The 230686-nt window shown below is 66.1% G+C and carries 208 protein-coding genes and 1 tRNA gene (2 of these 209 running past the window's edge); 121 read left to right on the forward strand and 88 right to left on the reverse strand.

Annotated features, from left to right (window positions below):
• The 9 genes from lptC to KY496_RS20865 all read left to right on the forward strand — a co-directional run.
• Positions 1–554: the 3' portion of an LPS export ABC transporter periplasmic protein LptC gene (gene lptC, locus KY496_RS20830; RefSeq protein WP_005663322.1), read on the forward strand. 52 nt of this gene lie to the left of the window's left edge; 554 of the gene's 606 nt are visible here — the last part of the coding sequence; the start codon falls outside the window, past its left edge; its stop codon occupies positions 552–554.
• Positions 555–601: 47 nt separating this feature from the next.
• Positions 602–1150 (forward strand): lipopolysaccharide transport periplasmic protein LptA, encoded by a 549-nt coding sequence (gene lptA / locus KY496_RS20835; RefSeq protein ID WP_005663321.1) that lies wholly within the window; start codon positions 602–604, stop codon positions 1148–1150.
• Between the two features lie 11 nt (positions 1151–1161).
• Positions 1162–1914 (forward strand): LPS export ABC transporter ATP-binding protein, encoded by a 753-nt coding sequence (lptB, locus tag KY496_RS20840; protein WP_040775454.1) that lies wholly within the window; start codon positions 1162–1164, stop codon positions 1912–1914.
• Between the two features lie 11 nt (positions 1915–1925).
• Entirely contained in the window at positions 1926–2006 is an 81-nt protein-coding gene (locus tag KY496_RS27475) for a hypothetical protein (protein ID WP_373889483.1), read from the forward strand.
• A gap of 54 nt (positions 2007–2060) precedes the next feature.
• Positions 2061–3401, forward strand: a complete 1341-nt coding sequence (locus KY496_RS20845) for an RNA polymerase factor sigma-54 (RefSeq protein ID WP_373889460.1) — start codon at positions 2061–2063, stop codon at positions 3399–3401.
• Between the two features lie 75 nt (positions 3402–3476).
• Complete coding sequence (gene hpf, locus KY496_RS20850) at positions 3477–3836, forward strand: ribosome hibernation-promoting factor, HPF/YfiA family (protein ID WP_005663316.1); 360 nt, start codon at positions 3477–3479, stop codon at positions 3834–3836.
• Positions 3837–3959: 123 nt separating this feature from the next.
• The gene (locus KY496_RS20855; RefSeq protein WP_219862235.1) at positions 3960–5045 is read left to right on the forward strand and encodes an enoyl-CoA hydratase/isomerase family protein; all 1086 of its coding nucleotides are present in this window, start codon (positions 3960–3962) and stop codon (positions 5043–5045) included.
• An 84-nt stretch (positions 5046–5129) separates the two neighbouring features.
• Complete coding sequence (locus KY496_RS20860) at positions 5130–6200, forward strand: DUF5694 domain-containing protein (RefSeq protein WP_219862237.1); 1071 nt, start codon at positions 5130–5132, stop codon at positions 6198–6200.
• 130 nt (positions 6201–6330) lie between these two features.
• Complete coding sequence (locus KY496_RS20865; protein ID WP_005663310.1) at positions 6331–6486, forward strand: hypothetical protein; 156 nt, start codon at positions 6331–6333, stop codon at positions 6484–6486.
• A gap of 15 nt (positions 6487–6501) precedes the next feature.
• Here the strand turns inward: KY496_RS20865 and rapZ are convergent, their stop codons facing one another.
• From rapZ to ilvA, 5 genes are all read right to left on the reverse strand, one after another.
• Positions 6502–7380 carry an RNase adapter RapZ gene (rapZ, locus tag KY496_RS20870; protein ID WP_071360680.1) on the reverse strand — a complete coding sequence of 293 codons (879 nt, stop codon included), beginning with the start codon at positions 7378–7380 and terminating at the stop codon, positions 6502–6504.
• Positions 7381–7449: 69 nt separating this feature from the next.
• Complete coding sequence (gene hprK, locus KY496_RS20875; RefSeq protein ID WP_005663306.1) at positions 7450–8385, reverse strand: HPr(Ser) kinase/phosphatase; 936 nt, start codon at positions 8383–8385, stop codon at positions 7450–7452.
• A 67-nt stretch (positions 8386–8452) separates the two neighbouring features.
• On the reverse strand, positions 8453–8935 hold the full coding sequence (locus tag KY496_RS20880; RefSeq protein WP_005663304.1) for a PTS sugar transporter subunit IIA: 483 nt from the start codon (positions 8933–8935) through the stop codon (positions 8453–8455).
• A 366-nt stretch (positions 8936–9301) separates the two neighbouring features.
• Entirely contained in the window at positions 9302–10129 is an 828-nt protein-coding gene (gene queF / locus KY496_RS20885) for an NADPH-dependent 7-cyano-7-deazaguanine reductase QueF (protein WP_219862239.1), read from the reverse strand.
• 87 nt (positions 10130–10216) lie between these two features.
• Entirely contained in the window at positions 10217–11755 is a 1539-nt protein-coding gene (gene ilvA / locus KY496_RS20890; protein WP_219862241.1) for a threonine ammonia-lyase, biosynthetic, read from the reverse strand.
• Positions 11756–11959: 204 nt separating this feature from the next.
• On the opposite strand from ilvA, the gene KY496_RS20895 reads away from it, so the two are divergent.
• From KY496_RS20895 to KY496_RS20920, 6 genes are all read left to right on the forward strand, one after another.
• Entirely contained in the window at positions 11960–12463 is a 504-nt protein-coding gene (locus tag KY496_RS20895; RefSeq protein WP_123068949.1) for a YqaA family protein, read from the forward strand.
• 42 nt (positions 12464–12505) lie between these two features.
• Entirely contained in the window at positions 12506–12814 is a 309-nt protein-coding gene (locus KY496_RS20900; protein WP_005663299.1) for a DUF1272 domain-containing protein, read from the forward strand.
• Positions 12815–12878: 64 nt separating this feature from the next.
• Positions 12879–13472, forward strand: a complete 594-nt coding sequence (locus tag KY496_RS20905; RefSeq protein ID WP_219862243.1) for a flavin reductase family protein — start codon at positions 12879–12881, stop codon at positions 13470–13472.
• Between the two features lie 198 nt (positions 13473–13670).
• Positions 13671–17693: a DUF3683 domain-containing protein gene (locus tag KY496_RS20910; RefSeq protein WP_219862245.1), complete on the forward strand. Its 4023-nt coding sequence runs from the start codon at positions 13671–13673 to the stop codon at positions 17691–17693.
• On the forward strand, positions 17690–18115 hold the full coding sequence (locus KY496_RS20915; RefSeq protein ID WP_219862246.1) for an HIT family protein: 426 nt from the start codon (positions 17690–17692) through the stop codon (positions 18113–18115). Before KY496_RS20910 ends, KY496_RS20915 begins: the two co-directional genes overlap by 4 nt.
• 14 nt (positions 18116–18129) lie before the next feature.
• A complete protein-coding gene (locus tag KY496_RS20920) occupies positions 18130–18570 on the forward strand; it encodes a gamma-butyrobetaine hydroxylase-like domain-containing protein (protein WP_005663292.1) in 441 nt (146 codons plus the stop codon).
• Positions 18571–18658: 88 nt separating this feature from the next.
• On the opposite strand, the gene KY496_RS20925 is transcribed toward KY496_RS20920, so the two are convergent.
• From KY496_RS20925 to KY496_RS20955, 7 genes are all read right to left on the reverse strand, one after another.
• A complete protein-coding gene (locus KY496_RS20925) occupies positions 18659–18865 on the reverse strand; it encodes a cold-shock protein (protein WP_071360674.1) in 207 nt (68 codons plus the stop codon).
• Positions 18866–19059: 194 nt separating this feature from the next.
• On the reverse strand, positions 19060–20574 hold the full coding sequence (locus tag KY496_RS20930) for a hypothetical protein (RefSeq protein WP_005663282.1): 1515 nt from the start codon (positions 20572–20574) through the stop codon (positions 19060–19062).
• A gap of 32 nt (positions 20575–20606) precedes the next feature.
• Positions 20607–21122, reverse strand: a complete 516-nt coding sequence (locus KY496_RS20935; RefSeq protein ID WP_219862248.1) for a hypothetical protein — start codon at positions 21120–21122, stop codon at positions 20607–20609.
• Between the two features lie 12 nt (positions 21123–21134).
• On the reverse strand, positions 21135–21809 hold the full coding sequence (locus KY496_RS20940; RefSeq protein ID WP_005663279.1) for a C39 family peptidase: 675 nt from the start codon (positions 21807–21809) through the stop codon (positions 21135–21137).
• A 13-nt stretch (positions 21810–21822) separates the two neighbouring features.
• A complete protein-coding gene (locus KY496_RS20945; RefSeq protein WP_184238006.1) occupies positions 21823–22224 on the reverse strand; it encodes a hypothetical protein in 402 nt (133 codons plus the stop codon).
• A gap of 100 nt (positions 22225–22324) precedes the next feature.
• Entirely contained in the window at positions 22325–24598 is a 2274-nt protein-coding gene (locus tag KY496_RS27315) for a hypothetical protein (protein WP_219862249.1), read from the reverse strand.
• A 379-nt stretch (positions 24599–24977) separates the two neighbouring features.
• Positions 24978–26318: a sigma-54 dependent transcriptional regulator gene (locus KY496_RS20955; protein ID WP_219862251.1), complete on the reverse strand. Its 1341-nt coding sequence runs from the start codon at positions 26316–26318 to the stop codon at positions 24978–24980.
• A 473-nt stretch (positions 26319–26791) separates the two neighbouring features.
• On the opposite strand from KY496_RS20955, the gene ubiE reads away from it, so the two are divergent.
• From ubiE to KY496_RS21045, 18 genes are all read left to right on the forward strand, one after another.
• Complete coding sequence (ubiE, locus tag KY496_RS20960; protein WP_123070098.1) at positions 26792–27526, forward strand: bifunctional demethylmenaquinone methyltransferase/2-methoxy-6-polyprenyl-1,4-benzoquinol methylase UbiE; 735 nt, start codon at positions 26792–26794, stop codon at positions 27524–27526.
• A gap of 17 nt (positions 27527–27543) precedes the next feature.
• Positions 27544–28527, forward strand: coding sequence for a Tim44 domain-containing protein (locus KY496_RS20965; protein ID WP_184238011.1), 984 nt, complete (start codon positions 27544–27546; stop codon positions 28525–28527).
• A 144-nt stretch (positions 28528–28671) separates the two neighbouring features.
• Positions 28672–29358, forward strand: coding sequence for an SCP2 domain-containing protein (locus KY496_RS20970; RefSeq protein ID WP_219862254.1), 687 nt, complete (start codon positions 28672–28674; stop codon positions 29356–29358).
• Entirely contained in the window at positions 29355–30917 is a 1563-nt protein-coding gene (gene ubiB / locus KY496_RS20975) for a ubiquinone biosynthesis regulatory protein kinase UbiB (protein WP_219862256.1), read from the forward strand. The genes KY496_RS20970 and ubiB overlap by 4 nt, the downstream gene beginning before the upstream one ends.
• 337 nt (positions 30918–31254) lie before the next feature.
• A complete protein-coding gene (locus KY496_RS20980; protein WP_005663268.1) occupies positions 31255–31584 on the forward strand; it encodes an FmdB family zinc ribbon protein in 330 nt (109 codons plus the stop codon).
• 46 nt (positions 31585–31630) lie between these two features.
• Positions 31631–32266, forward strand: a complete 636-nt coding sequence (locus KY496_RS20985) for a DUF502 domain-containing protein (protein ID WP_071360668.1) — start codon at positions 31631–31633, stop codon at positions 32264–32266.
• A gap of 69 nt (positions 32267–32335) precedes the next feature.
• Positions 32336–34138 (forward strand): aspartate--tRNA ligase, encoded by a 1803-nt coding sequence (gene aspS / locus KY496_RS20990; RefSeq protein ID WP_219862258.1) that lies wholly within the window; start codon positions 32336–32338, stop codon positions 34136–34138.
• Between the two features lie 75 nt (positions 34139–34213).
• Entirely contained in the window at positions 34214–34666 is a 453-nt protein-coding gene (nudB, locus tag KY496_RS20995) for a dihydroneopterin triphosphate diphosphatase (protein WP_005663253.1), read from the forward strand.
• A 360-nt stretch (positions 34667–35026) separates the two neighbouring features.
• The gene (locus KY496_RS21000; RefSeq protein WP_005663251.1) at positions 35027–35236 is read left to right on the forward strand and encodes a hypothetical protein; all 210 of its coding nucleotides are present in this window, start codon (positions 35027–35029) and stop codon (positions 35234–35236) included.
• 143 nt (positions 35237–35379) lie between these two features.
• Positions 35380–36210 (forward strand): endonuclease/exonuclease/phosphatase family protein, encoded by an 831-nt coding sequence (locus KY496_RS21005; protein WP_005663249.1) that lies wholly within the window; start codon positions 35380–35382, stop codon positions 36208–36210.
• Positions 36198–37358, forward strand: a complete 1161-nt coding sequence (clsB, locus tag KY496_RS21010) for a cardiolipin synthase ClsB (RefSeq protein WP_005663247.1) — start codon at positions 36198–36200, stop codon at positions 37356–37358. Before KY496_RS21005 ends, clsB begins: the two co-directional genes overlap by 13 nt.
• 18 nt (positions 37359–37376) lie before the next feature.
• Positions 37377–37760: an RNA-binding S4 domain-containing protein gene (locus KY496_RS21015; RefSeq protein WP_071360663.1), complete on the forward strand. Its 384-nt coding sequence runs from the start codon at positions 37377–37379 to the stop codon at positions 37758–37760.
• A 267-nt stretch (positions 37761–38027) separates the two neighbouring features.
• Positions 38028–38645 (forward strand): TetR/AcrR family transcriptional regulator, encoded by a 618-nt coding sequence (locus tag KY496_RS21020; protein WP_005663243.1) that lies wholly within the window; start codon positions 38028–38030, stop codon positions 38643–38645.
• Positions 38646–38691: 46 nt separating this feature from the next.
• A complete protein-coding gene (locus tag KY496_RS21025; protein WP_005663235.1) occupies positions 38692–40482 on the forward strand; it encodes an acyl-CoA dehydrogenase C-terminal domain-containing protein in 1791 nt (596 codons plus the stop codon).
• A gap of 34 nt (positions 40483–40516) precedes the next feature.
• On the forward strand, positions 40517–42913 hold the full coding sequence (locus KY496_RS21030; protein WP_219862260.1) for a 3-hydroxyacyl-CoA dehydrogenase/enoyl-CoA hydratase family protein: 2397 nt from the start codon (positions 40517–40519) through the stop codon (positions 42911–42913).
• Between the two features lie 27 nt (positions 42914–42940).
• Positions 42941–44137, forward strand: a complete 1197-nt coding sequence (locus KY496_RS21035; RefSeq protein ID WP_005663231.1) for an acetyl-CoA C-acyltransferase — start codon at positions 42941–42943, stop codon at positions 44135–44137.
• A gap of 199 nt (positions 44138–44336) precedes the next feature.
• A complete protein-coding gene (locus KY496_RS21040; protein ID WP_005663229.1) occupies positions 44337–45110 on the forward strand; it encodes an enoyl-CoA hydratase in 774 nt (257 codons plus the stop codon).
• 77 nt (positions 45111–45187) lie between these two features.
• Entirely contained in the window at positions 45188–45955 is a 768-nt protein-coding gene (locus tag KY496_RS21045) for a hypothetical protein (RefSeq protein ID WP_005663227.1), read from the forward strand.
• Positions 45956–45968: 13 nt separating this feature from the next.
• Here the strand turns inward: KY496_RS21045 and KY496_RS21050 are convergent, their stop codons facing one another.
• A complete protein-coding gene (locus KY496_RS21050) occupies positions 45969–46514 on the reverse strand; it encodes a YdeI/OmpD-associated family protein (protein ID WP_219862263.1) in 546 nt (181 codons plus the stop codon).
• 169 nt (positions 46515–46683) lie between these two features.
• Between KY496_RS21050 and KY496_RS21055 the strand changes: the two genes are divergently transcribed.
• Both KY496_RS21055 and KY496_RS21060 read left to right on the forward strand, forming a co-directional pair.
• Positions 46684–47283, forward strand: coding sequence for a hypothetical protein (locus KY496_RS21055; RefSeq protein WP_219862264.1), 600 nt, complete (start codon positions 46684–46686; stop codon positions 47281–47283).
• Positions 47277–47744 (forward strand): DUF6036 family nucleotidyltransferase, encoded by a 468-nt coding sequence (locus KY496_RS21060; protein ID WP_219862266.1) that lies wholly within the window; start codon positions 47277–47279, stop codon positions 47742–47744. Before KY496_RS21055 ends, KY496_RS21060 begins: the two co-directional genes overlap by 7 nt.
• Here KY496_RS21060 and KY496_RS21065 read toward each other — a convergent pair.
• Positions 47687–49242, reverse strand: a protein-coding gene (locus KY496_RS21065) for an IS3 family transposase (protein ID WP_229520324.1) whose coding sequence is annotated in 2 segments (ribosomal slippage) — positions 47687–48780 and positions 48780–49242 — 1557 coding nt in all. Because the reading frame shifts where the segments join, the coding sequence is not laid out codon by codon here. The two genes, KY496_RS21060 and KY496_RS21065, sit on opposite strands and share 58 nt — an antisense overlap.
• A gap of 82 nt (positions 49243–49324) precedes the next feature.
• Between KY496_RS21065 and KY496_RS21070 the strand changes: the two genes are divergently transcribed.
• On the forward strand, positions 49325–49522 hold the full coding sequence (locus KY496_RS21070) for a hypothetical protein (RefSeq protein WP_219862267.1): 198 nt from the start codon (positions 49325–49327) through the stop codon (positions 49520–49522).
• A gap of 30 nt (positions 49523–49552) precedes the next feature.
• On the opposite strand, the gene KY496_RS21075 is transcribed toward KY496_RS21070, so the two are convergent.
• Both KY496_RS21075 and KY496_RS21080 read right to left on the reverse strand, forming a co-directional pair.
• On the reverse strand, positions 49553–50047 hold the full coding sequence (locus tag KY496_RS21075) for a DUF1203 domain-containing protein (RefSeq protein ID WP_005663222.1): 495 nt from the start codon (positions 50045–50047) through the stop codon (positions 49553–49555).
• An 85-nt stretch (positions 50048–50132) separates the two neighbouring features.
• A complete protein-coding gene (locus KY496_RS21080) occupies positions 50133–50705 on the reverse strand; it encodes a hypothetical protein (protein WP_219862269.1) in 573 nt (190 codons plus the stop codon).
• Positions 50706–51169: 464 nt separating this feature from the next.
• Between KY496_RS21080 and KY496_RS21085 the strand changes: the two genes are divergently transcribed.
• Together KY496_RS21085 and KY496_RS21090 are read left to right on the forward strand one after the other, a co-directional pair.
• Positions 51170–51880 (forward strand): ABC transporter ATP-binding protein, encoded by a 711-nt coding sequence (locus KY496_RS21085; RefSeq protein WP_219862271.1) that lies wholly within the window; start codon positions 51170–51172, stop codon positions 51878–51880.
• Between the two features lie 190 nt (positions 51881–52070).
• Positions 52071–52814, forward strand: a complete 744-nt coding sequence (locus KY496_RS21090) for an ABC transporter permease (RefSeq protein ID WP_005663218.1) — start codon at positions 52071–52073, stop codon at positions 52812–52814.
• Positions 52815–52890: 76 nt separating this feature from the next.
• Here the strand turns inward: KY496_RS21090 and KY496_RS21095 are convergent, their stop codons facing one another.
• The gene (locus KY496_RS21095) at positions 52891–53454 is read right to left on the reverse strand and encodes a GbsR/MarR family transcriptional regulator (RefSeq protein WP_040774875.1); all 564 of its coding nucleotides are present in this window, start codon (positions 53452–53454) and stop codon (positions 52891–52893) included.
• Between the two features lie 261 nt (positions 53455–53715).
• Here KY496_RS21095 and KY496_RS21100 point away from each other — a divergent pair, with 261 nt between their 5' ends.
• The 8 genes from KY496_RS21100 to KY496_RS21135 all read left to right on the forward strand — a co-directional run bounded on the left by KY496_RS21100 (position 53716) and on the right by KY496_RS21135 (position 61345).
• The gene (locus tag KY496_RS21100; RefSeq protein WP_219862273.1) at positions 53716–54102 is read left to right on the forward strand and encodes a DUF2946 family protein; all 387 of its coding nucleotides are present in this window, start codon (positions 53716–53718) and stop codon (positions 54100–54102) included.
• Between the two features lie 55 nt (positions 54103–54157).
• Positions 54158–55855, forward strand: coding sequence for a thiol reductant ABC exporter subunit CydD (gene cydD / locus KY496_RS21105; RefSeq protein WP_219862275.1), 1698 nt, complete (start codon positions 54158–54160; stop codon positions 55853–55855).
• Positions 55852–57528 carry an amino acid ABC transporter ATP-binding/permease protein gene (locus tag KY496_RS21110; RefSeq protein WP_219862277.1) on the forward strand — a complete coding sequence of 559 codons (1677 nt, stop codon included), beginning with the start codon at positions 55852–55854 and terminating at the stop codon, positions 57526–57528. The genes cydD and KY496_RS21110 overlap by 4 nt, the downstream gene beginning before the upstream one ends.
• A 34-nt stretch (positions 57529–57562) precedes the next feature.
• Positions 57563–59173, forward strand: a complete 1611-nt coding sequence (locus KY496_RS21115) for a cytochrome ubiquinol oxidase subunit I (protein ID WP_005663208.1) — start codon at positions 57563–57565, stop codon at positions 59171–59173.
• Positions 59174–59177: 4 nt separating this feature from the next.
• The gene (cydB, locus tag KY496_RS21120) at positions 59178–60335 is read left to right on the forward strand and encodes a cytochrome d ubiquinol oxidase subunit II (RefSeq protein ID WP_219862279.1); all 1158 of its coding nucleotides are present in this window, start codon (positions 59178–59180) and stop codon (positions 60333–60335) included.
• A gap of 24 nt (positions 60336–60359) precedes the next feature.
• Complete coding sequence (gene cydX / locus KY496_RS21125; protein WP_005663204.1) at positions 60360–60521, forward strand: cytochrome bd-I oxidase subunit CydX; 162 nt, start codon at positions 60360–60362, stop codon at positions 60519–60521.
• A gap of 147 nt (positions 60522–60668) precedes the next feature.
• Entirely contained in the window at positions 60669–60989 is a 321-nt protein-coding gene (locus KY496_RS21130; protein WP_071360650.1) for a helix-turn-helix transcriptional regulator, read from the forward strand.
• Positions 60990–61018: 29 nt separating this feature from the next.
• Entirely contained in the window at positions 61019–61345 is a 327-nt protein-coding gene (locus tag KY496_RS21135) for a DUF4326 domain-containing protein (protein WP_219862280.1), read from the forward strand.
• A 48-nt stretch (positions 61346–61393) separates the two neighbouring features.
• Here KY496_RS21135 and KY496_RS21140 read toward each other — a convergent pair whose 3' ends face one another.
• Both KY496_RS21140 and KY496_RS21145 read right to left on the reverse strand, forming a co-directional pair.
• Positions 61394–62023, reverse strand: a complete 630-nt coding sequence (locus KY496_RS21140; protein WP_184238044.1) for a head GIN domain-containing protein — start codon at positions 62021–62023, stop codon at positions 61394–61396.
• 119 nt (positions 62024–62142) lie between these two features.
• Entirely contained in the window at positions 62143–62730 is a 588-nt protein-coding gene (locus KY496_RS21145; protein WP_005663197.1) for an O-methyltransferase, read from the reverse strand.
• Positions 62731–62834: 104 nt separating this feature from the next.
• Between KY496_RS21145 and KY496_RS21150 the strand changes: the two genes are divergently transcribed.
• The 3 genes from KY496_RS21150 to KY496_RS21160 all read left to right on the forward strand — a co-directional run bounded on the left by KY496_RS21150 (position 62835) and on the right by KY496_RS21160 (position 66092).
• The gene (locus KY496_RS21150; protein ID WP_005663193.1) at positions 62835–63305 is read left to right on the forward strand and encodes a GyrI-like domain-containing protein; all 471 of its coding nucleotides are present in this window, start codon (positions 62835–62837) and stop codon (positions 63303–63305) included.
• 263 nt (positions 63306–63568) lie between these two features.
• On the forward strand, positions 63569–65227 hold the full coding sequence (locus KY496_RS21155; protein WP_219862282.1) for an acid phosphatase: 1659 nt from the start codon (positions 63569–63571) through the stop codon (positions 65225–65227).
• Positions 65228–65468: 241 nt separating this feature from the next.
• Entirely contained in the window at positions 65469–66092 is a 624-nt protein-coding gene (locus tag KY496_RS21160; protein ID WP_005663188.1) for a DUF4142 domain-containing protein, read from the forward strand.
• A 7-nt stretch (positions 66093–66099) separates the two neighbouring features.
• Here KY496_RS21160 and KY496_RS21165 read toward each other — a convergent pair whose 3' ends face one another.
• Positions 66100–66675, reverse strand: coding sequence for an FMN-binding negative transcriptional regulator (locus KY496_RS21165; RefSeq protein ID WP_229520325.1), 576 nt, complete (start codon positions 66673–66675; stop codon positions 66100–66102).
• Between the two features lie 83 nt (positions 66676–66758).
• On the opposite strand from KY496_RS21165, the gene KY496_RS21170 reads away from it, so the two are divergent.
• On the forward strand, positions 66759–68273 hold the full coding sequence (locus KY496_RS21170; RefSeq protein ID WP_219862284.1) for a PLP-dependent aminotransferase family protein: 1515 nt from the start codon (positions 66759–66761) through the stop codon (positions 68271–68273).
• 4 nt (positions 68274–68277) lie between these two features.
• Here the strand turns inward: KY496_RS21170 and KY496_RS21175 are convergent, their stop codons facing one another.
• Both KY496_RS21175 and KY496_RS21180 read right to left on the reverse strand, forming a co-directional pair.
• Positions 68278–68889, reverse strand: a complete 612-nt coding sequence (locus KY496_RS21175) for a response regulator transcription factor (RefSeq protein ID WP_219862286.1) — start codon at positions 68887–68889, stop codon at positions 68278–68280.
• Entirely contained in the window at positions 68886–71015 is a 2130-nt protein-coding gene (locus tag KY496_RS21180) for an ATP-binding protein (protein WP_219862287.1), read from the reverse strand. The genes KY496_RS21175 and KY496_RS21180 overlap by 4 nt, the downstream gene beginning before the upstream one ends.
• Here KY496_RS21180 and KY496_RS21185 point away from each other — a divergent pair.
• Entirely contained in the window at positions 70999–71172 is a 174-nt protein-coding gene (locus KY496_RS21185; protein ID WP_169331305.1) for a hypothetical protein, read from the forward strand. The two genes, KY496_RS21180 and KY496_RS21185, sit on opposite strands and share 17 nt — an antisense overlap.
• On the forward strand, positions 71169–72509 hold the full coding sequence (locus KY496_RS21190) for an MFS transporter (RefSeq protein WP_184238055.1): 1341 nt from the start codon (positions 71169–71171) through the stop codon (positions 72507–72509). Before KY496_RS21185 ends, KY496_RS21190 begins: the two co-directional genes overlap by 4 nt.
• A 95-nt stretch (positions 72510–72604) precedes the next feature.
• Here KY496_RS21190 and KY496_RS21195 read toward each other — a convergent pair whose 3' ends face one another.
• Both KY496_RS21195 and KY496_RS27480 read right to left on the reverse strand, forming a co-directional pair.
• Positions 72605–72862, reverse strand: a complete 258-nt coding sequence (locus KY496_RS21195) for a hypothetical protein (RefSeq protein WP_184238057.1) — start codon at positions 72860–72862, stop codon at positions 72605–72607.
• A gap of 350 nt (positions 72863–73212) precedes the next feature.
• Entirely contained in the window at positions 73213–73611 is a 399-nt protein-coding gene (locus KY496_RS27480; RefSeq protein ID WP_370659791.1) for an antibiotic biosynthesis monooxygenase, read from the reverse strand.
• Positions 73612–73680: 69 nt separating this feature from the next.
• Here KY496_RS27480 and soxR point away from each other — a divergent pair, with 69 nt between their 5' ends.
• The 6 genes from soxR to KY496_RS21230 all read left to right on the forward strand — a co-directional run bounded on the left by soxR (position 73681) and on the right by KY496_RS21230 (position 79276).
• A complete protein-coding gene (soxR, locus tag KY496_RS21205) occupies positions 73681–74181 on the forward strand; it encodes a redox-sensitive transcriptional activator SoxR (protein ID WP_071360639.1) in 501 nt (166 codons plus the stop codon).
• Positions 74182–74191: 10 nt separating this feature from the next.
• Positions 74192–74455 carry an antitoxin Xre/MbcA/ParS toxin-binding domain-containing protein gene (locus tag KY496_RS21210; RefSeq protein ID WP_219862289.1) on the forward strand — a complete coding sequence of 88 codons (264 nt, stop codon included), beginning with the start codon at positions 74192–74194 and terminating at the stop codon, positions 74453–74455.
• Positions 74452–75018: a DNA-3-methyladenine glycosylase I gene (locus KY496_RS21215; protein ID WP_219862291.1), complete on the forward strand. Its 567-nt coding sequence runs from the start codon at positions 74452–74454 to the stop codon at positions 75016–75018. Before KY496_RS21210 ends, KY496_RS21215 begins: the two co-directional genes overlap by 4 nt.
• On the forward strand, positions 74991–76682 hold the full coding sequence (mnmC, locus tag KY496_RS21220) for an FAD-dependent 5-carboxymethylaminomethyl-2-thiouridine(34) oxidoreductase MnmC (protein ID WP_229520327.1): 1692 nt from the start codon (positions 74991–74993) through the stop codon (positions 76680–76682). The genes KY496_RS21215 and mnmC overlap by 28 nt, the downstream gene beginning before the upstream one ends.
• Before the next feature lie 111 nt (positions 76683–76793).
• A complete protein-coding gene (locus tag KY496_RS21225; protein WP_005663167.1) occupies positions 76794–77495 on the forward strand; it encodes a sensor histidine kinase KdpD in 702 nt (233 codons plus the stop codon).
• Entirely contained in the window at positions 77492–79276 is a 1785-nt protein-coding gene (locus KY496_RS21230; RefSeq protein WP_219862293.1) for a response regulator, read from the forward strand. The genes KY496_RS21225 and KY496_RS21230 overlap by 4 nt, the downstream gene beginning before the upstream one ends.
• On the opposite strand, the gene KY496_RS21235 is transcribed toward KY496_RS21230, so the two are convergent.
• From KY496_RS21235 to KY496_RS21255, 5 genes are read right to left on the reverse strand one after another with little or no spacing between them, the layout of a single operon-like run.
• Positions 79270–80523, reverse strand: coding sequence for a DUF2264 domain-containing protein (locus KY496_RS21235; protein ID WP_219862295.1), 1254 nt, complete (start codon positions 80521–80523; stop codon positions 79270–79272). The genes KY496_RS21230 and KY496_RS21235 overlap by 7 nt on opposite strands.
• 23 nt (positions 80524–80546) lie before the next feature.
• Positions 80547–82907 (reverse strand): beta-galactosidase, encoded by a 2361-nt coding sequence (locus KY496_RS21240; RefSeq protein ID WP_219862297.1) that lies wholly within the window; start codon positions 82905–82907, stop codon positions 80547–80549.
• Entirely contained in the window at positions 82904–84097 is a 1194-nt protein-coding gene (locus KY496_RS21245; RefSeq protein WP_229520328.1) for a glycoside hydrolase family 88 protein, read from the reverse strand. The genes KY496_RS21240 and KY496_RS21245 overlap by 4 nt, the downstream gene beginning before the upstream one ends.
• Positions 84098–84105: 8 nt before the next feature.
• Complete coding sequence (locus tag KY496_RS21250; protein ID WP_229520329.1) at positions 84106–85434, reverse strand: BNR repeat-containing protein; 1329 nt, start codon at positions 85432–85434, stop codon at positions 84106–84108.
• Between the two features lie 5 nt (positions 85435–85439).
• Positions 85440–88331 carry a TonB-dependent receptor gene (locus tag KY496_RS21255; RefSeq protein ID WP_219862303.1) on the reverse strand — a complete coding sequence of 964 codons (2892 nt, stop codon included), beginning with the start codon at positions 88329–88331 and terminating at the stop codon, positions 85440–85442.
• 302 nt (positions 88332–88633) lie between these two features.
• Here KY496_RS21255 and KY496_RS21260 point away from each other — a divergent pair, with 302 nt between their 5' ends.
• Positions 88634–89647, forward strand: coding sequence for a LacI family DNA-binding transcriptional regulator (locus KY496_RS21260; protein WP_005663152.1), 1014 nt, complete (start codon positions 88634–88636; stop codon positions 89645–89647).
• Positions 89648–89654: 7 nt separating this feature from the next.
• Complete coding sequence (locus tag KY496_RS21265; RefSeq protein WP_219862305.1) at positions 89655–91016, forward strand: MFS transporter; 1362 nt, start codon at positions 89655–89657, stop codon at positions 91014–91016.
• Here KY496_RS21265 and KY496_RS21270 read toward each other — a convergent pair.
• The 3 genes from KY496_RS21270 to KY496_RS21280 form a co-directional block, all read right to left on the reverse strand.
• Positions 91007–91294, reverse strand: a complete 288-nt coding sequence (locus KY496_RS21270; protein WP_005663140.1) for a barstar family protein — start codon at positions 91292–91294, stop codon at positions 91007–91009. The genes KY496_RS21265 and KY496_RS21270 overlap by 10 nt on opposite strands.
• A 51-nt stretch (positions 91295–91345) precedes the next feature.
• Positions 91346–94543 carry a patatin-like phospholipase family protein gene (locus KY496_RS21275; RefSeq protein ID WP_219862306.1) on the reverse strand — a complete coding sequence of 1066 codons (3198 nt, stop codon included), beginning with the start codon at positions 94541–94543 and terminating at the stop codon, positions 91346–91348.
• Positions 94544–94643: 100 nt separating this feature from the next.
• Positions 94644–95378, reverse strand: a complete 735-nt coding sequence (locus KY496_RS21280; protein ID WP_071360627.1) for a PhaM family polyhydroxyalkanoate granule multifunctional regulatory protein — start codon at positions 95376–95378, stop codon at positions 94644–94646.
• 214 nt (positions 95379–95592) lie between these two features.
• Between KY496_RS21280 and KY496_RS21285 the strand changes: the two genes are divergently transcribed.
• Positions 95593–97122: a GMC oxidoreductase gene (locus KY496_RS21285; RefSeq protein ID WP_219862308.1), complete on the forward strand. Its 1530-nt coding sequence runs from the start codon at positions 95593–95595 to the stop codon at positions 97120–97122.
• Between the two features lie 13 nt (positions 97123–97135).
• Here KY496_RS21285 and KY496_RS21290 read toward each other — a convergent pair whose 3' ends face one another.
• Positions 97136–97807 carry a TetR/AcrR family transcriptional regulator gene (locus KY496_RS21290; RefSeq protein WP_229520330.1) on the reverse strand — a complete coding sequence of 224 codons (672 nt, stop codon included), beginning with the start codon at positions 97805–97807 and terminating at the stop codon, positions 97136–97138.
• Positions 97808–97953: 146 nt separating this feature from the next.
• On the opposite strand from KY496_RS21290, the gene KY496_RS21295 reads away from it, so the two are divergent.
• From KY496_RS21295 to KY496_RS21320, 6 genes are all read left to right on the forward strand, one after another.
• Positions 97954–98694: an SDR family NAD(P)-dependent oxidoreductase gene (locus KY496_RS21295; RefSeq protein WP_219862310.1), complete on the forward strand. Its 741-nt coding sequence runs from the start codon at positions 97954–97956 to the stop codon at positions 98692–98694.
• Positions 98695–98757: 63 nt separating this feature from the next.
• Complete coding sequence (locus KY496_RS21300) at positions 98758–99906, forward strand: DUF3108 domain-containing protein (RefSeq protein WP_219862311.1); 1149 nt, start codon at positions 98758–98760, stop codon at positions 99904–99906.
• Position 99907: 1 nt separating this feature from the next.
• Positions 99908–100669, forward strand: coding sequence for a DUF3108 domain-containing protein (locus tag KY496_RS21305; protein ID WP_219862313.1), 762 nt, complete (start codon positions 99908–99910; stop codon positions 100667–100669).
• A gap of 187 nt (positions 100670–100856) precedes the next feature.
• A complete protein-coding gene (locus KY496_RS21310; RefSeq protein ID WP_219862315.1) occupies positions 100857–102233 on the forward strand; it encodes a hypothetical protein in 1377 nt (458 codons plus the stop codon).
• A complete protein-coding gene (locus tag KY496_RS21315) occupies positions 102230–102961 on the forward strand; it encodes a hypothetical protein (protein ID WP_219862317.1) in 732 nt (243 codons plus the stop codon). The genes KY496_RS21310 and KY496_RS21315 overlap by 4 nt, the downstream gene beginning before the upstream one ends.
• Positions 102962–102969: 8 nt before the next feature.
• The gene (locus KY496_RS21320; protein ID WP_005663122.1) at positions 102970–105792 is read left to right on the forward strand and encodes an ATP-binding protein; all 2823 of its coding nucleotides are present in this window, start codon (positions 102970–102972) and stop codon (positions 105790–105792) included.
• Between the two features lie 195 nt (positions 105793–105987).
• On the opposite strand, the gene KY496_RS21325 is transcribed toward KY496_RS21320, so the two are convergent.
• Positions 105988–106506: a hypothetical protein gene (locus KY496_RS21325; protein WP_219862318.1), complete on the reverse strand. Its 519-nt coding sequence runs from the start codon at positions 106504–106506 to the stop codon at positions 105988–105990.
• A 119-nt stretch (positions 106507–106625) separates the two neighbouring features.
• On the opposite strand from KY496_RS21325, the gene KY496_RS21330 reads away from it, so the two are divergent.
• Both KY496_RS21330 and KY496_RS21335 read left to right on the forward strand, forming a co-directional pair.
• Positions 106626–106820: a hypothetical protein gene (locus tag KY496_RS21330; protein WP_219862320.1), complete on the forward strand. Its 195-nt coding sequence runs from the start codon at positions 106626–106628 to the stop codon at positions 106818–106820.
• Between the two features lie 64 nt (positions 106821–106884).
• Positions 106885–107583, forward strand: coding sequence for a YjjG family noncanonical pyrimidine nucleotidase (locus KY496_RS21335; protein WP_219862322.1), 699 nt, complete (start codon positions 106885–106887; stop codon positions 107581–107583).
• A 5-nt stretch (positions 107584–107588) separates the two neighbouring features.
• Here KY496_RS21335 and KY496_RS21340 read toward each other — a convergent pair whose 3' ends face one another.
• Complete coding sequence (locus KY496_RS21340) at positions 107589–107786, reverse strand: hypothetical protein (RefSeq protein ID WP_219862324.1); 198 nt, start codon at positions 107784–107786, stop codon at positions 107589–107591.
• Positions 107787–107816: 30 nt separating this feature from the next.
• Positions 107817–109379, reverse strand: coding sequence for a diguanylate cyclase (locus tag KY496_RS21345; protein WP_219862325.1), 1563 nt, complete (start codon positions 109377–109379; stop codon positions 107817–107819).
• Between the two features lie 216 nt (positions 109380–109595).
• On the opposite strand from KY496_RS21345, the gene KY496_RS21350 reads away from it, so the two are divergent.
• Genes KY496_RS21350 through KY496_RS21360 form a run of 3 tightly spaced genes read left to right on the forward strand, consistent with a single transcriptional unit; the run spans position 109596 to position 113445 of the window.
• On the forward strand, positions 109596–110234 hold the full coding sequence (locus KY496_RS21350) for a (2Fe-2S)-binding protein (protein ID WP_071360615.1): 639 nt from the start codon (positions 109596–109598) through the stop codon (positions 110232–110234).
• A gap of 3 nt (positions 110235–110237) precedes the next feature.
• Positions 110238–111230 carry a xanthine dehydrogenase family protein subunit M gene (locus KY496_RS21355; RefSeq protein WP_219862327.1) on the forward strand — a complete coding sequence of 331 codons (993 nt, stop codon included), beginning with the start codon at positions 110238–110240 and terminating at the stop codon, positions 111228–111230.
• 13 nt (positions 111231–111243) lie between these two features.
• Positions 111244–113445, forward strand: a complete 2202-nt coding sequence (locus tag KY496_RS21360; RefSeq protein WP_229520331.1) for a xanthine dehydrogenase family protein molybdopterin-binding subunit — start codon at positions 111244–111246, stop codon at positions 113443–113445.
• Here KY496_RS21360 and KY496_RS21365 read toward each other — a convergent pair.
• Positions 113442–114350 carry an AraC family transcriptional regulator gene (locus KY496_RS21365; protein ID WP_219862331.1) on the reverse strand — a complete coding sequence of 303 codons (909 nt, stop codon included), beginning with the start codon at positions 114348–114350 and terminating at the stop codon, positions 113442–113444. The genes KY496_RS21360 and KY496_RS21365 overlap by 4 nt on opposite strands.
• 228 nt (positions 114351–114578) lie before the next feature.
• On the opposite strand from KY496_RS21365, the gene KY496_RS21370 reads away from it, so the two are divergent.
• The 5 genes from KY496_RS21370 to paoC all read left to right on the forward strand — a co-directional run bounded on the left by KY496_RS21370 (position 114579) and on the right by paoC (position 120830).
• Entirely contained in the window at positions 114579–115628 is a 1050-nt protein-coding gene (locus KY496_RS21370) for an NAD(P)-dependent alcohol dehydrogenase (protein WP_219862332.1), read from the forward strand.
• Between the two features lie 77 nt (positions 115629–115705).
• The gene (locus KY496_RS21375; RefSeq protein WP_219862334.1) at positions 115706–116905 is read left to right on the forward strand and encodes an MFS transporter; all 1200 of its coding nucleotides are present in this window, start codon (positions 115706–115708) and stop codon (positions 116903–116905) included.
• 102 nt (positions 116906–117007) lie between these two features.
• Positions 117008–117664 (forward strand): aldehyde dehydrogenase iron-sulfur subunit PaoA, encoded by a 657-nt coding sequence (gene paoA, locus KY496_RS21380; RefSeq protein WP_219862335.1) that lies wholly within the window; start codon positions 117008–117010, stop codon positions 117662–117664.
• On the forward strand, positions 117661–118614 hold the full coding sequence (locus KY496_RS21385) for a xanthine dehydrogenase family protein subunit M (protein WP_219862337.1): 954 nt from the start codon (positions 117661–117663) through the stop codon (positions 118612–118614). Before paoA ends, KY496_RS21385 begins: the two co-directional genes overlap by 4 nt.
• Before the next feature lie 17 nt (positions 118615–118631).
• Positions 118632–120830 (forward strand): aldehyde oxidoreductase molybdenum-binding subunit PaoC, encoded by a 2199-nt coding sequence (gene paoC / locus KY496_RS21390; RefSeq protein ID WP_219862339.1) that lies wholly within the window; start codon positions 118632–118634, stop codon positions 120828–120830.
• 18 nt (positions 120831–120848) lie between these two features.
• Here the strand turns inward: paoC and KY496_RS21395 are convergent, their stop codons facing one another.
• Together KY496_RS21395 and KY496_RS21400 are read right to left on the reverse strand one after the other, a co-directional pair.
• Complete coding sequence (locus KY496_RS21395; protein WP_219862341.1) at positions 120849–121742, reverse strand: LysR family transcriptional regulator; 894 nt, start codon at positions 121740–121742, stop codon at positions 120849–120851.
• 50 nt (positions 121743–121792) lie between these two features.
• The gene (locus tag KY496_RS21400) at positions 121793–122092 is read right to left on the reverse strand and encodes a hypothetical protein (protein ID WP_005663093.1); all 300 of its coding nucleotides are present in this window, start codon (positions 122090–122092) and stop codon (positions 121793–121795) included.
• Positions 122093–122238: 146 nt separating this feature from the next.
• On the opposite strand from KY496_RS21400, the gene KY496_RS21405 reads away from it, so the two are divergent.
• Complete coding sequence (locus KY496_RS21405; RefSeq protein WP_005663091.1) at positions 122239–122754, forward strand: DUF6622 family protein; 516 nt, start codon at positions 122239–122241, stop codon at positions 122752–122754.
• On the opposite strand, the gene KY496_RS21410 is transcribed toward KY496_RS21405, so the two are convergent.
• From KY496_RS21410 to KY496_RS21420, 3 genes are read right to left on the reverse strand one after another with little or no spacing between them, the layout of a single operon-like run.
• Positions 122729–123745 (reverse strand): RsiV family protein, encoded by a 1017-nt coding sequence (locus KY496_RS21410; RefSeq protein WP_219862342.1) that lies wholly within the window; start codon positions 123743–123745, stop codon positions 122729–122731. The genes KY496_RS21405 and KY496_RS21410 overlap by 26 nt on opposite strands.
• Before the next feature lie 13 nt (positions 123746–123758).
• Entirely contained in the window at positions 123759–128216 is a 4458-nt protein-coding gene (locus tag KY496_RS21415; RefSeq protein WP_219862344.1) for a translocation/assembly module TamB domain-containing protein, read from the reverse strand.
• Positions 128216–130093 carry an autotransporter assembly complex family protein gene (locus tag KY496_RS21420; protein WP_219862346.1) on the reverse strand — a complete coding sequence of 626 codons (1878 nt, stop codon included), beginning with the start codon at positions 130091–130093 and terminating at the stop codon, positions 128216–128218. Before KY496_RS21420 ends, KY496_RS21415 begins: the two co-directional genes overlap by 1 nt.
• Positions 130094–130251: 158 nt before the next feature.
• Here KY496_RS21420 and queC point away from each other — a divergent pair, with 158 nt between their 5' ends.
• A complete protein-coding gene (queC, locus tag KY496_RS21425; protein ID WP_005663083.1) occupies positions 130252–130968 on the forward strand; it encodes a 7-cyano-7-deazaguanine synthase QueC in 717 nt (238 codons plus the stop codon).
• Between the two features lie 48 nt (positions 130969–131016).
• On the opposite strand, the gene KY496_RS21430 is transcribed toward queC, so the two are convergent.
• On the reverse strand, positions 131017–131388 hold the full coding sequence (locus KY496_RS21430; RefSeq protein WP_005663081.1) for a hypothetical protein: 372 nt from the start codon (positions 131386–131388) through the stop codon (positions 131017–131019).
• 220 nt (positions 131389–131608) lie between these two features.
• Between KY496_RS21430 and KY496_RS21435 the strand changes: the two genes are divergently transcribed.
• The 3 genes from KY496_RS21435 (at position 131609) to KY496_RS21445 (ending at position 134491) form a co-directional block, all read left to right on the forward strand.
• On the forward strand, positions 131609–131839 hold the full coding sequence (locus KY496_RS21435) for a hypothetical protein (protein WP_219862348.1): 231 nt from the start codon (positions 131609–131611) through the stop codon (positions 131837–131839).
• Between the two features lie 112 nt (positions 131840–131951).
• Entirely contained in the window at positions 131952–132455 is a 504-nt protein-coding gene (locus KY496_RS21440; protein ID WP_219862350.1) for a hypothetical protein, read from the forward strand.
• Between the two features lie 89 nt (positions 132456–132544).
• A complete protein-coding gene (locus tag KY496_RS21445; RefSeq protein WP_219862351.1) occupies positions 132545–134491 on the forward strand; it encodes an ATP-binding protein in 1947 nt (648 codons plus the stop codon).
• 117 nt (positions 134492–134608) lie between these two features.
• Here KY496_RS21445 and KY496_RS21450 read toward each other — a convergent pair whose 3' ends face one another.
• From KY496_RS21450 to KY496_RS21465, 4 genes are all read right to left on the reverse strand, one after another.
• Entirely contained in the window at positions 134609–134938 is a 330-nt protein-coding gene (locus tag KY496_RS21450; protein WP_184238077.1) for a hypothetical protein, read from the reverse strand.
• On the reverse strand, positions 134935–135372 hold the full coding sequence (locus KY496_RS27485) for a BPSL0067 family protein (protein ID WP_219862353.1): 438 nt from the start codon (positions 135370–135372) through the stop codon (positions 134935–134937). The genes KY496_RS21450 and KY496_RS27485 overlap by 4 nt, the downstream gene beginning before the upstream one ends.
• Positions 135373–135834: 462 nt before the next feature.
• A complete protein-coding gene (locus KY496_RS21460) occupies positions 135835–137340 on the reverse strand; it encodes an HD domain-containing phosphohydrolase (protein ID WP_184238079.1) in 1506 nt (501 codons plus the stop codon).
• 189 nt (positions 137341–137529) lie between these two features.
• Complete coding sequence (locus tag KY496_RS21465; RefSeq protein WP_005663064.1) at positions 137530–138267, reverse strand: DNA-formamidopyrimidine glycosylase family protein; 738 nt, start codon at positions 138265–138267, stop codon at positions 137530–137532.
• A 166-nt stretch (positions 138268–138433) separates the two neighbouring features.
• On the opposite strand from KY496_RS21465, the gene KY496_RS21470 reads away from it, so the two are divergent.
• Positions 138434–138928, forward strand: a complete 495-nt coding sequence (locus KY496_RS21470; RefSeq protein WP_219862354.1) for a DUF3016 domain-containing protein — start codon at positions 138434–138436, stop codon at positions 138926–138928.
• Positions 138929–139015: 87 nt separating this feature from the next.
• Here KY496_RS21470 and KY496_RS21475 read toward each other — a convergent pair whose 3' ends face one another.
• The 6 genes from KY496_RS21475 to KY496_RS21500 all read right to left on the reverse strand — a co-directional run bounded on the left by KY496_RS21475 (position 139016) and on the right by KY496_RS21500 (position 143776).
• Positions 139016–140065, reverse strand: a complete 1050-nt coding sequence (locus KY496_RS21475; protein WP_071360595.1) for a hypothetical protein — start codon at positions 140063–140065, stop codon at positions 139016–139018.
• A 22-nt stretch (positions 140066–140087) separates the two neighbouring features.
• On the reverse strand, positions 140088–140579 hold the full coding sequence (locus KY496_RS21480; RefSeq protein WP_229520332.1) for a hypothetical protein: 492 nt from the start codon (positions 140577–140579) through the stop codon (positions 140088–140090).
• Positions 140580–140613: 34 nt separating this feature from the next.
• Positions 140614–141219 (reverse strand): RNA polymerase sigma factor, encoded by a 606-nt coding sequence (locus KY496_RS21485; protein ID WP_219862356.1) that lies wholly within the window; start codon positions 141217–141219, stop codon positions 140614–140616.
• A 115-nt stretch (positions 141220–141334) separates the two neighbouring features.
• Entirely contained in the window at positions 141335–141778 is a 444-nt protein-coding gene (locus KY496_RS21490; RefSeq protein WP_005663055.1) for a thioesterase family protein, read from the reverse strand.
• A gap of 15 nt (positions 141779–141793) precedes the next feature.
• Positions 141794–143260, reverse strand: coding sequence for a sorbosone dehydrogenase family protein (locus tag KY496_RS21495; RefSeq protein ID WP_005663052.1), 1467 nt, complete (start codon positions 143258–143260; stop codon positions 141794–141796).
• A 69-nt stretch (positions 143261–143329) separates the two neighbouring features.
• A complete protein-coding gene (locus tag KY496_RS21500) occupies positions 143330–143776 on the reverse strand; it encodes an SRPBCC family protein (protein WP_219862358.1) in 447 nt (148 codons plus the stop codon).
• A 108-nt stretch (positions 143777–143884) separates the two neighbouring features.
• Here KY496_RS21500 and KY496_RS21505 point away from each other — a divergent pair, with 108 nt between their 5' ends.
• On the forward strand, positions 143885–145210 hold the full coding sequence (locus KY496_RS21505) for an ISNCY family transposase (RefSeq protein WP_005671140.1): 1326 nt from the start codon (positions 143885–143887) through the stop codon (positions 145208–145210).
• A 69-nt stretch (positions 145211–145279) separates the two neighbouring features.
• Here KY496_RS21505 and KY496_RS21510 read toward each other — a convergent pair whose 3' ends face one another.
• The 6 genes from KY496_RS21510 to KY496_RS21535 form a co-directional block, all read right to left on the reverse strand.
• Complete coding sequence (locus KY496_RS21510) at positions 145280–146629, reverse strand: RNA-guided endonuclease TnpB family protein (protein WP_184238088.1); 1350 nt, start codon at positions 146627–146629, stop codon at positions 145280–145282.
• Positions 146601–147242 carry an IS607 family transposase gene (locus tag KY496_RS21515; protein ID WP_184238089.1) on the reverse strand — a complete coding sequence of 214 codons (642 nt, stop codon included), beginning with the start codon at positions 147240–147242 and terminating at the stop codon, positions 146601–146603. Before KY496_RS21515 ends, KY496_RS21510 begins: the two co-directional genes overlap by 29 nt.
• A 241-nt stretch (positions 147243–147483) precedes the next feature.
• The gene (locus KY496_RS21520) at positions 147484–147996 is read right to left on the reverse strand and encodes a ferritin-like domain-containing protein (protein WP_184238090.1); all 513 of its coding nucleotides are present in this window, start codon (positions 147994–147996) and stop codon (positions 147484–147486) included.
• Between the two features lie 118 nt (positions 147997–148114).
• On the reverse strand, positions 148115–148414 hold the full coding sequence (locus tag KY496_RS21525; protein ID WP_219862360.1) for a hypothetical protein: 300 nt from the start codon (positions 148412–148414) through the stop codon (positions 148115–148117).
• Positions 148411–149178: a hypothetical protein gene (locus KY496_RS21530; protein ID WP_229520333.1), complete on the reverse strand. Its 768-nt coding sequence runs from the start codon at positions 149176–149178 to the stop codon at positions 148411–148413. The genes KY496_RS21525 and KY496_RS21530 overlap by 4 nt, the downstream gene beginning before the upstream one ends.
• A 58-nt stretch (positions 149179–149236) precedes the next feature.
• Positions 149237–149689 carry a DUF882 domain-containing protein gene (locus KY496_RS21535; protein ID WP_307189439.1) on the reverse strand — a complete coding sequence of 151 codons (453 nt, stop codon included), beginning with the start codon at positions 149687–149689 and terminating at the stop codon, positions 149237–149239.
• Positions 149690–149950: 261 nt separating this feature from the next.
• On the opposite strand from KY496_RS21535, the gene KY496_RS21540 reads away from it, so the two are divergent.
• The 3 genes from KY496_RS21540 (at position 149951) to KY496_RS21550 (ending at position 154719) form a co-directional block, all read left to right on the forward strand.
• Positions 149951–151102 (forward strand): PQQ-dependent sugar dehydrogenase, encoded by a 1152-nt coding sequence (locus tag KY496_RS21540; protein WP_229520334.1) that lies wholly within the window; start codon positions 149951–149953, stop codon positions 151100–151102.
• Between the two features lie 169 nt (positions 151103–151271).
• Positions 151272–154049, forward strand: a complete 2778-nt coding sequence (locus KY496_RS21545) for a pitrilysin family protein (protein WP_219862366.1) — start codon at positions 151272–151274, stop codon at positions 154047–154049.
• A 76-nt stretch (positions 154050–154125) separates the two neighbouring features.
• Positions 154126–154719, forward strand: a complete 594-nt coding sequence (locus KY496_RS21550; RefSeq protein WP_219862368.1) for an isochorismatase family protein — start codon at positions 154126–154128, stop codon at positions 154717–154719.
• Positions 154720–154735: 16 nt separating this feature from the next.
• Here KY496_RS21550 and KY496_RS21555 read toward each other — a convergent pair whose 3' ends face one another.
• Positions 154736–155722: an LLM class flavin-dependent oxidoreductase gene (locus tag KY496_RS21555; RefSeq protein WP_005663033.1), complete on the reverse strand. Its 987-nt coding sequence runs from the start codon at positions 155720–155722 to the stop codon at positions 154736–154738.
• 170 nt (positions 155723–155892) lie between these two features.
• Between KY496_RS21555 and KY496_RS21560 the strand changes: the two genes are divergently transcribed.
• Together KY496_RS21560 and KY496_RS21565 are read left to right on the forward strand one after the other, a co-directional pair.
• Entirely contained in the window at positions 155893–157032 is a 1140-nt protein-coding gene (locus KY496_RS21560; protein ID WP_157225403.1) for a serine hydrolase, read from the forward strand.
• A gap of 183 nt (positions 157033–157215) precedes the next feature.
• Positions 157216–157776 (forward strand): hypothetical protein, encoded by a 561-nt coding sequence (locus KY496_RS21565; RefSeq protein WP_184238098.1) that lies wholly within the window; start codon positions 157216–157218, stop codon positions 157774–157776.
• A 102-nt stretch (positions 157777–157878) separates the two neighbouring features.
• Here KY496_RS21565 and KY496_RS21570 read toward each other — a convergent pair whose 3' ends face one another.
• Positions 157879–159462 (reverse strand): FAD-dependent oxidoreductase, encoded by a 1584-nt coding sequence (locus tag KY496_RS21570; protein WP_219862370.1) that lies wholly within the window; start codon positions 159460–159462, stop codon positions 157879–157881.
• Positions 159463–159736: 274 nt separating this feature from the next.
• Here KY496_RS21570 and KY496_RS21575 point away from each other — a divergent pair, with 274 nt between their 5' ends.
• Genes KY496_RS21575 through KY496_RS21585 form a run of 3 tightly spaced genes read left to right on the forward strand, consistent with a single transcriptional unit; the run spans position 159737 to position 166137 of the window.
• Positions 159737–162376, forward strand: coding sequence for a TonB-dependent receptor (locus KY496_RS21575; RefSeq protein ID WP_219862371.1), 2640 nt, complete (start codon positions 159737–159739; stop codon positions 162374–162376).
• Between the two features lie 48 nt (positions 162377–162424).
• Complete coding sequence (locus tag KY496_RS21580; protein WP_219862373.1) at positions 162425–164827, forward strand: family 20 glycosylhydrolase; 2403 nt, start codon at positions 162425–162427, stop codon at positions 164825–164827.
• Entirely contained in the window at positions 164824–166137 is a 1314-nt protein-coding gene (locus tag KY496_RS21585) for an MFS transporter (RefSeq protein ID WP_219862375.1), read from the forward strand. The genes KY496_RS21580 and KY496_RS21585 overlap by 4 nt, the downstream gene beginning before the upstream one ends.
• On the opposite strand, the gene KY496_RS21590 is transcribed toward KY496_RS21585, so the two are convergent.
• Complete coding sequence (locus KY496_RS21590; protein WP_219862377.1) at positions 166124–167086, reverse strand: AraC family transcriptional regulator; 963 nt, start codon at positions 167084–167086, stop codon at positions 166124–166126. The two genes, KY496_RS21585 and KY496_RS21590, sit on opposite strands and share 14 nt — an antisense overlap.
• 276 nt (positions 167087–167362) lie before the next feature.
• Here KY496_RS21590 and KY496_RS21595 point away from each other — a divergent pair, with 276 nt between their 5' ends.
• The gene (locus tag KY496_RS21595) at positions 167363–168880 is read left to right on the forward strand and encodes a BCCT family transporter (RefSeq protein ID WP_219862379.1); all 1518 of its coding nucleotides are present in this window, start codon (positions 167363–167365) and stop codon (positions 168878–168880) included.
• Between the two features lie 39 nt (positions 168881–168919).
• Here the strand turns inward: KY496_RS21595 and KY496_RS21600 are convergent, their stop codons facing one another.
• Positions 168920–170161 carry a DUF819 domain-containing protein gene (locus KY496_RS21600; protein WP_219862381.1) on the reverse strand — a complete coding sequence of 414 codons (1242 nt, stop codon included), beginning with the start codon at positions 170159–170161 and terminating at the stop codon, positions 168920–168922.
• A 218-nt stretch (positions 170162–170379) separates the two neighbouring features.
• Here KY496_RS21600 and KY496_RS21605 point away from each other — a divergent pair, with 218 nt between their 5' ends.
• The 7 genes from KY496_RS21605 to KY496_RS21635 all read left to right on the forward strand — a co-directional run bounded on the left by KY496_RS21605 (position 170380) and on the right by KY496_RS21635 (position 178054).
• Positions 170380–170589 (forward strand): DUF2945 domain-containing protein, encoded by a 210-nt coding sequence (locus KY496_RS21605; RefSeq protein WP_219862383.1) that lies wholly within the window; start codon positions 170380–170382, stop codon positions 170587–170589.
• A 109-nt stretch (positions 170590–170698) separates the two neighbouring features.
• Positions 170699–171364, forward strand: a complete 666-nt coding sequence (locus KY496_RS21610; RefSeq protein WP_219862385.1) for a response regulator — start codon at positions 170699–170701, stop codon at positions 171362–171364.
• Positions 171354–172736 carry an ATP-binding protein gene (locus tag KY496_RS21615; RefSeq protein ID WP_219862386.1) on the forward strand — a complete coding sequence of 461 codons (1383 nt, stop codon included), beginning with the start codon at positions 171354–171356 and terminating at the stop codon, positions 172734–172736. The genes KY496_RS21610 and KY496_RS21615 overlap by 11 nt, the downstream gene beginning before the upstream one ends.
• 44 nt (positions 172737–172780) lie before the next feature.
• Positions 172781–172990: a hypothetical protein gene (locus KY496_RS21620; RefSeq protein WP_005663012.1), complete on the forward strand. Its 210-nt coding sequence runs from the start codon at positions 172781–172783 to the stop codon at positions 172988–172990.
• 25 nt (positions 172991–173015) lie between these two features.
• Entirely contained in the window at positions 173016–174182 is a 1167-nt protein-coding gene (locus tag KY496_RS21625; RefSeq protein WP_219862388.1) for an acyltransferase family protein, read from the forward strand.
• An 85-nt stretch (positions 174183–174267) separates the two neighbouring features.
• The gene (locus KY496_RS21630) at positions 174268–174696 is read left to right on the forward strand and encodes a YgiW/YdeI family stress tolerance OB fold protein (protein ID WP_219862391.1); all 429 of its coding nucleotides are present in this window, start codon (positions 174268–174270) and stop codon (positions 174694–174696) included.
• A gap of 58 nt (positions 174697–174754) precedes the next feature.
• A complete protein-coding gene (locus KY496_RS21635) occupies positions 174755–178054 on the forward strand; it encodes a DEAD/DEAH box helicase (RefSeq protein WP_219862392.1) in 3300 nt (1099 codons plus the stop codon).
• Here the strand turns inward: KY496_RS21635 and KY496_RS21640 are convergent.
• Positions 178035–178577, reverse strand: coding sequence for a hypothetical protein (locus tag KY496_RS21640; RefSeq protein ID WP_005663008.1), 543 nt, complete (start codon positions 178575–178577; stop codon positions 178035–178037). The genes KY496_RS21635 and KY496_RS21640 overlap by 20 nt on opposite strands.
• A gap of 45 nt (positions 178578–178622) precedes the next feature.
• Complete coding sequence (locus KY496_RS21645; protein ID WP_219862394.1) at positions 178623–179528, reverse strand: LysR family transcriptional regulator; 906 nt, start codon at positions 179526–179528, stop codon at positions 178623–178625.
• A 157-nt stretch (positions 179529–179685) separates the two neighbouring features.
• On the opposite strand from KY496_RS21645, the gene KY496_RS21650 reads away from it, so the two are divergent.
• Positions 179686–180435 (forward strand): SDR family NAD(P)-dependent oxidoreductase, encoded by a 750-nt coding sequence (locus KY496_RS21650; RefSeq protein WP_005663005.1) that lies wholly within the window; start codon positions 179686–179688, stop codon positions 180433–180435.
• A 57-nt stretch (positions 180436–180492) separates the two neighbouring features.
• Here KY496_RS21650 and KY496_RS21655 read toward each other — a convergent pair whose 3' ends face one another.
• Together KY496_RS21655 and KY496_RS21660 are read right to left on the reverse strand one after the other, a co-directional pair.
• Positions 180493–180999, reverse strand: a complete 507-nt coding sequence (locus KY496_RS21655) for a host attachment protein (RefSeq protein ID WP_005663003.1) — start codon at positions 180997–180999, stop codon at positions 180493–180495.
• 429 nt (positions 181000–181428) lie between these two features.
• Positions 181429–182331, reverse strand: coding sequence for a PEP-CTERM sorting domain-containing protein (locus KY496_RS21660; RefSeq protein ID WP_219862396.1), 903 nt, complete (start codon positions 182329–182331; stop codon positions 181429–181431).
• A 123-nt stretch (positions 182332–182454) separates the two neighbouring features.
• Here KY496_RS21660 and KY496_RS21665 point away from each other — a divergent pair, with 123 nt between their 5' ends.
• The 10 genes from KY496_RS21665 to KY496_RS21710 all read left to right on the forward strand — a co-directional run bounded on the left by KY496_RS21665 (position 182455) and on the right by KY496_RS21710 (position 194837).
• Positions 182455–182994, forward strand: coding sequence for a hypothetical protein (locus tag KY496_RS21665; RefSeq protein ID WP_184238129.1), 540 nt, complete (start codon positions 182455–182457; stop codon positions 182992–182994).
• Between the two features lie 132 nt (positions 182995–183126).
• Positions 183127–185388 carry a trehalose-6-phosphate synthase gene (locus tag KY496_RS21670; protein WP_005662995.1) on the forward strand — a complete coding sequence of 754 codons (2262 nt, stop codon included), beginning with the start codon at positions 183127–183129 and terminating at the stop codon, positions 185386–185388.
• A complete protein-coding gene (gene otsB / locus KY496_RS21675) occupies positions 185385–186173 on the forward strand; it encodes a trehalose-phosphatase (RefSeq protein ID WP_219862398.1) in 789 nt (262 codons plus the stop codon). Before KY496_RS21670 ends, otsB begins: the two co-directional genes overlap by 4 nt.
• A complete protein-coding gene (locus KY496_RS21680; protein WP_219862400.1) occupies positions 186170–187996 on the forward strand; it encodes a glycoside hydrolase family 15 protein in 1827 nt (608 codons plus the stop codon). Before otsB ends, KY496_RS21680 begins: the two co-directional genes overlap by 4 nt.
• A 315-nt stretch (positions 187997–188311) precedes the next feature.
• Positions 188312–189448, forward strand: a complete 1137-nt coding sequence (wecB, locus tag KY496_RS21685) for a non-hydrolyzing UDP-N-acetylglucosamine 2-epimerase (RefSeq protein ID WP_177185498.1) — start codon at positions 188312–188314, stop codon at positions 189446–189448.
• On the forward strand, positions 189432–190712 hold the full coding sequence (gene wecC, locus KY496_RS21690; protein ID WP_219862401.1) for a UDP-N-acetyl-D-mannosamine dehydrogenase: 1281 nt from the start codon (positions 189432–189434) through the stop codon (positions 190710–190712). The genes wecB and wecC overlap by 17 nt, the downstream gene beginning before the upstream one ends.
• A gap of 21 nt (positions 190713–190733) precedes the next feature.
• Complete coding sequence (locus KY496_RS21695) at positions 190734–191945, forward strand: TIGR04063 family PEP-CTERM/XrtA system glycosyltransferase (protein WP_219862403.1); 1212 nt, start codon at positions 190734–190736, stop codon at positions 191943–191945.
• A complete protein-coding gene (locus KY496_RS21700; RefSeq protein ID WP_219862405.1) occupies positions 191945–193117 on the forward strand; it encodes a glycosyltransferase family 4 protein in 1173 nt (390 codons plus the stop codon). Before KY496_RS21695 ends, KY496_RS21700 begins: the two co-directional genes overlap by 1 nt.
• Before the next feature lie 78 nt (positions 193118–193195).
• Complete coding sequence (locus KY496_RS21705; protein WP_219862407.1) at positions 193196–194377, forward strand: glycosyltransferase; 1182 nt, start codon at positions 193196–193198, stop codon at positions 194375–194377.
• Positions 194370–194837, forward strand: a complete 468-nt coding sequence (locus KY496_RS21710) for a hypothetical protein (RefSeq protein ID WP_219862409.1) — start codon at positions 194370–194372, stop codon at positions 194835–194837. Before KY496_RS21705 ends, KY496_RS21710 begins: the two co-directional genes overlap by 8 nt.
• Here the strand turns inward: KY496_RS21710 and KY496_RS21715 are convergent.
• The 4 genes from KY496_RS21715 to KY496_RS21730 all read right to left on the reverse strand — a co-directional run bounded on the left by KY496_RS21715 (position 194786) and on the right by KY496_RS21730 (position 199101).
• Positions 194786–195526, reverse strand: a complete 741-nt coding sequence (locus KY496_RS21715) for an HAD family hydrolase (protein ID WP_219862411.1) — start codon at positions 195524–195526, stop codon at positions 194786–194788. The genes KY496_RS21710 and KY496_RS21715 overlap by 52 nt on opposite strands.
• A 196-nt stretch (positions 195527–195722) precedes the next feature.
• A complete protein-coding gene (locus KY496_RS21720; protein WP_219862413.1) occupies positions 195723–198164 on the reverse strand; it encodes a hypothetical protein in 2442 nt (813 codons plus the stop codon).
• A 19-nt stretch (positions 198165–198183) separates the two neighbouring features.
• Entirely contained in the window at positions 198184–198435 is a 252-nt protein-coding gene (locus tag KY496_RS21725) for a hypothetical protein (protein WP_219862415.1), read from the reverse strand.
• Positions 198436–198468: 33 nt separating this feature from the next.
• Positions 198469–199101, reverse strand: a complete 633-nt coding sequence (locus KY496_RS21730) for a cohesin domain-containing protein (RefSeq protein ID WP_219862416.1) — start codon at positions 199099–199101, stop codon at positions 198469–198471.
• Positions 199102–199278: 177 nt separating this feature from the next.
• Here KY496_RS21730 and KY496_RS21735 point away from each other — a divergent pair, with 177 nt between their 5' ends.
• Positions 199279–199941, forward strand: coding sequence for a hypothetical protein (locus KY496_RS21735; protein WP_219865151.1), 663 nt, complete (start codon positions 199279–199281; stop codon positions 199939–199941).
• On the opposite strand, the gene KY496_RS21740 is transcribed toward KY496_RS21735, so the two are convergent.
• Genes KY496_RS21740 through KY496_RS21750 form a run of 3 tightly spaced genes read right to left on the reverse strand, consistent with a single transcriptional unit; the run spans position 199938 to position 206753 of the window.
• Positions 199938–200879, reverse strand: a complete 942-nt coding sequence (locus tag KY496_RS21740) for a transglutaminase family protein (protein ID WP_229520335.1) — start codon at positions 200877–200879, stop codon at positions 199938–199940. The two genes, KY496_RS21735 and KY496_RS21740, sit on opposite strands and share 4 nt — an antisense overlap.
• The gene (locus tag KY496_RS21745) at positions 200876–203416 is read right to left on the reverse strand and encodes a circularly permuted type 2 ATP-grasp protein (protein ID WP_184238152.1); all 2541 of its coding nucleotides are present in this window, start codon (positions 203414–203416) and stop codon (positions 200876–200878) included. Before KY496_RS21745 ends, KY496_RS21740 begins: the two co-directional genes overlap by 4 nt.
• A 37-nt stretch (positions 203417–203453) precedes the next feature.
• A complete protein-coding gene (locus KY496_RS21750; protein WP_219862418.1) occupies positions 203454–206753 on the reverse strand; it encodes a DUF2126 domain-containing protein in 3300 nt (1099 codons plus the stop codon).
• A gap of 163 nt (positions 206754–206916) precedes the next feature.
• Between KY496_RS21750 and KY496_RS21755 the strand changes: the two genes are divergently transcribed.
• Positions 206917–208329 carry a circularly permuted type 2 ATP-grasp protein gene (locus KY496_RS21755; protein ID WP_219862420.1) on the forward strand — a complete coding sequence of 471 codons (1413 nt, stop codon included), beginning with the start codon at positions 206917–206919 and terminating at the stop codon, positions 208327–208329.
• Position 208330: 1 nt separating this feature from the next.
• The gene (locus KY496_RS21760) at positions 208331–209356 is read left to right on the forward strand and encodes an alpha-E domain-containing protein (protein WP_071360540.1); all 1026 of its coding nucleotides are present in this window, start codon (positions 208331–208333) and stop codon (positions 209354–209356) included.
• A 78-nt stretch (positions 209357–209434) separates the two neighbouring features.
• On the opposite strand, the gene KY496_RS21765 is transcribed toward KY496_RS21760, so the two are convergent.
• From KY496_RS21765 to KY496_RS21785, 5 genes are all read right to left on the reverse strand, one after another.
• On the reverse strand, positions 209435–210526 hold the full coding sequence (locus KY496_RS21765; RefSeq protein ID WP_219862422.1) for a putative zinc-binding metallopeptidase: 1092 nt from the start codon (positions 210524–210526) through the stop codon (positions 209435–209437).
• Positions 210527–210836: 310 nt separating this feature from the next.
• Positions 210837–212087, reverse strand: a complete 1251-nt coding sequence (locus tag KY496_RS21770) for an IS256 family transposase (protein ID WP_157225494.1) — start codon at positions 212085–212087, stop codon at positions 210837–210839.
• Between the two features lie 137 nt (positions 212088–212224).
• On the reverse strand, positions 212225–212698 hold the full coding sequence (locus KY496_RS21775; protein WP_071360538.1) for a type VI secretion system amidase immunity protein Tai4: 474 nt from the start codon (positions 212696–212698) through the stop codon (positions 212225–212227).
• A complete protein-coding gene (locus KY496_RS21780) occupies positions 212695–213195 on the reverse strand; it encodes a type VI secretion system amidase effector protein Tae4 (RefSeq protein WP_081589827.1) in 501 nt (166 codons plus the stop codon). The genes KY496_RS21775 and KY496_RS21780 overlap by 4 nt, the downstream gene beginning before the upstream one ends.
• Positions 213196–213587: 392 nt before the next feature.
• Entirely contained in the window at positions 213588–214925 is a 1338-nt protein-coding gene (locus KY496_RS21785; RefSeq protein WP_219862423.1) for an FAD-binding oxidoreductase, read from the reverse strand.
• A gap of 337 nt (positions 214926–215262) precedes the next feature.
• On the opposite strand from KY496_RS21785, the gene KY496_RS21790 reads away from it, so the two are divergent.
• The gene (locus KY496_RS21790) at positions 215263–216693 is read left to right on the forward strand and encodes a PKD domain-containing protein (protein ID WP_219862425.1); all 1431 of its coding nucleotides are present in this window, start codon (positions 215263–215265) and stop codon (positions 216691–216693) included.
• A gap of 7 nt (positions 216694–216700) precedes the next feature.
• Here the strand turns inward: KY496_RS21790 and KY496_RS21795 are convergent, their stop codons facing one another.
• The gene (locus KY496_RS21795) at positions 216701–218506 is read right to left on the reverse strand and encodes a DUF885 family protein (protein WP_219862426.1); all 1806 of its coding nucleotides are present in this window, start codon (positions 218504–218506) and stop codon (positions 216701–216703) included.
• Positions 218507–218653: 147 nt separating this feature from the next.
• Between KY496_RS21795 and KY496_RS21800 the strand changes: the two genes are divergently transcribed.
• The 5 genes from KY496_RS21800 (at position 218654) to KY496_RS21820 (ending at position 223682) form a co-directional block, all read left to right on the forward strand.
• On the forward strand, positions 218654–219778 hold the full coding sequence (locus KY496_RS21800) for a toxic anion resistance protein (protein ID WP_219862428.1): 1125 nt from the start codon (positions 218654–218656) through the stop codon (positions 219776–219778).
• 27 nt (positions 219779–219805) lie between these two features.
• Positions 219806–220393 carry a TerD family protein gene (locus KY496_RS21805; protein WP_005662951.1) on the forward strand — a complete coding sequence of 196 codons (588 nt, stop codon included), beginning with the start codon at positions 219806–219808 and terminating at the stop codon, positions 220391–220393.
• 56 nt (positions 220394–220449) lie between these two features.
• Positions 220450–221349 (forward strand): hypothetical protein, encoded by a 900-nt coding sequence (locus KY496_RS21810; RefSeq protein WP_005662949.1) that lies wholly within the window; start codon positions 220450–220452, stop codon positions 221347–221349.
• A gap of 149 nt (positions 221350–221498) precedes the next feature.
• Complete coding sequence (locus KY496_RS21815) at positions 221499–221894, forward strand: hypothetical protein (protein WP_169331307.1); 396 nt, start codon at positions 221499–221501, stop codon at positions 221892–221894.
• Between the two features lie 213 nt (positions 221895–222107).
• Positions 222108–223682 carry an AbgT family transporter gene (locus tag KY496_RS21820; protein ID WP_219862430.1) on the forward strand — a complete coding sequence of 525 codons (1575 nt, stop codon included), beginning with the start codon at positions 222108–222110 and terminating at the stop codon, positions 223680–223682.
• 112 nt (positions 223683–223794) lie between these two features.
• Here KY496_RS21820 and KY496_RS21825 read toward each other — a convergent pair.
• Positions 223795–223870, reverse strand: a tRNA-Phe gene (locus KY496_RS21825).
• Positions 223871–223928: 58 nt separating this feature from the next.
• Positions 223929–224414, reverse strand: coding sequence for an acyl-CoA thioesterase (locus tag KY496_RS21830; RefSeq protein WP_005671532.1), 486 nt, complete (start codon positions 224412–224414; stop codon positions 223929–223931).
• A 165-nt stretch (positions 224415–224579) separates the two neighbouring features.
• Here KY496_RS21830 and epsC point away from each other — a divergent pair, with 165 nt between their 5' ends.
• On the forward strand, positions 224580–225512 hold the full coding sequence (gene epsC, locus KY496_RS21835; protein WP_219862432.1) for a serine O-acetyltransferase EpsC: 933 nt from the start codon (positions 224580–224582) through the stop codon (positions 225510–225512).
• Between the two features lie 9 nt (positions 225513–225521).
• Here the strand turns inward: epsC and KY496_RS21840 are convergent, their stop codons facing one another.
• The 6 genes in view from KY496_RS21840 to KY496_RS21865 are tightly spaced (at most 33 nt apart) and all read right to left on the reverse strand, a layout consistent with a single transcriptional unit that may run on beyond the window.
• Positions 225522–226250 carry an ABC transporter ATP-binding protein gene (locus KY496_RS21840; RefSeq protein ID WP_219862434.1) on the reverse strand — a complete coding sequence of 243 codons (729 nt, stop codon included), beginning with the start codon at positions 226248–226250 and terminating at the stop codon, positions 225522–225524.
• Complete coding sequence (locus KY496_RS21845; protein WP_219862436.1) at positions 226247–227068, reverse strand: ABC transporter permease; 822 nt, start codon at positions 227066–227068, stop codon at positions 226247–226249. Before KY496_RS21845 ends, KY496_RS21840 begins: the two co-directional genes overlap by 4 nt.
• A 1-nt stretch (position 227069) precedes the next feature.
• Complete coding sequence (locus KY496_RS21850; RefSeq protein WP_219862438.1) at positions 227070–228041, reverse strand: aliphatic sulfonate ABC transporter substrate-binding protein; 972 nt, start codon at positions 228039–228041, stop codon at positions 227070–227072.
• A gap of 20 nt (positions 228042–228061) precedes the next feature.
• Positions 228062–229453: an LLM class flavin-dependent oxidoreductase gene (locus tag KY496_RS21855; protein WP_219862440.1), complete on the reverse strand. Its 1392-nt coding sequence runs from the start codon at positions 229451–229453 to the stop codon at positions 228062–228064.
• Positions 229453–230298 carry a MetQ/NlpA family ABC transporter substrate-binding protein gene (locus KY496_RS21860; protein WP_219862441.1) on the reverse strand — a complete coding sequence of 282 codons (846 nt, stop codon included), beginning with the start codon at positions 230296–230298 and terminating at the stop codon, positions 229453–229455. Before KY496_RS21860 ends, KY496_RS21855 begins: the two co-directional genes overlap by 1 nt.
• A gap of 33 nt (positions 230299–230331) precedes the next feature.
• On the reverse strand, positions 230332–230686 hold the 3' portion of the coding sequence (locus KY496_RS21865; RefSeq protein WP_005671517.1) for a methionine ABC transporter permease. 308 nt of this gene lie beyond the right edge of the window; the window shows 355 of its 663 coding nt (coding positions 309–663); its start codon lies beyond the right edge, outside the window; the stop codon is at positions 230332–230334.

A 230686-nucleotide genomic window follows, 5' to 3' on the forward strand; every position in this document is an offset into this window, starting at 1 on the left:
CGATGATCGTCATCGGCACCTTCTTCGCCTTCGGCAGCTTCTGGCTGCTGCAACTGATGCAGGGGTCCGACATCGACGCCCAGCTGGGCGGACCGCCGGACGAACCGGACTACATCGTCGAGAACTTCTCCTTCGTGCGCATGACCGAGAACGGCCAGCCGAGCTACCTGGTGTCGGGCAAGCGCCTGGAGCATATTCCGCGCGGCGACGTGTCGCACGTCGAGGCGCCGGTGCTGCGCGGCGTCGAGCCGGGCCGCCCGCCGATGACGGTGGTCGCGAAGAACGCGCAGATCCATCACCAGGAGCACCGGGTCGAGCTGATCGGCGACGTCGACCTGCAGCGCCCCAAGACCGCGCAGAGTGAATCGCTGCACGTGCGCACCCAGGCGCTCACCGTGCTGCCGGACGAAGAAATACTGAAGACCGATCTGCCGATCGACATGCAGCTCGGCGCGTCCAGCGTCAAGGGCACCGGCATGGTCGCCAACAATGCGACCATGCAGCTGCACCTGTCCAGCCGCGGCCAGATCGTCTATCCGCCACGCCAGCGCTGATCCTCCAGAAACGCCGCGTGCCAACCAGAGACCCGTATCCACCAACCATGAAAAAACTACTTGTCGCCGCCTTCCTTTCCCTGCTGTCGCTGACCGCGGCCGCCGAACGCGCCGATTCGCTCAAGGAAGCGGTCATCAACTTCGATTCGCTCGACATCGACGAGGTGACCGGCACCCGCATCCTGACCGGCAACGTGGTGCTGACCCGCGGCACCCTGGTGCTCAAGTCCGACCGCGCCCTGGTCAAGGAAAGCCCGGAAGGCTATATGAGCGTGACCCTCACCGCTGCCGGCGGCAAGGTCGCCACTTTCCGCCAGAAGCGTGACGGCGGTCCCGACCTGTGGGTCGACGGCCAGGCCGAGCGCATCGAGTACGACGAGCGGTCGGAACTGGTGCGCCTGTATTCCAACGCCGTCGTGCGCGAACTCGAAGGCGCGCGCATGACCAACCAGATCACCGGCCCCTTCATTTCCTACGACAACCGCAAGGAAGTGGCCACGGTGCGCAACGACGAAAGCGGCAAGAGCGTCGCCGGCGGCGGCCGCGGCACCCTGATCCTGGCGCCCAAGCGCGCACCCGCCGGAGGCGCCCAATGACGGCGATTCCGATGGAGCTGGGCGATCGCAGCACCCTGGTCGTCAAGGGCCTGCAGAAAAGCTATGGCAAGCGCCTGGTGGTGCGCGACGTGTCGCTGCAGGTGGAATGCGGCGAAGTGGTCGGCTTGCTGGGCCCGAACGGAGCCGGCAAGACCACGTCGTTCTACATGATCGTCGGCCTGGTGCCGTCGGACGCCGGCTCGATCGACATCAACGGCACCGACATCACCAGCCTGCCGATCCACCGCCGCGCCGTATTGGGCCTGTCCTACCTGCCGCAAGAGGCTTCGGTGTTCCGCAAGCTGACGGTGGAAGAGAACATCCGCGCCGTGCTCGAGCTGCAGAAGGACAACGGCAAGCCGCTGTCGAAAGACCAGATCAACGAGCGCCTCGACACCCTGCTGGCCGACCTGCAGATCGAGAAGCTGCGCGAGAATCCGGCGCTGTCGCTGTCGGGCGGCGAGCGTCGCCGCGTGGAAATCGCGCGCGCGCTGGCGACCAATCCGCGCTTCGTGCTGCTCGACGAACCGTTCGCCGGCGTCGACCCGATCGCCGTGATCGAGATCCAGCGCATCGTGCGCTTCCTGAAGGAGCGCCGGATCGGTGTTTTGATCACCGACCACAACGTGCGCGAGACGCTCGGCATCTGCGACCGCGCCTACATCATCAACCAGGGCGCGGTGCTTGCCTCCGGCCGTCCTGACGACATCATCGCCGACGAGTCGGTGCGCCGCGTGTACCTGGGTGAACACTTCCGCATGTGAGCGACGCCTAGATGAAACAGTCCCTGCAACTTCGCACTTCGCAGCACCTCGCGCTTACGCCGCAACTGCAGCAGTCGATCCGGTTGCTGTAACTGTCGACGCTCGAGCTGCACCAGGAGATCGAGCAGATACTGGGCGATAACCCCTTGCTCGAGCGGCTCGACGATCCGCTCGACCGATCGGTGCGCCTGCTGGCCGATGGCGCCATCAACAATGCGCCCGCCAACGGCGAAGCGCCGCCGGCGCCCGGCCAGCAGGCCGAGGGTGAGGGTGCGCCTGCGCAGGAGGGCGAGGGTTTCGAGGGCGGCGCCGACAACGATCGCGTCGATGCCGACTGGAGCGACAGCGGCGCGCCATCGTCCGGCGGCGGCGAGGACGAGGACGGCCGCCCGCAACTGGAAGCCTGCGCCATCACGCTGCGCGAACACCTGATGGAACAGGTGCGCGAAGCCATCCTGTCGGCGCGCGACCGTGCGCTGGCCGAGCTGGTGATCGATGCGCTGGACGACAACGGCTACCTGGAAGAGCCGCTCGACGAGATTCACGCCAGGCTGCCCCAAGAACTCGAGATCGAGATCGACGAATTACGCTGCGCGCTGGCGCTGGTGCAGAGCATGGATCCGGTGGGCGTCGGCGCGCGCAGCGCGGCCGAGTGCCTGGCGCTGCAGATCCGGCGCATGCCGGGCGTGCCGCTGGTGACGCGGCGCATGGCGCTGACCATCGTCGAGGGTTACCTGAGCTGGTTCGCCCAGCGCGAGTACAGCAAGCTGAAAAAAGCGCTCGACTGCGACGACGAAGACTTGCGCGAGGTGCAGGCCGTGGTGCGCCAATGCAATCCGCATCCGGGCGCGGCGTTCGCTTCGAACGTGTCGGACTACGTGGTGCCGGACGTGATCGTGCGCCGTTCCAAGAGCGGCTGGGCGGTCACCCTGAACCCGGACGTGATGCCGCGCCTGCGCGTGAACAGCCTGTACGCGAGCCTCCTCAAGCAGGGCAAGAGCGAAGCGCAGATGGGCGCGCAGTTGCAGGAAGCGAAGTGGCTCATCAAGAATATGCGCCAGCGATTCGACACCATCCTGCGCGTGGCGGAGGCGATCGTCGAGCGCCAGCGCAACTTTTTCTCCCATGGCGCGGTTGCCATGCGGCCCCTTGTTTTACGTGAGATAGCTGATACACTAGGCCTACACGAGAGCACAATTTCTCGTGTCACAACGCAGAAATACATGCTGACCCCGCACGGCATGTTTGAGTTGAAGTATTTCTTCGGCAGCCACGTTGCCACCGAGGCGGGAGGCGAAGCATCCTCGACGGCAATCCGTGCGCTCATCGCACAATTGACAGGAGCAGAAGACCCTAGGAACCCATTGTCCGACAGCAAGATCGCGGAGATGCTCGGGGAACAAGGCATGGTCATCGCGCGCCGGACGGTTGCAAAATACCGTGAAGCCCTCAAGATACCCCCTGTAAGCCTCCGCAAGTCCTTGTAACTGCGCCGTCCACACCCGTCGTGCCTTGTCGCGTTGGTGTGGTCCACACGGTGCAACCTTTTCAAAGGAGTGTGTATGAACCTCACAATCAGTGGCCATCATCTCGAAGTAACCCCCGCCATCCGTGAATACGTTCAGAATAAGCTCGAGCGCATCATTCGCCATTTCGACCAGGTGATCGACACCCACGTCTTCCTGGCCGTCGACAACCTCACTGAAAAAGAAAAAAGGCAGAAAGCAGAGATCAACGTCCAGGTGTCGGGCAAGACCCTGCACGTGGCAAGCGTCGCGCAAGACCTGTACGCCGCGATCGACACGCTGATGGATAAGCTGGACAGACAGATCCTGAAACACAAGCAAATGCTGAAGGACCATAGCCGTACCTCGATCAAACGCCTGCCGGAAAACGGCGGCGAAGACGCTGCTGTCGCCTGATCAGGCGCAGGGCTCACACTAGCTAAGGGCGTCTGAGGGGACGCCCTTTTTGCATCCAGCTCCCCGATATGACGCGTATCGTGTGTTCGGTAAAATGCATGTCTCTCCATTACGGATTACGCCATGACCGACCACGTCCTGACCCGCGTCGCCAACCGCACCGGCATCATCACCCTGGACCGCCCGAAGGCGCTCAATTCGCTGTCGCTCGAGATGGTGCGCGCGCTCACCACTGTGCTGCGCGCCTGGCGCCATGACGGGCAGGTCGACGCGGTCGTACTGACCAGCAGCAGCGAGAAGGCCTTGTGCGCGGGCGGCGACATCCGCTTCTTCCATGAGGTCGGCCATGCGACGCCGATGGGCGGCAGCGCGCTGCTCGAGGATTTCTTCACCGAAGAATACGCGCTGAACCACCTGATCCATTTCTACCCGAAGCCCTACATCGCCATCATGGATGGCGTCGTGATGGGCGGCGGCATGGGCATCGCCCAGGGCGGCCCGGACTGCGGCCTGCGCATCGTGACCGAGCGCACGAAGATGGCCATGCCCGAGGTGAACATCGGCCTGTTTCCGGACGTCGGCGGCAGCCACTTCCTGTCGCATGCGCCGGGACAGCTCGGCAACTACCTGGGCCTGACCGGGCTGACGATCGGCGCCGCCGACGCGCTCCATATCGGCCTGGCCGATGTCTTCGTGCCGGGCGCCGAGCTGCCGGCCCTGCATGCCTTGATTGCGTCCACACCCGGCGCTGACCTGCCGGCGGCGATCCGCGCTTTCGCGGCGCCGTTCGCGCCGCAGGCGGGCAACGGCGAACTGCAGGCCCAGCGCCAGCTGATCGATGCGCATTTCGGCGCCGCCTCGGTCGCCGCGATCATGGCTTCGCTCGAAGGCGACGAGACGCTGTTCGCGCAGCGCGCCCTGGCGGCGATGCGCCAGCGCTCGCCCCTGATGATGTGCGTGACCCACGAACTGCTGGCGCGCGGCGCGCAGCTGTCCGTGGCCGATTGCCTGCGCATGGAACGTTCGCTAGTGCGCCACAATTTCGCGCATGGCGAAGTGCTGGAAGGCGTGCGTGCGCTGGTGATCGACAAGGACAATGCGCCGCGATGGAATCCGCCTTCGCTCGATCAGGTGACGCCCGACATGGTGGCGCGCTTCTTCGACCCGGTGTGGCCGGAGCATGCGCATCCGCTCAGGCATCTCGCATAATCCGCTGCGTGCATATCCATTTTTGCGTGACACCATATCGGTGAGGTGTGAACATCGGGTCTTCATGACCTGAAAGGAAACCCGATGCGCCTGCGTGCCTTGCTGATTGCGATGACCTTGTCCTGCGCCGCCGCCGCGCAGGACTACCAGCCCGCCTTCGATCCGAGCCGGCTCAAGGGCCCAACGACAGGGCCGGTCAACGAGATCATGGTGCTCGGCTCGCCCCACCTGGCGCACCTGCCCAAGACCTTCCAGACGTCGAGCCTGGCCCCGCTGAACGACCGGCTCGCCGCCTGGAAGCCGCAGGCGATCGCGGTCGAGGACCGCTCCGGGCCGCAGTGCGATTTCATGCGCCGCTATGCGGTGCGCTACCAGGAGGCGGTCGACGGCTATTGCTGGGATACCGCGCCGGCCAGGGCGGCGACCGGGCTCGACGTGCCGCAGGCCACCGCCGAGGCCGAACGGCTGCTGGCCGCCTGGCCGGCGGCGCCGTCGGCGGCCCAGCGACGGCGCCTGGCGGCCGTGTTCCTGGCCGGCGGCGAGGAGGCGTCGGCCGTGGTCCAGTGGCTCCGCCTGCCGGCCGCTGACCGCCGCGCCGGCGACGGGCTGGATGAGGTCCTGGTCGCACGGCTGCAAAAGCTCGCGGTTCATCCCAACGAAAGCGTGTCGATCGCGGCGCAGCTGGCGGCCCGGCTGGGGCATGAGCGCGTGTATGCGATGGACGACCAGACGGCAGGCCGCCCCTACGCCGACCGCAAGGCGGCCGGCGAGGCGATCATGAAGGCCTGGGATAATCCGGCCAATGCCAGGCGCAAGAAAGAGGACGAGATCCTTGATCGGGGCGTCGATACCCCGGAAGGGCTGCTGGCGATGTACCGCGCCTACAATTCGCCTGCCCATGTCGCGGCGAGCTTCGAGATCGACTTCGGGGCGGCGCTGAACGAGCCGTCGCCGCAGCGCTTCGGCCGCGCCTACGTCGGCTACTGGGAAACGCGCAACCTGCGCATGGCGGCGAACATCCGCGACGTGGTGGGCGTCATGCCGGGCACGCGGCTGCTGGTCATCGTCGGTGCTTCGCACAAGGGTTACCTGGAAGCCTACCTGCACCAGATGCACGACGTGCGGGTCGTCGATACAGCGGCGTTGCTGCGGTAAATGCTGCACATGAAAGATAAGGTCATCCTGCGTGAGTCGGGCGTCCCTGCAAGCCGCGGTGAGAATGCGTGAGCTTGCGCGGCATCTTCTTGTGATACTTTCAGACTTCCATCAACGATGACAGCTCCACATGATTTTCTGGCAAACCGTGATTTCCGAATACCGCGCGCTTGCGCCGTTCGTGAAAGCCTCCCTGGCCATCGGCGCCGTATCCCTGGCATTCCTGGTCCCATATCACGTGGGTGAGAGCGTGGGCGCCGCTGCCTACTACTTCTTCAATAGCTGACCAGCGACGACGAGATCACGCAGCCGGATTCTTCGGCTGCTCCCGATGCCGCACGATCACGCGCTCGGTGTCGCCGAAGTAGGCGCCGAGGTGCTCGGCCATGTACACCGAACGGTGCTGGCCGCCGGTGCAGCCCACCGCCACCGTCAGGTAGCTGCGGTTGTCGGTCTTGAACGACGGCAGCCACTTGGCCACGAAGTTGCGGATGTCGGCCAGCATCTCGATCGCGCTCGGCTGGGCGTCGAGGAAGTCGATCACCGGCTGGTCCTTGCCGGTGAGAGGGCGCAGGGCCAGGTCGTAGTACGGGTTCGGGATCGCGCGCACGTCGAACACGAAGTCGGCGTCGAGCGGCACGCCGACCTTGAAGGCGAACGATTCGAAGAACAGGGTCAGCGGCGCATGGGCGACCTCGGCCAGCTCCTTGATCCAGGCGCGCAGTTTATTGGCCGAGAGCTCCGAGGTGTCGATCACGTGGCCCAGGTTCTCGATCGACGACAGGCGCTCGCGCTCTTCGGCGATGCATTCGATCAGGGTGCGGCGCGAGGCCGGGTTCTCGCCCGGGCGCAGCTCGTGCGACAGCGGATGGCTGCGCCGCGTTTCGGAAAACCGCGCGACCAGCGAATGGGTGCTCGAGGTCAGGAACATGACCTTGACCGCATGGCCGTCCTCGCGCATGCGGCGCACGCTCACCGGCAGTTCGACCAGCGACTCGGCGCTGCGCGCGTCGACCGCGACCGCCATCTTGGCGGTGCCGGTTTCGTTGACCGTATTGACGAGGGCCGGCAGCAGCGCCGGCGGCAGGTTGTCGACGCAGTAGTAACCCGCGTCTTCCAGGACGTTCAGGGCCACGGACTTGCCCGAGCCCGAGATGCCGGTGATGAGGACGATGTGCATGCGGCGATGATACCGCAACCTTCACCCGATGGCACGCCGCCGCGCCGTCGATACCGGTTCCTCAGTTGTTCAATCCGCGCTCATGGCCTGGCGCTGGCGCTCCATGAATTCCTGCAGCGTGTCGATGCCGCGCAGTTGCAGGATCGTGTTGCGCACCGCGGCTTCCAGCAGCACCGCGATGTTGCGGCCGGCTGCCACCGGAATGACGACCTTGCGGATCGGCAGGCCCAGCACGTCTTCGGTCGGGAAGTGGAAGGGCAGGCGCTCGACCTCTTCGTCCAGCGCGCCGCGCTTGACCAGGTGCACGATCAGCTTCAGGCGCATCTTGCGCCGCACTGCTGTCTCGCCGAAGATCGCCTTGATATCCAGCAGGCCCAGGCCGCGCACTTCGAGCAGGTTCTGCAGCAGCGGCGGGCAGCGGCCCTCGATCATGTTCGGCGCAATGCGCGAGAATTCCACGGCGTCGTCGGCCACCAGGCCGTGCGAGCGCGAGATCAGTTCAAGGCCCAGTTCGCTCTTGCCCAGGCCCGAGTCGCCCGTGATCAGCACGCCCACGCCCAGCACGTCCATGAACACGCCGTGCATGATCACGCGCTGGGCCAGCTTTTTCGATAAATACACGCGCAGGAAGTCGATCACCTGCGCCGCCGGCAGCGGGGTCGAGAACAGCGGGATGTTCTGCTCGTCGCAGATCGCCAGGATGTCGGGCGGGGTTTCCAGGCCCTGGGCGATGATCAGCGCGGGCGGGCCACCGCCGATCAGTTCGCCAACCACATGGCTGCGCGAATTGGCCTTGAGGCGGTGGTAGTAGTCGAGTTCCTGGTGGCCGAACACCTGGATCCGGCCCGGGTGGATCAGGTTCAGGTGGCCGACCTGGTCGGCGGCCGAGGCGGCGTCGCCGGCGATCTGGCGTTCACCGCCGGGAAAGCCCGCGAACCAGCCGAGTTGCAGGCTGTCGCGGTTGTCGTCGTACAGCCGTTGGATGGTCAGCGGAGACTGCAGCATGGGCATTGTCGTCGTCGCAAAATAAGGCGCGCGGCGTGATTGCCGCGCGTTTCACTAGACGTGCAGTTTAACCCAGAGCCTGGAGGCTGGGTTGCCAGTTGATAATGCGGTCATGCACCGACTTCGGATCCGGGTCGGTCGCCAGGGCGGTGCGCACCGACTCGTCGGAGAACAGCTCGGCGATCTCGGACAGGATCTCGAGGTGCTGCTGGGTGACGTGGTCGGGGATCAGGAGGAAGAACAGCAGGTTCACCGGCTGGCCGTCGGGCGACTCGAAGGGAATCGGCTCCTTCAGGCGCACGAAGGCGGCCAGCGGAGACTTGAGGCTCTTGCTGCCCTTGATGCGGCCGTGCGGGACGGCAACGCCATGTCCCAGGCCGGTCGAGCCCAGGCGTTCGCGCGCGAACAGGTTGTCCGAGACGATCGAGCGGGCGATGCCGCAATTGTTCTCGAAGATCAGGCCGGCCTGCTCGAAAGCCCGTTTTTTGCTCGACACTTCGATGTCGAGTTGCACGTTCTCGAGCGAGAGGATTTTGCTTAGGTTCGTCATAACGTGGGTGCGATGCACGCGTGGAGTGCTTGCGAGCACGGGATTATAGGCCTGTTTAGGGCCCGAGACACTCGAATTCGCGACAGTTTGGCCTTCTCGCCGAACGGCCGCACGATACCCGTCGAAACGGGATAAGCAGCTAGTTGATCTGCATCAACATCGTTACGCAATTTCCTCAACGAATCAGCTGTTGAAGCCAGCAATCGTATGCCGGTCCTCCTGAATACCGTCGATTACTCGAAGCTCTGCTTAAAAACAAGGCAGGTCGTTCAGTATCGTATAGCAAAAGGAGATGCCATGCACCTTGCATGGCTGTCGCCTAAAACGCACAGGCGTGCGAGTAATATCCTGACAGAAATTCGATGTTTACTGGCGCGCGCCACGCAGATTACCCGGCTTGCCGGTGCTAAAGTTGGCCCGCCATGGATTGATGTCCAGGCCGCCGCGCCGCGTGTAGCGTGCATACACGGCCAGCTTGCTCGGCTGGCACTGGCGCAGCACGTCCATGAAAATGCGCTCGACACATTGCTCGTGGAATTCATTGTGCTCGCGGAAGCCGATCAGGTATTTCAGCAAGCCTTCCTGGTCGATCTGCGGGCCGACGTAGCGGATCTGCACCGTGCCCCAGTCCGGCTGGCCGGTGACCAGGCAATTGGACTTGAGCAGGTGCGACACCAGGGTTTCCTCGACCGGCGCTTCCTCGTGATTGGCCTTGAGCAGCTGCGGGGCCGGCGAGTAATCGTCGACCTCGATGTCGAGGCGGTCGAGCAGCGTGCCCTCGAGCTCGCCCATTCCGATCTTGCCGAATTGTTCCGGATGGGTCAGGGTGACGTGGACCGGCGCGCCGAAGCCGTTCGACAGGTCGTCGCGCAGCAGGGCCAGCAGGGCCTCGGGGCCGGCGAGGCGGGTCTGGTTGAACGAGTTCAGGTAGAGCTTGAACGACTTCGATTCGACGATGTTCGGCGAATCGGCAGGCGCCGTCACGGTCGCGATCGCGACCTGCGGCTTGCCGCGCATGTTCAGCCACGACAGTTCATAGGCGTTCCAGATGTCGACGCCGAAGAAGGGGAGCGTGCCGGAGAGGCCCAGTTCCTCGCGCTTTTGCTGGCGCGGGATCGGGAACAGCAGTTCCGGGGCGTATTGACTCTGGTAGGCGGAGGATTTGCCGAGTGGCGATTGGTCAGGTGTATTCATAATGATGGCGGTAGGTGGAAGGCCTTGCCTTCCACGCGTTCAATGAAACGATGCCGGTCACACCGCAAGATCACCGGCATCTGGGGTCTATGCCCCCAAAAACAATTTATAGACGGGATTGCCGCTCTCGTCCCAGTAACGATAACCGAGCGAGGCCAGGAATTGCCGGAACTCATCCATCTCGGCCTGCGGCACCTGCAGCCCGACCAGGATGCGCCCCACGTCGCCGCCCTGGTTGCGGTAGTGGAACAGCGAGATATTCCAGTTCGGCGCCATGCTGGCCAGGAAGCGCATCAGCGCACCCGGCCGTTCGGGGAACTCGAAACGATACAGCAATTCGTCATGCGCAAGTGAACTTTTCCCGCCGACCAGATGGCGGATGTGCAGCTTGGCCAGCTCGTCGTAGGTCAGATCCAGCGTCTTGTAGCCGTGTTCCTCGAAGGTGCGCGCCAGCAGGCCCGACTCGCTGCGACTGCCCACCTGCACGCCGACGAACACATGGGCCTCGTTTTCATGGCTGATGCGGTAATTGAATTCGGTGACGTTGCGCGGGCCGACCAGCGCGCAGAAACGGCGGAAGCTGCCGCGCTGCTCGGGCACGGTCACGGCGAAGACCGCCTCGCGCGATTCGCCCAGCTCGGCGCGCTCGGCCACGAAGCGCAGGCGGTCGAAGTTCATATTGGCGCCGCAGGCCACCGCCACCAGCGTCTCGTTTTTTATCGGCTCGCGGTTCATCTGCGAGCGCTCGACATAGGCCTTGGCGCCGGCCACCGCCAGCGCGCCGGCCGGCTCGAGGATGCTGCGCGTATCCTGGAACACGTCCTGGATCGCGGCGCAGATGGCGTCGGTGTCGACCAGGATGATCTCGTCGACCACTTGCTGGGCGACGCGGAAAGTTTCCTCGCCCACCAGGCGCACCGCGGTGCCGTCCGAGAACAGGCCGACGTCGGTCAAGGTGACGCGCTGGCCGGCCTTCAGGCTGCGCGCCATCGCGTCCGAATCCAGGGTCTGCACGCCGATGATCTTGATGTCGGGACGGATCTGTTTGACGTAGGCGCCGATGCCGGCGATCAGGCCGCCGCCGCCGATGGCCACGAAGATCGCGTGGATCGGGCTCGACAGTTGACGCAGGATTTCCATGCCGATCGTGCCCTGGCCGGCGATCACGTCCGGATCGTCGAAGGGGTGAACAAAAGTAAGGCGCTGTTCTTTTTCCAGCAGCAGCGCGTGGTTATAGGCGTCGGTGTACGAGTCGCCATGCAGCACGACTTCGACGCTGGCGCCGCCGCGCGCCTTGACCGCGTCGATCTTCACCTGCGGGGTCGTGGTCGGCATGACGATCAGCGCGCGGCAGCCCAGACGGCAGGCCGACAGCGCCACGCCCTGGGCGTGGTTGCCGGCCGAAGCGCAGATCACGCCGCGCTTGAGTTGCTCGGGCGTCAGGTTCGCCATCTTGTTGTAGGCGCCGCGCAGCTTGAAGCTGAACACGCTCTGCATGTCTTCGCGCTTGAAATAAATGCGGTTGCCCATGCGCTGGGACAGGGTCGGGGCGAGGTCGAGCGGCGTCTGTTCGGCGACGTCGTAGACGCGGGCGGTCAGGATTTTTCGAAGGTAGTCGGTAGTCATGGTCGGATTGCAATAGTCAGGCCGGCAGGGCCGGCGGACGGACGACGTGAACTGTTCCGCTAAGGTGGGTGACCGTGGCGCAAAGGTCGATGCGACTGGCTGGGTGACAGGCTCGTCGTATCGTGTCGTGACGAAAGTACCGGATCATTATAATGGAGGCTTATTGCCACCACTAGGCTACCGCAAGGCGCCCCATAAGCCCGCATGATCGAATCCGCTGTCCAATGGCTGCTTGACTTCCTGGCTGCACCGACCGTCGGGCTGACCTCGATCTTCATCGTCAGTTTCGTTTCCGCTACCTTGCTGCCGCTCGGCTCCGAGCCGGCCGTGTTCGCGGTGATCAAGGCCAATCCCGACATGTTCTGGCCGGCGATCCTGGTGGGGACGCTCGGCAATACCCTGGGCGGCGCCTTCGACTATTTTCTTGGCTACCGCGCCAAGGTCGCGTTCGCGAAAGAACGCCAGAGCCGCTGGTTCGGCTGGCTCAAGCGCTATGGCGCCAAGACCATGCTGCTGTCGTGGCTGCCGGGCATCGGCGACCCGCTGTGCACCCTGGCCGGCTGGCTGCACCTGCCGTTCTGGCCCAGCGTGCTGTATATGGCGATCGGCAAGTTCGCGCGCTATCTGACCATGACCCTGGCGCTGCTGTACATCCCGGACAGTTTCTGGACCAATCTCGGTGATATGCTGACCCGTATCACCGGCTGAGTATTCCTTTCCGACAGCGGCCGGGTCATCAGGAAGACGCCGATGCTCGAACTGCGACCGAACTGCGAACACTGCAATATAGCCCTGCCGCCGGCCTCGACCGAGGCGCGCATCTGCTCCTACGAGTGCACGTTCTGCGCCGCCTGCGTCGACGGCGTATTGCTGAACGTCTGCCCGAACTGCGGCGGCGGCTTCGCGCCGCGGCCGGTCCGGCCCGCGCGCGACTGGAAGAACGGAAACTATCTCGGCCACGACCCGGCGCGCACCGAGCCGACGCTGCGGCCGGTGGATCCGGCCGCGCATGCGCGCTTCGCGGCCGCCATCCAGGACATCGCGCCGTCGGAGCGCTAGCGTCCTGCACGTTCGCAAGGGGCGGTTCATAATGGGTGTTTCGACGCAGCTCCAGGATTCGTGCATGACCGACCGCCTTCCCGTTCCCCTCGACAAAGCGTATCGCCTGATGAACCACGGCCCGACCGTGCTCGTATCGAGCAGGCATGGCGAAGCGATCAACGTGATGGCCGCCGCCTGGTCGATGCCGCTCGACTTCGATCCGCCGAAGGTGGCGGTGGTGCTCGACAAGAGCACGCTCACGCGCCGGATGATCGAGGCGTCCGGCGAGTTCGCCCTGATGGTGCCGTCGCGCGAACTGGCGCAGCTGACCTTACAGGTCGGCTCGACCACGGGCCGCGAGGTCGACAAGTTCGCCGCCTTCGGCGCCGGCCATTGGACCGGCGAGCAGGTCGGCGCGCCGCTGCTGGACGGTTGCCTGGCCTGGCTCGAATGCCGCCTGCTGCCCGAGCCGCATATCCAGGAAACCTATGACCTGTTCCTCGGCCAGGTGGTCGCCGCCTGGGCCGATCCGGCCGTGTTCCGCGACGGCCATTGGGTCACGACCGAAGGGGGACCGAAGAGCATCCACTACGTCGCGGGCGGGCATTTCTTTGAACTGGGTGAGGCCTTCGAGGCGAGCGCGGCGCTGCCGCCAACGCCAGACAACGCCGGATGACATATGCCATTCGGGTCGCTGAGGCTCACAAACGTTGCATCAGCAGCCTTGCAGGCAAATAAAGTTTGCACTTTCAAAATAGTATAGACATTTTGTTTCGCGGCGCAGAATGGCGGCCCGGGCATTAGCCGAGCGTGGTGCATCGCAATAAGCTAGAATGAACGTCCTTCGGGCCTGTCCGATCGTCGACCAGAATTCATGAACGCCCCCGCACACATCCATACCCTGCTTGCCGACAACGCACCCGCGCGCCTGCGCGAGATCCCTTATAACTACACTTCGTTCTCGGACCGCGAAATCGTGATCCGCCTGCTCGGTGAGTCATCGTGGGAGCTGCTCGACAGCCTGCGCGGCGCGCGCCAGACCGGCCGTTCGGCGCGCATGCTGTACGAGGTGCTGGGCGATATCTGGGTGGTGCGCCGCAATCCCTACCTGCAGGACGACATGCTCGACAACCCGAAGCGCCGGGCCAAGCTGATCGAAGCGCTGCACCACCGCCTGGCCGAGATCGACAAGCGCCGCACCACCGTCGATGCGCTCGACGCATCTGCCACGGATGGGGATTCGGACATGGTCGCCACCCGCAGCGCCGCCGTCGAACAGCTGCTGGCCGCCGCGCGCCGCGCCGTGGACGACTTCGGCCGCGAATTCGCCGAGACCTACGACCTGCGCAAGCGCGCCACCAAGGTGCTGGGCGCCTACACCGACAAGCGCAACATCCGCTTCGACGGCATGCACCGCACCTCGCACGTGACCGACGCCACCGACTGGCGCGTCGAGTATCCCTTCCTGGTCCTGCTGCCCGACAGCGAGGACGAGATGGCCGGCCTGGTCAAGGGCTGCATCGAGCTCGGATTGACCATCATCCCGCGCGGCGGCGGCACCGGCTACACCGGCGGCGCGATCCCGCTCACGCCGATGTCGGCCGTGATCAACACCGAAAAGCTGATCGGCATCGGCGAGGTCGAGATGACGACCATGCCGGGCCTGAACCGCGAGTACGCGACCATCCACACCTATGCCGGCGTCGTCACGCAGCGCGTGTCGCAGGCGGCCGAGAAGGCCGGCTTCGTGTTCGCGGTCGACCCGACCTCGGCCCACGCGTCCTGCGTGGGCGGCAATATCGCGATGAACGCGGGCGGCAAGAAGGCCGTGTTGTGGGGCACGGCGCTCGACAACCTGGCCTCGTGGCGCATGGTCGACCCGAATGGCGACTGGCTCGATGTCACCCGCATCAACCACAACCTGGGCAAGATCCACGACGCGCCGACGGCCGAGTTCCTGCTCGAATGGACGCACCCGTCGCTCAAGGGCGCCCCGAAAGGCCAGCCGTTCCGCACCGAGACCCTGACCATCGAGGGCAGGCGCTTCCGCAAGGAAGGCCTGGGCAAGGACGTCACCGATAAATTCCTGGCCGGCCTGCCGGGCATCCAGAAAGAGGGCACCGACGGCCTGATCACCTCGAGCCGCTGGATCCTGCACAAGATGCCCAAGTTCACCCGCACGGTGGCGCTGGAATTCTTCGGCCAGGCGCGCGACGCGATCCCGTCGATCGTCGAGATCAAGGATTACCTGGACAGCCTGCCGAAGAACGGCGACCCGGCGTTTGCCACGCTGCGCCTGGCGGGCCTCGAGCACCTGGACGAGCGCTACCTGCGCGCGGTCGGCTACGCCACCAAGTCCAAGCGCGGCGTGCTGCCCAAGATGGCGCTGTTCGGCGACATCGTCGGCGACGACGAGAACGCGGTGGCGCTGGCGGCATCCGAAGTGGTGCGCCTGGCGAACACCCGCGTGGGCGAGGGCTTCGTCGCCGTCAGCCCCGAGGCGCGCAAGAAGTTCTGGCTCGACCGCGCCCGCACCGCGGCCATCGCGCGCCACACCAACGCCTTCAAGATCAATGAAGACGTGGTCATTCCCCTGAACCGGATGGGCGAGTACACCGACGGCATCGAGCGCATCAACGTCGAGCTGTCGATCAAGAACAAGCTGCAGCTGGTGGACCAGCTGCGCGCCTACCTGGCGAGCGACCACCTGCCGCTGGCCAAGAGCGACGACGCCAGCGGCGACGGGGTCGACCGCGACGAGATCATGGGCGACCGCCCGCTGCAGGCGCGCGCCCTGGTCGACCTGGTCGACAAGCGCTGGACCTTCATCCTGGCCAATCTCGATGCGTCGCTGGCTGAAGTGCGCGAGCAGCTGCAGTCGCTGGGCCTCGACCACCTGGACCAGGCGATCACGCAGCGCCTGGCGATCCAGCCCGATGCGCGCCTGTTCGACGCGGTGCAGGACCATACCGTGCGCGTGTCGTGGAAGGCCGAAGTACGCGCGCCGCTGCGCCAGATCTTCAACGGCGCCGCCTACCAGTGCATCCTCGACGAGGCAAGCGCGATCCACAAGCGCGTGCTGCGCTCGCGCGTGTTCGTCGCCCTGCACATGCACGCGGGCGACGGCAACGTCCACACCAACCTGCCGGTGAACTCGGACGACTACGCCATGCTGCAGGACGCGCACAAAGCGGTCGAGCGCATCATGAAGCTGGCGCGTTCGCTGGACGGCGTGATCTCGGGCGAGCACGGCATCGGCATCACCAAGCTCGAATTCCTGCTTGATTCCGAGATCCAGGACTTCCGCGACTACAAGGTGCGCGTCGATCCGGAAGGCCGCTTCAACAAGGGCAAGCTGCTCAACCTCGAAGGCGCCCACGCCGACTTGCGCAACGCCTACACGCCGTCGTTCGGCCTGATGGGCCACGAATCGCTGATCATGCAGCAGAGCGATATCGGCGAGATCGCCAACAGCATCAAGGACTGCCTGCGCTGCGGCAAGTGCAAACCCGTGTGCACGACCCACGTGCCACAGGCGAACCTGCTGTATTCGCCGCGCGACAAGATCCTCGCCACGTCGGCGCTGATCGAAGCCTTCCTGTACGAGGAACAGACCCGCCGCGGCGTCTCGCTGCGCCACTGGGAAGAGTTCGAGGACGTGTCCGACCACTGCACCGTGTGCCACAAGTGCGTCACGCCCTGTCCGGTCAACATCGACTTCGGCGACGTGTCGATGAATATGCGTAATCTGCTGCGCAAGATGGACAAGCGCAGCTTCAAGCCGGCCAACCGCGCGGCCATGTTCTTCCTGAACGCGACCGATCCGACCACCATCAACGCCACGCGCAAGGCGATGGTCGACCTGGGCTTCAAGGCCCAGCGCATGGGCAACCGCCTGCTGAAAGGCCTGGCCAAGCCGCAGACGGCGTCGCCGCCGCCGACCACGGGCAAGCCGCCGGTGCGCGAGCAGGTGATCCACTTCGTCAACAAGAAGATGCCGGGCAACCTGCCGAAGAAGACGGCGCGCGCGCTGCTCGACATCGAGGACGACAAGATCGTCCCGATCATCCGCAACCCCAAGAAGACCACGGCCGACACCGAAGCCGTGTTCTACTTCCCGGGCTGCGGCTCCGAGCGCCTGTTCTCGCAGGTCGGCCTGGCCACGCAAGCGATGCTGTGGGAAGTCGGCGTGCAGACCGTGCTGCCGCCGGGCTATCTGTGCTGCGGCTATCCGCAGCGCGGCGCCGGCCAGTACGACAAGGCCGACAAGATGATGACGGATAACCGCGTGCTGTTCCATCGCATGGCCAACACGCTGAACTACCTCGACATCAAGACGGTGCTGGTCTCGTGCGGCACCTGCTACGACCAGCTCGCGACCTATGAATTCGAGAAGATCTTCCCCGGTTGCCGCATCATGGACATCCATGAATACCTGCTGGAGAAGGGCGTCAAGCTCGAGGGCGTGAACGGCACCCGCTACATGTACCACGACCCCTGCCACACGCCGATGAAACTGCAGGATTCGATGAAGACGGTGAACGCGCTGGTGTCCACGGTCGACAACGTCAGGATCGAGAAGAACGACCGCTGCTGCGGCGAGTCGGGCACGTTTGCCGTGACCCGTCCCGACATCTCGACCCAGGTGCGCTCGCGCAAGGAAGTCGAGATGGTAAAGGGCGCGGATAAACTGCGCGCGGATGGTTTCAAAGGCGACGTCAAGATCCTGACCAGCTGCCCGTCCTGCCTGCAGGGCTTGAGCCGTTACAACGACGACTCGGGCACCACCGCCGACTACATCGTGGTCGAGATCGCGAAGCACCTGCTGGGCGAGAACTGGCTGCCCGAGTACGTGGCGCGCGCCAACAACGGCGGCATCGAAAGGGTGCTGGTATGACGAAGGAAGCCGGCTGCGAGCTGTGCGAGCTGTCCGTGCCGACCGTATGGCGCGGCGACAAATTCAGCGTCATCGTCGTCGACGACGCCAACTACCCCGGCTTTTGCCGCGTGATCTGGCACGATCACGTGCGCGAGATGAGCGATCTGTCGCGTGAAGACCGGCTGCTGGTGAACGAGGCCGTGTTCCTGGTCGAGGAGGCGGTGCGCGAAGTCATGCAGCCGCTGAAGGTCAATGTGGCCAGCCTGGGCAATGTGGTGCCGCACCTGCACTGGCATATCATTCCGCGCTATGCGGACGACGCGCATTTCCCGGCGCCCGTATGGGCCCAGGCCGTGCGCGAGACCGAAGCCGACACCCTGGCCGCGCGCCGCGCGCTGGCCGGACAACTGGGCGCCGCCATCGCGCGCCGTTTCAACTGACAGAGAAAAGATCCATGCCTAATCCAACCGAACTCACCGTCCACCAGAAATCGCGCGTGCTCGACGTCGCCTACGACGACGGCAGCGCCTATTCGATTCCATTCGAGCTGATGCGCGTGTACTCGCCGTCGGCCGAAGTGAAGGGCCATGGCCCGGGCCAGGAAGTGCTGCAGGTCGGCAAGCGCGAAGTCGGCATCGCCGACGTCGAGCAGGTCGGCAACTACGCGATCAAGCCGACCTTCTCGGACGGCCACGACACCGGCATTTTCAGCTGGGACTACCTGTACGAGCTGGGTCGCAGCCAGGAGTCGCTGTGGAAGCAGTACGTGGCGCGCCTGCAGGCCGCGGGCTTCGACGAAGAAACCGGCCGCGCGCCGGGCACCATCCTGCCGGGTTCGGCGCCGGCCAAGTCGGGCGGCGGCGGTTGCGGCTCGGGCAGCTGCGGTTGCAAATAAGCCGTACCCGCAAGGCCCAAAATAAAAGAGCACATCCTCGGATGTGCTCTTGTTCTTTGCAGGCCCGCCTTGGCGGGCTAGCGCGGTATCAAGCCTGCGGCTGGATGTTCGCAGCCTGCTTGCCCTTTGGGCCGGCGGTGATGTCGAAGCTCACGCGCTGGTTTTCCTGCAGCGATTTGAAACCGTTGGCATTGATGGCCGAGAAATGCGCAAAGACGTCTTCGCCGCCGCCGTCCGGGGTGATGAAGCCGAAACCTTTAGCATCGTTGAACCATTTTACAGTGCCAGTTGCCATGTTAATTCCCTCAAAAAGTTATTGTGCGTTTATGCGCCCTGTTGGCGTTACCTCGACCGAAACCAGGGCCACGCTCTACATTGCAAATCTGATTATAAGGACAAATTCTTAAAACGGAAGCAAGATTTTTCAATCGTGTTCGTATTTACCACAAGTTATCTCGACCGCATGTTCGTACGCGGTCTTGATATCGATCAGAACGTCATCGGCACCCGCAAAGTCAGGGTGACGTCCGGGGTGTCGCGGGTCACGCCGGCGCCCACGGCGATGTTCAGCGTGCGCTTCGGGCTCAGGCGGTAGGAGTAGCCCAGCAGCAGGGTGCCGAGCTGGGTGCGCACCGAGCCGGCCACCGGCTGGCCGTTCTGTTTCATGCGCGCGATGGTGCTGTGGTCGTAGCCGAGGCTGAGCGAAGCCTTGTCGTTGAGCGCCAGGCCCATGCCGAAGTTAAAGCCGAGCACGTAACCCGGTTCCAGCTCGCCCAGCGGCTCGCGCACGCCGTTGCGCACCAGGCGCGTCACGTTCTCGCGCTTGAAGTTGTGCACATAGCTCAGGTTGCCGAAGAAGACGGCCGGGTCCGATGGATACAGCCAGGTCAGCGTGCCTTGCAGCGAATGGAAGCCGGAACCGGTCGGCAGGTCCAGCGGCAGGCCGGTGCCGGTCACGTTCTCGCCGATGCAGCGCTGGTCGCAGTCGGTCACGACTTCGAACGGGTCGCGCCCGGTGCGGCTCTTGTAGCGCAGGCCGGCGATGTAATAGCCCTGGTCCGGGCCGCCGTTGTTGAGCTGGTAGCGACCGGCGACCTCGACGTCGCCCAGGCCCTTGCCGCTGGTGTCGAACACGCGCTCGACCGCGGTGCCGGTGAACAGCTCGCGGCTGACGGTGGCGTCCGAGCGGTACACATAGGGCACCTTGACCTCGACTTCCATCCGGTTGTTGATGCCGGTGCGGCCGGTGATCGCGGTGGTGAAGGTGTTGCGCTTGATCTCGCGCACGTCGACCAGGCCGATCAGGATCGCGGGAATCACGGTGTAGCCGACCAGGGCCACGCGGTTGCTCGACGAGTAGCCGTACTGCACCGACGGCTCGAGCACATAGGTGCCGCGCTGGGTCAGCACGCCCGGCTGGTCGCCGAGCGGTGCGACTTCGGGCGGGCGGTTCGGTTCCTGGCGATTGTTGTTCTGCGCCGTTTGCGGTTGCTGTTGCTGGGCCGGACGCTGGGTCTGCGCCTGGGCTGGAGCGGGCGCCGGGAGGGTCGGCTGGTTGGGGCGCGGCTGCGGCGGCAGCGGGGCCGCCACGCCGCTTTCGGCCGGCGGCAGCACCGGCGGCTGGGCCACCGGCGCCTGCATCGACATGCCCGTGCCGCGCTGCTGCGACAGCAGGACGCCGTCGGCCAGCGCCGTCGGCACCGCGAACGGCGCGCCCGACAGCGGGGTGGTTTCTTCCACGATGCGCTCGCGCGCCGCCAGCGCCGGGGCCGCGGGAACGTCCCGGACCTGCATGCGTTGCAGCTGCTCGCGCTGCGCCTGGAGTTCGAGCATCAGACGGTTCACCATTGCCCGCTGTTCGGCCAGTTCGTCCTTGAGTTGGGACAGTTCGGTCTGTCGGTCCTGTGTGCCAGGCTCGGCCGCAGGTTGTTGAGCGAGCACGGGCGGCGCCAGGAGGGCGGCCGCCAGGCCGGCGGCGCCAAGCCGCGCGACATGTGAATACATCCAGATCTCCAGTTATTGACAATATTGCAATGCTACAGTGTTCCCGGGGAACGTACTACTGCGTCACGAATCGTGCTCTGGAAATTCATGTCTTTTAGCAGGGACATGCTATTCACGGTCGACGTAATGGTCGTGGCAGTACGGATGTCTTGCCCATTGAGTGTGTTTTGCAGCAAGGTCGCGCCATTGGGCAGGTTGAGGTCGGCCGCAGCATAGTTGTTGCCGCCGATCTGGATCAGCTGGGCCGCGCCCAGGGCATTCTGGGCCAGGCGCGCCTGGTCGCCGGTCATCGCGGCGAGGTCGGGAATGGCGATATTGGTGCGCGCCAGGATTTCGCCGTTGACCGACACCACGCGTTCGATGCCGAGCGACAGCGACAGGCCGCCCGCGATCTCGAAGCCGCCACGCATATTGTCGAGTTCCGCGGCATCTACGGGCGCGCCGAAGCCGCTCGGGCCGGCGGCCTGCACGATCGGCATCGCAGCGCCTGCGGCGCACAGGGCGACCAGCAAGGCGATGCGGTGAAAGGTAAAGGTGGGCCAGCGCATATCAAATCCTTGTCAAAAATCGCCCGGGCCGAACTTTGGCAGCGAAGCGCTCAGTTGGTCCTGGTGCATGCCGGTGCCCAACGGCGCGCGCGGGGCGCCGCGCCAGTCGGCCGGATTGTTGAAGGCGATGCCGTCCTTGTGGCTGTGGATCACGAACAGGATCTTGTTGCGCCAGATTTCCTGGAACCGTTCCATGCTCACGACGCGGTTGCCGGTGGACGGGTCGCCGATCAGGATGCGGCCATCCTCGAAGCCCTTGACGACCACGAAGTGGTTGAAGCCGCGGTCGGTGATCAGGACGATGGCCGGCAGTTTTTCGGCGATCAGTTTTTCGATCGGCAGCTTGAAGCCGTCGGCGCGAAAGCCGCGCGCGGCCAGGAAGCGCTGCATGTCGAGCAGCGAAAAGCCTTCCTTGTGAATCTTGGTCTTGTCACCCTTTTCGTACATTTCCTGGAACACGTCCTGTTCCGGCGTCGGGGTGGCGTAGTGGTGCGACAGCAGGGTCGACACGGCGGCGGCGCCGCAACTGTAGTCGTACTGCTGGCGCGTGGTGCGCTGGAACTTGATGTCCTTGAGGCTGGTGACCGGCACGTTGACGCGTCCGACCACCGCCAGTTCGAGTGCTGGCGCCGGAGCCGGCGCCAGCAGGACGCCGCACAGGGCGGCGAGGAAGATCCCGTGCTTCATTCTCTTCCCATGCCTATTGCAGTTGCAGGTTGATGACGGTCGCGTTCTGGATCAGGACGTTCGCGCCGGAGTTCTGGATCACGACAGGCAGGCCCGAGGAATTCGCGAACGAGCCGTTGTCGATGACGTTGAAGCCGGTGGTCACGTTGGTGGCCGTGTTGTTGCCGACGGTGCCGCCGAGCGTCGCCTCGGTGGTCACGATGTCGGCGCCGCCACGCAGGCCGCCCAGTTCCTCGGCGTCGGTCGCCTTGCCCCAGCCTTTGGCGATGTCGTCTTCCCGGCTCGGCGCGACTTCCACCTTCGACAGGAAGCCCACCACCACCGGCAGCTGCGCCGGTTCCGCGGCCTGGGCCGCCACCGGCAGCGCCATCGAGGCCGCCAGCAGGAGAGCGCTAATCTGGGTAATCCGTTTCATGATGCCTCGCTCGAAAAGCCGCCACGCGGGGAGCGCCACGTGGCGGGTCGCAAGCGTCCGGTCTTCGGACGCTTGCACGGTTGCTGCTCAGACCTCTTGATTACTGGCCGCTTGGGGTCGTGCCGCCGACGTTCATGTTCGACTGAACGTTGACGCTTTGCTGGATCAGCGACGAGAAGCCGTTGTTCTGGCTGATGATCGAGATGCCGGCCGCCGACTGGGCGATGTTGCTCATCGAGTTCGACATGTCGAAGGAACCCGCGGTCACGTTGTTGGTGCCGCCGTCGCCGCCGGTGCCGGCGCCGCCGAAGCCGCCGGTGCCTGCGCCGGCAACCATTTCGCCGGTCGAGCCGCCAGCGCCGCCGGTGCTCGAGCCGCCCGCGCCGCCTGCGCCGCCGGCGCCCGACGTCGCGTCGCCCGAGGTGGCCGAGCCGCCGGTGGCCGAGCCGCCGGTCGACGCGCCGCCGGCGCCGCCGGTGCCGGTCGATGCGGTCGCTTCAGCGCCCGAACCGCCCATGCCGCCCGCGCCTGCCGTGCCGCCCTGGCCAGCGCCGCCTGCGCCGCCGGTGCCTTCGGCGCCGTTGCCGCCCATGCCGGCCGTGCCGGCCGCGCCCGAACCGCCCGCGCCAGCGGTGCCGGTGGCGCCTGCGCCGCCGGTGCCTGCCAGTGCCGCGCCCGAACCGGCGGTGCCGCCGGTGGCCGCGCCGCCTGCCGCGCCGGAGCCCGAGGTGTTGGTGCCGGCCGCGCCCGAACCGCCGGCGCCGCCTGCCGCGCCGGCGCCGCCGGTGCCGGCCATCGAGTCACCCGCGGTGCCCGAGCTGGCGCCGCTGGTCGGGCTGCCTGCGGTCGAGGTGCCGCCGGTGTTGGTGGCCGCGCCGCTGGCGCCGCCGGTGCCCGCGGTTTCGGTGCCCGAGCCTGGCGTGCCGCCCGAACCCGAGGTCGAGGTGGCGTCGCCGATCGCTGCGCCGCCGCCGCTGGCGCCGTTCGATGCGGTCAGGGTCGAGCCGGACGAATTGCCGCCCATGCCGCCTGCGCCGCCCAGGCCGCCGGCCGCGCCTGCGCCGCCGTTGGATTCGCCCGCGCCGCCCGCGCCGCCGGCGCCGGTGCCGATGGCGCCGTTCGCGCCGCCGTTGCCGCCGGCCAGCGAGCCGGTCGAGCCGCCGGCGCCGCCGGTTGCCATGCCGCCTGCCGCGCCGTTGCCGCCGTTGGCCGCGCCGCCCGAGGCGCCGGCGCCACCGGTGCCTGCACCGCCTGCCGCGCCGTTGCCGCCGGCAGCGTAGCCGCCAGCCGCGCCTGCGGCGCCTGCGCCGCCCATCGAGTCGGCCGCGCCGCTCGCGCCGCCTGCGCCGCCGGCTGCGTTACCGACGGTCGACGCGCCGGTCGATGCGGTGCCGGCAGCAGCGTAGCCGCCTGCGCCGCCAGCCGCGCCAGCCGCGCCCGAAGCCGAACCGCCGGCCGCGCCGCTGGCCGAGGTCGAGCCGCCGTTGCCCACGCCGCCGGCCGAGCCGGTGCCGGCTGCGCCGTTGGCGCCGCCGGTGTTCTGCGCGGTGTTGCCGATGTTGCTGATGTTATTGCCCGACACGGTGCCGGTCAGCGAGCTGGTCGCGTTGGCCGACGAGGTGTTGAACGAGTTGGCGACCGACGAGTTGGCGCTGCCGCCGTTGTTGGCGGCTGCGGCGCCGGCGGCGGCGGCGCGGGAGTCACCCGAGCTGTTGTTCTGGCCCGAGCTGTCCTGGCTGCTGTCGTTGTTGGTCGTGGTGTTGGTCGTGATCGTGTCGTTGCTGTCGATCGTTTCGGTGTTGGTGTTGGTGTTGGTGCGCGTGTCCGATTGGGTGTTCGTGTTCGTGTTGTTGGCGACGCGGTTGTCCGAGTTGTCGACCTGGTTGTTGTTGTTGGTCGTGTTGGTGCTGTTGTTGTTCTGCTGGCTGTTGTTGTTGGCCTGGCTGTTGTTGGTGTTGGTCGTGGTGTTGGTGTTGGTGTTGGTCGACTGGTTGTTGCTGTCGGCGGTGTTGGTGCTGCTGTTGTTCGCCTGGCTGTTGTCGGTGCTGGTGCTGGTGTTCGTATTCGTGTTCGTGTTCGTGTTGGTAGCCTGGTTGTTGCTGTTGGCCTGGCTGTTGTTGGTATTGGTCGTGGTGTTCGTGTTGGTATTGGTCGCCTGGTTGTTGCTGTTCGACTGGGTGTTGTCGGTGTTGGTCGACGAGTTGGTCGAGGTGTTGCCGCTGTTGCGGGTGTCAGTGACAGTGCTGCTGTCGGTGTTCGTGGTAACCGACGAGGTCTGGGTGTTGCCGCCGCGGACATCGTTGACGGAATTTTCTTGTGCGTGAGCCATGCTGAATGCCAGGGCGATCGCGGTTGCCAGGATAGTGCGCTTCATTGTTGCTCCCCTAATTGTCACTGAGTTGAATTCCCGGGGTCCCATGACACCCGGTCCACTCGTTCAATAGCAGTTCTCATGCCAGGTGAATTCAGGTTTTTTAAGTCCTTGATTATGTAGGACTATTTTGATGAGTTTCAGTGGTGCTACAAGGGGAAATGAAGTTGAACAATAGCTAAAGAACAAAGTGTCTCAGACCCGTGACAATGTGAACAAAAAGTCCATGGAACTGTATCAAAATGTCACCGCCAGGCAGTCGCCACAGAGCGAACACCGCCCCGCAACGCGCTGCCGTGTGGCAAGCGCGCTGGCGGTAAAATCCTGTCAAATCAAGGGACAGCGCCGTAGGAACAAGCCGACGGCAGAGAAGGGTGGAGACTTACGAGGAAATCGCGTGCTTGGCCATCAGGCGATACAGTGTCATGCGCGAGACGCCGAGGTCGCGCGCGGCCTGGCTGATGTTGTTGCCGCTGCGCGCCAGGCTCTCGCCGATGGCGATGCGTTCGGCCGAGAGGCGCGAATTGCCGAGGCCTTCCCTGACCGGGCAGATCGGCCCGGCGCTGGGCAGGTCGAGGTCTTCCGGCATGATCAGTCGTTGTTCGGCCAGCACCATGGCGCGCCGTACCCGGTTGATGAGTTCGCGCACATTGCCCGGCCAGTCGTAGCGCGCCATCGCCTGCAGCGCTTCGCGGCTCACGCCCTTCAGCTGCGGACTGCGTTCGGCCGCGTACTTGTTGAAGATGAGGTCGGTCAGCAGCGGCAAGTCTTCCTTGCGCTCGCGCAGCGGCGGCACCCGGATCGGGAACACGCTGAGGCGGTAGTACAAGTCTTCGCGGAAGCGACCCTCGGCCACGGCCTGCGGCAGGTTGACGTGGGTGGCGGCGATCACGCGCGCATCGACCGCGATGGTGCGGGTGCCGCCGACGCGGTAGATCACGCGCTCCTGCAAGAAGCGCAGCAGGCTGGCCTGCAGGTCGAGCGGCAGGTCGCCGATCTCGTCCAGGAAGATGCTGCCGCCGGACGCCGCCTCGAGCAGGCCCTGCTTGTCGCGGGTGGCGCCGGTGAAGGCGCCGCGCTCGTGGCCGAACAGTTCGGAATGGATCAGGGCCGGCGCCACCGCCGCGCAATTGATGGCGATGAAGGGACCGTTCGCGCGCTGCGAGCGCAGGTGGATTTCTTGGGCCGCGAGTTCCTTGCCGCTGCCGCTCTCGCCCGAGATCAGCACCGGCGCGTCGACTGCGGCGATCTTGTCGATGTGGGCGCGCAGGCGCACGATGGCGCGCGAGGCGCCGTCGATGTGGCTGGCCCGCTCCGACGCCTGGCGCCGGTGCGGCGGCGTGGCCTTGGCCAGGGTCGCCATGCCGTGCGCGTGGCCGAGCGAGTGCTGCAGGCGCAGCATGTCGACCGGGCGCGTATGGAAGTCGAACAGGTGGGCCGCGATCAGCTCGCGCAATGCGGGCTGGTCGATGCGCAGCGCGTCGAACACGCCGATCCAGCGTGTGTGATGGTGCTGGCGCAGGAAGCGCTCGAGTTCGGCGTCGCCCGAACCGTCGCTGCGGTCGAGCAGCAGGCCGACTCCGTAATGCTGCTGCGACAGGACCTTGCGCGCCGCGGCGATGTTCTCCACCACGCACACATCCCAGCCGGGCAGCTCGCCGTGGCAGGCGCGCGCGTGCGCATTGCCTTCACCCGAAATGCATAAGAGACGTTTTACAGACACCGTTGCCCTCGTTATCGCTGGCGCTTTGCCAGTTTTCGTTGTTGTGAGTTCCGGCGCGTCATACCTAACGCATCCGTGCGGCAACTAATCCCTTCGAATGGATTGCTGACGCGAAAAGTATTGTTCCATTAAACCTGAAATGCCTTGGGCATGTCGCACAAACATTAATAGAAGTTTAAGGACATGTGCAATTGCGAATGAAAGCTTTGCTGTTTATCATGGAAACATCTGCAACTTTGTTGGTGACCTGCTATCGATCTTACCGGGGCCAACCGTGACCGGGAAGGGCGTCCGCGTCGATACGCCGCTGCTGAGCGGATTGTTAGCGCTTCATGCGTTGTGCCCGTCCAACAAGGGGACAGGGAGGATGCCATGGGGCAGCACATGCCGGCCGTTCCGGCCCTGGTCGCCAATGGCGCAGTCCACCGTCGCCCTGCTTGTATAATGCGGCAACACCCAACCGTCCCGCACATATGACCAATACCACTCACTTCGGCTACAAGACCGTCGCCGAGGACCAGAAGGTCCAGGAAGTCGCCAAGGTTTTCCATTCGGTCGCCTCGAAGTACGACGTCATGAACGACCTGATGTCGGCCGGCCTGCACCGCGCCTGGAAGATGTTCACGATCGCCCAGGCCGGCGTGCGTCCCGGCTTCAAGGTGCTCGACATCGCCGGCGGCACCGGCGACCTGGCCAAGGCCTTCGCCAAACAGGCGGGCAAGACCGGCGAGGTCTGGCTCACCGACATCAATGAGTCGATGCTGCGCGTCGGGCGCGATCGCCTCTTGAATAAAGGGCTTGTCACCCCAACCATGTTGTGTGACGCCGAAAAATTGCCGTTCCCGGACAATTACTTTGACCGGGTCAGCGTCGCCTTCGGGCTGCGCAACATGACCCACAAGGACCAGGCCCTGGCCGAGATGCGCCGGGTGCTCAAGCCGGGCGGCAAGTTGCTGGTGCTGGAATTCTCGAAAGTGATCGCGCCGCTGCAGAAACCGTACGATGTGTATTCGTTCTCGGTGCTGCCGTGGCTGGGCCAGAAGATCGCCGGCGATGCCGAAAGCTATCGCTACCTGGCCGAATCGATCCGCATGCATCCCGACCAGGACACGCTGAAGGGGATGATGCAAGACGCAGGACTGGAGCGGGTCCAGTATTTCAACCTGACGGCGGGTGTGGCCGCTTTGCACACTGGTATCAAACTCTAATTCTAAGGATAGAGACAATGAAAAAGTTTTTGGTCACGACGATGTTGGCAGTCACCGCGTTCGCGATGGTGGCGGACGCCTTCGCCCGACCAATGGGCGGCAAGCGTTCGATCGGACGGCAGTCGCAGTCCGTGCAGCAGCAGGGCCCGGCGCCGGCGCCGGCCCAGAGCATGCAGCGCCAGACGCCTAACTCAGCGGCACCTGCCGCAGCTGGTGCAGGCGCCGCGGGCGCAGCGGCCGCCGCCAAGAAACCGAGCATGATGCGCAACATCCTGGGCGGCGCACTGCTGGGCCTGGGCCTGGGCGCGCTGCTGTCGCACCTGGGCATCGGCGGCGCCCTGGCCAGCATCATCTCGACCATTCTGATGGTCGCGCTGATCGGCCTGGTGATCATGTTCATCGTGCGCATGGTGCGTCGTAAAGATACGCCGGCCAATCCGGCGGCGGCGACCGCGGGCGGCTTCGGTGGCTTCCAGCCGCCGGCCCCCGGTTCGACCGCCACGCCTGAAATCGGCTCCGGCCTGCGCAATCAGCCAGCCGCTTTCCAGGGTAATGTAGGCCTGGATAAAGGCGCGGCAGCCGGTTTCGGCGGCGCGGCTGCCGCACCGGCCTACCAGCAATGGGGCGTGCCGGGCGACTTCGACAGCGAAAGCTTCCTGCGTCACGCGAAATCGTCCTTCATCCGCATGCAGGCGGCCTGGGACCGCGGCGACACCGACGACCTGCGTGAATTCACCTCGCCCGAAGTGTTCGCCGAGCTGAAGATGCAGATCCAGGAACGCGGCGCCGTGACCGACTACACCGACGTCGTCAATATCGACGCCCAGCTGCTGGGCATCGAGAAGACCGCGACCGACTACCTGGCGAGCGTGCAGTTCAACGCCATGATCCGCAGCGCCAAGGACGCGCTTCCAGAACCGTTCGTCGAAGTCTGGAACATGTCGAAGCCGCTGTCGGGCTCGGGCGGCTGGGTGCTGGCCGGTATCCAGCAGACGAACTAAGCGCATTTGCTAAAGCGATTAGTTTTGACGGAATTATTTTTCGATAAACATTCCGTGTCACCGGGTTTGCGCCCGGCAAACTGGTAAGATCAAAACCGCCCGCATCAACCCGGGCGGTTTTGTTTTTTGAGGGTCGTCCTTTTCATGTTTGCTAGTCTTTCCTCACTGTCGCCACAGCACGCTCTGACGCTGCCCGCGGTCGCCGCGATCAATCACTTGCTGGCCCAGGAAGCCTGGGCCAGGGCCTTGCTCATGCGCCATGCCGGCAAGGACGCCTGCATCGATGCCGGCCTGGCCCGGCTGCGCATGCACGTCGGGCGCGACGGCCTGCTCGAAGCCGCGCATCAGGGCACTGCGGGCGATGCGCCTGCCAGCGTCACGATCCGCGTGAAACCGGCCGACCTGCCGCTGATCGCCCAGGACCGCACGCGCGCGCTGTCGTACGTGAAGATCGAAGGCGACGCCGAGTTCGCCAACGTGATCTCGCAGCTGGCCAACGGCCTGCGCTGGGATGCCGAGCACGACCTCGAGCGGGTGGTGGGGCCGCTGGGCGCCCATCGCCTGGTCAGGACCGCGCGCCGCACCGCCGGCGGCGCGACCGAGGCGACGCGGCGCCTGGCCGAGAACCTGGCCGAGTTCCTGGCCGAGGAAAGGCCGGTGCTGGTGCGGCCGGCGCAGCGCGACGCGTTCGCCGCCGACGTGGTGCGCCTGCGCGACGACGTCGAGCGCACGGCCAAGCGCATCGCGCGGCTCGAGCAAAAGCTGGCCCAGCTGGACGCCACACCCTCCATCATTCTTACCCGCGCAGACCACCACCCGGATCGTCGATGATATTGAAATTCCTGCGCCTGCTGCGCATCCTCACCGTCTTCACCAGGTACGGCCTGGACGAGATCGCCGTCACCAGCATCAACGCCCCGCGCACCGCGCGCCTGATGAACACCTTCTTCTTCTGGCGCCGCATCACCTCGCCGCGCGCGATCCGCCTGCGCCAGGCGCTGGAAGAACTGGGCCCGATCTTCGTGAAGTTCGGCCAGGTGCTGTCCACCCGGCGCGACCTGGTGCCGCCCGACATCGCCGACGAGCTGGCGCTGCTGCAGGACCGCGTGCCGCCGTTCGGGTCCGACCTCGCGGTGGCCCAGATCACGCGCTCGCTGGGCGCCCATCCCGACGAGCTGTTCGCCCGCTTCGACCGGGAGCCGGTGGCTTCGGCCTCGATCGCCCAGGTCCACTTTGCCCAGCTCAGGGATGGCAAGGAGGTCGCGGTCAAGGTGCTGCGTCCCGGCATGAAGAAGCTGATCGACGAAGACATGGCCCTGATGCGCCTGGCGGCCAGCCTGATCGAGCGCGTGTGGGGAGAGGCGCGGCGCCTGAAGCCGCGCGAAGTCGTCGCCGAATTCGACAAATACCTGCACGACGAGCTGGACCTGATGCGCGAGGCGGCGAACGCCAGCCAGCTGCGCCGCAACTTCGCCGGATCAAGCCTGCTGATGGTGCCCGAGATGTACTGGGACTATTGCTCGAGCAGCGTGATCGTGATGGAGCGCATGTATGGCATCCCGATCTCGCAGATCGACCGCCTGGCCGCCGCCGGCGTCGACCTCAAGAAGCTGTCGAGCGATGGCGTGGAAATCTTCTTCACCCAGGTGTTCCGTGACGGCTTCTTCCACGCCGACATGCACCCGGGGAACATCCTGGTCTCGACCGCGCCGGAAACCCTGGGCCGCTACATCGCGCTGGACTTCGGCATCGTCGGCACCCTGAACGATTTCGACAAGGATTACCTGTCGCAGAACTTCCTGGCCTTCTTCCGTCGCGACTACAAGCGCGTGGCCGAGGCCCACATCGAATCGGGATGGGCGCCGCAAACCACGCGCGTGGACGAGCTGGAGGCCGCGGTGCGGGCCTGCTGCGAACCGATCTTCGACCGCCCGCTGAAGGACATCTCGTTCGGCCAGGTGCTGCTGCGCCTGTTCCAGACCTCGCGCCGTTTCAACGTCGAGGTGCAGCCGCAGCTCGTGCTGCTGCAAAAGACCCTGCTCAATATCGAGGGACTGGGACGCCAGCTCGACCCCGACCTGGACTTGTGGAAGACCGCCAAGCCGTATCTCGAGCGCTGGATGACGGAGCAGGTCGGCTGGAAGGGCCTGACCGAACGCCTGCGCGCCGAAGCGCCGCGCTACGCCCAGATCTTCCCGCAGCTGCCGCGCCTGGTGTACCAGGTGCTGGAGCGCGAATCGAAAGGGCAGCTGGCGCATCCGAATGTGCCGAACGCCGACATGCTGGCGATGGTGCTGATCGAGCAGCGCCGCACCAATCGCATGCTGGCCTTCCTGACCTGCCTGGCGGCGGGGTTCGGGATGGGACTCGTCGCCCTGTATTTGTTGTAGGGCACGCAAAGAAAAAGCCCGCAGACGCGGGCTTGGCAAGCTAGTGTTCTTCTACGGACCGCGCTGATGGAGGCATCGCGCAGTCTTCTGTTTCTTCTTTGCGGTGAGCAGCAGGGATTTCCCTACTGCCAACATTGGGTGAAGAAGCCGTATTAGAGCATCCAACCCGATGCTTGAGCAAACGAAACACCTGTTGACGATGGTGAAAAACAACATCGAACGGCCCGCACTTGCCCATGCGCCGGGTCTGTGCCAGCCGCGGTAGGCCGCAAACGGCAAATGCCCGTGTAAAAGCTTTATAATTCAGGGTTTTGAAGATTTTTGCGGAGCACCTAGCATGCCGATTTACGCCTACCGCTGCGAAGAATGCGGTTTTACCAAAGATGTACTGCAAAAAATTTCGGATCCGGTCCTGACCGTGTGTCCGTCCTGCGCCAAGCCGTCCTTCAAGAAGCAAGTGACCGCTGCCGGCTTCCAGCTCAAGGGCACCGGCTGGTACGTGACCGATTTCCGTGGCGGCACGCCGCCGGCTACCGGTACGGCCAGCAACGGCAACGGCAACGGCGCGCCGGCGCCGGCCGCGTCGACCGAGTCCAGCGCACCGGCAGCGGCGACGCCGGCGCCGGCCGCGCCGGGCACGTCCGGCGGCGACAAGAGCAGCACCTGATCCGGCGCGGCTAGCGCCGCGCGCCAACAAGAACAACGGGAATCCGATGCGCAAATATTTCATCACCGGCCTGCTGGTCCTGGTCCCCCTGGTCATCACGGCCTGGGTGCTGAACCTGATCATCAGCACGCTCGACCAGTCGCTGCTGTTCGTGCCCGACGCCTGGCAGCCACGCAGCATGTTCGGCATGGACGTGCCGGGCTTCGGCGCGGTGCTGACCCTGGCCATCGTGTTCCTCACCGGCCTGCTCACCAACAACCTGGTCGGCAACTACATCGTGCGCCTGGGCGAACGCCTGCTCAAGCGCGTGCCGGTGGTCAGCTCGCTGTACGGCAGCGTCAAGCAGGTGTCGGACACGCTGTTCTCGCCGTCGGGCAATGCTTTCCGCCAGGCGGTGCTGGTCCCGTATCCGCATGCCGATTCGTACACCATCGCCTTCCTCACCGGCGTGCCGGGCGGCGAAGTGGCGGCGCACCTGGGCGGCGACTACGTCAGCGTCTATGTGCCGACCACCCCGAACCCGACCTCCGGCTTCTTCCTGATGATGGAGCGCAGCCGCGTGAAAGAGCTGGACATGTCGGTCGATGCGGCATTGAAGTACATCGTTTCGATGGGCGTGGTCGCGCCGGTGGCCGCAGTTGCCAGCGCACCTGCCAGCGCGCCGGCCGCAACGATCAAGTAACACCGAATCAAAGAATAGTGGCCGCCTTCGATGGCGGCGCGAGCAATCAACCAACCTGGAACGAAAACTATGTCCACCATGCGTACCAACTACTGCGGCCTCGTGACCGAGGAACTGCTGGGCCAAACCGTCAGCCTGTGCGGCTGGGTGCACCGCCGCCGCGACCACGGCGGTGTGATCTTCATCGACCTGCGCGACCGCGAAGGCCTGGTGCAGGTGGTCTGCCATCCGGACAACGCCGCCGTCTTCAAGGCCGCAGAGCATGTGCGCAACGAGTACTGCCTGCGCATCGTTGGCACCGTGACCAACCGCCTGGAAGGCACGGCCAACGCCAACCTGAAGTCGGGCAAGATCGAGATCAACGCGACCGAAGTCGAAGTGCTGAACGCCTCGGTGCCGGTGCCGTTCCAGCTGGACGACGACAACCTGTCGGAAACCACCCGCCTGACCCACCGCGTGCTCGACCTGCGCCGCCAGCAGATGCAGCACAACCTGCGCCTGCGCTACAAGGTGTCGATGGAAGTGCGCAAGTACCTGGATAACCTGGGCTTCATCGACATCGAGACCCCGATGCTGACCAAGTCGACCCCGGAAGGCGCGCGCGACTACCTGGTGCCGTCGCGTGTCAACGCCGGCAACTTCTTCGCGCTGCCGCAGTCGCCGCAGCTGTTCAAGCAGCTGCTGATGGTCGCCAACTTCGACCGCTACTACCAGATCACCAAGTGCTTCCGCGACGAAGACCTGCGCGCCGACCGCCAGCCTGAATTCACCCAGATCGACTGCGAGACCTCGTTCCTGACCGAACAGGAAATCCGCGACCTGTTCGAAGAGATGATGCGCGTCGTGTTCAAGAACACCACCGGCGTCGACCTGCCGAACCCGTTCCCGGTGATGGACTTCGCCACCGCCATGGGCAAATATGGTTCGGACAAGCCGGACATGCGCGTCAAGCTCGAGTTCACCGAACTGACCGAGCTGATGAAGTCGGTCGAGTTCAAGGTGTTCAACAGCGCGGCCAACATGCCGAACGGCCGTGTGGTCGGCATGCGCGTGCCGCAGGGCGGTTCGATGCCGCGTTCGGAAATCGACGCCTACACCCAGTTCGTGGCGATCTACGGCGCCAAGGGCCTGGCCTACATCAAGGTCAACGAGAAGGCGAAAGGCCGTGACGGCCTGCAGTCGCCGATCGTCAAGAACATCTCGGACGAGGTGCTGGCGCAGATCCTGGAGCTCACCAAGGCGCAGGACGGCGACCTGATCTTCTTCGGCGCCGACAAGGCGAAAGTCGTCAACGACGCCCTGGGCGCGCTGCGCGTGAAGATCGGCCACTCGGAATTCGGCAAGAAGGCCGGCCTGTTCGACGACGTCTGGGCCCCGCTGTGGGTGATCGACTTCCCGATGTTCGAATACGACGAAGACAGCGACCGCTGGACCGCGACCCACCACCCGTTCACCGCGCCGAAGGACGGCCACGAGGACATGCTCGAGTCGAACCCGGGCGCCTGCATCGCCAAGGCCTACGACATGGTCCTGAACGGCTGGGAACTGGGCGGCGGCTCGATCCGTATCCACCGCGAGGAAGTGCAGAGCAAGGTGTTCCGCGCGCTGAAGATCGACGCCGAGGAAGCGCAGCTCAAGTTCGGCTTCCTGCTGGACGCGCTGCAGTACGGCGCGCCGCCGCACGGTGGCCTGGCCTTCGGCCTGGATCGCCTGATCACCCTGATGACCGGCTCCGAGTCGATCCGCGACGTGATCGCCTTCCCGAAAACCCAGCGCGCGCAAGACCTGTTGACCAACGCGCCGTCGGAAGTCGACGAGAAGCAGCTCAAGGAGCTGCATATCCGTCTGCGTAACGAGCCGAAGGTGGCGTAACGGCGCATGAGGTAGGATGGACGGGCCATCCACGCGTTCAAGCACGCGTGGATGGCCCGTCTACCGTATCTGCCCATGAAACCTCACAAGATCCCGGAATCGGTGCTGGTCGTGATCCACACTTCCGACATGGAAGTGCTGGTGCTCGAACGCGCCGACCGTCCGGGCTTCTGGCAATCGGTCACCGGCTCGCTCGACGCGCCGGACGAGCCGTTGATGACGACCGCCGCGCGCGAACTGTTCGAAGAGACCGGCATCGTGGCCGACGGCGAACGCATTCGCCTGCGCGACTGGCAGCTCTCGAACGTCTACGAAATCTATCCCGTCTGGCGTCACCGCTACGCCCCCGGCGTGACCCACAATACCGAGCACGTGTTCTCGGTCTGCGTGCCGCGCGACATTCCCATCCTCCTCAGCCCGCGCGAACACCTGCGCCATGCCTGGTTGCCGCATCTGGAGGCGGCGGACCGCTGCTTCTCTTCTTCCAACGCCGAAGCCATCCTGCAACTGCCCCGAAAAATCGCTTAAAAATTGCGAGCAGCAAATAAAATTGCCTTAAAGCAGCTTATTTGCCGAAAATCAGCATTGAAACATGGCATGTGTGCGCAATAAAATGACGTTTTTTAACAAAAGTACGTAGGTACTTTTTTCAGAAAATGGTCTGTGCGTGGCCGCGCATATGCGTTCGCTCAAACGTACTCTCTCCTATGAAAATACATTTGAATACACTTCACCTGTCTTTTTTATAACCATAGGAAATTTTGCGAAAGTACATATGCACGAGATATTCCATGTTTGACAGGCGTAAATTCGTAGACTAAGGTCAACGGCTCACCCATGGTGAATTTTTGATGTGCAACTTTTAAGTGGATGATTCTGGGAGATAAAATGGATAACCTCGAACTGAATAGCGACAAGAAAGTTAAGGCAATCACCCTAGGGGACGACTGCATCTATATCGACCTCTTCGACGGCCTGCGCCTGAGCGGGCCGCTGGCGCCGCGCGAGGAAAAGCAGGGCGCGCAAGAGCGCCGTCCGCGCCGCATGATCGTGTCGGGGCATGAAGCCGTCTACGATACGGCGCTGGCGCTTGCCTGAATGTCAGATTCAGCTCAGTTCAGAATGTAAGAGCGCGACGGCACCAACCAACCGCCGCGCTCCGCGCTCCAGCACCAGGCTGTGAAGCGCACGATTGGGCCCGTTTCACGAGAACGCCAGTCCGATCCGGGTAGAATGTTCCCATGAAAATCCGTGTAGCCACCTACAACATTCATAAGGGCGTCTCGTCCCTGCGCAGCACGCCACGCGTGATCGCGCTCAAGAAGGCCATCGCAGAATTCGACGCCAACGTGGTGTTCCTGCAAGAGGTGCAGGGCCGGCACGACCGCTACCAGGCACGCTACGGCAAGGAAGACCGCGGCCACCGCCACTGGCCAGAAACGGCCCAGTACGATTACTTCGCCGCCGACGTCCACCATACGGCCTACGGGATGAACGCGGTCTATGACCACGGCCACCACGGCAATGCGCTGCTGAGCTGCTGGCCGATCGAGAACTCGCACAACCACGACGTTTCCGACCACGCCTACGAGCAGCGCGGCATCCTGCACTGCATCCTGGGCGCGCCCGAGTGCCGCGTGCACTGCTACGTGGTCCACCTCGGCCTGTTCGAAGGCAGCCGTGGCCGCCAGACCGCCTCGCTGATCGAGGCCGTCAACGCATCGGCGCCGAACGGCGAGCCGGTGATCATCGCCGGCGACTTCAACGACTGGCGCAACACGCTCAGCGACAAGCTGCGCAACGCCCTGGGCGTCAAGGAAGTGTTCGACGAACTGGGGCCGCGCTCGCCGATGGGCGACATGGTGCGCAGCTGGGCCGGCCGCCAGCCGCGCCTGGCGCCGGCCCGCACCTTCCCGGCCATGCTGCCGTGGTTCAGGCTCGACCGCATCTACGTGCGCGGCTTCAAGGTCAACAACGCCAGGGTGATGCACGGTCCGTTGTGGGCCAAGCTGTCCGATCATGCGCCGATCGTGGCCGAGCTCGAACTCACACAAGGGCCATGCGCAGTCTGACCTTTGTCGACAACAATGACATCACGCTGCTGCAGAGCGGCATTGCCTTCTTCCCGGCGCTGATCGAGGCGCTCGACGCCGCCCAGCACGAGGTCTTGTTCGAAACCTATATCTTTGCCGAGGACGAGACCGGCGCCGCCGTGCGCGACGCCCTGGCGCGCGCCGCCCGCCGCGGCGTGAAGGTGAGGGTGCTGGTCGACTGGTTCGGCACCGGCCACCGCTGCTGCGGCCGGCTCGGGCCCATCCTGGTCGAGGCCGGCGCCCAGTACCGCGTCTTCAATCCCTGGTGCCGGCGCGGCATCGCCCGTTCGCACCGCAAGATCGCCGTGATCGACCGCGAAGTCGCCTTCGTGGGCGGCATCAACGTCAACGACGACTGGCTGTGCGACCACGCCGACGGCCACCGCCTGCCGGCGCCACGCTGGGACTTCTCGGTGCGCGTGCGCGGGCCGCTGGTGGCCCAGATCCATCACGAGGCGCAAGCCCAGTGGACCCGCAGCGGCCGCCTGCGGCTGCGCAAGCGCTTCCAATTGTTCCGCGAGATGCGCAAGCAGGCCATTCCCTCTTGCGAAAGTCCGGCACGGGCCGCATTTGTGGTGCGTGACAACCTGCGTAACCGCAGCACGATCCAGAAAGCCTATCTGCAAGCCTTGGGGCGTGCGCGCCACAGCGTGCTGCTGGCGACGCCGTACTTCGCGCCGGGCCGCAAGTTCCGCAAGGCGCTGGCGCATGCCGCGCGGCGCGGCGTGCAGGTGACGCTCCTGATCGGGGTGGGGGAGTTCAAGATCCAGGATGCGGTCGCGCATTCCTTCTATCCCAAGCTGCTGGCCGACGGAGTGCGGGTGGTCGAATACCGCAAGACCCAGCTGCATGCGAAGGTGGCGGTGGTCGATGACGACTGGGCCACGGTGGGCTCCAGCAATTGCGACGGCCTGTCGCTGTTCCTGAACCAGGAGGCCAATGTGGTGGTAAGCGATCCGGTGTTCGCCGCCACCATGCGCGAGCATATCGAGCGCGGCATCCTGGACGGCAAGGAGGTCTGCCCGCAGGAATTCGCCCACACCGGCTGGCTGCGCCGCGCCACCTATGGCATGGCGTATATGGCGTACAAGCTGGTGATGCGGGTGGTCACGTTCGGATACACCTAGGGATATTGGAAATAGATAATGGAAAAAGAGAACGTACGAATCGACAAATGGCTGTGGGCGGCGCGCTTCTTCAAGACCCGCTCGCTGGCCCAGGACGCGGTGGAACGCGGCCGGGTGCGCATCGGGGGAGAACCGGTCAAGCCGGCGCGCGCCGTCAAGATGAACGACCGCATCATGATCGACAACGGTTCCGATCGCTGGGAAGTGATCGTGGCCGCGATCTCGGGCTCGCGCGGCCCGGCGCCGGTGGCGCGCACCCTGTATTTCGAGACCGACGAGAGCATCGCGCGGCGCGAGAACGACAAGACGGCGCGCCGCCTGTACCCCGAGCCGAGCATGGACATCAAGGGCCGGCCTACCAAGCGCGACCGCCGTGCGATGGAGCGCGTCGGCGAGGAATGACGATGGGCGCAATGCCCGTCGTCAACGGGATATCCCGTTCCGTCAAAATGCTGTACCTTTATGACTGAAACAACAAACTTCCGTTCCCCGCCCACGGCGACGGACGGAAGCGCTCCACGGCGCCATCTCCCGGCACCGATCGTTGTCTTGCATCAATAGAACGCCACCTCTAAGTTCCCGTTTGACATTCCTCGGCTGATAGATAATAGTACGAGCGTTCGGATTTTTTTCGATTCAGGGGCAGCTATCAGTACTTCAGCAAAATTCATGCGCAAGGGCGAACAGACGCGGGCCGCAATCCTCGACGTCGCGCTCGAGCTCGCCAGCCGCAATGGCCTCGAAGGCCTGACCATCGGCTTGCTGGCCGACCGGATGAGCATGAGCAAGTCGGGCGTGTTCGCCCACTTCGGTTCGCGCGAAGACCTGCAGCTCGAGGTCGTCAAGCTGTATCACCACCGCTTCGAGCAGGAAGTGTTTTATCCGAGCATCAAGGAAGCGCGCGGCCTGCCGCGCCTGGTGGCGATGTATACGCGCTGGGTCAAGCGCGTCTCGGTCGAGATCGCGTCCGGCTGCATTTATATCAGCGGCGCGGTGGAATACGATGACCGCGAAGGCCCGATCCGCGAGGAACTCGTGTCGATGGTGCGCGCCTGGCAGGGCGCCCTGCTGCGCAGCGTGCAGCAGGCGGTCGAGATAGGCCACCTGCGCCGCGACCTGGAGCCCGAGCAGCTCGTGTTCGAGATGCACGGCCTGATCCTGGCCCTGCACCACGACGCCCGTTTCCTGCGCAATCCAGGCGCGGTCGAGCGCGCACGGGCCGCCTTCGAGCGCCTGGTCGAGAATTACCGCAATCCCCAACTACCGCAAGACCATCAGGCGGCATGAGCCGCCTGCCACGTCCAACATCTTTACCCTCGTTCAGGAGATAACCATGGGTCAGTACGTCGCGCCAATCCGGGATATGCAGTTCGTTCTGCACGAATTCCTCAACGTCACCGAAGAATTCAAGAATCTGCCGAAGTACTCGGAGATCGATGCCGACATCATCAACCAGGTGCTCGAAGAAGGCGCGAAGTTCACGCAAGAGGTGCTGTTCCCGCTGAACCACTCGGGCGACCGCGAAGGCTGCCACTTCAATGCCGCCGACAAGACCGTGACCACCCCGAAGGGCTTCAAGGAAGCCTACCAGCAGTACGTGGAAGGCGGCTGGGCGGCGCTGGCCTGCGATCCTGAATACGGCGGCCAGGGCCTGCCGATCACCCTGAACAACTCGTTCTACGAGATGCTGAACTCGTCGAACCAGGCCTGGTCGATGTACCCCGGCCTGTCGCACGGCGCCTACGAGTGCCTGCTGGAGCACGGCACCGACGACCAGAAACGCCTGTACCTGCCAAAACTGGTCTCGGGCGAGTGGACCGGCACCATGTGCCTGACCGAAGCGCACTGCGGCACCGACCTGGGCCTGCTGCGCTCGAAGGCCGAACCGCAGGCCGATGGCACCTACCTGATCACCGGCTCCAAGATCTTCATCTCGGCCGGCGAGCATGACATGTCCGAGAACATCGTCCACCTGGTGCTGGCGCGCCTGCCGGACGCGCCGGAAGGCTCGAAGGGCATCTCGCTGTTCCTGGTGCCGAAGTTCCTGCCGAACGACGACGGCTCGCTGGGCGAGCGTAACGGCATCGCCTGCGGCGCCATCGAAGAAAAGATGGGCATCCACGGCAACTCGACCTGCCAGATGAACCTGGACAATGCGCGCGGCACCCTGATCGGCCAGCCGCACAAGGGCCTGCAGGCGATGTTCGTGTTCATGAACGCGGCCCGCCTGGGCGTGGGCATGCAGTCGCTGGGCCTGACCGAAGTCGCCTACCAGAACGCGCTGGCCTATGCCAAGGACCGCATCCAGATGCGCAGCCTGTCGGGCCCGAAGGCGCCGGATAAACCCGCCGACCCGATCATCGTGCACCCGGACGTGCGCCGCATGCTGCTGACGGCCAAGGCCTATGCCGAAGGCGCGCGCGCGTTCTCGTCGTATGTCGCGCTGCAGATCGACCGCGAACTGAACCACCCTGACGAAGACGTGCGCAAGGAAGCGGCGGACGAAGTGGCCCTCCTGACCCCGATCATCAAGGCCTTCATCACCGACAACGGCTGGATCGCCACCTCGGAAGCGATGCAGGTGTACGGCGGCCACGGCTACATCGCCGAGTGGGGCATGGAGCAGTACGTGCGCGACGCCCGCATCAACATGATCTACGAAGGCACCAACACCATCCAGTCGCTGGATCTGTTGGGCCGCAAGATCCTGATGGACAACGGTGCCAAACTGCGCAAGTTCGGCGAGAAGATCAAGGCCTTCGTCGAAGACAACGGCCTGGACGAGCAGCTGTCCGAATTCGTGACCCCGCTGGGCGAACTGGGCGAGAAGGTCACCAAGCTGACCATGGAAATCGGCATGAAGGCCTTCCAGAACCCGGACGAAGTCGGCGCCGCCGCCGTGCCTTACCTGCGCGTGGCCGGCCACCTGGTGTACAGCTACCTGTTCGCGCAACAGGCCAAGATCGCCCTGGCCAAGCTCGATTCGGGCGACAAGTTCTACGAGTCCAAGCTGGCGACGATCCGCTTCTATTTCGCCCGCCTGTACCCGGAAACCGCGATGTTGATCCGCCAGGCACGTTCGGGCGCCGCGAACCTGACGGCGCTGGACGCCGACCTGTTTTAATCACCCGTCACGACGCTAACCAAGGAATACTTACATGTCCAATTTCATCGTCAAGAAAGTCGCCGTGCTGGGCGCCGGCGTGATGGGTGCACAGATCGCCGCGCACTGCGTGAACGCCAAGGTGCCGGTCGTGTTGTTTGATCTCCCTGCCAAGGAAGGTCCAAAGAACGGCATCGTGCTGCGCGCCATCGAGAACCTCAAGAAACTGTCGCCGGCCCCGCTGGGCAACAAGGATGACGCGGCCCTGATCGAAGTGGCCAACTACGAGGACAACCTCGACGTGCTGGCGGGCTGCGACCTGATCATCGAAGCCATCGCCGAGCGCATGGACTGGAAACACGACCTGTACGCCAAGGTCGCCCCGCACATCGCGCCGCATGCGATCTTCGCCTCGAACACCTCGGGCCTGTCGATCAACAAGCTGGCCGAAGGCTTCGATGCCGGCTTGAAGGAGCGCTTCTGCGGCGTGCACTTCTTCAACCCGCCGCGCTACATGCACCTGGTCGAACTGATCCCGACCGAAGCGACCCGCCCGGAAATCCTGGACCAGCTCGAGACCTTCCTGACCTCGACCCTGGGCAAGGGCGTGGTGCGCGCGAAAGACACGCCGAACTTCATCGCCAACCGTGTCGGCATCTTCGGCATGCTGGCGACCATCGTCGAAGCCGAGAAGTTCGGCCTGTCGGTGGACGTGGTCGACGACCTCACCGGCGCCAAGCTGGGCCGCGCCAAGTCGGGCACCTTCCGCACCGCGGACGTGGTCGGCCTGGACACCATGGGCCACGTGATCAAGACCATGCAAGACAATCTGAAGGATGACCCGTTCTTCAGCGTTTACAAGACGCCCGATATCCTGGCCAAGCTGATCGAGAAGGGCGCGCTGGGCCAGAAGACCGGCGCCGGCTTCTACAAGAAGGTCGGCAAGGAGATCCAGCGCCTGGACTTCGCGACCGGCGAGTACGTGCCGAGCGGCGCGAAAGCCGCCGACATCGTCGGCCGCATCCTGAAAGAAAAAGACCCGGTCAAGAAGTTCAAGGCCATGCGCGATTCGACCAACCCGCAGGCGCAGTTCCTGTGGGCGATCTTCCGCGACGCCTTCCACTACATCGCGTTCCACTTGGATACGATTGCCGACAATGCGCGCGATGTCGACTTCGCGATGCGCTGGGGCTTCGGCTGGAGCGTCGGTCCGTTCGAGACCTGGCAAGCCGCGGGCTGGACCCAGATCGCCCAGTGGGTCAAGGAAGACATCGAAGCGGGCAAGGCGCTGAGCGACGCGCCGCTACCAAGCTGGGTGTTCGAAGGTTCGGTCGCCGAGAAGGGCGTGCACACTCCTGAAGGTTCGTACTCGGTCACGAAGAACGCCTATGTGCCGCTGTCCGACCTGCCTGTCTACAAGCGCCAGCAGTTCCGCGCGCCGGTGGTCGGCCTGGGCGGTCCGGATGCGAAGACCTTCGGCACCACCGTGTTCGAAGACGACTCCGTGCGCCTGTGGCATTCGGACGACGAGGTCCTGGTCATCTCGCTCAAGACCAAGATGCACGTCATCGGCGATGGCGTCATCAAGGGCATCCAGCGCGCCTTGAAAGAAGCCGAGCAAGGCTACAAGGGCATCGTGATCTGGAATACCGACGCGGCCGAAGGCGGCGCGTTCTCGGCCGGCGCCGACCTGCAATCGGCCCTGCCGGCCTTCATGGCCGGCGGCGCGAAGGCGATGGAGCCGATCGTGCGCGAGCTGCAGGACACCTTCATGGCGATGAAGTATTCGAACATCCCGGTCGTCGCCGCAGTGGCCGGCCTGGCGCTGGGCGGCGGCTGCGAGCTGGCGCTGCATGCAAGCAAACGCGTGGCCTCGATCGAGTCGTACATCGGCCTGGTCGAAGTGGGCGTCGGCCTGGTGCCGGCCGGCGGCGGCCTCAAGGAAGCGGCGCTGCGCGCGGCGAATGAAGCCAAGGGCAACGACATCCTGCAATTCCTGAAGAACGGCTTCATGAACGCGGCCACCGCGCAAGTGTCGAAGTCGGCGCTGGAAGCGAAGGCCATGGGTTACCTGAAGGAAGACGACGTCATCGTGTTCAACGCGTATGAACTGCTGCACGTGGCGAAGACCACCGCGCGCGCCATGTTCGACGCCGGTTATCGCGCTCCGGCACGCCGCACCTTCCCGGTCACCGGCCGTTACGGCTGGGCCACCATCCGCGGCCAGATGGTCAATATGCGCGACGGCGGCTTCATCTCGGCCTATGACTACCACCTGGGCGACACCATCGCCGAGATCGTGACCGGCGGCGACATCGACCAGGGCAGCGTGGTGAGCGAGCAGTGGATCCTCGACCTGGAACGCAAGGCCTTCGTGGCCCTGCTGAACAATCCGAAGACCCAGGAACGGATCATGGGCATGATGCAGACCGGTAAGCCGGTGCGCAACTAACGCTGACGACTGAACAGGACTACTGACATGAGCAAACAACTTCAAGACGCATACATCGTCGCAGCGACCCGTACCCCGATCGGCAAGGCGCCGCGCGGCATGTTCAACAAGACCCGCCCGGACGACCTGCTGGTGCACGCGATCCGCGGCGCCATGGCCGCCGTGCCGAACCTCGACCCGGCGCTGATCGTCGACGCCATCGTCGGCTGCTCGTTCCCGGAAGCCGAGCAGGGCTTCAACGTGGCGCGTAACGCCGTCGTGCTGGCCGGCCTGCCGAACACCGTGGGCGGCGTCACCGTCAACCGCTACTGCGCCTCGGGCATCACCGCGCTGGCGATGGCGGCCGACCGCATCCGCGTGGGCGAAGCCGACGTGATGATCGCCGGCGGCGTCGAATCGATGTCGATGGTGCCGATGATGGGCCACCACCCGTCGATCAATATGGACGTGTTCAAGGACGAGAACGTGGGCCTGGCCTACGGCATGGGCCTGACCGCCGAGAAGGTCGCCAACCAGTGGAAGATCTCGCGCGAAGACCAGGACGCCTTCGGCCTGGAATCGCACCGCCGCGCCATCGCCGCCCAGCAGGCCGGCTACTTCAAGGACGAGATCACCCCGGTCGAGATCATCACCCGCACGCCGAACCTGGCCACCGGCGAGATCAGCGTCAAGAAACGCACCGTCGACAGCGACGAAGGCCCGCGCGCCGACGCCAGCGCCGAATCGATGGCCAAGCTGAAGCCCGTATTCGCGGCCAAGGGTTCGGTCACCGCCGCGACCTCGTCGCAGATGTCGGACGGCGCCGGCGCGCTGATCGTCGTCAGCGAAAAAATCCTGAAGGAGCACAACCTGACCCCGCTGGCCAAGTTCTCCTCGTTCGCCGTGCGCGGCGTGCCGCCGGAGATCATGGGCATCGGCCCGAAGGTGGCGATCCCCGCCGCGCTGGCCGCCGCCGGCATCACGCAAGACCAGCTGGACTGGATCGAGCTGAACGAAGCCTTCGCCGCCCAGGCGCTGGCCGTGATCCGCGACCTGGGCCTGGACACCAGCAAGGTCAACCCGATGGGCGGCGCGATCGCCCTGGGCCACCCGCTGGGCGCCACCGGCGCGATCCGCGCCGCGACCGTCGTACACGCGCTGCGCCGTAACAACCTCAAGTACGGCATGGTGACGATGTGCGTCGGCGCCGGCATGGGCGCCGCGGGCATCATCGAGCGCGTCTAAAAAACATGGCGGCGCATCGCAGCCGCCGCATTTCAAGCGTGGGCGGGAAATCCAAGCACCGTACGTCAATGCCGCGAGCGTGACGTGGGGTGGGCGGGTCTCCCGCCCACGCGTCCAAGCAACGCATGAAACCCGTAGGGTTGGCGGCTTTGCCGCCGACGCGTTCAACCGCCCCAAGAATAACTCCGGAGACCGCAACATGACCATCCGCCTCACCAAAGCTGACGGCATCCTCACCATCGAATTCAACCGCGTCGAACGCAAGAACGCGATCACCGGCGCGATGTACCAGGCCATGGCCGACGCGCTGCGCGACGCCGAGCAGGATGCATCGGTGCGCGCCATCCTGATCACCGGCCAGCCCGAGATCTTCACCGCCGGGAATGACCTGGACGATTTCCTGAACAACGTCGGCGAGGGCGCGATGACGCCGGAGCGCCCGGTATTCCAGTTCATGACCGCGCTGGAAGGCGCAACGAAGCCGGTGGTGGCGGCCGTCGCCGGCGCCGCGGTCGGCATCGGCACCACCTTGCTGATGCACTGCGACCTGGTCTACGCCGCCGACAACGCCAAGTTCTCGATGCCGTTCACCCAGCTCGGCCTGTGCCCGGAATTCGCCTCGTCGCTGCTGGTGGCGCAATCGGCCGGCTACACGCGCGCCGCCGAGAAACTGCTGCTGGGCGAACCGTTCGTGGCCGAAGAGGCGCTGGAGATGGGCATCGTGGCGCGCGTGCTGCCGGCCGCCGAGCTGCTGTTCTTCGCCCAGGGCCAGGCCGCCAAGCTGGCCAAGCTGCCGCCCGCGTCGATCCGCACCACGAAGGCGCTGATGAAGCGCGCGCGGGGCGCATTGGTGAAGGAAACCATCGCCGCCGAGAACGAGCGCTTCAGCGCCATGCTGACCGGCGCCGAGGCGAAGGAAGCGTTCACCGCCTTCTTCGAGAAGCGCAAGCCGGATTTCAGCAAGTTCGACTGATTTTTCGCCGCTCCTATGGCAGATCCGATTCGCGGTCGGAAGGTCGGCAAGATTTGCCTTATACGGGGATGTCACTGATGTGCGCGGCCGAATCTCGTCCGCTTCAAAATTTGATTCAGATGCAAATAGAGTCCTTTCCTTCGGAAGTCATAGAGAAGCTCCAATGGTACGTGTACCGCCTGATCGATCCTCGAAATGGTGAGACATTTTACGTTGGCAAGGGAAAAGGCAATCGCGTCTTCGCTCATGCACGTGCACAGCTGCCCGACGCTGATATCGGCGACAAGTTGAAGCGCATCAGGGAAATTCAGATTGCAGGCTTCGAGGTGAGCCATGTCATTCACCGACATGGAATGATCGAAGAGAAAACTGCTTTCGAAGTGGAAGCAGCGCTGATGGACGCATACCCCGGGCTGACAAATGTCGTAGGGGGAGCCGGCAGCCTGGACTTCGGTGTAATGCATGCCGAAGACATCATGCGACGCTACGCTGCTCAGGAGGCGGCATTTGAACATCGGGCGCTGCTCATCAAGGTCAATCGATCGGCAACGGAAGCATCGCTGTACGAAGCGACCCGGTTTGCTTGGAGGGTTTCTCTGGAGAAGGCGAAGGAGGCGGAAGTGGTGCTGGCAGTCTTGCAGGGATTGATCGTTGGCGCTTTTGTCGCTGACGATTGGCTGAGCGCGACCACAGCAAACTTCCCAGGGCGTGAATCGGAACCCACTCGGTTCGGCTTCGTGGGCCGGGAAGCCTCTGACCAAGTGAAAGCCCTGTATGTCAACAAGCGCATTCCGGATAGATATCGAAAACGCGGCGCGGCCAGTCCAGTGCGATATACCTGGTAGCTGCCTCACGGGTCTATTTCGCTTCTTGCGGCGGATTGAGGCTCTTGCTGTAGTACCCAGAGGGGTCGAAACAGCAGACCCGCTTCTTGCCCGAAGCGAGCATGTCTCCCGCATCGGCCACGCGCTTCAAGCGAGTCTTGTCCTGCTTGGCCGATTCGATCCAGTGGATCCAATCGATGCGGGCGACGGTGGTGGTGGCGTCCCAGGTCTCCCTGGCCAGTAGCGATGTGTCGAGCACCTTGCCCAACTCCGGCGGGACTGGGGGTTCTTGCTCGTTCGGTGCAGGGGCAACGTCGAACGTGACGGTATCCCCGATTGCCACGCCCGCGTCGGTCATCAGCGTGGCCGGCACCCTGAACCAGTGGCCCAATTGGCCGTCGGGCTCGAGCGTGGCCTGAAACGGGCAGCCGTTGAGCGTGCCGCGCATGCTCGTCCGGCCGCGCCGCGGGAAGATGTCACTGATCGGTTTCGGCAGAACGACGAAAGCCCATCCATCCGTTTCCTGTACGGCGGGGCGGCGTAGCGCAGTTTCGAAACGTGATCCGGTAGCGCGCGTCATTTCTCCTCCGTTAGCTCAGCGATCGATGGAGTGTAGGTAGCAAATTCAATGACTGTCAACGCACTGGCCGTTGACGCAGACTTGAACAATCATGCTCAGGGAACTCTCTCGTCTTGACTGTATCAATTAACGGACTATACTGGCTTGAGGTTTGTTAGTGGAGGTGATTGTGCGCTACAAGGACTTTCCGAAGCACGATTTTAGAAGATGTTTGCTGGTACTCGTTACACTGGAGAAACTCGGTGCACGAGCCACATTACATTACACCGCACAAGCACTCGAATGCACACGCTCCGAGGTGCTACGCGCTATCGAGCTCGCACAGCAACAGTTCTTTGTTGGTATGGACAAGAACGGTCCAGTTTATCGAGTCACATCGTGGGGCGTGCTCGACAGAGGCGGTGTCGCCGCAGCGCTTCAGCACGTACCCGAGGACGATCTCCTTTCGCAGATTTTTGGAAGAGAAAGCATCGTGTGGAACAGAGAAACGGAGGCCGATCTGGTCAATTCGCTTGCCGATGCGGTGGCAATGCGCAGACTACCGAAGTCGGGGCGGGAGGCCGACGTCTATCGATTGTCGGCACAGTTACTCAAGACAAAGCATCGGGTAGCGGCTGATTTTCTTGACTCCGCTGCACGCCAGTTTCACTACCAGGCGCATACCGCGCCGCGGCCGTTCCCTGAAGTGGTCAAGGATGGCTTGGTCAGAGATGTGCCTCGTTTGCGTAATCTTCTTGAAAAGCGCATGGACGGAGTTCGGTCATGGTGAAACCTATTGAATTTGCGACCCATACCGATCTGGCGAACGGGCTGCGATCGTTGATCATCGAACTCGAACAGCGTACGAATTTGCGTGAGCCACTGACGATGCTCATTGCTGGTGGAATGGCAATTCACTTGTACACGGCCGCGCGGACCACCACCGACGTTGACGCCGAGTTTTCGAAGCGAATCTTGTTGCCTGCCGACCTGGTTGTCGAGACGAAAGAAGGAAATATGCTGTATCTCGATGCCAGTTACAACAGCACCTTCGCATTAATGCATGAGGACTACCAGCAGGACGCGGTGCCGGTACCAATCGGCACCGACATGATGAAAGTCTACGTGCTGAGTCCTCTCGACCTTATTGTCAGCAAGATCGCGGTGTTTGTCAACGTAGTTGTCGCGTCACCTCACGCGACCTGCCGTAGTTCCTCTGGTCGAATCCGTTCCGGATTCAGCCAGACCTGACTATCCAGATTCCAGTTCCTGACATCCCGCGACCAGCGCTGCGGATTACGGTTCTTCGCTTCTCGATATACCTGTTCGCGATACTCCAGAATCGCTTCAGCCTGGCCGCCATGACGTTGTGCCGGCGTCACGAATTTCAGGCCGCTGTGCTTATGCTCCTGGTTGTACCATCGCACAAATTTCTGCGTCCATGCCCGCGCGTCTTCCAGCGTCGCAAACGGCTGGCGCGGGTAGTTCGGTCGATATTTGCAGGTCCTGAATAACGACTCTGCGTAGGCGTTGTCGTTGCTCACACGCGGCCTGCTGAACGACGGTGCAACGCCGAGTTGCTCCAATGTGGCCAGCATGGTCGAGCCCTTCATGGCGCTGCCATTATCCGAGTGCAGTACCAGCGGTCGGCCGGCCAATCCCTCAGCCAGGCTGGCCCTGCGCATCAGCCGCGCCGCCGATTCTGCCGACTCCGCCTCGTGGACTTCGTGACCGACAATCTTGCGGCTGTAGATGTCGAGCACCATGTACCAGTAGTGGTACTTGCCTTTGATCGCAGCCGGCAGCCACGTAATGTCCCAACTCCACACCTGGTTCGGCGCTATGGCGCAATGGCTCGTGACCACGCGCTCACTCGGCTTTTTGGCCTTGCCACGATGGTGCTGCTGCGAGGCCGACTTCAAGACACGGTAGAAGCTCGACTCCGAAGCCACATAGATGCCTCGATCGGCCAGCGTCGGCACGATCTGACTCGGCGGCAGACTGGCAAATTCCTCGCTGTTGGCGACAGCCAGAATCTCGGTACGCTCGTCTTCGGTGAGCTTGTTGGCCGGCTCAGGCCTGACGCTAGTTGGGCGGCTGTCGACGGCTACAGCATCATCTCCGCCCCGCACCCAGCGCTGAAACGTGCGCAGGGTGATGCCGAGTTCACGACAAGCCGGTGACAGCCGGCTGCCTGCAGCTTCGGCTTCACGGATCAACGCAACACATGACAGGCGATCTGGGGCGCTGATCAGTCTTCCTCTTTGTCCCCCCAGATCGCCTGGGCTTTTTTTCGCAGGATCAGCAACGCTGCTGCTTCAGCCAGCGCCTTCTCCTTGCGTTGCAAGTCCTTCTCCAACTGCCGGATCCGCTTCTTGTCTTCCTTCGACTGGACCTGCTGCGCCCGGGTTTGCTGCACCACGCTCACGTTGGCGGCCATACATGCGGCTCGCCAGGTGGCGATCTGCTCCGCAAACAGCCCCTTCCGACGGCAATATTCCGACAGTTCGCTCTCGTTCAACGCAGCCGTTTCCAGCACGACAGCGAACTTGTCCTCTGAGGTCCATTCCTCAGCATTTTTCCCACTACCTGGCACCGGCATTCCTTGATTACGAAGTTGACGGCGCCAAGTATAAAGCGTCTGTTCGGTGATCCCACTCTCACGGGCCAGTTCCGACACCACGCGGTTCTGGGGCGGCATCATCTGCCGTAACAACGCCTCTTTTCGTTCTGCTGGATACTGCTTCACACGTTCTCTCTTGCCCGTCCCCGGTATGGCTTTACTCAATCACGTGACGCGACAACTATTCTGACACCGGGGGATCGCCCGATTGTCCGATCCGGATAAAGAGGATATCCAGAATATGATTCATCGATTTCATATCTCTGCTGAAGAGATCGAGAAACGTGCCGAGGAAGCGCTTGGGGGATATGTCGGTAACACGGATTACTTGCGAATGAATCTCCGCGAGGTTCTGACCATGGCCCGGCAGAACGATTCGACAGGTCGTAGTCTGACAGATGCTTGAGTACCTTGGACCCGCGAATCCGGAGCTGCATTACTTCCACCTGCGTGCGACACGCAACGCAAAACAGCCATATGCAGCAAAGCGGACCAGCACGAAAGCAACTTGATCGCGTGCCAGGAAAGCCTGTAAATCGGTTTCTGCGGCCTTTGGTGAGCTCAACTTCGCATCCACGATCCGCTCATCCACCGAATAAGCCCGCAACACGAAGCCGGCGCCCAGATAGGGCTGCTCGCCATCGAGCGGCAGCGTGTCGAGGCGCGCTGCAGGCTGTGAGGACGCCGAGACGAAGACCGGCCCGTATTCCCTGTACGGCCCCGCGACGGTGAACGGGCAATAACTGGCCAGCAGGATCGCTTCGCCGGGCAGGGCGCGGCGCAGGCAGTCGCGCAGCGGTTCGCCGCCCCGGGCGACGTGGCGCTCCACGGGCTGGCCCTGGTCGTCGGCGCCGGCGCGCACGCGCGCGAGAAAGGCGTCCGCCAGCGGGACGATCCGGATCGGGAAAAGGGAAGACGAGGGCGTGGTCATGGCGGCGTCGCGGTGAAAGTGGAGACGCCGGGATCTTCGCGCAAACCCGCCGGGTTCGCGCTTCGTTTCTTGCTGTCGAATCGTTTCAGCGCGCCTGGGTGACGTGCGCCTCGCGCAGCGGCCGCCATCCCAGCCGCGTCTCGATGGCGCGCCGATAAAGGGTATCGATGTGGGCCGGCGTGCGGCGGATGTAGTCCTCGGCCGCCGCGCGCCGTTCGCCGGTGCAGCTGTCCAGCCATGTCACGACCTCGTCGGCCGTCGGCACCCGCCCATTCTGGCCATCGAATTTCGGCGGCACGGCGGTCCACACCGCCGCGTCGATGCGCCTGGCGCGCAGCCAGGCCGCAATACGGGGATCCTCCTGCGCGCCATCGACCGCCGGGATGCTGCCGATCCATTCGGGCCGTTCAAGCGTGATCTTCTCGCGCTCGCGCACCATGGCGCGGGCTTCGTCGAGATCGTCGGTGGCGAGATAGGCCCAGTAGGTCGGCGCCAGGCGCGCGCTCTCGCACAGCACCAGCGCCAGCTCGGGGCTGTCGTCGCTCTGGCGCACGAATTCGAGGGGAAGCGGTGGGCCGCCGGGATGCCAGCTTGATGCCAGCTTGAGACCCTGGGGCTTCCACAGCAGCGAGCCCCAGGCGATACAGACAATGTTCATGGACACTGGTCTAGTAATCAAAACCCCAGTCTAGCCGCGCATGCGAAAACGGCGAGCACGGCTATCAGCGCGCGCTGTCACGACGTACTGACGCGCCCTCTCGCGAGAAGACAATGCGCCTCAGGAGTTTGCCTAAGCTCGCTGATCAAACATCCTGTCATATTTGATAGTGTCTTCCGGCATGCGAGGGCGATAAGGTCCCAGGGGGAAGCATTCACGAAACAGCCGGTGCGGTCGTGGCCTGGCACCGGACAGATGCACCCTCTGCGGGCGGGTCCACGGTGGCGCCGGGCGCCGGGGGGGGCGGCGAATGCCGTACCAATTGCAGGCAAGTCCGCGACGCCAGCCTGCGACACCAGCCTGCGATACCGGACAACCTCGCGGATATCACGATTGAACAACAATTACCGTCATCCTCCATTGACTACCGAGCACCCTACTACCGCCGCGCAAGCCTGCACCGCATGAACGTCATCGAACTGGTCGGGGTCGACAAACGGCTGGGACAGCGCAACGTATTACGTCAACTCTCTCTGCAGGTCCCTGCCGGGAGCGTGTTCGCTTTCCTGGGTAATAATGGGGCAGGCAAATCGACCACGATTCGTATTCTGACCGGGCTCCTGGCAGCTGACAGCGGCTCGGTGCGCATTCTCGGTCGCGCCATCGATGTGGAGCGCTCGGCTGTGTTGCGCGATGTCGGCTGCATGGTCGACTCGCCTGCGCTCTATCCCAACCTGACGGCGAAAGAATTTCTCGAGATTGGGCGCCGCATCAAGGGCTTGCCCCGTACCGAAAGCGCGCGCGTACTCGAGGTCGTCAGCCTTGCTGCCAGCGCTGGCGAGCGCATCGCCGGCTATTCGCTTGGCATGCGCCAACGACTGGCGCTGGCCCATGCGATGCTCGGCCAACCGCGCCTGCTGATATTGGACGAGCCAGGCAACGGCCTGGATCCGCAAGGCATGCGGGATATCCGAAAATTGCTGGCCAGTCTACCTGCGCAAACCGGCTGCACGGTGTTCCTGTCCAGCCACCAGCTCGACGAGGTGGAAAAAATCGCCACGCATGTGGCCGTGCTGCACGGGGGCCAGGTGGTTCACCAGGGATCGGTGCGACAACTCGCGGCAAGCCAGACCGGAAGCCTGACGCTGGAAGTGGGCGACAGCCCCGGTGCCTAGGCTGTGTTGGTCCGTCACGGATATCCGGCGCGCGTCATTGACGCGCGTCGCGTCGATGTGACGCCGATCGACGCCCATGACAGCGCGAAGCTGAACGCAGTCCTGGTCAGGGAAGGGATCACGCTGTACCAGTCCGTATTCCATAGACCGACGCTGGAGCACTGGTTTCATGAATTGACCTTCGAGAAAGATGCTAGCGATGCTCTTGACGTTGTTCCGGCTTGAAATACTCAAGGCGCGCCGATCGCTGGCGCTGATGGTCATGCTGGCCTGCCCGCTGATGGTCGTGCTGCTCAATACCGGCATGCTGTTGCGTCAAGCCGGGTGGGACGGTATCAGTCCCGCCGCCTGGAGCAGCTTCTGGATGGGCAACCGGGCATTGTGGTGCTACTTCATGTTGCCGCTTTATCTGGCGCTGTGCACGGCCCTCGTCAACGGCGCCGAACACCGCCAGCATGGTTGGCGTCTGATGCTCACGCTGCCGGTCAGCGCGCGCCAGCTGTACGTGGCCAAGCTGCTCCTGGCGCTGGCGATGCTGGCGATCGCCCATTGTTCCTTGCTGCTGCTGGCAACCGGTGCAGCCGCGCTGCTATCGGATGGCAATGTACTGGTCCAGCCCGCATGGTCGATGGCCGGCGCCCTCCTGGCGGCGTTGCTGGCCAGCCTGCCGATACTCGTCCTCCAGCATTCCCTGAGCTGGGCAAGCCAGAACATCGTCTTGCCGCTGGCGGTGGGCGTGTGCGCCACGATGGGCATCATCCAGCTCGGCAGTTCCGAATACTGGCGCCTCTTCCCGTGGAGTTATCCCATCATGGCGTCTAACGGCGGCGACCTGGAATTACGCGACACGGCGCTGACATTCGGCCTCTCCGGCGGCGTCGCCTTGTTTGCGCTGAGTGTCTGGTGGGCCGGGCGACGGCGCCAGCCCGCCTGATACCGGCAGAGACCATCAGGCCCCGTGCCGAGCGCACGCTGCAGTTCGATACGACATCGACCGTACCTCTCCCGCGCTATTCGTCCCTTGCTTCCTTGGCCGCCGCCGCGCCGAACAGGCGGTCCTTGGCCGACAGCAGCTTCTGCACCTTGGAGCCCATTTTCATGAGCTGCGACATCGACTCGGGCGACAGGCGCTGCAGGTCGTCGAACCAGTTGTTGGCCAGGTCGACCAGCTCGTGCATCTCGCGCATGCGCTCCTGGGCGAACTGGTCTTCGGGTGTATTGGCGTTGGCCATCAGTGATTCGCGCAGCACCGACAGGGTCGGGGCCACTTCGCGCCGGCGCCGTTCGGCCGCGACCACGCGGAAGATTTCCCAGACGTCGCCGAGCGAGGTGAAATACTCGCGCCGGTCGCCGGGGATGCGCGACAGGCGCACCAGGCCCCAGGACTGCAGTTCTTTCAGGCCGATGCTGACGTTGGAGCGCGAGATGCCGAGCTTCTCGCCGATGTCGTCGGCGTGCAATTGTTCTTCGGTGACGAAGAGCAGGGCATAGATCTGCCCCACCGTGCGGTTGATGCCCCAGCGGCTGCCCATCTCACCGAAGTGACTCACGAATGTTTGGACGAGTGGCGTCATGGTTGAGAACTTTTCGATGCTTTTGAAAGGTGGATTATCCCACGGTCCCACGACACGCACACGGACTGCCTTCACCATCGTGGTGCAGGAGGTTGTTAATCCATGAGTAATTCCCGACAAAGTCACTCTCCTTTCCAGACAAACTTGAAGTTTCAGTGCATAATTTCACTAACTTCTGAAAATTCAGAATGTTTAGAAAGTTTGGCGTAAGTCAGAAATAACGTAGATCAAGGCATCTGCTTCACCGCAGGACTGAACACCATGAACGCGCAACGCAACCGCTCCATCATCCTCTGGCTCGCCGCCCTGGCGATCCTGTGGGGCATGCTTGCACCGTCTCTTGCATCGAACCTGACGACCCATCAGGGCAAGACCTGGATCGATGTCTGCCTGTCGGTCGGCGCCAGGCTGGTGGCGCTGGACCTCGATACCGCCGGTGCCGCCGGCGACGAGGCCGTCCACCCCGGCATGCATTGCCCGGCCTGGCTGTCGCAGGACGACCTGGCCATCATTGCCCATCCTCCGGGCAGCCCGGTGCTGCTGGACGCCCCGCTTGCACGCATCCTGCGCCCCCACGGGCCGGCGCTGCGGCCTGCTTCGACCTTCCTCAGCGACCACCGCAGCAGGGCGCCGCCACTGGCCGCCTGACCCGGTTTCACCGCGCGGCCAGCCGCCGCCCCCCTCAATCGTCTGGAGAACCACCATGCTTCGCCGTCAAGGCCGTGGCCCGGCCACGCTCGTCCCATCCACCCGCAGCGCCACCTTCGTGATGAGCGCGGCGGCGCTGCTGTGGATTCCACAGGCGGCCCTGCTGGCCCATGCCGTGCAGCAGCTGGCCCATGGCGCCGGCCTGGCGGACATGCTGGCGCCGGCCTGCGGCTTCCTGGCGCTGGGCGTGCTGCGCGCCAGCAGCGAAGCCTGGGGCGCGCGCCGCCTGTTCGCGGCTTCGCGCCTGCACCTGGCGCTGCTACGCAGCAAGGCGGCGCAGGCCCTGGCGTTGCGCTCGCCCCTCGACCGCGAACGCCTGGCCAGCGGCCGCGCCGCCAGCGCACTGGCCGAGCAGGCCGAAGCCGTGCTGCCCTGGCTGGTGCGCTACCAGCCGGCGCGCATGCGCACGATGCTGGCGCCGCCCGCGATCGCGCTCGTCGTCCTTTATCTCTCGTGGAGCGCCGCCCTGATCCTGGTGCTGGCCGCGCCCCTGATCCCGGTCTTCATGGCCGTCATCGGCTGGCGCGCCAAGGCCGCCAGCGAAGCGCAGCTGCAAGTCATCGGCGGCATGAGTGGCTTCCTGCTCGACCGCCTGCGCGGCCTGTCGACGCTGCGCACGCTTCGAGCAGTGGACGCCACCGCGCAGCGCGTGCGTGATACCGCCGAAAGCGTGCGCGCCAGCACCATGCGCGTGCTGCGCATCGCCTTCCTGTCTTCCACCGCGCTGGAACTGTTCTCGGCGCTGGGCGTGGCGCTGGTCGCCGTCTATGTCGGCTTCCACTTGCTGGGCGAGATCGGTCCCGGAAGCTGGGGCGTGCGCCTCTCCCTGGCCGAAGGCCTGTTCATCCTGCTGCTGGCGCCCGCCTTCTTCGAGCCGCTGCGCGAACTGGCCGCCGTGTGGCACGACAAGGCCTCGGGCGAGGCAGCGTTGAAGGAACTCGAGCAGCTGCAGCACGCCGGCCTGGCGCTGCCAGGTGCGCTGGCGCCGCAGTGCAAGCTGCGCGCCGGCCGCGCATCGGTCGCGCCGTCGGTCGCGCCGTCGGTCGATATTGAAGGTCTGGTATTCCAGCATCCCGGCGAAGCGCCGCTGTTCGATGGCGAGGACCTGTACGTCCGCGCCGGCGAGCACGTGGCCCTGGTCGGCCCCAGCGGCAGCGGCAAGACCACGCTGCTGTCGGTCATCGCCGGCCTTGCGCCCGCCAATGGCGGCGCGGTGCGCATCGGCGGCGTGCAACTCGATGCGCAGTCGGCGGCCGACCTGCGCGCCCGCATGGCCTGGATCGGCCAGAAGCCGCACGTGTTTTCGGGCTCGGTGCGCGCCAATGTCTCTCTCGAGCGCGACGGCATCGACAGCGAGGCGGTCGGCGCCGCCGTGCGCCGCGCCGGCCTGGGCCACGTGGGCCATGCCACACCGGGCGCCAGCCTGGGCGAGGGCGGTCTCGGCCTGTCGGGCGGCGAGCTGGTGCGCCTGGCGCTGGCGCGCGCGGTGTGCGCGCCGCATGCCGGCCTGCTGCTGGCCGACGAACCCACCGCCCACCTCGACCGCGACACCGCCGCCGGCGTGATCGACGCGCTGGTAACGCTGGCCCAGGGCCGCACCCTGATCGTCGCCACCCACGACCTGGCCCTGGCCGCGCGCATGAAGCGCGTGGTGCGCATCGGCGAACCATTCACCAAACGGAGCGCGGCATGAAACCTCGTCACGACCTGCAACCGGTCCTTGTCCTGTTCCTGAAAACGGGCGGGCGCCGCCTGGCGCTGGGCGCCTTCCTGTCCACCCTGGTGGTGCTGGCCGGGATGGCGCTGCTGGGCACCTCGGGCTGGTTCATCACCGCCACTGCGCTGGCCGGCCTGGCGGGCGGCATGGTCATGTTCAATGTCTTCGTGCCGAGCGCCGCGATCCGCCTGCTGGCGCTGGGCCGCACCTTCGGCCGCTACGCCGAGCGCATGGTGACCCACGACGCCACCCTGGGCGTGTTGGCCGCGCTGCGCGAACGGCTGTTTCGCGGCTGGGCCGGTCCGCAAGCGGCGCGCGCCTTGCTGCGCCGTCCCGCGCGCCTGCTGTTCCGGCTGACCGGCGACATCGACGCGCTCGAATCGATCTATTTGCGCCTGGTCGTGCCGGCCAGCGCCGCCCTCGGCGCGGCGCTGCTGGCCGGCGTGGTGCTGGCCAACCTCGACTGGCGCCTCGGGCTGGCGATGTTCGCCTGGTTGCTGGCCTTCGGCTGGGGTGTGGCTGCCCTTGTCGCGCGTCTTGCCCGTCCGCTGGCGCTGCGCCGGGCGCGCGCGCTGGAACGGCTGCGGGCCCAGGCGATCGACCTGGTCGCCGGCCAGACCGATCTGGCCATGGCCGGCCGCCTGCCGGCCCAGTGCGCGCGCCTGGCGCAGGTCGACGACAAGCTGGCGCGCGCCGACGCTGCGCTGCACCGGCTCGAGACCGGCGCCGGCTGGACCTATGCGGTCGGCGGCCACCTGACCGTGGCGGCGACCTTGCTGGCGGTAGCTGCGTTGGGAGCGAGCGCGCCGGCGGCGGCGCTGGCCTTGCTGATCGCGCTGGCCGCGCTGGAACCGTTCGCCGCGATGCGTCGCGGCGCCATCGAGGCCGGCCGCAGCTGGCTGGCGGCGCGCCGCGTCGGCCCCCGGCTGCAACAGGAAGCCGATGACGCCATCGCCGTCGGCACACCGGGCGACGACGAAGCGCTGCTGCTGTGCGACGCCAGCGTCGTGCATCCGGGCCGCGAGGGCGCAGCGCTGCACGAGGTCAGCCTGCGCATCGCACGCGGCGAGCGGGTTGCCGTGGTCGGCGGCAGCGGCGCCGGCAAGTCGACCTTGCTGGGACTCGTCGCCGGCGAACTGGCGCCGCGCGCCGGGCAGGTGAGGGCGCTCCCCGCCACCTGGCTGACCCAGCGCACCGAACTGTTCCAGGACAGCCTGCGCGACAACCTGCGCCTGGCCGATCCGCAGGCGGGCGACGAGCAATTGTGGGACGCGCTGCGCGCCGCCGGGCTCGAGGTCGACGTGCGCATGCTGGCGCGCGGCCTGGACACGCCGCTGGGCGAGGGCGGCCTGGGCCTGTCGGGCGGGCAGTCGCGGCGCCTGGCGCTGGCGCGGCTGCTGCTGCGCCGGGCCGATTTCTGGCTGCTGGACGAGCCGACCGAGGCGCTCGACGCCGCCACCGCCGCCGACGTGCTGGCGCGCCTGGCGCGTCATGCGCACGGCCGCACCGTGCTGCTGGCCACCCATCTGCGGCGCGAGGCCGCGCTTGCCGATCGGCTGCTGGTGATGCGGGAAGGGCGCCTGGTCGCCGACCACCGGCGCGGGACACGAGGATTCGACGCAGCGCTGCTGGCGCTGCGCCACGACTAAACACCATTGATTCACTAATAAGAAAGGATTCACCATGGATCTCGACGTCGTCGGGCTCTCCCGACTACAGTTCGCCCTCACGGCGCTGTACCACTTTTTGTTCGTACCCCTGACACTGGGGCTGTCGATGGTCATCGCCATCATGGAAACCGTGTACGTGATGACCGGCCGCCCGATCTGGCGCCAGATGACCAAGTTCTGGGGCGTGCTGTTCGGGATTAACTTCGCCATCGGCGTGTCCACCGGCCTGGTGATGGAGTTCCAGTTCGGGATGAACTGGAGCTATTACAGCCACTACGTCGGCGACGTGTTCGGCGCGCCGCTGGCCATCGAAGGCCTGATGGCGTTCTTCCTCGAAGCGACCTTCGTCGGCCTGTTCTTCTTCGGGTGGGACCGCCTGTCGAAGGTGCAGCACCTGGTCGTGACCTGGCTGACCGCCATCGGCACCAACTTTTCGGCGCTGTGGATCCTGATCGCCAACGGCTGGATGCAGAACCCGGTCGGCGCGTCGCTCAATCCGCAGACCATGCGCATGGAGGTGACGGATTTCGGCGCGGTGCTGGCCAATCCGGTGGCGCAGGCCAAGTTCGTGCACACGGTGTCGGCCGGCTACGTGGTCGCCGCGCTGTTCGTGCTCGGCGTATCGAGCTGGTATCTGCTCAAGGGCCGTCATGCCGAGCTGGCCAAGCGCTCGATGACGGTGGCCGCCTCGTTCGGCCTGGCCGCCTCGCTGTCGGTGGTGGTGCTGGGCGACGAAAGCGGCTACCTGGCCACCGAGCACCAGCACATGAAGCTGGCCGCGATCGAAGCCATGTGGGACACCCAGCCGGCGCCGGCCGCCTTCACCGCGGTGGGCTTCCCGGATCAGGCGGCGCGCGAGACCCATTACGCGATCCACATCCCCTGGGTCATGGGCCTGATCGGCACCCGTTCGATCTCCAGCGAGATCCCGGGCATCAACGACCTGGTCAAGCTGGCCGAGGTGCGCGTGCGCCAGGGCATCCTGGCCTATGACGCGCTGGAGCAGATCCGCGCGCTCGGCGGCAAGGGCCCGGTGCCGGCCGAGCTGCAGGCGAAGTTCGAAGAGAACAGCAAGGTGCTGGGCTATGCGCTGCTGCTCAAGCGTTACGTCGACGATCCGCGCCAGGCCACCGAGGCGCAGATCAGGCAGGCCGCCAACGACACCGTGCCGCAAGTGGCGCCGCTGTTCTGGTCGTTCCGCGTGATGGTCGGCCTCGGCATCTATTTCATCGTGCTCACTGCCGTGTTCTTCTGGCTGTCGGCGCGGCGCCGCCTGGACGCGTATCCATGGCTGCTGAAGGTGGCCGTGTGGTCGATCCCGCTGCCGTGGATCGCCGCCGAAGCCGGCTGGATCGTGGCCGAACTGGGCCGCCAGCCGTGGGCCGTCGAAGGCGTGCTGCCGACCGCGGTCGCGGTGTCGAACATCGGCATCCAGACCGTGCTGGCCACCTTGCTCGGCTTCGTGGTGCTGTATTCGATCCTGATCGTGGTCGAGATGAAGCTGATGCTCAAGGCGATCAGGAAAGGCCCCGAGCTCGAGACCGAACACGCCCCGGGCAGCCACAGCCCCCTGGTCGGCGCCACGCCGGCGATGCGCACTGCGCCAATGATCACTGCGGAGTAAAAACATGATTCTTCACATGCTTCTGGACTACGACACCCTGCGTGTCATCTGGTGGGTGCTGCTGGGCGTCCTGCTGCTCGCCTTCGCCGTGACCGACGGCTTCGACCTCGGCACCGGCGCCCTGCTGCCTTTCGTGGCCAAGACCGACCTCGAACGGCGCGTCGTCATCAACACCGTCGGCCCCGTGTGGGAAGGCAACCAGGTCTGGCTGGTGCTGGGCGGCGGCGCCATCTTCGCCGCCTGGCCGCAGCTGTACGCGGTCTCGTTCTCGGGCTTCTATCTCGCCATGGCGGCCGTGCTGCTGGCGCTGATCCTGCGTCCGGTCGGCTTCAAGTACCGCAGCAAGCGAGACAGCACCCAATGGCGCGCGGCCTGGGACTGGGCCCTGTTCGTCGGCGGCTTCGTGCCGGCGCTGATCTTCGGCGTCGCCATGGGCAATGTGCTGCAGGGCGTGCCGTTCCGTATCGAACCCGACATGCAGATTTTCTATGAAGGCGGCTTCTTCGGCCTGCTCAACCCGTTCGCGCTGCTGTGCGGCCTGGTGTCGGTGGCGATGCTGGTGATGCATGGCGCGGCCTGGCTGGTGCTCAAGACCGATGGCCTGGTGGCCAGCCGTTCGCGCGCCTGGGGCATCCGCGCGGCGCTCGCCACCGTGGTGCTGTACGCCGTGGCCGGCGTGCTGCTGTGGAACGTGGTCGACGGCTACCGCGTCACGGGCGAGCTGGTGACGACCGGTCCATCGAACCCGCTGTTCAAGACCGTGCAGGCGAATGTCGCCGGCGCCTGGTTCGCCAACTATGCGGCCCATCCGTGGACCCAGCTGGCCCCAGGCGCCGGCATCGTCGGCGCGCTGCTGACGTACCTGGCGCTGCTCAAGCGCAAGGAAGGCGTGGCGATGCTGACCTCGAGCCTGTCGATCGCCGGCATCGTGCTGAGCGTGGGCGCCTCGATGTTCCCCTTCATCCTGCCGTCGTCGATCCAGCCGCAGGCCAGCCTGACGGTGTGGGATTCGTCGTCGAGCCACCTGACCCTGTTCATCATGCTGGTCTCTACCTGCATCTTCCTGCCGCTGATCATCGGCTACACCAGCTGGGTCTACAAGGTCCTGTGGGGCAAGGTGAATCCGACCGAGATCCGCGATGGCAAGGGCCACGCCTACTAATCGAAGAAAGAAAGGAAACCGATCATGTGGTATTTCGCCTGGTTGTTGGGACTGCCGCTGGCAGCGGCGTTCGGCGTGCTGAACGCGATGTGGTATGAACTGATGGACGATGCCGCCAGGCAGAAGAATCCGTCGGTGCTGCCGGTTGCCGAGCCGGTGCAGGAGGCATTGCGCAAGCGCGCCTGACGGACGGCGCGCGCCGGGGCCTGCGAAGGCCCAGGCGTGCGCTTTTCGCCACCGATTGTCATCACCTTGTCAAAGTCTTTCGACAGTATTCGAACCGTGGCTCCAGCATCGATGCGCTGGCCCTTGAATCGAAAGAGTACTGTTCGCATGCAAACCAATCTCGCCATCGCGGCGCTTGCCGCGCTCGCCCAGGAATCGCGCTTCGCCGCCTTCCGCCTGCTGGTGCAGGCCGGTCCCCAGGGCCAGTCCGCCAGCAATATCGCCGCCGCCCTCGAAATGCCGGCCTCGTCATTGTCTTTCCATTTGAAGGAGCTGACCCATGCCGGCCTGGTGTCGCCGCGCCAGCAGGGCCGCTACATCATCTATGCGGCGCGCCTGGAGACCCTGCAGCGCTTGATGGAGTTCCTCGCGTCCACTTGCGGCAGCGCTGGCGCGCAGTCGATGCAGGAGCGCCTGGCCCCGGTATGATGGCTTCGAGCCAATCATGAGGAAAGCCAATGACGCCACACCGCGTGCAACTCAGTCGCAAGAAAGGCTGGCGCATGCCGCCGAACACGATTTCGGTGGCGCGTCCGGGCCGCTGGGGCAATCCATTTTCGGTGCTGCCCGATGTGGCGCCGGGCACGCCGGTCGGGCGCTACGTGGCGATGCCCACGGTGGAAGAGGCGGTGGCGGCCTACCGCCGCTGGCTGAGCGACGATCCTGACGGCCGCCAGCTGGCGCAAGAGGCGCAGAGCATCCTGCGCGGACACAACCTGGCTTGCTGGTGCCGGCTCGACGGGCCATGCCATGCGCAGGTGTTACTTGAACTGGTCAACGGCTAGCCGCGTCGGCAGCGTAGCTGCCAACCCTGCTGGACTGATTGTGCCGCCTTATTTCGCGGCGGTCACGTTGCCGATGCCCGACACCGAACGGCTGACCGACTGCGGCTTGCCGTAGTAAGTGAGGTTGCCCAGGCCCTGCACGCTGGCGTTGAGCCGGTTCTTGGCGTGCACCGACACTTCGCCGATGCCGCGGAACGTCACGTCGGCATCCTGGGCCACCAGGTCCTTGGCCACCACTTCGCCCACGCCCTCGGCGTTCAGGCGCAGGTGGCCCACGCGGCCGTTCATCTGCAGGCTGCCGGCGCCGCGGTAGTTGACGTCGAAGTGTTCGCCACGAACGTTATTCAGGACCATCAAGCCGGCGCCTTCGCCGCGGAAGCTGGCGAGCTCGGGCATGGTGACGACGACCCGCTCGCCGTCCTTGATATTGATGTTGTTCGTGTTCTTGTCCTCGAAGCCCAGGCGCAGCTCGCCGTTCACGACCTCGGTCGTGACGCGCTCGATGAATTTCTGGTTGCCTTCGACCCGTACCGAATGGGTCTTGCCCACCTCGACCACCAGGCTGACCGGGCCGCGCGCATCGATGGTCTTGAACGGCGTGACGTTGCGCACCTGCTCGGCGGCCTGGGCCGACAGGGAAGCAAGGGCGAGAAGGGCGGCGATGGCTGCGCGTTTCATGGTGGTCTCCGGTAAGTTGATGAGGCCATTCTAGGGAGCGCGTCTTTACCTGGCGCGCCCCGTGCGATGGACTGCACAAAACCGTGCCTGAACTGCACGAGGGTCGGAACCAAGCGAAATCAATGCTTCGTCGCCAGGAACTCGCCCTTGCCGACCGGGACCAGGCTGGTGCTCCAGCCGGACGCGCAGCGCAGCGCCTGCATGAAGGGCGCCAGTTCCTGGGCGTGCGACGTGGCGTTGTCGACCACTATCAGCCCGCCCGGACGCAGGATGCGTTCGATCTGCGGCAGCCAGCCGAGGTAGGCGCTGCGTTCGGAATCCAGGAAAATCAAGTCGAACGATTCGTCGGCGCTGCTGGCCAGGAAGTCGGCCGCCTGGCCTTCGACCTGCACGATGCGATCCTGTAAACACGCGCGCGCAAAATTCTCGCGCGCCATCGCGACCTTGTCGGCCGACAGCTCGACCGTCGTGACGCTGCCGTTGATGCCTTGCGCGGCGTCGGCCAGCCACAAGGTGGAATAGCCGTTCGAGGTGCCGATCTCGAGGACGCGGCGGGCGCCCATGGCGCGCACCAGCACGGCCAGGAATTCGCCGGTGTCGTGGGTGATGTTGAGCAGGCGGCGCGCACGGTTGGCGGGGGCCGCGTCATGATTGACGCCGAGGGTTTCGAGCTCTTTCAGCAGGGCTTTGAGTGAGGTAGGCAACATTGTTCTCCTTTTGACACGAGAAATCGATCCGCACGATTGCGTGGATGCTAATCTTGTCGAAGAGATAAGGCTATAATCTTTTCGTCCATCAGCAAGCCACTATCATGCACATCTCAACCGTTACACTACCTGAAATGAAGCTCGCCGGGCTGCCTGTCGCAGGGCCCGCCTCGGTTCTGGAAACGGAGTTGCCAGCAATCTGGAAATCCTTCCTCGCCCGCGAGGGGGAACTGGGCAAGACCGATGGCCTGCACTATGGCGTCCGCATGCCGCAATATGGCGGCGTGAAACTCGAGTGCATCGCCGTCGAAGTCGCAGACCTGAACAACCTCCCTCCCGGCATGATCGGCATCCGCATCCCGGAACGCCGCTACGCCCTGATGACCCATCGCGGGCCCATGGTGCACGCCCAGGCCAGCACCGTCACCGGCATCGCGACCATGGAACAGCTGGGCATGGAAGAAGACGAGGACGGCATCCGCCTGGAGCGCTACGACCGCCGCTATACGCCGACGGTCGACGACGATGCGCGTCCAGACAATGCCTACGACATCCTGGTTCCGTTATACGGCTGAAGCAGGAAGCAAGAAAAAATGCAGGCCCACACATGTGGGCCTGCATTCAAGAAATTGGTGCCGGTATGTTTCCCGACCGCCGGCGCCGGTAGGGCGGTTTGCACCGCCGAGTGCCCTTCCCTAGGAGCACTTGCATTGTGCCTATAAAATGTGACGGCTCTTTGACGAATCACACTTTATTTGTTTCTGATTGTTTCTAATTGTAAATTGCGCGGATAATACTTCCTTTGCGGCTGCCACGCCGACAGCAATAGGAGCAATTCGTGCACGATCGAGACCAGGGACCCGAAGCGTCCATCCAGCCAGACAATCCCGCGCGCAGGCGCATCTTCCAGGCCGCCGCCGCGGTCGGCGCCGCCACCTTGCCCGGTGTGACGAATGCGGTCGCAGCCCCTGCGAAGCCTGTTGCCAAGGGTTCGCTCGACGCCAAGCTGCGCGCCCACGTCAAGAACGTGGTCGTGATCTACCTGGAAAACCGAAGCTTCAACAACCTGTTCGCCGACTTCCCCGGCCTGGCCGTGCCGCTGGCGAGCGTGCCGGCAGCCAGCGTCCAGCAGCGCGACCGCGATGGTTCGATCCTGCCGACCTTGCCGAAGGCCTGGGGCGGCGTGGTGCCGGGCCGCCAGAACATCGGCGGCAAGGACTACATCACCACCGAAGCCCAGTCCGCCAACCTGCCGAACGCGCCGTACAAGCTCACCGATGCCGAGGGCAAGCCGCTGCCGGAAGGCGTCATCACACGCGACCTGGTGCACCAGTTCTATCACAACCAGATGCAGATCAATGGCGGCCGCAACGACGGCTTTGCCGCCTGGTCCGACGCCGGCGGCATGGTGATGGGTTATTACGGCGAGACCTCCAGGAACCTGGGCCTGTACCAGATCGCGCGCGAATTCACCCTGTGCGACAACTTCTTCATGGCGGCTTTCGGCGGCTCCTACCTGAACCACCAGTTCCTGATCAGCGGCCGCGTGCCGGAATACTTCAATGCGGCCGAGACGGCGGCGAAGAACAAGATCGCGGTGCTGGAAGACGGCCCGCAGGGCGTGCGCCTGGCGCTGGCCCCCGATTCGCCGGCCTCGGCGCTGGACGGCAAGCCGAAGTTCGTGCGCAACGGCGCGATGACGCCCGACGGCTACGCCGTCAACACGATGGCGCCGCCGTACCAGCCGAGCTGGGTGCGGCCGGCCTTCGACGGCGACCCGCTGCACGCCGACCCGCTTGACGCGTCGACCCTGCCGCCGCAGACCTATGACACGATCGGCCACCTGCTGTCGAGGAAGGGCGTGAGCTGGGCCTGGTACGGCGGCGGCATGCAGGCGGCGCTCGACGGCCGCGGCGCCGGCGAGCGCCCGAACTTCCAGTACCACCACCAGCCGTTCAATTACTTCAAGCAGTTCGCGCCGGGCACGAAAGAACGCGCGGAACACCTGCGCGACGGCGGCCTGGGCGACAGCCCGATCTCCAACAAGTTCATCGCCGACATCGTCGCCGGCAAGCTGCCGGCGGTGGCCTTCTACAAGCCGCAGGGCAACCTGAACCTGCATGCAGGTTACTCCGACATCGAGTCGGGTGACGCCCACGTGGCCAACATCATCGAGCACCTGAAGAAGTCGCCGCAGTGGAAGGACATGGTGGTGGTGATCACTTTCGACGAGAACGGCGGCTGGTGGGACCACGTGGCGCCGCCGCAGGGCGACCGCTGGGGTCCGGGCTCGCGCATCCCGGCGATCGTGGTGTCGCCGCACGCCAAGCGCGGCGCGGTCGACCACAATTTCTACGACACGACCTCGATCCTGCGCTTCATCACGCGCCTGCACGGCCTGCCGCTGCTCGAGGGCCTGGCCTCCCGCAATGCCGCCTTCGAAGCGCGCGGCGCGCGCCCGCCGGGCGACCTGACGGCGACGCTCAGCTTCCGCTGATCGCAGCTGCTTTCCTCGAAAGCCAGCCTGTCCGGGCTGGCTTTTTTGTTCTGAAATTGCTTGTCGGCTAACGCGCGCTGGTCTTGAACACGCGGCGATACACTCGGCAGACTCGAGATTGTTTCGTTGACAATCAATGGATTTTGCATTGATGAGGCGGGCGATCCGACTACAACAATCAGGCCAGGGCGCCGGCATCGTGCCGGTGCATAGCCCCTTCTATTTCAGACAGGAGAGCAACATGCAAAAGAATCAGATCCTCAAGCGCCTGATGGCCGTCTCGGTCGCGGCGGCCATGTTCGGTGCGGTCGGCGCGCAGGCACAGACCAGCCAGCAATCGGGCGCCAGCAGCACTGCCGCCACCGCCAGCAGCGACGCCAAGCTGACCAGCGCCGACCGCAAGGCGATCATGGACATGGGCATGTCGAACATGGCCGAAGTCGAAATGGGCAAGCTGGCGCAAAGCAAGAGCCAGAACGCCGAGGTGAAGGCCTTCGCGCAGAAAATGGTCGACGACCACGGCAAGGCGCTGACCGAGGTGCAGACCCTGGCCCAGTCGAAGGGCGTGACCCTGCCGACCGAGCTCGACGCCAAGCACAAGGCCATGTCGGCCAAGCTCGAGAAAATGAGCGGCGACGCCTTCGACAAGGCCTACGTCAAGCAGGGCGGCGTCGGCGCCCACAAGGAAACGCTGACCAAGCTGCAGGCGGCTTCGAAGGGCGCCAAGGATCCGGAAGTCAAGGGCCAGGTCGACAAGATGATCCCGGTCGTCCAGGAACACCTGAAGCATGCAGAGCAGCTGGCGCAAGGCAAGTCGAGCAGCACCGGCAGCTCGGGCGCGGGCCATACCGGTTCCAGCCACTAAGCAGTTCTCAAGCGAGCTGGGCCGTTGCCACCCGCGGCGGCGGCTCGCTTTTCCACTTGCCCTCGATGCGGTCGATGACGATCTCGATGCCCACGATGGCGGCCAGCAGCCTGGCCGTGTAGTCGGTTGGCGCATCGTCGACCGACCACGGATCCGGCAGCGCCGCCTCCTGATGGTCGGTCTGGCGCTCGACCAGCGCGCGCAGCCAGTCCCGATCGTCGATCGCGCGCAGCGTACCGTGCACGTGCACGACGTTGTAGGTCCAGGTCGGCACCACCCGGCCCCCATTCCCGGCTTTTTCGATGCGGTCCGGCGTCGCATAACCGGACGGCCCGCGAAACACCACCAGCACCCGCTGCCCGGCGCGCCGCCACACCGGATTGCCGCGCGCCACGTGGGCGCGCAGCACGCCTTCCTCGACCACCAGTTCGAACGGCAGGTGATCGGCATCCGGCATGCCGCCCTGCTGCGTGACCAGCATGCCCAGCGGATGGTCGGCGACCAGGGCGTGCATCGGGGCGGATTCGGATTGCGTGAAACGGGCAGGGCAGTACATCCAGACGCTCTCCAGGATAACGATCAAGGCCCTCATCGTAGATCGGTCTTTGGCTTGCTGAAATAGCCAATTCCATGGAAGATGGGCAGTCCAATTCTTCGCCGTCCGCCATGCACGTCCATGACCTGATCGCCAGCGCGTCGCTCGATCGCAGCAGCGACGTGCCGCTGTTTCGCCAGTTGTATGCCCGCCTGAAGGAGGCGATCCTGCACGGCGCGCTGGCGCCCGGCGCGCGCCTGCCGGCCACGCGCGACCTGTGCCGCCAGCTCGGCGTGTCGCGCCAGACCGTGCTGGCGGCCTACGACCAGCTCACCAGCGAAGGTTATCTGCGCGGCGGCGTGGGGCAGGGCACCTTCGTCGACGAAGCCCTGCCGCTGGCGCGCCAGGCGCCGGCAGCGCCGGGGCTGCTGCGCGCGCTGCCGAAGCGCGGCGCGGCGCTGGCGGAAGCCATGGGAACGCGCCGTCTCTACGAGGGCCCGGTGCGCGCCTTCCGCCCCAGCATGCCGGGCCTGGACCTGTTCCCCTTCGACCTGTGGCGCAAGCTCGAAGCGCGCCACCTGCGCCATGCGCAGCGCGGCCCCGATCATGGTCCCTACCTTGGCTATGGCCCCGCCAACGGCTACGCCCCGCTGCGCGAACTGCTGTGCGCCTACCTGCGCGCCTCGCGCGGCGTGGTCTGCACGCCGGAGCAGATCGTCATCACCTCGGGCTCGCAACAGGCGCTGTACCTGCTGACGCAATTGCTGCTGGCGCCGGGCGACGAAGTCTGGGTCGAGTCGCCCGGCTACCAGGGCGCCTGCGCGCCGATGCTGGTGGCCGGCGCGCGCATCCGCACGGTGCCGGTGACGAGCGAGGGCATGGACGTGGCCTACGGCGCGCGCCACTATCCCGATGCGCGCATGGTGTTCGCGACGCCGTCGCACCAGCTGCCGCTGGGCGCGACCATGAGTCTGGCGCGCAGGCTGGAGCTGCTGCGCTGGGCCGAGGCCAGGCGCGCCTGGGTGATCGAGGACGACTACGACAGCGAATACCGCTACACCGGAGCGCCGCTGGCCTCGATGCAGAGCCTGGACCGCGCCGGCTGCGTGGTCTACGTCGGCACCCTGTCGAAGGTGCTGTTCCCGGCGCTGCGCCTGGGCTATGTGGTGGCGCCGCCGGCGCTGGCCGAGCCGCTGGCGCGCGCCAAGGCGGTGGTCGACATGCACCACGCCATGCTGCCGCAGGCGGTGCTGGCCGACTTCATCGCCGAAGGACACTTCATGCGCCATATCCGGCGCACGCGCGAGGCGTATGCCGAACGGCGCGCGGTCCTGATGGCGGCGCTGGAACACCGGCTCGGCGAGCGCCTGGCCTGCGGGCCGGCCGACGTGGGGCTCGACCTGTGCACGCATTTCAGGCCGGACCGCAAGGGGCGCATCCCGGATGAAGCGCGCGTGGCGCAGGCAGCCCTGGAAGCCGGCATCGAGCTGCGCCCGCTCGGGTATTACGCGAACGCCGCCGCCACGCCCGCCTGCGCGGTGGCGCCCGGCCTGCTGCTCGGCTTTTCGGCGGTGAAGCCGGAGGCGATCCGGCAGGGCGTCGAGGCGCTGGTGCGGGTGATCGAGGATCAGTGGCCGCGCAAATGAGCACCTATCGAAGCCAGGGGTAGGCCGCCAGCCACCTTCCGAGCTCGTTGTCGTTGGCGCATCCCAGCTTGTGGAAGATGTTGGCGCGGTGGGTCTCGACCGAGCGCGGGCCGCAGGGCGGCACCAGCACCCGCGCGATCTCCTTGTTGGGCTGCCCCAGGCCTACCAGGCGCGCGACCTCGCGCTCGCGTGGCGTCAACTCTTCCCACAGCCGCGCCGCGTGGCCGCGCGCGCGGGCCTCCATGATGGCGTCGGGCAGCTTGTCCAGCAATTGCTGGGTGTCCGGCTTGGCCACCCAGTCCCAGGCGCCGCTGCGTACCGCCTCGAGGGCCATGGGGATGTCGCCGTGCCCGGACAGGAACACCGTCACGAGCGGACTGTGCTCGGCGCGCAGGCGCTCGAACACGGCCAGGCCGCTCATGCCGCCCATGCGCAGGTCGAGGATCACGCAGCCCGGCTGGCTCGGGTCGACGGCTTCGAGGAAGGCTTCGCCGGACTCGAAGGCCTGCACCGCCAGCCCCTGCGAGAACAGCAGGAGAAGCATCGAGCGGCGCAGGGCTTCGTCGTCGTCGACGACATAGAGGGTCAGTGGCGGGGTCAGTGGTGAATCTTTCATGGGACTATGGGAAGGATGAATGAGAACGCGGCGCCGCCATCCGCGTCATTCGCGACCATCATCGAACCGCCATGGGCTTCGATGATGGTGCGGCAGATGTTCAGGCCCAGGCCAAGGCCGTCGGGCTTGGTGGTGAAGAAGGGGGCGAAGATTTGTTCCAGTTGCTCCGGCGGGATGCCCGGCCCCTGGTCGCTGACGGAGATGCGTACACCTTGCGCGACACGGCACGTGGCCAGCACGATGCGGCGGCGATGGCGCGGCTGGTCGAGCATGGCCTGGGCCGCATTGTGGATCAGGTTGACCAGCACCTGCTCGAGCAGGACCTGGTCGCCGCGCACTTTCACTGCGGGGTCTTCCAGCATCACACGCAGCAGCACGCCCTGGCCGCTCAGCTCGGGCCTGAGCAGCGCTTCGACGTGGTCGATCACGGCGCCGATGACGAGGGTGGCGTAGTCGGCGCGCTGCGGGTTGATCATGGCGCGCACGCGCTTGACGATCTCGCTCGCGCGCCGCGATTGCTCGACGATGTCGTCGAGCGCGCCGGTCAGCATGGCGGCGTCACCCCTGGCGGCGAGGGCGCGCGAAGCGATTGCGAAGTTGGACAGCGCCATCAGGGGCTGATTGAGCTCGTGGGCCAGGGTCGAGGCCATCTCGCCGGCGCTGGCCAGGCGCGCGCTGCGCTGCAGGCGCAGTTCCTGGTCGCGCTGGCGCGCCTCGGCCTGCTTTTGCGCGGTGATGTCCACGATCGAACTCATCCACCCGCGGTGCACGCCGTCGGCGTCGATCAGGGGCGCCGTGTACACCATGGTGAGCACGTCGTGCCCGTCCTTGTGGCGGATGCGCGATTCGAAGCCGTGCGGCGCGGCGCGTCCGAGCAGGGCGTCGTCGCTGTCCCGCTCGTGTTTTTCGAGGTCGTCCGGATGCCAGTACGGATACGGCGGCCGGCAACCGAGCAATTCGCCCGGACTGTAGCCGACCATGGCGCAAAAGGCGGGGTTGACGTAGATGATCTTGCCCTCCGGGTCGCGCGCGCGCATGCCGACCAGCAGGGAATCCTCCATCGCCTTGCGGAAAGCGTATTCCTGCTGGAGGTCGCGGGTGCGCTCCTCGACCCGGTGCTCGAGCTCGACCCGGGCCGACTGCTGCTCGGCATAGCGCCGCTCGCGCAGGCGCCAGTACAGTACGGCGAGCAGCAGCAGGGCCATCGCCAGCGTGCCCAGCGCGAGCGCCAGGCGCCGCGCCTCGCGCACCTCGCGCATGTCTTCAAGGACCGTCAGGGTCCAGCCCAGGCCGGGCAAGGGCGTATCCAGCGCGAGATAGTCGCGCGCCCGCCCGCCGGTGCTGGTCCTGAGGACGAAGCCCGGCACGTCGTCGCGTACCCGGACCGTCCAGGGCAGGACGTCGAAGCGGCGCCGCGCGCCGTACTGGCCGTGGTCCGCGATCCAGGCCGCGTCCAGCGCGGATACCGGCCCGACGCTCTTGAACAGCCATTCGGGCACGCCGCTCAGGAACACCACGCCGCGGCTGTCCCTGAGGACCACCGGATTGGCGCCATGGCGCCACGTCTGCTCCAGCTGGTCGAGGCTGATCTTGACGACCATGACGCCGATCACGTCGCTGCCGCTGCGGACCGGCTCCGCGATGAACAGGCCGGCCTGGCCGGTGGTCAGGCCCAGGCCGAAGAACAGCCCGCGGCGGCCCTCCACCGCATCTTCGAAATAAGGACGCTGGCGGTAGGATTCGCCGACGAAGCTCGATGGCAGGTTCCAGTTGCTGGAGGCGATGGTCAGGCCTGTGCGATCGATCAGGAACAGCGCGGTGGCGCCGGTCGTCGTCTGCAGGTCGGCGAAATAGGCATTCACGCGCGCCTGCAGGGCGGCGTCGTGCGGCGCCTGCAGCAGGTGGTGCACGTCGGGATGGCGCGCCGCCGCATGCGGCAAAAAGTCATGCTTTTCCACCAGGCCGCGCAGGCCCAGCACGTGCGCGGCCGTCGCCTGGTGCAGCGCCTCCATCTTGGCCTGCAGCTCGCGCTGCTCGGCGAACCAGCCGGCGGCGAAGATCAGGGCCAGCGCGCCCGCGACGGCGAGCAGCTTGCGCCAGAGATGTCGCTTGAACAAGGATGACATCGAAGAGTCCCTGGCCAAAAGCGCCAACGATAGCAGCTGTATGAACGTCGCGCCGGCTTCTCCGTATTTTTACGGAGGAGCGCGCGCCAATATTGCGGATGTGCCGGCTTCTACCGGTGCCGACAATGAGATCTCTGATCGAGGAGACACCCAATGACAACAACCATCAGCAATCCGGTCGCCGGCGCCAAGCCGGTGGCCGCCGAACCTATTTCCGGCGCGCGCCTGCGCGCCATCTTCGTCGGCTCGGCCGGCAACCTGGTCGAGTGGTTCGACTTTTACTGCTACGCGGCGTTCGCCCTGTACTTCGCCAATTCCTTCTTCCCGGCCCAGGACCCCACTGCCCAGATGATGTCGACCGCCGGTATCTTCGCCCTGGGCTTCTTCGTGCGCCCGATCGGCGGCATCCTGTTCGGCCACCTGGGCGACCGTCACGGCCGCAAGGTGGCCCTGATGGCGTCGGTGCTGCTGATGTGCGCCGGCTCGCTCTTGATCGCCTGCGCGCCGACCTATGCCACCGCCGGCATCCTGTCGCCCTGCATCCTGCTGCTGGCGCGCCTGCTGCAAGGCCTGAGCCTGGGCGGCGAGTACGGCGCCAGCGCGACTTACCTGTCGGAGATGGCGGACTCGAAGCGGCGCGGCTTTTACGCCAGCTTCCAGTACGTGACCCTGATCGGCGGCCAGCTGCTGGCCCTGGTGCTGCTGCTGGTGCTGCAGCATTTCCTGCTCACCGACGCCCAGCTGCGTGACTGGGGCTGGCGCATCCCCTTCGTGTGCGGCGCCTTGCTGGCCCTGATCGCCCTGATGATGCGTCACGATATGCCGGAGACCGATTCGTTCGAGAAGGCGCGCAAGAAGGCCAAGCCGATGGGCGGCCTGAAGCAGCTGGCGCAGCATCCGAAGGAAGTGCTGCTGGTGGTCGGCCTGACCATGGGCGGCACCCTGGCGTTCTACGTCTACACCGTCTACATGCAGAAGTTCCTGCGCCTGTCGGTGGGCCTGACCGACGCGCAAACGACCGCCGTCTCGGCGGCCTCGCTGCTGTTCGCCATGTGCCTGCAGCCGCTGTACGGCGCGCTGTCGGACCGCATCGGTCGTCGTCCGCTGCTGGTGGGCTTCGCGCTGCTCGGCACGATCTTCACCGTGCCCCTGCTGACGGCGATCCGCCACGCCAGCGGGCCGTGGGAAGCGTTTGGACTGATCGCCTGCGCGTGGATCATCGTTTCGGGCTACACCTCGATCAACGCGCTGGTGAAGGCCGAGATGTTCCCGGCCTCGATCCGCGCCACCGGCGTCGGCGTGCCGTATGCGTTCGCAGTGTCGATCTTTGGTGGCACGGCCGAGTACGTCGGGTTGTGGTTCAAGTCGGTGAACCTGGAATCGGGGTTCTACTGGTATGTCACCGGCGTGATTGCCTGCACCTTGATCGTGTGCTGGTTCATGCGCGATACGGCGGCGCATTCGAAGATCGACGCGGAATTGCGCGGGCATTGAGCCGTAAAAAGGCGCCAGTCCTGGTATCGGGATTGGCGCGCCCGAGATGCGGGCTGCAAGACTGGTGGCGGCGTCCATTCCCTGATGCGCAATCGTTACGCATCTATGCTTGATTCACCCTTATCAAGCTCCTTTTGCAAAAAATAGAGGTCAGGATCCAACTTCAGCCCATCTGGATCCTCGGCAATCTGCGCATATTCAGATAGTTCTTGTGGTGGTTTCGGTGGTGGTGGTACCGGCGCGAAGCCTGCAAACGCAGCCATTATCACTACGCCGAGCCAGCGATATCGGTCTTTCCAACCCTGTGGCTCAAGACTCGCACGCGAGGAAGGCTCATTGTTTTCGTTATCCACTTAAAGATCACTTTCGTTTGCGTGCTGTAGCGTATAGACCGGCTCGCCGCTCACGCGGGGCAAACAGACGAACATCATGGGCCGGATGTTTAGCCAGGTCTGCGCCTTGATTGCGTACATTTTCGATCGCATGGTCACCTCTTGCCATGCGAATGCCTGTGGCCGTACAGCACCAAACTGGTGATTTTCTAAACTATTTCAATGGTGTCGCGGAATCGAGTTATACGGCCGCATGCTTCGGCTACAAGCAAAACGGAGCCTGCAGGGCTTTCGGGCAATGGCAGTCGACCGTCCGCAGCCGACCCAAACTGTTCACTGGCGCCTGTGAAAGCGATCGTCCGCGTGTTTCCTTAGTCGGGAGCTACCGATATCAGGAGGTCGGCAACGACGTCACCCCGAAGTGGGCCATCTACAAGTTCAGCGAATTCACGCATCTGGTTTCGCAACTCGACCATCCGTGCATCAGGCTCGGCTTGTGTAGCCCATACGAGTTCGGACGGCCATTGGGCATACGCAAAATAATGGCCGTCAGCGCACCGATGCAAACGCGACCCCAGTCCGCCGCGCTCATCGCGTATGCGTTCGGTGAGTTCCAGCCAGGCGTGCTCGAAGTCTCGCTCACGACCAGAAGCCACTTTCCATTTAAAGTAAATCGCGTGCATGACATCCTGTCGGGCTGTGGCCGAAGCCGTCCGATCGCGAGTGGATGACGTCCTGCTCGTGGATATGTCGTCTATCTGCCTGCTCATACTTTCTCCTTGCTTGTAATGGGAGCGAGAAGAAGTATAGAATCTCAACTTAACTTGAGGTCAAGCGCAATGACGACGATCGATCCCGACAAGAAAGCCCTGACGGTGGGCGAAGTGGCGCGCCGCAGCGGCGTGGCGGTCTCCACCATCCATTTCTACGAATCGAAAGGCCTGATCAAGGGCTGGCGCACCGACGGCAACCAGCGCCGTTATGCGCGCGAAGTGCTGCGCCACATCGCCATCATCAAGGTGGCGCAGCGCACCGGGATCCCGCTCGAGACGATCCGGGAAAACCTGGCCGCGCTGCCGGAAGGGCGCACGATCAGCGCAAAGGAATGGCGGGTCCTCGGCGCCGGCTGGCGCGCGGAACTCGACGAGCGCATCGCGCGCCTGCAGCGCCTGCGCGACGAACTCGACACCTGCATCGGCTGCGGCTGCCTTTCCCTCGCCGATTGCCCGCTGCGCAACCCCGCCGATGCGCTCGGCGCGGACAGCGCCGGCGCCGTGTTCCTCGATCGTCCGGCCGAGGCGGGGTATGATGCCGTTTCCACCAGCAAACCAACGCCATGACCGCGACGCCATGACCGATCCCGACCGCCTTTCTCCCGATTCCATCGCCGCGCTGCAGGCGCGCTTCGACGGCCATTCGCGCAAGGCGCAGGCTTATTACGCCGTCATGCACGAGGCGCGCAAGGTGCTCGGAAACGACGATGCCGCCGACGCCTGGATGAAGGCGCCCCAGCCGGCGCTGGACGGACGCACGCCGGCCGAACTGGTGGCGGATAACCGCACCGACGACGTCCTGGCCTGCCTGCGCAGCGCGAAACCGGGAGCGGCGCGATGACGGTCAAGCGCTGCTCCTGGGCGAATATGGCCAATCCGCGCTACATCGCCTACCACGACGACGAGTGGGGCGTGCCCTGCCACGACGAGAACACCTTGTTCGAGATGCTCAACCTCGAAGGCGCGCAGGCCGGCCTGTCGTGGGAAACCATCCTGAACAAGCGCGACACCTACCGCGCGGCCTTCGACGGCTGGGATGCGGAAAAGATCGCCGCCTACGACGACGACAAGAAGGCCGCGCTGTTGCTGAACCCCGGCATCGTGCGCAACCGCCTGAAGGTCGCCGCCGCGATCACCAACGCCAGGGCCTATCTCGCGCTGCGCGAGCAGGGACTGACGCTCGACGACTACCTGTGGGCCTTCGTCGACGGCAAGCCGATCGTCAACGACTGGCTAGACCACGCCCGCCCGGCGCGCACCGAGCTGTCCGACCGCATCTCGAAGGATCTCGCCAAGCGCGGCTTCAAGTTCGTCGGCTCGACCATCGTCTATGCCTATATGCAGGGCATCGGGATGGTGGACGACCATGACCGCGAATGCCACTGCCGCACCAGGCGCCGCTGACCATGCGGATGCAGGACCACTGGCGCGGCCGCGCGCGCTACACCGTCTTCGACAGCGACCATGGCGACGGCAGCCGCTTCGCCGCGCTGGTCGCGGCCTGGCGCGCCGACCCCCAGCGGCCCGCGCACCTGCACGTGGTGGCGCTCACCGACAGCTTGCAGCCGGGCTTTCACCGCATCCCCCAGGACGATCATGGCGTCACGCTCGACCTGCTGGCGGCGCCGCTCGAGATGGCGCTGGCCGAGCTGAACGCGCATCCCGATTTCATCCGCCTGCACGGCGCGCAGGGCGTGGCCTTCGTCCGTCCGCTGGCGCGCCTGACGGCCCTCGGCGCGCGGCTGGAAACGCAGGGCCTCGATAGCGAACAGCGCGCGGCCTTGAGCGCCCAGGGATTCGTCTTCGATGGCGACGCCGCGACCTTCTCGACCCGCAAGCCGCGCCTGCCGTCGACTCCCGAGCCTGACCGGCGCGCGCTGGTGCTGGGCGCCGGCGTGGCCGGCTGCGCCGCGGCCGCGCGCCTGTGTGCGCGCGGCTGGCAGGTCACGCTGATCGAGCGTCATCCGCAGGTGGCGATGGAGGCGTCGGGCAACCTGGCCGGCATCTTCATGCCGCTGCTTTCGCGCGACGACAATATCCCGACCCGCCTGACCCGCGCGGCATACCTGTATGCGCTGCGCCTGTGGGAGCAGCTGGGCGGCGTCGGCCGCGCCTTCGACGGCGACGGGTGCGGCGTGCTGCAGCTGGCGCGCGATGCCGGCCATGCGGCCGTCTCGCGCGCGATCGCCGGCGACGGCAAGCTGCCGCCGGCCTTCGCGCGCTGGCTCGAACCACGGGAGGCCGAAACGCTGCTCGGCCTGCCCGCGCCGGATGGCGGCTGGCTGTTCCCGCAAGGCGGCTGGGCGCGCCCTGGCAGCGTATGCGAGGCGCTGCTGGCGTCCTGCGGCGATCGCTTGACGCGGCGCTTCGGCGCCGGTGACGTGCGGCTGGAGCGGGGCGACGACGAATGGCTGGCGCGCGGCGCCGATGGCAGTGTCATCGGCCAGGCGCCGACCGTGGTGCTGGCCAGCGGCGCCGGCGCGCGCAAGATGGTGCAGACCCGTGAGCTGCCGCTGCAGGCGCTGCGCGGGCAGGTGACGCACCTGGCGCCGGAGCACGCCCCGCAACTGCCGCTGGTGCTGTGCCGCGAAGCCTACCTGACGCCGTCCGCCAATGGCGTCACCTGCGCCGGCGCGACCTATGACCTGGACGCCGATCCGCAATTGCGCGCCGCCAGCCAGGAAGAGAACGTGGCGCGCCTGCGCGGCCTGGTGTCCGATCCCCACGCCGCCGAGGGCGCGCCGCTGGCGGGCAGGGTGGGTTTCCGCTGCGTGGCGCCGGACCGCCTGCCCCTGGTCGGGCGCCTGCCGGACTTCGCCGCCGCCGGCGCCACCGAGCGCCTGCGCGACGTGCCGCGCCATCCGGGCCTTTACGGCTTGCTGGGCTATGCCTCGCGCGGCCTGATCTGGGCGCCGCTGGCGGCCGAGCTGCTGGCGGCCCAGCTCGAAGGCGAACCGCTGCCGCTCGAGATGGCCCTGGTCGATGCGCTCGATCCGGCCCGTTTCGTGCTGCGCGCGCGGCGCAACAGTCGCCATCCTGCGCCGAATGCCGCGGATATCGGCCCTTGAGCGTTGCGCCGCCGCAAACGTGCGCGCGGAATAGGCGTGCAAGGCCAAACTGTCGAATGCCTGCGGGTATAATTTACTGGTAGCAACTTTTGGCCGAAAGGGCCTGTCCGGATGGAAGATTCACACCACTCGCCCGAGCTGTTCCTGTTCCTGGCGTCCACCGCGCACGACATGAAGAACTCGATCAGCGTCCTGTCCGGCACGCTCGAACGCCTGCTCGACGGCGCCTCGCCCGAGACCGAGAAGGCGTATGCGCAGATGGCGCAAATGCTGTACCAGACGCGCCGCCTGAACGACAACCTGATGCAGCTGCTGGCGCTGTACAAGCAGGTCGGCAAGCCGGGCTACCCGTTCGACGTCCAGCCGCTCGAAGTGGGGCAATTGGTCGAGCAGGTGGTGGCGCTCGAGCGCGTGCTGCTCGAGTCGCGCGGCGTGACCCTGGAGCTGGATGTCGATCCCGAGCTGATCGCCCACGTCGACGAGGACCTGATCGTGGGCGTGGTGTCGCACGCCGTCAACAACGCGCTGCACTACACGCGCGACCGCATCCGCCTGTCGGCGCGCGAAGTCGATGGCGACCTCGAGATCCGGGTCGAGGACAATGGCGCCGGCTTTCCGCCCGCGCTGCTGGCGGCCGGCACGCCGGGCAGCGGCGACAGCGGCGTCAACTTCCTGACCAATAGCGCCGGCCTGGGCCTGTACTTTTCGGGCGAGGTGGCGCGCATGCACCGCCACCGCGAGCGCTCCGGCGCGGTGCGGCTCGAAAACGGCGGCTCGCTCGGCGGCGGCTGTTTCATCCTGACCCTGCCATGAACACGCCTGCCGACCTTCCCAAGCCGGACCCCAAGCCGGATGACGCCAGGCCTGACGCCAAGCCGGCCGCCGCACCGGGGATCACGAAGCCCAAGGTGCTGGAAGAGATCGACTGGGCCAGCAAGCACTACCTGATCGTCGACGACTTCGTCGGCATCCGCCAGCTGCTGCGCGAGAGCCTGCGCAGCCTGGGGGCCAGGAATATCGACCAGGCGTCCAGCGGCGGCGAGGCCATGGGCCTACTCAACAAGCTGCGCTACGACGTGGTGCTGTGCGACTACAACCTGGGCGAGGGCAAGAACGGCCAGCAGGTGCTGGAAGAAGCGCGCATGCGCCATCTCCTGATGCCGTCCTCGGTGTTCGTGATGGTCTCGGCCGAGAAGAGCGTGGAGTCGGTGATGGGCGCGGCCGAGCACCAGCCGGACGCCTATCTGGTCAAGCCGATCACCGAAGGCGTGCTGCTCACGCGCCTGAACCGCGTGTGGCGCCGCAAGCAGATCTTCCGCCTGATCGACCAGGCCTTCATCGAAAAGGATTACCTGCGCGCGGCGCGCCTGTGCGACGACCAGATCGCCGCCAGCCGGGTGCACGAGATCGAGCTGCTGCGCATGAAGGCGCGCATGCTCGAGCGCAGCGGCCAGCCGGCGCGCGCGCGCGAGGTGTACGAAAAAGTGCTGGCCCAGCGCGAATACCACTGGGCGCGCGCGGGCCTGGGCAAGATCCGCATGGCCGACGGCGACTTCGAGCAGGCGCGCCAGATGTTCCAGACCGTGATCGCCGAGAACCGCCACTACATCGACGCCTACGACCAGCTGGCGCGCGCCTACCAGGGCATGGGCCAGCACGAAGAGGCGGCCGCGGTGCTCGAACGCGCGGCCAAGCTGTCGCCCAACTCGGTGCCGCGCCAGCGCCACCTGGGCCAGGCCGCGCTGCGCCTGGGGAACGTGCCGATGGCCGAGAAGGCCTTCCGCAAATGCCTGGTGATCGGCGAATACTCGATCCGCAAGGCCCCGGACGACTACCTCGGCCTGGCGCGCGTGTGCGGCCTGAAGGGCAATACCAAGGATGCGCTGCAGCTGCTCCTGCTGGCCCAGCGCGAATTCGGCAGCGAGCACGAACACATCGTGCTGCGCGCGAAGATCACCGAAGGCCACGTCTACCACGAGAGCGGCGACTACCTGAACGCGCGCCGCGCCGGCGACGAGCTCGATGCGATGCTGCAGGCCGATCCCAAGCGGCCCGGCACCGCGATCTGCATCGAGATGGCGACCCTGCTGTTCGCGGTCGGCGTCAAGGGCACGCCCAACGAGGTGCTGGCCTACGTGATCCGCAACAACCACGACAACACGCTGCTGCAGGACGAGGTGCAGAAGATCTTCGACCGCGCGCGCCTTCACGACGAGGGCGCGCTCATCATCCGCACCGCGCGCAAGGAGGCGGTGGACCTGATGAACCAGGGCGTGGTGCTGTGGAAGACCGGCAAGCTGCCCGACGCCGTCAAGTGGATGCGCAAGGCGCGCGAGCGGCTGCCGGACAACGTCCGGGTGCTGTTCAACGCGGTGCAGATCCTGATCTCGCACATGCAGCAGTGCGGCTACGAGGCCGAGCTGGACGAGGAGGCACGCGACGTCCTGGAGCACGTCGACCGGCTGCAGCCGGGCCAGCAGCGCTTCGCGCAGCTGATGGAGCAGCTCGGTGCGCTGCAGCCGAAGCCGGAGCCCGCCGCGCCGCAAGCCCAGGAAGAAGAGGCCGCGACGCCCAAGGCCGGCGCCGCTCAGTAATCGACCGGGTAGTCCTTGCGGAACGCGGCGCCGCTGAAGGCCTTCTTCTGGGTCCAGTCCTGGGCCGGACTGGTCCAGTAGGAATCGTCGGCCGGCAGGCCCAGCGCCAGGAAGCTGGCCGAGGCGATGTACATGCTGCCGTTGTTGGAATACCAGTCGGCCAGCGCCGGCTGGTGGCCGACGAAGCCGATGGTGAGGTAGCCCTCGCTGGTGAAGTTGCCCGGATCGGTGTACAAGGCCTGGTGCATCGCCTGCATCGCCGCCCGCACCTGGCCCTCGGGCAGGGTCGGCGGCAACTGCTTGCGCCAGGCCAGCAGGGCCAGCGGCTGGAAGGCGGCGCTGCGGTAGGTGAGCGAGCGGCCGATCGGCGGGAAGGTTCCTTGCGGCGAGATGAAGCGCTCCAGGTGCTCGCAATAGCGCTGGGTGCGCCTCAAGGCCTGGGCGCGCAGCTCGGCCGGCTTGCCGTTCCAGAATGGCGCCTTGTGCCGCTCGAGCACCTCGAGGATTTCGAGCAGCATCGGGTACATCACGAAGGAACTGTAGTAGTCGAAGTGGAACGCTTCGCCGTCCTTGATCCAGCCGTCGCCGACATACCATTCGTTAATTTTGCGGATCGCGACATTGGTGCGCAGCGGATCGGCCTCCTCGCCGATCGACAGCAGCCAGGCCTCGTTCATCGCCGCGAACAGCAGCCAGTTGATGAAGGGCGGTTCGATCCGGCGCAGGCCCTTGATCTCGGCGACGATGCGCCGCTTGGTGGTGGTGTCGAGCGGCTCCCACAACGCTTTCGGCGCGCGCATCAGCGCATTGGTGAAGTAGGCCGAGTCGACCAGCGCCTGGCCATGGCCGCGCCAGGTCAGGTAGTCGGGACTTTTCGGATCGACCGAATGCACATAGCTCTGCAAGGCCATCTGGCGCAGGCGCGCACGGGTCTTGCCTTCCGCGCTGGCGTCGTCCGGCAGGGCCAGCCACGGCGCGGCGCCGGCGATCAGCCGGCCGAAGGCTTCCAGGTAGGCGACGGTGCTGTCGCGTCCATCCGAGCTCGGGCTCACCTCGAGCTTGAAGTTCTTTTTCAGTTCGCCGCGCGCCATGTTCGACAGCACCGGCTCGGCCATCTTCTGCAGCAGGCCGGCCATGTACGCGCGGTCGCTTCCCGCGGTAGCCGCAGCCGCCGCCGGCGCCGGCATGGACAGGCCCCCGAGCGCGGCGCCCGCCGCCAGGCTGCCGATGAAATCTCTTCTCTGCATTGCGTCTCCTCGTCGTGGTTGGTTCAGGGCTCGCCGGCCAGCCGTTCGCCCGCATAGGCGCGATACCTGCGGATGCGCCCGGTGACGTCGTCCTTGCCCTGGCGCGGCACGTAGCGCAGGCCGGCCACCTCGACGTCCTTGCCGAGGTCGATCACCAGGCGGTGCGGGTGCGCCGTGCCGGCGCCCGGGCCACTGTAGGCCGTGTGCCAGTAGTCGCTGTTCTGGCCATTGATCGCATTGAGCGCGCCGCCGTCTTCCTTGTGCGCCTCTTCGCTGTCGACCCAGGCGATGGTCCAGGCGGATTGCTCGATCGTCTTGCCATTCTTGTCCAGCAGCGCCAGCTCGGCCACCGCGGCGTAGGGCTTGCCGTCGAAGGCGTCGAGCGACTCCAGGCAGAACTGGCGCGCGCGCAGCGGCGCCGCGAAGCGCACGTCCTGGGTCGCCGAGCCGGGCGCGAACGCGCCTTCGTGCGCGGGCCGCACGCCGTCGAGCTGCAGCCTGACGGTGCTGGGCGGGCGTTCCAGGTCGCGCTCGCGGTGCAACTGGTCGAGGATCGGCTTGGCCAGGCCGGCGATGCGCGCCTCGCGCGGGCCGGTCAGGTCGAGCACGATCACCTCGTTGCGGCCGCGCCTGATCCACGGCCCGGGCAGGTACATGGTCTGGGTCGGCCCAATGCTCCAGTAGCGGCCCAGGCAGCGGCCATTGATCCAGACGATGCCCTGGCCCCAGCCCGACATGTCGAGGAAGGTGTCGTGGGCGGCGCTCGTGTCGAAGCTGCCGCGCCAGAACGCCGCGTCCTTGCTGCGGCCGCGCTTGAACGCCAGCGGCGGCAGCACGCCTTCGGCATCGAAATCGATGGCGCGGATCTCCCAGTTCTCCAGCGCCTGCGCCTCGCCGCCGTTCGGCGTGAACGTGACCGGACCGTGCATGCCCTTGCGGTCATGGATCTCGACCCCGAAGTTCACGCGCGCGATCGTGTACAGCAGGACCTCGACGGTCGCCGGCTTGCTGCGCGCGGGGATCGTCACCTTGAAGCGGCGGTAGCGCGTGTCCATCGTGTCCACCAGCTTGCCGTCGACCCGCACCCAGGCCAGGTCGCGCACCCTGGCCGCCGCCAGCACCCCGGCGGGGCCGGCCGGCAAGGTGACGCGGTAGGCGACGATGCCGCGGCTGATGTCGTAATCCTCGATCGGGCGCGGCGACGCGTCGCGGATCGTGCGCGCCGGCAGACTGGCGCTCAATGACGCGGTCTCGTTCAGGGCGAAGGCGGGGATCGTCATCACCGGCAGCGGCGCCGGCGGCTGCGGCAAGGTCTCGCCTGGCGCCAGGAAGGGCGTCATCGCGGCGCGGTAGGCCTCGAACTTGGCGCCGATCCAGCCGGCTTCGCTGATCGGCGCGTCGTAGTCGTAGCTGGTGGTGTCGGGGCGGAACGGCCGGTCGCAGCCGGCCCACAGGCCGAAGGTGGTGCCGCCGTGCGCCATGTAGAGGCTGAACGAGCCGTTCGCCGCCAGCATCGTCCTGATGTCGGCCACGGCGTTCTCGACGCCGCCGCGGCGGTGCGGCGCGCCCCAGGTGTCGAACCAGCCTGAATAATATTCGCCGCACATCAGCGGTCCCTGCTGCACCTCGGCCAGCGCCTTGAAACCGGCTTCGGGGTTGCTGCCGAAGTTCGCCACCGAATACAGCTCGGGGATGTGGGTCTTGGCCACCGCATTGGTCGGGTTGCACTGGAATAGCGGCACGTCGAAGCCGGCGTCCAGCACGGCCTGGCGCAGCGCGCGCATATAGTCGAGGTCTTCGCCGTAGAAGCCGTATTCGTTCTCGACCTGCACCATCAGGATCGGGCCGCCCCGCGTCACCTGCTGCGGGCCGAGCACGCGGCCGACCTCGCGCAGCCAGCGCCGCGACGGCGCCAGGAAAGCCTCGCTAGTGGAGCGCAGGAAGGCGTCGCCCGGCTGCTTGAGCAGCCACCATGGCAGGCCGCCCATCTCCCATTCGGCGCAGGCATACGGGCCGGGGCGCAGGATCACCCACAGGCCTTCCTGCTGCGCCAGCCGGCAGAACTCGGCGGCGTCGCGCTGGCCGGCCCAGTCGAACCGGCCTTCGCGCCATTCGTGGTAGTTCCAGAACAGGTAGGCGCAGACGCTGTTCAGGCCCATCGCCTTGATGGTCTTCAGGCGGTGCGTCCAGTACTCGCGCGGCACGCGCGAGAAATGCATCTCGCCGCAGCGGATCTGCAGCGGCTTGCCGTCCAGCAGGAAGTCTTCGCGGCCGATGGCGAAGCGGGGAGGGGCCGCGGCGTGGACCTGGGCCGGCAGCAGCGCCAGCGCCGAGCTGGCCGCGGCGCCCTGCAGCAGGCGCCGGCGAGGCAGCGTTGGCGTCATCGCTTATCTCCCGCCTTATCTCCCGCCTTATCTCCCGCCTTATCTCCCGCGTGATCGACCAGGCTTGCGATCTCGCTCGCTGCCAGCAGGAAGGCGCCGACGCCGAAGGGCGCGGTCGAGTCCTGATTCACGACCTGGCCGGGGATCGCGCGCTCGCCGATCGGCTGCACGTAGCCGACCCGGCCATCGGCCTGCAGCGCGACCCGGCTCAGGAAGCGCCAGCCGCGCAGGGCCGTCGGCGCATACGCGGCGCGGTCCAGGTAACCATGGTTGATGCCCCAGGCGTAGGCATAGGTGAAGAAGGCGGTGCCGCTGCTTTCCGGGCCCGGCGCATGGCCCGGATCGAGCAGGCTGCGGGTCCAGTAGCCATCGTCCTGCTGCAGCGGCTTGAGGGCCGCCGCCATGCGGCGGAAGCGCTCGGTCAGCAGGGGCCGGCTTGGGCTGTCCGGCGGCAGGTCGGCCAGCGTCTTGGCCAGGGCGGCGAACACCCAGCCGTCGCCGCGCGCCCAGAAATCCTTGCCGCCATTGGTCGACTTGTGCCTGGGGTAGATGTATTTGGCGTCGCGGTAGTACAGGCCGGCGTCCGGGTCGTACATCAGCTGGTCGGCATAGCTGAAGTAGTCGTGCAGCTTGTCGAGGTAGCGCCGCTCGCCCGTGGCCTTGTACAGCTTCGTCATCGCGGGCATCACCATATAGATGCCGTCGGCCCACCACCAGTAATCGCGGTTGGAAGTGCTCATCTGGTATTCCATGACCTCGCGCGCACGGGCGATGCGGCGCGGGTCCTTGCGGCCATCGAGTTCGTACAGGTCAACATAGGTCTGGAAGCAGGTCTGCCAGTCGCCGAACAGCACGTATTCCTGGGTCTCGCCATAGCTGTACTTCCACTCGGCGCGGTTGTCCGAGTCCGCGCCGCGCCAGCGGTTATGTTCGGCCCAGGCGGTCGAGTAGTCGCGGTAAGCCTCGTTGCGGGTGAGGGCATAGGCCGCCATATTGCCGGTGTGGTAGGCGGCGACGTCCCAGAACGCCCACTGCTGCGGGGCGTGGTTGCGTTGCCAGTAATCGTTGGCGCGGGTCAGGTCGGCCAGGACGTCGGCCCGTGCAGGCGTTTGGCCGCCCGTGCTGGCGCAGCCGCCGGCGATGGTCACCAGCGTAGCCAGGGCAAGCTTGAGGTAGAGTCGTCGCGTCATGTCGTCTTTCATTCAATGTGAGTGTCGCTTGCCGGTCGCCACTGCAAGACCTGCACCGTGGATGGCGGCACGTCGGCCAGTCCTTCGCCATCGACTTGCCGCACCGCCTGCAGGTACAGGTGCAGCTCGCCCTGGCGCCGCCACAATTCGGTGTCGTAGCTCGGTTCCCAGGCGCCGACGGTATTGCTCGTCAGGTCGTGCACCGACCAGCGCGGCGCGTCGAAGCTGGCGATGCGCACCACCGACACGCGCTCGCCGCGCTCGCTGTCGCGAAACACGAGGAGGCCCGACGGATCGCCCGCATGCGCGTCGATCAGCAGCTGCGGGCGCGCGATCGGGATCGCCTTGGTGCCCATGCCGGCGAGCGAGAAGGCGGTCTTGCGAAAGTCCAGGTCGAGCCGGCGCCAGCCTTCGTCGCGCCGGTACAGCACGCGGTACTGGGGCACGGCGCTGTCCGCATTGCGCCAGTAGCTGGCGATATAGGGCCGGCCCAGGGCGTCGAAGGCCATCGAGGTCTGGTTGATCAAGTCGCTGTTCTGCGGGATGCGCGCCGCGTACTCGGCGCTGGCGGCAGTGATCGGCAGCACATAGGGCGTGCCATTGCTGTCTTCCCAGCTCGCGCCGCCGTCGCGCGAGCGCGCATAGGCCATGTCCTGGTTGCTGGCGACGTCGGGCGATTCGCGCCAGACCCAGGACAGGTGGATGACCCCGAGTCCGTCCACGCCGGCCTGCCAGTAGGCGCTGCGCCGCCCCTCGCCGCTGATCAGGTTGTCGGCCACGCGGCGCCAGCCGGTGGCCGGATCGTAGCGGTTGGCGACCAGGTTGCCGCGTCCCGAACCGCCGTCGCGGTACAGGAACAGCAGGCCGCCACCCGGCATGCGAAAGAACTCCGGATACGACACCGACGCTTCGTCGCGCCCGACCATCGGCGCCGTGCGCAGTTCGAGGCTGCCGGGGGCGCTGCCGCGCGCATAGTTCAGCGCGTTGTTGTGCTGGTCCCAGGCCATGTGCAGCACGCCTTCGCCATCGACCATGATGCTGATCGCGTTGTGGGCGTCGCGCACGTTGCCGCGCCAGGCGGTCTGCCGCAGTTCCCAGGCGTCGCCGCCGAGGCGTCGCTTGCCCAGCACGACCCGGCCGGCGCCGTCGTAATAGGCGATGTACTGGTGCGCGCCGTCGCTCGCCAGGGCGTTCTTGCGAAACACCACGGCGTTGACCGAGTTCCCGGCCCAGCCGGGGCCGACGTCGATGATGCTGGCTCCGGGATTGCTGGCGCAGCCGTGCAGCAGCGCGGCGCCAGCCACGAACCCAGTACAGCGGACGAGAAAGGCGGTCATCCGCATCACAGCTTGCCGCGGATGCCGATCTTGAACGTGCGCCCATCGTACTTGGCGTAGTCCATCCGCGTGTGCTTGCCGCTGCCGTGCTGGCCGGTGGCGTCCTCGAAGTAGTCGTAGTTCAGGGTGTCGGTCAGGTTCAGCGCATCCAGGCGCAGTTCCAGGTTCTCGGACAGCTTGTAGCTGATGGTGCCGTCCAGGTAGCCGCGCGCGGCGCGCCAGCGAATCAGGTCGTCGCCGTTGTTCCGCGGATTGTCGCCGTGCAGCGAGCGGTCCTTGTAGTTGTAGGACAGGCGCATCGCCAGCGGGCCGCGCTCGTAATAGGCGGTGACGCTGTAGGCATACTTCGGCACCGAGTTGACCTCGATCTCCTTGCCCGCGTTGGTGATCCAGCGCATGCTGTTGAAGGGATCGATGTGGGTGTAGCTGGCCAGCGCGCCGAAGCCCTTGAACGGGTCGGGCAGGAAGGTGAAGTCCTGCTGGTAGGCCAGCTCGTAGCCCTTGAGCGTCTGTTCGCCGGCGTTGCTGTAGGTGCGCAGCACCATCGGCAGGTTCGGGTCGACCCGGCCGCTGGCGTCCTGGAAGATCGCCCCGAGCGCGGTGTCGGGCAGGCCGAGCGCGCCGAAGGTGGTGTTGGTGGTGGTCGACACCGTGGCGTCGGTCAGCTTCTTCTTGAAATACGCCGCCGACAGCAGGCTGCCCGGCTTGAAATACCATTCCAGGCTGGTGTCGAAGTTCTTCGACTGCTGCGGCCGCAAATTCGGGTTGCCGGCGGTCGCGGTATTGTCGAAGGCGTTCGGGATCACGGTCTGGGCCGCGATGATCGACAGCGAGGCGCGGCTGATGGTCTTGCCCCACGAAGTGCGGAAGATCAGCTCGTCGTTCAGGTCCCAGGCCGCGCTGACGGCCGGCAGCACATTGGTGTACTTGCCCTGTTCGCTGTTCGGCTGGTAGGTGTTGCCGCTGCCGCTCCTCTTGAAGTTGTCGATGTCGAGCTTCGTCTGCGACCAGCGCACGCCGGCGTTCAGGCGCAGCTCGCGCCCCAGCACGTCGCCCTTGAAATCGGACTGGACGAAGCCGGTGCTGACCTTCTCGGCCGCGCCGAAGCTCTGCGCCGGCGTGAACGCTTCATTCGTATTGAAGGCGACCGGATCGTAGGTCGAGAAGGCATAGTCGCGGGTGAAGGTGCCGAAGCGGTTCGGCCAGCCGGGGCCCATGTCGAGGTCGGGGATCGGCAGGACCGAGACCATATTGGCGCGCACGCTGGCGTCGCCCAGGGCGACCATCTTCGCCTTCATGGCGGCGCCGGCATTGCGTTTTTCGACGTCCTTGCTGGTGTCGACGTAGACCAGGCCGGTCTTGAGGCGCCCGGTCCAGCCGCCAAACAGGTCGTAGTCGTAGTCCACCACCAGGCGCGCCTGGCGGCCCTTGTCGCGCTCGCGGGTCCAGCCGGTGGTGACGTCGAAGCCGCTGAAACTGGCCGGGTCGGTGTAGTCGACCGGCGAGGACATCGACGGGTAGACGTGATCGGTTCCGTAGTCGATGGTCGTGTCGACGCCGAAGATCTGGCCCGACAGGGTGTCCGAATAGCTGGTGGCCTTGCTGTTGTTGGCGCTCACCTGGCCGGTCACCACCAGCCCCGGGCGCGCCTGCCAGCGGCCGTTGAGGGCCAGGTAGCCGAACTCGGTCTTGTCTTCGCCATAGGTCACGCCGCTGCTGTACGAGGTATTGCCGAAGGTGCCGGTCAGGAGGTTCGAGGCGGGATCGACGCGCACGTCGATCGGCACCAGGCCGTTGTGGCCGTTCGTTCCCGGCGGCGCGTTGCGGTTGGTGGTGCGGGTGTTGCGGATCAGGAGGCCGTAGTACAACTCGTCGCGGCTGTTCTCCAGGCGCGAGTACAGGCCGTCCAGGCTCAGGTTCAGGTCGCCCTGCTTGAACTGCAGGGAGCTCACCAGGCCGTCGCGGCTGCGCCGGTTCTGCGAGCCGTAGTAGCGGTAGATGCGCGGCAGCAGGGCGTTGTCGATCTGTTCGCGCGAGTAGCCGGACAGGTTGGCGCGTGGGTCGTCGTAGTCGAGCGCCAGGGCGAAGTTGCCCATCACGGGCGTGCGGCTGCCGTTGGCGGAGCTGTTGTAGCCGCCGGTGGCTTCGAAGCCGGAGCGGTTGTTGACCGCCTTCGAATGGGCCACGCCGGCCAGGAAGCCCCACGGACCCCAGGTGTTCGAGTACAGCGCGAAGCCGGTCGGATCGGCCTCCCTGGCGCTGGTGTTGTAGGCGCCCGAGACCGCGTAGCGGATGGTGCGCTTGGGACTGTCGAACGGGCGCGGGGTCTGCAGGTCGACGATGCCGCCCATGCCGCCCTCGGTCAGCTCGGCCAGCGGCGACTTGTAGAAGTCGACCCGGCCGAACAGTTCGGACGCGAACACGTCGTAGTTGAAGCCGCGCGCGGCGCTGCCGATGGTGCTGGTCGACGTGGTGTTGACCGGCGCGCCGTTCAGGGTCGTCACCGAATATTCGGTCGGCAGGCCGCGGATCGAGATGCGCTGGCCTTCGCCCGAACTGTCGTCGCGGTTCAGGATCACGCCGGGCACGCGCTGCAGCGACTCGGCCACGTTCGCCTCGGGGAATTTGCCGATGTCCTCGGCGACGATCGAATCGCGCACGCCGATCGCCTGCTGCTTGAGGTTCAGCGCCTTCTGCAGGCTGGACCGAAAGCCGGTGACCACCACGGTGGTGGGCGCGGCCGTGCTGCCGGCGGCCGGTGTGGCGGCAGTAGCGTCCGCAGTTGCAGCGTCGGGCGGTGAGGGTGGCGTAGTGGGCTGTTGCTGGGCCAGCGCGGGTGGCATGGTTGCGGCGGCCAAGGCCAGCGGCAGGGCCGCGGCCAAAATCTTCTTCTGCATAGTGTCTCCTGACCGCGAACTTCGAGGTTCGCTTGTAATGTCGGGCCGCCGTGCTTGGCACGTGCGGCTGAAGATGAAGCACCGGTCGCCGACCATTGCGCTTGTATGACAACCGTATGGTCACGTTACCATGTGACTCGTAAATACTCAACAAGCTTGGGATAGACGCTGTAGCAGTGGGATAAGCACCTGATTTTGCTGAAAAATATCTGGAATCGGCCGAGCTCGACGTGGTATCGTAACCACAGGTCGGGGTTGGATAACTAGAAATACTCAACAACATGATCGATTGAAGGAGACCGATGGCCAAAGCCAGCAAACTGAGCGAGGTCGCGCGCCTGGCCGGCGTCGCGCCGATCACCGCCTCGCGCGCGATCCGCGGCACCGGCTATGTGTCGGACGCGGCGCGCGAGCGCATCATGGCGGCAGCAGCCCAGCTGAACTACACGCCGGACATGCTGGCGCGCCGCATGCGCGGCGACAAGAGCAAGCTGATCGGCGTGTTCATGAACAACTACGGCCCGGTGGTGCTGCACGAGCTGGTGCGCGCCATCGGCGAGCAGGCGCGCAAGCGCGACTACGACCTGCTGCTGTTCAACGCCGACCGCTTCGACAGCCCGGACCGGATGACCACCTGCGCCACGCTCAGCAAGCTGTGCGACGGCCTGCTGCTCCTGATGCCGACCGCCGACGACCGCTTCCTCGACGTGGTCGAGCGCCAGCAGCTCAATTGCGCGCTGGTGTTCTTCGATGCGCGCCAGCTGGCGCTGCCGACCATCGTGCTGGAAAACCGCATCGGCGCGCGCCGTGCGGTCGAGCACCTGATCGGCCTCGGGCACCGCCGCATCGCCTTCATCGCCGGCACCAAGCGCACCGGCCAGAGCGCTGAGCGCGAACGCGGCTATGCCGAAGCGCTGGCGGCGGCCGGCATCGCCGTCGACCCGGCCCTGGTGGTCGATGGCGCCTTCAACCAGCCCGGCGGCTTCGCCGCCACGCTGCGCCTGCTCGACCTCGCGGCGCCGCCCAGCGCCATCTTCGCCGCCAACGACGAGATGGCGTTCGGCGCCATCGACGCCGTCGCCAGCCGCGGCCTGAAGGTGCCGGCCGACGTCTCGGTGGTCGGCTTCGACGACATCTCGACCGCCAGCCACGTGTTCCCGCGCCTGACCACGATGCACCAGCCCTATGAGGCGCTGGCCGAGCGCGCGGTGCGGGAAGTGGTCGAGATGATCGAAGGCCGGCCGCCGGCCGCCGAGCGCATCGCCTTCGCCACCGAGCTGGTGGTGCGCGACTCGACCGGCCCCGCGCCGGCGTAGACCCAGGATGCGGCGCGCCGCCCTGGATAACGCACGCTGGCAGGCCGGCACGCTGCGCTATGGCGCCTGGGGCTTGTGCGTGCTGGTCGGCTGGCTGCTGGTCGGCGCGCTCGGGATCGCGGTGCGCGAGCGCTGGGCCGGACCGATCGGGCTGGTCGTGTTGCGCAACCACGGCGCGTCGGACACCGCCGTCGCCATGCTGCTGTCGACCGTGCCGGCGCTTATCAGCCTGCTGGTGGTGCCGGCGATCGGGCTGCGTTCCGACCGCAGCCGCGGCCGCTGGGGACGGCGCCGTCCGTACCTGGTGATCAGCGCGCCGCTGGCCGCCGCCGCCATGTTGTGCGTGGCCCTGGCGCCGTCCTTCGCGGCCGGCGCGCACGCGCTGCTGGGCGCTTGGGCGCCTAGCCTGCGCGCGCTCGAACTGGGCGTGTTCTGCCTGTTCTGGACCGTGTTCGACGCCGCCGCCATGACCACCATGGCGCTGTTCGCCGGGCTGGTGGCCGACGTCATTCCGTTCGGGCTGGCCGGCCGCTTCTATGCCGCGGTGCGGGTCGTCGGCCTGGGCGTGGCGATCGGCTTCAACATGACGCTGTTCGCCCTGAGCGAAGCCTGGCTGGCCGAGATCCTGGTGGCCATCGCCCTGGTCTTCGGCCTGACGATACCGCTGATGTGCCTGATGGTGCGCGAGGGCGACTACCCGCCGCCGCCAAACGCGCATGACGACGCGGCTTCAGCGGGCGGGCGGCTGGCGCTGGCGCGCACGCAGTTGCGGCACTGCTGCGCCCAGCGCCGCTACCTGTGGATCTTCGGCGCCTTCATGCTGGCCGCCGTCACCTTCGTCCCCTTCAATACCTTTTCGCTGCACTATGCGCTCGACCTGGGCTTGTCGAAGGCGGAGCTGGGCGAGCTGACCGCGCTGGCCTATGCGGTGTCGATCGCCAGCGCCTTCGTCATCGGCTGGCTGGTCGACCGGCGCGGCGCGGTGCGCGTGGCCGCCGCCATGATGGCGCTGTATTGCGCGATCGCGCTGGGGGGCTGGCTGCTGGTCGATGGCGCCGCCAGTTTCCGGCCGTTCTACGTCGCCCACGTGATCTGCTCGGGCGCCTATTTCACCGCGGCGGCGGCGATGCCGCTGGCGCTGTTCCCGCGCGAGGAATTCGTGCGCTACAACGCGAGCAAGGACATCCTGGTCGCCTTCGCCAACATCCTGGTGGCCAGCTGCATCGGGCCGCTGCTCGACCACTCGGGCCACGATTACCGCCTGACCCTGGGCAGCGCGGCGCTGTTCTCGCTGCTGGCGCTGGCATGCCTGGGGCGGCTGCTGGCGACGCCCGCCGTGCCGGCGCGGGCGCCAATCCTTCAGAGATAGTCGACGTCGGACGCGTTCGCGGGGTATTCCTCGGCCAGCTCGGTCAGGCATTTCTTCATGATGAAGGCGTCGCGCGGGAAGCGCTGCGCGAAGTCGTCCCAGCCGATCAGGCGCAGCTTTTCCGGCATCGGGACAAGCCCGATGATCACATCCCAGAATGCGTCCCAGTTAGGGCCATACCATTCGGGGAAGTGCAGGGTCTTGGCCATCAGTTCGTGCAGCTCGCGGATGCTGGCGATCGTGGACAGGTCGAAGGTGACGACGGTTGCGCGGGTCATCGGGAAGCTCGATTCATCATGGTCCTTGGCATCGCTGGTGGACGCAGCCTATCACGCCCCCTGCGGCCGCGGCGCCGCCCCCGGCCCATGCCGCTGCAGCAGCTGCGCGCACAGCGCCTCGATATCCTGTTCGCCGTGCGCGCCCACGGTGGCGCGCGCCGCCTCGCGCAGCGCGCAGTCGACGATGTGGTCGCCCAGCGCGCGGTAGCTCTCGAACTGGGCTTCGTCGAACCACTGGTCGGCGATGCTCTCGTGCGGATAGTCGGGATGCAGCTTGCGGTAGTTGAGCAGGTCGGCGTTCTCGTTGCCGACGATGGCTGGCTTCACGTACAGGAGCACGCCGTCGGCCGCGCCGCGGTCGGCCAGGCTGTAGCGGATGGTGCCGGCCGCACAGCTGGCGCCGCACATGCCCTTGTCGCCGAGCGCGCCCAGGCGCGAGACGTCGAGGTCGATGCGCACGTGCAGGTCGGTGGCGCAGCGCCGGATCGCGTTGCCCAGGTCTTCGAACGCCAGGTGGCGGTCGCTGCCCACGTCGACCGCGATCACCAGCCGGCAGCGGCGCCGCACCAGTTCGTAGATGCCGAGGTTGTCGAAGTGGCCGCCGTCGGTCAGGTGGACGTAGGCGGCGTCGGAGTCGAGCTGGCCGAACAGCTCGGACAAGAGGCTGAACAGGCCGATCGGCGGCGAAGCGCTGGTCCAGGCGCGGCGCGCCGGATTCGGGCACCAGCGCCCCAGGCGCACGTTGAACATCGTCATCAGGAAGTTCAACGGCGGCGACGAATGGGCGCCCATGTTCGGGCTGGCCGCGGCGCCGGACAGGGCCACCGCCATCCCGAGCCGCACGCCGGCGTCGTCGTCCAGCCCGACGCCGGAGCGCGAGGCATACTGGTCGGTCGGCCGGTAGCAGCCCGCTGGCGCGCCCGCGCCGCCAGGCGCCACGCTGGATTGCTCGTAACCGCACCAGCGCGGCGTGAAGGCGAACGAGGCGGTGCGCCGCGTCTGCCAGGCCAGCTCGGCGCCGCTGACCAGGTTCAGCGCGGTGTTCACGATCGGGTAGGGCCGCCCGTAGCGCAGCTCGGCCAGCAGCATGTCGTCGTTGGGATCGAAGCCGGTGAAGGGATGCGGCTGGCGCGCGCGGTTGCCGGCGCCGAACCAGGCCCGCACCACGCGGTTGCGGTACAGCATATAGAGGGAAAACTTGTTGATGTCGACCCGCCAGCCGAGCAGCAGGGCGGCGCCCAGGAAGGCGCCGAAGGCCAGCAGCAGGGTCGCGCCGCCCGTTGCCAGGGTGGCGTCGGCATGGGCGCGCAGCACGCAGGTCAGCTCGGCCTTCGGGCAGGCGATATGCGGCAGCGCCACCGTGGCCTGCACCAGGCTGCTCAAGAGGGCGAAGATCCCGACCGTGAACACATAGGGCGCCAGCCGCGCGACCAGTTCGAGCTTCGGGTCCGGGGCGCCGCGCGCGCCGGTCGACATGCTGCTGCCGGCCTTGAGCCCGAAGGCGGTCATCGCCAGCCAGCCGAGCAGGGTGCCCAGGTTCGACCAGGGCTCGTAGGTCAGCCAGGCCCAGTGCAGCAAGGGAGGAATGTAAAAGCAGGTGGCGTACACGGTCAACCAGAGGAGGGCGAAGATCGCGGTCCAGGCGCCCTGGCGGCTCCACCATTCGCGGCTGGCGTCGCTGTACAGGCGGCCGACCAGGCCGATCATCAGGGTCATGGTGGCGGCGAACAGCGCCATCATCAGCGGCATGCCGAAGGTGGCCAGGGCGATCGCGTCGTTCAGCACGCGCTGGCCGGCGGGATCGGGCAGCACCGCCATCCCGCCCAGCAGCAGCAGGGTGCCGAGGGTGAGCGCGCCCATCGCGCACAGGAAGTGCGACAGGCCTTCGCCCAGTTCGGCGCGGGTCAGGTCGCGCAGCGGCGGGTCGGCGTGCAGCCGCGTGTAGATGGCCAGCCAGCCGGCCAGCGCCAGCAGCAGGCCGACCGTCCAGCACAGCAGCAGCGACAGTTGGGCGGCATCGACCCGCAGCAGCGCCAGGACCCCGGGCGCGAAGGCGCGGCCGGCTTCCAGCAGCACCAGCAGCACGGCGGCCGCACCTGCGGCGCACACGGTATAGCCGGTGCGTCGATAGGGGCTGGAGCGGTCGTGGGCCAGGTACCAGCCGCAGGCCCAGACGATGAAATACACCAGGCCCGGGGCCAGCAGCCAGTGCCAGCGGCCCTCGAGCTGGGCGGGCAGGAAGGTCGACGGCGCCGCGCCGCCGTGGCGCCACAGGCCCAGGCTGCCGAGGAAGCCCGCCAGCAGCAAGGGCAGGTTGATGCACCACAGGACCGCGCCTTGCGACAGCGGAAAGCGGCGCATCCCGCGCGAGCTTTCGGGCTTGCTCGAAATCGACAGCGCGATGCAGAACACGGCGAACAGGAACAGCAGCACGCCGAGGATCCAGGCGATGTCGGCCAGGTGCGTCCAGGCTCCGCCAGGCGCGACCACGCGGTGCACGGCCCAGACGGCGAAGCGCGGCAGCAGCAGCAGGGCGCACATCCAGGCCACCAGCATGGCCAGGTTCAGGCCCGTGTTGCGCACATAGGTGCCGACCAGGGTCCAGGTGTCGGCGCTGAACATGCCGCCCTGCGGCGACAGGTAGTTGCTGTACTGGCGCAGGAAACGCAGCTCGGGCGCCTCGACGCTGCCGGCCTGCGGCGCCAGCATGGCTTCCACCTTGCCGATGTCGCCGCCGTTGGCGTGCAGGCATTTGGACAGCCAGCCGCCGACGAAGCCGCCGCCGGACACGGTGGACAGGTAGTCGATGTGGCGCAGCAGGCCGCAGCGCGCCAGCGCCTGCAGGGCGCCCAGGCTGAAGGTGGCGCTGCGCACGCCGCCGCCGGACAGGGCCAGGCCGGTCAGCATGCCGCCATGGGCGCGCTGCAAGAGGCGCTCGCGGTCGGGCGGCAGGGCGGCGTCCAGCGCTTCCGCGCGCATGTCGCCCGCCTCGGGGCGCAGCATGGCGAGTTCGTCGCGCAGCACCTCGCCGAACAGGTGGCCGGCGGCGGCGTCGAGGCAGCGCAGCAGGTCGCCGTCGATCTTGTCCGACGGCGCCAGGCCATGGCGCTTGCGCAGCTGGGCGAAGGCATCCTGCAGTTCGGCGACGGTGCGCGCCCCAGGCGGCGGATCGCAGCCGGCGGCGGCGAGCTTGCGCCGCAGGTCGTCGACCTGCGAGGGCGTCAGGTGGGTCAGGTCGCTCGGCAACATGGCTCGCTCCGGCTGGACGGGAAAGCGGCCGGGCCGGGCCGCCGGGTCAGTTCAGCACGGTTTGCAGGCGAGCGCCACCGTTTGGATCAATGCAGCGGGGTCAGGCCTTGTCGCTCTTGCCGCGCGCGCCGCGCCGGGCGGGGGCCGGATTGCCGTTGCCATTCTGGGCGTTGGCGGATTGGCCTGCGGACGCCTTGCCGGCGCCAGCGCCACCGGTCGCGGCGCCAGCCGCCGGGCTGTCGGCGCCGCCATCGGACGGTGCGCCGCCGGCCTTGTCCGGACTGGCGCTGTCCGGCGGCATCGCGCTGGCCACGGCTTGCCGGAACTGGTCTTGCAGCAGGTTCCACCAGGCGACGGCCGCCGGCATGGCGGCATGCGCGGCCTCGGCGCCCTGGGGCGGCTGCGCAGTCTCGGACGCCGGCGCGGACGGCGGCGCTGGAGGAGGCGGGGTGGCGCTGTCCGCGGGCCTGGCGGCGGCCTGCGCGGCCTGGGTGAAGAATTGCGCGAACGGCGCCATGGCGGCGTCGCTGGCGGCGCCGGTCTGGCTCATGGCCTGGGCCATGCTGTCGCCCATCGCCTTGAGCGTGGCCAGGGTGCCGCGCTGGATTTCGAGCGCCTGGATCGAGCCGCGCAGCATGCCCAGGTTGAGGTTGAGCCAGGACTCGACCGCCTTCAGGTCGGCGATCTTCTTGTCCAGGTCGTCGACCGACAGGCCGGCGCCCGGCATCGGCATGCCGCCCATGCCGGGCATGGCGCCGGGGATGTTCATGCCGCCCCACAGGTTCTTGACGAATTCGAGCGTGTCGGTCATTCCAGGCATGGGCTGATTCAGCATGAGCGGTCTCCGTTGTTTGTGCGGCAAGCGTAGCAGATTACGCCCTCACAGGCCATGCAGCGCATCGGGCCGAAGACGCTGCGTTTGCGCTGGAACCAAAGCTGGATTAACTAATAGGAATATTGTCTATTGAGCAAAGTCCGTCCTTACGTTACGATGGAAAAGTTGCGCTGCACAAATTGCATTATGGCAATCAACCTTGGTGGTGAATCGGATGCTCATCGATGGCAGGCACTTAGCACCAGACACGACACTGCAGACCGACGTCTGCATCGTCGGCACCGGCATGGGGGCGATTTCCGCGGCCCAGCCCCTGGTGCGCGCCGGACGCGACGTGCTGTTCGTCGAAACCGGGCCAATGACCGCGTCGCGCCGCGATCCGCCCGCAGTGCGCATCGAAAGCGTCGGCCGTCCGTTCGGCATTTCGACCAGCCGCGGGCTCGAAGTGGGCGGCGGCACCGCGTTCTGGCATGGCGTGTGCGCGCCGCTCGACGACGAGGATTTTCTCGAACGCCCCTGGATTCCCCACAGCGGCTGGGCCATCACGCGCGGCGATCTCGATCCCTGGTATGCGCTGGCGCTGGACTTCCTGTGCGGCGGCCAGGACATGCCGCACGACACTGCAGGTCACCACGGCGGCATGGCGCTCGGGATGGGCAATATGCTGGCTTCCAAGGCTTACCGCTACCGCTCGCCGCCGTTCAGGGGCAAGCCGATCCTGCGCGAATGGTGCCGCAACGGCATGGCGCGCTGCGTGTACAACGGCACCGCGCTGCAGCTGCGGCAAAGGCATGGACGCACGCATGTCCTGGTCGTGGGCAGCGGCGCGCACCGGATCGAGGTCCGGGCCAACCGCTTCGTGATCGCGGCCGGCGCGCTCGAGACGCCGCGCCTCTTGCTCAATTCGCTCGGCCAGCATGGCATGGCGCAGCCGCCGTCCTGGTGGCTCGGGCGCAACCTGATCGACCATCCGGCCGGCTACCTGTCGCAAGTCACGTTCCGCCAGCCGCTCGGCGGCAAGCCGAAGGCGCGCGCCAGGGCTGGCAAGGAAGACATCCAGGTCTTCCCGGGGCTCATGCTCAAGCGCGAATTCCAGCAGACCCACCGCCTGCCCAACCATGCGGTGTTCATCCGCAAGGGCATCAACCGGCGTCCGGTGCCGAACAAGGCGGTGATGTCCTTCCTCGGCGTGCGCGGCCCGCGCGACATCGGCCTGTCGCACATGGCGTCGCTGGTGCGCCACCCCTACATCCTGTGGCGCATCGCGCACCAGAAGCTGCCGCTGGGCCTGCGCTCGCACCATGGCGACCTGTTCTTCATGACCGAGCAGCTGCCCAACCCGCACAGCCAGGTCAGCCTGTCCGATCACGAGCGCGACCGCTACGGCATGCCGATCGCGCGCGTGCACTGGCAGCTCAGCAAGCAGGACATCGAGATGTTCACGCAGTATCACGAGCTGCTGATGGCCGGCTTTCGCGGGCACGGCGACGTGAGCGGCTGCCGGGCCGACCCGATGACGGGCTGGCGCGATACCTGCGCCTCCGCCGCCCACCACCTCGGCACGGCGCGCATGGCGACGACGCCGCAACACGGCGTCGTCGACGCCAACCTCAAGGTGTTCGGTTTCGAGAACGTGTGGGTGAGCGACGGCTCGGTGTTTCCGACCGCCGGCAGCGTCAATCCGTCGCTGACGATTTGCGCGCTCGGTCAGCGGCTCGGCAACCATTTGGCCGCATTGCGCTGATGGCGCGCCGCCGCTAGCCTGCGACCAGGGCGTCCCAGCCGCGCATGGCCATCCGCGCCACCGCCTCCAGTTCGGCGCGGCTGGCGCCGTCGCGCGCGTGGAGCGACATCCCGTTCTGGACGACCTGCACGAAGCGGGCGAGCGCGTCCAGGTCGACCGAGGCCGGAATCTCGCCGTTCGCGGCGCCCTGTTCGAGGCGGGTCCTGACGACCGTCCGCGGCGCGGCGCGCGCGGCGCGCGTCTGCTCGCACAACCCCTGGTGGCCCGCGGCGCCGATCACCGACAGGGTCGCCATGCAGCCGAGCGGGACGTCTTCGATGTCGCCGGTCAGGAAGGCGGCGGAATCCATCAGCCATGCCTGGACCGCGTCGCGCGCGGTCGCGGCCTCGAGGAAGTTCTTCCAGCCCCAGGCATAGGTGGCGCCGTAATGGTTCAGGGCCTCGACGAACAACGCCTCCTTGGAGCCGAAGGCCGCGTACAGGCTGGGCGAAGCGATGCCCATCGCGGTGGTGAGGTCGGCGAGCGACGTGGCCTCGTAGCCCTTTTGCCAGAACAGGCGCATGGCCTTTGACAAGGCCGCCTCGCGGTCGAAGGCGCGCGGCCGGCCGCGGGCGCGCGTCGGCGGGCGCGCATTCCCGGCCGGTGCGGCCGCTTCGTCGTGGAGGGGATGGTCGGGCGTTTGCATCGCGCACAGTATATGTCCGGCCGCGGGTCGGGACAACGCCGCGCGCCGGTTCATCATATATGTGTCGATCACTAAAAAAATCAATTGACAGCGCGCCGGCCGGACATCTACTATTTCTGTGTCGATCAACACAGAAAAGGAATGTCATGAATAACTTGCAAGGGAAGCGCGCCATCGTGACCGGCGCATCGCGCGGCATCGGCGCCGCGATCGCCATCGAACTGGCGCAGCAGGGCGCCGACGTGGCGATCACCTACGAGCGTTCGGCCGAGCGGGCCCAGGAGGTCGTGCGCACCATCGAAGGCCACGGCCGCACGGCGATCGCGATCCAGGCCGACAGCGCCGACCCGGCGGCGATCCGGCGCGCGGTCGACGAGGCGGCGCGGGTGCTGGGCGGCCTGGACATCCTGGTCAACAACGCCGCCATCGCCCGCTATGCGCCGATCGCCGACATCGCCGTGGAGGATATCGACGCCTTGCTGGACGTAAACGTGCGCGGTCCGATCCTGGCGGCGCAGGCCGCCATCCCGCACCTGGGCCAGGGGGGCCGCATCGTCACCATCGGCTCGGCCGGCGCCGACCGCATCGTGGGCGAGGGCGCCACCGTGTATTTCCTGACCAAGGCCGCGCTCAAGACCTTCACCAGCGGCCTGGCGCGCGAACTGGGTCCACGCGACATCACGGTCAACCTGGTGCAGCCGGGCTCGACCGACACGGACATGAATCCGGCCAACGGCGACTTCGCCGAATTCCAGAAGTCGCTGATCCCGCTGGGACGCTTCGGCGCGCCGCGCGACGTGGCGACGGCGGTCGCCTTCCTGGCCAGCCCGGCGGCGCGCCAGATCACCGGCGCCGTCCTCACTGTCGACGGCGGCGCGATTACCTGACGCTCCCCTGGCGGGTACGGTGGCGCCGTGCAGCGCCGGCCGTGCCCGCGCTACACTAGCGGTATGCCATCCGCACCACTCCTTCTTCCGCGTCGCCGCCGGCTGCTGCCGGTCGCGCTGGTGGTATTGCTGCACTGGATCGTGTTGAGCGTGCTGCTCGACGTGAACCTGTCGCTCCCGCGCCAGGCCGGGGGGGAGGGCGGACCGGCAACCCTGCTGGCGCAAGTCCTGCCGGCCGCCATGCCGGCGCCTCCGCCGCCGCCCGCGCCGCTGCCGGTGCCCGATTCTGGACCGCCGCCCCTGCCCGTGATTCCCCCGCTGCCGGTCGAACTCGGGCTGCCCGCGCAGGCTGGGGACATCAGCCCGGAGAGTCACGCCGCCGCGGCCGATGGCGTGCCCGGAGGCGCCGGCGTCGAGCCGGTGGCGGCGCCTGCAGCGCCGGCGCCGCTGAAAACGGCCGCGCCCGCGCCTCCCGCTCCGGAAACGCCGGCGCCAGCGGCCGAGCCGGCCGCCCCGGCGGCGCCGGAGGTGCGCCGCTACACGATCGACATGCCGCCTCCGGCCACGATCACGCTGGACGTCGCGCGTACCGACAAGGACGGCGCCGAATGGTCGGGCGAGGCCGTCCTGGCCTGGCAACTGAACGACGACACCTACAAGATCCAGGTCGAGGCCGGCATCCGGGTGGTATTTACGCGGGTCAACCTGGTGGTATTGCATAGCGAGGGCGCGGTGGCCGCGACCGGCTTCGCGCCGATCAGGATGACGGAAAAGCGGCGCGGCCGTTCGCTCACGGCCACCCATTTCGACTGGGGCGAAAACAAACTGACCTTCTCGGCGTCGCAGGCGGTCTATCCGCTGGCGCCCGGCGCCCAGGACAAGGCCAGCATCCCGCTGCAGCTGTCGGCGATCGCGCGAGGCGACGCCCAACAATTAAACGGCGATATCGACATCCTTGTCGGCGAAGACCGCGACGCCAGCGTTTACCGGTTCAAGGTGGTGGGGCAGGAAGAGATCGATACCAGGCTCGGCAAGCTGCAAACCTGGCGCCTGACGCGCCCGCCGCAGCCCGGCTCTTACAAGTCGACACTCGACATCTGGCTGGCTCCGCAACACGGCTGGTATCCGGTGCGGATTCGCAATACGGAGGCCAATGGAGCAGTAACCACGCAAACAGTGAATAATATCGTCTTGAACCATTCAGGATTTTGATATGCTTCTAGACAACATTCGAAAAGCCGGCGTGGCGTGCACGCTGGCGCTCGCCCTGGGCAGTGCAGGCGCCCAGGCCGCCAACCCAGCGCATCCTGCCGTCAAGCGCGCCTTCGAATTGCCGCCCTCGGCCGACCTGCACTATGACCTGAGCGCGCGCCAGCGCGGCCTGTCGCTCAAGGGCGACGCCACCGTCGCCTGGCGCGCCGGCGACGGCAAATATGACCTGCGGGTCGAATCGCGCGTGGCCATCCTCGGCACCCTGCTCGACAACCGCAGCCAGGGCGCCATCGACGAGTTCGGCCTGGCGCCGGTGGAATTTTCCGAAAAGCGCCTGCGCAAGGACCCGACCTCGATCACCTTCGACCGTGGCGAAAAAGTCATGAGTTTCTCCGAAGGCGACAAGACCTATCCGCTCAAGGGCGGCGAGCAGGACCGCGTATCGATCACCTGGCAGCTGGCGGCCGTCGCGCGCGCCGCCGGCGACAAGTTCAAGCCGGGTTCGGAATGGCCGTTCTTCGTGGCCGGCCGCAGCAGCGCCGAAGCCTGGACCTTCAAGGTGGTCAAGCGCGAGAAGGTGAAGACCGGGCTGGGCCAGGTCGACGCCGTGCTGGTCAGCCGCGAGGCGCTGCCGGGCAGCCGCGACCAGAGCATCGAGGTGTGGCTGGCGCCCGCGCACGAATGGTATCCGGTCAAGATCCGTTTCACGGAAGGCGACAAGGAAACCATCGAGCAGACGCTCAAAAGCATTGCCAAGCCATAAGACACACTGTGTCTTTCCCGCAATTGTCGGCCCCCAGTCGGGGTCGGCAATCGTCAATCGCCCAGTCCAGCCTGTTATACTGACGCCCCCGCGAAGCCGGTCGGGCCTGTAAGTACGTGCATGACAATATTGTCAATATTGGCAGCGCAGGCCCGTCTCGACCGCGCACGAGAGACTGGTAACAACGATGATCGATCCCCTTGCCGGCGCGGCCCTCGCTGCCGACTCCCCGGCTTTAGCGCCGGAACTTGATCCGCTGCAAGCACACTTCCAGGAAGGCGTCGCTCCCGACGAAATCGAGCAAGTCTTCCACCTCAAGCGTGCCCAGCCGATGCTGTCGGCCTTCACGGCCCTGTTCCACGGCACCCAGGACGGCGTGCTGGTGCGCCTGCTCGTCTTGCGCGAACTGGCCGGCGACACCGCCACTTCGGCGTTCTCGCGCGCCGACATCAACCAGAAGCTGGCCTACCTGATCCCCGAGAGCCTGGAGACGGTGCTCAACCGCCTGCGCGGCCACGGCCTGCTGGCCTGGGATGCCCCGGCGGCCGTCTACCGCATCACGCCGCTGGCGCGCAACGTCCTGTCCGCGCTCGAGACTCTGCTGGCGCTGGGCAAGCCGGAAGACGACGATGCCGAGATGGGCTTCCTGCTGTCGCAGGTGGCCGGCGCCCAGGCGGTCGGCGGCGTGACCGTCGACCAGCTGAAGCACCTGCTGGGCCGCCTGATCGAGCTGACCGAGGAATTCCGCGACGCGATCGCCTCGGGTTCCGAGTTTCGCCTGCGCACCTCGCAGGCCAAGTGGCATATGGCCTGCGACTGGGTAGAGAAGGGCTCGGTCATCCTGCGCGCCATCACTTCGGACGAACGCGCCGACAGCGCCACCCATCGCGCGGCCCAGGCCATCGGCCGGGCCCAGAGCGCGCTGCTCAATATGCAGGGCATGTTCTCGCGTGCGCTGAACCAGATCGAGCGCCAGCGCGTGCACCTGGGCCAGTCCGGCCTGTCGACCACCGACGTCAAGCGCTGGCTGCTGGCCCACGAGGACCTGGCGAGCCTGGCCGCGGGCGCGATCGACCGCCCGGTGACGCCGCTGTTCGCCACCCCGGCCGAGATGATCGACGTGGCCGAGACCGAGCTGCTGGCCGAACGCGTGATCTCGACCGGCCCGAAAGGACTGCCGAGCGGCCAGGATGCGCCGCTGACGATCAACGACAACCCGGCCATGATGGTCGAGCTGAACGACTGGATCAACAAGCTGGCCGACTTCGCCAACCTGGGCAATTTCCCCGAGTTTTCGGAAGTCGGCCCTCGTCGGGTGCAGCTGCATGAATCGCTGCTGCCGGCCAGCTTCGCCCTGGCGTCCTACCGCGCCTCGCTGCTGCCGCTGCTGGGCGACGCGGCCGAGGCCAGCCTGCAGGGCGCGACCGCCGACCTGGCGCGCCTGCCGCTGGCATTCGAGGCCCAGGACCAGATGATCGAACTCGACGACCCCGAAGTGGCGGCCATGTCGCTCGCGACCCTCTCCCTCAATCTAGATCTACCTTCGGACGGCACGCCCACATGAATGACGATGCACAAATCCTGATCGCGCGCCTGCTGACGCACCAGACCCTGCGCCGCGACGACAAGATGGTCAAGCGCGCGCTGTCGGACGACCAGTTCCGCGCCGAAGTCGACAAGCGCCTGCTCGAATCGGGCCTCAAATTGCTCGATAACGTGTATGCCGACCACGTGACCGTGGCCCTGCACCGCAACGTCGAGCCGAAGATCTTCGGCGCCAAGGACATCTGGCAGAACAACAATTTCGGCCTGACCCGCGACGGCGTGGCCCTGCTGGTGGTGCTGTGGGCCCAGATCATCCTGCCCAAGCGCGAGCGCCAGGAAACCCACACCACGGTGGACGACGACCAGAACGACATGTTCGAGAAGGAGACGCCGATCCCGCGCGCCGAAGACGCGTCGATCGGCATCTCGTACACCGCGCTGCTGTCGGACTTCGGCGACAAGCTCGGCAAGAAGACCCGCATGGACATGAACCTGGGCGTGCTGTCCAAGCTGGGCTTCATCGAACGGCGCGGCGACGTGATCCTGGAAGGCCCGCTGCTGGACCTGATGATGGACACCGACGTGCTCAAGGAGCGCATCATCAACGGCGCGCTGTCCGAAGTCTTCAAGCGCGCGCCGCTGGCCGCCGCTCCGCGCAAGGTGGCCGTCGACGCCGAAGCCGCCAACGATGCGGTGGCGGTCGAGCAGCTGGATGCCACTGACGACGCAACCGATACCCCGAACTGAGATAGCCGATGTTCCACATTAAATCACTTGAACTGGTCCACTGGGATTACTGGCAGCGGATCAAGAACATCCCGCTGGACGCCAAGATCATCACGATCGCCGGCCAGAACGGCTCGGGCAAGACCACGCTGCTCGACGCGATGCGCACCCTGTTCGGCCTCGATTGCTCGATGGGGCGCACCTATAAACACTATGCGCGCCACTCGGGCCAGCAAAGCGCCTGGCTGCGCGCCGTGGTCGACAACAAGCCGATCGGGCGCCAGCTGTCGAACCGGCCGTTCCGCCATTCGGGCTTCTTCTCGGACGACGAGGTGACCTTGTTCTGCCAGGTGCAGAAGAACGGCGGCGACTGGAAGCGCCAATACCTGATGCGCCCGGGGAACGTCGAGATCGAGGAAGTGACCGAGGCCACCGACTGGCTGGGCGTCGAGAACTACCGCAAACGCCTGGCCTCGGCCGGCCTGTCGCCGGCGATGTCGAAGGTGCTGGCGCTGGAGCAGGGCGAGACCGACAAGCTGTGCGAGTACGCGCCGCGCCAGTTGCTGGACCTGGTGTTCCAGGTCTTCGGCGACAAGGAAGTGCTGGACGCCTACGACGAAGCCAAGCGCCACCAGCGCGACACCGAGGTCGAGCTGAAGCGCTTCGAGACCGAACTCGAAACCTCGCGCACCAATCTCGAGGGCTTGCGCCTGCGCGTGGCCAACCACCACCAGTGGTCCGACCTGAACAAGGAAAAGCGCGAGCTGCAGGAAGAAGTGCTGCCGGCGCTGCAATACCACGAGGCGCGCGAAAAAGCCGCCAACAACAGCCGCATGCTGCGCGAGGCGAAGAAGCCGCTGGTGCAGGCCGACGGCCAACTGGCCGAGAAGCGCAGCCAGCTGGCGGCGCAGCAGCGCGCGCTCACCGAGGCGCAGAAGCAGGAAACCGAACTGGAGCTTGAAGCCGGCCAGCTGGCCAAGCGCCTGTCCGAGGTGAACACGCGCCTCAAACCCCTGGAAAGCCTGCTCGAGCAGCGCGACCGCCTGCAGAAGCTGGCGGCGGACGCCGGCGCCGACATCGCTGAAGTAGCCAAGCAGCTCGAAGAAAAAGAAGCCGAGCTGGCGCGCCAGAAGAGCGCGCGCGAAGCGGTGTCCAGCAAGATCGCGGGCGAGATGGCGACCATCTCGGCGCTGCAGGGCAAGACCTCGATGCCGGAGCCGGAAGCGCAGCGCCTGATGCGCCGCGCGCTGCGCGACGAGGGCATCGCCCACGCCATGCTGTCGGACATCGTCGAAGTGACCGATCCGAAATGGCAGGGCGCGGTCGAGGGCGTGCTGGGCGGCTATGCCTCGGTGGTGCTGCTGGAGAACGCGAAAGATGCGCCGGCGGCCTACCGCCTGGCCGAGAAGGAACGCTATCGCCACTTCATCGTGCCGGACTGCGTCAACGCGCCGGTGGTGAAGGACGACAGCCTGCTGTCGGTGGTGCGCTTCTCCAGCAAGGCGCCGGGCTGGCTGATCGACCAGCTGGAACGCATCGAGCGCGTCGACTCGGTCGACGAAGGTTTCAAGAGCCGTTCGGACGAATGGATCACGCCGGACGCCTACCACCGCGAACGCCGCGGCGGCCGCTCGCTGTTCGTCGAGGCCTCGCGTTACCGCTTCGGCGCGGCCGGCAAGACCCAGCGCCTGGAAGCGATCCAGAAACTGATGCCGGCGCTGGAAAAGCGCGAAGACGAGCTGACCCTCGCCATCTCGAAGCTGGCCGCCGAAGTGGGCGGCCTGAAGGCGCGCATCGCCGGCGTCGACGCCGCCAAGGAGCTGTCGGCGCGCCAGGAAGAATTCGAGGAAGCCGCGCGCGCGATTGCGCCGCTCAAGACCGAGCGCCTGGAAGTCGGCGCGCGCCTGGGCGAACTGCAGACCCTGAGCAAGAACGCCACGGTGGCCCGCACGCGCGCCGACACGGTGTGGCAGAACGCGCGCATGGCGCTGTCGGAAGCCGAAGCCGGCATGCGCCTGAACCATCGCCGCCAGATCGAGCAGCGCAGCGAACACGCCAAGGCGCTGCTGGAGCTGCGCCGCGGCTGGCGTGCGGTGCCGGTCACCTGGAAGAACCCCAACTGGCGCGGCGACCTGGTAGCCAAGCACCAGAACGCGCACCAGGTCAACCTGCGCCTCGGTTCGCTCGAGCATTCGCTGGCGCGCGAGGACTGGGAGCTGGACCCGACCGTGATCGACCAGTATGCGCGCCTGCACGAACAGCTGGAAGCCCGCCAGAGCGAGACCGAGGAGCGGCGCTACCAGAACAACCGCGCGATCGAGGCCACCGGCAATGCGCGCGGCGCCTACATCGAGCGCCTGCGCTACACGATCAAGACCTATACCAAGAACATCCGCGAACTGGGTTCGCTGGCCGGCATCGACGTGCAAGCCGACCCGGTGCGGCTGGAGAACGACGACGTGCAGCTGGCCCAGGCCGGCTTGCACGTGCGTTTCAAGTTCGACGGCAAGGACCAGATCGGGATGAACGACGGCGAAGCGTCGGGCGGCCAGCAGGTGATGAAGTCGCTGGTCTTGCTGATCGGCCTGTTGAAGTCCGAGGAAGGCTCGGGCGGCTTCGTGTTCATCGACGAACCGTTCGCGCACCTGGACATCCGCAACATCCAGCTGGTCGGCGAGTTCCTGAAGAACACCGACGCCCAGTACCTGATGACGACGCCGCTGACGCACAACACCGACGTCTACGATCCTTCGGAACTCACGCTCATCACGAGCAAGAAGAAGAAGGACATGCAGTGGGCGCAGCCGATCTTCGTGCTGCAGCGAAGGAAGGACGAGGCGAAGGCCGCGTAATGAAGAAGGGATCCGGATGGATCCCTTTTTCGTCATTGGTCGCGTTCGCGGTGGGCTACGGACTTGGGTTCCCGCCTTCGCGGGAACGACGTGTTTATGTACGTGTCCGAAATAGGCGCCGTATCTGGCCCGCTAAGCAAAACAACGTCGTTCCCGCGAAGGCGGGAACCCAAGTTGCTCGCATGCCCCGCACGATCAAACCTGGTCGATCGCCTTGCGCACCCGGCGCCGCCAGCGCAGCAGTGCCGCCGAGTAGTAGCCGAAATAACCGGCCGTGATGCCCACGCACAGCATGGTGAGCGGACTGTCGGTCAGGCGTGGGGTAGGGATGCCCTTGCCCTGGTTGGCATACACCTCGATGCCGATGTACAGCAGGCGCGCCACCAGGATCATGGACATCACGAGTCCCAGGCGCGCGGGCGGCGTGAAGAAGTAACCCTGCGGGGTTTCCTCGAACCGGGTCAGTTTCAGGCCCCAGACGGCATAGCCGATGCCGCCGCCGGCGCCGACCACCAGCGCCGCCAGGTTGTAAGGCGTGTCGAACAACTGCGCCAGCGGCACCAGGATCATCGCGCCGAATACCAGCACGCCGGTGTAGTGGCGCGAGACGATCGAGCGCTGGCGCTGCATCTGCGTCTTGATGCGGCTGTAGATGCGCCACACCAGCAGCGGGGTCAGGACGAGCAGGGCCAGGGTGGTGATCGAAAATTCCATGTGCGGCGAGAAGGCTGTGTTCAGGAAAAACCGCATTGTAGCCCACTGCCGGCGCGCGCCGCGCCGCCGGGCCGCATGATAAGGTAGCCCGAACCGCATTCTCGCAAGGAGACCGCATCATGCACGCCGCCCCTCATGCCGCACATCGCATTCCCCGGATGCCGCCGCGCGCGCCCATCCAGGCTCACCGCGCGCCCGATCCGGCGCCGATCGAGGAACCGATGCCCGAGCCCTTCGACACCCCGCACCCGCACCACCAGCCGGTGCACCTGCCGCACGACGAAGAACCGGTGCCCGATCCCAAGCCGAGCTGAGTCGGAGCGCGCCCGGGATGAGCGTGCTACCATGAAGCAATAGTTGCACTCTCTTCCCGACGTAATGAAACACCGACTCTTCCTGTTCGACCTCGACGATACCCTGCTCGATTTCCGCGCCTCCGAACAGCGCTCGTTCATGCGCACCATGGATCAACTGGGCGTGCGCGAGCAGGTCGGCGCCTTGTTCCAGCAATACCAGGCGACCAATCTCGCGCTGTGGCGCCTGTTTGAACAAGGCGCCGTCACCAAGGATTTCCTCAAGGTCGAGCGCTTCCGCAAGACCTTCGCGGACAACGGCATCGAGATCGATCCGCAGCGCGCCAGCGACCTGTACGTGGAATCGCTGGCCGACACCGTGGTGCTGGTCGACGGCGCCGCCCAGCTGTGCGACACCCTGGCCGGCATCGGCGAAGTGGGCATCATCACCAACGGCGCGCACCAGATCCAGCACCGCCGCATCGCCAGCTCGGGGCTGCAGCCCCACCTGTCCTTCGTCGCCACTTCCGAAGCCTGCGGCTTCGCCAAGCCCGACAGCCGCTTCTTCGAGTTCACCAGCAAGATGGCGCGCAGCTTCGCCAAGCACGAGACCGTGATCGTCGGCGACCGCCTGGACGCCGACATCCTCGGCGCCAACCGTTTCGGCATCGAGAGCTGCTGGTTCAATCCCGGCCGCCTGGCCAACGACTCGCAGGCGATCCCGAGCTGCGAAGTCGCCAGCCTGCACGATATCGTCGCTTCATTGCGCGGCCTGGCCGCCTGAGCGGCTCAATGCCCGGCGACGGCCGGGCCCGAGCGCGCGCCCGGCCGGAAGCCATGCGTGCCGCTCGACCAGGCGATCGCGAAGCCGAGCGCCGCCAGCGCCGCGGTCGACCACGGGAACGAGGCGGCGCCCCAGCGGTCGAGCAGGAAACCGCCGAGCAGGCCGCCGCCCGCGATCGCGCCATTCCAGGCCACCACGTTCATCGACGGCGTCGCGCTAGCGCGGGCGCCGCTTCATTCCGCCAGGCCGCCGGCGACCCGGTTGCGGCCCGCATGCTTGGCGTCGTACAGATGCCGGTCGGCGTGTGCGATGAGCTCTCCCGGGTCGGCATCGCCGCCGGAAGCCCGGACCAGCACGGCGGCGCCGATGCTGGCCGTGACGACGCCGGCCGGCGAGTCCTGGTGCGGCAGCTGCAGGGCCTGGATCTCATGGCGCAGCCGTTCCGCCACCGCCATCGCGCCGGCCAGTTCGGTATCCGGCAGGATCACCGCGAATTCCTCGCCGCCGTAGCGTGCCGGCAGGTCGCGGTTGCGGTTGACCTGGGCCGCCAGGATGCGGGCCACCTCGCGCAGGCAGGCGTCTCCGGCCGGATGGCCGTAGCGGTCGTTGAATTTCTTGAAGTAGTCCACGTCCAGCAGCAGCAGGGCGGTCGGGGTGCCGGCGAGCCGCGCATGGCGCAGCTCGTGCGCGAGCACGTCGTCGAAGCGGCGCCGGTTGGCCAGCCGCGTCAGCTTGTCGGTATGCGCCAGCTCCTGCAGGCCGAGATTGTCGCGCCGCAGGTCTTGCGAATAGGCGCGCAGCTTCTGGTCGAGCCGGTCGCGGATGATGAATTGCCGGATCAGCTTGCGGGCGAAGACGGCGAACGTGGCGGCGATCAGGAGCACCGCCGCGCCGATCAGCAGGCTCGCCCGTTTCCAGGGGCCGAGCAGCTCGGCCCTGGTCTGGCCGACGGCGATCACGAAGGCGAAGTCGTCGACCCGCCGGTAACTGTACAGCCGCTCGATATTGTCGATCCGGGCAACCAGGAAGTCCGAGCCGACCGCGTTCTCCTTGACGGCCTTGAACACCACGCCGCCCGCCAGGTTGGTGCCGATCAGCTTGTCGTCGAAAGGGCGGCGGTACACCACCGTGCCGTCTTCCAGCGCCAGCAGCACCGTGCCGGTCTTGCCGACGTCCAGCTCGTCGTAGATGCGTTCGAAGAAATTCACCTTCAGGGTCACCAGCGCGACGCCGGCGAAGCTGCCGTCGGGGTGGTCGATGCGGCGCGAGATCGGCAGCACCCAGACCCCGGTGGAGCGGCTCTTGACCGGATGCCCCACGTAGATCTTGCGGCTGGCATGGGTGCGGTGGTATTCGAAATAGGCGCGGTCCGAATTGTCGCCCTGGCGCGTGCCGGTCAGCGAGGACGCGAGCCAGCGGCCGTCGGCGGCGAACACGAAGATCCCGTGCAGCTCGGGCGTGGTCCTGGTCAGCACGACCAGGTGGGCCTGCAGCCGCTTCAGCGCGGCCGCGTCGGTGCCGTCGTGCTCCACCCGTTCGACCACGTTCGCCAGGGCCATGGTGGTGGCCTTCATCGCGGTCTCGACCTGGACGCCGACCATGCGCGCCACGTTCGAGGTCGCCACTTCGGTCTGTTGGATCTGCGTGTGCCGCGACGACCAGATGAACCAGGCCGCGAAGGCGACCAGCAGGCTGCAGCCCAGGGCGGTGGCCGCCACCACCAGGCGCACGACCGGGCGCCGCTTGCCGCTCAGGCGTTCGACGTGGTTATCCAGGCTGTCGGTGGAAGAATTCAATGCGCCTCGCCAAAACAGGGTTGCGATGCATAAGGTAGCAATGCTGTCCAAAAATTGTGCCATTAGAAAGAAAACCCTGTCGCCGGACTGCGCCGGCGCGCCCCCGCTTGCCTGATCCTGCGCAGTTGTTGCCTTTTCTTTTCGTGCGGCTCGTGTGAGCGGGACGCTTGGTCTACATTCCCGGCAATACCCCATTCCACACAGAAGGAGTTCGCCATGACGACCGGCCCCGATCCATCCATCCCGACTGCCCATGGCGCACAGGTCAACCGGCGCGAGTTCGTGCTGTCGGTGCTGTCGGTGGCCGCGGCGAGCGGTGCCGCCAACGCCGCCCCGGCCCAGGCCCAGCCTGCGGATGCCGCGCCGGAAGTCCACGCCGGCGGCGTGCCGCTCAGCTTCGTGGTCAACGGCCAGCAGCGCGCGCTGACGGTCGACCCCAGGACGTCGGCGCTCGACCTGTTGCGCGAGCGGCTGGCGCTCACCGGCGCCAAGAAGGGCTGCGACCATGGCCAGTGCGGCGCCTGCACCATCCACGTCGACGGCCGCCGCGTGGTGGCGTGCCTGACGCCGGCGCTGCAGCTCGAGGGCCGCCGGGTCGACACCATCGAGGGCCTGCAGCGGCCCGACGGCAGCCTGCACCCGATGCAGCAAGCCTTCATCGACCACGACGCCCTGCAGTGCGGTTACTGCACCCCGGGCCAGATCATGGCGGCGATCGCCTGCGTGCGCGAGGGTAACGCGGGTTCGCCGGAACGCATCAAGGAGTACATGAGCGGCAACCTGTGCCGCTGCGGCGCCTACAACGGCATCGTGGCCGCCATCGGCCAGGTCGCCGGCGAGATGGGAAAGGCATGAGCCATGCGTGAATTCACCCTGATCCGCGCGCGCTCGCCCGAGCAGGCCGTGCAAGCCATGGCCGCCTATCCGGAAGCGCGCCTGATGGCCGGCGGCACCACCCTGTACGACCTGATGAAGCTCGGCGTCGAGCGTCCGCCCGCCATCGTCGACATCAACGCGATCGAACAATTGCGCGCCTTCGACACGTCCGGCGCGCGCGAGCTGATATTCGGCAGCCTGGCGCGCATGAGCGACGTGGCGGCCGACGCGCGCCTGGTCAAGGAGTATCCGGCGCTGTCCGAATCACTGTGGCGCGCGGCCTCGCAGCAGCTGCGCAATATGGCCAGCCTGGGCGGCAACGTGCTGCAGCGCACGCGCTGCGCCTATTTCCGCGGCGGCGAACCGTTCGCCTGCAACAAGCGGGCGCCGGGCAGCGGCTGCGCGGCGCTTGGCGGCATCGACCGCGGCCACGCCCTGCTGGGAACGAGCCCGAGCTGCATCGCCACCTATCCCGGCGACTTCGCGGTCGCGCTGGTTGCCTTCGACGCCGTGCTCGACGTGCTGGGCCCGGACGGCGTGCGCAGCATCCCGATCGAGGCGCTGCACCGGCTGCCGGGCGACCGGCCCGACCTCGAGACCACCCTGGCGCCGGGCGAGATCATCACCCGCATCCGGGTGCCGGTCACGCCGCTCGGGCGCGCCTCGACCTATCACAAGATCCGCGACCGCGAATCGTATGCCTTCGCCCTCAGTTCCGCCGCCGTGGCGCTGACGATGGACGGCAAGCGGGTCGTGCAGGCCCGCATCGCGCTCGGCGGCGTCGCCACCAAGCCGTGGCGCGCGCACCTGGCCGAGCAGGGCCTGGCCGGCCGCGAACTCACGGTCGAGACCGCGCTGGCGGCCGGCTTCGCCGCCTTCGCGGACGCCAGGGCCGGACGCCACAATGCCTTTCGCATCGAGCTCGGCGCACGCACGGTGGCCGACGCCCTGTTGACCGCCGCACAAAGGATTTGACATGAGCATGAATATGAATGAGTCCGTTTTCCCCAACCAGCTGCGCATCGACGCGCGCGACAAGGTCCGCGGCGCCGCGCTGTACGCGGCCGACCAGGCGCTGCCCGGCATGCTGCATGCGGCGCTGGCGGTGTCCACCACCAACCGCGGCGAAGTGCGCTCCATCGATACCCGGGCCGCGCGTGAGGTAGGGGGCGTGCGGCTGGTGCTGACCCATGCCGACATGGGCGAGTACAAGCCGGCCGGCCACGTGCTGGGCGGCGGCTTCGCCTTCCAGAGCATGCAGCCGATGCTGGAGTCAGGAATCGCGTATCGGGGCCAGCCGATCGCGCTGGTGGTGGCCGATACGCTGGAAGCGGCGCTCGAAGCGGCCTCCCTGATCCGGGCGAAGTATGAAGAACAGCCATTCCAGGTGACGCTGGACGCGCCGGCCAGGGACATCGTGCCGCAACAGGGCTCGCTGCTGCCGCAGCAGATGTTCGCCGACAAGGTGGCGGGCGACGCCGACGCCGCCTTCGCCGGCGCGGCCCACAAGCTCGATGCCGAGTACCTGCACCCGCCCCAGCACCAGAACCCGATCGAGCTGGTGTCGACCGTGGCCGAATGGCGCAAGGGCACGCTGGTGATCCACGAGGGCACGCAGAACAGCGGGGCGATCCGCCACGGGCTGGCGCGCCAGTTGAACCTCGATCCGGCGCGCATCGACGTGATCTCGCCGCAGTGCGGCGGCGGCTTCGGCCTCAAGAACTCGCTGCAGATGCAGACGCTGCTAGCGGCGGTGGCGGCGCGCAAGCTCGGCCAGCCGGTCAAGCTGGTGGTGCCGCGCAGCCAGCTGTTCCACGACGCCAGCTTCCGTCCGGCCAGCCGCCACCGCATCCAGCTGGGCGCCGACGCCTCCGGCAAGATTCTCGCGGCGATCCACGAAGCCGACCAGCAGACTTCGCGCCACGACCTGTTCCCGGCCTCGTACGCCGACATGAGCGCGCGCCTGTATGGCATCCCGAATTTCCGCGGCCGCGAGCGGCTGGTGCGCACCGACGTGCAGACGCCGGGCTATATGCGCGCGCCGTTCGAGCATCCGGCGGCGTTCGCCTTCGAATCGGCGGTGGATGAACTGGCCCAGCAACTGGCCATCGACCCGGTGGAACTCAGGCTGCGCAACGATACGCAGGCCGACGCGCTCACCGGCAAGCCGCTGTCCTCGCGCTTCATGGCCGAGTGCCTGCGCGAAGGGGCGCGTCGCTTCGGCTGGAGCCGGCGCGACGCACGCCCGGCCTCGATGAAGGCGGCCGATGGCGCCGCCATCGGATGGGGCGTGGCCTGCGGCGCCTACAAGGCCGCCACCAGCCCGTCGATCGCGCGCATCGCCGCCACCCGCGACGGCCGCATCCTGTTCACGGTGGCCGGCCACGAAATGGGGCAGGGGATGCGCACCGCGATCGCCAATGTGCTGGCGCGCCGGTTGCGGGTCGATCCGCAGGCGCTGGTGATCCAGATCGGCGACACCCGCGGCGCGCCGCAGCACCTGACCGCCGGCTCCTGGGGCACGGCCAGCGTGGCGCCGGCGGCGGACGAAGCCGCGCAGGCGCTGCTGGACGCACTCGCGCAGCTGGCGCCCGGTCATGATCCCGTCCTGAAACCGGCCGAGGTGCTGGCGCTGGCGCAGCGCGAGCGCATCGAGGCCGAGGTGCGGCGCAAGGCGCCGGGCCAGCCGGACGCCGTCTACGGCCGCCTGCAGGGCGGCATGCCGGCGCCGGCGGGGCCGGTGTATCCGGAATTCGTGTCGATGAGCTATGCCGCCCACTTCGTCGAGGTGAGCGTGGAGCCGGTGACGCGCCGCATCCGCGTGCCGCGCGTGGTGAGCATGATCGATTGCGGCCGTGTGGTGAGCCCGGTGACGGCCGACAGCCAGGTGCGCGGCGCCGTGGTGTGGGGCATCGGCGCCGCCCTGCGCGAAATCAGCGAGGTCGACCCGCGCTATGGCGGCTTTCTCAACGCCGACCTGGCCGAGTACGTGCTGCCGGTGCATGCCGACATCGGGCATATCGACGTGGGCTTCATCGACCGGCCCGACCCGCGGCTCAATGCGAGCGGCGTGAAGGGACTGGGCGAGGTGGCGATGGTGGGCGTGGCGGCGGCGATCGCCAATGCGGTGCATCACGCGACCGGCAAACGCATCCGCCGGCTGCCGATCCGGATCGAAGATGTTCTTTAAGCCGCGAGTTCCGGCGCCGCAACGGTGGCCGGACGCCGCGCATCGCGCCGCGGCGGCGCGCCGAACAGGCGCGCATACTCGCGCGTGAACTGCGAACTGCTCTCGTAGCCGACCTCGTACGCCGCCTTGTTGGCGGTGACGCCCTCGTACAGCATCAGGCGCCGCGCCTCGATCAGGCGCAGGCGCTTCTGGTACTGCACCGGCGTGAGCGAGGTGTAGTCCTTGAAGTGTTTGTGGAAGGCCGACAGGCTCATCGACGCGGCGCCTGCCAGTTCCTCGACCCGCAGCTTCTGGCGGTATGAAAGGCGCAGCAGCGCCACCGCGCGGTTCAGCCGCACCGGATGCGCCTCCGGCGCCATCGATGCGCGCAGTTGCCGGCCATGCGCGCCGTTGAGCAGCCAGAAATGCAGTTCGCGCATCAGGCCGGGATGCAGGATGGCCACCGCCTCGGGATGCGCGACCAGGTGCATCAGGCGGCGCGCGCAATCGAGGATCGCCGCGTCGACATCCTGGACCAGCAGTGTCGCCGCCGGATCGGGCGGGCTTGGCCTGTTCTCGCGCATCTGGTCGGCCAGTTCAGACAGCAGGGCCATGTCGAGTTCGATCGCCAGCGCGATATACGGACGCTCCCTGGAGGCGCTCACCACCTGGCCCGTCACCGGCAGGTCGGCGCTGACGATGATCGCCTGGCCTTCGGCGCACAGCTTTTCCTGGCGCCCGGCCAGCAGGTGCTTTTCGCCCTGCAGCACGAGGCAGACCAGCGGCCGGTAGGTCGATTCGAGCTTGTCGCCCGGCTGGTCGAGGCACATCATGCGCAGGCCCGGGATGGGCGTGAGCGCCAGGCCGTCGCGGTTGGCGCGGGCGCGGGCGTAGGCGGCCACGGCGTCGAGTAATTCCTGGTTCATGACCAATAGTGTGTCGCCGGTTGGCGTGGCTGTCCAGTGGAACGTGGCGCTGCGCGGTGAAGGCGAGGGGTATCCTCGTCCACCGGGCACGGCAGTCAATTCATGACGTGGATTCATAAGCCCAGTCAAATTCAGGCTCGTTTTCGACATGAGTTTGCGACTACCATGCTTCCCTGACAAATCGCGTTACATACGCACGATCACTACTCGACACTGACGGAAAACTTCATGACAGTCAAAGCCTATGGCGCCCATGCCGCCGACAAACCCCTTGAATCCCTGGACATCGTCCGCCGCGCGCCCGGCGCCCATGACGTCCAGATCGACATCGACTTCTGCGGCGTCTGCCACTCCGACCTGCACACGGTGCGCGCCGAATGGGCCGGCACCCTGTACCCTTGCGTGCCGGGCCACGAGATCGTGGGCCGGGTGTCGGCGGTCGGCGCCCACGTGAGCGGCCACAAGGTCGGCGACCTGGTCGGCGTCGGCTGCATGGTCGACAGCTGCAAGGCGTGCGCGGATTGCGGCGAAGGCCTGGAAAACTATTGCGACAATATGGTCGGCACCTACAATGGCCCGACCGCGGATGCGCCCGGCCACACGCTGGGCGGCTATTCGCAGCAGATCGTGGTCAACGAGCGCTTCGTGCTGCGCGTGCGCCATCCGCAAGAGCAGCTGGCGGCGGTGGCACCGCTGCTGTGCGCCGGCATCACGACCTGGTCGCCGCTGCGCCACTGGAACGCCGGTCCCGGCAAGCGCGTCGGCATCGTCGGCATCGGCGGCCTGGGCCACATGGGCATCAAGCTGGCCCACGCCCTGGGCGCCCACGTGGTCGCCTTCACCACCTCGGAATCGAAGCGTCAGGATGCCCTGGACCTGGGCGCCGACGAAGTCGTGGTCTCGAAGGATGCGGACGCGATGGCGGCCCAGGCCAGGAGCCTGGACCTGATCGTCAACACGGTCGCCGCGCCGCACGACCTGGACGCCTTCCTCAACCTGCTCAAGCGCGACGGCACCATGGTGCTGGTCGGCGCGCCCGAGTCGCCGCATCCGTCGCCGCAGGTGTTCAACCTGATCACGAAGCGCCGCGCGATCGCCGGCTCGATGATCGGCGGCATTCCGGAAACCCAGGAAATGCTCGACTTCTGCGCCGAGCACGGCATTGTGGCCGACATCGAGATGATCCGCGCCGACGACATCAACGGCGCCTACGAGCGCATGCTCAAGGGCGACGTCAAGTACCGCTTCGTGATCGATAACGCTACCCTGGCCGCTTGATCCATTCACCGGCCCGCTACGCGGGCCTTCACGAGCGGCGTCGCCGCTCGTTCCGCATCAACCCCGTTTTCTCAATCATGAATCCAACCATTTCCGCCGCTTGCGACAGCAAGCCGGCCCAGCCTGCGGCATGGGGCGCCGTGATGGCGATGTCGCTCGCCGCCTTCGCCCTGGTCGCCTCCGAATTCATGCCGGTCAGCCTGCTCACGCCGCTGGCGGCCGAGCTGCGCATCAGCGAAGGCCAGGCCGGCCAGTCGATCGCGATTTCGGGCGCCTTCGCCCTGGTCACCAGCCTGCTGCTCGGATCGGTCGTCGGACGGCTCGACCGCAAGATCCTGCTGCTGGGCCTGACCTTCTTGATGGTCGTCTCCGGCACGGTAGCCGCGTTCGCGCCCAACTATTTCCTGTTCATGGTCGGCCGCGCGCTGATCGGCGTCGCCATCGGCGGCTTCTGGTCGATGTCGGCGGCGACCGTGATGCGCCTGGTGCCGGCGCGCGACGTGCCGCGCGCCCTGGCCCTGCTCAACGGCGGCAATGCGCTGGCGACCGTCATCGCGGCGCCGGCCGGCAGCTACCTGGGCGCGATCGTCGGCTGGCGCGGCGCCTTCTTCTGCCTGGTGCCGGTGGCGGCGATCGCGCTCGCCTGGCTGCTGTTCAGTCTTCCCGCGCTGCGCGCCGTTGACGCCGCGGCGGCCGGCAGCATCCCGCGCCTGTTGCGGCGGCCCGCGGTCGTCCTCGGCATGGCGGCGGTGAGCCTGCTGTTCATGGGGCAGTTCGCGCTATTTACTTACCTTCGCCCATTCCTGGAAAGCGTCACCGGCGTGCACGCCGCGAGCCTGTCGCTGATGCTGCTGGTGCTGGGCGTGGCCGGCTTCGTCGGCACGACCCTGATCGGCGCCGTGCTGAAGGACCGGCTGTACCGGGTGCTGGTGGCGATGCCCTTGATCATGGCGGCGGTCGCCGGCGCGCTGGTGGCGTTCGGCCACTCGGCGGCGGCGGTGACCGTGCTGCTCGCGATCTGGGGCCTGGTTGGCACCTCGGCGCCGGTCGGCTGGTGGACCTGGCTGGCCCAGACCCTGCCGCAGGATGCGGAAGCGGGCGGCGGCCTGATGGTGGCCGTGGTCCAGCTTGCGATCATGCTTGGCGCGACCCTGGGCGGCCTGCTGTTCGACGCCAGCGGCTACCGCGCGACCTTTTACCTGAGCGCCAGCCTGCTGGTTGCCGCCGCCGTGCTGGCCGTGCTGGCGGGACGGTCGGCGCGCCATGCCGATTCATGAACAGGAAACATAAGCCTATGCCGCGTCCTTCATGAATCGTGGGAAGGGCTTGCCGTAACATCAACCAGATTTATTAACCGCTGACAGAAGGAAGCAATCCTGATGGACGACTCCACCAATATCAACCAGACCCGGCGCGGTGTCCTGATCGGCGGCGCGCTCGGCGCGACGGCGGCGGCCCTGCCGTTGGCAGGCGCCCAGGCGGCGGGGCAGGGCGCCGCCGGCGCGGCCCAGACGCCGGCGCCGGTGACCAGCAAGGTCACCCTGCGCGTGAACGGCCAGCCGCGCGAACTGACGCTCGACACCCGCACCACCCTGCTCGACGCGCTGCGCGAAAACCTGCACCTGACCGGCACCAAGAAGGGTTGCGACCAGGGCCAGTGCGGCGCCTGCACGGTGCTGGTCGACGGCCGCCGCATCAACTCCTGCCTGAGCCTCGCGATCATGCACGACGGCGCCGAGATCACCACCATCGAAGGCATGGGCACGCCCGACAAGCTGCATCCGATGCAGGCGGCGTTCGTCAAGCACGACGGCTTCCAGTGCGGCTACTGTACGCCGGGGCAGATCTGTTCGGCCGTGGCGGTGATCGACGAGATCCGCCAGGGCATCCCGAGCCATGTGACCGGCGACCTGAACGCAAAACCGCTGCTGTCCGTCGACGAGATCCGCGAGCGCATGAGCGGCAATATCTGCCGCTGCGGCGCCTATTCGAACATCATCGACGCGATCAAGGAAGTCGGAGGAGTCAAGGCATGAAGGCATTCAGCTACCAGAAGGCCGCGACCCCGGCCGAAGCGGCGGCCGCCGCCGGCAGGACCCCGAACGCGCGCTTCATCGCGGGCGGGACCAACCTGCTCGACCTGATGAAGCTCGAGATCGAAACCCCGGCCCACCTGATCGACGTCAACGGCCTGGCGCTCGACAAGATCGAGGCGACGAAGGAGGGCGGCCTGCGCATCGGCGCGCTGGTGCGCAACACCGACCTGGCGGCCGACGCGCGCGTGCGCAAGGATTACGCGGTGCTGTCGCGCGCGCTGCTGGCCGGCGCCTCGACCCAGTTGCGCAACAAGGCGACCACCGCCGGCAACCTGCTGCAGCGCACCCGCTGCCCCTACTTCTACGACACCAATATGCCGTGCAACAAGCGCGTGCCCGGCAGCGGCTGCTCGGCCATCGGCGGCCACACGCGCGGCCATGCGATCGTGGGCCAGAGCGACGCCTGCATCGCCACCCACCCGAGCGATATGGCGGTGGCCATGCAGCTGCTGGATGCAGGGGTCGAAACGGTGCGTCCCGACGGCAGCGCGCGCACGATCCCGATCGCCGACTTCTATCGCCTGCCGGGCACGACGCCGCACATCGAGCACAGCTTGATGCCGGGTGAGCTGATCACGGCGGTGACCCTGCCCAAGCCGCTGGGCGGCAAGCACTACTACCGCAAGGTGCGCGACCGCGCCTCGTATGCGTTCGCGCTGATTTCGGTGGCGGCCGTGGTGCAGCCCGACGGCAGCGGCCGCGTGGCCGTGGGCGGCGTGGCGCATAAGCCGTGGCGCGTGCCGGCGGCGGAAAGCCAGTTGCCGCGCGGCGGCAAGGCCACCACCGCGCAATTGCTGGCCGGCGCCCGCACCACCGACGACAACGCATTCAAGATCCTGCTCGTCGAGCGCACGCTCGATGCGATCCTGGCGCAAGCCCGTGCGAGCTGAAAGAAAGGCTTGAGACCATGAAATTCACCAAACCCGAAACCACCAATCCGATCGACCAGATGAAGGTCGTCGGCAAGCCGCTCGACCGCATCGACGGCCCGCTCAAGACCACCGGTTCCGCCCCTTACGCCTACGAGCAGCATGCGGCAGCGCCGAACGCTGCCTACGGCTACGTCATCGGCGCGGCGATCGCCAAGGGCCGCATCGTGTCGATCGATACGGCTGCCGCGCGCCGCGCGCCGGGCGTGATCGCCGTCGTCACCCATGAGAACGCCGGCAAGCTGGGCAAGGGCAACTTCAACACCGCCCACCTGCTGGCCGGCCCGGAAGTGCAGCACTACCACCAGGCGGTCGGCATCGTCGTGGCCGAGACCTTCGAGCAGGCGCGCGCCGCGGCGTCGCTGGTCAAGGTCGAGTACGCGAAGGCGAACGGCTCCTACGACCTGGCCGCGGCGATGAACGCGGCGGTCACGCCCAAGACCGGCGACGCCGAATCGAAGGTCGGCGACTTCGACGGCGCTTTCGCGGGCGCGCCGGTCAAGCTCGACGCCACCTACACCACGCCCGACCAGTCGCACGCGATGATGGAGCCGCATGCTTCGATCGCGTCGTGGGATGGCGACAAGGTGACCGTCTGGACCTCGAACCAGATGATCGACTGGGGCAAGCAAGACCTGGCCAAGACGCTCGGCGTCCCGGCCGGCAACGTGCGCCTGATCTCGCCGTATATCGGCGGCGGCTTCGGCGGCAAGCTGTTCCTGCGCGCCGAGGCGGTGCTGGCTGCGCTCGGCGCCCGCGCGGCCAAGCGGCCGGTCAAGGTCGCGCTGCAGCGCGCGCTGATGATCAACAATACCACCCACCGTCCGGCCACGATCCAGCGCATCCGCATCGGCGCCACGCGCGAAGGCCGCATCAGCGCGATCGCCCACGAAAGCTGGTCGGGCGACCTGCCGGGCGGCCAGCCGGAAACCGCGGTCCAGCAGACCCGCCTGCTGTACGCGGGCGGCAACCGCCTGACCCGCCTGCAGCTGGCCACGCTCGACCTGCCCGAGGGCAATGCGATGCGCGCGCCGGGCGAGGCGCCGGGCATGATGGCGCTCGAGGTGGCGATGGACGAGATGGCCGAGAAGCTCAAGATGGATCCGGTCACCTTCCGCATCGTCAACGACACCACGGTCGACCCCGAAAAGGCGGGCCGCAAGTTCTCGCAGCGCCGCTACGTGCAGTGCCTGCGCCAGGGCGCCGAACGCTTCGGCTGGAGCAAGCGCAAGGCGCAGCCGGGCCAGGTGCGCGAGGGCCAGTGGCTGGTCGGCATGGGCATGGCCTCGGCCTTCCGCAACAATATGAACATGAAGTCGGCCGCGCGCGTGCGCCTGGAAAGCGACGGCAAGGTGACGGTCGAAACCGACATGACCGATATCGGCACCGGCAGCTACACCATCATCGCGCAGACCGCGGCCGAGATGCTCGGCCTGCCGGTCGAGCGGGTCAACGTGCGCCTGGGCGACTCGGATTATCCGGTGTCGGCCGGTTCGGGCGGCCAGTGGGGCGCCAACAGTTCGACCGCAGGCGTCTATGCGGCCTGCGTCAAGCTGCGCGAGCAGATCGCGCAAAAGGCGGGGCTGGACGCCGCCAAGGCCGAATTCATCGATGGCGCGGTGCGCGCGGGCGGACGCGCGGTGCCGTTGACCGAGGTGGCCAAGGGCGGCGCGATCGTGGCCGAGGACACCATGGAATATGGCGACCTGGAAAAGCAGATGCAGCAGTCGACCTTCGGCGCCCACTTCGTCGAAGTCGCGGTGGACGTCGCCACGGCCGAGGTGCGCGTGCGGCGCATGCTGTCGGTGTGCGCGGCGGGCCGCATCCTGAACCCGAAATCGGCGCGCAGCCAGGTGATCGGCGCGATGACGATGGGCGTGGGTGGCGCGCTGATGGAACACCTGGCCGTCGACAAGCGCCTGGGCTTCTTCGTCAACCACGACCTGGCCAGCTACGAGGTGCCGGTGCATGCCGACATCCCGCACCAGGAGGTGATCTTCATCGACGAGACCGATCCCACGACGTCGCCGATGAAGGCCAAGGGCGTCGGCGAGCTGGGCCTGTGCGGCGTCGGCGCGGCGGTGGCGAACGCGATCTACAACGCCACCGGCGTGCGCGTGCGCGACTATCCGGTCACGCTCGACAAGATGCTGGCCCGGATGCCGGCGCTGGCGTAAACCAGGGCGCCGTCCGCTTCACTCCTTGAAGCGGATGGCGTCGATCACCAGCATCAGCGCGCGCGAGGAGTGGCGGCGGCTGGGATAGAAGGCGTGGAGGGGTTCGAAGGGTACGCACCAATCGTCCATCACGCTGACCAGCCGTCCCGCCTCCAGGTGCGGATCGACCAGGCTCCCGGGCAGGAAGGCGATCCCGACGCCGTGCAATGCGGCGTCCAGCATGTGGTAGACGTTGGTGAACACCGACTGCCCGCGCACGCGCGCTTCCAGCGGCTGGCCTTCGTGCGCCAGCTCCCACGCATACAGCCCGCCGCTGCTGGGCAGGCGCAAGGTGATGCAGTTGTGCTTCATGAGCTCCTGCAGCGAGGTCGGCCTTGGGCGCCGCTCGAAATAGGCGGGCGCGCCGACGATCCGCATCGGCACCTCGTTCGTCAGGCGCACGCCGATCATGTCCTTCTCGAGCTGGTCGCCGTGGCGCACGCCGATGTCGTAGCGCTCGGCGGCGATGTCGATCAGGCGGTAGTCGGAGCTGATCTCGACGTGCAGGTCGGGGTATTGCGGCAGCAGCGGCGCGATGCGCGGCCACAGGATCGTGTCGATCACGTGGTCGATCGCGGTGATGCGGATGGTGCCGGCCGGCTTGTCGCCCAGGTCGCTGACGGCCGTGATCTCGGCCTCGATTTCTTCCAGCCGCGGGCCGACGTTCTGCAGCAGGCGCTCGCCGGCCTCGGTCGGCGACACGCTGCGGGTGGTGCGCGTGAGCAGGCGCACGCCCAGGCGCGCTTCGAGCGAGCGCACGATGTGGCTGAGCGCCGACTGGGTCATGCCGAGTTTCGCCGCGGCGCGCGTGAAGCTGCGCTCGCGGGCAACGGCGAGGAAGACGAGGATGTCGTTGATATTGTCACGGGCCATTGATTGATGATACAGCAACATCAATTGCCCCGCACATCCATGAGTAAAATTTATGGATGTGCGCTCTTGAGCCAGTCGCGGCCCTTGGCATCGAGCGCCGCGTCGATCACGTCCTGCGGCAGGCTATAGACCGTGGCCCAGGTGGCGCGGCCGTCGGCGGCATTGGACGGGAAGCTCGTAGTGTCGATCGGCCAGTGGTATTTGCGCTTGAGCGCGCGGACGATGGCGGCCAGGGTCACGCGGCCGCGCAGCGGTTCGGCGCCGGCCTGGTCGGCGCCCGACAGCAGGACGGCCAGCACGGCGCCGCGCGCGGTGCGCGGGCCAGGAAAGATGGGAGTTTTGCGTGGCATGCGCGAAATTCTACCCGGCCGCGCTGAATTTCGCGCCGCGCACATGCGTTTCGCGCCGCGCCGGCGGCGCTTCGTCGCATCGCCGCGCGCTGCGGGCGCAAGGTCGGGATACTGGCGTCACTTCCAACCACTTGCCGGAGAGCGCCATGCTGATCCAGATCCTGAGCCACACCCCTTTCTACGTCTGGGCCATCCTCGCCTTCCTCGTGTGGCGCGGCGTCGCCGAACTGCGCGGGCGCGAGATCGCCCTGCGCCGGATGTTCGTGCTGCCGCTGGTGATGCTCGTCCTGTCCCTGCACGATATCGCGCTCAAGTTCGGGTTCGGGGCGACCGTGCTGGCGGCATGGATGACGGCCTTCGCGGCGGCCGCGCTGCTGTCCTGGCGCTTCGGCCGCGTGCGCGTGGCGCCCGGCAGCGCGCCGGGCCGGGTGCGCGTGGCCGGGAGCGTCGTCCCGCTGCTGCTGATGCTGTCGATCTTCGCGCTCAAGTACGTCACTTCGGTGCTGCTGGCCGTGCGCCCCGACCTGGCAGGCCATGGGATGGTGGTGATGGCGGTCTGCGCCATGTTCGGCGTCTTCAACGGCTATTTCCTGGGCCGCCTGCTGCGCGACGTCGGTTTGACGCCCGCGGCTTGCTTCAATCGCCGTGCGGCAGGTTCCTGACGCAGCCTTCCAGTTCGGCGCGGGGCAGGAACACGCTCGGGATGCCCTGGGCGAAGCTGCCCACCTCATACGGATCCCAGTGGAACTCGATGCCGGATGGCAGGGGAATGAACTTGGGCTCCTTGAACATGTCCAGCGCGCCCTGCTCGGCCCACGACAGTCCTTGCGCGGCCAGCCTGGCCACGAGCGCCGCCGAGACCTTGTCACGACAGGCCGTGGCGGCGTCGACGAAGCCCGTGAAGCGGGTATGCACGGCCTTGCCGCCGCCGAGCGCATAGTGACGCATCGATGAGCGGTAGTTGCCGTGGGCGGCGCCGTAGCCGAAGGTCCAGGCGCTGGCGTCGAGCGACAGCTGGCCCTTCGAATGCCAGCGCACCACGACCTTGTTCGTGCATTCGAGGTCGGCGTCGCAGCGGCCAGCCATCTCGCGCACCCAGGCGTCCAGCGCCGCGTCACGGAATACCGGGAACACGGCGGAAAACACGAATGGCTGGTCCGAGCCCTCGGCCTGGGCCTGCGGCGATGGCCGGGTGAGGGCTACCGCACGGTAGGCCACGATGCGCTTCAACGAGAACGACTGCGCTGGCTTGTCTTGCGCCTGGCGCCAGCTGCCCTTGCCGCCGCGCCGGTCGGCGTCGAGGTCGACCGCGAACCGCTCCGGCCCCTGGGCTCCGGAGTCGAGCACGGGAGCCAGCTCCATTGCGCCCGGCGGCGCCTTGAGCAGCGCCAGGGTACGGGCCTTGCCCGTGTAGTCGCGCGCGAACCAGAAAGCGCTGGCCATGATCCTGGCCGCGTCGCCCGGCAGTCCGCCAAGCGCGGGGTAGGCCAGCGCGACCTGGAACAGGGCGCCGTCCGCGAGGCGGCCCTGGTACAGGCCGCCGGCCTCCCATTCGATGCGCTCGGGCGAGCGCAGCAGGTCGCCATGGTCTTGCGCCGTCGCAGGCAAGGCGAGCGCCAGCAGCGCGGGAAGGAGGCAGGCGGCCGCTCTCACTCCCGCCCCGTCCTTAATCGAAGGCCCAGGAATACAGCACGTCGAGCGCGCTATTGGTCCCGGTCTGGAACTGCAATGCGATGCGCGGCGTGAGCTTGTAGCGCAGGCGCACCAGGCTCGAGGCGGTGCTGGTGCCCTGCTCGAAGCTCAGGTAGGCGCGCGACGAAATGCGCTTGCCGACCGTGACCACGGTGCTTTCCAGGCCCGACGAATCGCCGCCGCCGGCGCCCTGCTTGAGCCCCAGCTCATCCACGCCCAGCGAGTTCGCGAGCTTCGATTGGATGCCGCCGGTGCCGCCGCTGCCGCCCAGCAGGGCGCCGGCGGCGGCCGTCAGCACGCCTTTCTGGTCGCCGCTGGCCGCTTCCATGCTGTGGCCCAGCACCAGCCAGGACAGCTTGTCGCTGTCCGACACGTTCGGCGTCGACACCAGGCGCGCCGTGGGCGATTGCGCGGTGCCGCGCACCTGCACGCCGGCTTCGACGTTGGTTTCCGAGAGCTGTTCGCCTTCGGGGCGCTTGCGCACCGCCAGGATGTCGAGCGAGGGGTTGTCGTAGGGGCCGCTGAAAGTCAGCACCGCGCGCTCGATCGACAGGTTCTGGCCGTAGGCGGCGTAGGTGCCGTTCACCGCGCGGATCGTTCCATTGATGCGCGGCTGGCCGGCGCCCGTCATGCGCACCCGTGCGCTGCCGGCCAGGTAGGCGTCGATGCCCATGGCGCGCACGTGGAAGTCGTCGCCCAGGTCGGCCGCGAGGTCGACCGTGAGCGGCACTTCCTTTTCCTTGGTGGCCGGCGTTTTCGTCTCGGCGCCGCGGCCCAGCACGATGACGTCGTCCGAGATGGTCGGCCGGCCCTGCGGCGCAAATTCGATCAGCGCGCGGTCGGCGCGGAATTTACCCTCCAGCGCGAAGCGGCTGGCGTCGCGCACCAGCGAAGCCTGGCCGCTCATGATCAGGGTGCGGTCGGGACGCGACAGCGCTTCCAGCTTGTCCATGTTCAGTCGCACGTCCATGGTCGGCGCGCCGTCGGCGAAGCGCACGAAGCCGCTGGCGGCGGCGCTGCCCTGGCGACCCTGGAAGGTCAGGCGCGCCACCCGCAGCTGGTCGCCGCCGAGCTGGGCGCGCAACTGGCCGTTCTGCAGGCGCACGCCCTGTTCGGCCCAGCGCACCGCGAGCTTGTCGCCATCGAGGTTGCCGTTCAGGCTGGGGCGGCCGATGGTGCCGCCGCCCGTCATGGCCAGGCGCAGCGCGCCGTCGAGCTCCAGCCCTGGCTGGCCGGCCAGCGAGGCCAGCCAGGCGATCGACGGGATGTCGGCATTGGCCGTCATGCGCAGCGGGCTGTCGCTTTCCAGGCGGCCGTTCAGCATCTGGGCATTCGCCTCGACTTTCGCCACGCCGGTGCGGGCGCCGTCGAAGTCCAGGTTCACGCGCAGGCCGCTCCCGACCACTTCGGCGGACGCTTCCAGCCGGCGCAGGCCGAGCGGCACCGGGGTGTCGCCGCCAACGATGGCGTCGCCGGCTTCGCGGAACACGCGCACGTTGCCGGCCAGCGAAGGCGCGGCGCCGTTGGCGACAGGCGCGCGCATGTCGACTGACCAGGCGGCGCCCAGCGTCAGGTCGCCGCGTGCGTTGTCGGCCAGGGCAGGGGAGAACTGCGCCAGGTAGGTGAGCGGCACCTTGTCGGCGTGGCCGCGGCTGCTCCAGCGCGGGCCGTCCTTGGTGAGCGTGTCGACCGTGATGCTGCCGTTCGGCAGGGCAATCACGGCGCCATTGAAGGCGATGCGTTCCGGGCTGGCCAGGCCTTTCATGCCGGAGCCGGGCGCGCCGGCGATCGTGACCGGCACCGGATTCTGCAGGCGCATGGCGTAGCGGCCGCGGTTCTGCAGCGCGGCCAGCGTGCCGCTCCAGGTGTCGCGGTTGAAGCCGCCGCGGATTTCGGTATTGGCGTCGAAGGCGTCGCCCAACGCCGACAGCTTGACGACGTGGGCGCCGCGCGTGCCCTCGGTTTGCAGGCGCACCGACGCCACGCGCGTCTCGCCGCTGACGTAGTCGAGCACCTCCACGTTGCTGACCAGCGGATCGGCCGCGCCGCGGCCGGAACCGAGGTTGGCGCTGGCGCGCAGCGAGCGCACATTATGCGTGCCCAGCGCCTTGAGGTTCTGGCCCTCGATGCTGGCGCTGAGCGACGGCGTGTCCATGGTGCCGGACAAGGCGCCCGAGCCGCGCAGCGCGCCGCCGAATTCGGGGCCGAGCGCCGCCAGCTGCGGCGCGTCGATCTTCCAGTTCAGCGTGTCGCGCGCCAGGCCGAAGGCGCCGGTGGCGGCGATCACGTTCGGGCCGATGCGCAGGTCGACGTCGGCATTCGACACGTGGCGGCGGTCGGCCGTCAGGCGCGCATGGCCGCGCAGCGGCGACTTGGCCAGGGTCGAATCGTCGGCCAGCCTGAAGTCGAGCGCGCCGCGCCAGTCGGCGCCGGCGCGGCCGCTGCCGCTGAAGGTCGAATTGATGTTGCCGGCCAGCGGAGAGCCGAAGGCCGCCGGGTTGAACCGTTGCGTGCTGCCGCTGGCCTTGACCTCGACCGCGCGCGCATTTTCCGGTCCGCCGAGCCAGGCTTCGCCGCTGGCGCGCAGCACGCCGCTGCCGTTCTTGCGCTGGGCCGCGACCCAGCCCAGGTCGTGCGCATTGACCTCGAAGGTGGTGCGCGGCGCTTCCATGGTGCCGCTGACGACGCCGTTGGCGGTGACCGCGCCATACAGGTCGCTGCGCACCGCCGCCAACTGGCGGCCGTCGAGGCGCCAGTTCAGGCGGTCGCCGGCCCCGCCGAACGCGCCCTTCAGATCGACCTTGTTCTGGCCCAGCGCCAGGTTGGCGTCGATGCCGCTGATGCGCTTCGCATCGGCGCTCAGCTTGCCGCTGCCGGACAACGCCTGGTTCATCAGGCGGCTCTGGCGCACCGCGAAATCGGCGTCGACCTTCCATTCGGGGCTGAGCGCGCCCGCGGCATTGATCGTGGCGTTGATGTCGGCTACCGGCAGGTCGCCGAAGGCCGACGGGTCGAAGCGGTTTGCGCTGGCCGTGGCCTTGAAGGCCTTGTCGCCCTCGAGGTTCATGCTGCCGCTGGCGGTGACGCTGCCGCGGCCCGCGGTCAGGCGTGCTTCCTTGAGCGTCGCGACGTTGTTTTCCAGGGTCGCCAGGGCGGCCAGGCGCAGGCCGGCGTCAAGCAGGTTGGCTTCCAGCGTCTGGCGCGTGGCCTCGTTGGTGACCGCAATGCTGCCCTTGATCGCGGTCGGCTTCATGGCCGAATGCACTTCGCGCAGGTTGAAGCGCTCGGTCTGCAGGGTGAAGCGAGCGCTGCCGATGCCTTCCTCGTCCTTTTCGCGCTGGACGCCTCCGGTGCCGGTGAACTTGCCGGCGGCGCCGAAGTCGAGCAGCACGTCGGAGATGCGCACCGCGTCCAGGCTGCCGCCCAGCTGGCCGCGCGCGGCGCGCAGCGGCAGGCGTTGCTGGTCGATCGTGCCTTCCGGCCCGATATTGGTGATGTCGACGCTGCCGCTGATATTGCGGTTGGCGTCCAGTTTGCCGGCCACGGCCAGGGTCAGGTCGGCGGTCGGCAGTGCGGGATTGAAGAAGCCCGGATCGAGGTTGCGCCCATTGATGCGCAGCGCGCGCAGCGGAATCTCGGCGTAGGGCGAAATGGTGAAGTGGGCGTCGCCGATGGCGCGCCCGGCCTGGCCGGTGGCGTCGATCTGGGTCGCGTTCTCGATGTCGCCGCCCACCTTCAGTTGCAGCTGGGCGGCGCGCGCGCCGGCGCTGGCCTGCGATTGCGTGAGGCTGCCCGAGGCCTCGATCTTGAACGGGCGCTGGGCGCCGAGCGTGGCGTTGGCCGCCACCTGGCCCCAGGGCGTGCTGGCCGCGGCATCCTGCACCACCCAGCTGCGCTTGTCGCCCTTGGCGCGCACGCGGATATTGTCGATCGTCGTTTCGGCGCCCGCGACGTTCACCATCGTCAGGCGGTTCAGCCGGGCGTCGTCGGCTTCGATCCGGAACGGCGGCGCGAGGCTCGCCGGCAGCACCGAGGGTTCGTCGGTTTCCTTCAGCGTCTGCATGCGCACGCTGGCGGCCCACAGCTTGTCGACCAGGATGCCGCCCGACAGGATCTGCGACGGCGACCAGTCGACGTCGATCTTGACCGCCGTGACGATCTGTTGGTCGGTGCGCCACACCAGGCGCTCGATGTGCATGGCGCCGTAGATCGAACCGGTGACGCCAGTGACGGTGAGCTTGCCGCCGGTGGCGTCGGCCACGCGCTGGACGATCATTTGCAGGGTCGTCTCGCGGCCGAGATACCACAGCGCGCCGCCGACGATGACGCCGGTGGCGACGACGCCGATCGCCACGCGGCGCGGCCAGCGGCGGGTTTTATGAGCCTGAGGCTGGTCAGGCGCCGGCGCCTGGTGGTTTTCAGGGGTATCCATCAGAACGTGAATCCAAGTGAGAAGTGCAGGCGCGCCTTGCGCACCGCGTGGCCATAGGCCAGGTCGACATTGATCGGGCCGACCGGGCTGCGCCAGCGCGCGCCGACGCCGTAGCCCGACTTGGGATTGAGGTCGCCGAACTTGTCGGCGGCGTTGCCGACGTCGTAGAACACGGCCACGCCCCAGGGCGGCTTGAACCAGTACTGGTATTCGGCGCTGGCGGTGGCCAGGTAGCGCCCGCCGACGGTGGCGCCGTTCTCCTGCACGCCCAGTTCCTGGTAGCCGTAGCCGCGCACCGACTGGTCGCCGCCGGCGCGGAACAGGAAGGTGCTCGGCACGCCCAGCTTCTCTTTCGAGGCCACGGCGCCGGTCTCGCCGCGCAGGATCAGGGTGCCGGCGGCGCCGACCGGCTTGTAATAGATGCCGCGCAGGTACAGGCGCAGGAATTTTTCGTCGGTCAGGATCGGCAGCACGGCGCCGCCGAACTGGGCGTTCCACACATAGCCGTTGGTCGGCTGGATCAGGCTGTCCAGCTTGCGCCGGGTGATGCTGTAGGTGAGCGGCAGGCTTTTGGCGCGGGTGGGCTCGAGGCCTTCGACTTCGCGTTTCTCGGTCAGCGCTTCGAAGGTCAGGCTGCGCTCGAGCAGCGGCGAACCCCAGCTGCGGCGCGCGGCAACGCTGGTCAGCGTCGTGATCTCGCCGCGCAGGTCTTCGCGCTCGACGCCGGCGCTGACGCTGTCGTTATGGCCTTTGGACGAGGTCGGCCAGAAGAATTCGCCCTTGGCGGTCTGGCGCTTCTGTTCGTAGATCAGGTCGCTCTTGAAGCGCTTGCCGAACACGTTCAGGTCGTCGTAGCCCAGCGAGGCGCGGGCGCCGGTGTCGGTCGAGAAGCCTAGGCCGGCCTCGACGTTCTTCTGCTTGTTCTCCGTGACCCGCACCACCACCGGCAGGGTCGTGGGGCCGGTGGGACGCTCCGGCGTCGCCGGGTTGGCGTCGTCGTCGGCGTCTTCCCTGATGTCGGCGATCTCGGCATTGAGCACGGCGCGCATGTCGGTGCTGACCTCGACGCTGCTGAAGTAGCCGGTGTCCTGCACCCGCGACTGCAGGGCCTGCAGGGCGGCTTCGCTGTACTCGTCGCCCGGATTGATCTTGTTGAGGTTGGTGATGACCTCGCGCGGATAGCGCTTGAGGCCGCGGATGCGCAGCTCGCCGAAGCGCATCTCGGGGCCGGAATCGATCACCACGCGCAGCAGGGCGCGGCGCGAATCCGGATCGACCGTGGCGCTGGTCTCGACCAGGCGCGCGCGCGGGAAGCGGGTCTGGGCCACGTCGCGCAGCAGGCCGCTCTTGGCGCTTTCCCAGTCGGCCTGGCGGAACTGGCTGCCGACCGGCAGGGTCCAGCGGTTGCGCAAGGCATTGGCGTCGAACGGCGCGCCGCCTTCCTCGAACGGGACAAAGCCCTGCAGCACCAGGTCGACGTCGCCCACCAGCACCGGCTGGCCGGGATCGACGATGACGCGCGCCACCGGCCGCGCGCCGCTGGTATCCAGGCCGGCCGAGACCTTGGGCGAGTAATAACCCTCGGTGGCGATCAGTGTGCGCGCCTGTTCGGGCGCTTCTTTCACCAGGCGCTGCAATTGTTCGAGGTCGACCCGCGCATTGCCGCGCCAGCGCATCAGGTCGAGGTTATCTTCGAGCAATTCTTCGAGTGCGCGGGGGGCATCGATGCGTACCGTATAGTCGACCGCCTGCGCGTTTTCCGGTGTCGCTTGTGCATACACGGCCGTGGCGAAAAACAATGCGCCCAATCCCACCAGCGCATGGCGCACGAGCTGGGACAGGGGACGCGGGCGGGGAATCGATCGAGGTGACAACATGGCGCTCCACTGAGAATACTCGTTCGCATCTTAACTGATTGGCAAACTCGATGCCGCCACGGAATGTTGTGCGTGCACCTCGGGCCGGCTCGCACACGGTGCCGGCAATCTGTGACAGAATGCCCCGCTTGTCGATCACAGTTCTTGCCTTTCACACCATGACCACTCCATCTTCCGACACCGCGCTCGTCCTGTTCAGCGGCGGCCAAGACTCCACCACCTGCCTCGCCTGGGCGCTGCAGCGCTATGCGCGGGTCGAGACGATCGGTTTCGATTATGGCCAGCGCCACGCGATCGAGCTGGAGGTGCGCCCAACCCTGCTGTCGAAGCTGCGCGCGCTCAATCCCGGCTGGGATGCGCGGCTGGGCGACGACCACATGATCGACCTGTCGCTGATCGCGCAAATCTCTGACACGGCTTTGACCAGCAATGTTGAGATCGCCATGCAGGAAAACGGCTTGCCGAACACTTTCGTGCCTGGCCGCAACCTGATGTTCATGACGGTGGCGGCCACGGTGGCCTACCGGCGCGGCCTGAACGTGCTGGTGGGCGGCATGTGCGAGACCGATTTCTCGGGCTATCCGGACTGCCGCGACGACACCATGAAGGCGCTGCAGGTGGCGCTCAACCTGGGCATGGCGACGCGCCTGAAGGTCGAGACCCCGCTGATGTGGATCGACAAGGCGCAGACCTGGGAACTGGCGCAGCAGGAGGGCGGCGACGCGCTGGTGGACCTGATCCGCTTCGACACCCACACCTGCTACCTGGGCGAGCGCGGCGACGCGCATCCCTGGGGCCACGGCTGCGGCGCCTGCCCGGCCTGCGCCCTGCGCGCGCGCGGCTACGAGCAGTACGTGGCGCGCAAGCAGTCATAAAAAAGGCCGGGGGAGAACCCCGGCCAACAGAGGAAATCGTGACGACGTTCAGGCGGTCGCGGTTTTTTCGAGATTGACCTTGCGCGAGCGGCTCATCAGGTACCAGACCAGCGCCACCGGAATCACGAGCGGCAGCAGCAGCGGCGAGATGGCCAGCGCCAGGACGATGGCGCCAATGCCCAGCGAACCCAGCAGCATCACGCCGACGCCGGCGAACACCACCGCCAGCAGCACGCCCACCATGATGGTGATGAACAGCGCCAGCAAGGCGCCGCCGCCCGCGAACAGGGTGGCCAGCATCCAGCCCAGCGGGCCGTCGATTTCGTCGCCGTCGAAGTGCATCGTCATGTCGTTGCCCCAGCTGTTGAACAGCAGCGCGGCGAACAGGAACAGGATGATGTAGGGGGCGTATTTTTTCATGGCGGTCCTCGCGGTTGGGGTAGTAGTTGGATGAACGTTTTGTTCTTGCATGCTCGAACTGTAGGCCTCCAGGCGCGGCGCGGCCACCTGCATGCGACAGGCCGCGCGTTTTGCGGGACGAAACGTGCATAGGCGGGGTCAGGCAGAACTGCCGGCAATTTTTTTCTTGTAAAGCCTGCCGCGTTTCCTATACTGGTTCTCTCTGTTACAAGGGGAGCCTATGTACGCTGTATTTCATGGAATCCGGGGCGAGCTTGCCCACGCCGGCGGCGGCGCCAAGAATCCGCCATCGGCGCCGCCCGCGATACCGCCGATCATCATCAATCCGTTCAACCGGCATACGCCGGCGCCAAACGGCGACCCGCGGCCCATCCCCGTGGGTCCGCCGATCGTGCCGCCGCCAGGCCCCGATTGGCGCTGTCCGCGCATCGTCGACGACTGCCCGGCCTGATATTGTCGAGTCAGTCCACAAAAGCCCGCATTGCTTGCCTGTGCGGGCTTTTTCACGGGTCCCGTTTCCTCTATGATCGTGGTTTTGGGCGCGAGCCCGCCGAAGGAAGCAGATGAACGACCAGACCCACGATCACGACGACGAAGAACAGGAAGCCGGCCCGGTGCAGGAGCCGCGCCTGTGGCAGGGCAATGGCTGGACCGCGCGCGTGATCAAGAACGACGACGACGAAGGCTGGGCCGTGGCCATGTACAAGGACGGCGAGCCGGAACCGGCCCTGGTCGGTCCCTGGACCATGGGCCGCGACAAGAAGAACCCGAAGCCGCTCGACGTCAATGCCTTCAACACGCTGATCAAGACTGCGTCCGAGGTGATCCGCCGCCACGAGCAGCACATGCACGCGATCCTGCACAAGAACCTGTTCGTGTCGACCGGCGAGGGCGAGCTGAAAGTGACGCTCGACATCGTGCCGGACGACGACGACCCCTATGCCATGCTGGCCGCGACGGACGAGATGGGCGAGCAGGTGGCGAAGGTGCGCGTGGCCCCGACCTTCAAGCTGACCCAGGCCTCGGCCCTGGCCTGGATCGAGAACGATTTCCGCGCCCCGCGCTGAAAAACGACATTTACTTGCCGCAGGCTGCTGCGGCTAGCGGCAAGCTGCTACTATTTCCTCTACGCATTTTCTGATTACGTGGGGGAAGCATGGAACGTCTTGACCGGCTGGAAGCGGTCCAGTCGATGCTGCTCGAGATCGGGCAATTATCGACCAGCTGCAGCGACATCACCGCATTCATCGAGGCCGTGCACCGGGCGCTGGGCCGCATCATGTATGCGGCCAATTTCTACGTCGCGCTGGCCGACCGCGAAGACGGTACGGTGCGCTTCCCTTATTTCGTCGACGAGGCCGACGGCAGCCGCGATCCGAACGAGCGCATCACGCTGGCCTCGCCCGAGCAGTCGCCAACGGCCTGGGTGCTGCTCAACCGCCAGACCCTGGTGTTGACGGCCGCCGATTTCCACGAACGCCTGAAGAATAGCGGGCGCTGGGGCAGCGGCAGCGTGCCGGAGCACTTCGTCGCCTGCCCGCTGCTGGACCAGAACCACCAGGCGCTGGGGGCGATCGTCATCCAGAGCTATTCCCCCGACCAGACCTACAGCGCGGAAGACCAGGCGCTGTTCGCCCTGATCGCCAACCACGTGTCCAACGCGCTGCAGGGCTTGCAGAGCGTGGAGCGGCTGGAGCGCGCAGTCTCGGCGCGCACCGCGGCGCTGGCCCACGAAGTGGCCGAGCGCGGGCGCGCCGAGAAGGTGCAGCACGCGCTGTACCAGATCGCCGACCTGTCGGCCCAGGCGCTCGACACCGACGCCCTGAGCGCGAGCCTGCACGGAATCATCGGCGAGCTGATGGTGGCCGACAACTTCCTGATCGCGCTTTATCACCCCGACACCGAAGAAATCAGCATCCCGTATTTCGTCGACCAGAAGGACAGCACGCCGCCGCTGCAGCGCTTCCCGTTCGGCAAGGCCATGTGCTCCTACGTCTTGTCGAGCAAGCAGGCGCAGCTGCACGACCTGGGGAGCTTCCGCCAGCTGGTGGCCAACGGCATCGTCACCGAACCCCTCGGCAATACCGAGATCGCGAGCTGGATGGGGGCGCCGATGCTGGTCCACGACAAGCCGTATGGCGTGATCGTGGTGCAGAGCTACGACCCGGCCATCGTCTATACCAAGGCCGAGCTGGATCTGCTGGCCTTCATGGCCAGCCACGTGGCGGTGGCGATCGCGCGCATGCAGGCCGATCGCAAGATCCGCAAGGCCAAGCAGGAACTGGAGCAGCAGAATGCGGCGCTGAATGACGCCCTGCACGCGCTGCAGGAGGCGCAATCGGAACTGGTGCGCCAGGAAAAGCTGGCGTCGCTGGGACGGCTGGTGGCGGGCGTGGCGCACGAGATCAATACCCCGCTGGGCATTTGCGTGACGGCGACCAGCCACCTGGTGCAGGAACTCAAGCTCACGCGCGAAGAACTGGCGGCGGGCGAGATGACCGAAGAGAGCCTGGCCACCTTCTTCGACGTGGTCGACCAGTCGCTGCGCATCATGACCACCAATACCCAGCGCGCGGCGGCGCTCGTGCGCAGCTTCAAGCAGGTGGCGGTCGATCAGTCGTCGGGCGATATCCGCAGCTTCAATCTGGACGCGTACTTGAAGGAAGTGCTGCTGTCACTGCAGCCGAAGCTGAAAGGGCGGCCGGTGAAGGTGGACGTCGACTGCCCGAAGGATCTGGTGCTGGACAGTTATCCGGGGGCGGTGTCGCAGATCGTCACCAATATGGTGATGAATTCGCTGGTGCATGGGTTCGAGCGTGACCAGCCGGGCAATATTACGGTGCGCGCGGCGGTCGAACAAGATGGCTGGGTGGTGCTCGACTATACCGACGATGGGGCGGGGATGGACAAGGACACGCTGGACAAGCTGTTCGATCCGTTCTTTACCACCAAACGTGGGACGGGTGGGAGCGGATTGGGGGCGCATATCCTGTACAACCTGGTGACGGGGGCGCTGGGCGGGACGGTCAGGGTGGAGAGTGCGCCGGGGGAGGGGTTGCGGTATCACTTGCGGTTTCCGCAGTCGCAGCGCAAGACTAAGTGATGAAAGCAATCCGGTGCCGTAGCAGTGCGAGTGTGTACATGTAACTTATTCTGAGTTGTTATTACATTTAAATCTTAAAAAAGCCACCCAAAAGGGCTTGTAGTTTGCTAACTGAATTTATTTGCAATAAAGCTTTGCTGTCTTGTTGCCGTTCGTTTTCTCTCTAACTTCCATGGTGCAGTTCTTGACTTCTTTTTCCGGTGTGAATTCTTTCCAAACTTTCTTGTTGTTTTTGTAGTCACATGCTAGATACTTGACATTGAGAGGCAAGGTCAAATCATAGCCGTTTTTTTTCTCTATGAATCCACCTTGTATCTCACTGATTTTGTCGTCAAAGTATGCACTAGCATCATGCAATTTATCTTTGCCAGATTTTGAAGGACATTCTAATGTTTGAGCAAAGGAATTAGAAGACAAGAGCACAAGGGCGAGAAGAATATTTTTCATGGCACTAGCACAATATAGTATTCATTAGCATTGTTAGAAGCTCTTACATTATTTCTTCTAGCTTCTTCTCTTGAGAATGCTTTCTTACTTCTTCTAGCTACACCTGATGAACCACGCCACTGATCTAAGACCCAAATGTTTGCATAGCCCCCGTTTACATATCTTGGACCGAAATCTAGGAAGATAGCTACATGCCAACCACTACGGTTTGGATACCTTGACTGTCCGTTCTCTGTCACAAAATTAGCGATGACAGTTCCCGGTTCTATGTAATTTTGATCAACAACACGTGGCCCAGGTTGCCACCTGCTAGTGTGTCCAACGTTAGTAACAGTCTGAACTAACGCGGCACATTCTTGATCCCGACCCGCATGTCTTCCCATGTATTTAGCTAGAAGCTCACCGAGGTCGCCTCTGTATACTGCTGGCCTCATAGTGTTTCACCTTGCCGAAGTTGTTTAGAACAGCTTGCAGTAAAGACAAAATTTCTACTTGAACAAGGTCAGCAGTAGCTAATGATGTGGCTCAAAAAGGCTTTCCACCACTCACAATATTTTTGACAAGATCATAAAGTTCGCTTGCCATTGCTTGTGAATTTGAAATTTCAATTTCGTAGAACTCTCGATCAAACCATGCCCAACATGATATTTGGATTTGGGGTGCTTTAACTGTCCAAATGCGGAGAATTTCGCACCATGAAACGCACACTAGTATCGTTAGGTCTAGGTTTTTTAGCTGCAGTGTTGGCGTATGTCGCGATCTTGCTTGTTGAACCAACTATGTACGTAGAAAAGGCTGGCAATATTATTGTTAATGCCTTCGTGGTTGTTTCAATCGTCACAGCGTTATCGTTCAACAGGTTAAAGCGGAAACGTTAGCTACTCCGCTTTTCCCTGTCAGTCCGGCCACTTCTCATTGATCGCCAGCGCCTTGTCCATATTCTTGATCAGCAGGTCCACATATTTCGGATCCAGGTGATGCCCCGCCACCTCACGCAGGTGCTCGGTCACCTTCGCCGGCGGCCATGCATCCTTGTAGCAGCGCTTGTGGCTCAGCGCGTCGAACACGTCGGCCACGGCCACGATGCGCGCATACGGGTGGATGTCCTCGCCGCGCAGCCCCTGCGGATAGCCGGTGCCGTCGAACTTCTCGTGGTGCTGGTGGGCGATCACCGCCGCCGCCTTCAGGATCGGGCGCTGCGAGCCGTCCAGGATCTGCAGCCCGATGGTCGGGTGCTGCTTCATGATTTCCCACTCTTCTTCGGTCAGGCGGCCCGGCTTGAGCAGCACCGCGTCGGGCGTCGCGATCTTGCCCACGTCGTGCATCGGAGCGGCGTGCATCAAGACCGCCGTCTCGTCTTCCGGCATGCCCGACGCTTGCGCCAGCATGTGGCAGACCTGGGACATGCGGCGCACGTGGTTGCCGGCCTCGTGCGAGCGCGATTCGACCACGTCGCCCAGGCGCAGGATCAGTTCGGCCTGGGTATCGGTGATTTCCTGGTTGAGAAGGATGTTGTCGAAGGCGATCGCCACGCCCGAGCAGAACACTTCCAGTAGCTGGGCGTCGATGTCCGAGATCTCGTCCACGCCCTTGAGCACCAGCAGCGACGCCTTGCCGCTATTGTTCGGGAAATAGCCGACATAAGTGTCGCCGTGCAGGCGCGAGATGCGGTTGTGGCGCGCGTCGTCGAGCTGGCTGAGCAGTTCTGGACCGATCTCTTCCTCACCCATGTCGCCGATCTGGGCCAGCACTTCGTACTGGCTGGTGCCGGTGATCACGCTGGCCGCTTTCAGGCGCAGCAGCATGCTCTGTTCCAGGCGCAGCAGGGCCACCACCTGCTGCAGCAGGCCGTTGGCGAAGTCCTTCAGGTTGCGTTGCTGGAAGATGTGGGCGGAGGCGGCGATCACCCGTTCCAGGCCTTCGCGGTAGGTCTGCTGCACGCGGCGCGCTTCGTCGACCTTCATGATGTCGCGGTAGGCGCGCAGGGCGGCGAAGGTGGTGGTGAACAGCTTGGTGCGGTCGAGCTCGGTCTTTTCCTTGTAATCGTTGATGTCGTAGTCGACGATCACGCGTTCCTCGGGCGCCTGACCTGGCTGGCCGGTGCGCAGCACGATGCGGGTAAATTGGTTGTCGAGCTCCTGGCGCATCCAGCGCGCCACTTCCAGGCCGCTGTCCTCGCGCTCCATCACCACGTCCAGGAAGACCAGCGCGATGTCTTTTTCGCGCGCCAGCACTTCCTTCGCCTCGGCGCCGCTGTAGGCATGCACGAAGGATAGCGCGCGGCCGTCGAGGCGGAAGCGCGACAGGGTCAGCTTGGTAATGTCATGGATGTCGGGTTCGTCATCGACCAGCAATACTTTCCAGGGTGCGAGCTTGGGCGCAGCGGAAGACAGAAAGGACATAGACGAATCCGATATCGTTTGAAAAGTTGTCTGGGACAGAATATTTCTGAACGTAAATGTAGCCCAGAGTCAAGTCGATTGTAGTACGACACATGACCATTAACAACAGGCAATATTGAAATTATGCAGCGGCAATGTAACAGCTAGCCCGCTCAAAGAGGCGGTGTTGCGGGCACAAGACAGCCTGCGTCAGTTGTAAAGTTTTTGACAACGTTCGCAGTAAAAGGCGCGCCGTCGCGTGTTGCCGAGATTGGCTTTTTTGAAAGGAATATCGCACCGCGGGCAGATCTTCCTGGCATGGGCCAGCCAGTGCTGCTTGAGCACGAACGCTTTTTTCCAGCCGAGGAAGTCGAAGCTGTACTGGCGCGCCTCGTCGACCAGGGCGCGCAGCTTGGGCGCCGGCAGCGCGCCCATGGTCGACAGCGGATGGACGCGGATGCGAAACAGCACCTCGTTCTTGATGATGTTGCCGACGCCCGAAAAGATGTCCTGGTCGAGCAGGGCGTCGCAGGCCAGCAGTTCGGGCCGCGCGCGCAGCTTCTTGCGCGCCTGTTTCGGATCCCAGCTGTCCGACATGACGTCGGCGCTGAAGTCATAGGCCTCGAAGGTCGCGCGGTCGATCTCGCGGATCGCGCAGGCGTAGAAATTCATTTCGCCGCCGTCTTCGGTCTCGATCGACAGTCTCGGCTCCTTGTCGCGCCGCTCGTCGATGCGGTAGGTGCCGAACAGCAAAAAATGGATGCGCAGGACGAGGTCGGGCGTCTCGATCAGGAAATGCTTGCCCCAGGTGTGCAGGCCGACGATGCGCTGGCCCACCAGCCGGCCCGGATCGATGGCGCGCACGTTGCCGCCGGCGCGCACGATGTCCTGGCCGACGAAACGGGCCGATTGTTCCTTCAAGATGACGAGCGATGGACCTTCCGGCATGGCATTCTCCCTTGTGCCATTCTCATCCATCACCATCTATGGGACATGTGCGAGGCCTAACATTTCGATACAAAAGTTGGACGATTCGAGACGAGCGCGGCTGCCCGAAGCGGCGTATATTTCAATGCAAGACGAACGATAAAAGTAATCCGAGGAGCTAAAAGCGATGAAATCATTACTGATGAAAACGGCCTTTGCGGGCCTGTTCGCGCTGACAGCCGGCGCCGCATCGGCCGGCGTCACCGTGAATTACATCGAGTCCGACAAGTTTGCCGACCTGCCTTTCGCGCCATGGGAGCGCGAGCAGGTGCTCAAGGAGTTGAGCGAGTATTTCACCAAGCTCGGCGCCCAGCTGCCGGAAGGCCAGGACCTGACGATCGACGTCCTTGATGTCGACCTGGCCGGCCGCGAATACCCGAATTTCCGCAGTGGCCGCGAGCTGCGCATCCTGAAAGGCACGGCGGATTGGCCGATCATCAACCTGCGCTATTCGCTGACCCAGAACGGGCAGGTGCTCAAGGGCGGCGATGCGCGGCTGGCCGACATGAACTATATGCAGCGCATCAACCGCCTGTCGGACAGCGACAGCCTGCGCGCCGAGAAGCGCATGATCGATGAGTGGTTCAACGAGACCATCCTGGAGAAGAAGCGGGGTGGTTGAGGCGGCGGCCGGATATGCGGCCAATTGTTTCTCTAGACACGACGGCGCTCCGCGGGGCGCCGTCGTCTTGTCGAGCCCGGGCAGGCGCTAGTCGTCCTTTCCGTCCTTCCTGCTGCTCACCTTGAGCGGATCGCGCACCGTATAGTCCGATGGAACGCTGAACAAGGCCGCAGGCGGCTCGCCGCGCTTGAGCTTGTCGAGTCGGTATACCACGTCGCCGCTGCGCGGATCGCTGCGCTTGTGGTACACCGTCACCTGCAGCTCGGGCGAGTACCAGGTTTCGCTGCTGACCTCGATCGGCGCGCGGTTGCCGATTTCGCCGGCCGGGATCGTGTAGCTGCGCTGGTTGCCTTCGGCGCGCAGGCCCGAGAAATCGCGTCCGCCCAATTCGCGCGTGACCGCCTTGGCCGACCACTTGCCGTCGTTGACGGCGCCGATGATCAGCGGCGCGATCTGGGCCGACATCGCCCGCGCCGCGGGCATGGGCTCGGCGACACGCACGCGCACCTCGGTCGGCTGCGCGCCGCGCTGGACGTCCTTGACGATGATGTGCGTGCCCTCCGGCAGCTTGCCTTCCCTGCGCAGCTGGTCGATGCGCTCGCGCGCCTGGTCCGCGGCGCGCCGCGCCTGCGTCGCCGCGGCGCGCGCGGCATCCGCTTCGGCGCGGGCGAGCTCGGACGTCATGTCGAGGCGCGTGGCGCTCTTGCGCTGCGGGTTCAGGATCCAGCGCGCGCCTTCGACCGGGTCGCTGATGGTGATGGTGCGCACTTCGCCGTCGTCGCCGTGCACTTCGGTGCGGGTGCGGCCGGCGCCGTCGCGATACTGCATCGAGCGCGAGGTGTTGACGATCTGGTTGCCGTCGGCCAGCCGCTGCATGCTCTCCGAGACCGCTTCGGCGCTGTAGGGCGCGTTCTTGACGATGCCGGCGCCCGAGATCCTGAGCATGGACGCGGCCAGGCTGGCGCTGTCGCCGGCGCGCTGCGCCGCTTGCTGGCCGGGCGGCAAGGTCACCGTGCCCTGGCGGATCACGATGCGGCGCTCGCCGTCGCTGCCCTGGTCGATCGTATAGTCCTCGGCCAGGGCGGGAGCGAAGGCGCTTGCCAGCAGGGTGGCGATCAGGATGGTTCTGGTATTCATACAGTCCTCACAGTCTATCGTGTCAGTTGACGGCGCTCAGGCGCACCGCCAGGGGATGGCCGTCCTGCGCCACCAGCATTTCGGCGCGCACCGTCTCGCCCGCGGTCTGCGGGTTGAGCGGCATGCCCAGCGGCGCCAGCGCGCTCTGCGGCAGCTCGGCCTCGACCACCCGGGTATAGGGTTCGCGCTCGATCCGTTCCAGCGATTCGAGGGCGATGAAGGCGGCGCCGTCGTCGACGCCGATCACCGGCGGACCGACCGTGATCGCCTGGTGCGGCGCCAGCGCCAGCAGCACGGCCACGCCGCACAGCGAGGCGAGGGCGCCGGCCGTGCCCCATTGGGGCAGCGACAGTTTGCGGTACCAGGGCTGCTTTTTCGGGAACTGGCGGGCGAAGGCCTGCAGCAATTCCTTTTCCACGCAGCGTGGCGCATCGTGCCCCGCCAGCTCGCCGCGCAGCGCGGCCAAGCCGGTGGCCAGTAGCGGGTCGAGATTGTCGTTTTGGTCGTTCATCATTCTTCCTTCCAGCGTCATTCGCTTGTCGCCCGTCCTAGGCGAGGTGGGCATCGTTCGACGGCGCGCCTTGCAGCCCGTGCAGCCGCTTGGCCAGCGCCGCCCGTCCACGCGCCAGCCTCGAGCGCACGGTGCCGATGTCGACCTGGCAGACGGTGGCGATCTCCTGGTACGACAGATCGTGCAGCTCGTACAGGATCACGGGATCGCGGTAGTGCGGCGGCAGCAGCGACAGCGCGCGCCGCACCTCTTCGGCCGCCTCGTTGCCGAGCAGCCGCGCCAGCGGTCCGGCGGCGTCGCTGGCCGCGTCCAGGTCCGGTTCGCCTTCATCGCCCAACGGTTCGGGCAGCTGCGGATGGCGCTGGCGCGCTTCGTCCAGCTTGAGCGCCAGGTTGCGCGCCACGCCGAACAGGAAGTGCTGCAGCTGGCCACATAGCGGGTCGTAGCCGAGCCGTCCCGTCAGCAGGCCCATGAAGGCTTCCTGCACGATGTCGGCCGCCGCATCGCCCGAGCCGCAGCGCAGCAGCGCGTAGCGGTACAAGGGGCCCTGGTGCCGCCGGTACAGCGCCGTGAACGCCTCGGCCTGCCCGGCGTGGACCTGGCGCAGCAGGTCGGTGTCAAGTTGTTCTGTCGTCGAGGTCATGGCAGTCTTCTTTTCTTGTATTCCGCCGAGTACTCCGAAAAGTTCCAACTATTTTTAGAAAACAAAACGCCCCGTGCCGGAAACCGGGACGGGGCGTACAGTGGGGTGTGATCTCTTAGTCGATCCAGTTTACGCGATCGAACTTGTTGCGGAAATCGTCGGGCATGTAGCACACCTGGCTGGTCTTGTAGTTGAAGAAGACGAAACCGGACTTGGCCATGGCGATCAGGGTCTTGTCGCGCGGCCGGGTGATGCGGAAGATCAGGTCGCCGCCGTACTTGTTGAAATCCATGACGCCGACTTCGAACAGCAACTGGTCGCGTCCATACGCTTCGGCGCGGTAGGTCGCGGCCAGGTCGGTGACGATGATGCCGTTGCCGTCGCGCTCGGTCTCGGCGACACCGAATTCGAACAGGAAGCGCGCCCTGGCTTCGGAGATCATCGCGATCATCGATTCATTGCCCAGGTGGTTGGCGGCGTTGATGTCCGTGACCCGTACCGTCAGCTGCGTCGAATAGTAAAACTGGTCTTCGGGAAGATTGAGTTGTAGGCGTGCCATCTCTTTATTCTAAACTCATTGTGTGGGGCCGCGTCCAATTTTATGGATGGCCCCGCCACCAGTGAGTAAGTACAGCTCGCCTTGGGCATCCTGGCCGAAAGACACGATGCGGCCGATGTCGTCGATCTCCCAGTCGCGCTGTTCGATGATGCCGTTGCCGGTGGCAAGGAAACTCTTCAGGTAGCCGCCGCACAAATCGGAATAGAAATAGCGGCCCGCCAGCTCGGGCAGGGCGCGCCCGCGGTACACGAAGCCGCCGGTGATCGAGCAACCGTTGACGTCGTTCGCGCCGTGGTCGTATTCGAAGACGGGCAGGGTCAGCCCGGCGCGCTCGCAAGTCTCGGCGCCGTAGCACAGCGTTCCTTCCATGACGTTCCAGCCATAGTCCAGGCTGGCCTGGGCCGTGCCGACGATATTGATTTCTTCGCGCCGGTCCTGGCCGGGGTCTGGTAAATACAGCTGGCTGGCGTCGAAGCTGAAGCGCCACGGGTTGCGCAGGCCGGAAGCCCAGATCTCGGGGCGGCGCCCGGTCGCGTCGCGATAGGGATTGCTGGTGGGAATCGTATAGGGGTGGGCGGCCGTGGCGCCCGCCACGTCGATGCGCAGCAGCTTGCCGAGCAGGCTGGCCTGGTTGCGCGCATTGCCTTGCGGATCGCTGGCGCCGCCGCCGTCGCCGGTGCCCAGGTACAGGTAGCCGTCCGGGCCGAAGGCGAGCTGGCCGCCGACATGGTTCTGGTAGGTCGGATGCGCGATGCGCAGGATGACCAGACCGGAGGTCGGATTGGCGGCCGTTGCCGTGGCGCCGGCGCTGAAGCGCTCGATCACGATATTGCGCTGCAAGTCGGTGTAGCAGACGTAGAAATAACCGTTGCGAGCGAACTGCGGATCGAAGGCGAACGACAGCAGCCCGCCTTCGCCTTCGGTGAATACGCGCGCGCCGATGTCGAGGTAGGGCTGGTCGCGCGTGCTGCCGTTGTCGACGATGCGCACCCGGCCCGGCCGCTCGCTGACGAACAGGCGCAGGTCTCCGGGCGGGGCGGTCAGCCAGGTCGGGTTGTCGAGCCCGGCGACGACCTGCGTCGTGACGAGCGTCAGCGTGCCGCTGCCATAGCTCACCGTGGCGGACGCGGTGGCGCCGGCGCTGATGGTCGCCGCTTGCGAGGCGGGCGCCGGCTGGTAGGTGACGCCGCCGCTCGTGACAGCCGAGGCCGACACGTTATAGCTGCCGGGCGCCAGGTTGGCGAGGGTTTGCGATTGTGTGAGGTCTTGCAGGTAATTGTTGGGACCGGTGACCCGCAGGGCGGGATTGACGCCGGCCGGCAGGCCGCTGGCGCTGACGGCTAGCGATCCGGTGCTGGCCGGTGGCGGGACCGCGCCGGTGATGCCTGGACTGCCGCCACCGCCACCGCAGGCGAGCAGGGTCAGGCCGATGAGCATGGCCACGAACGGCAACAGCATGGTCCGCAGATGCCCGATGCGCATGCCCGCCTCCATGACGGTCGTTTTCGCTTGCGTTAGTGTGCCAGCAATACCACGTCGTTCTGTCTTGGCTCAGTCCTTGATGTCGGGCTCGACCAGTTTCGCCAGTTGTTCGAGCGATTCTTGCCAACCCAGGTAGCACAGCTCGACCGGGATCTGGGCAGGAATGCCTTCTTGCCTGATATGCACCTCGACTCCGCAAAAGATTTCTCGCATGACGACCGTGGTCTGCATCTGGCCGGGCAATTGCGGGTCGTCGAACTCGGCCGTGTAGCGCACGCGCTTGCCGGGCTCCAGCTCCAGGTATTCGCCGCCGAAGGTCTCGCTGCGGCCGTTGGTGAAGTTGGTGAAGGACATCCGGTAGCGGCCGCCGACCCGGCCATCCATCTCGTGGACGGTGGCGAACATGCCATAAGGCGGCAGCCATTTTGCATAGGCGCCGGGAGTGGTGAAGGCGCGGAACAGGCGATCCGGTGTCGATCTGAGTACGCGGTGCAGCTCGACGGTATTGGTGGACATGGTTGGTCTGCTATCGAAAAGGTGTTAGCGCAAAGTAGTAATGTCCCCTCTCCGCTAAGTAGAAATGTCCCCTAGGATGCCCTGAAGGGGGACGGGACAGTGCTCAAGATGACAGCCAAAGACGTGTTGCGTAGCCAGGTGATGGCACAGGTAGTTGAGGGTAAGCTGGATCAGGAAAGTGCTGCCAGGAGGCTGGGCATCAGCACGCGCCAGGTGAAACGTCTGAAGCGGCGTATGCTCGACGAGGGCAATGCAGGGCTACTGAGCAAGAGCCGGGGCAAACCGTCGAATCGACGCACGCCACAAGAGAAGCTGTCCAAGGCATTGGACCTGATCAGGGCGCACTATGCGGATTTCGGTCCGACGTTGGCATGCGAGAAGCTCGACGAACTGCATGAGATCCGCCTATCAGTGGAAACGGTGCGCAAGGCGATGATTGCGGCGCAACTGTGGAAACCGCGTCGTGGCGCAACAGCGCGGACACACGCAATGCGCGAGCGCAGGGCGCGGCGCGGAGAGCTGATCCAGATCGATGGATCGCCGCACGACTGGTTCGAGGGCCGCGCGCCCCGCTGCAGCCTGTTGGTGTTTATCGACGATGCCACGAGCGAGCTGATGGCATTGCGTTTCGTCGATGCCGAGACGACGCTTGGATACATGAGTTTGCTGGAGGAGCACATCAGAAATCATGGCCTGCCAGCGGCCCTGTACAGCGATCGTCATAGCATCTTCCGGATCAGCACGGGCGACAAGAGTGGCGTCGGTGAAGGGCAAACGCAGTTTGCACGCGCATTGGAACAACTCGGTATCGAGGGCATCCAGGCTAACAGCCCGCAGGCCAAGGGACGAGTCGAGCGAGCCAATCAGACCTTGCAGGACCGCTTGGTAAAGGAGATGCGGTTACAGGGCATCAGTAGCCAGCAGGCTGCCAATGCCTGGCTACCGCAGTTCATTCGCGCCTTCAACCGGCGCTTTGCCGTCACGGCCGTGCTGCCTGAAGACGCTCATGTGCCGTATGGCGGAACCGAAGCTGCTCTACGCCGAATCCTCTCGGTGCATACACCTCGCCGCCTGTCGAGCAACCTGAGCTGTCAGTTCAATGGCTTGCTGTATCAGATCCAAATTGCCGACCAGGGGCGAGCATTGCGTGGCGCCAGCGTTACTATCGTCACCCATCCGGAAAGTGCGACCGAGGTCGTCTGGCAAGGCCGGGTTTTGCAGCACACATGCAGCAGCAAGCCAATCAAGCAGCATGAGGCGATCGACGGCAAGGACATCAATGGCAAGGTCGAGCAGGCACTCGCCCGACGCCAACCGCCACAGCCTATCGGACACCCCTGGAAAAAACGCATGGAAACGCAACCGGGCACCGTCCCTGTACGTGCTGAGTTCGCCCATACGAAATCGCATCTGGCCCCTGTTACCAACCCGTGATCAAATTGGCAAGAGGGACATTTCTACTTTGCGCAACAGGGGACATTTCTATTTAGCGTTGACAGTCTGCTATCGAAAAGGTGCACACAGGTGCGCTCCGTTCTCTTCCTGCCCCGAGCCGTCCTGTTGACCGTGCTCGTACCTGACAGGCGTGACTTTCCCGCCTGCCGCTGGAACCGCTCCAGCAGCAGTGCCATACATTGCCGCATGACTCGCCTCGGGTAGCGCCATTCTCGCCACAAGGGCGCCGGTGGCGAGCCGTTGCAGATTGACCGCGGCGTTCACGTCACGGTCGTGACGCGCGCCGCAGGCGCAAATCCAATTGCGCTCACCGAGTTTCAACCCGATGTAATGCGCGCCGCATGTCGAACACAGTTTGCTGGATGGATACCAGCGATCCGCCAGCACCAATAACGTGTTGTAACGTTGCGCCTTGTATTGGAGCTGACGCCGGATCTCGTAAAACCCAACGTCGGCGATCGCCCGCGCCAGCCGATGGTTGGCCAGCATGCCGCTTACGTTCAGGTCTTCGATCGCCACCGCTTGGTTCTCGCGGCACAGGCGAGTCGTGAGCTTATGGATGAAGTCGGTGCGTACATGCATGATGTGCGCGTGAAGGCGCGCCAGCGCACGCGCATCCTTTTTCCGGTTGCGCGACACCGGCAAACGCACACCTTTCGGGATCGCGCCCGTAATCCCGGCACCGGCCTTCGCTGCTTTCAGCTTGCGTGCATGGCGCCGCGAACGGATGCGCAGGCGCCGCTGGCTTGCACGTAGCGGCCGTGGGGCCGCGATCTTCTCGCCGCTGGACAGAACGGCCGCGGCGCTCACGCCGAGATCGACCCCAACTACGCCATCGCCCTGGCGCTGAAGACGGGCCAATTGCTCCGGCAGCTTGACCTGCACCGCCAGATACCAATGGTCGGCTTCACGCGACACGCAGGCGCCCATGATCTTGCCGGGGAGCCGCAGGACCTCGGCCAGCAATACCTCTCCGATCTTTGGCAGCACGGCGCATTTGCCCTCAAAACGAATCTTGTCGTTGGCAATATAAAACGAGTCCCGGCAGCGGCCTTTCAGTTTAAACGTCGGTGGATAGGCTTTCTTGCCGGCTTGCCGTTGCTCGACGTAGCGACGCCAAGCTCGCTGAAGATGCGCGAAAGGCTGCGCATGCGCATCGCGGTGGATTGTTCGCAACCACGGTTTGCTTTCGGCGTCGAGCCAGTCCGGGTGGGCATACTTGATCCCATTGAACTGCTTTTTCAGTTTCATGGCATCTGGCCGCTGGCCCAATGCGGTTTGCCGCTGCCACTCAGCCAGCGCCCAGTTCCAGACCTTGCGCGCCGTCCCTGCCGCACGTGCGAAATAGTCGCGCTGCTCGGATGTGGCTTCAAGCCGGATGCGATGTGACAGCAACATTGCGCACATCCTTGTTCAATGCAACATCCAACTGGCGGCGATAGTTGCGCAACCCATATAAACGACTTGAGAAGCAATGCACGATGGTCATCATGTCCTGCACCATCTCCTGTTCGGGGGACAGGCGCTCCTGATTCAGTACGAGGAGCTCGCAGCCACGCTCGTGCGCTATGTGTTCGAACCATTCATACCCGAAGCGCGTCAGGCGATCCCGGTGCGCCAGCACCAGGGTGCACACCTCGCCTCGCCCGATCGCATCGGTCAGTTCCAGCAAGCGCGGACGCTTGAAATTGAGTCCGCCGCCGATCTCTTCGATGAACTCGACATTCGCCAGTCCACGGGCTGTGCAAAACTCTTCCAGAACCCGGCGCTGATTGCGCAAATCAGACTTTTGCGCAGCACTCGACACCCTGCAGTAAGCGACGATCCGGTATGGAACCGGGCGTGACTGCAATCCGATCCGCTCAGCAATCTGCGTTTCGCTATAGAGGCGCAGGCCAGTTGGGCTACGCGCCAATGGAGAGAACGTGCCACAGCGATCCCAGCGTTGCAACGTCTTGGGTGTCACGCCAAGCCGGCGCGCTGCCGCTCCAGTCTTCAGCATCATTTCCATGGTGTTCTCGCATATACGCTTACGTAGATTCAGACACCATAATTGTGACTAGAGTTCCGCTCCTTGTGTGGTAGCGGCAGAGGACATCCCTCTGAACGCCACGACGAAGCAACACTCCCGGATTCGACACCGGCGCCGAGATTTTGATGCGCCAAATGACGAATGGTTTGGAACAGCGCAAGCCGCGCCATTCCAAACCATTGTCTCTGCCCAACAAATGGGCAGCTGCTAGCCTATGCGATTATTTCTTCGCTTCGACGCCCGGAGTAGCCGAACGCGCCAGGAAGGCCTGGGTCACTTGCGGCAGGTGCTCCAGCAGCCAGGCCGCCATCGCCTTTTCCTGTTCCAGGATCTGCTCCAGCTGGGCCTGGGTTGCCGTGTCGCCGACGGACTTCGCCGCTGCGATCAGCGCCGTATAGCTCGAGATCTCGACGTTCTCGAACACATAACCGGCCATGGCGCCCTTGACGACTTCGTCGCTGGCCGCCATGCCGCCCACGGCCTGGCCGAAGGCCGCCAGGCGGCCGCCGATGTCTTTCAGGATCGAGTTGTCGGTGCCGCGGCGGGCCAGGATTTCGTCGAGGATGCCGTGCTGCCAGCGGGTCTCGTCGATGTGCTGGACGATGCGCGCGCGCAGCTCAGGATAGTGTTCGAGGCGCTCGGCCTGCGCGGTCAGCATCTGCTCGGCCTGCTTTTCCATTGCGTGGGCATCGCGCAGCCAGTCGTTGAAATTCTCGTCTGCAGTGGTCGTCATGATTCCTCCGTGAATGTTTGTACAGGTGGCGAAGTTCGCCCTGCCATAACCTTCGCAGAGTTGGCGAATCATGTTTGTTAGGTGCTACACATTGTCGATGAATCCGGCGCACCGGATGTCATGGCATTGATGGGGCGCGCGTGCGCGTCTTGCTGACGACGCCGGCAGGGTCGATCAGCACGACGAATTCGGAAAATTGCCCGCCGCCGGCCGGTGACTGGTAGACCCAGGCCTCGTAGCCGCTGTCGAAGCGCACGCTTTTCGTCGGGCCGAAGGCGGCCAGCAACTCCGCCTTCGTCGTGCGCCCGGCCATCACGGTCGCGGACAGCCGCTCGGCCGCGACGACGGAACCGGGCGGCGCGGGCTGGGTGGCGCAGCCCGCCAGTAACGCCGCGCACAAGAGAAGTCGCAGCCTCATGGCGCCACCCCGGCTGGCGCATCGACCATGTATTCGAACTCGACCAGGGTATCGTCGGGCCAGCTCGCATCCCACAGCGGCACATAATAAGTGCGGTCGAGCAGCGCCTGGCAATCGCAGAAGGGCAGCATGTCGGGCGTCTGTTCGCCGCCGGCATACAGCATATTGAAGGGCAATGTTTCAACCCGCTCGCCGGCGCGCAGCGTGACCGCAAAGATCGGCCGTTCGGCGAAGAACAGGTAGTTGCCGTCCGGGCTGGTGCACACGCCCTCGGGCGTGTTCAGCGCATCCGAAATCCAGCCGAACAGCGGCGAGCTGTTCGAGACCAGGCCGGCTTCCTTGCCCACCCGGCACTCCAGGCGCAGGTCGCCCAGGCGCCGCGTGCCCGGCGGCAGGCCCGGTGTCTCGATCCGTGCACGCCAGGTCATGCTGGCGGTCTTGCGGCTGGCGAGCACGGCGGCGTCTTCCTGCAAGGCCTGGGCGTTGTGTGGCAGGACGAAGAAATTGTTCTCATCGACGGGCACCGGCACCGACACGGTGTCGCCCGCAATGCGCAAGGTGATGCCGCGCATGTCCGTCGACGGCAGGCGCGGCAGCAGCTGGAAGCGCAGGGTGGCGTTGGGAGCAAAGGCGCGTTCGCGCTCGAAACGCTCCATGCCGCGGATCATCTTGCGATAGGACTTGTCGACCGGGTCACGGGTGGACTTGACGGTGACGGTGTTCTGGCCGGCGGCCGAGGCCGGCAGGCAGAGTGAAGCGGCCATGAGCACGGAGCCCATGGCAAGCGAAGACACAACGCGGACGATCTGCCGCGTCATGGTCTTACCAGTACCGAACGCGGCCGGTATCCATATGCACGAACTGCGAGCTGGCGTAATAGCCGACGCCACCGCCCTTGAGCGACATCGCCGCTTTCTGCAGGTTGCGCAGGTCGGTGCCCGGCAGGCGGATGTCGATTGCCTTGCCGTCCATGTGCAGGCTGCGCTTGGCGACGCCGCCGCTGCCGTGGCTGCGCAGGAAGGCGTTCGATTCAGGCGCGCGGTAGCCCGAGATGATGTGCAGTTCCTTGCTATTGTCGAGCTTGCTATTGAGCTGGCCGAGCAGCAGCAGCAGTTGCGGATCGATCTCGGCGACCTTGCCGCTGCGGTGGTCGCGCAGCACTTTATTGATGTCTTTCAGGGCATCGGGGACGAACTCGCCTTCGGCCCAGAACGTGCTCTTCAACTTCTCGCCGGTGTGCGTATTGTAGAAGCGCAGGCAGCACTCGCCCGACAGGACACTGCTGTCAGGTGATGTATTCTTGGCAAGGGTTGGAAGGGCGAGGGAGGAAGATGCGAGGAGGAGAGAGCTCTTGAGGAAGGAGCGTCGTTGAATCATTGAAGGGAGTCCTTACGCTGGTTCGCTGAACCATCAATGATACGCCGATTGCGTCGAACGTGCAGATAAAATGATGGAAAATGCGGCGAATCAGCTACGATGTCAAGTGTTCAATGTTTTTTGAGAGAGGAAGTCATGCCGAGTATTGTCAGAAAGTTCTTGAGCAAAAAACTGGTTCTGGCCGCCGCACTGGCGACGGTCGGCGCTGCCGCCGTGGCGCAAGAAGTGACGCCGGTCGACAAGCCGCCGCTGGCCAAGGGCTGGAAGCTCGAAACGGTCGCCACCGGCGCGCCGCAGCCCTGGGGCATGGCCTGGTTGCCGGATGGCCGCATGCTGGTCACGGGCAAGCAGGGCACGCTGCACCTGTTAAACGGCAAGAGCTTCCAGCAAATTCCTCTGGACGGTTTGCCGAACCTGTATGCCAGCGGCCAGGGCGGCCTGCTCGACATCGCGGTCCATCCCGCCGATAAAACCAACCCGCGCATCTACATGACGATGTCCAGCGGCAGCGACGACGAGAACCGGACCGTGCTGGTGCAGGGCGTGTTCGACGGCAAGCGCGTGACCGGCCTCAAGCAACTGTTCGCGGTCAACCTCGGCAAGAGCGGCGGCCAGCACTTCGGCTCGCGCATTCTGTTCCTGCCCGATAACACGCTCCTGATGAGCATCGGCGACGGCGGCAATACGCCTCAGCGCATCGGCAATATGCTGGCGCGCGACCATGCCCAGAGCCTGGCCTCGCACACCGGCAAGATCCTGCACCTGACGGACACCGGCCAGCCGGTCGGCAAGGGCGCGTTCGCCGGCAAGGACAACGCCCGTCCCGAGATCTACAGCTACGGCCACCGCAACGTGCAGGGCCTGGCGCGCGATCCGAAGAGCGGCCGCGTCTACGCCAACGAGCACGGCTCGCGCGGCGGCGACGAAATCAACGTGATCGAGGCCGGCAAGAACTATGGCTGGCCGCTGCAAAGCTATACGCTGGACTACGGCACGCGCGAGCCGATCGGCATGAAGGTGGTGCCGGGCACGGTGCAGCCGATCGTCGTGTGGACCCCGTCGCCGGCGCCGTCGGGCCTGGCCTTCTATACGGGTAAAGCCTTCCCGCAATGGCAGGGCAGCCTGTTCAGCGGCAGCCTGGCCGGCCAGGACGTGCGCCGCGTGCAGCTCGACGCCCAGGGCAAGGTGACGGCCCAGGAGCTGCTGCCGGTCGGCAAGCGCGTGCGCGACGTGCGCCAGGGCCCGGACGGCCAGCTGTACGTACTGACCGACGAAGCCAAGGGCAGCCTGCTCCGGATCGTGCCGCGCTGAGGTCCCCAAGTGATGCGCGCTGCATGATGTTGGGTCAAACCTGGCATATGCATCATGTTTTTGTTTGTTGACAACGTGAAACCTGCCTAGAATGAATGTTTGCAAGGCGCGTCCCTGAGGCGCGCCTTGTGCGTTTCATTCCCGTCCCGCCCCTTTCAGGAGGAGAAGCATGGCAGTTTCCGTTCGTCGCACCATCGGCCTGGCCGCAGCGCTCGCGCTTGCGTTCGGCACGTCTTCCATCCAGGCCGCGCCGGCAAAACCGGCCGCCACGCCGGACATCCCGATCCCGGACATCAAGTACACCAAGTTCACGCTCAAGAACGGGCTGACGGTGCTGGTGCACGAAGACCGCAAGACGCCGGTGGTGGCGATCAATACCTGGTACCACGTCGGCTCCAAGAACGAGAAGGTGGGCAAGACCGGCTTCGCCCACCTGTTCGAGCACCTGATGTTCAGCGGCAGCGACAACTTCAAGCACACCTACCTGAACGCGATGGAGCGCATCGGCGCGACCGACCTGAACGGCACCACCAACCAGGACCGCACCAACTACTTCCAGAACGTGCCGACCTCGATGCTCGACTATGCGCTGTTCGCCGAGAGCGACCGCATGGGCTACCTGCTCGGCACGGTCGACAAGAAGAAGCTCGACATCCAGCGCGGCGTGGTGCAGAACGAAAAACGCCAATACGAGAACCAGCCCTACGGCATTGCCTGGGAACTGTTGACCACCAATACCTACCCGGCCGGCCATCCGTATTCCTGGACCGTGATCGGCAAGATGGAAGACCTCGACGCGGCCTCGATGACCGACGTGCAGGACTGGTTCAAGCAGAACTACGGCCCGAACAACACGGTGTTGGTGCTGTCGGGCGATATCTCGCCGGACGAAGCGCGCGAGAAGGTCGAGCGCTTCTACGGCGCGATCCCGCCGGGCCCGCCGCTGGCCAAGCATGACGCCTGGATCGCCAAGCGCACTGGCACCCACCGCACGGTGGCGCAGGACCGCGTGCCGCAGTCGCGCATCTATCGCACCTGGAACGTGCCGGGCGCGCACACGCAAGAGGAAGCGTTGCTCGACCTGGCGGCGCGCGTGCTGGGCGGCGGCAAGACCTCGCGCCTGTATAAACGCCTGGTGTACCAGGATCAATTGGCCACTAGTGCGACCGCGAGCGACAGCTCGTCCGAGATCGGCGGCCAGTTCAGCATGACCCTGACCGCGCGTCCGGGCGCCGACGTGGCGAAGATGGAAAAAGTCGCCGACGAAGAGCTGCGCGCGCTGATGAAGAGCGGCCCTACGGACGCCGAACTGCGCCTGGCCAAGACCGCGATCCTGGCCCAGTACACGCGCATGATCGAGCGCGTCGGCGGCTTCGGCGGCAAGAGCGACCTGCTGGCCTCGTGCGAGACCTATACCGGCAATCCGGACTGCTACAAGGTTTACCTGCAGCGCATCAAGGATGCCACCCCGGCCATGGTCAGGAAGGCCATGAACGACTGGCTCAGCGACGGCGACTTCGTGCTGCAGATCGACCCGTTCCCGACCGGCCTGGCAGCGACCAATACCGGCCTGGACCGCAGCAAGGCGCCGGACACCGGCAAGGCGATGTCGCTCAAGCTGCCGCCGATGCAGCGCACCACCTTGTCGAACGGCCTGAATGTCGTGCTGGCCGAGCGCCATGAAGCGCCGATCGTCAACCTGCAGATGCTGGTCGACAGCGGCTACGCCTCGGACAGCGCCACGATGCCCGGCGTGGCCAGCCTGGCCCTGCGCATGCTCGAAGAAGGCACGAGTTCGCGCAAATCGCTGCAGATCGGCGAGGAGCTGGAAAGCCTGGGCGCGACCTTCGGCGCCAGCACCAACCTGGACGGCGCTTTCGTTGGCATGAACGCGCTCAAGGCCACGCTGCCGCAGGCGCTGAACCTGTATGCGGACCTGGTGCTCAATCCCGCCTTCCCGCAGAACGAATTCGTGCGCCTGCAGCAGGACCGCCTGGCCGCGATCGCGCGCGAGAAGTCCGATCCGCAATCGATCGCGATGCGCCTTGCGCCGGCCCTGCTGTACGGGCATAACCACGTGTACGCCAAGCCGGGCACCGGCACCGGCACCGAGGACGCCGTCAAGCGCATGACGCGCGCCGACCTGGTGAAGTACCACGCCACCTGGTTCAAGCCGAACAACGCCACGCTGCTGGTGGTGGGCGACACCACGCTGGCCGAGATCAAGCCGATGCTCGAGAAAGCCTTCGGCGCCTGGAAGGCGGGCGAGGTGCCCAAGAAAGTGATCGACACGGTGGCGCCGCGCGCCGCGCCGGTGGTCTACCTGGTCGACCGTCCCGGCGCGCTGCAGAGCGTGATCCTGGGCGGCCAGCTGGCGCCGCCGCGTAACAGCCCCGAGGCACTGCCGCTCGAGATCGTCAACGACGTGTTCGGCGGCACCTTCAGCTCGCGCATCAATATGAACCTGCGCGAAGACAAGCACTGGTCGTACGGCGTGCGCAGCCTGGTGTCGCCGGCGATCGGCCAGCGCCAGTTCATGAGCGTCTCGCCGGTGCAGACCGACAAGACCGGCGACGCGCTGAAGGAGCTGGTGGGCGAATACCGCAACATCGCCGGCGCCAAGCCGATCGCGAACGAGGAGCTCAAGTTCGCGCAGGACAATAAAACCCTGCGCCTGCCGGGCAGCTTCGAGACCGCGGGCCAGCTGGCCGGCGCCTATTCCACGATCCTGCAGTACGGCCTGCCCGAGGATTACTTCAACACCTATACCGAAAAGGCGCTGGCGCTCACGCCGCAGCAGGCCAACGCCCTGGCCGCGCGCAGCTTCGTGGCCGACCGGCTGGTGTGGGTGGTGGTGGGCGACATGGCCAAGGTCGAGAAGGACATCCGCGCCCTGAACCTGGGCGAGGTGCGCCGCATCGACGTGGACGGCAAGCCGCTGCCGTAATGTTGTCTTGGTATGTGCCCGGCCTGTGCGCCGGGCATGCCGGGTTTCGGGGACACTATGGGCAGGAGGAATGCTCATGGACCAACAACTCACCCTCGACCCGGCGCATACCGCGCTGGTCCTTATCGATCTTCAGAACAGCAACGTCAAGCACGATCTCGCGCCGCACAGTGCGGAGAACGTGGTCGGCAACTGCGTGCTGCTGGCGCAAGAGATGCGCGAACGCGGCGGCCTGGTCATCTACGTGCATGTGTTGCTGAACGAATTGCCGCAAGCGCCGGCCGATGCGCCATTGCGTCCGCAGGGCGCGCCGGCGGCGCCGCCCGACGCGTCCTGGCTGGCGCCGGAGGCCGGCGTCGAGGCGCGAGACCTCGTCATCGTCAAGCGCCAGTGGGGCGCCTTCTATGGCACCGAACTCGAGCAGCAGCTGCGGCGGCGCGGCATCGACACGCTCATCATGGGCGGCATCGCCACCAATTTCGGCGTCGAGTCGACCGCGCGCGCGGCCTATGACTTCGGCTTCAAGCTGGTGTTCGCCGAGGATGCGATGAGCAGCTTCGATGCCGATGCCCACCATTTCGCGTGCGAGAACATTTTCCCGAAAATGGGGAGGGTGCGTTCGACGCGCACCCTGATCGACGTGCTGCAGGCGGGGACCGGCGCCGCGTGACGCCGGCCGATGGACATCAACCGGCGCGCTGGATATCCGCCGTGATCTCGTAGGCGCGCAGGCGCGCCGCGTGATCGTAGATCTGTGAGGTGATCATCAGCTCGTCCGGCTTGGTCTTCTCGATGAAGGCGCGCAGCTGGTGAGCCACCGTCACGCGCGAGCCGATTGCCGAGCACGACAGCACGCTGTCGAGCATCATGCGTTCGGGCAGGTCGAGCGCTTCCAGGTAGCCGCTCACCGGCGGCTTGAGCTTGGTCGGGCGGCCGGTGCGCAAGTTGACGAAGGCCTGCTGCATCGAGGTCGCCAGGAAGTGCGCTTCTTCGTCGGTGTCCGCGGCGAACACGTTAAAGCCCAGCATGATGTACGGCTTGTCGAGCTGTTCCGACGGGCGGAAGTTGCTGCGGTACATGTCGATCGCCTGCATCATCATCTGCGGCGCGAAGTGCGAGGCAAACGCATACGGCAGGCCGAGGTGCGCCGCCAATTGGGCGCCGAACAGGCTGGAACCGAGGATCCACACCGGCACGTCCAGGCCGGCGCCGGGCACGGCCTGCACCGGACGGCGGGTCGAGCCGGCGAAATAATCCATCAGCTCCACGACGTCTTGCGGGAATTCGTCGGCATCCGACGCCAGGTTGCGGCGCAGGGCGCGCGCCGTGGTGTGGTCCGAGCCTGGCGCGCGGCCGAGGCCGAGGTCGATCCGGCCCGGATGCAGCGCCTCGAGCGTGCCGAACTGTTCGGCGATCACCAGCGGCGAATGGTTGGGCAGCATGATGCCGCCGGCGCCCACGCGGATGCGCGAAGTGCCGGCCGCCACGTGGCCGATCAGCACCGCGGTGGCGGCGCTGGCAATGCCCGGCATGCCGTGGTGTTCGGCCAGCCAGAAGCGGTTGTAACCCCAGCGCTCGCCATGTTGGGCAAGGTCGAGCGAGCGTTGGAACGAGGTGGCCGCATCGCTGCCTTCAGCGATCGGCGAGAGGTCGAGTATCGAAAAAGGAATCATGGATCCATGATACGCCGATGCGAAAAAGCGCGTGCGCGGCCACCCAAAAATGCCGGGGCCGCCACTTGGGTTAGTATTTCTTCATGATGCCAAAACACTTTTTTCGCATGCGTGTTGCGATCTTTCCTGCCGTCATGCTGCTCGCCGGCTGTGTCCACCTGCCGACTTCCATGAGCGCCGAATCCCGATTCAATCCGCAACGCGTGACCGCGATCGATCACGCCATCGATGCCGCGATCGCCGCCCGCAAGCTGCCGGGCGCGGTGTACCACCTCGAACGCGGCGCCGCCACCTACGAGCGCGGCTATGGACGGCTCAGCTATGAAGAGGACGCCGCCGCCGTCACGCCCGCGACCGTCTTCGATGCCGCCTCGCTGAGCAAGGTGCTGGTGACGGCGCCATCGGTGCTGATGCTGGCCGAGGAGGGCAAGATCGATCTCGAGGCGCCGCTCACAAATTATTTTCCGGAATGTACCGGCGGTGGCAAGGAAGCGATCACGATCCGCCACCTGTTGACGCATGTGTCGGGCCTGGCGTCGGGCTTGCCGGCGAAACCGGCGTGGCAGGGCAAGACGGCAGCGCTGTCCCTGGCCTGCGCGCAGTCGGTGACCCATCCGCCGGGCAGTTTCTTCCGCTACTCGGACATCAACTACATCCTGCTTGGCCTGCTGGTCGAGCGCACGGCGGGCGTGTCGCTCGACCGCTTCGCCCAGGAACGCATCTTCGCACCGCTGGGCATGCTTGACACCGGCTACCGCCCACTGGAACGCATGCCGGCGGCGCGCATCGCGCCGACCCAGCGCGGCGCCAGCGAGGCGGCGCAGCTGCCCACGGCGCACGGCGACCTGGCGCCGGGCGCGCCGCTGCAGGGCGTGGTGCACGATCCGACCGTGCGGCGCATGGGCGGCGTGGGCGGCTCGGCCGGCGTGTTCTCGACCGTCGGCGACGTCGCCCGCTTCGGTCGCATGCTGTTGGGCAATGGAGCACTCGATGGCGTGCGCATATTGCAGCCGGAAAGCGTCCGCCTGCTGACGACGGTGCAGTCGCCGTCCGGCATCGCGGCGCTGCGGGGGATGGGCATGGACATCGACTCGCCCTATGCCAAGCGTCCGCGCGGCAATGTCTATCCGATCGGCAGCTATGGCCATACAGGATTCACCGGCTGCATCCTGTGGGTCGATCCACAGTCACAAAGTTTGTATGTCTTCCTGTCGAACCGGGTCTATCCGGACGACCGCAGCGTGGTGCTGCCGCTGTACACGCAACTCGGGACACTCTCTGCGCAAGCTGCACTGGAAGCTCTGCAGTAGGCGAAAGATGGGCGCAAGATAGTGGAAATTAAAAGACGATGATGTATTTCCGAGCGGCTACCGTGCGCTCCCATCCGTAGCATGTCCCTACACTGGAACTCCTCACTCGACGCAGCACGCCACCAAACCGGCATGTGCGCCGGGTACCGCCCCTGACTCATTAGTTACATTGAGGAGAACACCATGAAAATGAATACGTTACTCAAAGGAATGCTCGGTGCTTCGGTTGCCGCCGCCATGTTCGGCGCCACAGCGGTCAACGCCCAGACCAGCACCACCGGCTCGACCACCACCGGCCAGTCGGGCCAGATCGGCAGCAGCACCAGCAGCCAGACCGGCAGCATGCGCGACCAGACCAGCGGCAGCTCGTCGACCGGCGCGACCGGCAGCATGCAGAGCACCGATCCGCAACACCAGCGTGACCGCGACCGCCGCAGCAAAACCGGCACCAGCAGCGGCACCTCGGGCACGAGCGGCACGACGGGCACCACCGGCACCACCGGAACGACCGGCACCTCGGGAACGACCGGCACCACGGGTACGACCGGCACCACCGGCACGACCAGCGGTTCGAGCGGTTCGCTGGGCACCGGCACCAGCGGTTCCACCGGCACCATGGATGACACCGGCCGCACCGGCACCTCGACCGGCACCACGGGCACGACTGGCGCCACCGGCACCACCGGTACGACCGGCACCACCGGTACCACTGGCACCACCGGCACCACCGGCCGCGGCTACTGATCCAGCCGATAGCGCTTCAGCAGTAACGGCGGCGTCCCCGGCCGCCATCTTGAACACCGGCTCGCGCCGGTGTTCGCGTTTCTGGCGCGCGTTTCCTTTCGTTCAGCGCATGCCGCGCCGTGCGCCGCCGCGCCTGTCCTGCGGCGGCAGCGCATCGCCGGGCGCCAGCGCGATCTTCGCCAGCGGCGTCGGCGCCGGGCCGTGCAGCACCTTGCCCTCGGTATCGAAACGCGAGGCGTGACAAGGGCAATCCCATGAGCGTTCGGCGCCGTTCCAGTGCACCGCGCAACCGAGGTGGGTGCACCTGGCCGACAGCGCATGCAGGCCGCCTTCGGGATCGCGATAGACCGCCATCCGGCGCAAACCGTCGCGCAGCACCGCGCCTTCGCCGGGCGGGATCTCTTGTACAGAATCGACTTCTCCGCCGCGCAGCCAGTCGCCGTAGCGCGCCGCTACATTTGCCTGTGCGCTGGCGAATTCGCCCAGCCCGTGCACCGGTTTACGCGCCGGGTCGTACAGCGCGCTCCAGGGATTCGGCCGCTCCATGATCAGGTCGGTCACCAGCATGGCGCCGATGGTGCAGTGGGTCATGCCGTTGCCGGAGTCGCCCGTGATCAGGTAGACGTTGTCGTCGTCCATCGGATTGCGGCCCAGGAAGGCCAGGCCGTCGCTCGGCTCCATCACTTCGCCCGACCAGCGCCAGGCCAGTTCGCGCGCCATCGGGAAGCGCGCGCGGGTCCAGCGTTCGAGCTCGTCGTAGCGGTGGCCGGGATGCGCGTCCTGGCCCGTCTTGTGGTCGGCCCCGCCCACGACCAGCACCTCGTCGCCGTCGGCACCTGGCGCTAGCCGCACATAGTGATAGGGCTCGTCCAGGTCCCACAGCAGCAGGTGCGGCAGCGCGCCGTGCGGCACCCGCAAGCCGATCACGTAGGTGCGGTAGCCGGCCTGCTTGGTGTGCATGACGACGCGGTCGTTGAACGGCGTGTGCGTGGCCACCACCACGTCCCGCGCCCGGATCTCGCCACGGTCGAGCGACACGATCTGGCGCCGGTGGTCGCCGCGGATGCGGTGGGCGTGGCTGGCGCCATGGATGCGGCCGCCGCGCCGGATGAAGGCGCGCGCCAGGCCGTCGAGGTATCTGAGCGGATGGAACTGGGCCTGGCCCGGATAGCGCACGGCGGGGCCGGTCTCGAACCCCAGGCCCGGCACGCCGGCGACCATCTCGGCCTGCACGCCGGCGCGCACGGCGGCGTCGCATTCGCGTTCGAGCCGCGGCCCGTCGCCCGCATCCCCGGCCACAAGATAGCCGTCCAGGTGTTCGAGTTCGCAAGCGATGCCTTCCTTGCGCACGATGGATTCGACCATCTGCAGCGCATGGGCATAGCTGCCGGCCACCAGGCGCGCCTGGGCGCGGCCGAAGCGGCGCTCGATGCCGTGGTACCACTCGTCGGGCGGGAAGAAATGGGCGGTGGTGCGGCCGCTCTCGCCGGCGCCGACGCCGAGCGCGTCGACGACCACCACGTCCTTGTCTTCGCACGCCAGCAGATAGGCGGCGGTGAGGCCGGCGATGCCGGCGCCGATCACGCACACCTGGGCTTCCTGCGCGCCGACGAGCGGGGGAAAGACGGGCACCGTGGCGGTGTCCATCCAGAGCGAAGTCGAGCTGCCGTTCGTCGCGCCCAGCATGATGATGGCCTCCGTCGCCGGTATGGTCGCCACTGCATGCTAGCGCGCCGCCGCGAAGGATGTAGCACGATCGCGCCATGTGCCTCCGGCCTCTACCAGGTGCAGATGTCATCACGATGAAAAATTGCAGATTGGATAGCAAGATTTGACAAAACCGGGGTCGCGGATGCCGCCAGAATGCGTTTCATACATAAACACCAAGAGACGCCCGAACGTCCTGGAAGTCGCGACCGCAAGGGTGTGTAGAACAACCAACCTGGTTTTGGAGAGGCACATGAACGAGTTGAAGGCACGGCAGTACCAGCGCACCGCGATCGCGGCGGCGGTGGCAGGGGTGGCGATGTCGATGGGACAGGCCTGGGCACAGGAGGCGCCCATCGCGGGGCCGCAGACCGTGGTGGTGACCGGGGTGCGCGCCGCGCTCGAGCAGTCGCTGCGCCAGAAGCGCAACGCAGACGCCGTGGTCGAAGTCGTGACCGCCGAGGACATCGGCAAGATGCCCGATAAAAACGTGGCCGACGCGATCCAGCGCCTGCCGGGCGTGAACACGCAATCGTCGGCCGGCGGCGAGGGCGGCTTCGGCGAGAACGACCGCGTCAGCCTGCGCGGCACCAGCCCCAGCCTGCAGCAGACGCTGTTCAACGGCCATGCGATCAGCACCGGCGACTGGTTCGTGCTGAACCAGATCGGCGGCAACGTCGGCCGCTCCAGCAGTTTCTCGCTGCTGCCGTCCGAGCTGGTCGGCTCGATCGTGGTCCAGAAAAGCCCCACCGCCGACCTGGTCGAAGGCGGCGTCTCGGGCGCCATCAACGTCATCACGCGCCGTCCGCTCGACTTCAAGCAGCAGCTGACGGTCGAGGGTTCGGTGCAGGCCAACTACAACGACCTCTCCGGCAAGACCGAGCCGCACCTGTCGGGCCTGGTGAGCTGGAAGAACGCCAGCAATACCGCCGGCATCCTGATCCAGGGCTTCTCCGAGAAGGCCAGCGTGCGCCGCGACGGCCAGGAAATCCTGGGCTACACCCCGATCAGCGCGACCAGCGCGGCGGCCATCGCCAACCCGGCGCTGGCCGGCGTGATCGTGCCGACCTTTATCGGCGCCGCCCTGTTCGAGCAGACCAAGAAACGCGAAGGCGGCGCCTTCGACATCGAGGTGCGGCCGAACCGCGACCTCACGCTGGACCTGAACGGCTTCTATTCGAAACTCGAAGCGCCGCACCAGAACACCAACTCGCTGGCCGCCCCGGCCAATTCGATCAACAGCCTGGGCCTGATTCCGATCAATCCGGTGGTGCGCAACAACACCCTGGTGGGCGCCGAGTTCACCCGCAATGCGGGCGAGGTCGACAATATCTACCGCCCGGATGCGGGCGGCGAATCGTGGTATCTCGACTTCAACGGCAAGTGGCGCGTCAGCGAGCGCTTCAGCCTGTCGGGCAAGGTCGGCAAGACCCATGGCGTGGGCTGGGACCGCGACGACGTCTACTACCAGAACAACGTCGACGGCGGCATGGTGTATGCCTTGAACGGGCTGTCGCCGGCCTCGATCAGCTACCCCGGCGGCAACACCGCCGTGCCCGGCTCGACCGCCTGGGCCGGCGGCGGCGAATCGCAGTCGGTGGACAAGGAAGAATACGCCCAGCTCGACGGCGAGCTGCGCCTCGACAACCCGACCTTCCAGTCGCTGCGCTTTGGTGCGCGCTGGACCGACCACAAGCGCACCGCCGAGCATCCGCTTGAAACCCGTCCCGGCCCGGTCGGCTTCACCAATCCACAGCCGGCCTGGAGCGGCCAGATGTATCCGAGCGACTTCGGCAGCGACATCGGCGGCTACAGCGGCATCCCTTACTTCAAGTACGACGGCGCGGCGCTCGGCGCCTGGGGCGCGATCCCCGGCAACCGCCTGCTCGACTACGTGCTGCGCCATAACTGGATGAACGAGTTCGAGGTGGCCGAGAAGACGACGGCGCTGTACGGCATGGTCGACTTCGGCGGCGATGGCTGGAGCGGCAATATCGGCCTGCGCGCCATCGAGACACGCCAGCGCACGGTGGTCAACCTGCCGGGCGGCCCGACGCCGATCACGGGGTCGGCCTTCGGTCCCTACACCCCGACCACGTTCAAGCGCACCTACCGCGACTACCTGCCGAGCGCCAACCTGAAATATGACCTGACGCCCGACCTGACGATTCGCACCGCGCTGGCCAAGACCATCGCGCGGCCCGACTACAGCGCGCTGGGCGGTTCGGTCTCGCTCAACGACGACGCGCTGAGCGGCAGCGGCGGCAACGTCAATCTCGATCCGGTGCGCTCGACCAACTTCGACATCGGCGCCGAGTGGTACTACGCGCCGAAGGCGCTGCTGTCGGCCGGCCTGTTCTACATGGACCTGCGCTCGATCGTGGCCCAGGGCACGTCGACCGGGAGCTATTACAACAACAAGCGTGAGACCTTCACCGAATACCAGATCACGTCGCCCTACAACACCAGCGGACGTAACCGCGGCGTGGAGCTGAGCTGGCAGCAGCCGTTCCTGGACAACTTCGGCATGCTGGTCAACTACACCTATGCCGACGGTGAGCTGGACGATGGCGGCGAGTTGCTCAACTCGTCGAAGAACACCTACAACGTGACCGGTTACTTCGAAAACGAGCGCTTCTCGGCGCGCCTGGCCTACAACTGGCGTTCCAAGTACAAGGCCGGCGTGGACCGGGGCGCCAGCCAGCACGTGGACGACATGCCGTCGCTGGCGGCCTCGGTCAACGTCAAGCTGACGGACAAGCTCACGCTGACCTTCGATGCGCTGAACCTCACCAACGAGACCATCAAGATGTACGCCGAAAACGAGGACCGGCCGCGCGCCTTCTACTCGAACGGCCGTACCTTCTACCTCGGCCTGCGCGGCAAGCTGTAATCGACCGGGGAGGCGCCGCGCGCGCCTCCCCAACCTGGAATCAATCCCATGACGTACCGACCAGAGGGCGGCCCGGCGATCGCGATCGCCTGGGAATGCCTGAGCAACTTCACACGCGACGACGCGTTTACCGCGCAGCTCACGCTGCGCAACGATGGCCTTGATGCGATCGCGCCCGGCTGGACCCTGTGCTTCAACACCTGCCGCAAGATCCTGCCCGAGACCGTCAGTGCCGGCTTTCGTGCCGCCCACCTGAACGGCGACCTGTTCAGCCTGGAACTACCGGGCGGTGGCGCCTGGTTGCCCGAGCAGGAATATGTCATCGAGTACGAGTCCCTGCACTGGGCGATCAGCATCACCGATGCGCCTTTGGGCTTCTATCTGCTGGATGCGGCGGGGAGGGCGTTCGACCTGGGCGATCCTGAGATCGCTCCCTTCGTGCGACCGGAACAACGCCACCGCATGCGCGGCGACCTGCTGCCCACGGCCGATGCGGCCTGGCGATTCGAACAGAATGCGGTGCTGTCGCTGCTGGACGACGACGCCGTCGGGCGCATCACGCCGCGCCCGCGCATGGCGCGCTTCGATGCGCGCAGCTGTGTGCTCGGGCGGTCGACGCCGATCGACGCCAGCGAAGGGCTCGACAATGAAGCGGCGTTCCTGCGCTCGCTCCTGGCAACGCTGCCCGAGGGGGTGGGCGACGCCCGCATCGTGCTCGAGACCGATCCCGCGATGGAGTCCGAAGCCTACCGGCTGGAGATCGCGCCGGAGCGCGTCGTGGTGCGCGGCGCCGGCGCGCACGGCGTCTTCAACGGCCTGCAAAGCCTGGCCCAGCTCCTGGCGCAGGATGGCGCGCTGCCATGCGGGACGGTCGTGGACACGCCGCGCTTCGCCTACCGCGGCATGATGCTCGACGTCGCCCGCCATTTCTCCAGCGTCGACACCGTGCTGCGCCTGCTCGATTGCATGGCGCGCTATAAACTCAACCGCTTCCACTTCCACCTGACCGACGACGAAGGCTGGCGCCTGGCGATCGCCGCGCTGCCCGAGCTGACCGAGGTCGGCGCCCGGCGCGGCGTTCCCGCGCCGGGCGAACAGCCCTGCCTGCCGCCGTCGTTCGGCTCCGGCGCCGACACCCGTTCGCCCGGCGGCAGCGGCTTTTATGGCGCCGACGAATTCGTGACCATCCTGCGCCACGCGCGGCGCCTGCACATCGAGGTGATCCCCGAATTCAATATGCCGGGCCACGCGCGCGCGGCGGTCGAGGCGATGCGGGTGCGCCATGCGCGCCTGATGGCGGCGGGAGATATCGCCGGCGCCGAAGAATACCTGCTGAGCGATCCGGATGACGCATCAAGCTACGAGTCGGTGCAGCTGTGGCATGACAACGTGATGTGCATCGCGCTGCCCTCGGTCGACCGCTTCATCGACACCGTGGTCGCCGAGGTCGCGGCGCTGTACCGGCAAGCCGGCGCGCCCTTGCGCGTGCTGCACACCGGCGGCGACGAGGTGCCGGTCGGCGCCTGGCTCGGCTCGCCCGCCTGCCAGGCGCGCATGCGCGCGCACGGCTGGCTGGAGGCGCGCCAGTTGCGCGACGACTTCCAGGCGCGCTGCCGCGCGATCCTGGCGCGTCACGGCATCGCCTTCAGCGGCTGGGAAGAGACCGCGCTGACCTCGAACGGCGCCGGCCAAGGCGAAGACGTCTACGTGTGGAACAACGGCTGGGGTTCCGGCCAGGAAGACTGCGCCAACCGCCTGGCCAATGCCGGCCACGAAGTGGTGCTGTCCAGCGCCGCCAGCCTGTACTTCGACTTCGCCTACGCCAAGCATCCGCAGGAACCGGGCTATTACTGGGCCGGCTTCATCGATACCCGTGAACCCTTCGGCATGGTTCCCCTCGATGCGCCGCTGCTGCCTCAGCATGACGCAATGGGCCGTGCGCCGACCCTTGCGCAAATAGCGGCGCTGGCCCCGCTCGACGCCGGCGGACGCCAACGCGTCAAGGGCTTGCAGGGGCAGCTGTGGGGCGAGAACGCGCGTTCGCGCGAACGGGTCGAGTACCTGGCGCTGCCGCGCCTGATCGGCCTGGCCGAACGGGCCTGGAGCGCCGACCCCGGCTGGAAGCATCCCGACGAACTGGCCGCCGACTGGAATGAATTCGCCAACCGCCTCGGCCAGCGCGAGCTGCCGCGCCTGGACCGCCTGGCGCAGCCCTGGGCCTACCGCCTGCCGCCGCCCGGCGCGGTGGTCGAGGAGGGCTGGCTGCATGCGAATATCGCCCTGCCGGGCCTGGCCGTGCATTACACTCTGGATGGCAGCGAGCCCGGCGCGCACAGCCCGCGCTACACGGCGCCGGCGCCGCTCGCCGGCAGCCGCAGCGTGAAGCTGGCCAGCGTCGACACCCGTGGACGCGCCAGCCGCATCGTCACCCTGAATCTGGAATTGCCATGACCGCGATGAACGACGCCCCTGCCGCCACGGCCTTGAAGGAAAGACGCCGTCATCCGCTGTCCTGGGTGCCGACCCTGTACCTGGCCCAGGGCCTGCCGTTCTACGCGGTGGCCCTGGTGGCGGGCCAGATGCTCAAGAGCATGGGCGTGCCGAACGACCAGATCGCGCGCTGGACTGGCTTATTGGGCCTGGCCTGGGCCTTCAAGGCGCTGTGGAGCCCGTTCATGGAACTGGCTCCCAGCCGGCGCCTGGCGGTGGTCGCCTGCCAGCTGATCGGCGGCGCCTGCCTGGCGCTGGTGGCGCTGGCGCTGCAGCTGCCGGCGTGGTTCGCCCTGTGCATCGCCTTGCTGGCGGTCGTCTCTCTGGCTTCGAGCACGCACGACATCGTCGCCGACGGCATCTATATCGCCAGCCTGGACGCGCGCGAGCAGGCCGCCTATGCCGGCTGGCAGGGCGCCTTCTTCAATGCGGCCAAGTTCATCTCGCTGGGCGGCCTCCTGATCCTGGCCGGGGCGCTGGAACAGCGCTTCGGCATCGAGGCCGCCTGGACCACCGTGTTCCTGCTGCTGGGCGGGCTGATGGCGCTGCTCGGGCTGTACCACGTGCGCGCGCTGCCGGCCACGCCCAGGGTGGCCAGGGCAGGACTCGGCCTGGGCAGCATCGGCGCCACCCTGCTGGACGTGATCAAGACCTTCTTCGCCAAGCCGGGCATCTGGCTGGCGATCCTGTTCATCATCCTGTTCCGCGCCGGCGAAGGGCAGATCCAGTCGATCGGCCCGCTGTTCCTGCGCGACGCGCGCGAAGTCGGCGGCCTGGGCCTCACCACCGCCGAAGTGGGCTGGGCCTACGGCACGGTCGGCACCGCCGCCTTTTTGGTGGGCAGTATCGCCGGCGGCTACTTCACGGCCTGGCTCGGCTTGACGCGCGCGCTGCCGATCCTCATCCTGGCCATGAACCTGCCGAACGCCGCCTTCTGGTACCTGAGCCATGCGCAACCCGAATCGATGGCGCTCATCGTCGGCCTGCTGGGGATCGAGATGTTCGGCTACGGCTTCGGCTTCGTCGGCGTGATCCTGTTCATCATGCAGGTGGTGGCCAGCGGCCGTTACCAGGCGGCCCACTACGCGCTGGGCACCGGTTTCATGCAGCTGGGTTTCGTGTTGTTCCGCACGATCAGCGGCGATATCCAGCAGGCGCTGGGCTACCGCGACTTCTTCCTGTGGGTGCTGCTGGCCAGCGTGCCGGTGCTGGTGCTGAGCCGCTTCATGCGGATCGCGCCCGCGGATAAGTCCGCCTCTAGCGCTTCTTGACCGGCAGGGCCAGCCAGCCGCGCCAGAGTCCGTCGCCGTCGCGCTCGACCTTCTGAATGTGCGGGCGGGTGGCGTCCAGCCGCCACACCGCCTGGCGCTCGAGCCAGTCTTCGTACATCGCACGAAAGCGCGGCCAGTCGCCGTCGAAGTCGAGGCAGGCGTAGCTGCCGGCCGGCAGCACGCGCAGGCCGAGCGTCGGATCGTCGTCCGGCGCATCGGCGCCAAAGCCGCCATCCGGCGGCGCCGCGCCGAAGCCAAAGTCGTAGCAGTATTCGCGCTCGCCGGTGAAGCCGGGATCCTCGTCGAACACCCCATACCAGGACGCGCCGCGCGCCAGGCTGGAGCGTTCGCGCTCGCAGATGAAGGCATTGCAGGCCAGCGACAGGGCGGCGCCCGACTGGCCGAAGAAGCGCTGGTAGCGCAGCTTGATGCCGGGCAGGCTGCGCACCGTGACGCGGGCGGCGACACTGCCCGGTTCGGGCGGGCAGTAGGGCGCCTGCAGGGCCGCCAGGTTGCTCGGCTCGGCCACGAAGAAGCTGACGTCGCTCTCGCGCCCGACCTGGGCGTCCATATAGGCGCGCCAGCCGCCGTCGCGCCACTCCTTGGCCGACATCGCGAACTGCTGGCGGAAGGCCTTGGAAAAGGCCGCGTTGGACGGGAAGCCGCAATCCTGGGCGATGCGCCCGACCGGCACGTCCGGCTCGTGGCGCAGCAGGTGGGCGGCGCGGCGCAGGCGGCGCTTGCGCTGGTATTCCACCGCCGAGAAACCGGTGAGTTCGCGGAAGATGCGGTCGAAGTGGTAGCTCGAATAGCTGGCCGAGGCGGCCAGGCTGCCCAGGGCCAGCGGGTCGCCGACCGAATCGAGCATCAGGTCCATCACCTCGTAGAGGCGCGAATCGCGCGCGGTCGCCCGCCCGGCGGGTGGCGAATCCACGCGCGTGCGTGGCATGGGAGATGCGGTGGGGAGTGCGGGAGCGGGCATCGCATAACGTCATTACAAGACTGAATCGATTATGCGGCCAAACCCCTTTGTATGGCGAACTGTGTGTACTCACGACAACACTCTGAGCTTGCGCAATGGTACATGCGTTTTCGTATAAAAAGTATAAGATCCGTCATGACGCAAGAAGTCCTGCTGCGCTGCAATAAGTGATTAAATCACTTACAATGATGAATTATTTAAAACATAAGACGCCGACGCGCGTTACTGTCTACGGGAGAAGACATGCAGACAGCACTCTCGGCGGGTTTCATCCTTGCCATCGTTTTGTGGGGCGTGATCGCTCCTGACAGCATGGGGGCGGTGTTCGACACCGTCCTCGCATCCGTGACCCGCAACTTCGGCTGGTTCTACCTCTGGGTGGTGCTGGGCCTGGTGGCCTTCGCCCTGTTCATGGCCTTCAGCCGCTACGGCAACCTCAAGCTGGGCGACGAGGACGACGAGCCCGAGTTCTCGATCGGCAGCTGGTTCTCGATGCTGTTCGCCGCCGGCATGGGCATCGGTCTGGTGTTCTTCGGCGTGGCCGAGCCGATCTCGCACTACATCGACGCGCCGCCGGGCACCGTGTCTGCCACCCCGGAAGCGGCGGGCGTAGCGATGCGCTACACCTTCTTCCACTGGGGCATCCATCCGTGGGCCGTCTACAGCGCGGTGGCGCTGGCGATCGCCTTCTTCCAGTACCGGCGCGGCGGCGACGCCCTGGTCAGCACCGCGACCGGGGCTTTGCCCTGGCCGCTCGTCAAGCGCATGGGCGGCCTGTTCAACGGGCTGGCGGTGGTGGCCACCGCCTTCGGCGTGGCCGCTTCGCTCGGCCTTGGCGCCATGCAGATCAACAGCGGCATGAACACGGTGTTCGGCCTCGCGATCAGCGAATATTCGCAGATCGGCATCATCCTGGTCGCCACCGCCCTGTTCCTGGGGTCGGCGATCAGCGGGGTGACGCGCGGCGTCAAGATCCTGTCGAACATCAACATGACCATGGCGGCCGTGCTGGCGCTGGTGGTGTTCCTGGTCGGCCCGACGGTGGCGATCATCGACACCTTCACCAGCACCCTGGGCAGCTACGTGACCGAGTTCGTGCGCATGAGTCTGCGCGCCACCCCGTTCCGCGACAGCAACTGGGTCGGCAGCTGGACCATCTTCTACTGGGCCTGGTGGATCTCGTGGTCGCCGTTCGTCGGCCTGTTCATCGCGCGCGTCTCGCGCGGACGCACGATCCGCGAATTCATCATCGGCACCATGCTGGCGCCGACCCTGGCCGCCTTCCTGTGGTTCTCGATCTTCGGCGGCACCGCGCTGCACATGGAGATCTGGCAGCAGATCCCGATCTCGGACGCGGTCCGCGCCGACACCTCGACCGCGCTGTTCGCGCTGTTCGACGCGCTGCCGCTGGGCCTGATCATGTCGGCCGTGGCCACGGTGCTGGTGCTGGTGTTCTTCGTCACCTCGGGCGACTCGGCGGTGCTGGTGCTGGGCATGATGAGCAGCGGCGGCAACCCGAACCCGTCCACCAAGACCAAGCTGATGTGGGGCGGCCTGATCGCCGGCATGGCGATCAGCCTGCTGCTGGCGGGCGGCCTCAAGGCGCTGCAGACGGCCACCATCGTGTTCGCGGTGCCGTTCTCGCTGGTGATCATCCTGATGCTGGTCTCGCTCTACCGCGCCGTGTGCGAGGACTGGACGGCGCACGAGAAGCGCGAGCGCGAACTGCGCCGGCGCATGCGCCAGATGGTCGAGAAATAAGTGGAAAGAAGCGCGCCCCTGGACGGGGCGCGCGAAGTCTTACGTGGCCAGCATGCGCAGCAGCAGGCCGGTGATGTAGGCGCAGTAGGTGCCGAGCGCATAGCCGATCACCGCCAGCAGCACCCCGACCGGGGCCAGCGCCGGGTGGAAGGCGCTGGCGATCACCGGCGCCGAGGCGGCGCCGCCGATATTGGCCTGCGAGCCGACCGCCATGAAGAACAGCGGCGCCCGGATCAGCTTGGCCACCAGCAGCATCAGGCCGCCGTGCACCGCGATCCAGATCAGGCCCAGCAGGAACAGCCACGGGCGGTCGAGCAGCGCGTTCAGGTCCATGTGCATGCCGATGGTCGCCACCAGGATGTACAGCATGGCCGAGCCGATGGTCGAGGCGCCGGCGCCTTCCAGCTTGCGCGCCCGCGTAAAGCTCAGCAGCAGGCCGAAGGTGGTGGCGTACACCACGATCCAGAAGAAGCTCGAGGTGAGGCTGTAGTCCTGCAGGCGCCATTCGGCCGGCAGGCTGGAGATCCAGGCGACGGTGGGGCCGGTCAGCGCATGCGACAGGCCGGTCGCGCCCAGGCCCACGGCCAGCACCATCATCACGTCGGTGAGCGTCGGAATGCGCGCGTGCTCGGCCTGATAATGTTCGATCTTTTCCTTGAGCGCGTTGATGGCGGAGACGTCGGCGCCGGTCCAGCGGTCGAAGGCCTGGGCGCGGCTGGCCAGGAACAGCAGCACCGCCATCCAGACGTTGGCGACCAGCACGTCGACCGCCACGAACTGGCCGAACAAGGTCGCTTCGACCTCGAACACTTCCTTCATCGCGGCCTGGTTGGCGCCGCCGCCGATCCAGGAGCCGGCCACCGTGGTCATGCCGCGCCAGGTGTCGCCGGCCACGGTTTCGGGATGGATGAAGTCCATCGCGAGGAAAGACACGATGGCGCCCAGCATCACGCCCAGGGTGCCGGTCAGGAACATGATGATGGCCTTCGGGCCGAGCCGCAGGACGGCGCCGAAGTCGATCGCCACGCACAGCAGCACCAGCGCCGTCGGCAGCAGGTAGTCGCGCGCCACCGGATACAGCGAAGAAGCATTGCCATCGATGATCCCCGCCGTATTGAGCAGCGCCGGGATCAGGTAGCACAGCAGCAGGGCCGGCACATAGGTGTAGAACTTGTGCCAGAAACCGGATTTGCGGGAAGCGCTCCAGAAGACGGCGCCGAGGATGACGGCCAGCATGCCGAGGACGACGGCATCGTTGGTGACCAGCGGGGAATTCTGCATCGTGGGTCCAGGTAAAAGGGGAGAGGGCGGCCGTCCCGTCGCGACGGGGGCCGGACGGCGCATTCTACATTTTTTGCCTTAATAATCATGTCTTTACGGCATCAAAAATACCATGCGCGGTTTCGCGTGCCTGTCGCCGGTTTGTCCCGCTGACGTCGCGTGCGGGCTGCGGATGTATGGTGAAATGCCGCTTCATCCAGTCACTTCGGAGGTGCGGCATGGCGCAGGCATTCAAGGCGGGCGACAAGGTGCAGTGGAAGTCGTCGCAGGGCACGGTCACGGGCAAGGTCAAGAAAAAGCTGACCACGCCGACCGACATCAAGGGCCACCACGTGGCGGCGTCGAAGGATAAGCCCGAATACCTGGTGGCCAGCGACAAGACCGGGGCCGAGGCGGCGCACAAGCCGGGATCGCTCAAGAAGGTATGATGGACTGCGCTTAAGATTCGCTTCACCTTCGCGCGGCATGCTCGGCGGCGGGTCGGACTTTTTTCCCGACCTGCGCCATACTGGCGTTCCCCAGTTGCCGGAACCTCGCATGCGCATCCTGTTAGTCGAAGACGATACCTCCCTTGGCGAAACCATCCAGGCTTGGCTGCGCCTGGACCAGCACGCGGTGGACTGGGTCCAGCGCGGCGACTCGGCCGACACCGCCCTCAAGACCCACCATTACGACTGCGTGCTGCTCGACCGCGGCCTGCCCGCTTTGTCCGGCGACGACCTGCTGGCGCGGCTGCGCAAGGCCGGCAACGGCGTGCCGGTGATCCTGATCACCGCCTTCAATGCACTGGCCGACCGGGTCGAGGGGCTGGACCTGGGCGCCGACGACTACCTGGTCAAGCCGTTCGAGCTCGAAGAGATGTCGGCCCGTATCCGGGCCGCCGTGCGGCGCGGCGCCAACCAGGCCGCGAACGAATTGCGCCACGCCGGCATCGCCCTCAACCTCGACACCAAGCAGGCCACCCTGGGCGGCCAGCCGGTCGCGCTGACCGCGCGCGAATACAATGTGCTGTACGCGCTGCTATTGAGGAAGAACTCCATCGTCACCCGCGCCCAGATCGAGGAAACCCTGTACGGCTGGGGCGACGAGGTGGAAAGCAATGCGATCGAGGTGTACATCCACAACCTGCGCAAGAAATTTGGGGGCGACAGCATCGTGACGGTGCGCGGCCTGGGTTACCGGTTGAAGAACGATGGCGAATAAGGCAAGCGACAAGGATGCGCCGTGGTCGCTGCGGCGGCGCCTGCTGGCCGTCATCGTCGCCGCCAGCACCGTGCTGTGGCTGGCGAGCCTGGGCATCGTCACCGTGATCGCCTGGCAGGAAACCAACGAGGTGTTCGACGACGCGCTGGAAGAGTCGGGCTACATGATCATGGCCGCCACCACCGACTGGAACGAACGCGGCCTGCTGCCGCAGGCGGGAGCGGGCGGCGCGCACGGCCGCAAGGTCGACATGCAGTACCAGATCGTGGTCGACGCTCGCGTGATCCAGCGCACCGGCGATGCGCCGTTGCGCCCCTTCGTGTCCAATTTCGACGATGACAACGGCTTCGCCGAGGCGCTGGCCAATGGCGAGCGCTGGCGCGTGTTCGTGGTGCGCGACGAGGCCCGCAACTTCGAGGTGCAGGTCGGCCAGCAGGTGGATAAACGGTACGACATCCTGGAAGAACTGGCCGATTCGCTGTGGCTGCCGGTGTTGGGTTTCCTGCTGCTGCTGGCGCTGGTGTGCTGGATCCTGACCGGCCGCGTCCTCAAACCCTTGCGCCGCACCGCCGCCAGCATCGCGGCCAAGACGCCCGACGACCTGGCCCAGGTGCCGACCGCGGGCCAGGCGCGCGAGGTGCTGCCGATCGTGCAGGCGCTCAACGGCGTACTGGGACGGCTGGACGCGGCCCTGCAGGCCGAGCGCCGCTTCACCGCCGACGCCGCCCACGAGCTGCGCACGCCACTGGCCGGCCTGCATATGCACGTGCAGCTGCTGCAGCGTCAGCATCCCGAGCTGGCCGCGCCGTTCCAGAAGCTGCGCCAGGACATCGCGCGCCTGACGGCGCTGGTCGACAGCCTCTTGACGCTGGCGCGCCTGGATCCGCTGGCGCGCGAGCAGCTGGTGCGCCAGCCGGTCCTGCTGGCGCCGTTGTTCGAGCGCGTGGCCGCCATGCATGCGCAAGAAGCTGCCGCGCGCCGCATCGGTCTTTCGCTGCGCTGCGAGGTGCAAGAGGTGCAGGCCGATCCGCAGATGCTCGAGATCGTGCTGCGCAACCTGGTCGACAACGCGTTGCGCTACTGCCCGGACGACAGCCGGATCGAGATCGCGGCCGTGCCCCACGCCGGCCACGCGCGCATCGTGGTGCGCGACGACGGCCCCGGCGTCGATGCCGACAGCCGCCAGCGCCTGACCGAGCGTTTCTTCCGCGTGCTGGGGCAGGGGCGGCAGGGCAGCGGGCTCGGACTGTCGATCGTCAAGCGCATCGCCGACCTGCACGGCATCGTGCTGGCGTTCGGGCCCGGGATCGATGGCCGCGGCCTGGGCGTGACGCTGGACCTGCCCTCTCTCCAGATTATCCACCTTGGGTAAATGTTGGTACTTGTATTAAGCCAACTCGGCATTATGTGCGGGGCATGCTAAAACAGAAACTGAACTGGAAGCGGCCCCTGTTTTACGTTCTTCTGCCGATCTTTTTCGTCATGGCTTTCCTGGGCTTTCCATTGCCGGTCGCCCCGCCGCCGGCCACCAAGCCGGCGCAGGAGCAGGCTGTCGTCGTGAAAAAGAAGAAGAAACGCATCGGATTATTGATGCGTAAAGAGGAGCGCCAGGACGACGCATCCTGAGCAGGGAAAACCACTGAAAGCGACCATGGACCAACCTGGCCGGCTGCACGCGTTCGACAATCTTCGCGCAATCATGATGTGGCTTGGCATCGTTCTCCACGTCGCCCTCAACCATACGACCGGTCAATCGCCCCTGCCATGGCGCGATTCGCAGACAACACCGCTGGCCGACTTCGTCCTGATGTTCATCCACGCCTTTCGGATGCCAGTGTTCTTCATCCTGGCCGGCTTCTTCGTCGCATTCCTTGTCGCGCGCCGTGGGGCGCTGGGCATGCTCAGGCACCGCATGCGGCGGCTGCTGCTGCCGTTCGCGATCTTCTGGCCGATCCTGATCATCTGCACCACCGTCCTGATGCTCGTCTACTTGCACATCATGGCGCGCGGGACGGTCGGCATCGATCTGCGGCTGCTGGCGAACAAGAGCGCCGGCGCGACACCGTTCAACACGATGCATATGTGGTTCATCTATTATCTGATCTGGTTCTGCGTGCTGACCGCGGCGCTGGCGCCGCTGTGGGCCAAGGCGCCCGCCGGACTGCAAGGCCTGGTCGACCGTGTCTTCACAGCGCTGACCACGCATTGGTGTGGCGCCCTGGTGCTTACGGTTCCGCTGGCAGCCGTCGGCGCAGGCTACCGGGCCGGCATGCTCGCTTCCAGCGGCTCTTTCATCCCGCAAGCGACTGAGGTCGTGCACAACGGCCTGTTCTTCGTGTTCGGATTGCTCGCACATCGGCACCAGGATGCGCTGTTCCCACGGCTCATAGGCAGTGGCTGGCGCAACGCGATTGCCGGCGGTGTCGTATTCACAGGCGTACTCGGCCTGTTTATCGCCTTCGTCACCAGGCCCGGGACTGTGCCCAACGTCGAGATGTGGATCGCCTTTTTCTACAACCTGGCCAGTTGGCTGTGGAGCTTCGCGCTGATCGGCCTGTTCTTGCGCTATGTGTCGAACCAGAACCGCTTGCTGCGTTATGTGTCCGAGAGTTCGTACTGGGTATTTCTGATGCACATGCTGGGAACGATCGGCTTCGGCGCCATGGTATACAGCTTGCCGCTGGGCGCCCTCGCCAAGATGACGCTGAACCTCATCGTCACGACAGTCGCCTGCCTGCTGACCTATCACCTGTTCGTGCGTAACACCTTCATCGGGGTGCTGCTCAATGGCAAACGCCAGCGTCTCCAGGCCTCTTAAGATCGGTTTAATGTCCGGCCGTTGTAATGCGCCTGTGCCTGCCCAGGACGCAGGCGAACCCAACAGACCAGACAAAGGACCGACCATGAAACGCTTCTTCCAATTCTCTTGCATCGCCGCATTGTTCGCCGGTTCGGCCGTCGCCGTCGCCCAGAATGGCGCCGCGCCTGCCGCCGCTCCCGCGGCAGTCGCCGCACCGGCCGCCAAGCCGGCGCCATCGGGCTATACCGGCCCGTCCGGCGCCCCGCTGATGACGGCGAAAGACTTGCTGGCCAAGGGCAAGGACGACCAGTACGTGCGCCTGAAAGGCAAGCTGACCAGCCACAAGGGCGACGAGGACTATGAGTTCACCGACGCCAGCGGCAAGATCACCGTCGAGATCGACGCCGACCGCTTCCCGCAGGGCGTGACGGTCGACCACAACACCCTGGTCGAGCTGACCGGCGAGTTCGACAAGGAGATGTTCGGCGAATCGACGCTGGACGTCGAGCAGATCAAGGTCGTGAGCAACTGAGTCCCCATGCGGCAGGCGTGGGCGATAATGGCGGTTTGACCGCCACGCCACGCCGCCCATGTACTACGATCACGCCGACCTGACGCGCAACTTCGACACCGGCACCCTGCAGCGCGGGGAAGATGTCGCGCGCAAGGGCAAGGTGCGGATGGCGCGCCGCGACGGCGACCGGCTCGTCGGCGAAGTCAGCGGCAGTGGCAACGAGCTGTACCGCCAGACCATCCGTTTCCGCGCTGAGCGGGGCGGCATCGGCTTCCAGGGCAGTTGCAGCTGTCCCATGAGCTATAACTGCAAGCATGTGGTTGCCGTGCTGCTGGCGGACCTGGATGCGGTGGCGGCTGCCAGGTCGCCGCAAGCGGTAGCCGCGCTGTCCGAGCGCTGGTTGCAGCAGCTGGCGAGCTTGCCGGCCACCGTGGACGGATCTTCCGGCGGCGCCTCCGAATCGGACCTGGCCTGGGTGCTGGCGCCCGACCCGGCCACGGGCGCGCCGCGTCTGCACGTGCGCCTCGCGCGCCGGCGCAAGAACGGCGATATTTCCACCACCCTCCCGATCAACGATATTCATGCAATGATCGGCTCCCCGGCATTGCCTGGCGAAGAGGAATTCCTGCGGCTGTTCGTGGCGTTGAAGGCAGGCCGGGTGGTCGCCAGCGGCGCCGCGCCATCGGGGCCGATCGGCGCGCAGTTGCTTGGGCGCTTGTGTAGCGCGGGAAGGCTGCTGTTTGGCTGGTCGGACGACGACATGCGGCGGGGAAGGGTCTATCTCATGCGGCCCGGGCCGCGGCGCCAAGCGAGCCTGTGCTGGCGATCCGCCGAACAATTCGGCGATGCCGTGACATTGGGCTGGCAGTTCGACGATGCCGGCGCGCCAGATGCGGTGCTGCCGACCGACCCGCCGTACTACCTCGAGGATGACATGCTCGGCGAGCTGGCCTTGCCGCCGTCGCTCGCGCAATTTCCTCCGGCCTTGCTGGTGAGCGTGGCGGCCGAGGCGCCCGCGCTGCACCCCGAGCAGCGCGCCGGCATGGCCTTGCGCCTTGCCGATCTCGGCCTGGACCGTTTGGTGCCGCTGCCACAGGCAATCGAGACGCGGCGCCGCAGCGACATCGTCCCCATCCCCTGCCTGCTCCTCGACAGCGGATATACCGACCCGGGCCGGGACCTGATCTGGCATGACTACGCGATTCCTTATTTCGAGTACGACGGCTGCAGCACGGACGGTGTGGACGAGCCGGTCCTGCGCACGGTGGAGGATGGCGTCGTCCAGCTCATCGAGCGCGATTTCGCCGCCGAAGCGGAGGCAGCCGCCATGCTGGCCGATCTAGGTTTCCGCGCGCCGCCAGCCGGTTCCCCGCTGGCCGACTTGCCCGATGCGCTGCAACTGGACGACGAAGCGGCCTGGGTCGCTTTCGCACGTCGTGATATCCCACGCCTGCGTGCGGCCGGATGGGAGATCGATTTCGATGGCAACTACCGCTACGACCTGGCCGAAGTCGACGACTGGTATGCGGAGCTCGACGAAGAAGGCGAGGGCGGCAATGGCTGGTTCTCGCTCGAGCTGGGCATCGTCGTCGGCGGCGAGCGCCATGCCGTGTTGCCCCTGCTGGTGCAGATGGTGCGCGCCGCGCCGCGCGACTTCACCCCGGCGGCGCTGGCCGCGCGCGGCGACGAGGAACACCTGCTGGTCGAGCTGGACACCTTCGAGCGCGTCGCCCTGCCGTGGGGTCGCGTCAAACCGATCCTGACCACCTTGGGCGAGCTGTACTTCGGCGAGCGCCTGGGCAATGGAGTGCGCCTGCCGGCCATGGATGCCGCGCGCCTGGCCGAACTGGAGCGCGCCGCGCGGCTGCGCTGGATCGGTGGCGAGCGCCTGCGCGAGCTGGGCCGCAAGCTCGACAGTTTCGGCGGCATCCAGGCGGTCGCGCCGCCCGCGGGCTTGCAGGCGTCCTTGCGGCCCTACCAGCTGGGCGGCCTGGCCTGGCTGCAGTTCCTGCGCGAATACGGCTTCGGCGGCATCCTGGCCGACGACATGGGGCTGGGAAAAACCGTCCAGACCCTGGCCCACATCCTGCTCGAGAAAGAGGCCGGGCGCCTCGATGCGCCGGCCCTGGTCGTGGCGCCGACCAGCCTGATGCCGAACTGGCAGGCCGAGGCGGCGCGCTTCGCGCCCGGCCTGCGGGTGCTGCTCCTGCACGGCAAGGAGCGCGCCGCGCAGTTCGACGCCATCGGCGAGCACGACCTGGTGCTGACCACCTATGCCCTGCTGGGCCGCGACGAAGACGCGCTGCGCCGGCACCGCTACCACCTCTTGATCCTGGATGAGGCGCAGTACATCAAGAACAGCCGCACCAAGGCGGCCCAGGCCGCACGCCTGCTCGACGCGCGCCATCGCCTGTGCCTGACCGGCACGCCGGTGCAGAACCACCTGGGCGAACTGTGGTCGCAGTTCAACTTCCTGATGCCGGGCCTGCTGGGCGACGAGCGATCGTTCAAGGCCGATTACCGCAGGCCGATCGAGCAGGGCGGCGACGTGCAGCGCAAGGATTTCCTGGCGCGGCGCGTGAAACCCTTCATGCTGCGCCGGACCAAGGACAAGGTGGCCACCGAGCTGCCGCCCAAGACCGAAATCGTGCTGCCGGTCGAGCTGGGCAGCGCGCAGCGCGACCTGTACGAGACAGTGCGGGTGGCGATGGACCGCAAGGTGCGCTCCGAGATCGACCGCAAGGGCCTGGCGCGCAGCCACATCGTGATCCTCGAGGCCCTGCTCAAGCTGCGCCAGGTGTGCTGCGATCCGCGCCTGATCGAACCAATGAGCGCGAACGGCTCGGCCAAGCTGGACACCCTGATGGAGCTGCTCGGTACCTTGATCAGCGAAGGCCGCAAGGTGCTGGTGTTCTCGCAATTTACCAGCATGTTGTCCCTGATCGGCGCGGCCCTGCGCGAGCGGGGCGCCGATTTCGTCGAGCTCACCGGCAGCACGCTCGACCGCGCCGCCCCGGTCGCCGCCTTCCAGCAGGGGCAGGTCGGGGTGTTCCTGATCAGCCTGAAGGCCGGCGGGGTAGGGCTCAACCTGACGGCGGCCGACACCGTCATCCATTACGACCCCTGGTGGAACCCGGCCACCGAGAACCAGGCCACCGACCGCGCCTGGCGCATCGGCCAGCAGCAGCCGGTCTTCGTCTACAAGCTGATCGCGCGCGGCACGCTGGAAGAAAAAATCCAGGAGCTGCAGTGGCGCAAGGGTGAGCTGGCCGATGCGGTGCTGAGCAATGAGGAAGAGACCGAACTGGCGCCGGGTCTGCAGGCGGACGACTTGCGCGCCATTTTCTCCCTGGATGCTAGTCCTGCACCACGCTGACGCGCGCGAAGCGCAGGTTCTCGAACACCTTGATGCGCCCGGTCAGCGGCCACCAGTCGTACAGGAAGATCTGGGCCGGCCGCCACATCGCCACCCAGCCGATGATGGTCAGGCTCTCGCGCGCGATCCTGGCGAAGTGACCGCTGGAAAACGTCTCGATGGCTGCCGCCAGCAACAGGCAGCTGACGACGAAGGCCACCCCGATCGCCAGGCTGATGCGGCCCTGGCGCAGCAGTTGCTTCAGCTCGCCGCGCACCAGTTCCACCTTGTAGCCGTAGTAGTTATGGATCGCGTCCGCGACCATGTCGCCAGCCTGTCCCACTGGCGGCAACTGCTCGACGTGGATGTTCAGGTGCAGGAGGCTGGCCGGCGGCAGCGACAGCGCCCAGTTCTCGATGTAGGCCTCGCAGGCGTGGTCGAGGTCCTTGTTCAGGAATGGCGCCGGATCGAGCGAATTGAACAGCTGCTGCAGTTCGCGCACGCGTAGCTCGAGCGTGTGGGTGGGTTGTTCACTGATGTGCATGCGGCAAGCGTACCGCAGGGCATCACCATGGGCAACCGCGGACGCTCATCCACTGACACGCTGCGGGAAGCGCTCCGTCAGCCAGTCGATGAACACGCGCAGGCGCTGCGTCAGGTGGCGGCTCTGCGGGTACACCACATGGAACGGAAAGCCGGCCGGGCGCCAGTCGGCCAGGATCTCGACCAGCGATCCATCCCGCAGGTGCTTGCCGGCGCAATAGCTGAAGGTCTGGACGATGCCCAGTCCGGCCACGGCGGCGGCCAGGTGCGCATTGCTTTCATTGATGCCGACCCGGTGCTCCACCTTGATTTCCACGCTCTCGCCGCCGCGCGCGAACCTGAACGGCAGGGCGCGGCCATTCGTGGTCAGGACATAGCTGACCAGGCGATGGCCGTTTTTCAGCTCGTCCGGATAGGCCGGCGTGCCGAACTGCTTCAGGTAGGACGGCGCCGCGCAGGTGACCATCGTGGCCCGGCCGATGCTGCGCGCCACCAAGGACGAGTCGTTCAGCGCGCCGCCGCGGATGACGCAGTCGACGTTGTCGGCGATCAGGTCCGCGGCCCGGTCAGAGACGCCGAGCTCGATGCGGATGTCGGGATAGCGCGCCAGGAACTCGGGCAGCGCCGGCAGCAGCACGTCACTGGCCGTCGACGAGCCGATGTCGATGCGTAGCTGGCCACGCGGCTTGCCGCGGGCGATATCGAAGGAGGTGTCGATCTCTTCCAGGTCGGCCAGGATGCGCCCTGTCTTCTCGTAGTAGTCGCGTCCCTCCGGCGTGACCGTGACGCGGCGCGTGGTCCGCTGCAGCAGCCGCACACCGAGGTGCGTTTCCAGTTCGCGCACCAGCTTGCTCAAGGTGGCGTTCGGCATGTTCAGCGAATCGGCGGCGCGGGTGAAGCTGCCGGCTTCCACCACGCGGCCGAAGGCGCGCAGGGCGAGTAACTGGTCCAAGAGTGTCCTTCCCGAAAAGAGATCCCATTATCTACGTGTGTAAATAATGTATTTCACTTTTCAGGATTTATCAATAAACGAGCGGTCGTTAAAGTTCATCCATGCCTTCGCGACGCGACAGGCACACAACGGACCCCGACTACTGAAAGGACATACCATGAACACCCAACTGAACGGCAAGATCGCCCTCGTCACCGGCGGCACCACGGGCATCGGGCTGGCGACGGCGCGCGAATTCGCGGCCCAGGGCGCGCGCGTCTACGTCACCGGCCGTCGCCAGAACGAGCTGGACGCCGCGGTCGAGGCGATCGGCCCGGCCGCCACCGGCATCCGCGCCGATGCGTCGAGCCTGGCCGACCTCGACAAGGTGTATGCGCAGATCGCGCGCGACGCGGGGCGTCTCGACATCCTGTTCGCCAATGCCGGCGGCGGCGACATGATGCCGCTCGGCGCCATCACCGAAGAGCACTTCGACCGCATCTTCGCGACCAATGTGCGCGGCCTGCTGTTCACCGTGCAGAAGGCGCTGCCGCTGCTGGTCGACGGCGGCGCGATCGTCCTGACCGCGTCGACGACTTCGGTGCAGGGCACCGCGGGCTTCAGCGTCTACAGCGCCAGCAAGGCGGCGGTGCGCAACTTCGCCCGCTCGTGGGCGATGGACTTGAAGGAGCGCGGCATCCGCGTGAACGTCATCAGTCCCGGTCCGATCCGCACCCCGGGCCTGGGCGGGCTGGTCGACGACGCCGGCCGCCAGGGCCTGTTCGACCACCTGGCCGCGCAAGTGCCGATGGGGCGCCTGGGCGAGCCGGAAGAAATCGGCAAGGCCGTGACCTTCCTGGCCTCGAACGCCGCCAGCTACATCAACGGCATCGAGTTGTTCGTCGACGGCGGCATGGTCCAGGTCTGAGGCGCCATGCAAAAGGCCCGCCACCGGGGCGGGCCTTACGTCCGGCGCGGCGACTGCTTACGCCGACTTGTCCTGGTGCGCGTCGAGCTGCGCGCGCAATTCCTGGCCGTTCGAACGCGTGTAGTCCTTGTTGACTTCGCGCTTGATCAGCGATTTGAGCTGCGGGTCGATGGTCGAGCGAAGCACGCCCAGGAATTCGGGCGACGCCGATACCACCAGCTGTTCGAAGCGGCCGGCCTGGTGTGCCTGCTGCAGGTAGTTCGACACATCCTTGGCGAATTTCTGCGTCTCGTGCTCGGTCGGCGTGACGGCCGGCTGGTAATCGTTGCCTTGCGCGCCGGCAGGCGCGGCATGCTGGAATCCGCCGCCTTGTCCGCCGCCGATATTGTGGCCGCTGTTCTGCGCGGAACGCGGGCTCATCTTGTCGGTGACGATGTCCAGCTCGCGCTGTTGCGCGGCCGGATTGACCAGGTCTTCGACCTCTTGCAAGGATGCCGCGTTATCGGCGTCGGAAAAGATGCGTGCACGGCCGGCATTGGCTGCGATCGTCCAGGTTGTTGGCATATTACCCCCTGTAAAAATGGTGTGATGGCAATCGCCCGCTACATCGTCCCGATAATGTTGAGCCAGGACTTCTGCATGGCGACAAGTGATGATTCAGTATAGCCCTACGTGAAAATGCTCGGCGCACCGCCTTCTCTGGCGTGCGTGACTTGCGCCATCGAAACAGGCGCGAAATCAATTTCCTTCGGGCGTGCTGTAGCTAACCGACCGTACTGTTCGTGCGCGGCATCATGAATCCATCGTCAACAAGCATTGGAAGGAGTTCATCATGGGTAAGTATTTCATCGGTTGGCTGCTGGGTATTCCTGCTGTCGTGCTCGTTATCCTGTACTTCATTTTCGGCTGACGCATGTTGGTCGCACAAAAGAAAACGCCACCGTCCAGGTGGCGTTCTCTTTTGTGTATCCGGTGTATGGGCCGTGGCAAACGTCAGGGCAGTGCCGGTTCCAGGACTTTCTCGGAAGCCAGCTGTTCCGCCGCGATGTCTTGCAGGGCGGCGGCGGTGCGCGCGTCGATGCCGATCTCGCGCGCGATCGCATCGCCGGCGCCGAGCGAGCGCGGATCGCGTCCAGTGATGCTGCCGAAGATGGTCAGCGCTTCCAGATAATAGCCATGGGCGCTGCCATGATAGGCGTCGTCTCCCCATAGGTTGACCTGGCCGGCGGGTATGCCGTGATAGGGATTGGCGGCGGCCACGCCGCTGGCGATCGCGCGGTTCCATGCTTCGCCGACCGGAATCACGCCGCTGATGAAGCGCGAAGCGGCATGGGCCGCGTCATGGCCGCGGCGCACGTCCAGCGCCATCTGCCGGATCGGCTTGCCGTACCAGACGCCGCTCGGCAGCCAGGTCTGGTCGGCGCGCGACCAGGTCGCGGTCAGGCGGACGTCGACCTGCGGATTTTGCTGGTGGAATGCCTGGGCCAGCAGGCCGCTGTAATGGATCAGCTTGGCGGGGTCGCCGGGCGCGTCCTGGTCCAGCGTGCTATACCCTTGCAGCAGCACGATATCCCACGGTTTCACGATGAGGCCGTGGCGGTGCTTGTAGTGGAAATCGAGGCCGGCACCGCCTTCCGTTTCCAGGCTCACCTCGTAGTCCAGTCCCGCCTGCTCCGTCATCGCCTTGAACAGCGCCGGCACGCCGCCGATCTTCGTGCCGTTCAGGTCGCTCACCGTGTGCGGGCGGAAGCCATTGACCGCCGGCGCGCCGGCGCCGTAGGTAAAACTGTTGCCGACGAAGAGGATGGTGGTGGCGCAGGCCAGCGGGGAAAGACTCATTGCGCAGAAGGCGAAAAGCAGGGCGCCGGTGCGGCGCACGGTAAGGGAAACGGGCATCGTGATCCTATCTTGCATGTGGGAGATGTCAGTGTGCAAGGAATATAAGCGAGGAAGCAAGCAGGATTTTTGCAAGCCCTGCCGTGTTACTCTTGCTATTCGTTCAATAATAACCGGAATCCAATGAAAGCCATCCTTCCCGTCATTGCCGCCGCCACCCTGATCGCCGGCTGCGCCGCCACCCCGGCCCCGAGCGACTCGCGCGATCAGTTCATGGCGACGCTGCAGGGCATGTGCGACCAGCGCTTCGAAGGTGCGCAATCGTATGCGGTCGACCCGAACAATGAATTCGCCGGCAAGAAGATCTCGACCCAGGTCCATTGCAGCCCAACGGAGATCCGCATGCCGGTGCAGGTCGGCGAAGACCGGTCGCGCACCTGGATCTTCACCCGCCCGCAGGCAGGGCTGGAATTGCGCCACGATCACCGCCATGCGGACGGCACGCCGGACAAGGTCACCATGTACGGCGGCATGGCGAAAGAAGGCGGCACCGCGCGTTCCCAGGCTTTCCTGGCCGACAAGTACACCGCCGACCTCGTCCCCGGCGCGGAAACGAACGTCTGGACCGTCACCCTCAGTGAAGATGGCAAGACCCTGACCTATCGCTTGGAGCGTCACGCCAAACCGCGCGCCGAGTTCGTGCTGCAGCGGGTGCCGGGCTGAACCGCAGGGGCGCCATGAGCGCCCCCGTCTACCGGTCTGCCGTATGTTGCAGTGCGCAACGTTGCGACGTGATAATTTGCAAATGGCTATACTCAAATGGTCGGCGACGTCGTCCCATCTTGAAGGAGCTTCATGCGGTTCAGATCGGTACAACTATCCATGCGCTTCATCGTCCCGCTGGCCCTGGTGCTGGCGCTGTTCGGTTATTTCGCGATTCCATGGATGGAAAATCTCACCGTACGCTGGTTCGTACGGGATCTCGATACGCGTTCCCAGCTGGTATCGAGCACGCTGCAACAGCCGCTGCTCAACTACCTTGAGGACAATGATTCCGCGCGCATCAACGACGCGTTCAGCCGTGCGATCCAGGACGAGCGCCTGTATGCGCTCGCCTTCTGCGATCCCGACGGAACCCTCCGCTACAAGACCGATACCTACCCGGAGTCCCTCGGCTGCCGCCAGGGCGCCAATGCCGCGGAGGGCGAGGACGCCAATCCGGTCGTGCGCCTGCCGCGCGGGCCGGTCCATGTCTCGAGCCGTGAGCTGACCCAGGACGGCGTTTCCGCCGGCCGCCTGATCCTGGTGCAGGACATGAGCTTCATCGAGCGGCGCAGCGAAGACACCAAAAAATACATCGTCGGCCTGTTCGTCGTGCTGGCGGGCGCCATCTCCCTGATCACCGTGCTGATCGCGCACCTGAGCTGGCACGGCTGGCTCAACGGCGTGCGCGAGATGCTGCGCGGCGAGCTGTCGCCGCGCGCATCGAAGGACATGCCGCCGGAAATCGCGCCGCTGGCCAGCGAACTGCGGGCACTGCTCAACGAATACAACCGCGACCTGCAGGGCAGCGGCGTCGAATCCCAGACCTGGGGCGCCGACACGCTCAAGACCTTGCTGAACCAGGACCTGGCGGGCGACGAGATCCTGGTGGTATCGAATCGCGAGCCCTACATCCACGTCAACACATCCAATGGCGTCAAGGTGCAACGTCCGGCCAGCGGCCTGGTGACGGCGGTCGAAGCGGTGATGCGCGCCTGCTCCGGCACCTGGATCGCGCACGGCGCCGGCTCGGCCGACCGCGCCACGGTCGACGCCAACGACCATGTGCGCGTGCCGCCCGAGAACCCGAGCTATACCTTGCGCCGGGTCTGGCTGTCGAAGGAAGAAGAGCAGGGTTATTACTACGGCTTCGCCAACGAGGGCCTGTGGCCGCTGTGCCATATCGCCCACGTGCGGCCGGTGTTCCGCTCGTCCGACTGGGCCGAATACGTCAGGGTCAACCAGCGCTTCGCCGACGCCGTGATCGCGGAGGCGCGTTCCGACAACCCGGTGGTGCTGGTGCAGGATTACCACTTCGCGCTGCTGCCGCGGATGGTGCGCGCGGTGCTGCCGAAGGCCACCATCATCACCTTCTGGCACATCCCCTGGCCGAATCCGGAATCGTTCGGCATCTGCCCATGGCGTGAGGAAATCCTCGACGGCATGCTGGGCAGCACGATCCTCGGCTTCCACACGCCGTTCCACCGCAAGAACTTCCTCGACACCGTGGACCGCTATCTCGAGACCCGCATCGAGAACGAGGCCTCGACGGTCAGCTACGGCAACGAGCTGACCCAGGTGAAGCCATACCCGATCTCGATCGCCTGGCCCGAGCCCGTGCCAGGCGAGTGCGACGTGGCGGCCTGCCGCGCCGAGATCCGCCAGGCGCTGGCGCTCCCGGCCGACCAGCTGCTGGGCATCGGCGTCGACCGCCTCGATTACACCAAGGGCATCGTCGAGCGCTTCCAGGCGGTCGAGCGCATGCTCGAGCTGCATCCGGAAATGGTCGGCAAATTCACCTTCGTGCAGATCGCGGCGCCCACCCGCTCCTCGCTCGACGAATACCAGAACTTCGAAGCGCGGGTGCGCGCGCTGGCCCAGCGCATCAACCAGCGCTTTTCCAGCGGCAGCTACCTGCCCATCATCCTCAAGACCGAACACCATGAACAAGCACAATTGCGCACTTATTTCCGCGCTTCCGAGGTGTGCAGCGTGACCAGCCTGCACGATGGCATGAACCTGGTGGCGAAGGAATTCATCGCCGCCCGCGACGACGAACAGGGCGTGTTGATCCTGAGCCAGTTCACCGGCGCCGCGCGCGAGCTGCACGAGGCGCTGATCGTCAACCCGTATCACATCGAAGAGGGCGCCGAGGCGCTGTACCGCGCGCTGCGCATGCCGCAGGACGAGCAACGCGAGCGCATGCGCAGCATGCGCGTGCGGGTGCGCGACTTCAACGTCTACCGCTGGGCCGGCCGCATGCTGCAGGACGCGGCCCGCCTGCGCCAGCGCGAGCGCGTGCGCTCCAGGATCAATTCGCTCAGCCAGAACCGGGTACGCAAGGGGGACGCATGACTGGACATATGAATGCGACCATCCTGACCAACGAACAGGCGGCGCTGGACCTGCTTGCCGCGCCCGATTGCGCGCTGTTCCTCGATTTCGACGGCACGCTGGTGGACATCGCGCCGCGCCCGGACCAGGTGGTCGTGACGCCCGAACTATTGACATCGCTGGCGGCGCTGCAACAGCGGCTGGACGGCCGGCTGGCCATTGTCTCCGGCCGCCCGGTCGCCGAACTCGACCGGCTGCTGGCGCCCCTGGTGCTGCCGGCCGCCGGCGTGCACGGCATGGAGCGGCGCGGCGCCGACGGCGTGCTGCGCCAGCTGCCCGCGCCGGACTTTACGGCAGTGCGCACCCAGGCGCAGGCGCTGGCGGCGCGCCATCCCGGCCTGTGGGTCGAGGAAAAGCATGGCGCGCTGGCGCTGCACTATCGCCAGGCGCCGGAACTGCAGGCGCTGTGCGTCGAGACCATGGCGGACGCGGTGCGCAGCAGCCCGGGCCTGCTGCTCATGGAAGGCAAGATGATCGTCGAGATCAAGGCGGCCGGCGTCAGCAAGGGCACGGCGATTTGCGACTTCCTGGCCGAGGCGCCGTTCCTCGGCGCTCAGCCGCTGTTCATCGGCGACGACACCACCGACGAAGCGGGCTTCGATCACGTGCAGCGCGTCGGCGGCATCGGGCTCAAGGTCGGGCCGGGGCCGACGGCGGCCAGCTGTCGCATCGCATCGAGCCAGGCCGTGCGCGATGCGCTGGCGCATGCCGCCGCCACGTCAACCATAGGAAAGGATTCAGCATGAACGATGTTTCCCAGCAGTGCTCGTCGACCGCAGTGAACGACGCGCCAGGCTCCCTCGATTGCGGCGTGGTCGGCAATTGCGCCTTCAGCGCCATGATCGACCGCATGGGCCGCGTGGTGTGGTCCTGTCTGCCGCGCTTCGACGGCGATCCGGTATTCAACGCCTTGCTCGACCCGAGCGAGAACGGCAGCCTGTGGAGCATCGAGCTCGAGGACGTCGTGCGCAGCGAGCAGCACTATGAACCGAACACGGCGGTGCTGCGCACCTGCCTGTATGACGGCGCCGGCAACGGCATCGAGATCACGGATTTCGCGCCGCGCTTCCTGAGCCGCGACCGCATGTTCCGTCCGCTGATGCTGGTCCGGCGCGTGAAACCGCTCGGCGCCGGCGTGCGCGTGCGCGTAAAGCTGCGGCCGCGTTTCGAGTACGGCGCCAGGCAGCCCGAGATCACCCAGGGCAGCCACCATATCCGCTACATCGGGCCGGACCAGACGCTGCGCCTGAATACCGACACTTCGCTCAGCTATGTGCTGGCCGAATCGTTCTTCCTGCTCGACCGGCCGGTGAATTTCATGCTGGGGCCGGACGAAACCCTGGCCGACGGCATCGACGACACCGCCCACCGCTTCGAGAAGGAGACGATCGGCTACTGGCGCACCTGGACGCGCCGCCTGGCCTTGCCGCTCGAATGGCAGGACGTCGTGATCCGGGCAGCGATCACGCTCAAACTGTCGCTGTTCGAGGACACCGGCGCCATCATCGCCGCCATGACCACCAGCGTCCCGGAAGCGCCGGGCAGCGAGCGCAACTGGGACTACCGCTTCTGCTGGCTGCGCGACGCCTTCTTCGTGATCCGGGCCCTGAACAGCCTGTCCGAGGTCGGGACCATGGAAGACTACCTGCGCTGGCTGAGCAATGTGGTGGCGCGCGCCAAGGGCGGCCACATCCAGCCGCTGTACGGCATCGGCCTCGAGGAACAGTTGCCCGAATCGATCGTCGAACACCTGCCGGGCTACCGCAACCACCGTCCGGTGCGCATCGGCAACCAGGCGCAAGAACACTTCCAGCACGATGTGTACGGCAATATCGTGCTCGGCGCGGCCCAGGCCTTCTTCGATCACCGCCTGTTCCGCCGCGCCGGCCATGCCGAATTCCGTCTGCTGGAGGCGGTGGGCGAGCAAGCCTTCCGCGTGTGGGCCGAGCCCGACGCCGGCATGTGGGAACTGCGCACCCGCGCCCGCGTGCACACCTCGTCGGTGCTGATGAACTGGGCCGCCTGCGACCGCCTGGCCAAGATCGCCGACGTGCTGGAGCTGCCGGAGCGCGCCGCCTTCTGGGCCGAGCGCGCCGAACTGATCCGCAATCGGCTGCTGGAAGAAGCCTGGAGCGAAGAGCGCCAGGCCTTCGCCGAAAGCCTGGGCGGACGCGACCTCGATGCCAGCGTGCTGCTGATGGCCGAGATCAATTTCATCGACCCCAAAGATCCGCGCTTCGTCGCCACCGTCGACGCGCTGGAGAAATCGCTGTGCGACGGCCCGTATATGCGCCGCTACGAAGCGCCGGACGATTTCGGCGTGCCCGAGACCGCCTTCAATATCTGCACCTTCTGGCGCATCGACGCGCTGGCGCGGATCGGCCGGACCGAGGAAGCGCGTGAGGTGTTCGAGGCCATGCTGGCGGCGCGCAACCATCTGGGGTTGCTGTCGGAAGACACCCATCCGGTCACCGGCGAGATGTGGGGCAACTTCCCGCAGACGTATTCGATGGTTGGTCTGATCAACTGCGCGATGCGCTTGTCGAAATCGTGGAATAGCGTCGTCTAGCGCAGCGTGGTCAAGTTGTTAATGGCACAGCTGCTGTATCGTTGTGCTATTGACCACAAAAATTAATTATTTTATTTCCAACGGATGCGTTAGTATCGCAGGTGTATTTACGCCTGGAGGCCGCATCCGGTGGGGCGAAAAGGGGGTATGAAGCTTTCCGATAGGAACGCACGATTGAAATTCGCATCAGATTGCTTGATGTATAATTTCCTGGTCAAAAAATTATCCATCAGGAAACATAACGCCGTTGACATCCTATCAGTATGGGCACGGGCGTTTGCCGCCTCCGATCGTCTCACGACAGCAATCAATCAGATGACTATTAAAGTTCTCACCGTTTTCGGGACGCGACCGGAAGCAATCAAAATGGCTTCCGTGGTGCGCGTACTGTCCGAATCGCCCGACGTCGACGTCAAGGTCTGCGTGACCGCCCAGCACCGGCAAATGCTGGACCAGGTATTGAGCCTGTTTTCGCTCACCCCCGATTTCGATCTGAACCTGATGACCCCGGGCCAGGACCTTTCCGATATCACCTCGAAGGTACTGACAGGCATGCGCGGCGTGTTGCGCGAGTGGCGCCCGGATGTCGTTTTTGTTCACGGCGATACTACCACGACCTTTGCGACCAGCCTCGCCGCGTATTACGAGCGGATACCGGTCGGCCACGTGGAAGCGGGCCTGCGTACCGGGAATATCTACTCGCCCTGGCCCGAGGAGGTCAATCGCTGCCTGACCGGCGTGATCGCCAGCCTGCATTTCGCCCCGACCGAGCACGCGCGCCAGAATCTGCTCAATGAAGGCGTGCCGGCCGCGAATATCTGCGTCACCGGCAATACCGTGGTGGATGCCTTGCTGGACGTCGTCCGTCGCCTGGAAACCGACACCCAGCTCAAGCGCGAGATGGAAGCGCAGTTCGATTTCCTCGACAGCAAGAAGAAGCTGATCCTGGTGACCGGTCACCGGCGCGAGAATTTCGGCGACGGCTTCGAGAACATCTGCCGCGCGCTGGATGAAGTGAGCCGCATGCCGGACGTCGAGGTGCTGTATCCGGTGCACCTGAATCCCAACGTGCAGGAACCGGTGCAACGTATCCTGAAGGGCAACCCGAACGTGCACCTGATCGATCCGGTGAGCTACCTGCCTTTCGTCTACCTGATGAACCGCGCGGCGATCCTGCTGACCGACTCCGGCGGCATCCAGGAAGAGGCGCCATCGCTCGGCAAGCCGGTCCTGGTGATGCGCGACACCACCGAACGTCCCGAAGCCGTGGCGGCCGGCACCGTGCGCCTGGTCGGCACCGGCATCGATTCCATCGTCGGCGGCATCCGCACGCTGCTGCAAGACCCGGCCGAATACGAGCGCATGAGTTCGGCCACCAATCCCTACGGCGACGGCACCGCCGCGACCCGCATCCTTAACTTTTTAAGAGAAAAACATGAGCAGCACCTTTGATACTATCTCGATGATCGGTCTGGGTTACATCGGTCTCCCAACCGCTGCAATGTTCGCGTCCCGCAAGAAGAACGTCATCGGCGTCGATATCAACCAGGATGCGGTCGACACCATCAACAGCGGCCAGACCCACATCGTCGAACCCGACCTGGACATGATCGTCGCCGCGGCCGTCAACCAGGGCTACCTGAAGGCGTCCACCACCGTGCAGCCGGCCGACGCCTTCCTGATCGCCGTGCCGACGCCGTTCCGCGGCAACCACGAACCCGACGTCACCTACGTCGAAGCGGCGGCGCGCTCGATCGCGCCGGTGCTCAAGAAGGGCGACCTGGTCATCCTCGAATCGACCTCGCCGGTGGGCACCACCGAAAGCCTGGCCAAATGGCTGGCCGAAGAGCGCCCCGACCTCAAGATTCCGCTGGGCCCGAACGACGAAGCCGACATCAACCTGGCCTACTGCCCCGAGCGCGTGTTGCCGGGCAAGGTGATCCACGAGCTGGTGTCGAACGACCGCATCATCGGCGGCATCACCAAGGCCTGCTCCGAGCGCGCCATCGCGCTGTACCAGACCTTCGTGCAGGGCGAGTGCATCGAGACCAACTCGCGCACGGCCGAGATGTGCAAGCTCACCGAGAACTCGTTCCGCGACGTGAACATCGCCTTCGCCAACGAACTGTCCGTCATCTGCGGCAAGCTCGGCATCGACGTGTGGGAACTGATCGCGCTGGCCAACCGCCATCCGCGCGTGAACGTGCTGCGTCCGGGACCGGGCGTGGGCGGCCACTGCATCGCGGTCGACCCGTGGTTCATCGTGCACAGCGCGCCGGAACAGGCCAAGCTGATCAAGGCGGCACGCGAAGTCAACGACTACAAGCCGCACTGGGTGCTGGACAAGGTGCGGGAAGAAGTCGAGAAATACCTGGCCGCGAACCCGGAGCGCAAGGAATCCGACGTCACCATCGCCTGCTTCGGCCTGGCCTTCAAGCCCGACATCGACGACCTGCGCGAAAGCCCGGCGCTCGACATCGCCGCCGAGATCGCGAAAACGCACAGCAGCCGCGTGATCGTGGTCGAGCCGAACATCTCGGCGCTGCCGGCCAGCCTCGACAAGGGCGAGCTGCGCACGCCGCAGGATGCGCTGGCGCGTTCGCAGATCGTCGTCATGCTGGTCAATCACAAGCCGTTCCTGGCGCTCAAGGAGTCGCTGTTCGCCGACAAGGTGATCATCGACACCTGCGGCTACCTCAGCGCCACCGGCCGCTAACGCTCGTAAAAGGATTCCGTCATGCGTGTTCTCCACGTCCTGGATCATTCGATTCCGCTGCACAGCGGCTACACCTTCCGCACCCGATCGATCCTGCGCGAACAGCGCGCGCTGGGCTGGGAGACCTTCCACGTGACGGGCTCCAAGCAGAACTCGGGCGACATGCGCGAGGAAACGGTGGACGGCCTGCATTTCTACCGCACCCCAAGCGCCGCCGGCGCGCTGGCCAAGCTGCCGGTGCTGAACCAGAAGCAGGTGATCGACGGCCTGGTGCGCCGCCTGTCCGAGATCATCCCGCAGATCAAGCCGGACGTGCTGCACGCCCACTCGCCGTCGCTCAATGCGATCGCGGCGCTCAAGGCCGGTAAAAAATTCGGCATCCCCGTGGTGTACGAGGTGCGCGCCTTCTGGGAAGACGCCGCGGTCGACCACGGCACCTCGACCGAGGGCGGCCTGCGCTACCGCCTGACGCGCGCGCTGGAAACCCATGCGCTCAGGCAGGCCGACGCCGTCACCACCATCTGCGAAGGCCTGCGCCGCGACATCGTGGCGCGCGGCATCCCGGCCGACAAGATCACGGTGATCCCGAACGCGGTCGACATCGACAAGTTCGCCGTCGGCGGCGTGGCCGACCAGGACCTCAAGACCAAGCTCGGCCTGCAAGGCGCGCGCCTGATCGGCTTTATCGGCTCCTTCTATGCCTACGAGGGCCTGGACATCCTGCTGCGCGCGGTGCCGGCGCTCACCGCCGAGCGGCCCGACCTGCGCGTGCTGCTGGTCGGCGGCGGCCCGGAAGATGCGCGCCTGCGCCAGCTGGCCAGGGATTTGAACATCGTCGACAAGGTGGTGTTCACGGGCCGCGTGCCGCACGAGCAGGTGCAGATGTACTACGACTTGCTGGACGTGCTGGTCTACCCGCGCCTGTCGATGCGCCTGACCGACCTGGTCACGCCGCTCAAGCCGCTCGAGGCGATGGCCCAGGGCCGGGTGCTGGCGGCGTCCGACGTGGGCGGCCACCAGGAGCTGATCGTCGACGGCAAGACCGGCGTGCTGTTCAAGGCCGACGATCCGCAGGCGCTGGCCGTCAAGGTCGGCGGCCTGATCGACGCCCAGGCCGAATGGCCCGCCCTGCGCGCGGCCGGCCGCGAGTTCGTGGAGAGCGAGCGCAACTGGAAAGCCAGCGTCGGCCGCTACAAGAGCATCTACGGCCGCCTGACGGGAGCCGCGGCCTGATGAAGATCCTGACGTTCAGCACGCTGTTTCCGAACAGCGAAAAGCCCGGCCACGGCATTTTTGTCGAAACCCGGCTGCGCCACCTGGTCGCCAGCGGCCAGGTCGAGGCGCGCGTGGTGGCGCCGGCGCCGTGGTTCCCGTCGAAGAACCCGAGGTTCGGACAGTATGCGCGCCAGGCCAGGGTGCCGCGCCGCGAGGTCCGCCACGGCATCCAGGTCGAGCATCCGCCTTACCTGGTGGTGCCCAAGATCGGCATGAATGTGGCGCCGGCGCTGCTGTTCCAGTCGGCCAAGGGCACGATCGCGCGCATGATCGACGAGGGCTACGATTTCGACCTGATCGACGCCCATTATTTTTATCCGGACGGCGTGGCGGCGGCCATGCTGGCGCGCTACTTCAACAAGCCGTTCGTGATCACGGCGCGTGGCTCGGACATCACGCTGTTCCCTAAATTTCCGCTGCCGCGCAGGATGATCCACTGGGCCGCCAGCCGCGCCGACGGCATCATCACGGTGGCCAATGCGCTGCGCGACGAGGTGATTGGCCTGGGCATCGATCCGGCGCGCGTGGTCGCGCTGCGCAATGGCGTCGACCTGGAGCTGTTCCGCCCGCCCGAGCAGCGCGAAGAAACACCGTTCACCCTGGTGACGGTGGGCCACCTGGTGCCGGTCAAGGCCCAGGAACTGAGCATCGGCGCCTTGCCCATGTTGCCCGGCGTGCGCCTGGTGATCGCCGGCGAAGGCCCGAACCGGGGCATGCTCGAGAATCTGACGCGCGAGCTGAAACTCGAGGACCGCGTCACCTTCCTGGGCGCCGTCTCGCAGCAGGAGCTGCGCGTCCAGTACGGCAAGGCCGACGCGATGGTGCTGTCGTCCAGCCGCGAGGGCTGGGCCAATGTGCTGCTCGAATCGATGGCTTGCGGCACGCCTGTCGTGGCCAGCCGCGTGTATGGCACGCCCGAAGTCGTGGCGGCGCCGGAAGCGGGTGTGCTGATGAACGAGCGTACCTCCGAAGGCGTGGCCGAAGCCGTCAACCGCCTGCGCGCCAACTACCCCGACCGCGCCGCCGTGCGCCGCTACGCGGAGCGCTTCAGCTGGGACGACACCACGGCCGGCCAGCTGCGGCTGTTCCGCTCCATCCTCAAGCGGGGCGAGTCGCTGGCCCTGGCGTAATGGTGCACCCCGCCGTCATGGGCGGGTCATATTTCGCGATTACATTCGCCTGCATACCGTGACCCGAGGGGCGTGTGCATGAGGCAGGGCGATTTTCAACAAGGCATTGCTGGGAAAAAAATCCTCTTGCTCAGCGTGCCCGCCGGCGCCGGCCATACCCGGGTCGCCGAGGCCATCCGTTCCCGCGCGGCCGCCGACCATGCCGGCGTCAAGGTGATCCACCTGGATGCGATGGCCTTCGCCGCGCCGCGCCTGCGCAAGGTCTACACCGACTTTTATCTTTTCCTGATCGGCCGCGCGCCCGGCCTGTGGCGCCACGTGTACCGGCTGACCGACGAGGCCAATCCGGACGGCTGGCTCAACCGCCTGCGGCGCTGGGTCGAGCGGCGCGATTGCCGCCTGCTGGCCGCCGAAATCGCCGCGCTGGCGCCGGACGCCATCGTTTGCACGCACTTTCAGCCGGCCGAGATCCTGTCGCAGCAGATCGCGGCCGGCAAGCCGGCCTGCCCGGTGTGGGTCCAGGTGACCGACTTCGACCTGCACCGCATGTGGATCCACCCGCACGTCGCCGGCTATTTCGCCGCCAACGACGAGGTGGCGTTCCGGATGCGCGAGCAGGGCATCCCGGCGCATGCGGTCCATGTGGCCGGCATTCCGACCATGCCGGCGTTCTCCAGGCCACTCGGGCGCGACGAATGCGCGCGTGAACTCGGCCTCGACCCGGCCGTGACGACCTTGCTGCTGATGGGCGGCGGCGCGGGGCTGGGCGGCTTGAGCCGGGTGGCGGAAAAACTCTTGAGCATTCCCGGCGACTTCCAGCTGATCGCCCTGGCCGGCAAGAACGCGGCCGCGCTGGCGGCCCTGCAGCGGCTGGCGGTGCGCTATCCGGGCCGGCTGGCGCCGCAAGGATTCACCGACCGGGTCGAGCGCCTGATGGCCTGCGCCGACCTGGTGGTGACGAAACCGGGCGGCGCCACCAGCGCCGAGTGCCTGGCGATGGGACTGCCGATGATCCTGAACGCGCCGATCCCGGGGCAGGAAGAACACAACGCCAACTACCTGCTCGAGCAGGGGGTGGCGCTCAAGGCATCCGACCTGATCACCCTCGAATACCGGGTGCGCCATCTGCTGGCGCATCCCGAACGGCTGCAGGCCATGGCGGCCCGCGCGCGGGCGCTGGGCCGGCCGCACGCCGCGATGCAGGTGCTGGAAACCGTGTTGATGCAGTGCGAACGCAAGAGTGAAGAGGCTTATGCTTGAATTGTCGGAGGGCGGCAGGGTCGTATCGATGGTGGGTGCGGTGCTGGTGGCGGCCTACCTGTTCGCGCGGGTGGAGGTGGAAATCGAAGGCGAAGCCGGGTGGGCGGCGAACCTGCCGACCTGGCGCATCGAGCAGCATCCGCTGCTCGACATCTTCATGGGCGGGCGCGCGCTGACCGGCTACCACCTGTGGATGTTCGCCTTCATCGGCCTGATCTTCCACTTCCCGCTATTCTTCATGGGGCAGTGGTCATGGAAGCTGGAAGCCTGCGCCGCGGCCTCGATCATGCTGTTCTGGATCGTCGAGGACTACCTGTGGTTCGTCATCAATCCGGCCTTCGGCTGGCGCCGCTTCAAGCAGGAATTCGTGCCCTGGCATAAGCACTGGGCGTTCGGCGCGCCGGTCGACTACTGGCTATTCGGCGCCATCAGCCTGCTGCTGTTCTGGTACGGCGCCTGAGCCAGCACGCCCAGGTCGAGCGCGTGCCGGATCCGGCAGCACAGCTCGGCCGAGCTGCGCGAGATCAGCTCGTGCGGGATCTCGAACCTGGTCGTCAGCCGGTCGTGGCATTCGAAGCCGTAGGAGACCATGAACGGGTGCATGCCGGTGCTGATCGCCGCCATGAAATCCTTGTGTTCGTCGCCGCAGATGAAGGCGCGCGCCGGGTTGACGCCGAACTGTTCGCGCGTGGCGCGGAACTGGGCGGTCTTGGTGTCCTTGAGGGGAATGTGGACCAGGAAGTCGAGTTCGGCGATGTCGATGTCGTGGCGCAGGAATAGCTGGCGCAGGGTTTCCAGCGGTTCGATCGTGACGTTGCGCGTGACGATGCCGACCGTGATGTCGGGCGCGGCGATCAGTTCGCGGATCAGGTCGGCAATGCCGTCGTACAGCCGGGCTTCTTGCCGGTAGATGCCGGTGAGGGTGTCGATCAGCTGGGCGCGGCTGTTCTTGCGCAGGTTCTTGCGGACGATCGACGGGAATTCCTTCAGCCCGCCCATGTACTTGAGCAGCTTGTGCCGCTTCTGGAAGCGGGTTTCGTCGCCGATCACCAGCCCATGGTGGGAGAAAGCCGCTTCGATGGCGGAGAAGGCATCGATGGTGGTGCCGTCCGCATCGAGGATCAAGAGCTTCTTGTCGCTTTTGTACATGATGTCTTCGCATCCGGTAGCGTTGGCCGGTCCGGCGTGAACACGTGCCGGAGCTCACTGTTGACCATCATCCGCCCGCGTCATGACAGGCGTGTGACAACCGGGGGAAAACGGCGGGCCGATGTTTTCCGGACACAGGCACGGGCGCCAGCTCAACGGCGCGCCGCGGCGCTGATCGCCGCGGCCATTCGCGTTGCTATTGCCGTGCGCACGATGGACGGGTGCAGGCCAGGCTGACCTTGCGCGCATCCAGCACGGTCACGCGGCCGTCGCGGTCCATGTCGCGCGGGTCGGCGTCGCCGGAAGCGGACTGGTTGCGCGCCACGAACACCAGCTGGGCATCGTCACGGTCGACGTCGCCGTCGCCATCGACATCGCCCGCCAGTGTCGCGGCGCGCACGACCTGCGTGAACACCGTGCCATTGGCCGACGACGCTCCCGTGACCGCCAGCGAGACGGCATTGGTCGTGCCCACCGGCGTGGCGGCGGGGATGGCGATCCGCACGTCGACGAAGGCGGACCCGTTCGGTCCCAGCACGAGGCTGCGCGGGTAATCCTGGACGAATCCGCGTTCGTCGGTGGCGTTCACGGCGAAGGTGTCCTGGGCGCCCAGATTCGTCACGCGGAAGCGCACCGCGTAGCTTTGTCCCGGACTGAAGGCGCCGAAGCCGCCGCCCAGCGTCTCGACCTTGACGGTCCGGCCCAGGAACAGCGGCGGATGGATGCGCTGGAACGAGTCTCCCGTGGCCAGGCGGCCGCTCACCATGACGCGGAACGGCTGCGTGGGCAGCACGAAGTCGGCCAGGAACTCGTCGGGCATGGTCTCTCCGGCGCGGCGCGTGGCGGGCAGCGGGGCGATGGTGTCGCCGGCCTCGTTCACCAGCGCGAATTGCGCGGTATTGAATGCGCCGAGCACCGTCGCGCGCGCCTGCTGGGTGGCGCGTGCGAGCGGCTGGCTCTTGATCGGGTACAGGCCTTCGTGGCCTTCGCGTCCGCGCGTTTCGACGAACTCGAACCGGTTCAGTTCCAGGGGGCTGTCGCCCGACACCGAGACGTCGTAGTTGCCGACGCCGGCCAGCGCCAGCCGCCAGTTGCCGGCGGCGGGCGCCGTCAGGGCGATCAGCTTGCCACCCGTCAGGGGGGTGATCGTCACGCCCGCGGTGCCGCCGACCACCTCGCGGCCGGCCGGATCGAACAGGCGCGCGCTCGCACCGGCGTCGACCGCGACCGATACCTGGAGGCTGCGCAGCGTGCGGTCGACCGGGAACTGCAGGTTGCGCGCACCGCCGACCATGCCCTTGGCGGCCAGCAGGGATTTTGGGCTGGCGCTAACGTAGGGCATGACCAGGCCGAAGACTTTCTCGGTTTCTTCGGCCGTGCGCTGCAGCGCGTACAACTGGCCGCCGGTCTCGGCCGCAATGGCGTAATAGGCCGGATCGATCGGCGAACACGAGCCGAAGGTAAAGAAAGTGACGGTGATGTCCTTGGCGTTGGCCTGGGTGACGACGTTGCCGGACAGCGCGGCGTCCTTGGCCGAGGCATCGGTGAAGACATACAGCTGGGAGCCGTTCGGCGCGGCGTTGACCGCGCGCAGCGTGCCGGCCATGGACAGTTCCGGACAGTCGCCGCCGCCGGCGGCGGACAGGGCATTGGCGCGCGCCAGCAGCGCCGCGGCGTCGGCCGTGACAAAGGCGGCGCCGACCTCGGGATCGCCGAAATTGACCAGCAGGTAGCGGTCGGGCTGGTTGGGGCTGGTGCGCACCGTCTCGACGATCCGGGCGATGGACGACTTGACCCCGGCGATCACGCCGCCCATGCTGCCGGTATCGTCGACCACGAAGCCGACCGCGCCGCGCACGTCGAGGAAGGCGCGGATCGCCTTGTCGTTGCCCGCGACGCCGGGCGCCGCGAGGATCTGGCGGATCAGGCTCTCGGTCGCGTCCACCGCGGCGGCGCGCGCGGGCGCGTGGCCGGCGCGGCCCGGCGCATCCTTGTGGATGCCGGGGTCGAGCAGCAGTCCATGGTTGCACTTGCCTTCGGGCGGCGCCAGGAAGGGATTGAAATAGCCGGTCGTCGGGAAACTCAGGCCAAAGGCGGCCAGGGTGCCGGAGCCGATCGACGACAGGCCGCGCTCGCAGGTGTCCTGGCTGGGGGCCAGGCGTGGGATCACCGTGGTGCCCAGGCCCGGCTGGCCGCCGGAAATATTGATCCAGTTGCTATGCGAGAAAAAATCCTGCAGCGTGTGCAGCGCCCGGCCGACCTGGCGGCGCGCGCCTTCGCCATCCGGCTCCGGCGCGGCGAGCAGGCCGATCGTCGCATTCTTGATCGCGATGATGCGCTGCGAACATTCCGGCAGCAGTTCATCGTCGCAGTGGGCGGTGGGCACCGACAGCTCGCCGCGCGAGGAGACGATCTCGTCGACGCCGGCCGTGCTGTCGCGTACTTCAAGGATGGCGCGTTCGGAAAACCGGTAGGTGTTGCCACCGGGCGCCGGGACGCTGATCCGGGTCAGCGCGTCCCTGACGATGCCGACATGGCCGAACTCCTGGGTCGGCTTGAAGGCGATCGCCGCCGGAATGGCGACGACGCCGACCAGCAGGACCGCCAAGCCCGCCAGCTTCAGTTTTGCAGATTGCATTCCATCTCCCGAGCGAGGTTCATCGAAAACCAAGAAACGACATCAGGTCCACCCACCCCTGCCGCGCCAGCGCGATGGCGACCGCCGCATACAGCAGCGGCAGCGCCGCCAGCGCGGCGCTGCGCCAGGCGTGCAGGCTCCCTTCCATGAGGGCGCGCAGCAGCAGCGCCACGGCCAGGACGGCAGTCAGCGCCAGCACCCCGATGACCACGAAGGGCGCCTTGTCGTTACCGGAACAGCGGGCGTACAGCACGCCCACCAGAAGCAGCAAGGGCGCGGCCGCGGCGAGCCGGTGCGCCACGCGTCACAGGGCGGCGCGGCGGCCGCGGGGCGATGGACGGCGGCCGGGGGCCAGGATGGCGCCCAGCATGAGCAAGGCCAGCGTGGACGGCTCCGGGACAGAGTTGGCCGTGCCGATGTCGACGACGGCGCCGTGGACGGCGCTGACGGCGATGGCCTCGCCGAATCCGTCGCTGAGCAGCAGGCCCGGCGCCGCCAGCAGGTCGAAGTCGATCGACACGGCGCCAGGCGCGAGCGCCGTAAACACCAGTCGCGCGAGCGGGAACACCCCGGGCTGCAAGCCGATCAGGGCCGCGTCATCCAGCAGCGATACCGCCGCGAAGTCCGCCCGGCCTGCGCCGAAGAGTGCGTGGGTCAGCTGGTCGGCATCGACCTCGCCCAGGTGGTGGCCGAACTCGGCACTCACCGGCGCAACCAGCGCCGGATCGAATACCAGGTCGAGGTCGAATGCGGCCAGGGCCTGGGCCGGCCCCAGGTCGCCGACCATGACGTCGAGGGAGAATTGCTGCCCCACCGCGACCGCGGCGCTCGACAGCGAAGTCGTCAGGACCGCGGCGCCGGCGGGGGCGGCGAGCGCGACGGCGCACACCAGTAGTGCTGCGGTCGTGCGCATGATTCTTGGGAGTACCGAAGCCATGGTCGAATGTCCTTGGTGAGATGAGGGAAGCAGGCTGGATCCATCATCCCGGATGCATGAGACCTTGTCTTTTTGTTAGCGCAAGAAGTTGGCGATTCGTCCATGACGCGAGCGTGGCGCGCCGGCATGTTTCCGGCAGCTAAACTAACAGCCATCGACAACGCCACAGTGACCAGCATGCGCTATATGGATTTCAGTTCATGGCAAGGCGCGATGACGACGATCATCGGGCTTGCCGTCTTTACCTTGCTGGGCGTGGGCATCCGCATCCTCATGATGCAGACCATCCAGCAGCGCCGCGAGCGCATGAACCGCCAGATCAACGAGCGCCTGAAAACCCTGATCGCCGCCTACCGCACCCTGGGCGGCTCGTTCACCGGGCAACTGACGGTCGATCCGACGCATTTGCGCGATGTGCGCGAGCGGGCCCAGTCGGGCGAGGAGGGATCGAATGAGGGAACGGCGAGCTCGGACCGCTCGCGCCGCATCCGCGACGCCGTCGAAGCCGCGCTGGCCGACATCCTGCTGCTCGGCACCGAAGAGCACTGCCGGCTGGCGGCGCAGGCGGCGGCCGACCTGGCGGCGGGGCGGCCGATCCACACGGCGGAGCTGGTCGTCAGCCTGCGCACCTTCATTCGCGCCGCGCTCGACCTCGATCCGATGCCGGACGAGGTCATGATTCCGCTGCAGGGGCCGACGCGCACGCAGGGTGGCGGCGGTCGTGCGAAAGGCGAGGCCGGCGGCGGTGGAAACCGCGGCGGCGGCGGCGGGGGCATGGACGGCGGCGGCGGCGCGGGCATGCCCTTCCCCGCGGGACTTGGACACAAGGACGGCGTCTAGGCCCCTTCGAGCAAGGGCAGGGGCGTCACCGTCACCTGGACGTCGAGCTCCTGCTTGCCGCCCCCGAGCACGATGCCGCGCAGCGGCGTCACGTCGCTGAAGTCGCGCCCCCAGCCCAGCGTGATGTGTTCATGCTGCACCAGGCAGCGGTTGGTCGGATCGAAATCGACCCAGCCCAGCGCCGGGCAGAACACCGACACCCAGGCGTGCGAGGCGTCGGCGCCGACCAGGCGCGGCTTGCCCGCCGGCGGGTGGGTCAGGATGTAGCCGCTCACATAGCGCGCCGGCAGGCCGATGCTGCGCAGGCAGCCGATCATCAGCTGGGCGAAGTCCTGGCACACGCCGCGCCGGCCGCGCAGCACCTGATCGAGCGGGGTCGAGATGTCGGTCGCCTTGGCATCGAATTCGAAGTCGTCGAAGATCCGGTACGTCAGGTCGAGCGCGGCATCGAGCTGCGGCCGGCCCGGGGTGTAGCTGGCGCGGGCATAGGCTTCGAGCTCGGGGAAGCTGGCGACATGCGGCGAGGCATACAGGTAGCGGCAGGCTTCCAGGGTGGCGGGGCTTTTTTCCTTGCCCATCATGTCGCGCACGCATTCCCACGGCAGCGTCCCGGCGATCTGCGCCAGGGTGTAGCGCGCGCGCAGCGAGACCGTCGATTCGGCGTGCACCAGCAGGCTGTCATGCGGTACGGTCAGCGTCACGTGGCGGGTCAGGTTGCCGAAGTAGTCGACGCCGTCCTTGCCGTCGTTGACGACCGGATCGAGCCAGATCAGGTGCGACTCGGTCTGCTGGCAGGGGAAGGAGCGCGGTGTCAGGTGCAGGTATTGCTGCGACAGGGTGACCGGGCTGCTGTAGGTGTAGCGCGTTTCATGCACCACGCGATAGCGTGCGCAGGCGCCGGCGCTCGCCGGTGAATTGTCCATGAGCTGCGCGATCATGAGCTGCGGTTCCTTTGGCGGCCATTGTCGGTATAGCTGAAAAATTGCACGCTGATCTGCTCGGACAGGGCCGCACTGGTGCGCCCGATCCGGTCCAGCAGGCCGCCGAGCAAGGGGTTGCCGTGCTTCAGGTCAGTGTCCGGATCGAGCGCAAGCAATTCCTTTTTCAAGGGCGTCAGCATATGCGTGCCGCAGGGGCCCTGGGTTTGTTCGATCTTGCCCAGCGTGCCCAGGATGCCGTTGAGCTGGAAGACGATCGAGCGCGGATTGGTCTCGTCGAGCAGCAGCAGGTCGAGCACCGGCAGCCATTCGGGCTGGGCCCGGTAGCGGGCCCGGTAAGTGATGATGCTGTCGGACAGCTCCAGCAGCCATTCCAGGTTGCCGCTCCCGTTCATGGCAAGCGCGCGCTGCAGCACCACGCTCTGGAATTGCAGTCGCTCCAGGCGGCGTCCGATCGACATGAAACGCCAGCCAAGATCGCGCGTCATGCCATCGAGGGCGAAGCCGGCCAGCGTCATCAGCGCGGCGGCGGCATCGTCGAGGATCGTCATGACCCCCGACTGCGATGGCCGCTCGCCGGCGGCGGCGGCGGGCTGCACCATCCGGTTCAGTGCACGCCAGTTGTCGACCGAGAAGCGTTCGTGCAGCTGCCCGGCAAGCCGGTGCAACTGCTGCTGCTGCCGTGCCAGGCCAGGGACCGCGGGCGAGACGACCGCCGTCAGGAGGGCCGACTCGATCTCGGCATCAGTAAAGATGGGGCCGCTTTGGCTCGCGTCTGGCGTGGCCGGCTTCTTCCCTTCGTCGAGCAGGCCGAACCAGATGCACAGCGCCTCGACGGTCGGCCATTCCGCGCCGCGCTGGTCGAAACGGACGTTGAACAGGAAATCGAGCGCGACCCGCAGCAGGCGGCAGATATTGTCGGTGCGTTCCGCATGGCGTCCGAACCACAGCAGGTTTTCCGCCACGCGGCTCGGCAGGTTGGTGTCTTCGCGCACCAGGTCGCGGCCCGAGATGCTGCGCTGCTGCAGGCGGTGCACTTCGGCCCTGGCGCGCGCCTGGACCCAGGTGTCCTTGCTGGCGCCGCCCATCTGCATCGTCAGCACGCGCGCATCGGGCCCGGTGGCCACCCGGGTCAGCCCGCCCGGCATCACCACATAGCCATTCGGCGTGGCGCAGGCGAATACCCGCAGCCCGATGGCGCGCGCCTGCAGGCCGGGCGCGGCGCCGTCCTTCCACACCGGCGCCTGCGACAGCCGCACCAGTTCCTGGGCAATGTAATTATTGGGATTGGCGCGCAGGCGGGCGATGAAGGCCGCGCGCGCGGCGCCGTCCAGGTCCTGGCCGAACACGGCCGCCTGCGGCAACTGCGAAAAACCGGGCTTGATCACCAACCGGTCGAGCCTGGCGACCACGGTTTCCAGCGCCGCTTCTTCGCCGCACCACCAGGTGGCCACCGATGGCATCTTGAGGGGCTCGCCCAGCAGGCGCTTCGACAGCGCCGGCAGGAAGCCGAGCAGCGCGCCCGATTCGAGCAGGCTCGAGCCGAGGCTGTTGGCGACCAGCACGTTGCCGCGCATGGCGGCCTGGGTCAGGCCGGCCACGCCCAGCAACGAGCTTTGCAGTTCGAGCGGATCGCACGATTCGTCGTCGACCCGGCGCATGATCACGTGCACCCGGTGCAGGCCGGCCAGGGTTTTCAGGTACACCACGCCGTCGCGCACCGTCAGGTCGCCGCCTTCGACCAGCGGCAGGCCGAGATGGCGCGCCAGGTAGGCCTGCTCGTAGTAGGTGGCGGTGAGCGGTCCCGGCGTGAGCAGCACGATCAGCGGCGCTTCGCCCTCGCGCAGCGGCGCCGGCGCGTCGCCGCCGGCCGCGCACCGGCGGCCCCAGTGCGCCAGGCTTTCGTGCATGGTGCGGAAGAACCGGTTCAGGGGCTGCACCTTGAGCTCGCGCAGCAGGTCGGGGAAGGTGGGGGCGATGATGGCGCGGTTTTCCAGCGCATAGCCGGCGCCGAAGGGCGCCTGGGTACGGTCGGCCATGACCCACCAGCGGCCGTCCGGGGCGCGCGCCAGGTCGACCGCGTAGAAGTGCAGGGCGACGTCGTCGTGATGGCGCATCCCGTGGCAGGGGCGCAAAAAGCCCGCGTGGCCGTGGATCAGCGCCGGCGGCAGCAAGCCTTCGCTCAGCATCTCCTCCTTGCCGTAGACGTCGACCAGGATCTTGTTGAGCAGGGTGGCGCGCTGGATCACGGCGGCCTCGATGCCGCTCCATTCCTCGTGCGGCAGGATCAGCGGCAGCACGTTCAGGTCCCACTGCCGTTGCCGGCCGTGGGCGTCGGCGGGCACGTTGTAGCTCACCCCGTTTTCGCGCACCTGGCGCTGCACCATCTCCTGGCGCTGGCGCATCATGGTGGGCGCCTCGTGCGCCAGGTTGTCCAGCAGCGCACGCCAATGCGCGCGCGGCGCCTTGGCCGCGTCGAGCATTTCGTCGAAACTGTCCGGCGCGGCCAGATAGTGGGCAAGTAGTTGATTCGGCATCGCAGCTGCTGATTACGGGTGGTACAAAAGCGCTAGGTTAGCTTGCCTGCCAGCGTAAATCTAGTGTCGTAGGGAAACTAGGATTGAGCGGCTCCTTGCGCACCGTCATCGGACCCGGGGTATGGCCATGCGGCCAGAAGCGCGCGAAACGGCGCGCCTCGGCGGCATTGGCATTGACCGGCGCGCCCGTTTCATTGCGTCCGCCCGGATGCACCACGTGGTAGGTGCAGCCGCCGATCGCGCGCCCGCTCCAGGTATCGACCAGGTCGAATACCAGCGGCGCCTGCACCCGGATGCTCGGATGCAGGGCCGACCACGGACTCCACGCCCGAAAGCGCACGCCCGCCACGTACTCGCCCGGCACGCCGGTCGGGTGCAGCGGCAGCATGCGGCCATTGCAGGCCACCACGTGGCGGCCGTCGGTCAGCCCGCGCACCAGCAGCTGCATGCGTTCGACCGACGAATCGACGTAGCGCGCGGTGCCGCCGGCCGCGACTTCCTCGCCCAGCACGTTCCACGGCTCGATCGCCTGGCGCAGCTCCATCTCGACGCCCTCGTAGACGACGGTGCCGAAGCGCGGGAAGCGAAATTCGATGAAGGGCTCGAACCAGTGGTCCTCGAAGGCATAGCCGGCCGCGCGCAGGTCGCGCGCGACGTCGCGGATGTCCTGGGCGACGAAATGCGGCAGCATCCAGCGGTCGTGCAGGGCGGTGCCCCAGTGCACCAGCCGGGCCTGGCACGGCTCGCGCCAGAAGCGCGCGACCAGGGCCCGCAGCAACAGCATTTGCAGCAGGCTCATACGCTCGTGCGGCGGCATCTCGAAGGCGCGGAACTCCACCAGGCCGAGGCGGCCGGTGGGGCCGTCCGGCGAATACAGCTTGTCGATCGAAAATTCGGCGCGGTGCGTATTGCCGGTCAGGTCGACCAGCAGGTTGCGCAGCAGGCGGTCGACCATCCACGGCTTGTCGCCCGGCTGCAGCGTCGGCAGCACCTTGTCCATCTGCTGGAAGGCGATCGCCAGTTCATACAGGTTGTCGTCGCGCGCCTCGTCCACGCGCGGCGCCTGGCTGGTCGGTCCGATGAAGGTGCCCGAGAACAGGTAAGAGAGCGCCGGGTGGATCTGCCAGTAGGTGATCAGGCTCTTGAGCAGGTCGGGACGGCGCAGCATCGGGCTGTCTTCGGCGCTGGCGCCGCCCAGGGTGGCGTGGTTGCCGCCGCCGGTGCCGGTGTGGCGGCCGTCATGCATGAATTTCTCGGTGCCCAGGCGGGTGAGGCGCGCTTCCTGGTACAGGGTCGTCACGTTGTGCACCAGCTCGTTCCACGAAGCGGCCGGATGGATATTGACTTCGATGACGCCCGGGTCGGGCGTGACGCTGAGCAGCTTGATGCGCGGGTCGCGCGGCGGCGCATAACCTTCGATCCGCAGCTTCATCCCGAGCCTGGCGGCGGTGGCCTCGACCGCGCCGGCCAGCGCCAGGTAATCCTCGAGGCGCTGCTGCGGCGGCATGAAGACGTGCAGGCGTCCGGCGCGCACTTCGACGCACAGCGCGGTGTGGATCACCTCGCGTGCGTCCGGCGCGAAGGGAGAGGCAGGCTGGACGGCCGCGCGGTCCGGCGCCGGCTGCGCGGCGTGGTGCGCGGCCACCAGGGCGCTGCGCGGGGCGAACGGGTCGACCTCGAAACCGGGATCGCGTTCGCGCGGCGGCACCCATGGCAGCGTGGCCAGCGGCAGGCGCAGGCCGATCGGCGAGTCGCCCTCGAGCAGGTACAGGTGTTCGCGCCGCAGCGGCCAGGCCGAGGTGCGCCAGCCGGCGCCGGGCGCGGCCTGCAGCGGCAGCACGTAGCCGGCCACCTGGCCCAGGCCGCGTTCGAGCAGGCGCGCCAGCCGGCGCCGTTCCTCCGGCGCGTCCAGGTCTGCCCGCAGGGGATCGAGGTTGGGCGGCAGCGCCTGCTCGCGTTGGGCCTGCAGCAGCACGTCTTCATAGGCGGGGATGGCGCTGCCGGCGGGCAGGCCGAGCGCATCGACCAGCGCGGCGGTGAAGCGGCGGGCGTCCCCGGCGTCATAGCCGTCGTCGACGTGTTCTTCCGAGAACAGGCCGGGGTCGCGCCACAGCGGCTCGCCGTCGACGCGCCAGAAGATGTTCAGCGCCCAGCGCGGCAGCGGTTCGCCCGGATACCATTTGCCCTGGCCGTAGTGCAGCAGGCCGCCGGGCGCGAAATGATTCTTGAGCCGCTGCGCCAGCGTGCCGGCCAGCGCGCGTTTGCGCTCGCCATGGGCCTGGGTATTCCACTCCGGCGCGTCCATGTCGTCGATCGAGACGAAGGTGGGCTCGCCGCCCTGGGTCAGGCGCACGTCCTGGGCCAGCAGGTCGGCGTCGACCTGCCGGCCCAGGCGGTCGATGGCCTCCCAGTCGGCGTCCGAATACGGCTTGGTTACGCGCGGGTCTTCGTGGATGCGGGTGATCGTCATCTCGTGGATGAAGGTGACCTCGGCCTTGTCGCTGAACCCCGTCACCGGCGCCGCCGACGAGGGCAGCGCCGTGCAGGCGAGCGGAATATGGCCTTCGCCGGCCAGCATGCCCGAGGTCGGGTCGAGCCCGATCCAGCCGGCGCCGGGGATGTACACCTCGGTCCAGGCGTGCAGGTCGGTGAAGTCTTCGAGCGCGCCGCTCGGACCGTCGAGCGCCTCCTGGTCGGCGCGCAGCTGGATCAGGTAGCCGGAAACGAAACGCGCCGCCAGCCCCATCGTGCGCAGGATCTGCACCAGCAGCCAGCCGCTGTCGCGGCAGGAGCCGGAACGCTTCTCGAGCGTGTGTTCCGGCGTCTGCACGCCCGGTTCCATGCGCAGCAGATAGGCGATGTCGCGCTGCAGGCGCTGGTTGATCGCCACCAGGAAGTCGGTGGTGTTCATCGGCTGCGCCAGCAGCTCGCGCCGCGCCGCGTCTACCCATGCCAGCAGCAGCGGGCCGGCCGGCTCGGGCTGCGCGTAGGCGCTCAGTTCCCCCTGCAACTGCTCGGGATACACAAAGGGAAAATGCTCCGCATATTGTTCGATGAAGAAATCGAAGGGATTGATGACGGTCATGTCGGCGACCAGGTCGACCGTGAACTCGAGCGTATCCGTTTTTTCCGGGAACACGAAACGGCCGATGTAATTCCCGTAGGGGTCTTGCTGCCAGTTGATGAAATGCTCCTGCGGCAGCACCGACAGCGAATACGACAGGATCGGCGTGCGCGCATGCGGCGCCGGACGCAGGCGCACCTCATGCGGCGAGAGGGCGACTTGCCGGTCGTAGCGGTAACTGGTCTTGTGGTGCAGCGCGATACGGATAGCCATGCGGGAGTGCCTTTATAGGGGTGGTCACGAACGATACCAGCACATCGATATATACCTGTTTCAACTGTGCACAAGCATGATTCATACCCGCAATATAATTCGATCGTGCGGCGTCGCCGAGCTGGCACGTTTCTTGATTGCACCTATGCCACTGGAGGATCCGATGCCGAACTTTTACGATGAAATGTATTCCTCTGCGGCAATTGCAAGGCCTCACTACGACGCGTTTGCGCGGTGGCTTGCCTTGCAGTCGCCGCAACTGATCGCGCAAAAACGTGCCGAAGCCGAACTGACCTTCCAGCGGGTGGGGATTACCTTCGCCGTCTACGGCGACAACGCCGGCAAGGAGCGCTTGATCCCGTTCGACATCATTCCGCGCGTGATCGACGCCGCCGAATGGGCCCGGCTGCAGGCCGGCCTGGTGCAGCGGGTGACCGCGCTGAACCGTTTCCTGCACGACGTCTACCACGACCAGGATATCCTGAAGGCGGGCGTCATCCCGCCCGAACAGATCCTGAACAATGCGCAGTACCGGCCCGCGATGCAGGGCGTCAAGGTGCCTTCAAACATCTATGCCCATATCGCCGGCGTCGACATCGTGCGCGCGGGCGAGGGCGAGTTCTACGTCCTGGAAGACAATCTGCGGGTGCCTTCCGGCGTGTCCTACATGCTGGAAAACCGCAAGATGATGATGCGGCTGTTTCCCGCCCTGTTCGCGAGCAACCGCGTGGCGCCGGTCGAGCACTATCCCGACCTGCTGCTCGACAACCTGCGCACCGTGGCGCCGGACGGACCGCTTGACCCGACCGTGGTCGTCCTCACGCCGGGCATGCACAACTCGGCCTATTTCGAACACGCCTTCCTGGCCCAGCAGATGGGTGTGGCGCTGGTGCAGGGGCAAGACCTGTATGTCAGCGACGACACCGTCTACATGCGCACCACGCGCGGGCCGAAGCAGGTCGACGTCATCTATCGCCGGATCGACGACGACTATCTCGATCCACGCGCCTTCCGCCCCGAGTCCACGCTGGGCGTGCCGGGCCTGCTCGACGCGGTGCGCGCCGGGCGGGTCGGCCTGGCCAACGCCATCGGCACCGGGGTGGCCGACGACAAGTCGATCTATCCCTACGTGCCGGACATGATCGAATTCTACCTGGGCGAAAAGCCGATCCTGAACAACGTGCCGACCTACCAGTGCCGGAAAAAGGAAGACCTGGCCTACACCCTGTCGCGGCTGCCCGAGCTGGTGGTGAAGGAAGTGCACGGCGCCGGCGGCTACGGCATGCTGGTCGGGCCGGCCTCGACCCACGCCGAGATCGAGGCCTTCCGCGAGCGCTTGATCGCCAACCCGGACGGCTATATCGCCCAGCCCACGCTGGCCCTGTCGGCCTGCCCGACCTATGTCGAATCGGGCATCGCGCCGCGCCATATCGACCTGCGTCCCTTCGTCCTGTCGGGCAAGACCGTGTCGATGGTGCCGGGCGGCCTGACCCGGGTGGCGCTGCAGGAAGGTTCGCTGGTGGTCAATTCGTCGCAGGGCGGCGGCACCAAGGATACCTGGATACTGGAGAACTAAGATGTTGAGCCGCACCGCAGACCACTTGTTCTGGATGGCCCGCTACACCGAGCGCGCCGAAAACACGGCCCGCATGCTCGATGTCCGGGTCCAGTATTCGCTGATGCCGCAGTCGGCGCAGGCCGAGCAGCAGGGCTGGCGCAGCATGCTGGGCGTGTCCGAGCTGGAAGCGCAGTTCGAGGCCAAGTACCCGGCGCTCACGCAGAAGGACGTGATCGACTTCATGGTGCGCGATCCGGACAACCTGTCCTCGATCACCAGCTGCCTGCGCGCATCGCGCGAGAATGCGCGCGCCGTGCGCGGCGCCCTGACCACCGAAGTATGGGAAACCGAGAACACGACCTGGCTGATGCTGCAGAAGCATCTCAAGAACCGCACCTTCGAGCACGATCCCGGCCAGTTCCTGGAATGGGTCAAGTACCGCTCGCACCTGTCGCGCGGCGTCACGCTGGGCACCATGCTGCAGGACGAGGCGTTCAACTTCATCCGCCTCGGCACCTTCCTGGAACGGGCCGACAATACGGCGCGCATCCTCGACGTCAAGTTCAGGTTCGGAGCGCATGATGCGGTCCAGGCCGGGACGCAGGCGGAGTTCTACCAGCTTGCGGCGCTGTTGCGCTCGGTGTCCGCCTTCGAAACCTACCGCAAGGTCTACCGCGACGCCATCACGTCGACACGGGTGGCCGAACTATTGATACTGCAAGAGAAAATGCCGCGCTCGCTGGCGGCGTGCATGGCCGCCGTGGTGGCCAACCTGAAGGACGTGCGCAATGCGCAGTCGCACGATACCGAGCGCCTGGCCGTGGAACTGTACGCCATGCTGCAATCGTCCCCGATCAGCGCCATCCTCGAAGAAGGCCTGCACGCCTTCCTGACCCGCTTCCTGGCGTCGGTCGACGCGCTGGGCAACGGCATCAGCCGCGACTTCCTGATCCCGATCGAGCCGGCCTTGCCCGACGAAGGACAGACCCAGTCGCAGACGCAGACCCTGGGCGGAATGACGCAAACCCAGACCCAGACCGCGTAAGCCGGGCGCACCGGCATGGCGCGCGCCGCACCGTTTCGGGGGAAAGCGGCGGCGCGGGCATCATGACGGTGCGTCGGCTCAGGCGCCCGGCTTGGCTGGCGCCGTCGCCTGCTTGATCTGGGCGCGCACGACCCGGTGCACGAAGTGCAGCTTTTCCAGTACCGGCGGGCTGAGCGTGAACGGATAGGAGTCCGGCATCCCGATGCTGCGATTCAGGCTGTTGAGCACGTACGTCAGCGCGAACCAGTCGCTCAGGGTATCGTCGAACGCGTCGGTCCTGGTCGGCAGGGTGATGCCGTCGAGCGCGGGCTCGTCGGCCTTGCGCGGCTTGAGCTGCAGGCCGCAGGAGTGCGCCGTCTCCAGCGTATCGATCATGTGGAGGTAGTGGGCCCAGGTCTCGGCCCAGTCTTCCCACGGGTGCGAGCTGGCGTAGCTGCTCACGAAACGCTCCGCCCAGTCTTCCGGCGGCCCATTTTCGTAGTGGCGCTTCAGGCTTTCGCCATAATCCTGGCGCTCGTCGCCGAACAGGGCGCGATACTCGTCGATCCACGGACTGCCGGCCACCAGGCGGTCGAAATAGTAATGGCCGCTTTCATGACGAAAATGGCCCAGCAGCGTGCGATAGCGCTCGTGCATCTGCTCGCGCGTGCGTTCGCGCTCGGCCGGATCGGCCTCGGCAATGTTCAGGGTGATCACGCCGTTGGCATGGCCGGTCATCACGCACTGGTCGGTCACGCCGTCTTCCAGGAACTGGAAAGCCAGGCCGGTTTCCGGCTCGGCTTCCTTCGAGGCCGGGGTGAGGTTGAGCGTCGCCAGTGAAAACAGCAGGCGGCGCTTGGCCGCTTCGAGACGCGCCCACAGGATGTGGTTTTTTTCGGACGTCAGCGCTGGGATGACGACGGTCAGCTGACAGGAGGCGCATAAATCGTGCGGGTCATCCGCAGGCAGCATCCAGTTGCAGACATTATGCTGAACATAATTGCTGCATTGCTTGTAGACCTTGCCCGCGTCGGTGTGGTTCAGGCTGCGCCACAGGCCGTCCTCGGTCTGCTCGAAGCTGTTGACGCTGCGCGTGGCCGGCTGGTAGCCGAGCGTGCTGTCGCAGTTGAAGCAGAGGGTATTTTCAAAAAATATCTGTTGTGAGCACTTGTCGCAGTGAAAGGTTTTCATGGCAGAAAGAAGAGTGGGACAACGGTCGGTATTCGGTATTAATAATCTAACAGCAAAACCGATCTAGGCAGGCACGTGTCAGACAACGCCGCATGAGGTGGTGGGGGACAAAGGAAGAACAAACGTGGAGGTGCCGGGAATAGAGGCGGCGGTGAGGGTGATGCGGGCGGGGGTATAAGAGGCGGAATCGACCCCGACGTTGGGCGCGACGACGACGGGCCGGCGGGTTAACGGCAGTCCTGCTTACGCCACCAGGATCCTTTACGTGGGGACCTGTCAGAAATTCTGTGTGCGGGGCCAGAATTCGTAGTTAGATAATCGCGTTCGTGAAGCGCTCGCCGAACATGATGGCGAACTGGTTGGCAGCCTGCTTCCAGGTACGCTGTGGCATCTTCCAATCTTTCTCGATATTGCGCAAGGCCAGGAACAATAACTTGGTCGCGGCTTCGTCGCTGGGGAAGTGACCACGGTTCTTGACGATCTTCCGCAGACGCATATGCAGGCTTTCAATAGCGTTGGTCGTGTAGATGATCGTGCGCACTTCAGGTGGGTAGGCAAAGAACGGAATCACCTGCTGCCACTGGCGCCGCCACATCGCGGCCACGGTCGGAAACTTGGTGCCCCATGGGCCTTCTGCAAAGGCATCCAGCGCCGCTTCGGCCAGCTCGGCGTTGGCAGCGTGGTAGATCGGCTTGAGCGCCGCTGCCAGTTCCTTCCGGTCCTTCCAGGCCGCAAGCGTCGTCGAATTGCGGATCAGGTGCACGATGCACGTCTGGATCTGCGCTTGCGGATAAACGGCCTCGATGGCCTCCGGGAAGCCGCGCAGGCCATCGACGACGGCGATCAGGATATCGTCCAGTCCGCGGTTCTTGAGTTCGTTGAAAACCTTCAGCCAGAATTTGGCGCCTTCGGTCTGTTCGATCCACAGACCCAGCACTTCCTTGCGGCCGTCGGCACGAATGCCCAAGGCCAGATATACGGCCTTGTTCTTGACCGTGCCTTCGTCCCGGATCTTCAGGCGCAACGCGTCGAAATACACGATCGGATACATCGCCTCGAGCGGCCGCTGCTGCCACTGCGCGACCTCCTCGAGCACTTCGTCGGTGATGGTCGAAATCAGGTCTGGCGACACCTCGGTGCCGTACAACTCCAGCAAATGCGCCTGAATCTCGCGCACGCTCATACCACGAGCGTACATGCTGATAACGTGATCGTCGAAGCCCGACATCCGGCGCTGATGTTTGGCCACCAGTTTGGGCTCGAAGCTCGACAGACGATCGCGCGGAATGTCCAGGTGGAGCTCCCCGCCTGGCGTCAAGACCTTCTTCGGGCTGCTACCGTTGCGGTGGTTTCTGCTGCCGTCTTCCTCGTTGGCCAGGTGGTGGTTCAACTCGGCCGACAACATACGCTCGGCCAGCATTTTTTTGAGCTGCCCGGCGAGGCCCGATTCGCCAAGGATCGACTCGGCGTCCTTGTTCTCAACCTGGGCCAGCAACTGGTCGATCAGCTCAACGGGAAACGGGTACGCTGCTTTCTGTTTTTTGGGCTTCTTGGTGGTCATCACTTCGGTCATGGAACAGTCCTTTCGGGATTATTTCATGACCCCGTTCCACACAGAAATTCTGACAGGCTCTTACGTGGTCCCACTGAATCGGGACCAAGCGCACAAGCTATGCTCTGGAAAAGTCCAGCCACGTGCTATCTGGCTGTAGCATCATGAGCCTGCCGTCGCGAAGGACGTTCCTTCCCATAAATGCGTTTCGGGTGGATGACCAATCGCTTCGTCAGATCGTCCAGCGCCTTGCTGTGGTACAGGTCCATGCACTTCAAGAAATCGAATCGCACTCCCTTGACTTCCGATTCGACCAGCGGACTGGAATAATCCCGTTCCAGGTAACTCTCCACTAAGGAATTGACTGCATCCGGACTCTGATCCATATCGAAGTACGTCCAGTCGCGCAACGCGCTGATGCTGCTTCCGGCATCCTTCGCCACGCCATTGTCATTCCGATAGGCCTGGGTTAGACAGGTTGCCAGCACCATGTCCTTGTAGTTCTGCGCGTGCGTGCGGGTTACAGCTTGCGGGGATGTGATATCGCGAGTACTAGCATGGGCTGGCAACGACAATATGGTGAACACCACCACTGCCAGTCGCAAGGGGGACAACCTCATGGCAAACTCCAGAAATTTGCACGATCCGTGCGATACCGCGCTTCGGGTTCGTTGAAATAACAGTGGTCATAGCAGGAGCGACCGTCGAAAAGCGTGGCATGCCCCTGCGCATTTGACCAGCCCGAGACTTCAAACAGAATGACGCCTGTTTTGCCTGCAAGTGTGCCCCCACCGGAGACAGGATATTTCACGACTTCGGCTTTACCCCAGCGCTGCGTCAGGAACCCGATCAGGTCGCGTACTCGAAAGAAGTATCTTCGCCCGTCCGCGCCGGATACAGTCTGTCCTTTGATGCCAGGAATGACCATGCCAGCTTGGCTGAGTATATAACTCATGCGTACAGCACACGTGTTTTCCCATCGCTGCGCTGCAGTCGGGTTATCGATATTCTTCCTGACGTTGCCGCCTATGATCCCTGCCACCCGGGCTCCGGGATTGAGAGGGTCGTAGATTCGCTGCGAAGCTGCCCACGCAGCACTAAAAGACGGTCGAGTCATATCGGTAGTCCTTGTTGAATTGTGTCGTACCGGGTCATCACAGCGCGCGCAGGAAGATCGAGGCCGCGGTGCATCGCGAGAGCAGCAGCACAAAGCAATGAAAACAGCGAACGGTGAGGTGTGTTCCCAACGTCGTGCATCATCGCGCGAGAAATAGGCATTGGCCTTTCGCTAGCGCAATAGTCGGGCGGTTTTCCTTAAGACGTGCAAAGACCTGATCAGCGTTTACGATCGGGCTCGCTGCTGCGATGAGCAAGGCGGACAAGGCGGGCGAGTTCCGGCCGCTGACGCCGCATCCGCGACGCCATCGAAGCCACGGCCGGTCAGCCGGCCGCAGCTGCAGCGGACGCCGGCCGAATATTCTGATTGGTACGGAACAGATTGTCCGGATCCTAGGCCGCCTTGATCTGCGCCAGGCGCGCATAGTTGGCGCCATAGGCATCGGACGTGCGCTCGCCTTCGTCCTGCGGCATGAAGTTGACGTAGACGCCACCGCTCGCATACGGCGTGGCATCCGCGAAGAAGGCGCGTGCCCAGGCTATGCAGCGTTCGTCGTCGGCCGGGTCTTCCCAGCGCGTGTGCACGTTCATCACGTACAACGCGTCGCGGTGCGGATAGGCGGTCGCCTGCGGCGGCGGCGCCCCGGCCTGGCCGCCCAGCAGGCCGAGGAAGATCTCGCACTGCGGGGTAGGCAGATCGGAGGCGTAGCGTAAAACGACGTCGAGGGCCCCATCGCTCAGTTGCGTGAAATTATGCGATTTCCAGTAGTTGCGTGCGCCTGGCGTGAGCATCGGATCGAAGATCTGCTGCCAGGCCGCGTAAGGCATCGGCCCGACATGCATGCCCAGCGGTTCGCCCAGCTTGGCGATGCGTGCGATGGCGGCGTCCACGGCGTCGCTCGGCGATGGTGAAAAGACCGGCAGCACCAGCACGTCCTGGCCATGCACTTGCGGGGGCAGGAACGGCAGCGGGGGCGCCTTGCGCAGGACCGTCCAGACCGTGAGGTCGGGGGCCATGGTCGCGACGGCATCGCGGTATTGCTGCAAGACCGACTGGGCCTGGGCGAACGGGTAGACGATCAGCCCGGCCGTGATCTGCGGGCCGACTGGATGCAAGGCGAATTCGAAGCGCGTGACCACGCCAAAATTACCGCCGCCGCCACGGATGGCCCAGAACAGGTCGGGATGCTCCGTCGCGCTCACCTGCAGGCGCCCGGCGTCGGCGGTGACGATTTCGGCCGATAGCAGATTGTCGGCCGCCAGGCCCAGCGTGCGGCTGAGCCAGCCGAAGCCGCCGCCCAGGGTCAGGCCCGCCACGCCGGTGGTGGAGTTGATGCCCAGCGGCGTCGCCAGGCCGTAGGCCTGGGCTTCGTGGTCGAAGTCGCGCAGGGTGGCGCCGCCCTCCACCCAGGCGCGGCGGCGCACCGGATCGACCTGCACCGATTTCATGCGCGACAGGTCGATCACCAGTCCATCGTCGCACAGCGCGCTGCCGGCGATATTGTGGCCGCCGCCACGCACGGCCAGCCGCAGCTGGTGGTCGCGCGCGTAGGCCAGCGACGCGCGTACGTCGGCCGTGCCGGCGCAGCGCACGATGAGCGCCGGCCGCCGGTCGATCATCGCATTCCAGACGGCGCGGGCATCGTCGTAGCCCGCATCGTTGGCCTCGAGAAGTTCTCCTCTTAACAGCCCCTTCAATTCATTGAATTGCCCCTTCGCCAGCGTGTCCATGACGCACCTCGCAGATGGTTGGTCCGACGTCTCGCTTCATCATAAGAAGGCGAAGTGCGTTGACGCAAGCTCATGAGATGGAAATAGAGTGCAGGAATAGGGACTGGAGAATCGCATTGGCCCAGCACAAACGGCCGCACAAGTGCGAGATGCGACATACCGTGCGCTTCAGGTGCAACGCATGATTGAGCCGCTCCCCAACGCCACTTATGGCGACGGGCCCGACGTTCCACCTTTAACGGAGACATGCATGCGTATCGCTCGAGGAAACGATGTGCCGACCGGTAACTCGATATGGAGGCTGCCCCGCCTGGTTTTGCTACTGGCCGCGATGTGGATGTCTGCGACAGTGCTTGCGCAGTCGTCGTCCGGCGAGGCGGACGGCAGACACGGCGCGCAGCGCACGAGCTACCGCGTGATCAATCTCGGCCCCGGCACCATCGCGACCTACCCCGACATCAACGCCGCCGGCCAGGTGGCGTTCTCGATGGTGAACGGCGGGCGCACTTCGGCTTTCTTCCATGACGGCGCAACCGTGAAGAACATCGGCTCGCTGGGCGGCGGCATCACGTATGCGAACGACCTGAACGAGGCCGGCCAGATCGCCGGCACCTCGCTCAACGAACACGGCGTCGAGAACGCTTTCGTCTGGAGCGCGGGCGGCGGCATGCTCGACATCCGCGCCGAGCCTGGCCGGGGCCGTTCGTATGGCTGGGCCATCAACAACCGCGGCGTCGTCACCGGCTCGTTCGGCGACTCGGCGCGTCCGTTCCGCTGGAGCATTGGTAGCGGGGTGGAAGACCTGGGCGTCACGCCCGCCTTCCAGCAACCTTCCGGTCGCGTGCTCAACGACGCCGGCCTGATCGCCGGCGTGACCACGATCGACGACGAGTTCACGCGCGTGTTCGCCTGGACGCGCGGTAGCGGCTTGGTCGACATCGACACGCTGGGCAGCGTCGAATCGTCGCCCGTGGCCGTGGGCGCCGGGGGCGAGGTGGCGGGCAATCGCCTGGCTTCCTGGGACGATGGCGGCGACCGTCCCTTCCTGTGGACGCGCGCCACCGGCATGGTCGACCTCGGGATCGGCCGCGGCACCACGGCCTGGGTCAATGCGATGACGCCCGGCCTGCACATCGCCGGCGGCATCGGCTTTGCCGACGGGCGCCAGCGGGCGATGTCGTGGACGCGGCGCGGCGGCATGCGCGAACTCGGCACACTGGGCGGCAGGACCTCGGTCGCGCGCGGCGTCAATGCGAAAGGCCAGATCGTCGGCTTTGCCGAGGACAAGGCCGGCGCCATGCGCGCCTTCGTCTGGAGCGCCGTCGGCGGCATGCTGGACCTGAACCGGCTCGTGCGGCGTGTGCCGCCGACGCTGGTGCTCGAGCACGCGATGGCGATCAACGATCGCGGCGAGATCGTGGCCAGCTCGAATGCCGGACTGGTGCTGCTCAGGCCGGACCGTGGACATGAAAGCGGCCATACGGTCGGGCCGCTCGTCGCGCCGCGCACGGTCGAAGTCGGCGCGCCGCTGCAGGCGTCGGTGTCCTTCGTGGATGGCGACCGGGTCGGCACGCGCGGCGTGGACTGGTCATGGGGAGATGGCAGCGGCGGGGCGGCGCGACGGATCGAAGAGCGCGGCGGCGTGGCCAGCGCGCGCGCCAGCCACAGTTTTTCGGCGCCGGGAATCTACACGGTGGCGGCCACGGTGGTCGGCCGGGATGGCCGTCGCACCGTGGTCAGCCAGGAGGTGGAGGTGACTGCGCAGTAGGAGGGAGTCAGCCCTTCTTTTGCGCCGCGATCCAGCGGTCGGTCGCCGCTTCGAGCACGTCGAGCGGCACCGCGCCGTGCGACAGCACTTCGTTGTGGAAGGCGCGCAGGTCGAAGTCCTTGCCCAGGGTCTTTTCGGCGCGTGCGCGCAGTTCGCGCAGCTTCAGTTCGCCGATCTTGTAGCTGAGGGCCTGGCCGGGAATCGCGATATAGCGTTCGACTTCCTGCACCGCCGTCACCTCGTTCTGCGGCACGTTGTCCATGAAGTAGGCGATCGCCTGTTCACGCGTCCAGCCTTTCGAGTGGATGCCGGTGTCGACCACCAGGCGCACGCCGCGCCAGATTTCGGCGGTCAGGCGGCCCACCCACTGCCATGGATCGTTGTACATGCCGATTTCCTGGCCCAGCATTTCGCTGTACAGGCCCCAGCCTTCCGAGAAGGCGGTGCTGCCGCCGAAGCGGCGGAAGGCCGGCAGGCCGGTGGTTTCCTGCGCCAGGCTGCGCTCGAAGTGGTGGCCGGGAATGGCTTCGTGCAGGAAGAAGGCGGTGGTCGTGAAGTTGGTGCGGGTCTCCGGCTTGTAGGCGTTGAAGTAGAACACGCCGGGACGCTTGCCGTCGACCGAGCCGCGCTGGTAAGAGGCCGGGGCCGCGCTCACTTCGCGGAAGGCTTCCACCGGACGGATCTCGAACGGCGCCTTGGGCACGCGCGCGAACAGCTGGTCGACCTTGGCCTCGACGCGCGGACGCATCGCCTCGTAGGCCGCCTGGATCTCTTCGCGCGATTTGAAGCGCAGCTCGGGCGCGGTGTTGAGGTGAGCGAAGAATTCCTTCAGCGTGCCCTTGAAGCCGACCTTGACCCTGGCTTCTTCGAACTGGGCGCGGATGCGCGCGACTTCGCGCAGGCCGATCTCGTGGATCTGTTCCGGCGTCAGGTCGGTCGTGGTCGAGCGGCGCGCCAGGAAGGCATACCATTCCTTGCCGCCGGGAAGAGATCCGATGCCGGCCGTGTCGCGGCCCGCCGGCAGGTAGGTGTCCTTCATGAAGGCCAGCAGCTTGCGGTTGGCTGGCGCCAGTTGTTCGCGCACCATTTTTCCATAAGCCTCAGTCAGGCGCGCCTTGTCGGCGGCGCTGAAGGACGCCGGGAATTTCTTGGTCGGCCCCATATAGGTGCTGGTGTCGAGGTTGTCGCTGCCGACGTTCTCGAGCTGCGGCAGCACGCGCTGGATCAGCGCCTTCGGCATCACGATGCCTTGCTGGATGCCGGCGCGCATATTGGCGATGCTGTCGTCGACCGCCGGCGCGTAGCCGGCAGCGCGCTTGAGCCAGTTCTCGTAGTCCTGCACGGTCTGGAACGGCTGCGTGGAGGCGCCCGAACCCAGCTGGGCCATCAGCAGATGCAGGCCCGAGAACTGATCCACCGGCACCAGGTCGGACGGGAAGCGCAGGCTGTCGAGGTCTTGCTGCAGGCGGTAGCGCAGCAGGTCATAGCTGATGCGGTCTTCCGAGGGCAGCGGCGCCGGATCGAACTTGGCGCTGCTGGCGAGGTATTTCTCGGCCAGCGCGCGGGTCTGCTTGCGGTTCTCGGCCGACGAGGTCGGGCCGAAGCGGTCGTTGTAGCGATGGTCGCCATTGAAGGTGGCGGCGATCGGGTTTTCGCGCAGGTAGTCTTCCCAGTAGTCGCTATATAACTGGTTCATCTTTTCCGGCGTGGCCGGCGTCTTGACTTGGGCGAAAGCGGGGAGGGCGGCGCACAGCACGGTGCACAGCGCAGTGCGCAGCGCATTGGACAGAATAGGGGGGAGCGAGCGGGTCATGTCTTCTCTAGGTGGTCAGGTCCATGCAAGAATAGCATGATGACCCAGGTGCAATACAACAGGCAGAATGCCCGGCGCAGAAACCCTTGCAGCCCGATTGTCCAGTGGTAAGCTATTGATGTTGTCATACCAACCCAGAGGGATTCCATGAAACCGCTGTTCTCCTCCGACGACGAAGCGAAGGCCGCGTCGACGACCCCCGTGACGCCTGCCGCCGGTCTGCCGCCCCTGCTGGATCCGGCCCTCACGCCGGACGCGCTGCCGGCGTTGCGGCCGGAGGCGGAAACAAAGCCGGTGATCCCTGTCGACCTCACCGGCATCGACGACAAGGCCATCGAAACCCTGGGCAGCGCTGCGGGACCGGGTGTGGCGAAGGTGTCGGCCAAGCTGCTGGGCACGGTACGCGCCTCGGATGCGGACGTGTTCGGCACGCAGCTGAACGAACTGATCGCCACCTCGAAGGGACTGGACCCGGCCAAGCTCAAGTCGGGCGGCCTGCTGTCGCGCGTGTCGAACATGTTCGGCTCGGTCAAGGAAAAGATGCTGTCGCAATACCAGGTGGTCGAGTCGCGCATGGACACGCTGGTGTCCGAGATGACGCGCCACGCCAACGTGCACCGGGCGCGCATCCATGATTTCGACGAGATGTACAAGGGCCTCGAGGTTTATTATCAAGGCCTGGACGCCGACGTGAAGAAGGGCGAAGCCTGGGCCGACCGGCTGCGCCAGGCGGTGGCGCAGCAAGCCGCGGCGGCCAATGCCTTCGAGGCGCAGCAGGCGACGGAGCTCAGGCGCCGTCTCGAGCGCCTCGAAAAGCGCATCGACGACCTGCGCCGCGCGATGCTGATGGCCACGCAGATGGTGCCGCAGATCCGCCTGTCGCAAGACAACGCGCGCGCCTTGACCGACACCTTCACCGACATCGTCAACGTGTCGATCCCGGCTTGGCGCAACGTGTTCTCGCTCTACCTGCTGCAGCTGGAAGCCAAGCAGAGCGCGGCGGTCGCCAACGCCGCCTACGACGCCACCGACGCGGCCTTCCGCGCCCAGGCCGATATGCTGCTGGAAAATACCGAGACGGTCGCGCGTGCCAAGCAGCGCTCGATCGTCAGCCTCGAAACCGCCCAGCACGTGCAGACGCAACTGGTGACCGCGTTCGACAAGCTCGAGCAGATCTCGAACGAAGGCCAGCAGCGCCGCCGCGACGAGCTGCCGAAGCTGCAGGCGCTGGAGCAGGAGCTGATCGCCAGGTTCTCGCCAGGCGCGGCCTAATTTCAATTCACCCTACAAGGAAAGCTCATGTCGACGACGCTCCAGACCGGCCACCGCATCAACCTCGAAAAATCCGCACCGGGCTTGAAGCGCGTGCGGATCGGCCTCGGATGGAAGGTCAATGCGGCCGCGGGCCATGCCTTCGACCTCGACTCGTCGGTGTTCCTGTGCCGGAAAGACGCGGACGACCATCCGGTCATGATCAGCAACGCCCACTTCGTCTATTACAACCACACGACCTCGCCCGATGGCGCGGTGGTGCACTCGGGCGACAACCGCACGGGCGACAAGGATGGTGACGACGAAGTCATCACCGTCGACCTGGCCAAGGTCGACGCGGCGGTCATGGAAATGCCGATCGTAGTCACCATCCACGAGGCCGAGGCGCGCAAGCAGAACTTCGGCAGCGTCTCCGGCGCTTACGTGAAGGTGTACAACGACGACACCGGCGAGACGATCGCGGAATACAACCTGAACGAAGACTACTCGGACAAGACCGCGCTGCAATTCGGTTCGCTGTATCGCAAGGATGGCGAGTGGCGCTTCCAGGCCGTCGGCGCGGGCTTCAAGCTGAACCTGGCGACCTTTATTCGCAAGCTCGGCGGCACCGTCTGAGCAGCGTTGTGCGTATCCTTCCGAGGCGCTGATGGCTGGCGCCGCCAGGTAGATCGATGACACACCAGACGCCCAAGGCATTCGACTTCGGTGACGCGCCGGAGCCGCCGTCGGACCCGGTCGACCGTCCGGCCGGGCCGCGGGCCTTCGATTTTGGCGACGAGCACGAAGCCGCGGCGCCTGAGCGTAATGGTCCGCCCAGGGCGCTGTCCTTCGACGACGTTCCTGCGCTTCCGGCTGCGTCTGCCGTGACCAGGAAAACCGTGGCCCGGCCGCTGTTCGACAGCGAAGACCATCCGGCGGTGCGCGATGCGCTCGCCACCGTCCACGCCGATTATCCGGATCTGTTCGCGCATTCGGAGCAGCGCCTGGCCACCCTGTTTCGGCGCATCCTGCCGGTGCGGCTGGCGCTGGTCACCGAGTGGGCAGAGGGGCCGCTGATGGAGCAGGCGGCGCTGCTCCATCCCATCACCGAACTCGTAGTGAAATTCACGCAGATGGGCGTGCCGGCGCTGCTGGAAGCCGCTCTCGACACTACCAAGGGGCCGCCGGGCATGTTCGGCCGGCTGTTTCGCCGACCGACGTCGCCTGCCGAATACAGGCCGGTGCTGACGTCGGCGCGCACGCAGCTCCTGCAGCTGATGACCGACAGCGAGGTCGCCATGCGCAACCTCGAAGCGTCGGCGCAGGGACTGGGCTTGCACCTGCTGGTGCTGGCCGTGGTGTCGACACTCGTCGAGGACGCGCCGGATGCGGCCTTGCGCGATGCGCTCGTGCAGCGCCGGACCTTGATCCAGCAGGCCGTGCGCCAGGCCGAGCTGTCGGTGCTGCAGATGAAGCAGGTGCGGCAGCAGGCGGCGGACTTGATCGGGCAGGTGTCGTCGTTCCTGACCGTGACCTTGCCGGCCGTGGAGATGGCGCAGGCGCAGCGCGGGGCAGGCTCGAGGCCGCCCTGAAACAGGTGCGGCTGTTAGAATTTGCCATAGCCTCGAGGCCCATTTGCAGGAGTACACAAATCCTACGTTTTCTCATCACTGCAGCAATCGGCAGGCCGAAGCTGACGGCCGCCGTTGCGATATCCATGTTGGCCGCCTTGGCCGCTACGATGACCTACACCGGTTTTCTCGTCATCGGGGTAGTGGCCGATTATCTCGGCACGGGCCGGATCGCGGCAGGACTGCTGCTCGGCGTTCTTTTCGCGAGACTTCCCTGGATAAAAGAGGGCAGGTTGCGCATTGTCGGCCTCTTGCCCAAGCCTGTCCGTCGACCGCTCATCGTGAGCATACTTGCACTGTGCCTGTTCACCTTCGTGGCGCGGGGCGACTACGTGCCGGCACTGTTTGCAGGTGTCGCGACGGCGTTTGTCGTCGCTTACCCATGGCTGCGGCGAGCGATTGTCGATCGCATGTCTTCGTCTGTATTCACATTCGGTGGGCAAAAGCGTCCCGAGAGCAACGATGACACGGTTATTGAAGGTGAATTCAGGGAGCGAAAAGAATGAGTTCGATTGCTTCGGGCCAAATGGAGAAATTCGCGTCGTAATCCTTCCTTAGGACGTTTGCTCATCAAGAAGCTTTTCGACAGCCCGGCTTCTGCGTACTATGTGGCTTGATGTGTCTTGTAGATAACAGCTGGCAGGCAATGCCCAAGTATTGACAGGCTTGCTGCTGCGCGTTATCGACCATTTCAAAGTCCCCTTTAAGCAAAGGCTACGATGACTGCACAAGCAACTGGCGCCAAGCCGCGCGGATTGAACCGTGTCCTGAACTGGATCGAGGTGGCAGGCAACAAGCTGCCCGACCCGGCCATCCTGTTCGCATTGCTGCTGGCCGTGGTGTGGGCCACCTCCTGGGCCATGTCCGGCCTGGTCTTCAACGACATCGACCCGCGCACCGGCGCGCCGATCGAGATCAAAAATCTGCTGGCGCCGGCCGCCCTGACGGATTTCATGGCGAAGATGGTCAATACCTTCGTCACCTTCCCGCCGCTCGGCGTCGTGCTGGTGGCGATGCTGGGGCTGGGCGTGGCCGAATACACCGGCTTCATCAACGCCGGGCTGCGCAAGATCTTGGCGGTGACGCCGCGGTTCCTGCTGACGCCCGTCCTGATCGGTGTCGGCATCCTGAGCCACGTGGCCGTCGACGCCGGCTATGTGCTGGTCATTCCGCTGGGCGCGGTCATCTTCTACGCCGCCGGGCGCCATCCGCTGGCCGGTATCGCGGCCGCCTTCGCCGGCGTATCGGGCGGGTTTTCCGCGACCTTCTTCGTGCCGTCGAGCCTCGATCCGCTGCTGGCCGGCCTGACCCAGGTCGCCGCGCGCCTGTCGTCCGACCCGGCCGCCGCATCGATCGTCATCAACCCGCTCAATAATTACTATTTCACGACGGCCTCGACCTTCCTCGTGATCCTGGTCGGCTGGTTCCTGACCGACAAGGTGATCGAGCCGCGGCTGAACAAGAGTTCGCCGGTCGACGCCGATCCCGCCGGCCTGCCCAAGATGGACGCCCTGCAGCCGAACGAGATCAAGGGCCTGCGCTGGGCCGGCATCGCGATGGTCGCCAGCCTGGCCCTGCTGCTGCTCTCGCTGATGCCGGAAGGTTCGGCCTGGCGTGCGCCGGATACGCGCGAGCTGACGCATTCGTCGGCGCCGCTGATGCAGTCGATCGTCGCGCTGATCTTCATCTTCTTCCTGATTCCCGGCGTGGTCTACGGCTATGTCGCCGGCACCGCGAAGAACCACCGCGACATCGTCAAGGGCATGAGCCATGCCATGAGCGGCATGGGTTACTACGTCGTCATGGCGTTCTTTTGCGCGCAGTTCATCTTCGCCTTCGGGCAGTCGAACCTGGGCGCCCTCATCGCGCTCAAGGGCGCGCTGTGGCTCAGGGAAATGGCCTTCCCGCTGGGCGTCACGCTGGCAGGCATCGTGCTCCTGACGGCCACGGTCAACCTGTTCATCGGTTCCGCGTCCGCCAAATGGGCGCTGATCTCGGCGGTGATGGTGCCGATGCTGATGGAACTCGGGGTGTCGCCGGACCTGACCCAGGCGGCGTACCGGGTGGGCGATTCCTCGACCAACATCATCACGCCCTTGCTGCCGTATTTCCCGCTGATCATCGTCTTCTGCAAGAAATATGTGCAATCGACGGGCATCGGCACGCTGATCGCGCTGATGCTGCCTTATTCGATCAGCCTGATCGTGACGTGGACGGCGTTCTTGCTTGCCTTCTGGGCGTTGGAGCTGCCGTTGGGGATTGGCTCTTCGTATTCTTATCCGGCGGAGCGTTGACAGGCCGGGGGGCGCCGCTCCGGCGGCGCTCTGAACGCAGCCCGGACCGAAGCCCAGAACGAAGATCGAAAACGACAAAGCCCACTCGATGAGTGGGCTTTGTCTTGAATCTTGGTGGCCCGGGGCGGAATCGAACCACCGACACAAGGATTTTCAATCCTCTGCTCTACCAACTGAGCTACCAGGCCAAGAGGCCGCAATTATAGCAGCGTTTGCGCCGGATAAACAATCCGGTCGCGACGACGGTCACCCCTTGCTCGAAATCCGCTGCGCGTGGTCCCGCTCCAGCGCCAGGCGCGACTCGCGCCGGCCCTTGGCTTCCTCGAAGCGGCGCAGTTCATCCGGCGTCGACGGTTCCAGCGGCGGAATCGCCGCCGGCTTCTTGTCGTCGCCCACCGCCACCATCGTGAAGAAGCAGCTGTTCACATGGCGCACCACCTTGCTGCGGATGTCCTCGGCGATCACCTTGATCCCGATTTCCATCGAGCTGCGCCCGGTGTAATTCACCGCGGCCAGGAAGGTCACCAGCTCGCCCACGTGGATCGGCTGGCGGAAGGTCACCTGGTCGACGCTCATCGTCACCACGTAGCGGCCGGCGTAGCGGCTGGCGCAGGCGTAGGCGACCTGGTCGAGCAGTTTCAGGATGGTGCCGCCGTGCACGTTGCCGGAGAAGTTGGCGGTGTCGGGCGTCATCAGCACTGTCATGCTGAGCTGGTGGGATGGCAGGTTCATGGTCGTGTCATTACAAAAGAAAATCAGTGCTTGATGTTGCCTTAGAAACTGCCGCGCGGCAAGTTCTGCCGTTGGCAGGGACCGTTTTTGAGCGCGTCAAAGCACGCATATCGACATACCAATAAAATCGTAGTCATTGAAAAACGAATCGTATAGGCTCGGCGAATGAACAGCGAATTTCCCCACCATCAAGGTGGATCGGTGCAGTGGCACCTCGGTCCCGTCATCGACGCATTGCGCACCTCGCGCGAATCCACCCACAATATCCGGCACCAGGGCAGGGTGCGCGAACTGCCGTCACGCGAAGTCGTGCGCCAGATCGTGGACGGCATCTCCGCCGCCCTGTTCCCCACGCATTATGGCCGGCCCGACCTGAACGACGAGAGCATCGACTACTTCGTCGCCGACACGCTCAACGTGGCGCTCGACCGCCTGGCCGAGCAGGTGCGGCGCGCGCTGCGCTTTTCACCCGAGTTCGCCTCCGAGCATGACCAGACCGCGGACGCAGTCCTGACCGAGCGCGCCCGCGCCATCACGCGCGAGTTCGCCGCCAGCCTGCCCGCCATCCGCGCGCTGCTGGTGTCCGACGTGCAGGCCGCGCTGGCCGGCGACCCGGCCGCCACCTCGGTGGCCGAGATCATGTTGTGCTATCCCGGCACCATCGCCATCCTCTACCACCGCATCGCGCATTGCCTCACCCGCCTCGGCGTGCCGTTCCTGGCGCGGGTCACGGCTGACATCGGCCACTCGCTGACCGGCATCGACATCCACCCCGGCGCGCAGATCGGCGGCAGCTTCTTCATCGACCACGGCACCGGCGTCGTCATCGGCGAAACCGCGATCCTGGGCGAGCGCGTGCGCCTGTACCAGGCCGTCACGCTCGGCGCCAAGCGCTTCCCGGTCGACGAGAGCGGCGCCCTGGTCAAGGGCACGCCGCGCCATCCGATCGTCGAGGACGACGTCGTCATCTATGCCGGCGCCACCATCCTGGGCCGCATCACGATCGGCGCCGGTTCGACCATCGGCGGCAACGTCTGGCTGACCCAGAGCGTCCCGCCAGGCAGCAATGTGTCGCAGGCGCAGATGCGTAACACCTGAGTCGAGCGTCTAAATGGCGTGCACCGCGTGCAGGCTGTCGAGGATCGCCGGTTTCAACGGCGACAGCGCCAGCTTGGCGCGCTCGCGCGGCCATGGCGCGTCGTTCGTGAACTCGGCGCGCACCGGGCCGGGCACGCCATCCATCAGCACCACGCGGTCGCTCAGATAGATCGCTTCATCGATATCGTGGGTCACCAGCAGCACGGTCAGGCCGCGCTGGCGCGCCGCATGCGCCAGCAGGTCTTGCAGGCGCATGCGGGTGAAGGCATCGACCGCCGAAAACGGTTCGTCCAGCAGCAGCACGTGCGGCTCCAGATACAGGCCGCGCGCGATGGCCGCGCGCTGGGCCTGGCCGCCCGACAGCTGCTTGGGCAGCGCCTCGCCATATCCCTTCAGGCCGACTTCCTCCAGCAGGGCATGGGCGCGCTCCAGGTTCGGCCGCGCGTGTCCGCCGAAGACGACGTTCTGCGCCACGGTCAGCCACGGGAACAGGCGCGGCGCCTGGAACACCAGGCCGACGTCGGCATCCGGCCCCGTCAACTGGCGGCCGTCGAGGCGCACCGCGCCGCGGTAGGCGCTGTCCAGTCCCGCTACGATCGACAACAAGGTGCTCTTGCCGCAGCCGCTGGCGCCGACCAGGCTGACGATCTCGCCCTGGTCCAGCCCCAGGCGCAGGCCGCGCAGCACGGTGCGGGCGCCGTGGCGCTTGTCATCGATGGCGATCTCGAGAAAACTCATCGCGCCGTCCTTTCCACATAGCTGTCGCGCCAGGCCAGCCAGCGCCGTTCCAACGCCTGCATCGCGCTGTCGCTGGCCTTGCCCAGCAGGGCCAGTAGCACGATCGCCGCCAGCATGATGTCGGCGCGGCTCGATTCGCGGCCGTCGGTCAGCAGATAACCCAGGCCGCGGCTGGCGGCGATCAGCTCGGCCGCCACCATGAACATCCACGCCAGGCTCAGGCCGTTGCGCAGGCCGGTCAGCACCGAGGGCAGCGCCGCCGGCAGCAATACCCGGCGCGCCAGCGCCAGGGGAGACAGGCGATACAGCAAACCGACCTCGGTCAGGCCGCGGTCGACGCCGCGGATGCCGGCCACCACGCCCATGTACACCGGGAAGAAGGCGCCGATCGCGATCAGGATGATCTTGGGCGCCTCGTCGATGCCGAACCAGAGCAGCAGCAGCGGCACCCAGGCCAGCGAGGGAATCGCGCGCAGCGCCTGGAAGCTGGGGTCGAGCAGGCTTTCCGCGCGCCGGTTCAGGGCCACCAGCGCGCCGAGCGGCAGCGCCAGCAGGGCGCCGGCGGCGAAGCCGGCCGCCACCCGCAGCGTGCTGGCGCCGACGTGGCCCGCCAGGCCGTTTTCCAGCAGCCAGGACAGGGATTCGAGGATGGCGCTCGGCGGCGGCAGCAGGTTGGCCGGCACCAGGCCGGCGCGCACGCCGGCTTCCGCGCCGATCAGGGCCAGCGCCGGCAGCAGCAAGCCCAGAGGGAAGCCGAGGCGGCGCCATGCGCGCCGTGATGGCGGAGGCGCTTCCAGGGTGATGGCCTGCCGTTCCATGTCAGGCCCTGGTGAGCTGGCGCGCGAAACCGGTGTCGACCAGGCCGGCGATCGCCTTGTCCAGGTCGGTGCCGGGGCGCACCAGCGCCTCGTCGCGCAGGATCGGCGCCGCCAGCTGCAGCGCGCGCAGGTGTTCGGCGGTCGGCTGGGCGTTGCTGAAGTCCGAGCGCAGCTTGACCTGCAGCAGCGCGACCGGCAGCGGCACCTTGGCCTCGGTAGATAGGATCTTGGCCGCTTCGGATGGGTTGGCGCGGGTCCAGGCGCGGGCGCGCTCGTAGGCCCTGATCACGCGCGCGGTCTCGTTCGCACGGGTGGACAGGAAATCTTCGCGCACGTTCAGGAAGCCATAGGTATTGAAGCCGACGTTACGGTACAGCAGGCGCGCGCCGCCTTCCAGTTCGGCCGCCGCCATGTGCGGATCGAGGCCGGCCCAGGCATCCACGCGGCCCTGTTCCAGCGCCGCCCGGCCGTCCGCGTGCTGCAGGCTGACGTGTTCGATGTCGCTGCGCTTCAGGCCCACGGTCTGCAGGGCGCGCAGCAGGAACAGATAGGGATCGGTGCCCTTGGTCGCAGCCACCTTCTTGCCCTTCAGGTCGGCGAGGCTGCGGATGGGGGAGTTCTTCGGCACCACCAGCGCCGTCCACTCGGGCCGCGAGAACAGGTAGGGCGTGCGGATCGGATTGCCGTTGGCGCGGGCCAGCAGGGCCGCCAGGCCGGCGCTCGAGCCGATGTCGATGCTGTTCGCGTTCAGGTACTCGAGCGCGCGGTTGCTGCCGGCGCTGAACACCCACTTGATGCGGGTGCCGTCGGCCTTGAATTCTTCTTCGAGCCAGCCGAAGTGGCGCAGCACCAGGCTGGTGGGCGAATAGTGGGCGTAGTCGAGGCGCAGTTCCGATAAGGTAGCGGCGCGTGCTGGCAAGGCGGCGAGGGCGGCGCCGCTGGCGGCCAGTTGCAACAGGCTTCTTCGTTTCATGATGGTCCTTTTGTGGTGGTTCAAGCTGCCTGGATGCCAGACAGCGGGGATGCGATCTCGACCCGGCTGCCCGGATGGCCGGGCGCCAGGCGCGGGCCCTGGCCGAGCAGCTGCCCGCGCAGCGTGCCGCCGCGTGGGGCGGCGTCGTAGCGGCCGCGTCGCACGAGTTCGGGCACGATGTGCTCGACCACCAGCGTCATGTCTTCCAGCGGCAGCGCGAAGGCGAGGTTGAAGCCGTCGGCGCCGATGTCGTCGATCCAGGACTCGAGCTGGTCGGCCACCTGGCGCGGGTCGCCCACGATGATGGGGCCGCGTCCGCCCAGGCCCATGAACTCGGCGGCTTCGCGCACGGTCCAGTCGCGGCCCGGGTCGGCGGCGCTGAGCGAGGCCAGGGCCGAGCGGCCGGCGTCGGTGTCGATGTACTCGATGGTGTCGTCCAGGTGGTGGCGCGCGAAGTCGACGCCGGTCCAGCCGGACAGCAGGGTGAGCGCGGCCTCGACGTCCACGTGGCGCCGGTATTCCTCCAGCCGCGCCTGCGCCTCTGCTTCGGTGGCGCCGGTGACGACGAGGGCCTGGGCGTACACCAGCAGCGCATCCGGATCGCGGCCTTCGGCGCGCGCGGCGGCGCGCACGGCGTCGACGCCGCGTTTCACCACCGCCTTGCTCGGACCGCTGATGAAGGTGGCTTCGGCATGGCGCGCGGCGAAACGGGCGCCGCGCGGCGAGGCGCCGGCCTGGTACAGGAAGGGCGTGCGCTGCGGCGACGGCTCGCACAGGTGAAAGCCCGGCACTTCGTAGTAGCGGCCCTTGTGCCGGATCGGATGCACCCTGGCCGGGTCGGTGTAAATAGTGCGTTCCTTGTCGCGCTTCACCGCGCCGTCTTCCCAGCTGCGCTCCCACAGTTTATAGACGACCTCCATGTATTCGTCGGCCAGGTCGTAGCGCTCGTCGTGGCCGAGCTGCTGGCCCAGGCCCAGGTTGCGCGCGGCGCTGTCGAGGTAGCCGGTGACGATGTTCCAGCCGATCCGGCCCCCGCTCAGGTGGTCGAGCGTCGACATGCGGCGCGCGAAGGTGTACGGGTGTTCGTAGGTCAGGGCGGCGGTGACGCCGATCCCGAGGCGCGTGGTGGCGTGGGCGATCAGCGGCGCCAGGGCTAGTGGGTCGTTCAGCGGCACCTGCACGCCGTGGCGCAGCGCGGCTTCCGGTCCCTTGCGGTAGACGTCGTACACGCCCAGCACGTCGGCGAGGAAGATGGCGTCGAAGCCGCCGTGCTCCAGCAGCTGCGCCAGCTCGACCCAGTAGCCGGGCGTCAGGTAACGCTCGCTGTCGCTCCTCGGATGGGTCCACAGCCCGGGCGACTGGTGGCTCGGGGTATTCATCTGGAAGGCGTTGAAGCGGATGCGGCGCGCCATTACCTGGCTCCTCCGGCAGGCGATTGCAGCGCCAGCTGGTAGTCGGTCTTGGCGTAGTCGGCGAAATGCCTGTTGGTGACGTCCAGGAAGGCGCGCGACTTGTACGCAGCGGCCAGGTCGCGCGCGAAAGGCTTGTCGCGGTCGAGCGTCCTCACCGCTACCAGGTTGGCGTAGGCCGGCGAGATCTTCTCGGTGCGCAGCGCGTCGCGCAGCTTCAGTCCGGAGGCCAGCGCGTAGTTGCCGTTGACGAAGGCGTAGTCGGCGTCCTGCAGGGAGCGCGGCAGCTGGGCCGCCTCCAGCGGCAGCAGCTTGACGCCCTTCGGATTGGCGGCCACGTCGCGTTCCGAGGCGCGGATCGGATCAAAGCCGGGCCTCAGCTTGATCCATCCCAGCTGATCGAGCATGACCAGTGCGCGCGCCTGGTTGGTGGGGTCGTTCGGCAGCGCCACGGTGCTGCCGCTTTTCACGGCGTCGAGGCTCTTGTGGCGGCGGCTGTAGATCGCGATCGGCGCGGTCGGCACTTTCACCAGTTCGGAAAGCTGCAGCTTGTGCTGGGCCTTGAAGCGGTCCAGATAAGTCACGTGCTGGAACACGTTGGCGTCGAGCGCGCCCTCGGCCAGCGCGAAGTTGGGCTGGATGTAGTCGTTGAATTCGACGATGCGCACCTTGTAGCCCTGTTTCTCGAGGATGGGCTTGATGCCCAGCCTGACCTGGTCGGCATACGGCCCGGCGCTGGTGCCGATGACGATTTCCTTCGGGTCCTTCGCCTGCGCATTGGTGGCGACGGCAAGGACGATCGCCAGGATCAGCGGGCTGGCGAGCAGGATGCGGCGGTTCAGGTTCATGGGATTCCTTCCGTTTCTCTTTTCATGAACGGTTCAGCGCTTGTCCAGGCGGCGCGCGATGCGTCCGCCGCCGAACTGGATCAGCTGCACCATGGCGATCAGGATCGCGACCGTGATCACCATGACGTCGGTCTCGAAGCGGTAGTAGCCGTAGCGGATGGCCAGGTCGCCGATGCCGCCGCCGCCCACCACGCCGGCCACCGCCGAATACGACAGGAAGCTGATGGCCAACACGGTCAGCGCCAGCACCAGGCCGGACCGAGCCTCCAGCAGCAGCACCCGGGTGACGATCTGCAGGCGCGTGGCGCCCATCGCTTCGGCGGCCTCGATCACGCCGCGCGGCACTTCGTGCAGCTGCTGTTCGACCAGGCGCGCGAAATAGGGGATG

Origin of the sequence: Massilia sp. NP310, from assembly GCF_019443485.1 — a bacterium.
GTDB lineage: Bacteria > Pseudomonadota > Gammaproteobacteria > Burkholderiales > Burkholderiaceae_D > Telluria > Telluria timonae.

Coding starts and splice junctions, on each gene's coding strand:
- ubiE (WP_123070098.1), top strand. CDS start 26,792: ATGACCAATACCACTCACTTCGGCTACAAGACCGTCGCCGAGGACCAG.
- KY496_RS21000 (WP_005663251.1), top strand. CDS start 35,027: ATGGATAACCTCGAACTGAATAGCGACAAGAAAGTTAAGGCAATCACC.
- KY496_RS21465 (WP_005663064.1), bottom strand. CDS start 138,267: ATGCCGGAAGGTCCATCGCTCGTCATCTTGAAGGAACAATCGGCCCGT.
- KY496_RS21555 (WP_005663033.1), bottom strand. CDS start 155,722: ATGATTCCTTTTTCGATACTCGACCTCTCGCCGATCGCTGAAGGCAGC.
- KY496_RS21325 (WP_219862318.1), bottom strand. CDS start 106,506: ATGGAATTTTCGATCACCACCCTGGCCCTGCTCGTCCTGACCCCGCTG.
- KY496_RS21650 (WP_005663005.1), top strand. CDS start 179,686: ATGAACACCCAACTGAACGGCAAGATCGCCCTCGTCACCGGCGGCACC.
- KY496_RS20905 (WP_219862243.1), top strand. CDS start 12,879: ATGACCGACCGCCTTCCCGTTCCCCTCGACAAAGCGTATCGCCTGATG.
- KY496_RS21270 (WP_005663140.1), bottom strand. CDS start 91,294: ATGACCCGCGCAACCGTCGTCACCTTCGACCTGTCCACGATCGCCAGC.
- KY496_RS21280 (WP_071360627.1), bottom strand. CDS start 95,378: ATGCTGAATCAGCCCATGCCTGGAATGACCGACACGCTCGAATTCGTC.
- KY496_RS21655 (WP_005663003.1), bottom strand. CDS start 180,999: ATGCCAACAACCTGGACGATCGCAGCCAATGCCGGCCGTGCACGCATC.
- cydX (WP_005663204.1), top strand. CDS start 60,360: ATGTGGTATTTCGCCTGGTTGTTGGGACTGCCGCTGGCAGCGGCGTTC.
- KY496_RS27475 (WP_373889483.1), top strand. CDS start 1,926: ATGAAACAGTCCCTGCAACTTCGCACTTCGCAGCACCTCGCGCTTACG.
- KY496_RS21235 (WP_219862295.1), bottom strand. CDS start 80,523: ATGCAGAGAAGAGATTTCATCGGCAGCCTGGCGGCGGGCGCCGCGCTC.
- KY496_RS21570 (WP_219862370.1), bottom strand. CDS start 159,462: ATGCTGGGCGCGACGAACGGCAGCTCGACTTCGCTCTGGATGGACACC.
- KY496_RS21305 (WP_219862313.1), top strand. CDS start 99,908: ATGCTTCTAGACAACATTCGAAAAGCCGGCGTGGCGTGCACGCTGGCG.
- KY496_RS20965 (WP_184238011.1), top strand. CDS start 27,544: ATGAAAAAGTTTTTGGTCACGACGATGTTGGCAGTCACCGCGTTCGCG.
- KY496_RS21100 (WP_219862273.1), top strand. CDS start 53,716: ATGAACGCGCAACGCAACCGCTCCATCATCCTCTGGCTCGCCGCCCTG.
- KY496_RS21845 (WP_219862436.1), bottom strand. CDS start 227,068: ATGGAACGGCAGGCCATCACCCTGGAAGCGCCTCCGCCATCACGGCGC.
- KY496_RS21420 (WP_219862346.1), bottom strand. CDS start 130,093: ATGTTGTCACCTCGATCGATTCCCCGCCCGCGTCCCCTGTCCCAGCTC.
- mnmC (WP_229520327.1), top strand. CDS start 74,991: ATGCCACTGCCGCACCAGGCGCCGCTGACCATGCGGATGCAGGACCAC.
- KY496_RS21315 (WP_219862317.1), top strand. CDS start 102,230: ATGAATGACGATGCACAAATCCTGATCGCGCGCCTGCTGACGCACCAG.
- queC (WP_005663083.1), top strand. CDS start 130,252: ATGACCACTCCATCTTCCGACACCGCGCTCGTCCTGTTCAGCGGCGGC.
- KY496_RS21130 (WP_071360650.1), top strand. CDS start 60,669: ATGCAAACCAATCTCGCCATCGCGGCGCTTGCCGCGCTCGCCCAGGAA.
- KY496_RS21215 (WP_219862291.1), top strand. CDS start 74,452: ATGACGGTCAAGCGCTGCTCCTGGGCGAATATGGCCAATCCGCGCTAC.
- KY496_RS21815 (WP_169331307.1), top strand. CDS start 221,499: ATGACCTACACCGGTTTTCTCGTCATCGGGGTAGTGGCCGATTATCTC.
- wecB (WP_177185498.1), top strand. CDS start 188,312: ATGACTATTAAAGTTCTCACCGTTTTCGGGACGCGACCGGAAGCAATC.
- KY496_RS21660 (WP_219862396.1), bottom strand. CDS start 182,331: ATGCCCGTTTCCCTTACCGTGCGCCGCACCGGCGCCCTGCTTTTCGCC.
- KY496_RS21035 (WP_005663231.1), top strand. CDS start 42,941: ATGAGCAAACAACTTCAAGACGCATACATCGTCGCAGCGACCCGTACC.
- KY496_RS21830 (WP_005671532.1), bottom strand. CDS start 224,414: ATGAACCTGCCATCCCACCAGCTCAGCATGACAGTGCTGATGACGCCC.
- KY496_RS20895 (WP_123068949.1), top strand. CDS start 11,960: ATGATCGAATCCGCTGTCCAATGGCTGCTTGACTTCCTGGCTGCACCG.
- KY496_RS20970 (WP_219862254.1), top strand. CDS start 28,672: ATGTTTGCTAGTCTTTCCTCACTGTCGCCACAGCACGCTCTGACGCTG.
- KY496_RS21005 (WP_005663249.1), top strand. CDS start 35,380: ATGAAAATCCGTGTAGCCACCTACAACATTCATAAGGGCGTCTCGTCC.
- KY496_RS21510 (WP_184238088.1), bottom strand. CDS start 146,629: ATGTTGCTGTCACATCGCATCCGGCTTGAAGCCACATCCGAGCAGCGC.
- soxR (WP_071360639.1), top strand. CDS start 73,681: ATGACGACGATCGATCCCGACAAGAAAGCCCTGACGGTGGGCGAAGTG.
- KY496_RS20940 (WP_005663279.1), bottom strand. CDS start 21,809: ATGAAGCACGGGATCTTCCTCGCCGCCCTGTGCGGCGTCCTGCTGGCG.
- KY496_RS21080 (WP_219862269.1), bottom strand. CDS start 50,705: ATGAACATTGTCTGTATCGCCTGGGGCTCGCTGCTGTGGAAGCCCCAG.
- KY496_RS21275 (WP_219862306.1), bottom strand. CDS start 94,543: ATGTTGCCGAGCGACCTGACCCACCTGACGCCCTCGCAGGTCGACGAC.
- KY496_RS21720 (WP_219862413.1), bottom strand. CDS start 198,164: ATGCAATCTGCAAAACTGAAGCTGGCGGGCTTGGCGGTCCTGCTGGTC.
- KY496_RS21625 (WP_219862388.1), top strand. CDS start 173,016: ATGGACCAACCTGGCCGGCTGCACGCGTTCGACAATCTTCGCGCAATC.
- otsB (WP_219862398.1), top strand. CDS start 185,385: ATGACTGGACATATGAATGCGACCATCCTGACCAACGAACAGGCGGCG.
- KY496_RS21175 (WP_219862286.1), bottom strand. CDS start 68,889: ATGAAAGATTCACCACTGACCCCGCCACTGACCCTCTATGTCGTCGAC.
- paoA (WP_219862335.1), top strand. CDS start 117,008: ATGGACGACTCCACCAATATCAACCAGACCCGGCGCGGTGTCCTGATC.
- KY496_RS21050 (WP_219862263.1), bottom strand. CDS start 46,514: ATGACGCGCGCTACCGGATCACGTTTCGAAACTGCGCTACGCCGCCCC.
- KY496_RS21795 (WP_219862426.1), bottom strand. CDS start 218,506: ATGACCCGCTCGCTCCCCCCTATTCTGTCCAATGCGCTGCGCACTGCG.
- KY496_RS21475 (WP_071360595.1), bottom strand. CDS start 140,065: ATGAATACCAGAACCATCCTGATCGCCACCCTGCTGGCAAGCGCCTTC.
- KY496_RS21405 (WP_005663091.1), top strand. CDS start 122,239: ATGCTGATCCAGATCCTGAGCCACACCCCTTTCTACGTCTGGGCCATC.
- KY496_RS21365 (WP_219862331.1), bottom strand. CDS start 114,350: ATGAACCAGGAATTACTCGACGCCGTGGCCGCCTACGCCCGCGCCCGC.
- KY496_RS21145 (WP_005663197.1), bottom strand. CDS start 62,730: ATGTTGCCTACCTCACTCAAAGCCCTGCTGAAAGAGCTCGAAACCCTC.
- KY496_RS21670 (WP_005662995.1), top strand. CDS start 183,127: ATGCGGTTCAGATCGGTACAACTATCCATGCGCTTCATCGTCCCGCTG.
- KY496_RS21435 (WP_219862348.1), top strand. CDS start 131,609: ATGTACGCTGTATTTCATGGAATCCGGGGCGAGCTTGCCCACGCCGGC.
- KY496_RS20980 (WP_005663268.1), top strand. CDS start 31,255: ATGCCGATTTACGCCTACCGCTGCGAAGAATGCGGTTTTACCAAAGAT.
- nudB (WP_005663253.1), top strand. CDS start 34,214: ATGAAACCTCACAAGATCCCGGAATCGGTGCTGGTCGTGATCCACACT.
- ilvA (WP_219862241.1), bottom strand. CDS start 11,755: ATGACTACCGACTACCTTCGAAAAATCCTGACCGCCCGCGTCTACGAC.
- KY496_RS20900 (WP_005663299.1), top strand. CDS start 12,506: ATGCTCGAACTGCGACCGAACTGCGAACACTGCAATATAGCCCTGCCG.
- KY496_RS21780 (WP_081589827.1), bottom strand. CDS start 213,195: ATGACTCGACCGTCTTTTAGTGCTGCGTGGGCAGCTTCGCAGCGAATC.
- KY496_RS27315 (WP_219862249.1), bottom strand. CDS start 24,598: ATGAAGCGCACTATCCTGGCAACCGCGATCGCCCTGGCATTCAGCATG.
- KY496_RS21700 (WP_219862405.1), top strand. CDS start 191,945: ATGAAGATCCTGACGTTCAGCACGCTGTTTCCGAACAGCGAAAAGCCC.
- KY496_RS21610 (WP_219862385.1), top strand. CDS start 170,699: ATGCGCATCCTGTTAGTCGAAGACGATACCTCCCTTGGCGAAACCATC.
- rapZ (WP_071360680.1), bottom strand. CDS start 7,380: ATGCACATCGTCCTCATCACCGGCATCTCGGGCTCGGGCAAGTCCGTG.
- hpf (WP_005663316.1), top strand. CDS start 3,477: ATGAACCTCACAATCAGTGGCCATCATCTCGAAGTAACCCCCGCCATC.
- KY496_RS21385 (WP_219862337.1), top strand. CDS start 117,661: ATGAAGGCATTCAGCTACCAGAAGGCCGCGACCCCGGCCGAAGCGGCG.
- KY496_RS21565 (WP_184238098.1), top strand. CDS start 157,216: ATGAAAATGAATACGTTACTCAAAGGAATGCTCGGTGCTTCGGTTGCC.
- KY496_RS21135 (WP_219862280.1), top strand. CDS start 61,019: ATGACGCCACACCGCGTGCAACTCAGTCGCAAGAAAGGCTGGCGCATG.
- lptB (WP_040775454.1), top strand. CDS start 1,162: ATGGAGCTGGGCGATCGCAGCACCCTGGTCGTCAAGGGCCTGCAGAAA.
- KY496_RS21150 (WP_005663193.1), top strand. CDS start 62,835: ATGCACATCTCAACCGTTACACTACCTGAAATGAAGCTCGCCGGGCTG.
- KY496_RS21400 (WP_005663093.1), bottom strand. CDS start 122,092: ATGCCACGCAAAACTCCCATCTTTCCTGGCCCGCGCACCGCGCGCGGC.
- KY496_RS21290 (WP_229520330.1), bottom strand. CDS start 97,807: ATGCAAACGCCCGACCATCCCCTCCACGACGAAGCGGCCGCACCGGCC.
- KY496_RS21755 (WP_219862420.1), top strand. CDS start 206,917: ATGCCGAACTTTTACGATGAAATGTATTCCTCTGCGGCAATTGCAAGG.
- KY496_RS20920 (WP_005663292.1), top strand. CDS start 18,130: ATGCCTAATCCAACCGAACTCACCGTCCACCAGAAATCGCGCGTGCTC.
- KY496_RS21840 (WP_219862434.1), bottom strand. CDS start 226,250: ATGAGTTTTCTCGAGATCGCCATCGATGACAAGCGCCACGGCGCCCGC.
- KY496_RS21020 (WP_005663243.1), top strand. CDS start 38,028: ATGCGCAAGGGCGAACAGACGCGGGCCGCAATCCTCGACGTCGCGCTC.
- KY496_RS21560 (WP_157225403.1), top strand. CDS start 155,893: ATGAGCGCCGAATCCCGATTCAATCCGCAACGCGTGACCGCGATCGAT.
- KY496_RS21485 (WP_219862356.1), bottom strand. CDS start 141,219: ATGACCTCGACGACAGAACAACTTGACACCGACCTGCTGCGCCAGGTC.
- KY496_RS21225 (WP_005663167.1), top strand. CDS start 76,794: ATGGAAGATTCACACCACTCGCCCGAGCTGTTCCTGTTCCTGGCGTCC.
- KY496_RS21790 (WP_219862425.1), top strand. CDS start 215,263: ATGTCTGCGACAGTGCTTGCGCAGTCGTCGTCCGGCGAGGCGGACGGC.
- KY496_RS21760 (WP_071360540.1), top strand. CDS start 208,331: ATGTTGAGCCGCACCGCAGACCACTTGTTCTGGATGGCCCGCTACACC.
- KY496_RS21770 (WP_157225494.1), bottom strand. CDS start 212,087: ATGACCACCAAGAAGCCCAAAAAACAGAAAGCAGCGTACCCGTTTCCC.
- KY496_RS20865 (WP_005663310.1), top strand. CDS start 6,331: ATGATTTTCTGGCAAACCGTGATTTCCGAATACCGCGCGCTTGCGCCG.
- KY496_RS21025 (WP_005663235.1), top strand. CDS start 38,692: ATGGGTCAGTACGTCGCGCCAATCCGGGATATGCAGTTCGTTCTGCAC.
- KY496_RS21550 (WP_219862368.1), top strand. CDS start 154,126: ATGGACCAACAACTCACCCTCGACCCGGCGCATACCGCGCTGGTCCTT.
- KY496_RS21015 (WP_071360663.1), top strand. CDS start 37,377: ATGGAAAAAGAGAACGTACGAATCGACAAATGGCTGTGGGCGGCGCGC.
- KY496_RS21450 (WP_184238077.1), bottom strand. CDS start 134,938: ATGAAAAATATTCTTCTCGCCCTTGTGCTCTTGTCTTCTAATTCCTTT.
- KY496_RS21445 (WP_219862351.1), top strand. CDS start 132,545: ATGGAACGTCTTGACCGGCTGGAAGCGGTCCAGTCGATGCTGCTCGAG.
- cydB (WP_219862279.1), top strand. CDS start 59,178: ATGATTCTTCACATGCTTCTGGACTACGACACCCTGCGTGTCATCTGG.
- KY496_RS21680 (WP_219862400.1), top strand. CDS start 186,170: ATGAACGATGTTTCCCAGCAGTGCTCGTCGACCGCAGTGAACGACGCG.
- KY496_RS21330 (WP_219862320.1), top strand. CDS start 106,626: ATGCACGCCGCCCCTCATGCCGCACATCGCATTCCCCGGATGCCGCCG.
- KY496_RS21805 (WP_005662951.1), top strand. CDS start 219,806: ATGTCGACGACGCTCCAGACCGGCCACCGCATCAACCTCGAAAAATCC.
- KY496_RS21440 (WP_219862350.1), top strand. CDS start 131,952: ATGAACGACCAGACCCACGATCACGACGACGAAGAACAGGAAGCCGGC.
- KY496_RS21090 (WP_005663218.1), top strand. CDS start 52,071: ATGCTAGCGATGCTCTTGACGTTGTTCCGGCTTGAAATACTCAAGGCG.
- clsB (WP_005663247.1), top strand. CDS start 36,198: ATGCGCAGTCTGACCTTTGTCGACAACAATGACATCACGCTGCTGCAG.
- KY496_RS21110 (WP_219862277.1), top strand. CDS start 55,852: ATGAAACCTCGTCACGACCTGCAACCGGTCCTTGTCCTGTTCCTGAAA.
- KY496_RS21785 (WP_219862423.1), bottom strand. CDS start 214,925: ATGGACACGCTGGCGAAGGGGCAATTCAATGAATTGAAGGGGCTGTTA.
- KY496_RS21115 (WP_005663208.1), top strand. CDS start 57,563: ATGGATCTCGACGTCGTCGGGCTCTCCCGACTACAGTTCGCCCTCACG.
- KY496_RS21250 (WP_229520329.1), bottom strand. CDS start 85,434: ATGACCGCCTTTCTCGTCCGCTGTACTGGGTTCGTGGCTGGCGCCGCG.
- KY496_RS21745 (WP_184238152.1), bottom strand. CDS start 203,416: ATGCCGAATCAACTACTTGCCCACTATCTGGCCGCGCCGGACAGTTTC.
- KY496_RS21605 (WP_219862383.1), top strand. CDS start 170,380: ATGGCGCAGGCATTCAAGGCGGGCGACAAGGTGCAGTGGAAGTCGTCG.
- KY496_RS21285 (WP_219862308.1), top strand. CDS start 95,593: ATGCTCATCGATGGCAGGCACTTAGCACCAGACACGACACTGCAGACC.
- KY496_RS21170 (WP_219862284.1), top strand. CDS start 66,759: ATGCACGTCCATGACCTGATCGCCAGCGCGTCGCTCGATCGCAGCAGC.
- KY496_RS21030 (WP_219862260.1), top strand. CDS start 40,517: ATGTCCAATTTCATCGTCAAGAAAGTCGCCGTGCTGGGCGCCGGCGTG.
- KY496_RS21300 (WP_219862311.1), top strand. CDS start 98,758: ATGCCATCCGCACCACTCCTTCTTCCGCGTCGCCGCCGGCTGCTGCCG.
- KY496_RS21765 (WP_219862422.1), bottom strand. CDS start 210,526: ATGAAAACCTTTCACTGCGACAAGTGCTCACAACAGATATTTTTTGAA.
- KY496_RS20925 (WP_071360674.1), bottom strand. CDS start 18,865: ATGGCAACTGGCACTGTAAAATGGTTCAACGATGCTAAAGGTTTCGGC.
- KY496_RS20860 (WP_219862237.1), top strand. CDS start 5,130: ATGCGCCTGCGTGCCTTGCTGATTGCGATGACCTTGTCCTGCGCCGCC.
- KY496_RS21545 (WP_219862366.1), top strand. CDS start 151,272: ATGGCAGTTTCCGTTCGTCGCACCATCGGCCTGGCCGCAGCGCTCGCG.
- KY496_RS21775 (WP_071360538.1), bottom strand. CDS start 212,698: ATGAGGTTGTCCCCCTTGCGACTGGCAGTGGTGGTGTTCACCATATTG.
- KY496_RS21630 (WP_219862391.1), top strand. CDS start 174,268: ATGAAACGCTTCTTCCAATTCTCTTGCATCGCCGCATTGTTCGCCGGT.
- KY496_RS20945 (WP_184238006.1), bottom strand. CDS start 22,224: ATGAAACGGATTACCCAGATTAGCGCTCTCCTGCTGGCGGCCTCGATG.
- KY496_RS20930 (WP_005663282.1), bottom strand. CDS start 20,574: ATGTATTCACATGTCGCGCGGCTTGGCGCCGCCGGCCTGGCGGCCGCC.
- KY496_RS27480 (WP_370659791.1), bottom strand. CDS start 73,611: ATGAGCAGGCAGATAGACGACATATCCACGAGCAGGACGTCATCCACT.
- KY496_RS21045 (WP_005663227.1), top strand. CDS start 45,188: ATGTGCGCGGCCGAATCTCGTCCGCTTCAAAATTTGATTCAGATGCAA.
- KY496_RS20855 (WP_219862235.1), top strand. CDS start 3,960: ATGACCGACCACGTCCTGACCCGCGTCGCCAACCGCACCGGCATCATC.
- KY496_RS21230 (WP_219862293.1), top strand. CDS start 77,492: ATGAACACGCCTGCCGACCTTCCCAAGCCGGACCCCAAGCCGGATGAC.
- KY496_RS21695 (WP_219862403.1), top strand. CDS start 190,734: ATGCGTGTTCTCCACGTCCTGGATCATTCGATTCCGCTGCACAGCGGC.
- KY496_RS21530 (WP_229520333.1), bottom strand. CDS start 149,178: ATGGCCGCTTCACTCTGCCTGCCGGCCTCGGCCGCCGGCCAGAACACC.
- KY496_RS20985 (WP_071360668.1), top strand. CDS start 31,631: ATGCGCAAATATTTCATCACCGGCCTGCTGGTCCTGGTCCCCCTGGTC.
- KY496_RS21615 (WP_219862386.1), top strand. CDS start 171,354: ATGGCGAATAAGGCAAGCGACAAGGATGCGCCGTGGTCGCTGCGGCGG.
- KY496_RS21415 (WP_219862344.1), bottom strand. CDS start 128,216: ATGGATACCCCTGAAAACCACCAGGCGCCGGCGCCTGACCAGCCTCAG.
- KY496_RS20935 (WP_219862248.1), bottom strand. CDS start 21,122: ATGCGCTGGCCCACCTTTACCTTTCACCGCATCGCCTTGCTGGTCGCC.
- KY496_RS21505 (WP_005671140.1), top strand. CDS start 143,885: ATGACAGCCAAAGACGTGTTGCGTAGCCAGGTGATGGCACAGGTAGTT.
- KY496_RS21075 (WP_005663222.1), bottom strand. CDS start 50,047: ATGACCACGCCCTCGTCTTCCCTTTTCCCGATCCGGATCGTCCCGCTG.
- KY496_RS27485 (WP_219862353.1), bottom strand. CDS start 135,372: ATGAGGCCAGCAGTATACAGAGGCGACCTCGGTGAGCTTCTAGCTAAA.
- KY496_RS21335 (WP_219862322.1), top strand. CDS start 106,885: ATGAAACACCGACTCTTCCTGTTCGACCTCGACGATACCCTGCTCGAT.
- KY496_RS21360 (WP_229520331.1), top strand. CDS start 111,244: ATGAATGAGTCCGTTTTCCCCAACCAGCTGCGCATCGACGCGCGCGAC.
- KY496_RS21350 (WP_071360615.1), top strand. CDS start 109,596: ATGACGACCGGCCCCGATCCATCCATCCCGACTGCCCATGGCGCACAG.
- KY496_RS21060 (WP_219862266.1), top strand. CDS start 47,277: ATGGTGAAACCTATTGAATTTGCGACCCATACCGATCTGGCGAACGGG.
- KY496_RS21265 (WP_219862305.1), top strand. CDS start 89,655: ATGCGGCGCGCCGCCCTGGATAACGCACGCTGGCAGGCCGGCACGCTG.
- KY496_RS20910 (WP_219862245.1), top strand. CDS start 13,671: ATGAACGCCCCCGCACACATCCATACCCTGCTTGCCGACAACGCACCC.
- KY496_RS21820 (WP_219862430.1), top strand. CDS start 222,108: ATGACTGCACAAGCAACTGGCGCCAAGCCGCGCGGATTGAACCGTGTC.
- KY496_RS21500 (WP_219862358.1), bottom strand. CDS start 143,776: ATGTCCACCAATACCGTCGAGCTGCACCGCGTACTCAGATCGACACCG.
- KY496_RS21040 (WP_005663229.1), top strand. CDS start 44,337: ATGACCATCCGCCTCACCAAAGCTGACGGCATCCTCACCATCGAATTC.
- KY496_RS21340 (WP_219862324.1), bottom strand. CDS start 107,786: ATGAACGTGGTGGCCTGGAATGGCGCGATCGCGGGCGGCGGCCTGCTC.
- KY496_RS21580 (WP_219862373.1), top strand. CDS start 162,425: ATGACGTACCGACCAGAGGGCGGCCCGGCGATCGCGATCGCCTGGGAA.
- KY496_RS21395 (WP_219862341.1), bottom strand. CDS start 121,742: ATGGCCCGTGACAATATCAACGACATCCTCGTCTTCCTCGCCGTTGCC.
- KY496_RS21730 (WP_219862416.1), bottom strand. CDS start 199,101: ATGGCTTCGGTACTCCCAAGAATCATGCGCACGACCGCAGCACTACTG.
- KY496_RS21430 (WP_005663081.1), bottom strand. CDS start 131,388: ATGAAAAAATACGCCCCCTACATCATCCTGTTCCTGTTCGCCGCGCTG.
- KY496_RS21495 (WP_005663052.1), bottom strand. CDS start 143,260: ATGCGCATCGGGCATCTGCGGACCATGCTGTTGCCGTTCGTGGCCATG.
- KY496_RS21240 (WP_219862297.1), bottom strand. CDS start 82,907: ATGACGCCAACGCTGCCTCGCCGGCGCCTGCTGCAGGGCGCCGCGGCC.
- KY496_RS21800 (WP_219862428.1), top strand. CDS start 218,654: ATGAAACCGCTGTTCTCCTCCGACGACGAAGCGAAGGCCGCGTCGACG.
- KY496_RS21585 (WP_219862375.1), top strand. CDS start 164,824: ATGACCGCGATGAACGACGCCCCTGCCGCCACGGCCTTGAAGGAAAGA.
- KY496_RS21095 (WP_040774875.1), bottom strand. CDS start 53,454: ATGACGCCACTCGTCCAAACATTCGTGAGTCACTTCGGTGAGATGGGC.
- KY496_RS21180 (WP_219862287.1), bottom strand. CDS start 71,015: ATGTCATCCTTGTTCAAGCGACATCTCTGGCGCAAGCTGCTCGCCGTC.
- KY496_RS20915 (WP_219862246.1), top strand. CDS start 17,690: ATGACGAAGGAAGCCGGCTGCGAGCTGTGCGAGCTGTCCGTGCCGACC.
- KY496_RS21600 (WP_219862381.1), bottom strand. CDS start 170,161: ATGCAGAATTCCCCGCTGGTCACCAACGATGCCGTCGTCCTCGGCATG.
- KY496_RS21295 (WP_219862310.1), top strand. CDS start 97,954: ATGAATAACTTGCAAGGGAAGCGCGCCATCGTGACCGGCGCATCGCGC.
- KY496_RS21085 (WP_219862271.1), top strand. CDS start 51,170: ATGAACGTCATCGAACTGGTCGGGGTCGACAAACGGCTGGGACAGCGC.
- KY496_RS21480 (WP_229520332.1), bottom strand. CDS start 140,579: ATGATGAACGACCAAAACGACAATCTCGACCCGCTACTGGCCACCGGC.
- epsC (WP_219862432.1), top strand. CDS start 224,580: ATGAACAGCGAATTTCCCCACCATCAAGGTGGATCGGTGCAGTGGCAC.
- KY496_RS21370 (WP_219862332.1), top strand. CDS start 114,579: ATGACAGTCAAAGCCTATGGCGCCCATGCCGCCGACAAACCCCTTGAA.
- KY496_RS21850 (WP_219862438.1), bottom strand. CDS start 228,041: ATGAAACGAAGAAGCCTGTTGCAACTGGCCGCCAGCGGCGCCGCCCTC.
- KY496_RS20880 (WP_005663304.1), bottom strand. CDS start 8,935: ATGACGAACCTAAGCAAAATCCTCTCGCTCGAGAACGTGCAACTCGAC.
- KY496_RS21460 (WP_184238079.1), bottom strand. CDS start 137,340: ATGTCCTTTCTGTCTTCCGCTGCGCCCAAGCTCGCACCCTGGAAAGTA.
- KY496_RS21575 (WP_219862371.1), top strand. CDS start 159,737: ATGAACGAGTTGAAGGCACGGCAGTACCAGCGCACCGCGATCGCGGCG.
- KY496_RS21810 (WP_005662949.1), top strand. CDS start 220,450: ATGACACACCAGACGCCCAAGGCATTCGACTTCGGTGACGCGCCGGAG.
- paoC (WP_219862339.1), top strand. CDS start 118,632: ATGAAATTCACCAAACCCGAAACCACCAATCCGATCGACCAGATGAAG.
- KY496_RS21375 (WP_219862334.1), top strand. CDS start 115,706: ATGAATCCAACCATTTCCGCCGCTTGCGACAGCAAGCCGGCCCAGCCT.
- KY496_RS21310 (WP_219862315.1), top strand. CDS start 100,857: ATGATCGATCCCCTTGCCGGCGCGGCCCTCGCTGCCGACTCCCCGGCT.
- KY496_RS21355 (WP_219862327.1), top strand. CDS start 110,238: ATGCGTGAATTCACCCTGATCCGCGCGCGCTCGCCCGAGCAGGCCGTG.
- aspS (WP_219862258.1), top strand. CDS start 32,336: ATGTCCACCATGCGTACCAACTACTGCGGCCTCGTGACCGAGGAACTG.
- KY496_RS21855 (WP_219862440.1), bottom strand. CDS start 229,453: ATGGCGCGCCGCATCCGCTTCAACGCCTTCCAGATGAATACCCCGAGC.
- queF (WP_219862239.1), bottom strand. CDS start 10,129: ATGAATACACCTGACCAATCGCCACTCGGCAAATCCTCCGCCTACCAG.
- KY496_RS21190 (WP_184238055.1), top strand. CDS start 71,169: ATGACAACAACCATCAGCAATCCGGTCGCCGGCGCCAAGCCGGTGGCC.
- KY496_RS21140 (WP_184238044.1), bottom strand. CDS start 62,023: ATGAAACGCGCAGCCATCGCCGCCCTTCTCGCCCTTGCTTCCCTGTCG.
- wecC (WP_219862401.1), top strand. CDS start 189,432: ATGAGCAGCACCTTTGATACTATCTCGATGATCGGTCTGGGTTACATC.
- KY496_RS21160 (WP_005663188.1), top strand. CDS start 65,469: ATGCAAAAGAATCAGATCCTCAAGCGCCTGATGGCCGTCTCGGTCGCG.
- lptA (WP_005663321.1), top strand. CDS start 602: ATGAAAAAACTACTTGTCGCCGCCTTCCTTTCCCTGCTGTCGCTGACC.
- ubiB (WP_219862256.1), top strand. CDS start 29,355: ATGATATTGAAATTCCTGCGCCTGCTGCGCATCCTCACCGTCTTCACC.
- KY496_RS21245 (WP_229520328.1), bottom strand. CDS start 84,097: ATGACGCGACGACTCTACCTCAAGCTTGCCCTGGCTACGCTGGTGACC.
- KY496_RS21750 (WP_219862418.1), bottom strand. CDS start 206,753: ATGGCTATCCGTATCGCGCTGCACCACAAGACCAGTTACCGCTACGAC.
- KY496_RS21515 (WP_184238089.1), bottom strand. CDS start 147,242: ATGGAAATGATGCTGAAGACTGGAGCGGCAGCGCGCCGGCTTGGCGTG.
- KY496_RS21490 (WP_005663055.1), bottom strand. CDS start 141,778: ATGGCACGCCTACAACTCAATCTTCCCGAAGACCAGTTTTACTATTCG.
- KY496_RS21255 (WP_219862303.1), bottom strand. CDS start 88,331: ATGCAGAAGAAGATTTTGGCCGCGGCCCTGCCGCTGGCCTTGGCCGCC.
- KY496_RS21590 (WP_219862377.1), bottom strand. CDS start 167,086: ATGCCACGCACGCGCGTGGATTCGCCACCCGCCGGGCGGGCGACCGCG.
- KY496_RS21715 (WP_219862411.1), bottom strand. CDS start 195,526: ATGTACAAAAGCGACAAGAAGCTCTTGATCCTCGATGCGGACGGCACC.
- KY496_RS21470 (WP_219862354.1), top strand. CDS start 138,434: ATGAAATCATTACTGATGAAAACGGCCTTTGCGGGCCTGTTCGCGCTG.
- KY496_RS21710 (WP_219862409.1), top strand. CDS start 194,370: ATGCTTGAATTGTCGGAGGGCGGCAGGGTCGTATCGATGGTGGGTGCG.
- KY496_RS21740 (WP_229520335.1), bottom strand. CDS start 200,879: ATGATCGCGCAGCTCATGGACAATTCACCGGCGAGCGCCGGCGCCTGC.
- cydD (WP_219862275.1), top strand. CDS start 54,158: ATGCTTCGCCGTCAAGGCCGTGGCCCGGCCACGCTCGTCCCATCCACC.
- KY496_RS21735 (WP_219865151.1), top strand. CDS start 199,279: ATGCGCTATATGGATTTCAGTTCATGGCAAGGCGCGATGACGACGATC.
- KY496_RS21635 (WP_219862392.1), top strand. CDS start 174,755: ATGTACTACGATCACGCCGACCTGACGCGCAACTTCGACACCGGCACC.
- KY496_RS21620 (WP_005663012.1), top strand. CDS start 172,781: ATGCTAAAACAGAAACTGAACTGGAAGCGGCCCCTGTTTTACGTTCTT.
- KY496_RS21525 (WP_219862360.1), bottom strand. CDS start 148,414: ATGAGGCTGCGACTTCTCTTGTGCGCGGCGTTACTGGCGGGCTGCGCC.
- KY496_RS21320 (WP_005663122.1), top strand. CDS start 102,970: ATGTTCCACATTAAATCACTTGAACTGGTCCACTGGGATTACTGGCAG.
- KY496_RS21860 (WP_219862441.1), bottom strand. CDS start 230,298: ATGAACCTGAACCGCCGCATCCTGCTCGCCAGCCCGCTGATCCTGGCG.
- KY496_RS21520 (WP_184238090.1), bottom strand. CDS start 147,996: ATGACGACCACTGCAGACGAGAATTTCAACGACTGGCTGCGCGATGCC.
- KY496_RS21210 (WP_219862289.1), top strand. CDS start 74,192: ATGACCGATCCCGACCGCCTTTCTCCCGATTCCATCGCCGCGCTGCAG.
- KY496_RS21595 (WP_219862379.1), top strand. CDS start 167,363: ATGCAGACAGCACTCTCGGCGGGTTTCATCCTTGCCATCGTTTTGTGG.
- hprK (WP_005663306.1), bottom strand. CDS start 8,385: ATGCTGCAGTCTCCGCTGACCATCCAACGGCTGTACGACGACAACCGC.
- KY496_RS21665 (WP_184238129.1), top strand. CDS start 182,455: ATGAAAGCCATCCTTCCCGTCATTGCCGCCGCCACCCTGATCGCCGGC.
- KY496_RS21260 (WP_005663152.1), top strand. CDS start 88,634: ATGGCCAAAGCCAGCAAACTGAGCGAGGTCGCGCGCCTGGCCGGCGTC.
- KY496_RS21705 (WP_219862407.1), top strand. CDS start 193,196: ATGAGGCAGGGCGATTTTCAACAAGGCATTGCTGGGAAAAAAATCCTC.
- KY496_RS21640 (WP_005663008.1), bottom strand. CDS start 178,577: ATGCACATCAGTGAACAACCCACCCACACGCTCGAGCTACGCGTGCGC.